We start from the raw sequence: 174,086 nt of genomic DNA on the forward strand, positions 1-174,086 counted from the left end.
TTCTCTGGGCGGGCACAGCATTTCGTATTGGTGAGAGCATCTATTCGGCGAGCTAGACGGGATAATCCGAGCAGTGGCTGGCACTTGTCATAGACAAGCTAGCCGATCGCGCCCTGGCTGATGGCCGAGACCAGTCAATACGTTCACGACCACTGTCAGCTGCCGCAGTGAACTTCTGGCGCAAGCCACTCGTCTTACCGCTGAAAGATCTTACCACTGAAAGGTTGCGGGAGGTTTGAGATGATGACGCTGCTGGTCTGCATATCGACAGTCACGCCACTTGCCGGGCTTGGCCTGGTGCTGCTGCAGGAGCGGCTGGAGCGCTGGGCCTATGAACGGCATGCACAAGACTAAGACGTTTCACTGCTTAGTTTTTCGACTAGCGCTTGGACAGTAGTCGGGCCACGCCGACCACCCCCAGGATCCCGGAGAGCGTTCCCAACAACAAGGTCAGTAGCAGTTGTTGAGGGTCATACACCACCGACATTGGGGTCGGCCACCCGTCTGCAATAGGCGCGACGGGAACCGTGTAACGTGAGCGCAACCAGCTAACCTGAGCGCCCACGAAAATGAGAGAAGCCAGAACGAGTTCGATCACCGCTCGATAACGAGCAATCACCTCGGTGACCCGTTGTTGTCGTCATCACCGACATCGGCGCTATCCACTCGGGCGGGTTCCACACGCTCGTGGACCAGTGAAGTCAGTGTCGCCCGAAAGGGTCGATGATGACGCGCCCAGGCTTGTGCGGTGCGCCCTCCGTTGAGCTTAAGACCGATGCCGATGCGGCCACGCGGCACTCCGGCCAATTCGCCAAGCGCCCGCGCCGACTGCCATGGCTGCAGCTCCTTGTCGGATGCCGGTGCATTCTCGGCTTCCGGATAGATCTTCACAATTTCGGCAACGAGGATCGTCTCAGTACCCTGACGCAGAGCGTCGTCGGTTAGTTCGACTGAGTAATGGATCCGCGCCGCCTTTACCTGGATACCAACAAATCCAGACACCAGAACCAGAAAGATCAACGGGATCACCGGCTGCACCGAAGCGCCGCTCCAGATTTCAATCAAGATCATGAACGTCGCTGCTACCGGTCCCGATAGCAGCCAAATCCAGCTGGCACCGGGCTCATAAAACAACGGCTTGCGATTGGTCTCCGTCGTTGACGTCATCTGCAGTTCCATCTCGTGATTGTGACTTATGGGATCGTCACGAAAGCCAACCCGCCACATCAACTGCCCAGTACGTGAGTATAATATCTGCCCCAGCGCGCCGGATGCTCGTCAACGACTCCAGCGCAGCGGCACGTTCGTCAATCCAGTTGTTTGCGGCCGCAGCACAAATCATCGCGTACTCCCCGGAAACTTGATACGCAGCCACCGGCACCGGCGAAACACTGGCCGCCGCAGCGACGACGTCCAGGTACCCCAAAGCGGGTTTGATCATGATGATGTCTGCACCCTTGTCGATATCCAGCTCAATTTCGCGCAACGCATCACGGGCATTGCCTGGTTCCTGCTGGTAGGTGCTCCGGTCACCGGACAGACTGCAATTCACCGCCTCGCGGAACGGTCCGTAGAACGCCGAGGCAAACTTCGCGGCGTAAGCGAGGATCGCTATATCAGTGTAACCAGCGCTGTCCAGTCCGTCTCGGATCGCGCCTACTTGACCGTCCATCATCCCGCTCGGACCAACCACGTGAGCACCAGATTCCGCTTGTGCCACAGCCATTTCCACGTACCACGCCACGGTGGCATCGTTGTCCACTCGACCTCGTTCGTCAAGGACGCCGCAATGCCCGTGGTCGGTAAACTCATCCAGGCAGGTATCGACCATCAACACGGTGGCATCGCCAAGATCCTTGGCCAGGTCACAAAGAGCGACGTTGAGGATACCGTCGGGATCTACCCCAACCGAGCCGGTTGCGTCCTTATCTTGATCGCGCGGCACGCCGAACAGGTTCAGTCCACCCACTCCAGCAGCGACAGCATCGACGGCGGCACGACGCAGCGAATCCCGGGTGTGCTGCACAACGCCAGGCATGGAAGCAATCGGCCGCGGCTCGTCGATACCATCGGCGACGAACATCGGCAGGACCAAATGCCTTGGCTCCAGAGAAGTCTGCGCCACTAGGCGGCGCATCGCAGGAGTGGAACGAAGCCGACGCGGTCGGTGCCGCGGGTAACTGCTACCACTCATAGTGGCCACAAGCATCCATGCAATACCAGCCCTGTCGGCATATCGCCGTACAGACACGAACACTCAACCATTGAGAAGTCACTAACGTCTGCGGCTCTTCTTGCGCGGCGGAGGTAGCGCGCCTTCGGCACGCAGCCGAGCAGCATGCTCGGCCAGGGCGTCAACCAACGGGCCACCCGCAGCGGTATCGGGCTGAACATCCACCCGCAAGCCAAACTCGGCGGCGGTCTCAGCGGTCTTAGGCCCGATACAAGCAATGATAGTCCGCGCGTGGGGCTTGCCAGCAATACCGATCAAGTTACGCACTGTGGAGCTGGAGGTGAAGCACACCGCGTCGAAGCCACCCGTTTTGATCATTTCCCGGGTGGCCGCCGGTGGCGGTGCGGCCCGCACCGTCCGATAAGCAGTGACATCCTCAATCTCCCAGCCACGCTCGCGCAGTCCTTCGGCCAGCGTTTCAGTGGCGATGTCAGCGCGCGGCAGCAAAACACGGTTCACCGGATCGAAGACAGTATCATAAGGTGGGAATTCGTCCAGCAGACCGAGGGACGACTGTTCCCCGGCCGGCACTAGCTCCGGGCTGATCCCGAAAGCCCGGACCCGGTCTGCAGTCGTCTCTCCGACGCAAGCAATCTTCACCCCGGAAAAGGCGCGGGCATCCAGACCGAACTCGCCAAATTTCTCCCACACCGCACGAACCGCGTTGGTAGACGTGAACACCACCCATTGGAAACGGCCGTCGACCAACCCCTTGACGGCACGTTCCATCTGCGCGGGACTGCGCGGCGGCTCGACGGCGATAGTCGGCACCTCAACTGGCAACGCGCCGTACGTCACCAGCCGCTCGCTCATCTCACTGGCCTGGTCCTTGGTGCGCGGCACCAACACAGTCCAACCGTATAGAGCGCGGCTCTCCCACCAATTTAACTTCGCCCGGCTGATCACCGTCTTGCCTATGGTCACCACCAGCGGCCCGGCCAGCGGGTCACCCCCGGAGGGGGACAGCTTGGCATCGGTGCCAACCAGGACAGCCGGGTCAGCCAATCCCTCCAGCGTGGTTTCGACAGAACGTTGCTGGCAGGTCGTGCCCTGCGCGGTCACCACGCAGGGTGTGGCGTCGGCCAGCCCATGGTCGATCAGGGTACGCGCCGCATCGGCCAGATGCGATGCTGTGGCTTGCAGAACCAGCGGCCCAGGAGCCGCTGCTAGTGCTTCCCAGTCCACATCGCCACGCACATCAGCCACCGTGTGCGACGAACCCAGAGGTAGTCCAGCGTAGGTCGGGACAGCACTGCTGGCGGCCAAGCCTGGCACGATCTCGACGTAAAGATTAGTACGCGCCAAGGCGTTCACTTCGGTGATGACCGCGTCCACTGTCAATGGATCACCCGCCACTAACCGCACCACGTCAACGCCCGAACGAGCCTCAGTAGTTAGAGTCTTGGCGACTTCAGCGGGATCACCTAGCGCAGGGCGAATGTCGGCGCTGCAGGACATGACCGTCGGTGCGGTTTGGTTGTGATCCCTATCAGAAGCACCCTCGGCAGTGCCACTGGCGGTCACAGCAGCCGGGGCGGCAGACGTCGGGCCAGAGACTGGCGGCAGGTCCTTGCCGATCAGTGCCAGTACCGGCTCAGGTACATCGGGGTCGATAAAAACCAGGGCGGCGTTTGCCAACACCGCGGCAGCTTGGGCAGTTAGTAATCCCGGGGCGCCTGGACCAGCGCCCACAAATATGATACGGCCCGGCCTCGGCTTGCGCCCTCGCGTCGTCATTGTCGCTCCCACCACTCTCATCCAACTTCCTAGCTCCATTCAACTTCCTAGCGCCCGGTCTGGTCGCGCTCCCCGCATCAGCTCCCGGGCACCTAGCTCAAACAACTCCGCGGCGACCGCGAGCCCAAGCTCGCTTGGCCGACCGGACGTGCCGATGCCGGAAGCGCGGATCACGTCAGATCCGTCCAGCGCCACTACGCAGCCACGCAGTGACAATTCGTCGAAAACGCGGCCTTCCTCATCGATGGACTCGACCACTTCAGCGATCGCGCCCACCGGTGCGGAGCAGCCGGCCTCCAGTTCGGCGAGCAGAACTCGCTCCGCGGTGACCGCTGCACGCGTGTCTGCGTCGTCCAACTCCGCCAGCACTGCTGCCAACCGGCTGTCACCGACGCGACATTCGACCGCAAGCGCGCCTTGAGCCGATGCTGGCACCATCTGCACCGGATCTAACGTCTCGGTGACATCATCGAGGCGGCCTAATCGGGCCAATCCGGCCCGAGCCACCACGATGGCATCAAGATCACCACTGCTTACCCTGTTCAACCTGGTATCTAGGTTGCCTCGTAGGGGGCGGATTTCCAAACCGAAACCCAATGCCCTAAGTTGGGCCGCCCGCCGCGGCGAAGACGTGCCGATCAGCGATCCGGCCGGCAATTCCGCAAGAACCAGCCCATCGCGAGCTACTACCGCGTCGCGGGGATCACTTCGTGGCGGTATCGCCGCCACCGTGAACCGCGGGTCGTCGGCGGTCGGCAAATCCTTGTGCGAATGAACCGCGGCATCAACGCAACCCTCTTCGATCGCCTCACGCAATGCAGTGGTGAAGACACCCACACCTAAACTTTCGATGGGCGTAGACGATTGATCGCCCACAGTGCTGACGATCACCAACTCCGCGGGATGCCCGTTGGCGATGAGAGCGTCTCTAACGAGCGCAGCCTGAGTAGTGGCTAACAGACTGCCCCGAGTGCCTATCCGGATCACGTGGGCCAATCACTACTCGGCGGGATGTTTCGAGCTGTCTTGCGTGGCACTTTCGCCGCGCCTAGTAGCGTCGCCAAATCCGCTTACCACCACAGGTAATTCACCTGCCGTGGCGACCGCGTCGACGGCGGTCTGGTCAAGCTCGAAAAGCTCACGCAGCGCCTCGGCGTAGCTGTCACCACCGGGGGCACTGGCGAGCTGCTTGATCCGCACGGTAGGCGCGTGTAGTAACTTATCCACCACCCGTCGCACAGTGCGCGCCACCTCCTCTCGCTGGGCGTTTTCCAGTCCGGGCAGCCGGTGGTCTAGGCGCAGCAACTCCGCTTCGACCACATCGGCAGCTCGCTGACGCAACGCCGTCACTGTGGGGGTCACCTCGGCCATCCGCTGCCCGACCAGATAGGTGGCCACTTCCGCCGCCACAATGTGGCGTGCGGCATCGACGTCGGCAGCAGTTGCATGAGCCGACGGTTCACGCTGTACGCCGTCCACATCGACAACCCAAACGCCGGGCAGTTTGGCCACCGCCGGATCCACATTGCGCGGCATACCCAAATCGCATATCACTAGCGGCCAAGTCGTTTCGTCACGACGCATGGCAGCCAGCGCATGGTGAACGTCGGCCAGCGAAACCACGGGGCTTACCGCCCCCGTACAGCTGACCACTAGGTCAGCGTCCACCAGTGCCTCGGCAAGCTGATCTAGCGTCCGCGCCTCCGCAGGCACGCCCGATTCACCGATTTTGCCAACCAGCCACCGCGCTCGAGACAACGACCGGTTAAGTACAGTGATGTGCCCGATGTTGGCCTGGGTCAGGTTCGACGACGAGAGTGCGCCCATCGCACCAGCGCCGATCACTACCGCGGTCCGGCCTGCCAGCCCGCCCAGCTTGCGTTCGGCCATGCCAAGGGCGACTGACACCACTGAGACCCCAGCAGCGTCGATGGCGGTTTCGGAATGCACCCGCTTGCCCACCGACAATGCTCGTTGGGCCACCTCGTGCAACACCCGGCCGACCGTGCGGTTAGCCTCAGCAACGGCATACGCGCGGCGCACCTGACCCAGCACCTGCTGCTCGCCGACCACCGCTGAATCCAGACCACTGGCCACCACGAACAGATGCTCGACGGCAGCTTCGCTGTATCGTACGTAGGCGTACTTGGTCAGGTCGCCGATCGACATCGCAGAGTATTCCGAAAGCACCTGCCCGATCACTGACAATCCGGCATGGAACGCGTCCACCACAGCGTAGACCTCGACCCGGTTACAGGTCGATAGCACCATCGCCTCGGTAACCAACGGAGACTGCAGCACTCGGTCGACAATCTTGATCTGATCAGATTCTTCCAGGCTGAGTTGTTCCAAGACCGCTACCGGTGCACTGCGGTGCGAAACCCCGAAGAGCAAGATGCTCACGGCAGCATCACTTGGCCAGCTCCACTTGCTTTCCTCCAGTAGGCAGACTGGTGTCTACGGTAGACGTTGATCGAGTGGGCTACCAAATACCGTTAGCGGGTGAGATCTGCGCGGAGCCGGGCCTCGTCGACCTCCCAGTAGCTATGCTCGCAGCCGTCAAGCAGGATCACCGGCAGCCGGTCGCCGAACTCCACCCGCAGCCCAGGGTTTCCCGCTAGCGCCGCAGCGTCGACATCCGTCATCGTCAGATCGAAGCTCAGTTCACCAGCTAGTTCAGTCAGCTGAGCATGTACCCGCACGCAGATAGCGCACCCATCGCGGGTGAGCAGCTCAACCTGCGGCCGATTTGGCACGTTAATCATAGCCATTTAGTGTGGCAGCCGCCACCGGTAGGCTTTCCGAGTGAACCTAATAAGCATTAGAGTGAACCCATAGTAAGTTGTGGCCCGACTCAGTACTCGCCAAATTACCACCATGACTACCCCGGACAACCTTCATGCCGATCCCGTGGTGCTGCAGGGGTTCGCTTGAGCGCTGCGCGGGAAGATGCCGAAGATCTGCGGAATCAGGTGGACGGCCTCGACAGTCAGCTCACCAAGATACTAGCCGGCTGTCGCGGCGCCGGCGAAGTGGAGGTAAGTCCACCGATGTTAGCGAAGCTGATAGCCAAAGCCAGCGATGGCTGCCAGAAGTAACAAGGAGGCATCGGCGGAGACACGACTAGAGGCCAACAGTGGCTGGAATGTTGCGCGTGGATTCCAAATATGTTGGCCGATGCGGTACAGCAAACAGCTGAACTGTAACAGCTATGTAGTAAAATATGCTTGCCGAAATCGACTCTCTGGTAGCTAGTCTGCATGCAACGTGGTCGAGACAAGATGCGATGGCACACGCCAAGGAGCTCCGCCACTGGGCCCGTGGCGAAGCGATAATGCACAACACGTTGGCGTAGTTGCAGACCGCCGGTGCGACCGCGCACCATAATTACATTGACGCCATATAAACGAATTTGGCGATGTGGTCGTGAGCTGCTGGACCGCTGAGCATAACCTCAGCGATTCGCAATAAACGTCGCGACGCTGACTCACCGACTAGATGCGTAAACTTCCGCAACACATTTGCCAGATAGGGTTGATGTCGGCCACTGAGCCGGCCACCGGGCAAGCGCAGCGATTTAGGAGGTTTCGCGATGGCTTCCCCCGACCTGGGCAGCGCACATAACGGTCGCATTGACCTGGATTCCCTGGCCGACAACGCGAACGCCCACCAGGCGCTTAACGACATGCGCACAGCAGTAGCCGACACAGGGACCCGTCCGCAACCACCGATTGACCTGACCGCGGCGGCATTCTTTGACGTCGACAACACGCTAGTGCAGGGCTCGTCGGCGGTGCACTTCGGTCGCGGATTGGCCGCTCGCGATTATTTTACCTATCGCGATGTACTCGGATTCATCTACACTCAGGCTAAGTTTCAGTTGCTCGGCAGAGAAAGTAGCGAGGACGTGGCCGCCGGCCGGCGCAAAGCGCTCGCGTTCATCGAGGGACGATCTGTCGACGAGCTAGTCGCTCTGGGCGAGGAAATCTACGACGAAATCATCGCTGACAAAATCTGGGCTGGCACCCGCGAGCTCACCCAGATGCACCTTGATGCCGGCCAGCAGGTGTGGCTGATCACTGCCACACCATACGAACTCGCTGCCACCATCGCACGTCGACTTAGCCTAACCGGCGCACTGGGAACAGTCGCCGAGTCGGTCAATGGGATATTCACCGGCAGCCTGGTCGGCGAGATCCTGCATGGAGCCGGCAAAGCGCATGCAGTCCGGTCGCTGGCTATCCGAGAGGGCCTTAACCTGAAGCGCTGCACCGCCTACTCCGACAGCTACAACGACGTGCCTATGCTGTCGTTGGTGGGCACGGCGGTCGCCATCAACCCGGACGCCCGACTACGTAGTCTGGCCCGGGAACGGGGCTGGGAAATCCGCGACTTTCGAACCGCTCGCAAGGCCGCGCGGATCGGGGTGCCATCGGCCTTGGCGTTGGGTGCTGCAGGAGGTGCGTTGGCGGCAGCCGTGTCGCGTCGCCGCGAGCGCGAATAACGCGCGAGAGGAGCACCGACCACATCGAACCTACGCATCGCAACGCCAATCACGCTGATAGACTATGCGATTAAGCCCATGATAGAGCGGAGAGCCTAGCGTCATGACAGTTCCCCTAGAGGCCGAAGGACTCATCGGCAAGCATTACCGGCAGCTGGATCACTTCCAAGTTGGACGCGAGAAAATCCGCGAGTTCGCGATCGCGGTCAAAGATGACCACCCGATTCACTACAACGAGGCTGCAGCCGTTGAGGCTGGATACCCTGCGCTAGTAGCCCCGCTGACCTTCCTGGCGATCGCTGGGCGACGCGTGCAGCTTGAGATCTTTACCAAATTCAACATCCCGATCAATATCGCTCGGGTTTTCCATCGAGACCAGAAATTTCGTTTTTACTGCCCGATCCTCGCGCAGGATAAGCTCTACTTCAACACCTACCTTGACTCGGTGATCGAGTCCCACGGTACTGTGATCGCAGAAATTCGCAGCGAAGTCACCGATGCAGGGGGCAAGCCGATTGTCACTAGCATCGTCACCATGCTGGGTGAAGCGGCACACCAAGATGCTGCCCCTGAAGAAACCGTCGCCGCAATCGCGTCGATATGAGTCAATAAGAAAGGCGAACCGTGGTTCCGTCACAGAGCCATCCGGCTAAAACCCCGCTTACCCAGCTGAAGCCGCCGGTCGAAGCCGTCCAGTCACATTACGACCGATCGAATGAGTTCTTCAAACTGTGGCTCGATCCATCGATGACCTACAGCTGTGCATACTTCGAGAGCTCCGACATGACGCTGGAAGAGGCCCAGCGCGCTAAACGTGACCTCGCTCTGAACAAACTCGGGTTAGAACCCGGTATGACACTGCTCGACATCGGCTGCGGCTGGGGATCGACCATGCGGCATGCGATCGAAAAGTACGACGTTAATGTGATCGGTTTGACGCTGAGCAAGAATCAGCTCGCCTACAGCCAGCTAAAGTTCGCTGAGATGAACAGCTCTCGCACCAAGGATGTGCGGCTGCAGGGCTGGGAGCAATTCGACGAGCCAGTCGACCGCATTGTCTCACTCGGCGCGTTCGAGCACTTTGCCGACGGCGCGGGTGACGCCGGATTCGAGCGTTACGACAGTTTTTTCAAGATGTGCTATAGTGTGCTGCCAGATGACGGCAGGATGCTGTTGCATACGATTATCGTTCCTGATGCCGAGGAAGCCAAAGAGCTAGGCTTGACTACGCCGATGAGCCTGCTCCGCTTCATAAAGTTCATCTTGACCGAAATCTTCCCTGGCGGCCGGCTGCCAAAGATCCCGCAGATCGACCACTATTCATCCAACGCCGGTTTCCAGGTCGAGCGGTACCACCGGATCGGGTCCCATTACGTCTTGACCCTGAACGCCTGGGCTGCAGCGTTGGAAGCGCACAAAGACGAGGCCATCGCACTGCAGGGGCAACAGGTCTTCGACACCTACATGCATTACCTGACGGGTTGCTCTGACTTGTTCCGCAACCAGTACACCGACGTCTGCCAGTTCACTCTGGTTAAGTAGCTGCGCGACACAATAATCAGCGCGGCCCACACTCAGCCGAAGAAGATGTTGCGGCGCCCGGTGAGCAAGCAATACAGCGTCTGCTGGATCGTCTCACGCACCTGGTCGGTCAGCTCGAAGGTGACCATCGGGTCTTCGGCGTCGGTAACGGCGTAGTCAGTGGTGTAAATCGGCTCACCGAATGCAATGCGCCATTTCGACGGCAACGGCACGAGGCCCGCCAGCCCAGCCAACGGGAACAGCGGTGTGATCGGGAAATACGGCAAACCGAACAACCGCGCCAGCAGCTTGACATCCATCAACATTGGATAGATCTCTTCCGAACCGACGATCGAGCACGGTACAATGGGTGCCTTGGTGCGTAACGCAGCCGTGACGAAGCCGCCACGACCAAACCTCTGTAACCGATACCGGTCCTCGAAGCGCTTGCCCAGACCCTTGTAGCCCTCCGGAAACACAGCAGTCAACTCACCGGAGGCGAGCAACCGGTGAGCATCCGCCATACAGGCCATGGTGTGCCCAGCCTTGCGGGCGGCTTCGCCGACCACTGGCAAGTCGAACACCATGTCGGCTGCCAACAGTCGCAAGTCCCGTTGCGCTGGATGCTCATCGTGCACCGCCACCGACAGCATCAACCCGTCGAACGGCAGCACACCGGCATGATTGGCCACCACCAATGCTCCGCCTGTGCTTGGCAGATTCTCGATACCGCTAACTTCGACCCGGAACCATAACTTGAAGAAAAACCGAAGCAAAGGTCGAACGATCGCGTTGTTGAAGTGCGGATCGAACCCGAACTCGTCGACCGTGTAGTCACCAATCAACCGTTGCCGAAGGAACCCGGCAACGGCGGCAACGCGCTGGGCAAGTTCACTAAGTGGTGCTCCATCGGTCGTCCCCGACAAGCTGGTCACGCCGGCGGCACGCCGATGTACATCGATTTCGCGGACAACTGCCGCAATCTGTTCAGCTGAGGCACAGCCGCACGGATCAGAAAGTAACGAGGGATGTTGACGAGACCGGTCGGCTGGATGACCGGCTTCCCGCTGTGTTGCTAAACGACCCCGATTGGTATGCAACGGAATGACATTCGCTCTGGTTTCACCCACCACGATATCTACCTGACCCCACCCCATGGAATTAGACTTAGGCTACTCCAACGCTGCACTAAGGCTATGGCGCGACCCTCCAAGGAGCGTACCCGATGTGGGTCGATTATGGGAATCAAACCTCGGCCGCGAACGTAGTCATCGAACGCCTCGGCCGTCGTCCACTTCGGCTGGTAGCCGAGTTCGGAAACCATCCTGGTGGTATCCATGACCCGGCCATAGCTCAGGTAATCAAACTGATCCCGAGTGACTTCGGTGTAGCGATTCGCCCGCCGTAACGAATCAAGTGCCCAGACGCCAAAGTTAGGCACCGGCACTGGGATCCGGCCGGCACGCCGGATCGCCTGGGAAAGCGTCATGATGCCGCTGGCGCCGATGTTGAAGGTGCCAGCCTTGCCGGCTATCGCCGCACGCTCCAGCGCGCCGAGCGCATCCTGCTCGTGGAGCAGCTGTAGCCGTGCATCACGGCCGAACATCTTGGGAACCAACGGCCCGGCCAGATACCGTGACAACGTGGTATCCATCGCTGGGCCGATCATGTTGGCCAGCCGCAGAATAGTCACCGCGATATCGGGCCGACGCCGACCTAACCCGCGCGCGTAACCCTCTATATCGAGACTGTCCTTAGCGAAACCCTCGCGAAAGGGACGTCGGCTACTGCTGTCCTCGGTGAACATCACCGGATCGCGGGCACTCGATCCGTACACCTCTGAGGTCGACTTAAGCACAACGCGACGGACTGTGGGCGCCTTCTGACAGGCGGCGAAGAGTTGCATCGCTCCCATCACATTGAGTTCCTTCAACGCCGCACTACCGCCGGACCGCTGAGCACAGGATGCCGTGGTGGCGTGCACGACCGTGTCGACCTCGCTGTTGTGAATCACCTTGAATATAAATGGATTACGAATATCGGCACGAACGAATTCCGCGCGACCTATCCGACGCAGCATGTCCTTACTAGGCGCGATTGCATCCACCGCAATGACCATGTTGATCAACGGGTTTTGCGCCAGCCGAGCAGTCAGATAACCCCCGAGAAAGCGACAAACACCAGTAACCAGCACTACCTTTGGGTAGTGTACGGTAGAGTCTAGCCCGGCACCGCACTGACCACGTGAAGAATCCACCCAGTCAGCCTAGCGGCCAAGTGAAACATTGCTGTTACAACCGCATGAAGACCAACACAAGCAACGGCGGTTACTTGCCTAGTTTTCTTCGCTGCACCCGGGTGCGGCGCAGCAACTTGCGATGCTTTTTCTTGGACATACGTTTGCGCCGCTTTTTGATTACTGAACCCATGAACTCTGCTATCTCGTTACCAGCTGGAAGAAAGTTTCCCATTCACCCTACCCGGGTGGCCGGATCGAACACCAAACAGGTGCCGACTGTAAATTGCACAACGCGACACACGAGGTCACCGTCGCGAAAGTTCACAGTCGGGCCAAGAGTTAAGCTAGCCCACGTCGAAGTACGACGTCTCGAGCATGTCGTGGACAGCCTTAGCATGCACTCGAAAGGACCGCCCGACCCGAACTGCCGGCAATTCGCCGTTGTGTACCAGCCGGTACACCGTCATCTTGGAGACCCGCATCAGCGCCGCCACCTCGGCCACAGTGAGAAATTGTGTCCGGGCCTGCTGACTCTCGACTGAACCGGTGTCCCGCACCGATTTGCCAGCTGAATCCCGCGCCGAGGGCCCATTCGTAGACGTCATCGCAACCCAATCGTGTCAGGCACGCGCGATGCCAGCGACTTCCCCTCCGCTGGCACCCACACGTGCATACAAAAAGGAGAATACCGGGACTAGTGGGGTTACTGGTACTGGTGGGGGACAATCGGTTCAAAAACCTTGAATTATTCCGATGTAATTCTGAGCTGCTCAGACCGGCTTTTGGCGGCCTGAACCGCCGCGTCGACCGCCACCCGCAGTCCGCCACGTTCAAGTTCACGCAGCGCAGCGGCGGTAGTACCACCAGGCGAGGTAGTCGTGGCGCGCAATTGCGCCACCGTGGTGTCCGCCCGCGCGTCCAGTGACGCTACCTCGACCGAACGCCGATCTTGATCCATGCGCTCCAACAGCATTGCCGAGGACCCAGCCATGGTCTGCACGGCTAGCTCAGTGGCTACCTGACGAGTCAGACCCACCGCAACGCCGGCATCCACCAGAGCTTCTATCAGCAAAAAAAAATATGCCGGTCCCGAACCCGATACCGCAGTCACCGCATCCATATGCGGCTCAGCAACCGTTAGAACGCCGCCGACCGCATCGAACAGAGCCGAAACCTCATCAAGTTGTTGGCTATTGACGAAACGGCCCGTGGCAAGCGCGGTCACCCCCGCGCCCACGAGCGCGGCCGCATTCGGCATGGCTCGGACCACCGGTGTACCAGTCGGTAGCTTGGACTCGAGGTAGGCGATCGTGACACCAGCAGCCACGCTCACGAACACCTGCTCAGTGTTGTCGTTCTCGACAGCGGCCGCCTGAACCAGGTACCCCATCACCGATTCGACGTCGCTCGGCTTCACAGCGACAACGACAAACGTTGCGTTCTCCACCGCGTCGGTTACTGACGTCACCAACACCGAATAGGTATCCGCCAGGTACCGGGCACGATCGGGCATCCGTTCGACCACCACCAGGTCTTTAACCTGCTGCCCCGCCCGTAGCAGCCCCGACAGCAACGCCTCTCCCATGCTGCCGCCACCGATGATCGCAATTCTTGCCATGCTGGAAAGCATCCCAGACAGCTCGGCGTAGCCGTAATACCAGGCAGGGCGGCACCAACACCAGTTGGTACGACTGCGCTATGATACAGTTAATTTGGGAGATGACGATGTTATCCTGCTGGAGTCAGTCTTGCCCCATCTATAAGCAGGTACAGGCCAACCGTAGCCAGCCTGTCGGTGGACAAACACCGAAGATAAGGTTGTAGGTGCGACGATAGGTGACCAGCGGGTGCGACCCACGGCCATTAGTCACCAGTGCCGACAAACCTCCGCACATGAGAGCAAACAGCACCTGGGGAGCAATGCCACGTGAGTGCACCCATGCCTGGATTACCGGTGGCCACTCGGCCGACCCATTCCTGCCGAGGGCCGGCGTCAATAGCACCGGCCGGACACCACAACCTTCACCCAAGTGCACCAGACCAGGCTGGCCATCGGGTGACCAAGCCGGATCAGCGCGAGATCGTCGAGCGGTTCCGGCGCCATCAGACCCACGACAGGGCTCGCCGACAACAAGTGTGCAACTGCGAAAGCCTCACTGTCACCAACGACCCTAATGCTCTGGCTCGCCAAAGTTGACCATGACGTGTACCACGGTTGGGCCATCTTGGATGAGCTCGGCATCGATCACATTGATCCAACGGCCACGTTTACGGATCGACATCGTCAATCGTATCGATCCTGAATCAGGCGTCCACAGGAAGCTGGCCGACACGACGACCGATTGAAATCCACCCGATTCGCCACCGCAGGCGGTGCGAGTGTCGTTGGCGCACAATGCTAGCTATAGCACCGTCGTGCACCTTGGATCTGATGGTATAGTACTGATTAAGTTCACCTTGGTATACACTGACATCGACCTCCCGCAGCGTCATTGCGGTGGTGAATAGTGCGTGGTAGTCCTCAGAGATCTCGACGAAAGTCACCGTAGCAGGTACGTGCGAGCGAATTGCAACGATTCCACCAGCATAGTTTCACGCTCAGTCGCCGAACGCGCGCTGGACGTGGACACTTCGAGCACCACGTGACCGGCGAAGTCTCTGCCAGCCAGCAGCTGACACACCGAAGCGGTAGGTTGCGTGCCACGGCCGGGTACCAGGTGCTCATCGGCGGGCAATCCGGTGCCGTCACACAAGTGCAGGTGCACCAGCCCCGCTCCCATCCGCCGCGCCATCTCCAGCGAATCGGAGCCCGCGGTCGCGGTGTGTGATAGGTCCAGGGTGTAATGTGCATAGTTGCCGTCCAGTGGGTCGAAAGAAGGCGTGAACACCGAGATCGCCGGACCCGGGCCACCCCCACGCTTGCGTATCCGTTCCCGCGACTGGTCAGCTCGGAAAAACCGGTCGGCCCGAAAGGGGAACATATTTTCGACGGCGATCATTACGTCGCTAGCTGCTTCCAGCACAGCCACCTGGTCGCTGAATCCCTCGGCATAGCGCCGTTGCCAACGGAACGGCGGATGCACGACGACCGTCTGCGCGCCCAGTCGTTCGGCGGCTCGCACACTGCGCTCCAGTTTTAGGACTGGGTTGGCACCCCACACCCTTTGCGAAATCAGCAGGCAGGGCGCATGCACGGATAGCACCGGCACGTGATAGCTCCGCGACAGCTTCTTGACGGCGTCGATGTCCTGGCTGACCGATTCACCCCACACCATCAGCTCGACCCCGTCGTAGCCGAGCCTGGCCGCATACTCAAATGCAGCCTCGGCCCTCAACGGGTACACCGAGGCCGTCGACAGACCGACTTTGATTGCTGGGCGCAAAGATCTACGTGGTTCTGAGTAACTGAACCTAGCCTGATTGCAAGGACAGAGCTAACGGCCCCAGAGTGATTAGTGCACCAACCGCAACCGCTATCAGTGTGCTGGCGATGTCTTCGGTTCTACGAACTACCCGCACACCAACCACCAGACCGAGAATCACCAACACCGATAACATCAGCGCCACGATGCTATTCCAACGCCACAACTGGTCAAAGGCAACGAACAATCCCGCGCCGAACATAACGGCAAGCACCGACTGCAGCACGATTAAGCTACCGCGCCACAGCCCTTTGAATCTGCTCCGCCAGCTGCGGGCTGCTGAAGCCATGCCAGCAAGATCAGTGTGCAGATCGAGATGATCGTCCTTGAGAGCCGCTTCGATGGCCGGCGGCCCCGCTACAGCGTGTTCGTGACCTTGCCGTCTAACTAGCTCATCGGCGAGGGTGTGCTCGCTGAACAGCGCCGCGGCTGACACTTGCAAGTAGGAACGCACGTACGCTGAATCCTCTACCGCTAATTCGGTCGCGCCCATCTCGGAGTCTATCACGTTCACCGAGATGTCGGCGAAGTGCTCAATTGGATCGGGGTTCATCATCTCGGCATCGGATTGCGGAGCCGCGGTGTTGGTCAAAGCAACCGGATGCCGGGGGTCGTCGCCGACGTGGAACAAAGGCCGCGGGTAAGCACTCCGTTGCGGTCCCGACCCGGGTTGGGTGGGCGGCGGCGATTTGGGCCAACGTGGTTCAGGCTCGGACCAATACCCGGGTTGGACGTGGCCGTGGTCGTCGACCGGTGGTGCAGCTATGACATCTTCGGAAGCAGATGCTGCGTGGGATTGGACGGCCAGCTCAACAACCGGGACTCCTCCGTTGGCACAATGAGCGTGGATGGTTGCCAGATGCTGCTCGTCGTCGTAGTCATCGTGAATGGTCGGAATCTCCCCAGTCAGCTCCGAGACCGTGACAGCGTCGTTATCACCGCCCCGGCGGCGGCGACGCCGACTGACCTCAGGGGCGCCGATGGTGCCATTCTTAGCCAGCAATTCGGCCACCGAGATCGGCCGGGGGCGAGGGCTCTCGGTGTCTTTGTGTTGTCCGGTCATGCTTTGTCGCCTCTCGATCGGTTAGCTGCGTTCCGATCAATCTCTTGACCTCTAGCATCCCGCACAGAGGTCTGCACTAGTGCTGTTCCATCAGCCTCGCTGTCAAGTTTGCGCAAGATGAGACCTTCCCGTAATGCCCACGGGCAGATATTCACCGTTTCTATCGATAGCGCTCGCATGCTTGCTTCCGCCACCAAAGCGCCCGTCACGATTTGCGGCGCCCGTTCGGCACTTACCCCTTCTAGTTCGGCACGGTCAGACGCCGTCATCCTAGAGATAAATGCGATGAGTTGTCGCAGGCTGTTGGCCGTTAGCGTCCTCTTCACCCGTGGTCCCGCAGCCGACGGCGCCGCGCCAGTGAGTTGTGCCAACGAACGAAACGTCTTTGACGTTGCTACCGCGAGATCTGGGCTGCCCGCTTTCAGAACGGTCACGCTAGCATCCGACAGTTCGGAGTCCAGCCAGTCGCGCAGCATTGCCACCCAACGCCGGCCGGGCGGATCACCTGGCAGCCACTCACGAGTTAACCGTCCGGCACCAAGCGGCAGTGATAACGCGACCTCGGGCTCCTCATCGACACCGCTGGATAGCTCCAGCGAGCCGCCGCCGATGTCAAGATTGATGATTCGCCCCGCGCTCCATCCAAACCACCGTCGTACCGCCAGAAAGGTCAGCCGCGACTCATCGACGCCGCGTAGCACCTGCAATCGGACACCGGTTTCTTTGCGCACCCTAGACAACACATCGTCGGAATTTTCTGCCTCGCGGACCGCGGACGTAGCAAAGGCCATCAACTCAGCACAGCCGGAACTGACGGCAATCTTGGCTAACTCATCGATTGTGGAAACTAGCTTGTCGGCACCGCGCTTGGTGATTTTGCCCGAGCTGTCCGTGGCTTCGGCCATTCGCAACGTGGACTTCGTCGAACTCATCGGTGTTGGATGTCCGCCGCGATGGGCATCCACCACGAGCAGATGGACCGTGTTACTACCCACGTCTAGCACACCCAATCGCACAGAACACCAACCTAGCCGGCTGACGATTGCGGGCACTGCACAACCCACTGAGGATCCCAGCAAAACAAATCCGCCAGGCGACAATGCGCGCGGGATGTCAGCGGTCGGGCGGTACAGAATCGTGGTCTAACGTTGAACCCGTGGCAAACTCGGACCTGAAACTAGTATATTCGGGGGAAGAGGTCGACTTGGATTTCGCCCGCGAGTGGGTAGAGTTTTACGACCCGGACAATTCCGAGCACCTTATCGCGGCCGACCTCACCTGGCTGCTGTCACGCTGGACGTGTGTGTTCGGCACACCTGCGTGCCAGGGCACCGTGGCCGGTCGGCCAGACGACGGCTGCTGCTCACACGGTGCATTCTTATCGGGCGATGACGACCGCGCGCGATTGGACGACGCGGTAAAAAAGCTCAGCCCCGACGACTGGCAATTCCGCACAAAAGGCCTGGGCCGCAAGGGCTACTCGGAACTTGACGAGCATGATGGCCAATCCCAATTCCGAATCCGAAAACACAAGGACGCCTGTATCTTCCTAAACCGACCCGGGTTCCCTGCAGGCGCTGGCTGCGCGCTGCACAGCAAAGCCCTCAAGCTAGGTGTGCCACCACTGACGATGAAACCCGATGTCTGTTGGCAACTGCCTATTCGATGCAGCCAGGAGTGGGTAACCAGAGCCGACGGCACCGAAATTCTCAAAACCACGGTCACCGAATATGACCGCCGCGGCTGGGGCTCCGGTGGCGCGGATTTGCATTGGTATTGCACCGGCGATCCGGCCAGCCATGTCGGCAGTAAGCAGATCTGGGAGAGCCTAGCCGACGAACTCGCCAAACTGCTGGGTAAGAAAGTGTACACCGAGCTAGCGACGATGTGTAAACACCGCAACAGTTTAGGGCTCATCGCAGTGCACCCAGCGACGCGGGCGGCCCCGTAGCTCCTGACCAGCGAGTACCGCCTTCTAGGTACGACTGGACCCATGCGCAGCGCGCTGGCCTGCAAGTACAATTCGACCGACGCAACGGCCGCCGCTGCGTTACGCGCCAGTGCGGCCCCAATGCCGGCTCACAAGTCAGCAACCACAAGGTCAGGGTGGGGCGTAGGCCCCAGTAAGGTCATGCTCGCGGCCGCTGAAGGTGTGCTCACCCCAACGATACAATAACCCCAACACACGGTTGCGGGTGCTGTGGATGAGCACACGAAAATAGGTTGAGGTCGGCCGGGCCTGATGCGCTGGGAGCCATCTCTTCCCCATACATTCAGGCCAGGGCAGCGCACAATGCCTCGGCATTATCGGGTGTGCGGCCGGTCGGCTGCCAAATAACCGAATTTAGAGAACCTAAGGCCGCGCAGACCTCCAACAGCTCGATCAGGAACGCGGGACCCAGTTTCCACACTAAAGCCTCGACGACTACCGGATGGGGAAAGGACTGCGGGATCGCATACCACGTTGCCGCTCCTATACCAGGTCTCAATAAGACCTCTCTGCTACAGCCCAGGCCAGACCCTGTCGCAACGACGTGTGGTTAACGCTTAGCTGCTCAGCCAGCTCCCACTCGTGCGGCAGGGTCGCGCTCGACGGGAAAGCACCGCCCAGGATAGTGTCGGCAATCAATGCAGCGATTTGCTCGTCCACACACCGGCGATCAGGCAGCTGAATTACCCTCGACTGAATTCATTAGCTCAACCAATACGGTGAATGAACCAATGAGATCGCCAAACCATCACTGTGTATCCAGGCAGCACAACCCACTGAGCGTGTAGTCCGGTGACCATCTGACCGGAGGGTAGAGCAGTGAACGACAATCTTCGAGCTACCGCAGCCCCGTGCCGGCGAGGCTAAATTGGAGTCTACAAGCCTGGTACGACACTCTGTCGGATCCGCTGACGCATGTTAAGCTTGTGGATTAACCGGCAAGGTGGTGGCGCCCATTTCTCAACGTGGCACTGCTCGACGACCCAGCTTCACCGCGGGACGCGACGGCCCATGTCCTCACCCAGGCACCCCGTACGTGCATGGGTGGACAACCCTGGTTTCCAGCCGACGGTTCACCGCGCACCAAACGTTTCGGCCCCAAACCCATCCAACCCGCAACCGGCATGGCTTGGTTCGATGCTGCGGGTGTATGGACCGCACCGGAGGATTGACTGGACACGCACGATCACTCAGCTGGGATCTGTCCTGGAAAGACACCGATGCTCCTCTGTGGACATTTCCGCACCTAGCACGAGAGCACGAGATACTGCCAGGCACTCAGGTGATCATCGCACCCACCATCGACTTCACCGGTTCGCTGGCAGTCGGCAACACCACCCACTGCGTCGACGGATGGCGTGGTAGTGGAGTCCAAATCTACGGACACTACAACGCACAACACTGGGATGGATCCATGCCGACCTCGGTGGCGGCAACATCGTAGAGGCTGCCGCCGTGGTGTCGCATACACCAGGACTGCACCGGCTTGCTCCAATGGCGTTCGTTTCCATACTGACGGAAAGAACTGGCCCACAAGCTTTTTTCCGTTGCTGCAGGTACGGACAACACTCGGTCTGCGGCACTGGCAGCTGTGAAGGATGCATCGGCGCCCACAACATGCTCATCCGCGTCGACCAGCCCGCTGACCGTTCGTGAGCCTGAAATATGCTGATGTCGACGGTGCCGTGGCAGTGCGCACCAACACCGAAACAGGCCAACATCCACATCGATATCGGCGACCGGCACTAGCCGGTGCTGGAAATCGGGCATGCCGAAATCAGGCTGCACGGCGTCGAGACACCCTAATATCAACGAAAAGGACCCGATCCGCGGGCTTCCTCCTCGACCCGCTGCCGCTTACCACAGGCATCCTGATCGAGCGCTGTCTACCCGCCGACCGTCGCGATGTAGCCTAGGCCACCACCCTCGGCGTTTTTCGACAATTCGTTTTAATTTTATCACAACGTACCCAGCCTCGGTGTGTTCCGGCGTCCTTTCCGCGCCCGAAATAACCGCGACTTCATGTGGAACAGCGGGGTTTTCGACGTCAAGACGAACAAAGCGAGATGGTCGCTGCACGCAGCGGCTGGGAGAATATTCACGACCCACCCGTTCTTTCTCAAGCTGGGACAGCAGCTTGGGCGCATGCTATGAGCCGTCTCACCGATCGAACTCGGACCGCTTCGTTAGCCTCGTGCGGCATCGCGCTGCTACCTGAAGAACACGGCAGCTTATCATGACCCCAGATGGTAGCGCGCGTTGACCGTTACCCAACCCAGCTGCCTCCCCGGTACGATAAGCGTTGCGTGCTGGTCTGCTCTCGCTGACCACGACGAATTATCTCACCACCGGCCCGGCCGCCGTCACGACTTAACCCCGGCCAACGGAATCAGATGTTGCGGAAAGTCGACGCGCTGAGCGCCGGATGCCAGTACGACTCATGGATGTGATCATTTTGCTGGCCAACGGCGCTGACACCTAAGCGGTGAAACTGTTAATTCGCGCCCATCAGCATGACGCGGCTCGCCCCGACACCGCCTTGACCGTACCGGCCAGCGTTTCCGTCATTACCACCGACGTGGTGATCGTCGGGTCCGGCGCCGACTGTGCCATAGTGGCCCACGCCCTGGCCCGAGACGACGTCAGAACCGTCGTGCTCGAAAGGGGTCGTCGCTGGACGGTCAACGAGTTTCGTACCAGCCACCCAATTGACCGCTATGCCGGCTTATACAGCAGCGCCGGTACCACCATCGGTTGGTACGACCAATCGTTGGCGCTGACGATCGGCGGCGGTCGTCAGCACTACTGTCGTTAACTTCCGGCACTTGCTTTCGTCCGCCGGTGGCTGTGCAACGACGCTGGCACGACAAATTCAGTCTCGGTCTGGCCGATCCGGAGCAGATGACCGGGCATCTCGGCGACGTCGAGCACACACTACAGGTCGCGCTGGTGCTGCTAGAAACCATGGGCCGCAACAGACGTCTGCTGCTCGACGCCGCCAAATCGATGGCCTGGCAAACGGTGCCCATTCCGCGCAACACACCCGGGCTGTGCAGGCAGCTGCCAATACGCAATCAGGTGCCCACACAACGTCAAGTTCGGCGTACACCTCAACCCATTACCGGAGGACGTGCGCTGTCGGCACGCAAATCACTCCCGCAGGCGCGTCAAACGAGTGTTTTACCAGAACAGACGCGCCTACGGAATGCTATCTCGACGACATCGCAGTCGACATGTTAGCAGAAACCGTTATCATCGCTGCCGGCACTACAGAAACACCGATGCTGTTGCGGCGCAGCGTTTTGGCGTACATCCGTGGCTGGTCCGAAAACACACACTGCATCCGGCGACCATGCTGGCCAAGCGATTCAACGCGGATGTTGTCGCGTGAAGCGGCGTGCTCCAAAACGCCGTCTTCCACGAGTTTCACGAATCAGCTGGCGTGTTTATTCAAAGTCACCGCTACGCTACCGCGTATGGGGTCGATGGTCTTCCCCGGCTAAGGCACTAAACGGCTCTACCAGCTGGATCGGGCGCCGCACGTGGCGACATTTGGCACGATGATAGCCGATTGCGGCGTTGACTCAATTCTGTCGGTGCGCAGCGAAACGCTTATGCGCCACCACTGTACCCAGGTCAACTACGCCAAGCTGCTCGTCGCGATGGAGACTATCGGCCGGCTACTCTTTTTCGCCGACGCGGTCAAGATACTCACCGATCTGCCCAACACGACGACGGTGACGTCGCTGCCTGCGCTGCAGGAGACACTACGCCGATGCAATCCTCGACAGCTGCACCTAACCGTCTTCCATCTCACCGGGACTGCGGCCGCCGGTTCCGATGAACAGCTTTGCCCGATCGACGACAGAAGCCGGCTATGCAACATTGACTGTATACGAGTTGCCGACGCACCGATCCTGCCCAGCTACCCGGAGGAGATGAACCCGCAGCTATCGATCCATGGCGCTGACGCTGGCCGTGGCCAACAAGGCAGTAACCGCACACTGATCGAGCACGCACCCTAGGCGGAAGCATAGTTAATTTCTCGCTTTATAGTATAAAGCCCGACGCTCTCAACGCACACACACTACCGCAACCAGTGGACAGTGACAATAACCCCAGAGAGCTTTCAACACCACCAGCCTGCCGCCTGCAGATACGTCGGACTAGCTCTCCAGCTTGTAGCCCAAGCCCCGTACCGTCACCAGGTGCACAGGGTTAGCGGGATCGGCCTCAATCTTGGAGCGCAGCCGCTTGACGTGGACATCAAGGGTCTTGGTATCGCCAACATAATCCGCACCCCAGACCCGATCAATCAGCTGCCCACGGGTTAACACCCGCCCGCTGTTGCGCATGAGGTACTCTAACAGATCGAATTCTTTGAGCGGCAGCATGATGGCATCACCGTTAACCGAGACTACATGCCGCTCAACATCCATCCGGACTGGCCCAGACTCGAGTACGCCATCGCTGATTTCGGAGTCATCGTCGCCACCACGCCGCAGCACTGCCCGAATCCTGGCGATCAACTCCCGCGCCGAATAAGGCTTCGTCACGTAGTCGTCAGCGCCCAGCTCGAGGCCGACCACTTTATCAATCTCACTATCTCGGGCGGTCACCATGATCACCGGCACGCTGGAACGGGCACGTAGCTGTTTGCATACGTCAGTGCCTGACATCCCCGGCAGCATCAAGTCCAGCAACACGATGTCAGCACCAACGCGATCGAATTCTGCGAGCGCCGCCGGCCCATCGGTCACTACCGTGGGCTCAAAGCCTTCCTTGCGGAGGAGAAACGCCAGCGGATCGGCCAACGATTCCTCGTCCTCCACAATCAGCACACTTGTCATTAGCGCTCCTTCTCGTCACTTCACTCTGCATCGTCGCCTGCGCGGGTCATCGACTTAATTCTTCTTCCTCCCGTTGTGACCTGTTAGGCCGCACATCGCAGCCCCGCAGTTGCTCGGATTGCTCATCGCCGCTCTGGTAAAACGGCATAGCCGCCGGAATAGAAAGGGTGAATGTCGATCCGGTTCCTGGCTTGCTCCACACACCGATGCTGCCATTGTGGTTGGCTGCGACGTGTTTGACGATGGCCAGCCCCAGCCCGCTGCCGCCAGTGGCCCGCGAGCGCGCCTTGTCGCCGCGGAAAAACCGCTCGAACACTCGCTCCTGGTCTTCAAGAGCGATGCCGATACCACGGTCAGTGACAGCAATCTCAATATTGTCACCACGACGGCGACGGCTGACCGACACCAGCGAACCACGCGGCGAATAGGCGATTGCGTTGGACACTAGATTGGCTAACGCAGTAACCAACAGGGTCTGGTCGCCCAATACCCGCAAACCGCTGGGTGCATCGGTGCGAACTTCTATAGAAGCGGTGTCGGCGGCCACCTTGTGACGCGCAATCGCCTCAAAAACGATGGTATCGACGTCAATACCCTTTACGTTAGGCAACCGCTCAGCGCCCTGCAGCCGAGACAACTCGATCAGCTCAGCAACCATATCTCCTAATCGGTTGGCCTCGATGAGTACCTTCTCGGCGAACCTTCTCACGGTCTCGGCGTCATCCGCCGACGCCAGCAAGGCCTCAGCGAGCAATGTCATGGCGCCGACCGGGGTCTTAAGCTCGTGGCTAACATTGGCCACGAAGTCACGCCTAGCCGCTTCCATGCGCGCATAATCGGACTGGTCGTGGACGAAAACCACGGCGAACCGGCGGTCTACCTCACTTAGCAATCGAGCATAGCCGTGTACCGACAGCCCAGGCCGGCCCGCGACTGAGCGTTTTCCGGGTAACAGGTCGAATTCGACATAGTCACCACTTAACGCCTGCTGTGCTGCCCGCCAGGCCTGGTCGTCAAGTTGCCGGTCGCGCACCAGGCCCAGCTCCTTGGCCCGTTCATTAAGGTAAACGACGTCACGATGGATATCGACCACCGCAGCGCCCAACGGCATCAGCGCGACGATGTGTTGCAGCATCTGCGAAACAGTGATGCCCGCCCAGTCGGTGACCACCCGTTGTCGGCGCTCGGCTACTCGCGGCGATAGCCGGGTTCCAGCTGCGATACCAACGGCAAGCACCAACCCGGACAATACCCCGGCTAGCAACAGCGCCGAGAACACAGCCACATACAAAATCTTACAAATCTTCCTTAACGTAACCCTAGCAGCGCCAGGCCAAAATCGGACAAGTCACACCCTGCGCGACAGGTGTTCGGCTGTTGTTCACGGGATATTCGACAAATGAGATCTTGGAGCGCGACACACGCGGCAAATCCGGCCGCCAACATGTGCAGCAAAATGTTTTACCCGCGCCCCGCGTCGGCTACCACGGCTGCGCCTGCAGCAGCCGCCTCGGGGTCGAGATAAGTCCCACCCGGCACCACCGGCCGCAATTCGGCATCCAGATCGTAGCGGAGCGGAATGCCGGTCGGAATGTTAACCCCAACGATCTCGTTGTCGGACATCTTGTCCAGGTGTTTGACCAGCGCGCGCAGCGAGTTGCCGTGCGCCACGATGAGCACCGTTCTGCCGGTCCGCAGGTTAGGCACAATCACGTCGGTGAAATACGGCAGAAAGCGGACCACCACGTCAGCCAAGCATTCGGTCAGTGGACCGCCGCCAATGTCAGCGTAGCGGGGGTCAGCGTCCTGGCTGAACTCGCTGCCTTTCTCGATCGGTGGTGGCGGAGTGCCATAACCGCGGCGCCAAGTCATGAATTGTTCTTCGCCGTAGCGAGCTTTAGTCGCGGCCTTGTCCAGACCCTGAAGCGCGCCATAGTGGCGTTCATTTAGCCGCCAGCTGCGGCGAACCGGAATCCATAGTCGGCCGGCGGTATCTAGTGCCAGATGCGCGGTGGTAATCGCACGGCGCAACAGCGACGTGTACAGGACATCGGGCAACAAATTGTTTTCGGTGAGCAGCTCACCGCTGCGGACAGCCTCCGCTCGACCTTTGTCGGTTAGCCCGATGTCAACCCAGCCGGTGAACAGATTTCGGGCATTCCAGTCGCTCTCACCATGACGGAGCAACACCAGCGTTGCATTGTTTCGCTGTTGCATCGGCTTAGTCTTTCACGAACCCATACAGGTGGCGCCTTCGCCGTTATCCTCGTCGTCAATTAGGTGAGCGAAGGCCTGAAGGTTCTTCAACGACTCACCGCGAGATACTCGCCAATCCCACTCCTTTTGGATCGACGAGTGAAAACCCAGCGCCAACAACGTATTAAAGTCCGAATCCACCGCCTCGAGCACCTGTCCTAGCACCCGGTCGATCTCGTCAGCGTCAACCGACGCTAACAACATCCGGCCCACCAGGTAGATATCGCCCACGTTATCCAACGTGTAGGCAACGCAAAAGAGCCGGCGGTTGCGCTTGAGCAAAAACCGATAGACACCCTCGTGATTCTCGTCGGGTTTGCGGCACACGAACGCCTCGATGCGCACTGAATGCTCGCCGATGCTCAGAATGGTGTTGGTCTTGAGCCTGCGCTCCCCGGGAAGCTCTACTATCAATCGCGGCAATCCACCATGCGCCCCAGGCAATTTCGAGTAAGTGAGGTGGCTATCCTGCAGCGCATGCTCAATCACTGAACGCACGTGCCGCACGGTCTTCGAGACTGTGTCCATGCGAGCAGCTCCTCCTCATCGCTTAGCTCTACATCGTCTCCAGCGCAAGTCATGCGCCCACTCCACGACGCGAAGTCCAGCGGCGGGGCTTACAAGCCGCCACCAAGTCGCGGACTTGGCGTTGGCGCGCCGCAGTGAAATCACCGATTGCGCGACGGTAGCTGGCTAGCAGCGCATCAGTGGTGTTGTCCCAGGAGAATTTGGCCGCATGCGTGACAGCCGCGCGGCTCATAGCCCTTGCCTGCGGCCCAGCGTTGAGTCGTAACAGCTGATCGACAGCGTTCGCCCAATGATTGACATCGTGTCCGGACACCAAAGTTCCGGTGACCCCGTCCCGCACCGCCACCGGTAGGCCGCCGACCGCAGCCGCTACCACCGGCGTTCCACAAGCCTGCGCCTCGACAGCGACCAGGCCAAACGACTCTGAATAACTTGGCACCGCAACCAAATCGGCGGCTTGGAAGACGGTAGCCAGATCTGTGCGGGATTGCGGCGGCAGAAACGTCACCCGCGACGTGATACCAAGTTCGTCGGCCAGCCGAACCAGACCATCCAAGGAGGCCAAACCGCTGCCCGACGGTCCGCCAGCCACAACGATGCGCACCCGGGGCAGTTTCGCGGCGGCACGCAGCACGATGTCGGGTGCCTTCAACGGCTGGATCCGTCCAACGAAGGCTACCACGTTGTCGTCGAGTGGCAGACCCAGCGCAGCCCGAGCAGCCCGCCGGTCACCCGGACAGAACATGTTCAGATCGACACCAGGATGGGCCACGTCGATTTTCTCCGGATCGGCATGGTGAATCGAAATCAATTGTTTTGCTTCATCTTCGGTGTTGACGATCATCCGATCGGCCTCGTCTACGACTTGTTGCTCGCCAATCCTGCGCAACGACGGCTCAGCCACGTCACCGTCAGCCAGCGCTGCGTTCTTCACCGCGGCCAACGTGTGCGCGGTATGCACCAACGGCACCGCCCAGCGGTTCCGGGCTAGCCAGCCAACCTGACCAGACAGCCAGTAATGTGAATGCACAATATCGTAGTAGCCTGGCTCGTGAGACGCTTCTGCGTGCAGCACCCCAGCCGCGAACGCGCACAGCTGAGTGGGTAGATCGTATTTGTCCAAGCCCTCGAAGGGCCCCGCTACGACATTGCGGACCAACACCCCGGGCGCTACCTGTATGATCGGTGGATCGGCAGAGGTTGTAGCCCGGGTAAAGATCTCCACCTCGATACCACGCCGGGCCAGATGCAACGCGCTCTGGAGCACATAGACATTCATGCCGCCTGCGTCACCGGTACCCGGCTGGGCCAGCGGTGAGGTGTGCACCGCCAGCACCGCGACCCGATGAGAGGGCTTCACTGGCGGAAACGTTTGAATTCGATGGCCCGCACCCCGTCATCTTTACAGGACCGACCTTAAATTGCCCTAAACGTAGGTTAGCAGCACATCAGGATCTATCAAGTAGAAGACTCGTCATTGGGCAACCGGGCGTCCAGTTGCACCGGAGCAACACATCGCACCTAGCAGATCAGCATAGAGCCCACTCAGCGACACAATCCCAGCCCTGGCCTCTTGTACCCAGTAGCCGAAGGCCGTCACCCAGATATCACGAGGCGGTAGCACCGAGCATGCAGCAAACGCCGCCTCCACCTGGTCCATCGCCTCGGGGTATTTGGTGAACGCCTGACCACCTAACACCAGTTCGTCGGGGTTTAGCAGGTCCACGCAGTAACACAACCACCTCACCGAGCACCCAGGCCCGCTCCGCCAAGAGATCTTTGGCTTTCCGGTCGCTAGTTCAGCGCTACTCGCAGCAGATCGGTGATAGCGGCAGCGACACCGCCCAAGCGAGCGACGCCAGGCAACACACCGGGAACAGCCCGTAGCCAGCGGGCAACAGCCAAAACCGCCTCGTCACTAACGGTAGACTCCAATTATTCAGTATACTACCGAGCAGTTCGGAGGAGACCAGCAGCGCCGCGACGGCACCGGGGTCGCTGGCCGGGCAATGCACCTGTCCGCCAATCACCAGTGCATAGCCAACCGTTTTGCGGGCGTAACACTATCGAGACTGGCCGGAGAGCCAGGCTTGAATCGTCGCATGGCGAGCAACAGCTCTGCTCCGGCCATGGCCGTCCACGTGCGATGCCACCGACACCGATATACCCAACGTGTCAGCAAACACCGACCCGATCGATTCCTGCCACCAGCCCATCCTAGCGTGGTCGACATGGCCTGTGGCGCTGTCAACAATGCCGCCGATTGCTACCCTGACCCAGGGTGGTCGGCACCGATACCAACGCCGCAAGTATCGATAAGTGCTGTCGACCAACGAAGTCAGGGTAGGCTCGACAGCATTGAACGGTGTCGGGGTCTAGACCGTGTCCAGCGTGCGGCCGAATAAGTCGGTAGCCACGATGCTGGTGGTTCGCGCACCCACCTAGGTGCCTAGCGTCAGATAAGGCTCGCGGTTGATCTTCACTGGCACGCGGGGACACTCAATAGCCCCGGCGACCGTCAGATCGACCAGCTTGCACAGCGAGTCAACCTCAAACAGCGCGATGACCTAGCATTTTACCGTCGCGATGGACAACGATGTTACCCCGACGAGGACGGTCACAGCCTACCGTACCGCACAATCGCACGGTACGAAACACGGTCGCCGAGTCAGACAGGTGTAGCAACGGAGGCATGGCCTGGCAGTGTAACCACAGCTGACCACTACGGGTAAGTGAACGGTAGGTAGGAGCAGTGGTGTGCACGAGCGTCCTTAATCCAAGTTCCTATCGTCGATCTTGACCTCACTTGCTGATTGGTATCACATCAAGCGCAGCAACAACACGCACAAGCCGCGAAGGCACACGCGATCGCGGTTTTAGACAAGATGGCATGGTGTGGTATATACTAAAGAAGTTAGTACATGTTATTAAACATATTTAATTTAAAGTGTTTCGGATGAATGCAACCGAGGCAGATCAACGGATCGCGGTGGTAACCGGCGCCAGCTCCGGCATCGGTGAGGCAGCTGCGAGAGCCCTTGCAGCCCTCGGTTTTCATGTAGTCGCCGTGGCGCGTCGCAAGGATCGGGTCAGCGCGCTGGCTGACGAGATTGGCGGAACGGCCTTCGTAACCGACGTCACATGCGACGGTGCGGTCGAAGCGCTGGCGCACAGCTTGAACCGGGTTGACGTGCTAGTCAACAACGCCGGTGGCGCGTGGGGACTGGAATTCGTCGCCGACGCTAACTTGGAGCACTGGCGCCGAATGTGGGAGACCAACGTGATGGGCACTCTTCGGGTCACCCGAGCGTTGCTGCCCAAGCTGATCGACTCCGGCGATGGCCTGATCGTCACGATCACCTCGATTGCAGCGATGGAGACCTACGACGGCGGCGGCGGCTACACGGCAGCCAAACACGCCCAAGGTGCTTTGCACCGCACGCTACGCGGCGAGCTGCTGGGAAAACCGGTGCGACTCACAGAGATTGCGCCAGGAGCAGTCGAGACCGAGTTCTCACTGGTCCGCTTCGACGGCGACCAGCAACGCGCGAACGCAGTCTACGCCGGAATGACACCATTGGTGGCCACCGACATCGCCGAAGCGATCGGGTTCGTGGCCTCACGACCTCCCCACGTTAACGTGGACCAGATCATCATCCGGCCACGCGATCAAGCGTCAACTACCCGCCGCGCTAACCACCGGGTCTATCCGACTCTGAATCACTCGTCGGAATGCCCGGCAAAGGGGGGGCACCCGGCGCGGTGACGGGTATCTGAGTTGCCGGCGAATGCGCCGTCGGAGGTGGTAACGCCGACATACTCACCCAGGTGTCCCAGTCCACCGCCCAGTCCCAGATATCACCGTCGGAGTAGGACAGCTGAATCGAGCTTCCAGTCACCTCAACCGGGTCGCCATAGATCGCGCTACGGTAATATTGTTCGGCGTCGCCCGTGGATAGGTTGATACACCCGTTTGTGACATTAGTATTGCCCTGCGCGCCCGCGCTGGCCGGATTGGCGTGAATGAATTCGCCGTTGTTAGAAATCCGTACCGCCCAGCGTTCGTGCACATTGCTGTAGCCAGCAGCAGGATTGGACATATAATAGTCGGAGTACTTCTCGGTAACCACATGGATGCCGTTGCGGGTCACGTTACGAGCCTCGTCGGCCTCGCCATAGCTACATGGGAAGTCCATGATGATGCCGGCATCGGTGACGACCTGAATGCGGTGTGACGAGACTTCGGCCTTGACCACCTGGCGTCGACCAACCTGGATGTTCAACGACATGTCCTGCAGGCCGTATGCACCGTCGCCGAAGGGTAGCCCATAGAACTTCGCGTCGACGTTGACGATGGTACCTGCCGGGTAGTACTCGCGTGGGCGATAATGGATGCGGGCGCCTTTAGTCTCGTCAGGCAACCACGCCCAACTGCCCTCAACGGGTGGGGTGGTGGTGACCGTCAGCGCCTTTTCGACGGCGATCTTATCGCTGATAGGTGCATCGAACTGAATGATGATCGGCGCCGCAACCCCAATCGTCTGGCCGTCAGCAAGCTGGAATCCGCTGCCGACCTTCTTGGCGGGGGTCACGGTGCTAAACTTGCCCGTGACCGGAATGGCCTTGCCGTCGTGGCCGACCGCCGAACCGTTCCAGGTATAGGTCGTGTCGTAGCCCAGCGGCTCGGTGATCGTGTAGAGGGTGCGATCGGAGTTGAAGGCACCAGCAACGGCCTTGCCCGCCGGATTTGTCAATGTGACGCGCTGGAACCAGCCGTCAGCAATCTGGACACTGATCGGAGCAACCGGTATCACGTCGTCGGTCGCCGTCGCCGGCTTAAACGTCAAGTGCAGTGGCGCCGACGCCTTCTGCTCGGCTTGTTTGGTCACATTGCCTACGCAAGCAGCCAATACGCTCGGAGCCAACAGCCCTACCCCAAGAGTCGCCAAAGCCACGCGCCGATTAATCGGCTCCTGGCTTTGACACGAGGTAGATGCGTTCACGATACACAAAGATACCGGCCCAGGAGATCTCTACCCTGACCTAAAAACTTGCAGCAAAGTGCTGCAATCCGAAAACAGCAACTACAACACACACCCAACCAGTGCAGGTTCAGGCCTGAGTGTGATACCAAACACATCGTAAACCCCGTTACGAATAGCGCGAGCCAAGGCTACCACGTCTTCGGCGGTGGCTGCGCCGCGGTTTGTTAGTGCAAGAGCGTGTTTGGTTGACAGCCGGCATGGGGCCGCATCATCTGGATAACCCTTACCGAAGCCAGCCCGCTCCACCAACCAACCGGCGGCCAACTTGACACCATCCGGCGCTGGATAGTGCGGCACCGGCTCATCGACCATCTTGGCCAGCTGATGATAGATGTCTGGTGCAACCACCGGGTTAGTAAAAAAAGACCCGACACTCCAGGTGTCGTGGTCGGCCGGGTCAAGCACCATGCCCTTGCGCGCACGCAATGCCAACACCACCTCGCGCACCGTGCGGGCGTCGGGGCGCTGCCTGCCAGTTGCGTCTAGTACGGCCGCCAGTTCGCCATAGCGCAATGGCGCACTGCGCCCCGATGCGTCAAGCTTGAACTCCACTTCCAACACCACAACAGGAGGTTGCGGACCTGACGGGTCGGTACGCTTGAAGACACTGGTGCGGTACCCAAAGCACAACTCGCGGGCAGAGACCCAGCGAACTGTACCGTTGCTGCGCTCCAGTAGCAGAACCCGAGTGATCGTGTCGGACACCTCTGCACCGTAAGCACCCACGTTTTGCACCGGGGTGGCCCCAACCGATCCGGGGATCCCGGACAAACATTCCAGCCCGCCAAGCCCTTGTTCGATGGTCCTCACCACCACGCCGTCCCAAACCGCGCCCGCTTCAGCGCGCACCAGGTCACCATCGATTGTGATGCCAGCATTGGCCAAACGCACCGCGGTCAGGTCGGCTAACGTGTCGGCAATCACTAGGTTGGAACCACCAGCAAATATCAGCAGCGGCCCAGCTCTCCCATCGCCGTATGGTGCGTCTAGCTCCCGTATCACGTCGACGACCTGTTTGGTGCTGGTGCACGTGATAACACGTTTGGCGACCGGGCCGACCCGCAACGTGGTCAATGGCGCAAGCGGCACCGCCTCGGCAACATGCGCGCCGGCAAATAGCGAACTGACAGCGCTCCGTTTCATGACAGATAACGGTAACCTGATCTCCCATGCCGCGATCATTCGATATGTTCACCGATTACGAGGGCAACGTCGACAAAGTTTTTTGGGCATTCAGCGAAGCGGACTACTGGCAGGCCCGACTGGCTGAGTCCGCGGTCGACGACACGCGGCTAGAGTCGATGCGCGTGGGTGGTGAGTCCGGCGACGACGGAACCATCGAAGTGGTCACCATGCAGGTGGTGCGTAGTCACAACCTACCGCGCCTGGTCACACAGGTGCACCAAGGCGACCTACACATTAGACGTGAGGAAACATGGAGTCCGATCACCCATGGTGTCGCTACGGCGTCCATTGTGGGATCGATCTTGAACGCTCCAGCAAACGTGTCGGGTACTGCGGTACTGTCACCAATCGCGGAGTCCGGCGGCTCCCGACTGAAACTTCAGGTTACCGTTGCGGTGCGAATCCCCCTTATCGGCGGCAAGCTCGAGAAGATCATCGGCACCCAATTGGCCGAGCTGGTGAAACTTGAACAGCGCTTCACCACGATGTGGATCACGAACAACGCTTGAGCCTAACCAAAACCTCCGGGCCTGAGCTGAACCGCCCCGCTCCCCCGCAGTTAGAAGTTACCCCGCCTCACGCCGCAAACACCGTATATAGCCGCCGGGCCTAAGCTGACAGACATGCGAATCGCATTGGCGCAAATCCTCAGCGGAACCGATCCGACAGCGAATCTGCGTCTGGTGCAAGAGTATACCGGCCGGGCCGCCAATGCCGGCGCGATGCTAATAATCTTCCCTGAAGCGACCATGTGCCGATTTGGTGGTCCACTGGGACAAGTCGCTGAGCCCATCGACGGCCCCTGGGCCGACGGTGTGCGACGAATCGCGACCGAGGCCGGCATCACCGTCATCGCCGGAATGTTCACCCCCGCTGATGATGGGCGTTTGATGAACACGTTGATCGCGGCCGGCCCTGGAACACCCAACCAGCCCGACACCCACTACCACAAAATCCATCTCTACGACACGTTCGGCTTCACTGAGTCACGGACGATCGTATCCGGGCACGAACCTGTGGTGACCACGGTAGACAACGTCCAGGTTGGGCTCACCATTTGTTACGACATCCGCTTTCCGGCGCTGTACACCGAGCTGGCCCGCCGAGGCGCGCAACTGATCGTGGTATGCGCATCATGGGGCTCCGGTGTTGGCAAACTCGAGCAATGGACGTTACTTGCCCGCGCCCGCGCGCTGGACTCGATGAGCTACGTCGCCGCGGCCGATCAAGCTGACCCAGGCGGCATTCTGACCACCTCGGGGCCCAGCTCAGCCGCACCAACCGGAGTGGGCGGCAGCCTGGTGGCCTCACCGTTCGGCGAGGTAGTGGCATCCGCTGGCGCCGAGTCGCAACTGATCATAGCCGACATCAACATCGACAACGTAGCCACAGCTCGCGAGAACATCGCAGTGCTGCGCAACCGTTCACATTTTACTCAGATTGATAGAGCACAATCGCGTGGGTGACCAATCCGCAAAGACCGCCAAACGAGGGACCTTCGACGTGGACACGTCCCGGAGACCAAGGTCCCCTCGACCATCCGCAAACGCCAACTAAGCGGATACGGCCCGATGAGCCTTTGAATATGTTTGGCCAGTCGACACAGCAGACCGATGAGATCGAAACGGCCAATACGCAAACGCGACAGGCGGAGAACTCGCCACCGCGCACTACACCCCCGACCGCAACAGATCAGTTTACTGCATCGAAAAAAGAGCCAGCACTGTCGAAAATCAAACGGCGCTCGCTGCGCGACCCGCTTACCATCGTCCTGATCTTAATCGTTGTGGTCGCGCTCGTCATCAGCGGGCTAATTGGAGCTGAACTTTTTGCCCGTCGTATCGCTAACAGCAAAGTCGCCCAAGTGGTGGCCTGCGAGGTCAAGGATCAGGCCACCGCGAGGTTCGGTGTGGCGCCGTTGTTGCTGTGGCAGGTCGCTACCCGACATTTCACCAACATTGCCGTGGAGACCGCGGGTAACCAGATTCGCGACGCTAAAGGCATGAAGATCGCAATCGACATTCAGAATGTGCATATCGGAGAAACCACGACTTCGAGAGGCACGATCGGCGCGTTGGATGCCACCATCACTTGGTCGTCTGATGGCATCATGCAATCGATACAGAACTCGATTCCGATACTCGGCGCCTTCGTCACCAACAGTGTTACCACTCATCCCATCGATGGCACCATCGAGTTGAAGGGAATGCTGAATGACATTGTGGCAAAGCCGGTGGTAGCTAATGGTGGATTGCAGCTGCAGATCGTCAATTTCAATACACTAGGCTTCTCGCCGCCGAAAGAGACCGTACAGTTCACCCTGGACGACTTCACCGCCCACCTGACCAAAAACTACCCCCTGGGTATCCATGCGGACAGCGTGGAGGTCACCTCGATCGGCGTGATAAGCCACTTCTCGACCCGGAACGCCAATATCCCCGCCGGCACCGGTGGCCAGGACCCCTGCTTCGCCAACCTCTAAAGACGCGGTGAAGCCCAGCACAACAGCTCAGCCTACTCAGAGAAAAGCAACTTAGAGCACTAAGCCCGCCCAGCACTGCTTGAGTGGACGACAGGCCCAACCTCGTGGCACCAGCGTCCAGCATTGTGATCGCATCGGCGGCGGTACGGATACCGTCGCTGACCTTGACACCTAGCCGGCCACCGACGGTCTTGGTCATCAGCGCGACTGCGCACACAGACGCTCCACCAACAGGGTGGAATCCGGTCGAAGTCTTGACGAAGTCCGCGCCGGCGGTTTCCGCTACGTGACACACGTCAACCAGCGTACGTTCGTTTGCCCGGCTTAACAGCACCTCCGACTCCACGATCACTTTGAGTACAATGCCGGTGACAGCGCAGCGCACCGCCTCAATATCGGACCGCACTGCATCCAGGTCACCGACGTCGATGACCATGTCGATCTCAGTTGCACCAGATGCTAAGGCCTGAACAGACTCTTGCGTCTTTACCGTGGACACGTGTTTGCCCGACGGAAACCCTGCCACTGTCGCAACCCGCAAGCCGCCCGAGGCGGCTTCGACAGCGACCGGTACTATCGACGGCGAGACACAAACCCCGTCGACGCCCAGCTCGACAGCTTCGGCAACAAGTGCGACCACATCAGCATGGGTCGCCTCGGGCTTGAGCATGGCATGGTCGACCAGCGTCGCCAACTCTTCTCGAGTAGGCTGACCCGGCACTATAGCGTTCCCCTGTCGGCTTGCGGTGTTCCTGCGAACCCTTCCCGGTCTGCAACCCAGCAGCTAACATCGCGGAGTCGTCGATAACGGGCCGTCACAGCTCCAGACTCCAGCTCATCTTGCCACATTACACAAATTCAGCGAACTATCGGTGACAGATGAACTACGCACGCAAGTGAACTACGCACGCAAGCCCGCGGCGTCAGCATCCAGAGACAACGTAAAGACCTCGCTCCACGCTTCGCCGGCGGCAACCATACCGAGCCGCATCACAACGGTATGCTCCGAAGGGGTCGGGTAGACCCGCAGACTGTTTAGGCTTCGCTAACATGGTGCACTCGGTGTGGTTAACAAAAAGTGGAGCATACGACGGACTCGGGAGGCCTAGCCATGGACCGGGCAGGAGTCCGGATCGACGCTAACGGGAGCTGTCCCCACTAGCGAGCCCAGTACGCCAACAAGCACCGCCGTCGGTACGGCCAAGAGAGCATTCATTCAGTTAGCGCGACTTGCCCTGAATATCGAGCAACTTAGGCCTTACATCAACCAGATATACCCCAGCGGCACAGGCGGCTACTGCCATGCCGAGTACGCCGAAGAGAAAGCCCAAAATGGAAGTCAGCGCTACAGCCGCACCAAGGATAACTAACCACAATGGTTTTGTCAGCTTTTCAGCGGCGGTATAGGCATCGGGTCTCTGCAACGCTGCGTGCACAAACGCATACACCGCCGTTACCAGAACAGCGATCTGCAAGACCAACATGATAGTACCCACGAGGTGGCTCACCCCTTAAGCGTATGCGGGGACCGTCCTAAACGTCGACTCCTAGTTGCCACCGAGGTAACTAGGAGTCGACGTTTAGGACCACTCCAAGCCGCCCCACCAAGGCAATTCGGAACCCTATCTACTTCTGGGTAACCTTCTTGCCGGGTGCCTTCTTCACTGGCACCGCCGCCTTCTTGGGCAGCTCGATGCCGACCAACTTAGCTGCGCGCTCACCAACCGCGTAGGTCTGCGACGCGACCGTACCCAGCGCCTCCTGAGTCAACTCAACAGCCTGGCCCACACAACCCTCGGCGCGTGCCGATGTTTCCTCAAAGACCGGCTGGCTGCACAACCGCTCCCAAGCTGCCTCACCGCGCTCGACTAGCTCATTATACCGGCTGACCGCAGCCTCTAAATAGCCCTCAGCAACCTTGCGTAACTCGTCGGCGGTGAAAGCGGTGAACTTCTCACGCAGTTCGCTGAGGTGGGTGGGCAGACCCTCCTGCAGTTTGGCCAAGCGAGCGCGGCTCTCCTCAACGCGACTGCAGGTGTCGGTGCGGGTTTCTTCGGCATACTCACGCATATTGCCGATCAGCTCGTTGACAGTGGTCATAGCCACGTCAGCCGCGCCCAGCGCTGCCAGCAACGGAGCCCGCAGGTCGTCGATGTTCGGATTGTCAGCCATGGTGTTTCCCTCAATTATGGATTGTTGTCGTGATAGGCATCAGCAGGCGTCTGGTCCGGAAGTTAGGGCAAGCGTCGATTCCGCTGGTAGCAGTAGTCAAGACTCGCGGATCGACACGGCGACCTCAAATCGACCCGCCATTACCCACATCAGCTGCAAATGGCTGATAAACATACAGTCACTTCATGCCCTCCTTAACCTGGAGTCATCGAGTAGAGTCATTGATCTGTGGGCCAAGTGATCGGGCTGGATCCACCACGATCTGAACAAGTTCACCTTATCTCCCGGTACCCCGGCAGCTCATGGGCTATGCCCACTAGCCTCAGCCGATTGCGGCCCAACCGGGCTGGTCACTCTTCAGTACGGGACTGGGGGGACACTCCTCACGGGTAAATTCGCTTTGATTAGATGAATGAGGCATAAATATGAAACACAATCTGCTTCTGTTGCTCAGTTCATCACCGTGTCGGTTATGATGGTGTCACGCACTTAACTAGTCGCACTAGGCTCGAAAATTCCAGTTGGCACTATAAAGATCTCGGCAGAAACCCCTAGCACCTTTGTGATTTGGCTAAGGGCGTCGGCGAACGATTTGCACAACCCGCGCTCCACCTGGCTCAAGTACGAATTGCTGAAGCCAGATCGTTCGACAAGCTGCCACATCAAGACTTGTACCATCTTACGCTGCGCCCCGATAAAGCTACCGACTTCCGAAGCAACGGTAAACACCTTGGCGGAAAGCTTCTCGCCTGACACCATCGATGCACCCCTTGCGCCCGATCGCTGGTGATGACCAGTACAAGAATACTGACGAGTGCTTGCTTTTGCGAGCGTTTGTTAGCATGTTTCAACACAGCATTTGCGCGATAGTGTAGACTATCATCCCTGTTGGTACGCCGACCACGGTGCCGTTGATCTGCATTTGTAGATAACGGCCAACATGCAGTTCAATGCGTGGGCTAGCTTCCTCGGCATCTCAACGCTCGATCACCTTGGTGGTATCCATCCCATATTTACAAAGCCAGGTGCTGGGGCTACTCGCACCATCCGGTTGTCGACCTTGTCTAACAGGTCGGCACCGTCACGCAATTATTCCCCGATCCGAACCACAGTGTCGGCGATGCGGGTGCTCAGAGCGCCAGACGGGTTGGCCAACCCTCCTGTATCCTCAAGCACTAGTCTCTTCAGCGTCTGCCAGGCTGTCGCGGCGACGTTGCCGATCCCATTGCGCACCCTCCACTGTTCCTTGACCGCATCGGCGCGCGATCGTGGCCCGGGTATGCTGCAGATCGTCGGTGAATTCGCACAAAAAGCGGGTCACCGAACAACGTGATTTCATGGCCGGGGCTGCGACGGACCTGGTCCCTTGTCGGTAAAGTACATCAACTCACGATGGATACAGTCGCCGACGAGATGACCGATGGAGTGCGGCGACCAACTTGGCGAGTCACGCTAAACCACCGTCTGGATGATCTTACCGTCGCCACCTCAGTCACTACCCACCGGACATATGATTCTTCCTACACCACTTGCCTAGCTGGCCGGGCACCTGCGCGTCGCGCAACTTGGCCTCGATAATAGAGTCCTCTCACACTAAAGATACCCCAAGCTCTCACTCTGCTGACCTTAACCTTGCGCTTGATGATCGGCCGTGTGCGGGACCAGTATACCCAGCTGGTGTTTGAACAACGCGGTAATCGCAAACCAGTCCTCCAGGGCTCCCACATGCACATGCCAGCCTCCGCGCCAACACCGAGATAACCCACCCAAGCGATGGCGATGTCATAGGCCTGCGCCCACCAACAGGCGAAGAACACACCGGTAACACCGACCAAGAAAACCCACGCTACCATTTTCATCCGGAGCAACGCCGTCCACCGCTCGGCGTCGATCTCCGGATCAGCCCCCGCGAACGACGCCGAGTTTCGGCGCGTCACGGTCGACAACGTGGTCAAATCCAACTCCAGCACCAGCAAGCCCGGCGCCTCCCCTAGTTACGAGGCTCTATTGGCCGCCACACCATCATCCGCTATCGCAAGGGAACAGTTAGTGTAACCGCACTGTCCTCCGAACCCGCGCATGTATGGAATTCATGCCAACTATGGGCCGTAATATCGAATGCATCTAGTGAATGGAAACCAGCGACAGTGGCAGAGCATATCTCGGCTGTGACCGTCAAGACAGATGGTCGTAAGCGGCGGTGGCACCAACACAAGATAGAGCGCCGCAATGAGCTGGTTGACGGCACGATCGACGCGATTCGCCGGCAGGGCCGCTTCCTAAGCATGGACGAAATCGCAACGCAGATCGGGGTTTCCAAGACCGTACTTTACCGCTACTTTGTCGACAAAAACGACCTGACGACAGCGGTGATGATTCGCTTCACACAGACCACGTTGATCCCCAACATGACCGCCGCACTGTCAACGAATCTGGACGGCTTCGATCTTACTCGCGAAATCATCCGAGTGTATGTCAAAACCGTGGCGGCCGAACCCGAGCCGTATCGGTTTGTGATGGCCAACAGCTCAGCTAGTAAGAGTAAAGTGATCGCTGACTCCGAGCGGATCATTGCGCGCATGCTCGCGGTAATGATGCGTCGCCGCATGCAAGAGGCGGGCATGGACGCTGGCGGGGTGGAGCCCTGGTCCTATTTGATCGTTGGCGGCGTGCAGCTTGCCACCCACTCGTGGATGTCAGACCCGCGGATGAGCGCTGACGAGCTGATCGACTATCTGACCATGCTCAGTTGGAACGCACTATGCGGGATCGTCGAGGTCGGCGGATCATTGGAAAAGTTCCGTGAACAGCCACATCCTTCACCGATCGTCCCACCACGGTGGCTCTGAACAGTTCTGCTGCAGGTTTAGGCGTTGACGAAAGCCCGGGATGAACTTCGGCTCGCGGCTTAGATCGCGAGCATACGCACTCAGCGGCTTTGCCCTGAACGTCGTTTACACAGCACCACCACTGCGGTTAAACTTGGGGGACTTGATGTTTTCGTCGTCTGGGGCCCGCTAACGGTATACGGAATGTACTGCTCGGCGGTGGGCACGGTCGGTTGAGATAGCGTGCTGGCCCTCGGTTCCTTAATGGTTTGTTACGCACGACGGTGCTGATGGGCAAGCACATCGACAAGATCCCTTACGATTAACCAGCTCGGCATCGCGACGTTGCCGGTCCTGCTTGACGAGACACACGCTCGTGCGGTAGCATTGGAGAGAATTAGGAGAGTTCTTAGGTGCGGATTGTGGACGCCTGTAACAGTGGGAGCGATGCCACGGCCCGTATCGGGTATGGTAAGGACATTGTCTCGGCTAGTGAAGGTGCGGTGATGTCTCTGTCGGCAAAAACCCGACCAACCGCCACCAGCGTTTCCGTTCTGGGCCAATGCGGTACGCCACGTTGACGAGGATGCAAGTCCGTAAGAGTGGTGAACTACTCTATCGTGGAACTTGCGATCGGTTTTGTCCCGCACGCATTGTGAACTGCACGGGACATTGTAATGCACTGCCGAGCGCAGCGTAGGCGACTTTGAGTCGCATGACCAGTTAGCATACAGGGGATATATCGAGAGCCGAGCCAGAGTATGTCGTTTGCCACGCCGTAAACGCCTCCGGGACACAGAAAGGCTCACACCGTATGTCCGTACCGCTGCAGCCGTATTTTGGAAACGTACAAGCCCATTACGACCTATCTGACGATTTCTTCCGACTGTTCCTCGACCCTACCCAGACCTACAGCTGCGCGTACTTCGAGCGTGACGACATGACCCTCGAGGAGGCGCAACTCGCCAAGATCGACCTGGCGCTGGGAAAGCTCAAACTCGAACCCGGAATGACGTTGCTGGACATCGGCTGCGGCTGGGGCGCCACCATAAGACGCGCGATCGAGATGTACGACGTAAACGTTGTGGGCCTGACTCTGTCCGAGAATCAAACCGCCCACGTACAAAAGACACTCGATGAGATGGACACTCCCCGAACCCGACGGGTGTTGCTGGAAGGCTGGGAGAAATTCCATGAGCCTGTCGACCGCATTGTCTCAATCGGTGCATTCGAGCACTTCGGCCGCCAGCGCTATGCCCGCTTCTTCAAGATGGCCCACGAAGTACTGCCTGCCGACGGCGTGATGTTGCTGCACACCATTGTCCGTCCCACCTTTCAAGATGCTCGGGCACGGGGCATGACGTTGACCCACGAAATTGTCCGATTCACTCAATTCATCTTGGCCGAGATCTTCCCTGGTGGCTGGTTACCAACGGCCCCAACGGTAGGCGAGCATGCCACCATGGCCGGTTTCAAGCTAACGCGGATCCAATCGCTGCAGCTTCACTACGCCAAAACCCTGGACTTGTGGGCCGCCGCACTTGAGGCCAATAAGGACAAGGCGATTGCCATCCAGTCTGAAGAGGTCTACAACCGCTACATGAAGTACCTGACCGGCTGCGCGCAGTTGTTCCACGACGGATACACCAACGTTAATCAGTTTACTTTGGAAAAGTAACCAGCCAGCGCACGCTAGTCTGGCGTCATCTCCATTACTTGTGACGCCGCCGCAGGGATACTTTGTAAGGGTGAACTCCCTCATGTTGCTGATACCTTTACGAAAGAAGTCCTCGCAGCCGGTCAGGTACTTCATGTAGCGGTTGTAGACCTCTTCAGACTGGATGGCAATCGCCCGGTTGTGCACGGCCCGTAGGTTAGGCGCCTAAATTGTTCTCAATGTGTTAGTGTTCGCACGTAATGCGTAATGTGCCTGCAAAATTGAACATCTTCGACCGAAAGTCCGGCGTCTTGCGCAAAATAAAATGCAAAATTAAAATATATTCTTGCGCGAACAACTGGCCACTCGAGCAAATTTAGGCACCGATTAAACGTATGAACTGCACATCGCTCATGATCACCTTGGCACCCATTGCATACATCTGTTTCTGGTGTACGTAAAAATCGTGTGCAACAACATCCGACCGTCATTAGGAAAGTATGCTGTAGGCACTTTCAAAGAACGCAGCTTAACACTCCATCTTGAGATGCCGATAGTAACAATCTAGTCAACTTTGTCCTCAAACTCTTCACCAGCCCTGTAGCTGTACCCCGACAGTGCGCTCGATAGAATATCGTGGCCATTTTGGCCTCGCTGTATTCGTACTACTTGTGGCTAAGGGTGATGCCAATGACGTTTATGTCGAATTTTCCGATCGCTCGCTGCAATACTCCAACCTCACTCGCAGCCCAATCAAGTAACGTCACAGCCTGGTTATAAGTTCAACTTCCCAACGTGAGATCGAACTTCGCATTTTGCGCTTCTTCGAAAATCATATCATCACGCTCGAAATATGCTCATGTTATAACCCATTGTCGGATCTAAAGAATCCGAAAAAACTCATCCGAAACGTCGTAGATAGACTGTAACTCTTCGTAAAAAGTCCCCCACTCGGTCACGCTCTATATAAAATTCTCATTTTGTTGACCTCGGCATATAGTACTCGTTCTTACAACAGTTTTCATGCCAACCAGCGCACGCTCGCGATCGACCCCGACAACATCTCGGCGCTCGTCACCTTAGCAAGCACCGCGCCTCTAGGCCACATTCCATCTTAGTAAGTATAGAAACCCTGACCCGATTTTTTACCTAGCAGGCCCGCCTCAACCATACGCAGCAACAGTGGCGGCGGACTATAATGCGGTTCCTTAAATTCCTCGAACATTTTGTCCGCGATCAGTTTTAGGGTGTCCAAGCCAACAAGATCGGAGAGCCGCAGCGGACCCATTGGGTGCGACAGCCCGGCAACCACGGCCTTGTCGACATCTTCGATAGTGGCAAACCCAGCTTCAACCATCCTCATCGCCGACAGCAAATACGGCACCAATAGTGCATTGACCACAAAGCCTGACCGGTCGGAACAACGCACCACTTGTTTGCCAAGTACTCCGCTGGCAAACTTCTCGGCGCGAGTGGCAGCGGCTTCATCGGTGACCAATGTGCTGACCAGTTCGACAAGAGGTAGTACCGGGACCGGATTGAAGAAATGCAGACCCAGAACGCGTTGCGGGTTCTTGGTAGCCGCAGCGATTTTCATGATCGGGATGCTAGAAGTGTTCGACGCAAGCACCGAGTCGGGATCGATAACGACTCTGTCGAGTTCGGCGAAGGCCTTAGCCTTGACGGACTCGTCCTCGACAATGGCCTCAATTACCAACTGGCGGTCGGCCAAGTCATTCAGATCTGTGGTGAAGGTCAGATTGTCCAGAGCCCGGTCGCGTTCGCACTCTGTTACCTTGCCCACGCTAACGCCACGTTCCAAGGACCTCATAATGCGGTTACGTCCTGCGATGATCAACGTGTCAGTGGTCTCAAACACCGTCACGCCAACACCGGCGCGAACAATGACTTCGGCGATGCCCGACCCCATCTGCCCCGCCCCGACAACCCCGACTCGCTGGATCGCCGCATCACTCACCGGTGTCCTCTCCAAAGTCGTATTGTCATGCACCGCAAGTATCCCCACTCAAGTAGGCTGAACTAGGCTTGAGCTGTCAAATTCACCTCGAGCCATCGAGAATAAAATCGCAAAAAGCATTAAAGTAGTATACCCGCTTCGCACTCAGCAGAACCCCGGTCATGCGGGAGATCACTCAGTCGGTTTCACCTCGCCTTCCCGGACTTACGCCCGCTCATCCTCGGTGGAACTTGCCGGAGCCGTCGTCGACGAATACGAATCAACCATAGTAGCGACGCGATCAAAGTAGCCGATGCCGACCTTGCACTGATGATTGGTCCCGGTGTAGTCACACTCCTCAGCAGCTAACTCGCGCTCTTGTAACTCGACATAGACGGTAATCTGCTTGCGCAGCATAGTCATAAGTGAGATCGAACATCGAGTAGTTCAGTGCGTGAAAGCCAATCAGTGGAATGGACTGACACTTGAATCCCATTGCAATAAATTCCTTCTTGAACTTAGGAATGGCGCTGTCGTCAAGATGTTGCTTCAGTTGAACGACGACAAGCAGTTTCACGCCAGTATCTAGTCCGGATATGGAGTCCTTGACCACCTCAGAGAACTTTCGCGCGATATCAAGGTCCGGGGTGCTGGCCTCCACCCAAATCGAGTCGGCGAACGACGCATAGGCCTTCACCCACGCAATGCCGTCCTTGGTGTGATAGCAGCATTCCTTGGTGTGCTCACTGATGATGAACGGCTGGTAACGTTCGTCGACGTCGGAGGTTATCAGGGCGGCAGCTTCGGCGTCGGTACGGACGATCACGACGGCAGGAACGTCCCACATATCGGCGGCCAGTCAGGCCGAGGTGAGCACGCGGTGTAGCTGCTGGGTAGGAATCAACACCTTGCCACCCAGGTGGCCACACTATCTTTCTCCGAGACCAGCTGCTCCTCCCAGTGCGAACCCCTGCGGCACTGAGTTGGCCAGGGACAAGCTCTGGTCGGCGTACGTGTGGTCGGACAAGTTGACGTCACTGGCGACCTGCTAACCCAACAGTCATAGATGGCCTTCAGGCTGGCGCGTACCTGCGGAACGGCAATGTTGCCGATCAGGGCACCGAGCGCATTGACTCATTCCGGGTCGTGCAACTACTCCCATAACACCTCTGCGCCACAGCGGATCAGCGTGTTCTCCTCGACGACACTGCCCTGTAGGGCGACAATGCCAGCCGCGGTGTGGGTACACGTGATATCCTTTCAACGCTAAATTCATGTCCCAACCGTGCTGAATCTGATCGACGCCCTTAAAGTGTCAACAATAGGCATTTGAGCTTCTTCTGTTAACGGCGTTTCTTGCCAAGTTGCTACTGCACTGCCAAAACCGGACCGTTGCCCAGCAGTGCCGACAGCTCAACATTTATCTGGCATGCTAATTTGACCATAGCACAGCTCGCTCCCCCAGGTTCACCCCGTTTAACTTGTAAATTTCGGCTACGACTTCAGGCGATTTTCCGAACCTTGCGGAAGAGTAAATCTACTCAACCGTTTCAGAAGTTACTGTTCAATAACCACAAATCAGCGGGTAAACCGAGTATTTGCCGGAAGCTTCCCGGCTTGCAACTTCAGTTACAGCGCGAAGATCGCGGCAACGGCTTTCGTCTCGTCACCAACAGCGTATGTGAGCGTTGTAACAGGGCGGTCGGCCAAGCCAGCGCCAAATTGATCGGTAGAGCCAGCCGAATGGACATGCGAGATAATCTCCAACTTGTCGCCCAGCGCAACCGGTGCCTCGTGTTCGATGGTGGTGCGCAGCGGCCCGTTGAGCAGCTCGGAATGGGATGCCAAATAATCTTCGATCACGCTCCAGTACACCGAATTATTCATGTGATCGAACAAGTCGATGTCGGTGACCCGCACCGGGAACTCGTGGATTTCCGACGCGTCATCACGGCTACCCGGCTTCAAATAGCCCTTCCACCGCAAACGATCAACGGACGTAGTCTGGTATAGACCCGCCAAGAAGTCGTCCGCGATTCGCGCCGGAAGTCTAGTCTCCCGGTTGATATTAATCCAGAACGCCTCAGACTCGATGAGGCCACCCTTGCGCCCATCGATGCGGACGCGCATTTCACACCATCGGTTCGAAGTACCCGAACACCACCGCCGCAGTCGTAACATTTCCTGGAACTCAATCGGACGGATCAGGTCAACCATGGTGCGGCGCACAATCCACAGCGGATGGGTCTCCTCAAACCCCATCTCGCGCAGTTGGTCCTGACCGATGTCTTGGATATGTCGGGCACCGGCGTCCAATCGTAGCCGACCAGTGCGGTTGATGTCCCCGACACGAAGCGGCCATTCGCGATCAAACACATTAGGATGGCCTTCGGGAACTGGCATCATTATTTTGTCCAGGCTCACGGCATCAGGCCCCCACTTCGTACTCGTCCACACCCCAGGTTTAGCCCGGGTCCCCGCCTTAAATCATGCCAAAGGACGTCTGTCAAATACCAATTGAACATGAAGCACGATCCGGGTGCGAACTCTACAAATGCCCTCTTCACAACAACGGGTAACTGAATTGGGTGCCTAAGACGTTTGTCGGCCCGCACGTTCGCCAATTGCGTAGTGAGCGCGGATTCAGTCAGGACGAACTGGTTCAGATACTGGATACCGCGTTATCTTATCTCAATCGGATCGAACACGACATCCACCCGTTAACGGTGGGTGTATTGCTGTAAATCGCCAAGGTGCTCGGTGTGGACGAGACCTTCTTCGTCCCAAACGAAGACATCCGGCTGGCGGCCGAGCTGTGTGAGGTGACGATGGACCGCGATCTAGACATCGGCATCGACCCGCGCGAAGTCGTCGAAATAGTCAGTGCCCATCCGGGCCTCGCCCGCGTGGTGGTCAAACTGCACCGACGCTATCGACTCACCACTGCACAGCTGACCATCGCGACCGATCAACGTTTCTCCGGCGACAGCGGTTCAATCACCATGCTGCACAAAGAAGTCCGTGACTACTTCTATCAACGCCAGAACTAACCACACGAGCTGGACACCACGACTGAAGACCTGTCGACCCAGATTCGGCTGCATCACAGCGGCTGGGCTCGGGGGCTCACTGAGGCCGAAAGAGTACACATCACCAGGCGGATCGATCTCGATGACAACGTGTTGCACCGCAGCGGCCTCACGCTATCAAAACCAACAAGAACCCCATCGTTGGATTAGCAGGTGCTCAAGATGGCCGCACAATTAGTGTATCTCGAGTTCGGTGATCTGATCGCCAGCTTGGTTGCCGAAAGCAAATTCACCAGCGACTAGTCGCAATATCCTGCCCCAGATCGGGTTAGCCAATTACTTCATCGCAGCCGCGGTGCTGCCCTATTGCCAGTTTCACGACCTGGCAGAGAACTCCCGCTACGACGTCGAACGGCTGTGGGTGTTCTACTCAGTGAGCTACGAAACCATTGAGCATCGGCTTTCGGCACTGAAGCTACCGTCGATACGGAACGTGCCCTTTTCGCTCGTCCGGATCGACCAAGTCAGAAACATGTCAAAACATCTAGTCGGCCAACGTTTTTAACGTATCCTGCAGCGGCGACACTTACCCGCTGTGGAACGTCTACAAACGTTCCGCCAACCCAGACAAGATCTTGGTGCAAATCGGCGATGCACTCGAAGTGCATAACTACATGTGGGTGGCCCGAACCGTCAGGCGCCGAGCCACCCGGTATGGTCAACCCAGTAAAGTCTTCGTGATCGGGCTAGGTTGCGAACTTTGTCAGGCACATCGGCTCGTCTACTCGGAAGGACTCGACTTGTCAGAAGACCTAGGTAACTTGGGAAATATCGCCACATCAACCGGCGAAGGTTGTCGTGTCCGCGAACATGAAAACTGTCCGGAGCGGATGTTCCCCGCTTTAGGGCGGGCACTCGATCTCGACGCACACCGCAGCACGATCTCCCCGTACCTGGTGAAGTAAACGTGAGCAGCGGTACTGACACCGGCCCGGTCGGTCACATCCCATCGGGTGGCCTGCGCCAGCTGGGACCAATCAACTGGATTATCGCCAAGTTGGCCGCACGCTCGCTTTGTGCACCCGAGATGCATCTATTCACCATCTTGGGGCAGCGCCAGGTACTGTTCTGGACATGGCTGGCTTATGGCGGCCAATTACTGTCGGGAAAACTGCCCCGCGTCGATACCGAGTTGGTGATCCTGCGGGTCGCGCATCTGCGCGCTTGCGAATACGAGCTGCAACACCATCGCGGCATGGCCCGTAAAAAAGGTCTGGATGCGAACATGCAAGCCATGGTTTTTGCTTGGCCTGACGTTCACGTTCCAGCAGGCGGCGGGTTGAGCGTCCGGCAACAGGCCCTGCTGGCCGCGACAGACGAGTTCATCAAGGACCGAAAGATCACTAACGGTAGCTGGCAGCAGCTGGCAACTCACCTAGATCGACATCAACTTATCGAATTCTGCATGCTGATAAGCCACTACGACGGACTCGCAGCAACGATATCCAGTCTCGACATACCTCTAGACAACCCACGCTAGTCTTGACAGACAGACGTTAGCACGCACAGCGAACGGTAGCCCACCGACAGGATTTAAACACTTGCTGACCGTCGTGGTGTTGTCTCCAGTCGAAGTAGCCATTAAAACAACATAGCACCTAGCTGGTAGCCGCCCCGCCGATGACGTCCACCACGGTCTCGGGGATGTCGCTGCGAATCAATCGGCTTCCTCCAGTCAAGGTTGACTGCTGCTCAGAAGTTGATCATATGACCGATCAGGCCATGAAAGCACTCCTGCAGTGCTTCCGACATCGTCGGATGCGTATGCACGTTGCGTGCTAATTCGTTGGCCGTCAAATCCCATTTCTGCGCGAGCGTGAGCTCCGGCAACAGCTCGGACACGTCATGTCCGATCATATGTCCGCCTAACATCTCCCCATACTTGGCGTCCGCAACGAGCTTGACGAAACCGCTGGGGTCACTCACGCCATGCGCTTTCGCATTGGCGGTGAACGGGAACTTGGCGACTACAACATCATAACCTTCGTCTCGGGCCTGCTGCTCAGTCAGCCCGAAACTGGCCACATTCGGCTGACAAAACGTCGCACGCGGCATCATGCGGTAGTCACCGAGCGCCGAAGTCTCCACGCCAGCGATGGTCTCTGCCGCAACCAACCCTTGGGCTTCGGCAACGTGGGCTAGTTGCAGTTTCCCGGTGACATCGCCGATGGCGTAGATATGAGAAACAGTGGTTTGCATATAGTCACCGACACCGATGGCCTTGCCGTCGGTCAAAGTGACCCCGGCCTTGTCGAGTCCGTAGCCGTCGACGTTAGGCGCAAACCCGATAGCCTGCAATACCTTATCGGCTTTGAGTTCTTGGGATTGTCCGTCCTTTTTGACGGCCACCAAGACATGCGAACCGTTGTCGGAGATGGACTCCACTTTGGTTCCGGTTAGTATCTTGATACCCAGCTTCTTGAACTGCTTCTCGATCTCCTTAGACACCTCGGCATCCTCGTTGGGCAGCACACGCGGCAGGAATTCTACGATCGTCACATCGACACCGTAGTTCTTCAGGACGTAACCGAATTCCATACCGACGGCCCCGGCGCCGGTGATGATGATCGAGTCGGGCAACTCTCGGGACAGGATCTGTTCCTCGTAGGTCACCACGTCGGCCGATAGCGAGGTACCGGGCACCAGCCGAGTACTGCTGCCAGTGGCGATGATGGCATTGTTGAACGTGACCGTTTCGATGCCACCGTCGTTGAGTTCAACGGACAACGTGTTGGCATCGGTGAATCTGCCGTAGCCGTGTATCTCGGTGATCTTGTTTTTCTTCATCAGGAAGTGCACGCCGGCGACGCGGCCCTCGGACACCTTGCGGCTACGCGCGTAGGCTATCCCGTAGTCGAAGCTGACGTCGCCACTGATACCAAAATTTTTCGCGTCTTTGGTGAAGATGTGCACGAGTTCGGCATTGCGTAATAATGCCTTAGACGGAATGCAACCAACGTTAAGGCAGACCCCACCCCAGTATTTGGGTTCGACCACCGCAGTACCCAAGCCAAGCTGTGAGGCACGAATGGCAGCGACATATCCACCCGGACCGGCTCCGAGCACAACGACATCATAATGACTCACGGCCACTACCCTAGCGGCCAACTAAACGATAGCCCCAAAATGGGTCACGCGCCAATGCGAACACGCAAACCGAGATCATCGGGACATCAACACCCACCAACCCGTTTGCAGCAGTAGTAGCCGTAGAGAAGCACCGCCGCAGCGACAGAGACAAACAGCCCCGACATCACCCCGAGCGTCAATACTGCGATCAGCGGCTTGTCGGGTGCCATCGCCAGCATCACGCCTTTCACGGTGCACCCGACAACATAGATACCGACGCTGCCATATTGATTATATAACACCATCAATAAAAAATTCTAGGGTGAGCTCGACATCCGCAGGCGGCGATGCATACACCGAGGACTGCCAAAACCAATTTCCATCACTTCAGATACTGGTATCGACCGGGCGCCGTGGTCAGTACGGCAGCCGACTCGGCCGCTAAATACTCGTCGCCTGCTGCCGGGTCAGACTTCTCTGACCTGACGGCGAATGACAGCGGGTACTAACCACTAAATTACCAAAATCTAGCACTAACTACGGCCGACTCATCACCGATGCAGAAATCCAGGACAAACGGTTCGGTTCCTGGACTAAGCTCGAGATCTTGGCCGACGTTTTTATCAGCCACAAGACGCCACTTCGATAGCAACGAGCACACAAAACCACCCTGACGCCAACGCGAGGATGAACCTGCCCAGGATCGTTACCCAACGATGCCCGGAAAACAGAATCAGCGGCAGACCGGTCACACGAGGAATCCCGACCATCAGAGCAATGGCGGCGTCGGGCCGGATCTTCTGATGAACCAACACGGTGCACGCTAACCCCGCAAGCAGCTAGGGGAGCGGAAAGGTAACCTCGGTAACGACCTTACTGCTGTTACCAATGACCTATACGGCATGTTCCCGACACAACTGCATGCTTCAAGTCCACCACCTGGCCGCGACTGAGGAACCGCACGCCCTTCGGCTTTTCCAAACCGAACCCACCATCACGGCCCTGGACCACGTCGATGACCAGCTAAGCGCGTTCTTCTCCTTAGAGAATGGGCCTGGTACTTCGTGCCCAAAATCCACACCGGGACTCCTTCGCCGATGACGAAATCGGCAAGTTGGTAGCACATCAGCGATATTCCGTCGCAGCAGCCACCGTACTGGTGAAACAGCACCGGAACATGCTGGTCCTATAATCTGACCAGTAGCGCAGCAGTGGCTACCGTGATGACGACAAGCCGCTGAAGGCGTCGGTAGGGCACCCTGGGAGGCAACCATCAGAAGAATCCTCGATCAGAAAAAATCCCAGCGCCTTGTCTGAATGAGATACCAGCAGGTTTTGATCCGCTAGTAGTGATCAAGCATCATCTCATGGGTTTCCCAGCCGAAATAGGACTGCTTGCAACCGCAGAAAGCCGTGTAGGTGCGGATAGAAATTATAGTAGTTAATTCACATCCGGCCGGCCTGAATATCCTGGGCAGCCTGGTATACGTATAGTGCCATCTCGGCTCCATACATCAGCACCGAGACCATAAAATGATGTCGTTGGCAATATTGATCGCGTCGTCATGATCAGCAAACGGTTACAACGCAACCGTCGGCCCAAAGACTTCCTCCTGTAAGACCCACATCTTATTGTTGCCGGCAAAGATCGTCGGCTGCACGTAAAACCCGTCTGCCAGGTCCCCACCCAGATCGGCACACTCGCCACCGGTGGATTAGGACGGCTTCCTCGTCCTCGCCGATCTGGATGTAAGACAACACTTTCTCTTCTCCAGCTGATCGGGGCAAGCCTGAGAATCCAGCATTATCTCGGTGTCCAGCAGATCGCCCTGCCGGAACGCTTTGGTTCGTATCGCCGTCAGTTCCAAGAACTCATAGTAAATATCAGCCTGAATCAGGTTGCGCGATAGGCAAGTGCACACTTCACCATGGTGGAGGGTGAACATGGTGAATCCCTCGAGCACCTTAGTGTTAGAAGTTGTCGTGGACGGCCAGCACCTCGGAGGAGAAGATGCTGGGGTTCTTGTAACCGAATTCCAGGCTGACCGGGACCAGACTCTGCGAAACATACTGCATGATCAGTCATCCGGTGGTGGCCTCCCCGATGAAGGCCACCTTGGCGATCCAGTCGCTGAATGCCAGCGGCTTGCTAGCTTCGGCACCGAAGCCGTTTACGACATTGACCACACCCGGCGACAACAAGTCACCGATGAGTGACAAGAGGTAGAGCATTGACGCCGGTGTCTGTTCGGCCGATTTGAGCATCACCGCATTGCCGGCCGCCAACGCCGGTACCAGTTCCCAGGAGCCCAAAAAATGAGGAAGTTCCACTGAATAATCCGCTCCAACAAGCCGAACAGCTCGTGGAAACGGTAGGCTGCAGTGTCCTAGTCGATTTGCGACAGCTGGCCTTCCTGGTCATGGATGGCGCAAGAAAAATACCAGAAATGTTCTGCTGCCAAAGGGATGTCGGCGGTCAGTGTCTCCCGGGTCGGTTTGCCGGTATCCTAGGATTCAGCCAGTGTCAACGCGGTTGTGTGTTCCTCGATGTGATCGGCGATCTTGTTCAGGACCACTGCCCATTCGACAGGGGCGGTCTTACTCCAGGACGACGTCACGGCATGCGCAGTGTCTAGCGTCTTTTCGATGTCGGTCTCGTCAGATTGAGCTACCTCGCAAAACGTCTGGCTGGTAACCAGTGTCGAATTCTCGAAATAACGGCCTTCGGCGGACGCCATCCACTGGCTTCCAATGAAGTTACCGTACCGGGATTCATACGACATTGACGTCCCCGCGGAAACCGGACGTGGGAAGATAGTAATTGGCTCGGCTCCTCGTTCGACCTGCATTACCAAATTTCACCACCCAAGATGTAATCCAATTCACACTAATGTCGACGCTGCAATGTCCTCCATAATTTCAGGCACTATGCCAGCAACCCCCGAGGACTGCGGCGATGCACCACGCTCGCGAATTATCGCGCCGACTTTTCTCAAGTGAGACGTACTGATCGATATAGATCAACTAGGGCGAATTGACAACCAAAAAAAATGGGCGTGAACTGATGCTAACGTGATTGAATCCGACCACACGCGTGCGCTGGTCAACACCTCTCGAGACAAAGCGGACACACCCATTGTACGTGAAGTTTACATGTTGACAAGTTAATTCGTTGACCACGAATTCGAACTACCGGAGGACAAACTATGAAGTATTCTGGGCAGACTAGGATATCGCACTGGTGTAAAATGACTTTGGCGCATACTAGCTCGCTGGATCCTGCTATCCTCGCGTGACTAAGCGATAGTATCGCTGCCCATCGTTGGCCGGCACAGAGACTATACTTCGATTAAGATGAGCTACGATGTCCGAAGATTTGCGTCAGTGGATCGGACACCGATCTTCAAAAAACCTGCAAAATAAGAGCATTTGACTTCTGCAACTACGAACTCTACGAACTGCGCGACTCGTAGCTGCTTCGCATCGACAAAACCGCCTATGCTAGCACGTAAATCCATTTCATTTTGTTGCTGATTGAGCTAGGAATCGATTCGATTTTTGGCACCAACATTTATACAGTAAGATTGCTTCTGCCCTTTGATTATTACGACTTCTTCTCCAGCACAGCAAAACTGAGCATGGTATTCGATCTTGGTGAGCACACAGTGTTAAACGCACGATGCGTAGACTTGAAACCTGCTTTTGATCGTCACGCTTGCTGACGTGGTCAGCCACATCGATATCACTACGCCAGGTAGCTGGCAGCACAAAACCACTGGCAGACACCCTGGCAGCTACCAACATCGTCATCGTCGCCACATACGATCACGGCAACGAATTATTTTTAAAATCCATCATATTCGACACACCATCTCGATCGATGCGCTGCACGTGCAACGGACAACTAGATCAAATCCATTCTGATCAAGCTTTCTTCGAAATTAAAAAATCAACGTGGCAAAATATTTCGTACTATCAGATGATGGTACGTCGCTCCCGCACTTCGTGGTTCGTCCTAGTTACACCAAAAGGACCTGGCACACACTGCTCAGCGGCTATAGCGAGTTCAAATTATCCAGCACACTGAGATATGGAGACGTCCTAAGCCTGCTGTGACTGGCTGACCGGGAACCTACGTACTAGCTAATATCCCTGGCGGCGTTGGGTATGAGACCAGCTGGAACACACAGAACATGCGTGAGAGTCGACACAAGATAGCCGAGGACTTCATTGCGATGGCAACCGCTTTGGTAAACCGCGGCATCTTGTGCGTCGAACAGCTAAACGTACGCGGCGGCGGCAACGGCGGACTGTTGATATGTGTCATACTGGCCAAATATCCAGAAAAGCTCGACACCCTCATCTATAATACGTCACCCACTGGACATGCACCGTTACCACCGACTGTTTGGCCTGCACTTCCTGGATGGCCGAGTACAGTGACCTAGACAACCTTCACGACTGGAATTGCATCGCCGAATATTCGACGTATCAGAATATTTTCGGTGACCCAGAAGTATCCACTGGTACTGTTCACCACATCCACCCGCGACGACCGGGTGCACCCCGGCCATGTTCGCGCGATGACCGCGGCCTTCAAGCCACCGGTCACCGGAATCTGGTACTATGAAAACTATAGAGGAAGGGCATACTAGCGTGGCCAACAACGCGCAGGCCACGTTCCAGGCGGCGCTTACTTACGTGTTTCTGCATCGCAGGTTAGGAGGCTGGCTCACGCAGCACTCCACAGCAAAGAGCTTGATCAACAAGTCAAAACTGATTTCGCTACTGCTACAACTAAAGCCGAATCCGGTGCCAATTTCGAGACCCTGCTATATACGACCACCAGTCCAGCCGCCACCATCATGTTGCACCGTCCGGAGCACCTCCATACCATTGGCCCACCCATGTCCGACGAGATCGGGACGGCCATCGGGTTGGTCAAGTGAGACCAAAACATCAAAGTCATCGTATTGCGCGGCGCCTGACGAGCCTTTTCCAGCAATTGGCAAAGCCATGCTGACCGACGGACAGTGGGATCCGATCAAGGAGGTCGCGATGGTTACCGCTCGCGAAACTGGATCGACGTAAGAAATTCATGATCATCTGACGAGCCTCAAAACCGATGGTCGTGCAAGTGCACGACTGGTTCGTCAACGGGTGCTAACAACTACGTGCTGTGTGCCGACATAGCCATCGCCAGCAACGACGCGGTGATCGGTACTCCATACAGCCAGATATAAGGATCCGATCTGATCGGGGTGCAATAATGCCAGTTTAGCCTTACCGAGGGTCAAGTAACACTCGCTGACAGGCCGGCCGTTGACCGGTATCCAGGCCACTGCAGTCGAGCTGATCAACGAGTCGATGCTGTTCGAGCGCCTCGAAACAAGCGTCCCCGATATTGACGCCGAGCTAGCATGAATATCGTTGTCGTAGGTAGCAGGCACAGAAGCTGATCTTTAACTAGGCCTACGAGAACATGGTCCTGGCGTCTACCCAGATGCTGGGTAGCCTAATGCGCAACACCCCCGATGCACTCGACTGCATCCGCACCGCATAAAATACAGTGGGATATGGGTCATGGTCGTAGGATGAGACGTGCTGTTCGGCGATTACAGCTAGGCCCCACCCGAACTACGGCTCGACCCTAACATAATTATCTTTCCTGATGGCGATGACTAGTGAGGCAGGCTACGAGTCTGCTACCCAGGCATTCTTCGAAGCCCCGAAACGAAAAGGTTACGGTAATAACCATGTCTCAGCTGAGTGCCAGTCTGCGTGCAGGCACTGTTTTCCTCGCTCTTGGTATCACTGCTGCGGCCTTCCCAAAGTCCTCCCTGGCCGACTCCACGGAGGACTTTCCGATCCCCCGCAGGCAGATCGCCACCACCTGTGATGCAGAGCAGTATTTAGCGGCCGCCAGGGATACCAGCCCGATCTACTACCAGCGGTACATGATCGATATGCACAACAGGCCGGTTGATATCCAACAGGCCGCGATCAATCGTATCCATTGGTTCTATTCCTTGAGCCCCGCCGATCGTAGACAGTACTCCGAGGATACAGCGACGAGCGTCTACTACGAGCAGATGGCCACACATTGGGGAAACTGGGCGAAGATCTTCTTCAACAACAAGGGCGTTGTCGCCAAAGCCACCGAGGTGTGCAACCAATACCCGCCCAGAGATATGTCGGTGTGGAATTGGCCGTAGCCCTGTTCCGGTCGCGACTGGGCGCTGCAACCGCCAAATCGATCTCTATGTTATAAGCAATTCGTCGAATTGCCCCTGTCGAACGAGCAGAGACAAGTGGCGGCTACCATGCTTTGGCTCACTTACCAAACTGCTCACCACCAGGACTTAGATCGTACCCAATCACATTTATTGTTGATAGAATCACAGTCAGCGCCGCACCGACCCATCTCAGTGCGAGCGAAGCAACACTCGCCGCATGACCTAAGCACCTGACAACGAGATCGCGGACACGTTTACGTACTTCAACTCGTATTAGTTCACCTGCCAATCCGAAACGGGCTGCACCAACCGAGCCAACTACATCGTACACAGGCACGCCGTCGATAAATGCAGCAATCTAAGCCTGGACTCGGGTGAAAACTATCGTCAACATTTTATGTATCAGCTGTATGTGCAGCCTCAGAATCAACGTTCTGCGGCAGGCTAGTAATTGACTCGTACACCAGGGCGTATACTATCTGACGTAAAAAGTTCAACTGAACGACATAAATCCACAACACCGTGCAGTTAACTAGCAGAGTAAGTTTAACAAATTCGCCGTCAGTAGTGCGATGTGATTACCGGGAACAAATCGGTGTTCGTGGTTTAGGCCACTTTATTCCTATCCCTAGGCAGTAGTAGTGCAAGCACAATTGGATGGGGTCCGTATGGTCGAAGTAGTCGATTAACTGGCCAAGTGCGTACCTGTTTGCGGCCACCAGAACCAACATCCCAGTAGGATGATAATTGAGATTATTATAAATGAACGCACGATCAAGGTGTCGAACAAAAAGTCCAGGCTGACAGTGGCACTAAACTGCCTAATCATCTTCAAATGGTGGCGGCAAACACTAGATCCGCGGACGTCACCACAGCATTGATGCCGACCATCACCGGACAATTCCAGTCTCCAATCCGGCATGGATTTCCTCTGGAAAACTGAAAACCAGTAACAACTTGTAATCCGATACCACCGCCAAGAGCAAAATGACAGACATCGTGAACACCACCCATAGTACGATTCAAAGCCGATTGTGTTCTGCCGGATTAGGGTGGACAGTCCAAAAGATGCATCCGACGAAAGCAGCACGGCTCCCACAATGGTGATCGCGACCACCAGGTTTCGGGTAATAATCAACATTAACGATCAAGATGAGAATGGACGAAGTTATTCCCGCGATCAGTAAGTCATACTTGGATCCGTCACGCATATTTTTGTACACTGAAGCAGTTTCGGCAAGGTAGATTTTGGCGCTCTCCAGCCGGGTCCTCTTGATGGCTTCTATAGCCGTGCTCTATGATCGGATCAACCTGTGAAATGCTTTCGCGGGTAGCGGGATCCCTTGCATGGAAAAGATAAAGCGGGTCGCGGGTCCATCCGACGAGAGAAACATCTTCAGACCGTATTTGAAATTGGGCTTGTCGAAGACCTCCGGCAGGATATAGAAGGAGCATCGTTCTAAGCGACATCGAAAACCTTACCCATCGCCGTTGGGTTTTTGTATAATGTCCATCTGAGCATACAAAAGCGACAATCCAGCTGTGCATGGTCAGTATCATGATCTTAATCGTCGTCCTGGCAGTAACCATCGGCGGTATTTGGGCGAGCATCCTCGACATCAACCAATCCAGCTCGTCTATGCCGCCGGTGCAAACCACGAAATTTTTGGTTATTTGATCCAATCCGTATAAGATATCGAAATATCGATCACAATTATCCAAAAGCGTACGTCGAAGTAATGTCTTCCCCAGTATAAGTAGCTACGAATCGTACTCTAGAAAGCATCAAAATCGGCAATTGTGATCTCGTAATCATCTGGTAACTATGACCATTGCATTGAGTAAAATAGGTCCTATGAAATGCAGTCTCAACAATCTTCGATATGGTATCGAATATGTGCTATATATATCAATAAACTGCTGCATTATGTTGACCTGCTTAAATATGTCCGCCATGTGCTTACAGGTACTGTTGGTTCTCGACTTGCGTTGTGTTTTTATGCTGATTTGGAACATTATGGATGTGTTTGCGATCGCCGTTCCCAGCGGTCTGATCATCGCCTGTACTCGCACAACACCGAGGATATGGAAGATGCCCCTGGTGATCCGGCTCAACGCCGGCATATTAGCCGGATTACGCATGTCGTGGTCGGTCTCGACCGTTAATAATTCCGGATTAATCTGGGCATGGTGAAAGTTTTTGTCCTCGGTGGCATAGCCAATTTTCGGACCTGGTGCTGACAAGCAAATATCTGTGAGCGTCATAATTGGTCTTGCACCCCAGGTAAAGCGAGCAACTCAATAAGAACAATCGCGACCGACATAACTAGAATCGATTCAGGCTAACAGACGATGGCAGTTCTCACTCGTCGAGTCCTCATCTTTCGTTTGGGGTCGAATAGACGGAAGAAAATGCCGATAGGAAGGAGGCCATTCCTGGCGTAATCGCGGTGATCACGGCGACCAAAAATTCTCACGGCGCACAGCACACCGAGTGTCTGGAAAATAGGACAACTAGGTGAAACTAAGGGAATACATCGCACCAACGATAATTAGACTTGAGTCGATTACAACGTGAGCGGTTACCTGGAACATGGTGTAGAAATTATTTTTTCTCGATCCCTATTGAGAGCACATACCTCTTGATATCATTAAAGAACGAATTACTGTATAGTCCGTTCCTATCGCGATGGCCATGAATACGAGCAAATTAACCGCGAGTTGACAGCTCAATCATGTTGATGTAAGCGTAGGAAAATGACGATTTTCCGAGCCGTCATGAGCTCAATTCCTATAATCACGAGTGCCAGTATTACCTGAACAATAGAGCGGTAGAATAAAGACAACATCTCGATGATCATCTTCCTGGTAATCCTCGTGACCCGTTGCACCCCCTTCTCACCTGCTGTTGACTGATCGACAGTCAGTGCCGCAGCGCCAGTCATTTAAGCCTTGACGCCCGGCGGCACCAGCATACCGTCCACAATGTGCCGGAAAGCCTCGACAGACTCGTCGGTTAAGCTCTCACCCTGGTTACCGGCAAGATACATTTATTATATAGCTCGCCGGCTGTCTTGCCGTCCCAACTTTGCGACCCAGCCACCGTCAGCGAATCCCCCAGAAGTCCTAGATGTGCTTTTTAATCGCCAAGAACTTCCTGATCAGCTCGTCGTAATAGTTATGGGCCTAATTGCCGAGCTATTTATCGTCTTCCAGAACGATACTTATCGCACTGTCAGTGTTGAACCCGTTAAACACTTGGCCGACCCGCTTCATCGCCTGCACAGACAGCGCATCGTGAGGACTCATGGACACCAGGTGTTCTTTTCCGGCGACATCCAACGATAGGCCAAAGACTCTGAGGACAACTACAAGCCCCACCCAGAACAGGAAGATCGGCAGCGCAAGCTTATATAGCATCCACGCAAAAACTGGCACGTTCGAGAGCTGCTTAACCGGATTATCGGTCATTCAGATTTCACTATACAGCAAGGTCTGAGCATTCACCCCACTCGTCGATCTTTCGTCTTTGACCACATCGTTGACGATGATCAGGCAGTCGATCTGGTCGCTATTCACCCTGCGCCACAACGCTGACACTCACCGACGGAAGTGTTGTGGTGAGCGAAAGCGTACAGGACAGGAGCACGTTACTTACCCGCTGCGGCTAAGCGTTGACGTCCAGGTAATTGATGTTGGCCACCGTACCGACGGAGACTATAAGCTTGGCGGACTACGTGCTAGGTATCAGACGGCTTGACGTCATCCGAAATGCCGCTAGTAACGCACCTGATTGTCGTGAGTGTCGAAGAAGCTGTGGAACCAATAAACACTAGAGCCCTGCTACCGCAGCCATGATCACAATCCACACTTTTCGTACCGCGGTGGCAACCGTAATCTTAACCATCCAATCACCGTCCACGCATCGAGCGCTCGACCACCCATTCGACTTCTGGCCCAGGTGTGCGAGCCCGCGAAAACGCCCACCAGCTGGCCATCTCACCAAATGCTTCGTTGTGCTAAATATCTTAGCCGCAGCAGCCAGGCGGCGTATGGAATGGCCGCATCCCGGTCGCCGGGGCCCAACGCACCGGTGATCAACGTCACTTGCCCCGTCACAACACAGCCCCTATCTCTGCTCACTGCGATCCGGAGATGGGGCCGATACAGGTGGCTGCTTAGTCGACTCAGCGCAGCGGCAAAGTCATAGTTCCATTCGGGTGGGAGGACCTCCGGTCCCTCAGCATGTTCGGCATAGGCGTCAGTGAGCCGCTCCGGGGGTTGCGATTTACCACACGGTAGCCGCCAGAAAGTAGGAGGCCAACAGAATGGCGAATGCACTCGAACGCCCTAGCGCAGGCAACGCATGCTGGATTACGTCCGCCAGGGCGATCACAGAAGCGGTACTGGTCCGTTTGAACTCGACGTCCACTTCGTACTCAAGATACAGGTGCAGACTGATAAGCAGATCACAGAATAGCGTGTCGGTGGCCAGTCCGTTGGCCAATGTGGCAGCCATCAGCGATAACGACATCGGACCAGTTTTCGCTAACTTTTCACACACCATGCTCGACCACTACACCCAAACTCTCAGTAGCGAGGTGAAGCAAGATCTCTTTATTGGGAGGTAGAGTAGTGACACACCGCAGAATAGCGAATTCCGGCGCAGCTGGCGACAGCAATCAACGTCACCGACACCACATCAGTCTCGAGCGGCCAGTAAACGGACGGCTTCCACGAGTGCTGCCGCCCACTAACGCTTGTTTTTCTCAGTGCGGGCGCGCTGGAACTTAAGTTGCGCCACTGCCAGTGGCTAACGCACAGGGTGTGATTTGTCGGTGGCAAAGGAACTTGCCATTACGCATGCGATATACGTTACGCTCGAGGAGCGTGACAGGAAGGAGGCAGTGGCAGGCTCCGTGATTTACTTTGGCGAGTCTTGGTTGTATTCCGGCCAAAGCGCTTTCGACTCGGGCCGACCATCGCAGGGCTGCGGTAATCCGGGATTGTGGTGCGGACGGTCCGGCGCGACAATCTGACGTTGAACTTGATCGAGCGGACAACGGGTCGTCAATGTCCAAGTGCTAACGGGGTAAGGGGATTCCAATTTTCAAGTTGTTGTCCCGGATTTGGATTCCACTTGTCGTTCTGGCGGTGCTTGTCGTCGGGGGACTCGTCGTGAACCGCGTCCACGGTTATTTCGCCTCCGAGAAACGCGAGTCCTACGCAGACAGCAACCTGGGAAACAGCAAACCGTTCAACCCTAAGCAGATTGTTTACGAGATCTTCGGCCCACCGGGAACGATCGCAGATATCAGCTATTTCGATGTCAATTCCGACTCTCAGCGAGTCGATGGGGCACAATTGCCGTGGTCGTTACATATGACAACAACCTTGGCCGCAGTAGTGGGAAACCTTGTGGCGCAGGGCAATGCCGGTAGTATCGGTTGCCGAATCACGGTGGACGGCGTGGTCAAAGCCGAGAGAATTTCTAACGAGGTCAACGCCTACACCTATTGTCTGGTGAAGTCCGCGTGACGACCACATACGCGAATCACTTTAACACGGACACCGAACGACCGTTCATCACAATGATGACCCGCCGACTTGCGGTACCGATCATCTTGGCCTGGCTGGCCATTGCCGTCGCCGTCAGTGTCTTCGTCCCATCGCTAGAAGACGTCGGGCAAAAGCATTCAGTCTCGCTCAACCCGAAGGATGCGCCTTCATACATCGCGATGAAGAAGATGGGCCAGGCCTTCAATGAAGGAAATTCCGATAGCGTAATCATGATCGTCCTGGAAGGCGACAAGCCGCTCGGTGACGATGCTCACCGGTTTTACGACAGCTTGATTCGTAGGTTGCGGACCGACAAGCACGTGCAAAGTCTCCAAGACTTTTGGGGGGACCCCCTCACTGCGCCTGGAGCTCAAAGCAACGACGGTAAGGCCGCCTATGTACAATTGAGTCTCGCGGGTAGCCAAGGTGAGCCGCTGGCTCAAGAATCCATCAATGCGGTCCGCAAAATCGTAGTGCAGACACCTGCACCACCAGGGATAACGGCCTGGGTCACTGGGGCGTCGGCCTTGATGGCGGATATGCACTATAGCGGCGACAAATCCATGATCCGGATCACCGCAACGAGTGTGATCGTGATCCTGGTGATGTTGCTGCTCGTCTACCGATCGCTTACCACCGTGTTTCTGCTGCTGTTCGCGGTCGGAATCGAATCGGTGGCGGCGCGGGGAGTCGTCGCGCTGCTCGGGCATACCGGGCTCATCAGTTTGTCCACCTTAGCGGTGAATTTACTCACGTCCTTAGCCATCGCGGTCGGTACCGACTACGGGATATTTATCATCGAGCGCTACCAGGAGGCCCGCCAGGCCGGCGAGGACAAGGAAACGGCCTTCTACACCATGTACCGGGGAACCTCCCATGTAATTTTGGGCTCTGGGCTGACAATTGCCGGAGCGACTTTTTGTCTCAACTTCACCCGGATGCCATCTTTCCAAACTCTGGGCGTCCCGTGCGCGGTGGGGATGCTCATCGCCGTGGCGGTCGCACTCACCCTGGGGCCAGCGCTGCTGTCGGTCGGCAGCCGCTTCGGCTTTTTTGAACCCAAACGGCTGATCAAGGTCCGTGGCTGGCGACGGGTCGGCACCGTGGTGGTCCGCTGGCCGCTGCCCATTCTCGTTACCACCTGCGCCATCGCCATGGTCGGCCTACTGGCTCTGCCCGGATACCGAGCCAACTACAACGACCGGGCGTATCTACCCACATCCACCCCTGCCAACCAAGGATTTGCAGCCGCGGATCGCCATTTCCCACAGGCCCGGATGAAGCCTGAGATTTTAATGATCGAGTCAGATCATGATATGCGAAACCCGGCAGACTTCCTGATCCTGGACAAGCTGGCCAAAGGAATCTTTCATGTTCCAGGAATCTCCCGGGTCCAGGCAATAACTAGACCTGACGGAACGGTAATGGATCATACATCGATACCATTTCAGATAAGCATGCAAAATGCCGGCCAAATACAAACTATGAAATACCAACGAGATCGGATGAACGACATGTTGAAGCAGGCCGAAGAGATTACTAAGACGATTGCCACGATGCGACGCATGCACCAATTAATGGCACTGCTAACCGAAAATTCTTATCGCATTGCTGGCGATACTGTAGAAATGCAAAAAATTACTAATAAACTGCGTGATGAAGTTGCGAACTTTGATGACTTATGGCGACCAATCCGCAACTATTTTTACTGGGAAAAACATTGTTTTGACATTCCAGTTTGCTGGTCGTTTAGATCGATATTAGACGCGCTGGACGGCGTGGACCAGATTGACGAGAAGCTGAACTCGCTCGTTGGTGAGATCAAAAACTTGAATCTGCTGATGCCGCAGATGTTGGAACAGTTCCCGCCGATGATCGAAAGCATGAAGAGCATGCGAACCATAGTGCTGACCATGCACAGCACCATGTCCGGAATCTTTGATCAGATGAACGAGCTGAGCAACAACGCCAATGCGATGGGGAAGGCATTCGACGCCGCCAAAAACGACGACTCGTTCTACCTTCCACCCGAAGTCTTCAAAAACGCCGACTTCAAGCGCGCGATGAATTCGTTCCTATCATCGGATGGGCACGCAGCTCGCTTCATCATTCTGCATCGGGGAGATCCCGCCACCGCTGAGGGTATAGCAAGTACCAACGCGATACGCACGGCTGCCGAGGAGGCACTCAAGGGAACTCCATTGGAGGACGTCAAGATCTACCTGACCGGGACGGCGGCCGTCTTCAAAGACATCGATGAGGGTGCCAACTGGGATCTCGTGATCGCGGGGATTTCGTCGCTTTGCCTGATTTTCATCATCATGTTGATCATTACCCGAGCCTTTGTAGCCGCCGCTGTTATCGTAGGTACAGTCGCACTTTCATTAGGTACGTCCTTTGGACTGTCCGTGTTGCTCTGGCAACACATTCTCGGTATCGAATTGCACTATATGGTACTTGCGATGTCTGTCATCGTGCTGTTGGCGGTGGGATCTGACTATAACCTGCTGTTGGTATCACGGTTCAAACAGGAATTCCATGCCGGCTTGAAGACCGGCATCATCCGTTCGATGGGCGGCACCGGCAAGGTCGTGACAAACGCCGGGCTAGTGTTCACGTTCACGATGGCATCCATGGTCGTAAGCGACTTGCGGGTGATCGGACAGGTGGGTACCACGATCGGTCTGGGCCTGCTGTTCGACACGTTGATCGTGCGCTCGTTCATGATGCCGTCCATCGCAGCGCTGCTGGGACGCTGGTTCTGGTGGCCGATGAGAGTGCGTTCCCAGCCGCTGCGGACCCCGGCGGAATCCCATCCAAATCGTTCCCTGGCTTACAGCGACTAATGGTGACCGCCCAGGCTCGGTGTGCGTCGCGGTCGGTCGCCGCGGACCACCCTTAACCTCGCCCGACCCGAATAGCAGTACGCACAGGATCGCACTGACCAGATTTCTGGGTGACCTGATCACCGAAATATCGCCGTTGCATCTTGTCGGTACTTCCGATGGTGTTCTTGTCCCGTTTAGACAGCACCTAATAAGCACCCACAGCAAACGTTTAGCGATGCGCCCATACCTGGTGATTGCGGGGCCTAGTCTGCAGCTTCAACGTGATCACCCTGGCCGACTCTGCACTATTGCCGATCTTGCATCTGCTGCAGGACGCTATCCAGTGAGCCACCCTGGTGACTTCTGGTGCTGATCGGCGTGGGATTGACCTTTCCGCCACTGCAGCACTTGCTCGAGCTGCCGTTCGCTCGCATACCATGCAATCTGGCAGGGAGCCAATTCGAAGAAAAACAAGCGGTGTCGAGCTAGGACTAACGTTGGGCGCGCTGTAAGTACCGTACGCCGCTCAGGTGCTAGCCATAATCGTGGTTGTCGGCGGCACGACATCAATCGGGATGGCAACGCTCGTGCCGGCCACGACGTTCGCAGCCAGCACAGCGCTGCTGTTGCTATTTCTCGCGCTGGCCAAAGTGGTACGTATCCGAGTGTGGTCAGCCCAAAATACAAATCACAGGCCGAATAACCATGATTAGGGCTGGCGTTCAACCTGCCCACAGTACTACAGCACGCCGTCCACCAACTACACGGTGGCGATGTAGAAAGGCATCGGAGCCAACCAAGCTGAAGTTGGGCGGCACAGTAACGGGGGCAACTGGCCACCTATACCGACGGCACTGCCCAGCTGCAGCAACATGATTCCGCACCGACCTTAAGTGGCATCATCGAGATGACCTCAATCCCCCAGTCGGCACCCCGATCGACCTCGCGTGATTATGGGGCAAGATGACCTCGTCAACTTCTGGTCGTACTCGTACATCAACTGTCAACGCGCTATCAACCACGTGGTCTACTGACACCATCAACATCGCGCTAACGGGTTTGTGGTCATAAGAGTGTACCTCCCTAGAATTAGGTCTTCAAACGGGTTCTCACCAATGTGGCCAGTGGTGCTGCCCCGTTGCAGATCAACTACTCCGTCGCACTCGACAACAATTACACCGTGTGGGAACTAACAAAACCTGTACTGGCCCACCGGATATCTAATCGACGCGATAGAAACGTTTTGCCACACTAAGTTCGACGAAGGCAACTACAACACCACCGAAAACTGATCCGCCAACTGCCTGTCGCCGTCAATCCAGATGCTCGACTACCGGCCCGGATATAGTCGGTCGAAATCCGACTCACGTCCGAAATCTATCTAGGCGTTTGCAAAACCGGCAACTACGGCAACCAAAGCAAGCATCAGGTGGAGAGCGCAACGTTCGAGTACCCACCCGAGTTAACCTACGACGCATTCGCCCTACGCGACGCCTGGACTTTAAACAACCAGGACGCCATCGTCGGCAGTAGTGGCATCATCTTGGCATAACCAGGGATCAAAAAACGACCGCGATGCCGATCAGCAGACCTCTCGTCTTGCGTCCGGCCGTGGCTGATTGGCTGTACTGGCAATACGTCGTTGTGTTACTTGGCAATGCAATGTCGGACATGGTCTAAGCCAAGGCAGGCAACAGTCGCGACGATGAACTCCGGTTGCCTCAGCCGCAGCAGGTCATGAGAACCGTGGTGACATACGCTATACTAGCTCTCCGCTATCGCGCTGTCGGCTCCGTCTTGTCCGAGCAGGACTAGGTCACACTTTATGAGACTCTATATATACATTTGGGGATGTAGTCGGGGTCTGAGGCTGTCGGTGTCCAGTAGTGATCTGGCGATGTAATGGGTGAGGTTGCGGAACCCGAGGGCGGAGCCTTGGAAGTGTTCGAGTCGTCCGTTGATAGCTTTTGGTCGGTCGAAGAGAGTGACATTCTTTTCAAGATCTGTCCGAGGGTTATAACCTCCCTGAGCGTCTTGGGGACTGCGTAGCGTACGGATACGATGAGCTTGACCATCGTTTCGCGTCTCTTTTTCTTGTCGGGTTTGCGGTAGGCAGTGATCATTCGCTGTTAGATTTCCAGGCGGCTTCGACCTCGACGTGGGCGTCGCCGGCGAACGGCACGGCTTTTACTTATCGGCGAGCAGGTCAGCGTCGGTGTACAGGGAGGGTACGTTGTGCCGCATACAGCGGGTCGGTTTTGCGACCATGGCACCCACAGATGGCCTGTTGGACGTGGCGACGACGCTGGTCCAGCGCGTCACCGGCCAGCCTTACGTGGAGGGGGTCCGTGACCGCGAATGCATCCGGTAATTCGCTCAGTAGCGGCAAGTAGATTCTTCTAGCGCAACAATTTCTACATCATCATGTCAGGATTTCAGTAGGCTGGACAGCCACTGTTGGAACACTGTCTTGAAGCGGTCTTCGACCATGTCGAGCAGGCGTGCCGGGTCAGTGCGTCGCGAATAGTGGTCACGCTGACGTTGATCACCGTGACGTGCTTGTCACCGCGACGGGTGTGGAACCATACGTATTCATCGACCTCGATCACTCGCACGTTGTCGAAGTCGGTCCGGATAGTTGATGTGAGTTCGCTTGCTTTCGACCAGGACCGCATTGTTGGCAGTATTCCATTGCACCCCAAGGCCTTTAGCCACACAGATAACCGTCAGGTGCTGGCACACAATAGTTTCTAAAGCTCACCGGCAGACCCTGGTGCGATAGTTTTTCTCGAGGCAGCGTGATACTGCTAGTGTTTTGATGCCACACGGCTCACGCCCAGCGCACCGGTAGCGGCGCTATGGTAACCAGCAGAGTTGTGTGGAACGCCACTGCAGCGGTTCATGATCCAATTGCCGTATCACAGTGTTACGACAGGTAGCTTCCTGACCGGAGCGGCGAGACCACTAGGCCAACTTGACGATACAGCACGCAAAACCGTACAATCTCGAGTTGAGGCGTTGATCAGTAACTTCAAGCCCGAACTCATCAAAGTGGCAGAACTTTCTCAAATCAGCACAAGCTTAAAATAGCGTCAGGCACCTCAAGGTGTTGGCGTAGGAACCTTCATCATCGGAAGATTTCGATCTCTACCTGGCCAACGACGTATCAATTTACTTTACTACCCGCGACTGCGAAAATCTGTCAAACTATAGGGACGTTGGAGCGAGAGTATTGGGGCTGACTGCTGTGCCGGTCTCGGTCCGCTGGCTCCCAGCCTCTTCCGATGATGCCTGGCTGACTAAACGCTTCGATGCGGTGCTGCTCGGCGAGCGTGGAAAGTACTAAGTGAAACAGTACGTTGATTTCGTCGAAGTGCTCCCCCGGCGCGGCCACTTTGATAAAGTCTTCGCCGCTGATGGCCAGTTTGCGCGCAATCTCGAACTCTCCTTCGGGTTCCATGTAGATCAGCCGGAGTCGATCAGGCTATGCGCTGCCGTTAATTTTTATGACGTAATGACTTACGGTTATCGTGAATAAATTTTCCCACTAAACTTTATTTGCGGCGAGAATGGCGGTTACGTGGTTTAGGATATTGACTCCAAGAGCGGCACGTATATCTGATGTCGAAGTAGTGCGAGATTGTGTCCATAACTACTGTCGAGATGATAGCCAATTTCGGCGCCGTAATAAACGGTCTATAAGTCCCATAACAATGAACTGTTGTACTATGTTTTCTTGAGGTATAGGAATCAAACCGATGTTAGCTAAACCATGGGAACGCCAGCATTACTAGGTAGCTATGTCTCCATTATTTAGGTACAAATTTTCGATGGATTTATGTTGCCCTAGTATCTATATTCGAATGTCTGCGTGACTACGCTGCTTTTTTTGTACCGGAGTAACATACCCCCGTGTCTTGTCGTCGCTAGAATTATATTCGGTGGTGCAGTGCGCAGAAGATGCGGATATTAACTTTGTGGTCGGCTATAATAAATTTTGAGCCATAGGTGAGAGATATCAGTTAGCTCCGAATAACATTTAAGACCCTACTATATTTTGCCACACGCGGACATGTAATCGTTATATGGATCTATAACAAAAAGGTCAGTGAGGTCTTTTTATACGTCACGTCGGTCATGCTCATCAATAATGTTTCCTGCCATTAACCCCGATGGCTTGTTTGGGACGATCCTTTTTAGTGGCCATCGTGCGGCTGGAGCCTAGGTGTCTGAGATTTATGTTTTGCCAACGTGTTTGGCATTCAGCGTACGAAGAGAGCCGTAAGCGAACTCGGTTCACAGTTTGTGACAGCCCCATCCAAACCTTTGGGGTACCCAACGAAGGCAACTATACGCGTCAGCTATAGTTGCGATGTCGGCTGCTGAGCCGTGGGCAGACGCGGCGAGTGAGTACTCGCTTCGCGCGTGTCGACGTTGTTAAAATCTCGCCAGAGCGTCTTCAAGAGATATTGACGGACGCGCCTGCCGCGGCCGGCGAAGTTCAAGCGCCTACCATGCTCTGGCTTACGCAGTCGCATCTTCGTAGGCTTGGTTCTGGTCGTGCTGAACTTTATTGTTTGTGTGGCCTACGTTTTGTTAAATTTGACTCAACAGGTCTTATTATTGTGAATCATAGGAAAAGTCTCATAACGCTTGGTCGAATTACCGGGCTCCAGATGCCAGCTTTGGTTTGCTCATGTGGTACCATAGTCATCATCTGCTCGTCTCAGTAGAAGTTTACGTGTCTAGTGTGTCGGACTGGTGTGTAGAGACGCATGCCCGCCGTGTAACTCGATTTACTAGACGACCAGTGCCGGCCCTAATCCGGCCTCTAAACGCGATGCTGTCAGCCCGCGGGCAAAGTTGTTCGAAGACTGTGGTTAGTTCGGTTTCTGACACACCGGTGCAGTTGTCGTCAATAGTGATTCTACGCCTTCACTGGAACTAATCACGATAATCTGAATTTCGGTGTTACCACCGTGCTTGACCGCGTTGGCGATTATGCTATTGATCGATAGCAGCATTCTGGTGGGTAATCTCATCAATCAGTACCGTGGGGACGACATCAGCTATACTTGAAGGCGGGGGTAGATGCAAAGTGCATCGCGTGCGGCATGATCTAAAAGTTCGGTGACATCGAACGAGACAAAATCATCAAAAGTGTTTCGTCCACCCTGTGCCAGCCATTCGAGCGCTGTAAATGTCGTTTCGGTCCAGCTTTGGGCGCTAAGGATGTCGCTTATTACCTCCTCATGCTGGCCGAAGGCCAACTCCAATGTGAACAACACCTCCAGATTAGCGCGCATTGTAATTGGTTAAGAGGTACATAGTTCATGTGAGGCAACTGCGGCAAAGTCACGAGCTGCATCCAGCGCTGCCTTGGTGCGTTCTTGTTCGTTGTCGATGCTGGTCAACATTCCCTCGACTGCCTTGGCGAACTCGACGACTTCACGCCCGCCACGAACTTGAACTTTTTCTGGATGAGATCTGGTGTTAATGGCACACGTTTACCAGGCTAACAGGAGGAATGGATAGACCATGATCAACGAGATCACTCAACACGACTAAAATTGTTCCGCCGATAACGCTGGCAAAACATAGACAACACCCGCGGATGAAGTTTGTTTATCCTATATTGCACTTCGGTTGACGATGCCGCTAAGGCAATTGAGTCCGGACCTTTTTAGAAGATGCAGATACGGTATTGCAACGCCGTTGATAGGCGGTGTTAAAATATTTGTTTACTAATTTAGTCAAGATGATAGTGTCAGGAATCGACACGGTCACTCTGCCAATACGTGCAGTAAGTACTAAGTTGACGTCCGGTGTGAGCCGACGGAGATGGTCTGCTGTACACCGTCGAACGATGTGCCAATATCGCCGAGGCTGCTGACCGAATCAAGTCGGCAGTCAAGCTGACTGTCCGGGTCGTTAGTGACGCCAATCCACATCCACGTACCCAGGGTAGATACGACAGCACCACCGGTAGTTGCCCAACGATGACGATGCGTGCGCAGTAACAGCGCGTGCATTGGCGGCCGTATCCCTAAACATACGTTATGCGGGGCTCCATCATTGAGTTCGTCTCGGTAGTAATGGATCCACGAGTGTGGTTGAGCCGGTAGCATGCTCTGGCAGCGTTTTGCTCTGCCCGCTTTTTTAACCTTTTACTTTACCCGACTTGGCTATCGACTGCGGGCATGAGATGCGTCTAGCCGTCTGTCGACGGCGGCATGCCCAGCCCTACGCAGAAGCAGTGGCTGAATCAGTGCCACCTTATTGCCGAACGATGAGCGGAGGCCTGGTGTAGGCGTTAAAGGGCGGCCGTTGACGCACGCAGCTGCAGCTGTGCGGCGGTGCACCGCCCAACTAACGGCAGCCGCACGCTTGCTGCGGATGTAGGGCCGTAATACTAGTAACCGCTGCTACAACGCAGAGCCCTCAACATCTGACCAACAGGTACGCCGGGAGGACAATCATGAGCGCCGAGCAGCCGACCATCATTTACACGCTGACTGACGAGGCGCCATTGTTGGCGACCTACGCTTTTCTGCCGATAGTGCGTGTTTTTACTGAGCCGGCGGGTATCAAAGTCCAGACCAGCGACATCTCCGTGGCGGCACGTATCCTGGCCGAGTTTCCTGATTACCTGACCGAAGAGCAACGTGTGCCTGACAATTTGGCAGAACTGAGCCGGTTAACGCAGTTACCGGACACCAACATCATCAAACTACCTAATATTAGTGCCTCAGTGCCGCAGTTGGTGGCCGCCGTCAAGGAGTTACAAGCTAAGGGCTTCAAGCTTCCAGACTATCCGCAAGATCCGAAGTCCGACCAGGAAATCGACATCCTTAACCGCTATGGCAAATGCCTTGGCAGCGCGGTGAACCCGGTGTTGCGGGAAGGTAATTCCGATCGACGTGCACCCAAGGTGGTGAAGGAGTACGCACGCAACAACCCGCATAGTATGGGCGAATGGTCGATGGCTTCGCGAACGCACGTCGCAACCATGCGGCATGGCGACTTTTATCACGGCGAGAAGTCGATGACTTTAGACCGCGCGCGAGATGTGAAGATGGAGTTGGTCACCAAGAGTGGCAAGACGATCGTGCTTAAACCCAAGGTATCGCTACAGAACGGCGACGTTATCGACAGCATGTTTATGAGCAAGAAGGCCTTGTGCGAATTCTACGAGGAGCAGATGGAGGACGCTCGCAAGACCGGCGTGATGTTCTCATTACACGTCAAGGCGACGATGATGAAGGTATCCCATCCCATCGTCTTCGGTCACGCGGTGAAAACCTTTTACAAGGAAGCCTTCGCCAAGCACCAGGCGCTGTTCGATGAACTGGGGGTAAACGTCAACAACGGGTTAGTCGATCTCTATAGCAAGATCGAGACGTTGCCTGCATCGCAACGTGATGAGATCGTCCAGGACCTGCACGCGTGCCACGAGCACCGACCCGAACTGGCCATGGTCGATTCAGCGCGCGGAATCTCGAACTTTCATTCGCCCAGTGATGTCATCGTGGACGCGTCGATGCCAGCGATGATCCGTGCGGGCGGCAAGATGTATGGTGCCGACGGGCGGACCAAAGACACAAAGGCCGTGAATCCCGAATCCACTTTTTCGCGCATTTACCAGGAAATCATCAACTTCTGCAAAACCAACGGCGCTTTCGATCCAGTGACTATGGGCACCGTCCCCAACGTTGGCCTCATGGCGCAGCAGGCCGAAGAGTACGGTTCGCACGACAAGACATTCGAGGTTCCCGAAGACGGTATCGCCAATATCGTGGACCTCACGACGGATGAGGTGCTGCTGACACAGAATGTGGAAACCGGCGATATTTGGCGTTTGTGCGTCGTAACCGACGCAGCAATTCGCGACTGGGTCAAGCTAGCCGTAACCCGGACACGCAACTCCGGCATGCCGGTGTTGTTTTGGCTCGACCCTTACCGTCCACACGAGAACGAGCTGATCAAGAAAGTCCGGACGTATCTGGAGGACCATGACACCAGCGGTCTCGATATCCAGATCATGTCGCAAGTGCGCTCTATGCGTTACACGTGTGAACGTCTGATCCGTGGGTTAGATACCATCGCCGCCACCGGCAACATCCTGCGGGACTACCTGACAGACCTGTTTCCGATCCTGGAGCTAGGTACCAGCGCCAAGATGTTGTCCATCGTACCGCTGATGGCTGGTGGCGGGATGTATGAAACTGGTGCGGGTGGATCGGCGCCCAAGCACGTCAAGCAGCTGGTCGAAGAGAATCATCTGCGGTGGGATTCGTTGGGTGAGTTCCTCGCGCTGGCCGTCAGTCTGGAAGACTTGGGCATAAAGACCGGCAATAAGCGTGCCAATATCTTGGCTAAGACAATGGATGCCGCAATTGGCAAACTACTGGACAACAAGAAGAGTCCGTCGCGCAAAGCCGGTGAGCTCGATAACCGTGGAAGTCAGTTCTACCTTGCCCTGTATTGGGCGCAAGGACTCGCTGCGCAAGCCGATGACCAGCAGCTGCGGGAACACTTCACCCCACTCGCCGAGACGTTGGCCAAGAACGAAGCCGCCATTGTGGCCGAGCTCAACGAAGTTCAAGGTAAGGCGGTCAATATCGGCGGCTACTATGCGCCGGACGCTGAAATGGCCGCGGCGGTGATGCGACCCAGCGCAGTGTTCAATGCCGCACTGAAGGCGGTACAAGGCGGTTAAGATACCCCACTTCTTCAACCTGCGTGTCGCTGTCACTGAGTTGTGAATTCACCTATTGAAATACGAAGGTAGACAACACCAGCGACTGGGGCAGGTTATGCAGATTGACGACCGCGACAGACATTTAAGCTTTTACGATGACACGTCATTAGAAGGCTAGTGCAGTATGCAATTTCGATGCCTGAAGAATCTTCAAATCCCCTGTACAAGCATTGCTATTCAGGATTAGCTAGCCAGAACGACTGACCTCCGGGTTCACGCGACAGACCGCTCTTACCCCAACAGTCAGTGAGTGATGTACTCACGTCGGGATGTGACAGACTACTGACTGCGACAATAAAGCTCTTTGCTGTTAAAGAGTATTGGGCAACATCGGTGGACTACGTTCAGCGGGCTTTGGGTCTGGCGTCGGGGTCGAGTGTGCTATATAGAAAAACTTCGCCACAGAAATTTTGAAAATCCATGATTAACAATTTATTTCAAGAGTATAGTAATGATACTTTTCCGGCAGTTGAGCCACGGTGTGATTGGGTGTATAAGTTCGCGGACGAGATCATCCACCCCACTGCAGCTGAATAGGACGAACGCGAGGCAAAGCCTTGTCCGGTGATCCATGAGGCCGCGAAGGTAGGCCTCTACTTCTTGGAGTTCTTCGGTCAGCAGGCCTCTGATCTGACCGACCGGGCTGGCTATGCTAACCGTGTTCTAAGAGATGTTCTGGGGCGACGCCGGTATCCGCTCTCTACTATTACCAGGCACCGGACTCGCTGCAGCGGCGTTGGCGGACAACAGAACTCTTGAACAGCTGGGCTGCTGACTTCCCGAAAGGTCGGTATGTTCGATGAGCACAAGCTCAGCTCGTTCTGTTCATCTGAGCCCGGCTCGGATTCTGACGTCGGCGACATTCTCACCCGAGCATTCTACGACGAGTAGACCCACGAGTGGTTTTTCAATGGCGCCAAGACTTGGTCGACTACCGGCGGTATCACCAAATGCGCACATCGTGGTGGCATCAGTCTATCCCGGAATTGAGCACGTGTGGCTAAACCACGTTCGTCATTACTGCGGACACTAAAGATTTATCCCAGGGACAGAAATTAAAAAGCATGAGATCCACGCTTTGCACACCACCGAAGTGGTATTCAACGATATTTGTTTGTCTGAGGATTACATTTTCGATGGTCGGAAAAAGTTCGACACCTGGATCGCCTTGGTCAAATTCGGTTCTTTCGCGGAGGGAGGCAATGATGAAGATCTTCGAGCGACCAGGCCCAGTGTCAGCGTAATGGCTGTCGGAATGGTTAGAGTTGATTATGATTTCCCTTAAATATGCCTACCAGGGCGAGCAATTCAGACGGAGGTATCGGTGAATTACACGTGGTCGCGTTCCAGTTGGCAGCTATGCAATACAGGACCGACACTGCTCGTCTGATGGTGTGGCGGATTGGCTGGATTACGAGAAATAAGCAGATCTTCGACTTGGTGGAGGGTTTTACGGCCAAGCTGGTGATAAGCGAGACCGCGGTTTATGTCACCGACGAAGTTATCCAGCGCCTGAGCGGCAATGGTTACACCCGTGACTACCCGAGGGGAGAGGATGCACCGCGATGAGAAGATCTTCACGATCTTCCAGTGTGCCAACGAAATCCAATACCTGGTGGTTTCGTGGGCGTTGACGGTTCTGTTCATCCGCTGAGGGCATCAATCGTGGTGATGGTATGACTACCGAGATCCAGGTTCCCGATCTCGAGGATGGCATTACTGCTGTGGCGAACATGTTTCACACTGCCATGGTCGAGCTGCGGTCCCTGCCAAATTGCAGGCCCAGCCAGACCGCAGAGCTGGTTGGACCTTACCGTATTGCAGTCACATTTGTCGATGCGCAATTGATTCCGCAACAAGTGGACTAGCGTTTTCCGGCGGAGCAATCGTCGGGCACGTCGCTGTAACATGCATCGGAATTCCGTTATTCTACACTTAAAAAGAATTCTTAATAAGATGATCAAGTATCAATTGCGCGACATTGCTGCACGCAGTGAGGTGGTCGTCACGTTGCGGGAGCCGGAGGCGACTCACTACGAGCCGTATAGCGATGACGTCGTGAGTTCGTGGTAAAACGTGGAGGTTCAGACGGCACGTGCGGCGTTATGTCTCTCATGTCGGAGCTGGCGGTCCGGTGTGACTATTTCGACGTAACTGAGGCGTGGACTGTCCTATCGCGGATCTACGCCGAGAATCGTCCGTATCGTGCCGGAACTACTGACTGCCCGCCAGTGTAGATGGCAGGGCATGCGAGTGCGCACCGAATTCTCTTCGACGGCTTAGTATGTCGTGGTGTACGACGCAGTGGGAACCGAATCGTTTTTCACTCGGTATCGACCTGTCGACATCGAAACGTGGTGCATCAGCGAATAGCGAACCTTGTGCTAGAGGACTTTTTCGCACCTACTACAGAATCCTATCTGGGGCTGTCGCGTTTCCTGCTTGGGCTCGATCTGATTGACCGCGTGGTGTTCTCTGGACGTTGCAGGTCGATGATCCGTTATCTTGGTTGCTTGCTGGTCGGTGGTTCCTAATGAAACCCGGCTCCGCGTCGTCGATACCCGCCAGACACTCTCAGCGTGTCGATGTGTTGGAGATGGTGCCGTCACCATTTCAGTTCGTGACACGCTTTTGCTGTAAAACTCGGCTAGCTCTACCAACCGCTGGCGGCGGTGTTGAATTGACGGGCGGGTGCGCCCAACTATATGTCGGAATTGAGGAGCTGACCGTCGTCCTACCAGGTGACGCGGGCTCGCCGGGGCAGGGCTGACGCGAATCGATGATCCGGCGGCATTTGTCGTGGCCGATCGGCTGTTTGCGGTTTGTGATGCACTATATGCTACACTTTTTAAGTGGCGTATTGCATTGCCCAACGGATTTTCGATTACCCGTAATGTGGACCGCATATTGGTGGGCGCTACGAAGTTTTGAGGAATACATCGTTAAGAGTGACAGTACGAAGATTTCGCGAGCGGATGATGTCGACGAGTTGCGGGTAGACGTGGGTGACCGGTAGGTGGTTGAGGTGTCCGATTACGATGGCTTGCGGGATAAAGTACTGGTCAGCCATTTTCACGATGTAGTCTTCGGTGATCAACGTGGAGTCCGACAGCGAACCCGACCATAAGGTTGGAACCGTGTATCCGAGGTCAGCGGCCACTGCATCGATAGTGGCGTTGTGTTTAGCATACGGTGGGCGCCAGTATGGTTTCGCGCCGATCCCGTAATTCTTCTTCAAGAAATTACCATTGCGTGTGAGTTGTTTAGCGATCTCGTTTTTCGTCATTTTCGTCAGATCTGGGTGAGACCAGGTATGGTTGCCAAGTTGGATCTGGCCAGATTCCACCAACGGTCGCAACATCGACATATTGTCGGTCCAGGAGTCGTAGACCCCGTTGACGAAAAACGTCAGCCGTATCCCGGTGTCTTTGGCGAACTGCGTGTAGGCACGCACTACCTCAGTGTTGACGCCGTCGTCGACGGTCAGTGCGAGCAGATCACTACGACCTGGGATCTTGGATAGTGCGCCGCCGCCAGGCAACAGGATACGTGCACTAGTTGGTGGCGGCGGCAATAATCCTGCGGCGCTGGGAGCCGTCGTCAGCTCGACAGTCACCGGCGCTTGGGTGAATGTTCGCAATTGCGGGTTGATTAACAGGCGTGCAGCGCCGATGCTGGTCACGGTGGCCGCGGCAAGCGTGCCTAAGAAACGACGTCGGTTTAACTCTGACACGGCATGGCCTTGATCACACGTGCGCACAATGAGGGATCCCGCCACCCCGACCTGCTCATTGCGAGGTGGTTTGCGGTGCTGTGCACGATAGACAAGCCCGCTTGCGGTATGCCTATGCCACTGTCCGCCTCCACAGAGGCAAACCATATCACTAGCAGTGACAGTATGCTGGATTAGTTCCAGCAGGTCAGCCGCTTCTTCTCGTCGAAGACTCGTAGTTGACCGTCGAGGACATTTCCTCCCACCACGGTTGAGAAGTGTTCGGGTGCTCGGTAGTGGGTGAGGTGGTGGAATTCGAGCACCACGATACCGTTACCACGCCAAGCGCCGATCACATCATCACGTGCCGTCGACGGTTTGACGCTCAATGCTCTGGAACGTTAATTTGTTAGAGCGACTTTCTAAACCGATGGTGCAGTCGTGTGGTGGATCGTATCCTTTTTCACTGTTTCGGCCGTTATTGGTATGGGTTTTCTGAATGATCCGGCGTAAGTTGGTCTCGCTTCGGCGCTGCGCTTGGCGCGGTATGCTCTTATTAGTCAATCCCATCTCAGCGGTTATACGTGCCGCGCAGTATGCCGATCTGCCGAGTCCGGAGTTCACTGCCATCGGCAACATGCCGCAGGTGTATTGAATCGTCCCAGGCTCTTCGGTAGCTACGGTCGCCAAGTACACCAATGAGACAGCGGCTACAGGTGTCTTGCCGGTGTTTACGACTGTACAGAATCCCGCACCGCGACTGCGGCAGCTTCGCTACTGGCGGGTTCAGGCCACCGACCCGGGCTCGTCGCCGGCGTCAGTCATCATCGAACCCGATGTATTCGCGATGGCCGATTGCCTGTCGGATGACCAGCGTATGACTGGATTCGCTACGCCGTCGACACGCTGATCCGTAATCCGGCCTGCGGCCATGTACGTCGACGGTGGTCATCTACGCCGACACAGTATCGAGGACATAGCCGCCAGGATCAATCAGGCCGATGTTGCCCGTACACGAGGTTTTCGTCTCGACACTGCAGATTTTTCACTATCTAGGACGAAAATTGTTACAGCGAAGCGATTTTGGAGTCCAGTGATGGTTCGCATTACGTGATTGACACGCCGCGCAATGGTGTCGGATCAACGCTCAACTCCGTGTTCAACTGGTACAACCCGAGTGGCTGAGTACTAGGCACGCCACCTACCGCGGCTCCCGCAGGTGCACAAACTAACGCCTAATTGTGGATCAAACTTCCCGGTGAATTCGATGGAACATGTAACAAAGGTGGTTCGCCGGCGGGCATCTTCGTGAGTCAGTTCGCCATCGATCTGACCCGCCATGCGGGCCAGTAAGAGGACTTCATATTTAATATCTCACCACCGGCATTGACGACTTGCCAACCTGTGGCTGTCGTTGTTGCGCTAAGAGCTTGGCCACATATATGCACATATATGATTGCTGGCTCTTGGGTTTCCCTGGTCACTGGTTGCATCGGATACTCAATAATCGAGCTGCATGTCATCCGGTACCCGGATTACTCAGGCACCCCTGAGTTGCGTGTCGGCAACTGTGAGGGCTGGGTATAGGGGGTCCCCAACTCCGCGGCCAGCCAGGGCAGTGACACGGCGAACGCCTGGGCAGCAAATGGCCAGTCGTGTCTGCCAGGCTGGGTAACTACTGCGCAATTGATCCCATTGGCCGCAGCGACGCCACACAGCGAGTAGGCGGCAGCGTCTTGATCTTCCGGGTTGGCGACGGAGTCGATAGTGGGGCTCCTGGTGGGGTTGGTCACCTGAGCAAGGTTGGTCGGGCTCGTCGCTGCGGGAACATCGAACCACCCCGACACCCCAGTGTAGTGACCGTGTCGAGTCATAACCGTGATCGGGTCGAAAGCAGCCCAGGCCGCAGAGTTACCGCCGAACAGCTCGGCGATGGTTTGCTCCTTGGTTCCTGTGTTGGGGCGCAGATCACCGGCAATGTCCACGAACGCACTGAACATGTCTGGATGCATGACGGTTAAGTCTATGGCGCATGTACCACCCATCGACCAGCCGGCAATGCCCCAGTTGGCTCGGTCGGCGCTCACCCCGAAATTCGAGACCATGAACGGCACAACATCTTTCGTTAGATGGTCGGCGGCGTTACCGCGTATCCCGTTGACGCACTCGGTGTCGTTGTCGAACGAGCCGGTGGGGTCAACGAACACTAGCACCGGGGCGAAGCCGTGATGGCGGGCAGCGAAGTTGTCAATGGTGTCGAAGCCACCCCCAGCACGCAGCCAGTCCGCGGGAGTGTTAAAAGCAGAGCTTATCATCATGACTGTCGGGAGTCGGGGTGGTGGATTGCTGTTGAACCATGCCGGGGGCAGATACACCAGCTCCTGGCGGTGGGGAAAACCGGAAGCGGCGGCGCTAATGTTCACCGGCACCACGACGCCCTTGGTCGGTTTAGTCCCGGCGATCTGCATTTTGGTGACGCGCAGCCGATCGATCTGGTCAGGCAAGGGCCCGGCCGTCAGCTGGTTCCATGCAGCATGTACCGTGGGGAAGTAACCAACCCACAGGTTTAACGCCAAAGCCGCGCACAGTACGCACAGCGGTACCGACAGCATCGCCAGTCCGCGGCACCGCCAGCGGGCACCTGGCCAGCCCAACAAAAGCACAGCTGCAGCAAGTCCACTTAAAGCTATCCACAGCCACAGCGATGTTGGTGCTGGGTCGCCAGCAACCCCGATCGAGGTGATGTACCAGTACGCCAGCGCCGTCACGGCGGCCGCGAGAACTAGCGCAAGCGGCAGTGTCCGCATAAGCCAGCGCCGCCTAGTCCACTCTATCGCATTGATGACCATGAATAGAGTGAAACCTTGTACTGCCGCAGGCAACCAGCCGTGCAGCAAAGACAGTTGTTCAGTAACGAGGCGCAACAGTCGTGGCTTTCGCTAATCCGATGGTTGCGCGGGTCGGGTAGGTGCGCAACAGTACCAACTATCCCATACCAGTACCGCCTTGGATTTTGCCCAAAGCCTTCGGAATCCAATCCGCTCGCACTGCCGATGCGATTACTACGCTCCCTGCGCCGGTTACGTCATTGGCGTTGTCGACATTGCACAGGGCCAACAAGGTTTTCACTCAAATACTGGTGACTGAGCACAGTCGCAGGCTCTTTCTGACAACATAAGGCGCTGGAAAAGCCATCATAGCGCTGGCCGGCATGGCATTTAGCAAGCTGAGCGCGGCTAGCGGGATCGCGGCGAAGTTTATAGCCGAAAACCCAATATAAATCCATCTTAATTGTGGCAAGTATCCGGCAGGAGAGTCGGATCGCATCTGCGGCAGCCCGTAAATCTTCGTGAACCAGGGTGAGATCAGCGGCTTCGATCGCTACACGTTGACACCACTGCCTATGGCTAGTCCGAGATCAGCGGTGGCTAGAGCCGCGGCGTCGTTCACGCCATCGTCAACCATGGCAACCACCTGGTCCTCCGATTGCAAGCGCTTTACGGCGGTGGCTTTGTCGGCCGGCGTCGTGCCTACGGTGACGTGCGCTATAGTAACTTGTCTAATTTGTCGAAGATGAGCTGTGCGACGGTCTTGTTGTCATCGGTGAGCACCATCGACTTTAAGGCCTAGGCGTTTGAGCTGTCGGATGGTTTCAGCGTTGGCGGGTTTGACGGTATCGACGATCACCAGAATTCTGCGGGTGCGACCATCCCAACCGACTGCGACGGTCGTTTTGCTATCGCTCTCTACTTGGACTTTGGCCGCCGAAAAGGTTGGTTCCAATTACTGTTCCCAATTTTGTTGCCATCGGTCAGCAGGTTCTCTCGGCCGACGAGAACGGCCTGACCGTCGACACTGTTTTGTGCTCCTTTGCTTTCCAACTTGGTTAAGTCGTCAGGAGCGGGAAGAGAGATCGATTATGTATACTGAATTTTGATGATTGCTTCAACGATGGAATTCTTGGGAGGTATCTTCTAATGCCCCGGTACAATACAGCAGTGTTGTGCGATCGGTGCTTCCTGCAATGATCACGTCGGCGAGAGTCATCTTGTCGGCAGACACGGTGCCGGTCTTGTCGAGTATGATCATATCGATTTTGCGGGCGATTCCAGCACTTCAGGGCCTTTGATGAGAACACTGAATTGAGCCGCGCGACCGATACCGACCAACAGTGCGGTTGAAGTCGCTAGCCCAAGCACACAGGGGCAGAAGATGATCAGCACCGCGACCACCGCCGTCAGCGCCACGGTGATCGGAAAACCGGAACCGAGCCACACCCCGAAGGTGGTTAGTGCGATAGCGATGACGATCGAAACAAACACACCGACAAACCCGGTCTGCAAGTCGCTGGACTTCGGCCTTGCTTGACTGAGTCGCTTCGACGAGCTTGGCCATCTGTGCCAGCGGGATGTCGTTGCCGAATCGGTTGATAAGCAAGATAAAATGCCCCCCAGTCTTCATGGTGGCACTCATGACAGCGTTGCCCCGGCCGATCTTGACGAGGACGGATTCGCCGGTAAGCATTGAGACGTCAACGGCCGATGAGCTTGAGACGATGATCTCATCGGCGGTGATCTTCTTGCCAGGGCGCATAGCGAACTCGTCGCCCGCTCCGAGTTAGTCGATGGGGAAGCGGATTTCGGATCCGTCGCGCAGTAACGCGACATCTTTGGCACCGAGCTCTAGCAGGACACGCAACGCCGCCTCGGCGCGCCACTTAGAGCGCTTCTCAAAGTATCGGCATGCTAAAATAAGCAGCGTCACTTCCGTGGCTATTTCAAAATAAAGGTTGGCCGCGTTGTCGCTTCGGGTTACGGTCAGCTCAAGGGAATGATATAGAATTGACTTCTTTAAGCCGTCCCGAAGAGCAGCGCATACAGCGACCACAGAAACGCCGACAGAATTCCCACAGAAACCACGGTGTTTATAGTGACCGCGTTGTATTGAGATTGGTTAACACGGGAGGGTGGGCCCACCCGGATAATAACTGGCGCGGTCATCATCAGGGGTGTCCATTACCAGTTGCGGAACTGCAGGACCGGGAGCATTGTCATGGCAATTCCCGGGACGGCGAACAGCATCGCGACAGTCAAGCGGTGTCGACTGAACGACGCCCACGTTAGCACAGGCTACCCAGTTGGTCGAAACCTTATTGGCTAGCGATGAGATGCCCACCCAGGTGCAACAGACTCTGGATCAGGTACTCGACGAGTTCACTACCATGGTTCCATTTTTCAATGCCAATCTTGATCGCTGAAAGCAACCCATGGTCATTTTCTCCGTACAGGTTTTCGATCTTAGTCACGGTGTTGCTCTCATCGCGGCGGTTCGTCTGCTGTACACGCTAGGTGCAAAGTAGATCCAGGTCATCCGAACGTGTCACATCGAAGAAGCGGCGGCAATCAGCCAACCGCATCAGTATTCCGATGGAGTAAATTCGTTTGTCTTGACCATGGTTGCGCGACGACGTCTTCTACTAGTTTCCTCATGAGTGTGAAAAATCATGGCACATAGCCCCGTGTTATGGAAAACTTTGGCGACTTCGTCGCCGGTGCTGGGCTGATGGATCTGACCTGCTGTCCTCGGAGTTGCCGGACCAATTTTCCACGTTTCCGGCTGTTGGCTCACTGCAATCGAAAGTACCTACCTTAGGCAGTGCTGTTCACTTATGCACGAGCAGAACATTATTGAAGTCATTTTGGAAATATATACCGACAGGAGTTTACGCGACAATTTGGAAGCTCTGGCAGCCGGTGCTTCGCTAATATGTGCGTCCTCTTGTGCAGTGGTCCGCCTGCATTAAATGACTGGTCATGCGTAGAGATTGCGGCATGAACTGGCAGTAATTGATCACCTACTGGCTCGTCGGACACGTCATATATTGGTCAGACAACGAGGCACTCGCTGGATGAGTCAGCGGTAACATCGAGCTAAGTGAAGTATGGTGCTACTTGCGTTGCAAAGAATTATCTCTCGGTGAATCGCGCGGTAATGAACATCCGGCAGATGTGCTAATGATGAGCACGAAGATTGTACACTAGTCATTTACCATCTTCTCGCTCGCTGCTGAACGTTTGTTACGAGCGTAGCGATTCGGGTGGGCGGCGTACGCGGTGTGGAAGCTTCGCGGTGAGGAGGGAGCATCCAAGCTACCCTCGATCGCGACCTGCCGCTCTTCCGCGACGTCAGATTCAAGGTCGACCAGACGATTAGTAGCACATGAGTTGGAAACGGTGCTGGTCACCAAACCGTTCACGTTGGCAATGTTGATCCCTGGTGCTAGCCACCTAACGTATTGCTGGAAGTTGGCGAAGGCATCGACCTGTGGTTACTAAAGCGCTAGGGTGACCACTTCAGGGTGGTGGCCACCCGGGTTTTCCTGCCGTTGGAAGTCTATGATCTGGTCAAGGGCATCCGGATGACTCGAGTGCCGACTTGCACTATCAACGCGGTAACAGTGGTCTATCTGCTAGCCTAGAAGTGACTGTTTGGTCTGTGAGGGTGGTGCAAAGCCTACGACTGAAGAATGGTGCGGTGAACAGTTGCTCAACATCCAACGCGGCGTGACAAGCACTTAACTCATCCGAAACCGCATGCAACGTTGCTCGGTGCATGGTGGGTGATATTTGCCTAGCGCATTAGCGGGTTGGTGATGGTACAGTGTGTTGTCGAACCCACATCTCAGATTTAATCGATGAACAGTTCTTATTACTAGTAAAATTCATATAGTAGCTTAGTAACATCAAACAAATTCGTCTATAACTTTTGTCTTACTTAAAAGCTCGCCAGGTCCCTGCCGTCGCAACAGAAATTCTTGCATTTTAAAGGACAACGTGGTAGTGGCTGCAACCGACAAAGTGTCGGCGCTAATGGATCGATTCCGGTTCACACAGCACACAGATACATGTAACGAAGTGTTCCTGGATATCCAGTTGGTTTCCCGAACCATCACTTGAAACATCAATACGGATTACATCATCTTTATCATGAGACGACGGTGTGTGTATCCTGCACGCGGGACGGTAGCAGTGCGCGCGAGGTTAACTCCACAGTTCCATCATGTGTGTAGTGACTTGTTTCTATTCATTAGAAGTTCGATCGAACTTGGCCGTCTGTTGCCGAGTATGTCCGGTACACTGGAACTCCATTCATGACGACTTGCTGGACGTCAGTAGCCTTATTAATTCAGTGCGTTGGAGGTTACTGTGTTCCAGTTCACGAGATTGCGATGACGGATGTGGTGGCGTGGATCGCGTAACAAGCTAGTTGTGCCGCATTGGGCTGTGGCGCATGCCATAGCACAGTTTTTTGTAATATTCACTCCAACACATTCCATTCGAAAAAATATATCGTTTAAATCGAATCAGGAGATTAGCTGAGCTATCTTATGATAGATAATGGCTGTGATAATAATCAAGATCTGGATAATATAGAGCACTATAAATTTTGATTTTGTCAACCCGATTAAGGTGCACACATATAATGCGTTGCTCAACATGTTGAGAAGCAAGTTGTGCCAGCTCGACACTAAATCCGTACCTCATACGTAAAGGTGTTAAGCGCGTAAAGCTGTTAAGCGCTGGTAATAGGGCTGCAGAGTGCAGCATACCCAGTACTTCGTTGAGCAAATCGTGGGCAAGCGGGTTCTGTGGTGACTGCATGATGAATTTGAGTGCTGCTCTAACATTAGTGTTGTCAGTTGATATGATAACGTGATGTAGGATGTTGGTGGCTGATGGTGTCTAGTGATTGGAGATCCAAGTGCGGTCCGATAACGCTGTGGTGACGACCCAGTGTCATCTGTGCAATCCCCTAGGACTTGGCGTAGCTGTGTAGCGTCCTAGCTGGAGCCAATTGCCAAGATAGTACCCATATCGATTTCGAGACTGGCGAAATGAATACGTAACTGTTCATGCTGGCTACAACCGGTATGGGAAGGTCAATGTGGGATTGGTCGCAGCGCTGCTCGCTATCTATGTTCTAGTGTCCTATTGTCGTACAATTTTTTCACCGGAATTGCCGGCGGGCTGGATCCCGAACTGCGCGTCGGTGACGGTACCATCGCGAGGATTTTGTCCTGCTTATGCTGTCCACTGTGACACCGTCCCGACTGGTTAGCATTGCAAGCGCACTCGAACTCGACTGTACAATTACTTTGGCGGTCTCACCATAAGAATATGGGGGGCGGTGTGCTGGCATAGATTTGCTAATTGTTTGACTTCTCGTGACTGGTGATTCGTACGCTTTCTGATATGGTTGGTGGCGGTTTCGGGCTAAAATGCAACATGTTTGTCAAAGAGGTTGTGCTCAATTCGGCCCGTGTCTTGCGGCAACTACTGCCTGCGCTGCACTAGATAAATCCCCCGCACACCGACGACATGTTTGGATTGCAATCTAATCAATATAGAATCTGGACATTCCGAACATGTTGCTATCATCATCAGTGTGTTCTTGACAAGCGCGAAGCGAATTTTCGATCTGATTATTAACTCGTCAGCCGAACTGAGCTGGCAACAGTGTCCTCGTCAGGTTGCTCCTGGGCAGCGCTTCTGCTATGTCGGCGACGTTTTCCTCATGACGTTGATCGGTGGTGCGGTTCGGGAGAACCACGTGGTGGAATCCATTGAAAGCGGCAAGATTGCTTGGTGGCCAGCAGAATTCGGGAAGCAGCTGCTCGACTACCTGTGGCGCTGGGAGCTGAAACCAATGAATGTCGCACTCACCACGGTGACTCAAACATTTACGACTGGCCAATCGTTGACTGACAAAACTCGTTTGGCAAGGGCTAGTGCGACGACGTATTGAGAGTCTGTGCGAGCCGCTAGACCGCCTCGCTAGGTTCGCGCAAGTCAGCGAAGGTTGATGAAAGCAAACTAGCGCCTTCGTTGCAGTCCGGGTACGTTCACTTTATGGTTCTTCCACCATCGGGAAACGATTGTGCTGCAATCGTAACTGGCGCTTCGTCGGGCATCGGTGCGGAATTTGCCCGGATACTTTTTCGGCGTGGCTATCGGGTCGTGCTGGTAGCCCGTAACACTGACCGCCTCAAGCAGCTTGCCGAACGATTGGGTCCACGAGCACACCCTATGCCGGCCGATTTGTCCGACCGGACGGTTCGAGTGGACCTGACCGACCGGATTGCTGCGCTCGGCCTGGTTCCCGACATCCTGATTAATAATTCGGGTATATCGACGCTTGGACTCGTCGCGAAATCGGTTCCTGAGCAAGAACTTAACCTAGTCGAAGTGGATGTAGCAGCGGTAGTGGAACTGTGCAGTAGGTTCTTGCCGGGGATGGTCGAGCGTTGTCGAGGTGCCGTGCTGAACGTGGCGTCCATGGCTGCGTTCGGTCCCCTGCCTGGCCAAGCGGCCTACGCCGCTGCTAAGGCGTTCGTGTTGTCCTACACCTACAGCCTGCGCGGTGAACTGCGTGGCACCGGGGTCACCGCGACCGCACTGTGCCCCGGGCCGGTGGACACCGGTTTCAGCGACACAGCTGGATTCACCAAAGAAGAAGCCGAAAATAGCTTGCCGCAGGTCATGTGGGTTCCCGCTGACCAAGTGGCCCAGGCTGGCATCGACGGTTTGGCAGCCGGCAAAGCCGTCGTGATTCCCGGCCGGGTTAACCGGATTGCTTCGGCAGTTGTCCGAGCCGCACCAGCCCAGCTGCTAGCATCATTACTGGCACGCAGGCACCCAGCTATGAAGCGCGACTGAACTGTTCACACCAACGTGACCGGAGGTCCGTTGTGAATCACAGCTTACCGTGGACCCACTGAAAAGAGTCCAGTCAATGAAGTGAAGTCGGGGTGAAAATTGTTGCCCGCTCGTATCCCATTGCGTCCATCACCGCGAGTGCTTCCTGTGCCCATGACTTCTGCCTGATCATGTCCAGTGCGGACACCTTAAGTAGTGTTCTGGGTGATGGATTCCGACATTGACGAATAAGTGTAATGTGGCCAGCATCGCCAGTTGGTGAGAGCCGTATCAGCAAGGGGATGTTCATTCTGAACAACCTCGAGTACGATAGGGCAGTATAAATTTCTGGATCCGCAGGACAATTCAGCGATTCGGTGAGTGAGGTACGGCCGGTAGTTTCCTTCGAGGGTGACTCCATCACTAATGGTGCGTATTGACCATGGATTCCGTTGGACACTAACTATCGGGTTTTGCAACGGATCGGGTGTGTTTAGATATGTTTGGTCCGGGCGGCGAACATCGGAACCTGTAATCGCGAAGTCGTCATCAGTACCGCCGGTAAGCCGCTCACTGAGTTGAGCATGTTGCCGCCGTAGCACGTTTAGTGCGCTATCAGCGCGCAACGTAGAATTCGGTCATTGTCCGTTGCGTAGCGCGAAGCACGCGTTTACCAATGCGGCCGATACCTTCGCGATCGTCGTCATTGCGGAACTAGACTTCTACGTCTAGGTCGAACTGGTCAGACGGATTTCGTGATTGTGGATCGCGGTGATCCGCGCCGGTGTTCGAAGCGCGGCACGTACCGTTGGTATGATATTTGGACATAGTGCGGCCGACTCGGCCGACTGACGTGAGGAGAACATCCAAAAGGTAGCTTGGTGTGGACGCAAAGGGGGAAGTATTGGCTATGCGGGCTGCTGGAAACGATTCTGGCATTCACGTCCGGTCGCTCTAGACGCTCGCACTGGACTATCGGGTAGGCAATGTGTTCGTCGCGACGCGAGCCCCTGATTGCACACCGCCTGGTTAACGTTCTGCGTCAGACGAGGTTTCGTCCCGAAAACGTGGTTCTATCTACCCACCAGTCATTCGCTGTGACGACGAGAACATTCGGTTGGCCGACCTTGCCATTGTGTACAGAGGCCAGGACGTCGTGGACAAATACGCGAAAGGGTCATGCGTACTGGTGAACGGGCCAGGACGCGAGAAGGTTTTGATCAGCGCTTAACGAGATTGGCGCGACTACATCGACAGCATCGTTTACTCGATCATCGGTTTGGTCAGAATGGCATGCGTCGACACCACCACGGTTCTCTACGAAGGAGACGGAGACCCAGCTCTGCTGACAGCGGCGATCGTCGAGCGGCTGGTAAGGATTGAGCCGCTGCTAACAAACGATGAGCGAGCGACACTTGACTCAAACAACTCATCTACACGGCGCGAGTTCTGGCCTGCTACTTGGTTGTCAAGGTCGCGGAAACGACGGTGCTCTGCGGTGCCGATTAGATGGTTACTCCGCTTAGTGACAGCTGTGCTGCATTGCAGCCAGCAGTGCAGCTGCTATGCCCGTGTGTGGATATCGCCATGGTCACATGGTGTTGGCCTAGAATTGTTACGTCATTCGTTAGTCATCACTGTGAGCACCGACGAGGAACAGCTGATCGATGACCTTATCACCGAATCGGCGATAAGCAAAGTTTACAGCGGCCATTACTCGACTTGCTATGCAGTATCGGCTATCCGGAACGCCAGGTTCATGGCGGATACTCTATATGTGTAATAAGGGCTTTGTCAGAGACTGACGCGCTAGTTTACGAATCGAGTAGTATAGAAAGCGAATGCACGTGATAGAGCGAGTCTTGAAGACGGTCATCTATACTTCGGCCAACTCGGTGCAGATGTCGAATCCCTATAAGTTGCGTAGGGCCGTTTCCGGCAAAACAGTGCTGGTGACTGGAGCTTCGTATGGAATTAGTTAAACAACCGCGCGCAGGTTGATTTCGGCAGGAGTAAACATGCTGGTAATTGTCTGCTTGGCTTAACGGTTCGTCGACTTCGCCACTTCGATCAAAGCTGGAGGTGGAAGAGCGTTCGCTTACCCGACCGATCTGACCGAGGAAGTCACCATCAACGGGCTGTCCAAGCAGATCATTTAGAACCACGACCTGCTAGATCTCCTAGTCAACAACGCCGGTAAATCGTTGCGCCGGTCCCTACAGCACCAATACAATCGTGCTCACGCTTTTCGACGTATCATCGACATCAATCACTCAAGGTTGATTTAGTTGCTGCTCGGTGTATTACATGCTATGTGTAAGAACGGTGGCGGGCACATCGCGAACATCTCGAGTGTGGTTGTGCGACCGTAACCTGGTCCACAATGGAGTGCTTACACCAGGCCTCTAAAGGGGATTTCGACCGCTGGCTGCGCAACATGGTACTAGAACTACACACCGACGGTGTGGCAGATGATCGAGCCGACGCCGATCCTGCGCAGGTTGCCGGGCTGCTATCCCGATGAGGCGACCGACGCGATCGTCAAAGTAATCATCGATCGGCCCCGTATGAACGAACCGCCCTGGGTACGACCGGCCGGGTTGGCCTCGGTGTTGCTTGCCGGGCTCGCCGATCGTGAGGCCCGGCTTGTCGCCTGCCGGTTTTCGCCGACCTTGGGAGAGCGCGATAAGGACTCTTAATGACGACGTCAACCGACAGCATGGTCGCCACCGTGGACTTGGGTACTATTGCATTCCGGATTGCTTAGTCCGCCCTGCCCCGATCGCTGTGCTGCGACTGGCCCGCTAAGGGTGCCGGAGCGGCACGAATCTGTATATAGGCGGCGCAATGGCCAGAGTGCACTACAGTCACTCGACGACGGTGCGTTGCCTTACCGCGAATTGTAGTAGAAAATTGAATCGCTTGTTCGCTAGCTAGTCTGCGACGGTGTTGGAGCGGGCCAGCCGGTCGGGATCATGTGCCTCGATTGATGCAACTTTATTGCTGTGGTATTTGCCGCTGTCCTGGTGGGTGCTGACGCGGTGTTCTTGATACACCGAATTTCACACTGACGCGTTTGCAGGCATGTGGAGTGCGCACTAAATAGGAGCCATGTTCGCCGACTTAGAATTTACCAAGCAAGTATCTCGGGTCAATGAATCTATCGTGGTGATTGACCTAGTAACCGTAATCACCCAACAGAGTGTCCAGCCGTTCAAGATTGTGTCGTAGGGCCTGACTGTCTTCCTTATCTCAGGCACGACGGAAACACTCAGGGGAGTACACAGCATACTCCAAATGCGTTCCAGTGTGGGCGTGGTCATGACAACTGTTGAGCACACTCGGATTCGGATCTATTAGTGAATAACATTGAAAATGAATATTTTTCATTGTGATAAATATGCTGATATCGACTATAATCTTGGTAGAAACAGCGTTAACCTGTCGGCACTTTTATGCCGAAAATCGTACTCGCGCAGGCGTCGTTGCAGTGTGCTTACCCCATGAGCGTGGTTACGACCGTACTGCCGAGTAGCCTCGACCGGCCCCGATCTGTGCGAACCCGCAACCCCGTGCTGTCCCTGTGGGTGATGTTCTCCAGCGGTGATTGGCTCGATCCGAGCTTGGTGTGATGAATACGAAGACATTTTCTACGACGGCTCCTGCTCAACCTAGGATGGCATCGTCACATTGGCGACACCAAGCTGGACGACGGCATGCTCCGAAAACCGTGGTAAGGCCGGTTGTTGGATGCCTGGTACGTACCTTCGATTAAAGTTGCAGGCCGCTCAGGTCGAACGGTGACCGGGCGCATCTTCGTCGGCGGTGAACTGACATCCTAGGGTTGTACGAGCGGCCTGATCGTAGGCCGACGCTAAAGTTGTCATTGATCCGATGACCCGCTTCGGCGGCATGGGCTATTTCGACAATTCGGGCCGGTTGTACATCGTCGGCAGCGAAGACGACATGATCGTGTCGGGTAGCGAGAACATGTATCCGCGCACACTGAAAATGCGCTTGCAGAGCACCCCCGTGTCGCCGAAAATGCGGTCGTTGATATCAACGGCGAGCAGTTCGGGCGATGATTGGATGCCTTTATCGTGCTCCGGTCGCAGAACATCATCTATGCGCCTATGACACGGGGAGTACTTGAAAGGCAAAGTTTCTCGCTTTGATTAGCCCAGAGACTTCGTATCGGCGATAGTATTCCATGCAATCTTGCCGACAAGGTGGTGCGCAAGGAGTTGACCAGCTCAAGCGGGTTGAATGTTCATTCGCGATCGGGTTGCACGATACCAACAGCTTTGTTTAACCACTGGGGTGCCAGTACTGAAACTGCGGTGGCTCCTGCTGTGGCAGTAATCACGCCTAACCATGCTACCGGTCCAAGCGGTGTGCACCCGAAAAACTGGCTGATCACCGGGGTCTGAATGATGCCGATTAAGACACCCGCGCTGACCAAAGCGGTTGCCACGACGAGCGGGCTGTGGCGGCGCGTGAGCAGGGTCTGAGCCAGCTGCGTCGTCACCAATGCGGTCAATCCCATTGTCGCCGTTCGCCGTTCGGTTCCTGGTGTCCAGCGCCCGATGGCCCAGGCCGTGGTTGCGCCGGCTGCCGTGACCACTCCACGGCTAACGATTTGACGCATTAGCGGCGCATCGAGCGATGGTGCAGGCTTGGTCAGCATCTTAAGTTGGTGTGCTCGCCGCGCCTCGTCGGCCTCTTTGTCGGTGTGATATGCGTCCTTGTCGGGTTCTTCGTATTGCGAGGTAACCGCGACTGCAAGCGCCGGGAACATATCGGTGAGCAAGTTCACCAACAGCAATTGACGGGTCCCCACCGGCGCCCGTCCAGCGCCGAATGCTGTCCCGATGATGGTAAAGATCACTTCGCCGACATTGCCGCCGACCAGAATCGTGACCGCATCACGAACGCCTGCCCACATGCTGCGGCCTTCAACCAGTGCATCGAGCAGTACACTCAGGTCGTCGTCGGTCAAAACGATGTCGGCAGCTCCCCGGGCGGCTGAAGAACCGCGGCCGCTGACCCCGATGCCCACGTCGGCCATCCGGATGGCGGCAGCGTCGTTGGCGCCGTCACCGACCATCGCCGTCACTCGCCCGCAGTGTTGCAACGCTGCCACAATCTGTACTTTTTGTTCCGGGCTGACCCGCGCGAAGACCTGCATGTCGGCAGCAAGTTTGGCGCATGTATCCTTGTCGAGACCTATGAGTTCAGTCCCAGTCACTACTCGTGCATCCGGTCGCAAGCCCAACTGCTGGGCGATGGCTCGTGCGGTGATAGGGTGATCACCGGTGATCAGCACGACGTTGCATTCGGCCTCCACCAACGCTTTGATCAACGGGCGCGAGGACGGTCGTGCAGTGTCCGCTAGTCCGATATAACCGATCAGCTCGAGATCATGTGCCGCAGCGTTGACGGCATCAGCATCGGTGTCGTTGTCGTCGGTAATGTCGTGGTCCCAGGAGCGTTGCGCCACCGCCAGAACGCGTAGGCCTTGTTCGGCGAGGTGGTGCACCAAGGACTCTGCGTGCGCAACATCCCCCTTCGGATCGGCGAAGCGACATCGCGGCAGGACTTTTTCGGGAGCGCCCTTGAGCATCAGCATCGGCGCCTTACCGTTGCCGGTTGTGCCGATCGCGGCGGCGTACCCGCGACTGGACTCAAAGGGCACCTCCGCAAGGAGACTCCAGGTCGAATCGGTATGGTCGTTAAGCGAATTTGCTGCTGTGAGGATCGCTTCGTCGGTGGCGTGCGCGTGGCCCTGCCCGTCGTGGGGTTGGGTGGATGCGCGCGCGGCGGCCCGCAACACCGCAGTAGAGCGCGGGTCGGTGGTATAGTGAGCAGGGTGGTGTAGTTTACTTGTGCTCGGCACTGCACAGACTACGCGCAGTCGATTTTCGGTGAGCGTGCCCGTCTTGTCGAAACATATGGTGTTGATGCGGCCCAGGGCTTCGATCGTGCGATGCGAGCGAACCAGTACACCCCTCCCCATCAAACGCTGAGCCGCGGCGAGCTGGGAGAGGGTGGCCACTAAGGGCAGACCCTCCGGGACGGCGGCCACGGCAATTGCGACGCCATCCGCGACTGCTTGACGCAGTGATGTGCGGCGCAGCAAAGCCAAACCCGTCACCACCGCGCCACCGGCCAGCGTCAACGGAAGAACTTTGCTGGTCAGTTCTCGGAGTCGTGCTTGCACTCCGGCCGATATTTCCACGTCGGCGACCGCCGAGATCGCGCGGTGTGCGGCAGTGCCGACTCCGGTGGCTACGACGATAGCGCGGGCACGTCCTGCCACGATTGTACTGCCTTCGAATAGCATGCTAGCCCGGTCGGCGTCGTTGACGGCAACCGGGGCAACTTGCTTGTCTACTGGCAACGACTCCCCAGTGAGCAAAGACTCGTCAACTTCGAGATCCTCTGCCACTAGCACACGGGCATCCGCCGGCACCACTTCCGGCGCTGCTAGGTCGATGACATCGCCGGACCGCAGCGACTTGGCGGACACCGTGACTGTCCGTGTAGCGTGTTGTGCCGCCTCTAATCGACGTCGGGTCGTTGCCACCGCCGGGACAACGACACGGCGCACCAACTGGTCCTGCTCAGCGAAGAGCTCGGCGGCGGCTGCTTCGGCTCGTAACCGTTGCACGCCACCGGTAATCGCGTTGACAGCCATCACGCCAGCGACCAGAAGAGCGTCGACATTACTGCCGACAATCGCCGACGCGACCGCACCGACGGCCAGGATGGGAGTTAGCGGATCGGCGAGCTCATGCCGAGTTGCGGTTGCCAGCCGAACTAGGTTGGTTGCGGGTTTGCGCAGCGGTGCCAGCACCCGAGTGTAGGACAGGTCGTCGAGACGGCGTCGCCAATCCGGGGTACCGGGCTCGACGGCCAACGATCGCGCCCCTCCGGCCAGTCGCGAGTAAACGATTTCGGGGTCCAGCGCGTGCCAGGCTGTCAGCGGTTGCGGGGTGGGATCCGGTAGTCGAAGAACCTTACTGGCGGAGAAGGCGCCGGTCACCAATGCGGTCGCTGCGGCTGCATTGACCGGACTTAACCAGCGTCGCAAGCTAATTGGGCTAACAGACTTGTTGCCAACGTCGCCGGTGATCAGTAGCAGCCCGGCCAAAGTAGTGCCACCCTGCGCAAGGTGCACCGAAGATTGACTGGTCGACCGGGCCGCGGGCAGTGCCGACAGGATCCGCACTGCTGCAGCTAGATCAGTTCCGGTGATAATGTCGGCGGTCCACGGTGTAGCCGCATGGGGATCGTCAAGGGCGATCCCGACGTCAGCAATAGCAAGTGCGGCCAGCGTGTCGGTCGATGCGAAGTCTCGGTGCAGTGCGGTAATCAGTAACACCGGCCCGCGATCGGTGCGCAGTTCACGTACCAATTTTAGCAGCGGTGTACCGGGTGGATGTGTCGCGCCGACGCTGGGAGAAAGATCTTCTGTGCCAGCAACATGACGCAAGACCACCCGCGCTCCGGTTCGGTGCGCGGTCTGCAGCAGCGGGATCGCGTAGGGGTCGACCTCCCATCCGACGTCAACACCGCCGACGCACTCGCCATCGACTACTAGGTCGGCGTGTTCGCGGCCTTGGGCGGGCGTTGTCGATGGCCCGTGCAACGGTACCCATCTCAGTCGCGCGCCAGTGGCCGGCAACTCGTCGGGGTCAGGCTCGGGTGCCCGTTCACCGTGCAGCAGCGCGTCGGCAACCTCATAGACACGGTCGTCGTCCCAGCCGGGCGCACTTCCCCGGGCAAGCAACACCGCGCGGTGATCACCACGCAATGCGGCGCCGTCGATGACAACCACCTCCACCCGGTCCAGGCGGCGCAGCGCACCCGGATCGAGCACCAGCTGCCCGGCGTTAGCTAGCCCGCGGCCCAGTAGCGCTGCGAATGTTTGCCGGCCTATGTGTGCCGCTCTTGGCACCCCGGCCAGGATTGCGCCGGCCGCGTCTTCAGTGCCACCGCCGGCAAACAAGGCACTCGCCGCGGCAATCAACGAACCGTTTGCCGCTGAATCGACATAGCTATCTACAGGTCCTTTCATTGACCCTTTGGCGGTGTCGATTGCCGCGTCGATTGATCCGTCAACCACGACGTGCGACGCCTCACCTGCTGCCGCGGCCGCCCAGTTGTGGCGCGGGGCATGCGATTTTGCCCCGGCCGACGAGATTACGGGAACCACTGGCGCTTGTGGCCGCTTGGGTGAGGCCAGTTGCGGCTCTAGATCTCGCCACACGCGCCGGTGAGCCACCGCCTCGGAAAGTTGCAGGCCACGCTGTGCCAAATCCAGCAGAGGTGTGCCGACCGCTTGAGTCAGCCCGTTCGCCATCGCTGTGGTAACGCTGAGCGCAATATCGGTTCCCACTCGACCCAGTCGGGATTCCAGTAATGACACCATGCGCGGTTGATGATTGACAAGAGCTGCCGCAGCCCGGGTAGTTTGCGGCGCGGCAGGTAGTCGGGTGACCCAGCCGGTAATTGCAGCGCTCAACGCGACAAGGTCCATTGCCGCGGCGGTGAGTGGCACCAGAATTGCCAACGGATTACCCGGGTCGGCAAATGGTGCCACCTTCGGTGCTGACCCCGACCCTGTTGAAGCTAAGTCGGCGGCCAGGACAACAACCACGTCACGTATCTTGCCCAAGACAACGTCGCTATTTGCGTCTTTGTCGAGTTCGATCACTAGTCGGCCCAATGAGCCTTCGATGTGAGCCTTAGCCACGCCCGGAATCCGACGAACCGGCTCCTCCGCTACCGCTGCATACTCATGCCAGCGGGGAAATGGCAGTAGTGGATCCAGATCCAGGTGCACACGCTTGCCGCTGTGCCAGCGTACTTGCGGCTCGACCCGATTGGCGGAATCATTCGGCGAATAGCCTGCTCTGAGCACTCGGCCCGTAGATTGAGCCATTGACTGTGCCACCACGCCAGCGAATTCGACGACCGGACTGACCAGCATCTGCACCGTGTCGCTAGCCTCGGCCGCAGCATGCGCGCCAACCTGCACCACCTGCGCTGTTCTACCGACCACGCCACCGACTACACTACCTACTAGGTCGGTCACATATGGAATCTTCATTCCTCACTCTATCAAAACCCTTCAAACCCCCTATCCAATGCCGCTACCGCGCCTGAGCCTAATGACGTCTGCCCGACATGTCTGTCAACAGGCCCAGTGGATAGGCGAGTAAATATTCGGTTTCTGCGTTGGTACTGGGTTTTCGGCAAGTTACGAGGGGTAATCCCTGCAATGCTAGAAGCCCTACTGGCTCAACGGCAACCCGAACATGGTAAACAGCGTCGGATCGAAAAAGTACAGTAAGGGCAGCGATTCCGGTGGTGCCGAGAGTGAGCCAGAGTGAGGACGTAAATGGCATGGGCTCGCATGATGTGGCCGGAGCTATCTGTGTTTCGGCGGTATTTGGCGACAGTGGATTACGCGTTTGCCGCCGTCGAGATCAGCACCACGTCGCCTGCCTCGGCGAAAGCTCGAACATAAAGTGAAGTGCAGCACAGTGTCTCGATTGGTGAACCACACTGGCAGTGGTGACATTGCAAGTTTGACGTCAGCTTGAACAAGTTCGGTAAGGGTGGCTATGTCGGCGTTTTCGAACGCCGCACAATAGCGATCCAGGAGTTTATGCTGTTTGGTGTCGTAGGGCTCGATAACGTCTTCCTCGGTGGCAGAGACCTCGGCAAGGTGAGCGTGGGGTCGCTGCAACGAACTGTTGACCGCGGTGGGCGTAGTTTGTTGGAGACGTGCGGCCCTCTCTGCGGCGCTGAACCGTACGCGGTCATGCAGGATGAACACAGCCCACTGCTGCGTAAGCAGCTCGTGCGGGGTTGTCATTGCAGCCAGACGCCCACTTTGCTGGGCGGCGAAGACCGTTTCCGTTGATGGACGCCACTATACATCGTCGAGACGGGTGTCCGGGTCGACCGAGGTATCGCCCAGCCCTGTGGGCAACACCCAACGGGCCCGGCATTCCCGAATCCGCAGGAACATGGTCGTTGCGATCCGGGAACAATAAATTCCGAGTACCGCGTGTTCCTCGAACTTTGGGTAGCCATGTCAGTCGCGCAAGTCAGGTTGTCTTGGACAAGGTCCTTTAAGTATTGATATCTGTTATTTCATGTGGGCTCGGAGAGGATGACCTGTGAGGCCTTATCTGGACTCGGGAGTAAACGACTCATCTGTCGCTGTTAGCTTCCTAGGTAATGATTCTCGTGCCGAAAATGATATAGCATACTGTATTATTTTTGAGGTCAGTGATCTTTGTCTCTGGTCGACAATAAATGATTCTGCATTAAGGCTTGTGAGCATGCTTAACCTTAATCTTCCTGCCGCTGTGTCGAAAACGAAAAGCGAACGACTCCAACTTCTTTGCGGCATTACATTAGCAGTCCAGCCCGAAAATTATTACGAAAAACCTATATGTGCGTGTCGCTGTCTGAGACCCATATCGGACTGCATTCGTTCGATCCGGATGGTACGGATTTATCTGCAAGTTGATGAGAACACCGTTTCCATAATCAGCGTGTATCTTACGGCCATATTGACTCGATAGAAGCTACTGGTGGCGCAACAGGATAATTATAGGGTTGCGTGGTACAAGGATCACGTACATACTTATTTTGTAACAGCAGTTTTTACGGAACATAATTAGGAGGTCTAGTTCTCCATGCACTTTACCCTAAAGATATTTTTATAGAAAATGTAGGGAAAGTTGTATATGAAACCAGGCTTCTCAAAATATTTTATAATTCATTTTATTTCTGATTTATTGTGAAATTAGGAGCCTGCTTTTAATTTAAGTTTTAATTTAAGGTTTTACCCTTAACGTTCAAATAGTTGCGTGCCGGTTTAGTTGAGGATAGTATTATTTAAGGAGTGACTGATGACCCAGGATCAGATTGTTACTGAGCGATTGAGTGCGACCGATGGCACGTGGGCCGACGATGGAAACGCTCGCACGTATGAGGTACGCACTTTCGGCTGTCTGATGAACTCGCATGATTCTGAACGTATGGCAGGTTTGCTTGAGAAAGCCGGTTACGTGAAGGCTACGCCTGGAGCGACGGCAGATCTGGTGGTGTTTAACACATGCGCGGTGCGTGAGAACGCCGACAACAAGCTTTATGGATCGCTGGGGCACCTGGCGTCGGTCAAGGCGAATCGTCCGGATATGCAGATCGCGGTCGGTGGGTGTTTAGCGCAAAAAGACCGTCAGACTATACTTACCCGGGCACCGTGGGTCGATGTGGTATTCGGTACGCACAACATCGATTCTTTGCCGATGCTGTTGGAACGTACTCGACACAACCGGCAGGCCCAAATCGAGATCCTGGAAGCACTGCAAACATTCCCTTCAGCGCTGCCAGCTACGCGGGAATCGGCCTATGCCGCATGGGTGTCGATATCGGTGGGTTGCAACAATACCTGCACTTTTTGTATCGTTCCCGCTCTGCGGGGCAAAGAGGTCGACCGTCGCCCCGGCGATATCTTGACTGAAGTGCAGGCGCTGGTCGAACAGGGTGTGCTTGACGTGACCTTACTAGGTCAAAATGTTAACGCCTATGGCGTCAACTTCGCCGAACCGGGGCTCTCGACGAGCAATACGTCCGCGGCACGGGATCGCGGCGCGTTCGCCAAACTGCTACGTGCCTGCGGCCAAATCAAAGGCCTCGAGCGGATCCGTTTCACTTCACCACACCCGGCCGAGTTCACCGACGACGTCATCACCGCGATGGCCGAAACTCCCGCTGTATGTCCCCACCTGCACATGCCGCTACAATCAGGTTCTGACAGAATTCTTAAAGCAATGCGCCGTTCATATCGACGTGATCGTTACCTCGGCATTATCGACAAGGCGCGCGCCGCAATGCCACATTCGTCCATTACTACTGATATTATCGTCGGCTTCCCCGGCGAAACCGATGATGACTTCGAGCAAACCCTCGACCTGGTCGAGCGGGCACAGTTCACCAGCGCCTTTACCTTCCAATACTCACCCCGCCCTGGTACTCCGGCCGTCGACATGGATAGCCAGATTCCCAAAAATGTTGTGCAGGAACGCTTCGACCGATTAGTTGCCTTGCAAGAACGAATCTCCTTGCAAGGCAACCGCTCCCTCATTGGCACCCAAGTTGAGCTGTTAGTCGCCGCGGGTGACGGCCGTAAAAACGCCATGACAGGCCGAGTAAGCGGCCGCGCCCGCGACGGCCGACTCGTACACTTTCGCCCCCACTCGACCAATGACTCTATCCGACCCGGCGACGTAGTACACGTCACGATCACCGATGCCGCACCTCACTACCTCATCGCAGACGGACCGCTGCTGCAACACCGCCGCACCCGTGCCGGCGACGCCAGTGAAGCTGGTCAAACCACCGCCACTCACGGCGTCGGACTCGGTTTACCACGTATCGGTGCCCTCAACTCTCGCTAACCACTTCAAGCCAATGCACCAACTCCACCCTCTGCTAGAAACAACGCTTCCCAAACCGCTGCTATAACCACCAAACCGATCACCACAAATGACGATATATATATATATATATATATATATATATCAAAGTTGGCTCGACGCCCCCGTTGTTCTGCTTGATCCTGCCCGTCACTGTCAGGTGGATCGATACTATCCGCGAAGACGACTTCGTACGCATCATCGCCATTGACCAGCTCGTAGTCACCACCGACATCGATAGCGCATTCGCCAACCTCGAACCAGCAACGTTTTCGAATGTATTGTACAAACAATAATATTCACGCTATCATGAGCGTAGCTGTTTAGTCTATTGTGCCGGTCAGCACCGGTACGATGCGTGGCTACTACTGAGTGATTGATCGAATCAGATTGGCAGCTTTCCCTATACAGATTCACTGCCAAGTGCTGATACGTTTTCTCATCGAGGGATATATCCTCACTGAGGATAATCAATTCCCCAGAGTGCGCCTGTGCGAGATCGTAAATTTTGTACCGATTCGAAAGCGGTACCCAAGTCGCTGAGAGAATTACGTATCGCCACGCCCGGGGCGCTGGCCTCGATGACATGCGCGAGGGGGTCAAGGTACACATCGCGATGTTGGCTTGGTCTCCGACGTAACTATTGAGTCTTCTTGGTCAGCAGGACTTCAATTCCTAATTCAGCGCTAACGCCGAGAGGTACTTCATCGAGTTCCAACCGTCGTTAACACCGATCTTCTAGCTGTTGATAAAATCTGCACCCGGAGAGCACAAGAACGCTACGCTGTTCGCTACGTACCCCACCGTGCTTAAACGATGCAGCGTCATCTAGTTAGGTGTTGATCCGCCGGAACTGTTCGTCCGGCAAGTGATATCCTGTCATAGGAATCTAGATAACTCCAAGTGCTAACGCATTATAGCGTATTCTCTGTTCCTCTTAATTGACTAGGCGATGTGGATAGTACGGGCAGTGTGTCCACCTTTAGCCGCCAACTAGGTGCTATGAAGATCATCTACGACAGCGAATGTTGAATGTGATGTTGATGTCGCTGAGCCAGGACGCATGTGCGGAAGTATAAAACTGAGAAAATGATCAAACGATTCGTCGTTGGTCTCATGTATTGGTTTGATACTGTCAGTTCCAGTGCTATTAATCAGAAAGTCGACGTGCCCCCGTAACGTAACGACGCTATCTGTGATTTGTCTAGGTGCGTCGTGGTTTCGTAGATCTACGATATGTATAACTACTCGATCGGAATTAGCAGTGGTTTGCACTGGTTTGGCCTTGTTGCGACCCGCCGTTAGTATAGCTATGCGTGGCTCGGTGAGTCTGATTTCGCAACCGAAGCTGATCTTATCGGTCGCCCCGCTTACAACTGCTAACTGAATGCCACTGGTCTGATTACATCAATGTCGACCAAATCTAGTATTGTAGTATATTACCCGCATTGTTTTTTGGTAGAGCATGCCAAGTAACCGTTGTTCGAGTACTTTGAACCGAACCACGCCGGGGGTTCTAGGAACCGCCGCAAGTTGACAACATCCAGGCCGGGTGCGATGGCGGGAATCACTACCTCATAGGTTCGCTTCTCGATTGTTACTGCCCGGTAAGCCGACGATAACAATCTCGGCGACGCAGGGGTGGCTAGCCAGGATACCTTTAACTTACTTGGATGAGATATTCTCGCCGTTGCGGATAGTGACATATTTCGTTTGTTTAGTGACGAGGAGGTACTCACCAACGATCCAGATCTCCTGTATAACAATAGCACTCACGATCCAAGGAGTCGGTTCTGGCGTCTAGAGGTTGTTAACTGGCCAGCATCTGAGGTAAGCGCACATGGATCTTCCCAGCAACCAGCTTGAAATTGACTAGACCGACACGGCCATCGGTATATGCGACGTAATAATGGTGTCTTGGTGATCTGATCGCCGCGACCATAACCTGCGTCAGATTATACATGCTGGTTACGACAGGTGGTATCAAAATACATTGTAGCGCTAATGATCAAAGATATAGACACTGAAGTACTATCACACACAAAGAACTTGAGGTCGGGAAGTAGGAACTCTGTGCGCTACGCGGCCACTAACATCTGCTCGAGAAACAGCGTTGCGCCCGCCATGTGCGTGCACCGTTCGGCTTCGATGAGCCGCACTACGTCGTCGCCATGCCAACGATCCATAAGCACAGCGGTCGTGCCCAACAGCGGCGGGCATTCAAACATGTAGGCGAAACCATCGAATAGACCGGACTATACGTATGCAGCGTGTTGCGTATCCTTCGACCGGCCCGTGGTCTCTGCAGTATAGACAATCATCCACACAGCATCGGGATTTAGCACGGGGAGCTGTTCGATAACCTGCTGCTGCACAAGTAGCGACACAAACGGGATGCGGTCCGCGTCGAGATCGCTCCGTAGTCATGTAACGTAAGGTAGCGCTTGTAACCCGGACCGTAATTCTACCATCGCAGTGTGGTCAAGACGGCCGAATCATGCTGGGAAAATGTCATCCTGCTGCCGGTGTTTTCGAGGATGAAATTTCAGTTCACGATCCCCCATCAATGGTAAGATAGGATCAACCATTATTTTCGCTAGCGTTGCCATAAAATAAACTGTGGTGGTTAAGCAACATAAACGACACCAGACTACTCATGGGGATGCATGCAATACATGCGACAGCATTGTCGCTTGCTGGTACAGGTTGTCGGTCATCAAGCCGCCAATCGCCGTCGACCAGCACCATCCGATGGGATGTGTGCTACGTGGCCTCGTGTAGCGAAGCGGTCGATCTGTAGGCGTAGGCGGCGTGTTGGTCGTACCATAAACCCATTGTCCACCGATCAGTTTTCTGTTCGCATCCATTCAATCCCTACTGTCACTGGTACTCAATGGTTATGTACCTGTCCATAGTCGTGGAACGACGGACGCAGAAAGCAGGATGGGTGTTGATCGTGATCTGGGCGACTTTCTTGTCAGACGTCGCGTAGGTGCGCTGCACCTACATAGCCTGACGTTTCGGACTCGGCGCTGAGGTCAGCTGCCGACTCTAGTATAGTTTAAGCATCGTTACAGTTTTTTAGTGAACTTAAACGATATTCAGGTAGAGCAGGTCTTAAATCAGTGGGCCAAATCGAGCTTCCGTGATGCTGTAACAATTCACCGATTACTCGGTGCTGCAGAGTACCGACCCGGAAGGCCCTGTATCGCTTCGCCAAGCAAGAACACCCGATCGACGCAGTGTACGTTGTTGCTGTCCGAGTAACCGGACCTACTTCCCGAACCTGACTCCGACACCGCGGAAGTGCACGGAGAACATAGGCCGGTCGTTTCCGATATGAATTCGGTCCGCGCCGAGACAATAAAACGCCATATAGGAAACTCGGCATCGGAAAGCCGTGGCGTGTCTTCGTCGCTATCTGGTGGTGCCACATCTAAGCTTGCGAAGATCAACAGGAGGAGCAGCGACGTATCGGCAGCAACTACAGCGCCAAACGCCTTGGTGTTCAGAGCGCGCTAACCGCGAACGCTGAGCCGGGTGGGATTTATCCCGCACCGGCTTACTCTACTGGGCGGCCTCGATGGGTTGCTCCCGTGCGACATGTTATTCAGCTGCCGATTTGGGGTCCACCTGAGCGGCGTAACGGCATTCCGGCGCTAGACGGGCTTCGCGCGATGGCGGTTGCGCTAGTGCTCACTGAGCACGGTGGCGTACCCGGCTTGAGCGGTGGATTCATTGGAGTGGACCTCTTTTTTGTCCTCAGCGGATTTCTGATCACGTCACTGCTGGTTGATGAACTGCGACGCACGGGGCGTATTGACCTGATCGGCTTTTGGATTCGACGTGCACGACGGCTACTGCCAGCTTTGGTTTTGATGGTGCTTACCGTAGGCGTGGCCCACGAACTTCTTCCGTACCAGGCGCTTACCGGCTTACGAAATGATGCGATCGCCGCGTTTTTGTGGGTAGCCAACTGGCGCTTCGTGGTTCAGAAGACAGACTATTTTACACAAGGTGCACCACCCTCGCCTCTGCAGCACGTTTGGTCGCTCGGAGTGGAGGAACAGTATTATTTTGTCTGGCCGTTGCTGCTGATATCGGTAGCCTTGCTGTTGACCGCGAGAGCCAAGCGGCGTTGCAGCAACGCGACCCTTGGTGGAGTGCGGTTGGCTGCCTTTGTGCTAGCCTCGTTGGGGGCGTTCGCTTCTGCCGCAGTTACTATTGCCCTTGTCTGCGACGCGACGCGGGACCGTGTCTATTTCGGCACCGATACCCGTGCACAAGCATTGCTGGTTGGTGCTGCGGCGTCGGTTTTGCTGGTTCAGGATTGGCCGTCGCTAAACCGTGGATGGTGCCTGATTAAAACTCGATGGAGGCGTCGGATCGCTTGGTTTCTACCGATCCTCGGTCTGACGGGGTTGGCAGCGGCGACTCACTATGCAACGGGTGATGCGGATGATTTCCGCCACGGGCTGCTGATCGGGGTCGCAATTGCGGCCATCGTCGTGATCGCGCCGGTAGCATTGGAGCAGCGCGGAGCGGTGGCCCGCATCCTTGCGTTGCGTCCGCTGGTGTGGTTGGGCACCATTTCATACGGTGTTTACTTGTGGCATTGGCCAATCTTCTTGGTGCTAAACGGCGAGCGTACCGGATGGTCTGGAGTCCCACTATTCGCCGCTCGGTGCGCGGCGACAATGGCAGTGGCGGCAGCATCCTGGTGGTTGATCGAACAACCCATCCGCCGCTGGCGACCGGTACGAGTGCCGTTATTGCCTTTGGCTGTCGCTACTGTGGCTAGTGTTGCGGCGGCGACGATGTGGGTGGTTCCGGTGGGAACCGAACCGGGCTTGTCTAAGCTTGGTCAGCCGCCGAGAGTGTCGGCGGTAGCGGCCGTATCGCCATCTCCACCTGAACGGAATCGTCCGAGTCCGCGGGACCTCAACCAGCCGTTCACTGTTTCGGTATTCGGTGATTCGATCGGGTGGACCTGGATGCATTATCTTCCGCCGACACCCGGATTCACTTTTATCGACCATACCGTCATTGGCTGCAGCCTGGTGCGTGGCACACCATATCGGTATTCTGGCCAAACCCTGGAGCAGAGACCAGAATGTGATAATTGGCCTACCAGATGGTCGACGCAGATCAACAGAGATCACCCAGACGTCGCACTGCTGATCATCGGTCGATGGGAGACAGTAGACCGCGTCAACGAAGGACAGTGGACTCATATCGGCGATCCAACCTTCGACGCGTATCTCAATGCGGAGCTGCAGCAAGCGCTGAATATTTTGGGTTTCAATGGTGTTCGAGTAGTTGTTGCCACCGCTCCCTACAGTCGCGGAGGTGAAAAGCCAGATGGTCGGTTGTATCCAGAAGACCAGCCGGATCGGGTGAAGCTGTGGAATAGCATGTTACGCAGTACAGTTCGTCAGCATCCAAACGTGCAGATCCTCGATTTGAACAAAAAGCTATGTCCAGAAGGTACTTATACTGCTAAGGTCGACGGAATCAAGGTACGTAGCGACGGTGTCCACCTTACGCCGGAAGGTGTTAAGTGGTTGACACCATGGCTAGAAGAGTCTTTAAGGTAGCCAGTTAGTCATTGATACGATAGCCGAGTTCCACTCTGTCGCGATTTCGACGGGAGAAATCTCCGCCTACGCAGCTGGTTGTTGGGATTATGTACGTAATTGAAGTGCGGCCGGGTTTCGAAACTTGTCGATGCTATCAGTAACGACAAATACGACCGACGCCAACTCATCCGCTTAGCGGCGAAGTCTAACTTTTTCCAACGTACATCTGGCTGAATCCCACCGCATCTCTAGGCGTATTATTGTATTATTTTCTAAGGCAAAGATCATCCTTTGTTAAATTGTTGAGGGGTGAAGCTAACCGCGAAGTTCGTCAAGATTCTGTAAACGGCGTTTGACGAGCACCTGGTATCGGATAATAAATATGATAATGCAAGTGTTTCGATAGGTAAGTAGTCTTTACGAATACAGGGCGTCTTTCTTGGATGTTGAGAGAAGTTTTAGGTCGAGAAAATATATCATGCAGTGCCGAAGTTCCGACGAGAGGGATGTATTCAGTGCTCTGCTGTTGAACGTTTCTGTTTTTCCGTGTATTAGATATTCGTGTGTGTCTCGACTGTAAGGAGGTGAGGGTGAGATGAGTCCGAGTGGCAGTTTCTATGTGAAAACCGGATTGTACAGATCCGGTTCCAGCGTTTCTTTTGCTGTATAGTATTTTCGGATATTCCGTACGCATCTATCGCTCTGGCGCGTGTTTACAGCGCATGCCCAAATGTGTTCTGACGATGTGAAAGCCACTGTATACGATGTGCGGAATCTCGCTTTCCAATTGAGCTCCTGGTAGGAGAGCTATAGCGATCTTTGTTATTGATCAACGTGTTACTGTTACTAAGATGATGTCTGGATGGTTGATTCTGTGTACTAGTCGACTACGAATCAAAAATTGGGCATCTAGCTACTCCTAACTCCGTTAGGAGTAGATCAAACGGTATCTGGCGCGGATGCCAATTTCAGTGATCGCTGATTAGCGGGGCAATTATTCGTTAGTCAGTGTGGAGAACCATCGGGATTCGTCCCGCTGCGATCCATCCAGCATTATGTACTGTCTGCTACAGTGTTTGCCATGTCACCTAAAACTTTTTGAGCTCGAGTCCATCGATACAGCGATAATTCAATGACTTCTATCTCCACTGACGCAATCAGTACCGTCGCAGTCCCACCGACCACTATTGATGCTTCCGTACGTGTCAAAAGCCATGCGACACCACGGGTAACATCCGACGCTTCTGGTTCGGTGGTGCTGGATCACGCACACTCCGGTGACATCGTTGGCGTGTTTGGCCACATCGAGCGGAACGTCACCCGTGTGGACCACAATCGTCGGCAACAACTGCGATTGCTGATGGTTATTATCGGTCCGGGACTGATTGCGATTACCGGTGACAACGATGCTGGTGGTGTCGCGACTTACGCACAAGTCGGACAGAGCTATTGGATGAGCAGCTGGTGCTGCTGATCTCGGTGTTGTATGTGAGCAAGGAGATGGTGCTCCGGTTGGGTGCGGTTACCAGAGTTGGATATGCGCGGCTGATTTTCGAACGGTTCAGAAAGTTCTGGGGTGCGTTCAGTTTCGGTGATCTGTTGATTCTAAACACATTGGCAAGCATCATCGAGTTCGTCGGTGTGTTACTGACACTCGGCTTTTTAGACTATCCGAAGACAAGCGCGATACCCGCTGCCGTAGTGCTATTATCTGCGATGCTCGCTTGCTGCTCATTTCGTCCTTGGAAGCAAGTTATGTTCATGCTGATTGCGGTTGAATGTCGCTATCGTCCTGCTGGTGTTGCCGGTGTATCCCGCCCTGGGCCCAAGCCTGCATATACTGATGTCGTTATTTTGCTTGGCGACCCGGGTTCGCTAACCTCTGCTGTGCTGTTGGTCATCATGGAGATTGTGGGCACTACGGTGACGCCCTGGCAGTTGTTCTTTCAACAGTCTAATGTTGCTGACAAGCGCATCATGCCATGCTGGATGCGTTACGGATCGAGCCGATCCGGGTCATTTGTACCGTCGGCATCATGGTGTAGGGTGACCACCCTGATGTCGGTCATCGTTTTCGAGCTTGTACGTACTGCCGCAACTGACCACTTCACTGATGCGGGAGCGCGTAGCATATCATCATGTACAATCACGTCAGAAACCCGATAGGTGTGTTGTTTGCGATCATCTTGCTAGACGTGTCGTTGATCGGTGCAAACGTCGTCGGGCTAATCACTATCTGCGCACTCGGTAGCGCTCTGAAGCACGCCACATTTGCTGCATTGTAAGATTACTGAATATATTACTATATATAATAGATTTACGGTAGTTACATCGTGCTTCTTGGGATATCGGCTATGGTCGCGTTAAGCTTCAATCGCATCCTTGATCTCATCACACAGGGTATGTAAAATCTCGCCAGTGTTTTGCTGCCTTCGGCAACTGTATTTTGGCACTGTTGTATAACGACCAACCAGTACTAGGTTCGTGGGTGAATGTTGTCCGCCAGAATGTCTTGGCGTGGATGATCGTGTGATTGCTGGTGGTACTGTCGTTGCGTTTTGCTGATTAGCCGAGGGACGCGGTGCGGGGGGCATGGCGTAGCAGCCTAGCCGATTGGGTCTCGAGCAAGTGGAGTTCAATGTACTGCCGAAACTGACGCGTGCTAAAAGAAAGGCGTTGTGTGGATAGTGTCGCGCCAACTAGACCATGTCCGCTTTAGCGACTTTAGATTGGGCGATTATATCGCAGGCGTATCGGGCTGGGCGGTTGACGCTGCGCGGCTATATGGTGTTGGTCGTGGTTAAAGTTGTCCAGGCCGGTAGTGGATAGTTTGCTCGGTAGTTTAAGACAATGCTATGTGGTGTGGAAATTGCCGACCTGTCGCAGCAGAACAATTTTGCCGTGCGTGTGTAGCCGCTCGAGTTCCTCGAACGCATCGATGATCTGGTCGAGTGGAAATGTCGCGGCGATATCGAACTCAATATCGCGCCGGTGACGACCAGGTTGGCGATTTCGACAAGCACTTCGGATGTCGATGCTTTGGCACCACCCTCGGCCGTGGTGCCAGCTTTACTTGCCTTCTGGCAAGAGGTGATAGTGTTGATCTGTTCCGGCACTACACTAAGACCCACGGCGAGTTGAATGTAGTCGGGGTCGAATAAGTCGATGAACGCTTCAATGTCCGTTCGGTGCCGTTACCCGCAATACCGATCAGCCAGCATTTGGAAATTGTTGCCGTAGGCGATCGGTATGGCGACGTGCGAGCGCAGCTAGCCAGTGCCACTTGGCCCTGCGATGCCGAGCACCCACGCTTTGCATAGGACCAACAACTGTACGACTAGAGTGACCGGCACCGCCGGCAGCTGCCGAAACAGTGACCGTTTCCCCGGTTGGGGTACTACTGTACGGACGGCCGCGTATGTCGTGGCGCCAATAACTTAGAGCGAACCCGCTATCTAACAGCTTAATTAGGGAGGTTTGAGGATCAATAACCTTACCGGAACAGCAGCTTGAATGGCGCGGCTGGAACGACGGAAAATGAAAGCTTCAGGGATCTCTTTGCTGACCGAAAATTCGGTTACACTAGGCTCAATGACAATCATTACGCCGGCCAAGTTGCTACCTTCGCCAGATGGAAACGTGGTGAGAAACATCTCAATGTATCGCGCCAACGCAGATGACGGATTCTCCAGGGTGGATATTGGCTGAGTGAACCCTCTGCCACCACCTAATTTAGGCTGAGCGACAGCATATCGATGTTTGCTAGGTGCAATACATCACAGCCTCCGTAGTGGTCAAACCTTACAGCACGCGCCATGATAGCCCCCACCTAGAGTTTCTCACCTGTGAATCGAAGTTCACGCGTTGCCGTATATTCAGCATAGGTGGTGAATCCTGCCGAAGATAAGTCTGCGCGGTCATGCTAACTGGTGTCCTTTGTTTCTAGCCAGCTGTATTAAGCTTAGTTTTTGTTACGAATAATTTTCGTGAGGTATTCGCCATCGGTACACGCCGAAGGCAATTTCAACTACGAGTGATGATTGCGGACCGTGGTTTCGCCATCACCATAACCGACTATGAGGGGTTGCGCACCCCCAGGGTGCATACTTATTATAAACCGGCTAGCCGAAACGCAGGTCGATACTCAATCTTGACCGCGTTGCCAGCGGCTGCCTGTAACTACGTTGGAGCTGTAAAGCTCCATTAGGTTTTGAGGTTATTCGCAGGGTGGCAGTGTCGCGGTCTCCGCGGCTGAACTTGCATCAGTCTACGTCCCGGACCTTAACGTGATGGGCACATATTCTGGTGCGTTGTCCGTCAGCCTGGCCGAAATGTTGCCTTAAATATAGACAGCAACATCCTGGTCGGCGACCGGCTACTGGTTAAAAGGGGTGTCGGAGTGGTCGGATGAGATTCACGTTCAGTTAATGCGGCGTGGGGAAGACCGACTGGCCAAGACCCACCACCAGTGCGTCAGTGAAACGTTGTTCAAGTTTCAGTTTCGGCAATTTCAACAGCGGTGTCGACAAACTTGTCGATGAGGAGCCGTTCAAGATCTTGTTCGATATGCCGCGGATTGAGAGTTATAAGTGAAACACACCGGTATCCATCGCCAGCAATCGTTACGACTCACTGATGCCATATATATTCAGCTATCAAACTTGGACGTGATTGGTGAGCGCAGAGTGCGGATATCCAGTTCTGGACCCACAAAGAGTCGTCGTTCCTCGACAAGACCTCAATCAACCACGTGCTGACGGATTGGATGGACAGCGAGTGGATAGCCAATCGATTCAACAGCCTATCCACCGCACCTAAATATTACAGTACAGTGAGTTTTAGGTTCGAATGTCTGATTCTCGTCGACAGGCCAGAGGTGACGCCGCGCGAACCGCATGGTCGCGGGCTAACCAGGTCAAGTAGCCGCAGATCCGTAATGTAGTTGTCGATCAAAGATCAGCAGTAGGTTCGGAATATCTTTTTACGCAGCAATTTGTCTTCATTCACTGCCTCTTACAACACCTCGGTCGGCCGCACTAGGTATCCGACAAGCATTGATTAATGGGAGGACTGAACGCTCACGCTGCTTGTCCGGCAAGTCCGGAAGAGCGGTTTCGACGTGCCCTAGCCATTGGTTATAGTTATCTCCGCGAGCCTTTCGCTCGGCAAGTGTTACTGTTGCCGAGCCACGGCTAACCCTAGTTAAGCTACCACTTCAATGGGATCGCCAACGTTAACGATGTTAAAGTACCATGCGGCGTTATCCGGGCTTAGGTTTATACATCCATGACTGACATTTGCATAACCCTGTGAGTTCACCGACCATGGGGCTGAGTGTACATAGACGCCGCTCCAGGTAATGCGAACTGCATACTGTGCAGTGATCAAATACCCTTCGGGCGAACTTAGCGGGATACCGATGGTCCGCGAATCCATCACGACGGTGCGTTCCTTCGACAATGCGGTGAACTTACCGATTGGCGTCGGGCGGGTGGGTTTACCCATGGATGCCGGCATAGCGCGTAGCACCTCGCCGTTTCTGCTGACGGTGAAGGTGTGCGCGGACAGGCTGGCAACACCGAGTAACGCGTCACCGGTTTCGAAGCCCGTCGTTAGAGCTTGAAAACCGACTGATACATGCGTGTGAGCTGGCCAATACTTGGCTGGAACCCACTGCACGACCTTGCCACCAAGCCACTCAAAGTGGCCGTTCATGTTGCTTGGCGCTGTGATGTGAATTGACTGTTCGGCGGCGATGCGGTCGGTTACCGGCGTGGTGAATGACACCACAATCGGATGCACCACGCCCACCACCGCACCATTAGCCGGTAGCACCGAAGCAACCTTGGGAGTCGGCTTAGGTGTCGGTACAGCGGCCATGCTAGGGCTGCCCGATCTTGCCACGGTCATCAGAATGATAGTGGCTATAACAAATAGATGACGAACTGCTCGACGCATGGTGTCCGCCCTTCAAGATGATGCGATAAACACAACGATATTCTAGTTATCGTCTATCCAATACGGGTTTTAGCAAACGCTGATAAGTTTGCTTGGTAGCCACTGGTAGGCGGTCCCGGAATGGGGTGCGGTGGATATGCACATTGCGTGGATAGACGCGCCAGACAATATTGGCTCGTGGCTTGCCGCTGAGTCATTGGCCAATGTTGTTGAACTGAAACACAAATTTCTTCTGATTGGTAGTCTCTAACCGGTAACGGCATTCCTAAGCTTGGCCGACCCGGACTAGTAGAGTAGTGAAAATAGCAGCAAGACACCAGTATTCGTAGCTTTAACATCGTCAACTATCCGCGTACATCAAGTTACCTCCTCAGTTGTTAACGGACTCGTTTGTGGTTGCTTTGATCGGGTAGATTGGCTGATCGGGTAGTGGCGCGTTAGCCTCAGCGGGATTGGTACCCAAAAGGGAGGAGGTGCGGGTGCTCTTCCGTCAACTGGAATACTTCGTCGCGGTCGCTCAGGAACGACACTTTGCCAGAGCGGCCGAGCGGTGCTATGTCTCGCAACCCGCGCTATCATCCGCGATTGCCAAACTCGAACGCGAGCTGAATGTCACGCTGATCAATCGGGGACATAGCTTTGAGGGTCTAACGCCAGAAGGAGAGCGTCTGGTCGTGTGGGCTAAGCGGATTCTGGCCGAGCATGATGCATTCAAGGCCGAAGTGCACACGGTGCGGTCCGGGATCACTGGGACGCTTCGACTAGGAACAGTGCCTACCGCCTCAACGACGGCATCCCTGGTGCTTTCGGCCTTTTGTTCGGAGCACCCATTGGTGAAAGTGCAGATTCGTTCCCGATTACCTGTCACCGAGCTGCATCGACGGTTGGGTGACTTTGAGCTTGATGCTGTCATCGTGCATTCCGCACCTGACGACACCCACGACGTGGACCTGGTGCCACTTTATCATGAGCACTACGTGTTGGTATCGCCGTCAGATATGTTGCCGCCTGGAGCGTCGACGTTGACGTGGCCGGACGCCTCGCAGCTGCCGCTGGCGTTACTCACGCCCGACATGCGGGACCGCCAGCTGATTGATCGGGCCTTTGCAGGCCACGGAATCACTGTTACCCCGCAAGTTGAAACCGACTCTGTTGCTTCGCTATTTGCCCAGGTGGCCACCGGAAACTGGGTATGCATCGTTCCGCATACCTGGCTGTGGACAACGCCGATGGGTGCAAAGATCCGTGCGGTCGAAATGGTCGGCCCTGTTCTTAAGGCCGATGTTGCACTCGCCACTAGCTCCGCCGGACCAGGCTCCCCGGTAGCCCGCGCGCTCGCCGCGTCTGCGAAGCAGCTTGTGTTGGACGAGTTCTTTGAAGCTCAATTAGCAGGAATCACTTGCCGGCGCTGACCGGTGTTAAGGCGCTCATGGGATTGAGGCTGGCTAAAGTATCCGCTCTCCACCCTCGCGGTTGGTGTCGAGTTCGCAGTCAACGATCAATGGTCTATATAGATGCGATCGCTTCAGTCAGTGCTGACCGCAGTTTACAAGGTGTTAAGATGTGACGTCCTCTGCTTTTGAGGGTTTTTGCTATCAAGTCGTGGCACGCTGGCATTTAGCACCTTGGGTGCCGCGGTAGTCCGCGGAGTCGAGACGGGGATCTCGTCGCCGCGGTAGACGTTGACATTTTTGAGGATGACTAAGGTTACCGGCAATAGGTAGCGGATGATGGTTGCAATTTCCATGCTGCCGAAGCTAAAAGCACTACTGCCTTCGATAAATGGCAATCAGCTTGCCGGTTTCGACCACGACGGCGACAGCGTAGCTCATATACAAATATTCCTCCCCCAGGTTCCCGTGTCGAGCTGGAGCCGAGGCGCTTCCATTTCGGTGGTAATGCGAGCAGGGTTGAGTGTATTAGCGTCTTCCTTGACCACATAAATGTCCGGGTTAACGTGCAGAACAGAGCGAATGATGTCCAGCGCGTTGTAGAAATGCATTGGACGAGAATCGACGACCAGCCACTGGCGCAGCTTAGCGTCGTCGGCTGCTTTGCGGTCGGCTAGCTTGTTAGTCCAGTCCATGGTAGCGACGATCCGATGTGTAGCCACACCGTCGAGTAGTGCTGGCATTACCAAGTCAACGTCGTCGCCCAGCGGCGCCACGATCGGCCAGCTATTGTTGAACTCCGTCGGTGCGATATCGACCTTACTAAGTTTAGCATTGGCAGATCATTGCAGTTACTTGCCGTAGCCAAAAAGCTAGTTCAGACAGGCTCCGACTAGCAAGATGGCATCTGTGCGTGCAAGGGCAAGCAAGCGCACGGCGGCAACGGACTGAGGGCCCGGGTCGGGCAATAGCTCTTTGGCTATCGACATCGGCAGGAAAAGAATTCCAGTTGTTTCGACAAAGTCCCGAATCACGTTGTCTTAATTGTGTGTAAGTTGTGTCTTCGCCGAGTATAATCAGCTGCTGTTGAGCCTGCGTGAGTATGTCCAGCACGCGATTCACCGCTTCTGGCGCCGGCAGTTTACGAAGCGCGGAATTGACGACCCGTCAGTTACGTAAGCTGTGCCCGGAGCCGCCATGGCCTAAGTTGTGGTATGTTCTTACTCCTGATATGGCGCTAGCGTTGCGTAAAAGGTTCTCCGTGTGACGGCATGACCGAGAAGCTATTCAGCAGGCTATCACCACGGGTGTCGAGCAGCTTGGCCAAGGCGAAAGCTTTGTTGCAACAAGGGAGCTCTTCAGTCAGTTGATTTGGTGCCCAGATTCACATCGTTGGATCCTCCGGGTAGTACCCTCAGATGCCGTCGAGAGGGTCTGGTTGCGTGGCCCCACTTTGGTGTGGGTATCTGAGTGATCCGGCTATAACCGCCGTTAACTTCACCCACAGATGGCTGCATACCGGTGATCTGAGGATCCAAGATCGGATCAAGGGACTCATAAACCGCTTTGGCGAGAAGATCTCGCTAAAGCGCGTTGGCCAGTCATCCCAACGTTTTAGAGGTGGAGGCATTTGGTGATCCAGACAAGATATACGGGGAAACAGTGGCTGCAGTGATTGTTCCTCGCAAGTCCATCGCACCGACTCTAGCGGAGTTTGCGGTGTTCTGTCGTGATAGGCTAGTAGCACTTCGAAGTGCCCACCAGCTTTCAGGATGCGAGCGCGCTGCTGCACACCGCTATAAGATTCACTCGACCGACGTGCTGTGGCCAAACAGTGTGCTTAGCGGGATGAAGCTGTGAAGACCCAGTCATGTTCGAAGCCACACTTCTTTACGCTGCCCGTGCGTCCGAATCGCCAATACGGCACAGCTGGGCCAGCGTGGCCACAGCTGCGATCGCCAATACTCCGATCATGCCTTACAGGGCGAATTGTACCGTTTGTCCGCTTGTCTGGCGAATATGGAAAGCGGCTATCAAAGCGACCTCAACTACCGACGCCGCAAGGGTATAGATCAGGGTTTAGCCGAGTTCTTTGTGAATCCGTAGGGCAACGGACGGGCCAAGCCGAGGCTCTAAGCTATAGACCCCGCGCGGGTGGTCAATGGGGTCCAGATAATGGCGCCGACGGCTAGCACCAGGACCAGCCAGATCAGTCGCCATCGCGCTAAGGTTCACAGCGCGCAGAGGATCGCCAAGATTGCTGTTAGCGGACCCAAAGCGACGAAGAAGTGATTGAGCACTATGTGGATGGGAGAGTCCGTTGACCGCCAGCATAGGACTTCTGCATTAGCGTCTGAACAGTAGGTTGCACTCTAGCCCCTGCGGATTCCAGCATCGATTTATAGCGGGTGAATGACGCGATGCCATGTGCGCATGAGTACAAATCGATTGGTTATCGGGTAAGCTTGACTTGAGGGATTTGGGCTTTTACTACTGCGATTTTGTTGACCTACGGCAGCAGTGCCGAACACCCGGCCGTGGCGACTCGACAGGTCACCCTTCACCGCACCGATAAAACCATCGAGTATCTGGGCCGAGATTTCGTCGATCGGATTGAGCAAGGTTACCTTCGCCGCAGCTATCGTCTCCAGAATATCAACGCACTTGCCATCTGAAAAACGAAGTCCGAAGAGTCGACCCTGTGAGCCTTGCCGTCGAGCAGAGCGACCTCGGCTGTCGACCACCGGATAGCCGGCTTGCACCCCCTTTTTTCCATCTAAGCACAAACGTCCTTTTCCACGCTGGGATGAACTGTCGTGGCACCGTATCGCCTAGCTGTACTTGTCAAGGGAATTCAAACCCAGAGCCCTGATGACGCCATAGCTGTTGGCCAACGCATTGAGCGCGATGCGATTCCGGCGTGCGCTTCGCCCATGCGACCACAGCACAACCCGGCGCGTCTCTTGGGTTCTGTTGTGATCCGCAATTTCGGATCTAAGGCAGTCAACCCATCCCAGTCCGACCGCCAGCTTGTTTTCGTCGATCTTGGCGTGCGCTTGAGTGGCGACCGGCAGCGGCGACTGAAGTATTGTACAGGGTTTCAGCACCAAGGGCTCGGCCTTGTCCGAGAATGTGCCGCCGGTTTCGGCTCGGCTCAGTTTGCTGATTGCGCAGATGTCGCCCGCCACCACCGCGGGTGTGGGATGCTACTGCTTACCAAATGAGAACGATGCGTTTATCTTTTGTCATGGTCGGGGTGTATCGCATTTGCCCCGTTGGTCTCCCCGAAAAACGACGCAAAATGGCCTGATACGTGGACCGTCGTGTCGGGTCTGATGGCCCCCGGAAAGCACCCAGACCAGAGTTGACCCTATTTGACGTAAAGGTCTGCCATCGTATTAAACACCTCTGCGGGTAACTGTGCGTTAGCGTCGCAGGCCAACTCGACATGTGGAGCGTCCCGCGGCGTGAAGACCTCTGGCATCGAATATTCCATCGGAGATGGGAATCTGCGAGTAACGATTTCGAGCAATTTCTATGGTACCGACACCGGTGTTACTACACATTGGGATTACCGGGAAGAACGAATCTCGGGCAACCGCTCTTTAAAGGTCGTCGATGAATACCGATTCATTATCGGTCTAGCCGTCAAGATAACATTCCATCCGCGACTCACTCTCAGATTCCTCCTCAGATTCCTTCAATCAGGGTGCCGCGCACTTGCTCGATCCGATTGACGTCCGACGATTCGAGGGCGTGCGTTGTTCGGCTGCCATCGGTGTAGTGATAACGAGTCTATGACAACAATCCGATAAAGTCGTCTCCGTTCGACGGGTAAAGCGGTAAAATTGTTGTAGTCTAAAATTGTTGTAGTAAAATGTTTTTGTACGGTAAGCAGTGCTTCTTGGTAGTTCGCTCGGGCCTGGTTGCGCTTGGTGACTACCGCCGCGCAGAGCATCTCGACCTTGCTGGCTTCTTGCCAGAGCGACTTGGTCGGTTCGTCGACGCCCTGGCTTGTTGAGATGATAAACAGCGCGCAATCCGTGGCTAGTAACCCGGCCCGCAGCTCGTCGACAAAATCAGTGCATCCGAGCATGTCGACGAGGTTGCCTAAATCCCGTCGTGTGGCAGAGAAGCTAAGATAATTCCCACTAATCGCTGCTGCCGGGTCTCGGCATCATTGTAGTTGCAGACCGTTTGGTCGTTCACGGCGATATTTAATCTAAACACTACGCCGGCCGTGAGCAGTAGGGCCTAGACGAGGGTGGTCTTAACTTGTTTCGAATGATCCGGCTAGAACCACATTGTGAATGTCGCCGGTGCTGTTCGCGGTGGGAGCGACCCTCGCGTCCCGGGACGCATTCACCCTGATTTCTCTAGTTCCCCAGGTTCACTTCGCGCACCGCAAGCGGGTATGTCTGCGGCCCGCAGGATATGGTAAGTGACTTTTCCCCAACGGCTGTCCAATCACAAGGCCGAAGACTGGGCACATAATTGCGTTGGGCCTTAGCAAGTGGCTTGCGTGTGTAGCATTGGGTCAGCTCGGCGTACCAGCTGCCCTAGTGGCGCACGACAAACATTCTTCAACGGAATCAATTGTTACTAAGCATCTTTGGCGCTAAGCAGTCATTATTCGGTATGTATTACCACGCCGTCCCGGTGGATCATGGCAACACCGTCGACGTGGATCTAACACAACTGTGTAGAATCTTCGACATAATGATCAACGAGCAGGCTTACCTGTGGATTGTTCTCGATGCTGGTTAAGTACCCCAGTCATTGCGTTGTCGTCGGCTTCGCATCAACAGCTGGTGTATATCATATTGCAACTTACTGTAAAGACGACTGGCATCAGATACGATATTCTCTCGCGTGTGCCTGTGGTCAGTTGTCTTACTTGGGATTGAGTGAGTCTGACCTTCGGGTTGAATTATCGCATTGTTTAGGCGCGCGGTAGGTTAGTTGAGTGCGGGCAGAGATGCGCATTGCAGATTTCCTCTATCGTTATGCCGAACCTATCAACAGTGGTTATCTGGCGGGGCGGCCGTCCTCTTCGAGCAGGCTAGTATCAGCATCGGCGCCGACGACACAGTCGATTCCTGCCGGTTGCTGGCTATCTGGAAGTCGTTGATCGTGCTTTATCCCGATGGCGTACCACGAGCCAAACACGTGGTTGGCAATCCGGTCATTGAGGGCAACGAGGACGCTTGCATTGCGACCTGCCGTAGCCACTACACCGTGTGGCAATAGTATTGAGGAGTTTACGCTGCAGGTATCGTCACCGGCCAATACCACGACCACTTTGAGCGGGTCGACAACAAGTGGCGGTATTCCTACCGCGATCTCACCTTTATCGACATGTCCAGCGACGTCAGCTATCACCTCGCGTAACCCCATTACGTTGGTCCTGCGGATCTTCTGTCAGGGACCTTGGCAATCCGGAAGCGTCCTCGACGGCCGGAGCGATATACCAAATATGTCGCTGACAGCAATCTGCTTGATAGCAATCTGCATTAGCTTGATGTACACAAAGTCGTGCCACCCAGACCCAAAGGCTGGGACAATTTCTGGTTCTTAGCTGGATGCAGGAGGTTACGGGATGAGCAAACGACTCCACCGTTCACTCTGGTGGTCATGGTTGGTCAGCGTGCTGGCCACGTTGCCGCTAGGTCTGGTCCTGGTCTCGGCGCCGGCGTCCGCTACACCGTCTGGACTGCCCACTCTGGTGCTCGACTGGCTCAGCGACCGACCACCCTTGCCGCCCAATCCCGGTGCGATGGTTGCGCCGCAGGTGGTCAACATCAGCACTAAATTCGGGTACAACAACGCGGTGGGAGCCGGAACGGGAATCGTTATCGATCCCAGCGGTTTCGTACTGACCAATAATCACGTGATCTCGGGTGCTACCGCTATCAGTGCGTTCGATGTCGGAAACGGCAAAACCTACGGTGTCGACGTGGTCGGCTACGATCGCACTCAGGATGTTGCGGTGCTACAACTTCGTGATGCGAACAATCTGCCCACCGCCATTATCGATGGCGACGTGGTTATCGGCGAACCAATCGTGGCCCTAGGCAACACGGGTGGCCAGGGTGGGCAGCCCAGTGTGTTGCGGGGTCGTGTCGTCGCCCTTAACCAGACCGTCCAAGCATTTGATGCCCTGACCGGTGCCCAAGAGACGTTGTCTGGGCTGATCCAGATCGACGCTCCGATCAAACCCGGCGACTCGGGTGGACCCGTAGTCAACAGCGACGGTCAGGTGGTCGGTATGAACACTGCTGCTACCGATAACTATAAGATGTTGGGCGGGCAGGGTTTCGCCATTCCAATCGGTCGGGCGATGAGGATTGTCGGTGCCATCCGGTCTGGTGCCGGGTCGAAAACTATACACATCGGCCCGACGGCCTTTTTCGGTCTGGGCGTTGTCGATAACAACGGCAATGGGGTACGGGTTGTGCGTGTGGTCGAGACCGGTCCCGCCAGGGCGGCCGGGATCTCCGTGGGCGACTTCATCACCTCGGTCGACGGCGTCTCTGTCAACGGGGCTACCACGATGGCGGATGTGCTCGTGCCACATCACCCCGGGGACACCGTCGTGGTGAACTATCACGTTGCTGGAGGCAGTAACCGCACCGCGAATGTGACGTTGGCGGAAGGACCTCCAGCCTGATATCCAGTTGGATACTGATTGTTGGTCAGCCAATTCGTTTGGAGCAGCGCCTGATCTCAGACCTGATTCCCGGTGTCCTTCCTCGGGTACCCATGGCATCGTGGGTTTGATGAACGACGCAGTCCATACCGTTGAGGCTGGCGAGCACGATCCCACGAGAGGCAGTCACGTCGAAGGGGGTGTGGTCGAGCATCCGCGTGTCGAGGACTTTGGTAACGCAGTCACACTGCCTGCCGATCCAACCTGGTTCAAGTATGCTGTCTTCTACGAGGTGTTGGTACGGGCGTTCTATGACGCTAGCGCCGATGGTTCTGGAGATCTGCGAGGACTCATAGACCGTCTGGATTACTTGCAATGGCTTGGTATCGACTGCATTTGGCTGCCGCCGTTCTATGATTCGCCGTTGCGTGATGGTGGTTATGATATCCGAGACTTCTATAAGGTGCTGCCAGAGTTCGGGACCGTCGACGATTTCGTCGCATTGGTGGACGCCGCGCACAGGCGGGGTATCCGGGTTATCACTGATCTGGTGATGAATCACACTTCTGAATCGCATCCATGGTTTCAGGAGTCTCGCCGCGATCCTGACGGGCCGTACGGCGACTACTACGTGTGGAGCGACACCAGCGAGAAATACGCTGAAGCCCGAATCATCTTCGTCGACAGCGAAGAGTCGAACTGGACGTTCGACCCGGTCCGCCGCCAGTTCTACTGGCATCGGTTCTTCTCCCACCAACCGGATCTGAACTACGACAACATGGGCGTGCAAGAGGCGATGATCAATGTTCTACGCTTTTGGCTCGGCCTAGGTATCGACGGGTTTCGACTAGACGCAGTTCCCTACCTCTTCGAGCGTGAAGGCACCAATTGCGAGAACTTGCCTGAGACGCACGCTTTTCTCAAGCGTGTCCGCAAAGTGGTCGACGAAGAATTCCCGGGACGGGTATTGCTGGCCGAGGCTAATCAGTGGCCAGGAGACGTGGTTGCGTACTTCGGCGACGCCAGCACCGGGGGTAACGAATGCCACATGGCGTTTCACTTCCCGCTGATGCCGCGCATCTTCATGGCGGTGCGCCGGGAGTCGCGATTCCCGATCTCGGAGATCATTGCCCAGACACCGCCTATCCCGGAGATGGCTCAGTGGGGGATTTTCCTGCGCAATCACGACGAGTTGACACTGGAGATGGTTGCCGATGAAGAACGCGACTACATGTATGCCGAGTATGCCAAAGATCCACGGATGAAGGCGAATGTCGGAATCCGGCGCCGACTGGCGCCACTGCTGGACAACGACCGTAACCAAATCGAGCTGTTTACCGCGCTACTGTTGTCGTTGCCCGGTTCGCCCGTTCTCTATTACGGCGACGAAATCGGCATGGGTGACGTCATCTGGCTCGGTGACCGCGACGGCGTACGGACTCCGATGCAGTGGACACCGGACCGTAACGCCGGCTTCTCTACGGCTAACCCGGGTCGGCTATATCTGCCGCCTAGCCAGGATCCGGTCTACGGCTACCAGGCTGTCAACGTGGAGGCGCAACGCGACACCTCCACGTCGCTGCTCAACTTCACCCGTACCATGTTGGCGGTTCGTCGACGGCACGGCGCCTTTGCCGTTGGGACTTTCCAGGAGTTAGGTGGCTCGAACCCGTCCGTACTGGCTTTCATACGTCAAACACCTGGTGATCGAGACACTGTGCTGTGCGTCAATAACTTATCGCGATTCCCGCAACCCATAGAACTGAACCTGCAGTATTGGAACGGCTACACGCCGGTCGAACTGACCGGGCAGGTGAAGTTTCCGCGCATCGGTCACCTGCCTTATCTGCTGACACTGCCGGGACACGGGTTCTACTGGTTTCAGTTGTCTGCACACGAGGAGAACGCATGATCCGCGCCGGCGACGATGCAGAGCGAAGTGATGAGGAGGAGCGACGCCGATGACTCTGCCAGCCAAGCTGCCTTGGTTTGAGTGGATGCCACAGCAACGTTGGTATGCTGGACGCAGTCGTGTGCTTTCTGCTGCTGAGCCTGCGATAATCGTTACGCTTCGAGACGACCTCGACTTGGTGTTGGTGGACGTCGACTACATGGACGGTTCATCAGAACGCTACCAGGTGATTGTGGGGTGGGATACTGCGCCGGTCATCGAGTACAGCACTGTGGCAACCATCGGCGCTGCTGACGATCGCACGGGTTTTGATGCGCTGTATAACCTGGCCGCACCCCAATTTCTGCTGTCGCTGATCACTTCGTCAGCCGTCTGCAGCTCGTCAGATGCCGAAGTGACGTTTGCCAGGGAGCCTGATGTTGAGCTGCCGTTGGGCGCACTACCTCGAGTTTCAGATACCGAGCAATCCAACACCAGCGTGATTTTCGATCGAGGACCCATTTTCAAAGTGTTCCGTCGGATCAGCAGTGGTATCAACCCCGACATTGAACTAAGCCGGGTGTTGAGCCGTGCCGGCAACCCGCACGTGGCCCGACTGCTTGGCACCTATGAGATTGTCGAGCCAACGGGCGCTGCCACTAAGGCCTGCTCATTAGGTATGGTGACCGAATATGAAGCCAATGCCGCCGAAGGCTGGGCAATGGCTATCGCCAGCGTTCGCGATCTGTTTGCGGAGGGCGATTTGTATGCCTACGAAGTCGGTGGCGACTTCGCCGGCGAATCCTACCGACTCGGGGAGGCCGTTGCATCCGTGCACGCTACCCTGGCTGAATGCTTGGGGACGGCGCAGGTCACCTTTCCAGTGGACAATGTATTGGCACGGTTATCGTCGACTGTGGCGGCGGTTCCTGAACTTGGGCAGTACGTGGCATCGATCGAAGAGCTATTCCAAAAGCTTGCGAATGGGAGGATTACCGTGCAACGAGTACACGGGGATCTGCATCTGGGGCAGGTACTGCGTACTCCGGAGGGCTGGTTGCTAATTGACTTCGAGGGGGAGCCGGGTCAGTCGTTGGACGAGCGGCGGGCGCCGGATTCTCCGTTACGCGACGTAGCGGGCATGTTGCGCTCCTTTGAATACGCTGCTTACGGGCCACTCGTTGACCAAGCCGACGATAAGCAACGTGCCGCCCGCGCTCGGGAATGGGTCGAACGCAACCGCACCGCATTCTGCGATGGCTACGCGACCGTATCGGGGATCGATCCCCGAGATTTGGCGCAGCTGCTGACCGCATACGAGCTTGACAAAGCGGTCTATGAAGCCGGGTATGAGGCCCGACACCGCCCCGGATGGATGCCAATCCCGCTCCGGTCCATCGCTCGTCTCACCACTTCCTAGGTTGTTAGCCGGATCTGTTCGTTGTGCTTTGCTCGCGTGGTTACACGCTGCGAGCACTGGGCGCATCTGAAACCATTTTCTTTTGAATCGTGGGTTTTTCGACAACGAGGCACGATTGTTGTGGGTGATAGCAGGAAGGGCAGCATATTCGGCGTGACTGCATTTAGGCACTCAGGAGGGTATTCTGGTGTGCTTCCGGGGTGACATGTTGTTGTAGGTTACCGCTGCACTGCTTTTGTTGTGCTTCGTCGCCGGCGTAATAACCGTGATAACTGTGTAGGTGCCATTTTTGGGTGGCGAATCTGCACGGCTGGACGGTGTTGACTGCTCTCCAGTCTGATAGCTGTAACCGAGTGTGATATTGTATTGGGTCGTTAGCGGAACCTAAAGGTTAGCGATCGCGGTTATCATTGCGAACATTGACGGCCGATTATATTTAATTTTCACTGGTGATTCCCGCTTTCTGTTGTCGCAACGTTCTAGTGACTAAATTCTTCCCGCAAAATTAAACAGCATCGACAACAGCTCTGGTCGTTGTGCTGTTGTCGATGCTGTTTAATTTTGCGGGAAGAATGGTGTCAGGTATTGTCGCTGCTGCCGTTGAGTACCTGCTGGATGTCGGACTTCATGGCAACTAGCTGTTGATTCCAGTACGGCCACGAGTGTGTCCCATTGGGTGGGAAATTAAACGCTCCGTTATGTCCGCCCGAGGCTACGTAGGTATTTTGAAAGTTTTCGTTAGTGTGCAGTGTGAGACCTTCCAGGAATTTCGCTGGTATGTTGTCGCCGCCGAGGTCGCTTGGTGAGCCATTACCGCAGTACACCCAGATCCGAGTGTTGTTGGCGACCAGCCTCGGAATCTGTACCATCGGGTCGTTGCGTTTCCACGCCGGGTCAGTGGAAGGGCCCCACATGCTGTTGGCGTTGTAGCCACCCGAGTCGTTCATCGCCAAGCCGATCATTGTCGGCCACCAGCCCTCGGACGGGTTGAGGAAGCCTGATAACGAGGCGGCGTAGGGGAACTGTTGCGGGTAGTAGGAGGCCAGGATCAGTGCGGAACTGCCCGACATCGACATGCCAACCGCTGCATTGCCGGTCGGTGACACGTTCTTGTTGGCTTGTAGCCAGGAAGGCATCTCCCGGGTTAAGAACGTCTCCCATTTGTAAGTGTAATTCTGACCGTTGCCCTGCGACGGCTGGTACCAGTCGCTGTAGAAGCTGGACTGGCCGCCGACCGGCATGATCACCGATAGGCCGGACTGGTAGTATTCTTCGAAAGCAGGGGTTTCGATGTCCCAACCGTTGTAGTCGTCTCGCGCGCGTAACCCGTCGAGCAAGTAGACTGCATGTTCTCCGCCACCCTGGAACTGGACTTTGATAGTGTGCCCCATAGACGGTGAAGGCACCTGCAGATATTCCACTGGAAGACCAGGCTTAGAGAACGCTTCCGCGGTTGCTGTACCACCGACAGTACTTACAAGACCGGATAACAGGGCAGTTCCTAGAGCCGCGCTAGTCAGCCGGCGCGGCAACTTTGCCTCTGGGCCAAGCAACTTTCGCATCTGCTGCATAAACTTCATGGCTTCCACCTATCTCAACTGCTATCTGCCGCATGATGCGGTCGAATCTGTTCTGGGCGAGTGAAGCACAGATACATGACCGAATCCACATGTCAGGGCCGGAGCTAATTGTCGCGGTTGGTTAACAATCAAGAGTCGGCTCGGCTTCGTTACGTTCAAGTCACGATATGATTATTAGAACGATGTTGATGTCTTTCAAAACTTAATAGAGGCTATGTTATCAGTAGTTAAGAAATAGGCATAGTACAACCGAAAGTTGTTGTGGTACATAGCTGTGATTGGTTCACGGCGGTTAACTGGTTTGGTCTCTAAATCCTTTGTCACTAAATTGATTTGACCGAAACCAAGTTCATCAAGCGCTTAGGATATTGGCGATATGCCGGGTAGGCGTCGGCACACAATCTGCTTTTCCAGGGGATGGACGATTCCGTTTGTCGATGCTTTGTTGTCGACCGTGGTCGTGTAGTTGCAAAACGGCTGCCGATTACGATCTGTTGGGGATTCAAGATTCGACAGCCGCAGGTTGGTCGTCATCGTAGTATCTCACGGGATGTGACTATGCCCGCATACCAGGACCTAGATGTCCGGATACAGTCGCAACATCCAAGCTTAGCGGTCGGTCGCAGCCCCGGTCTCGATAGTAAAATATGCGTCTGTGAACGTTTATGTACGCTCGTTCCGACAGCCGCAACCGCGGTTCGAGTCCAGCGTTATTACCCAGCACGCGACCAGTCAAACGGCCCTGGATTCCAGTTCGTCGAGTAATTTGAGCTCTACCCAGTAACCGGTGGAATTACCTTAGACGACATCTGCCTTTGCGGTCTCGTCACTATGCCTGTGCGTACAGGTATAGTGCACGTTGTGGGACATGGGTATCGGAAATCAGCAGCAGGGATTCTATGCTTACCCACGAACACGGGGAGAGAACCATGCAGATCTTCGAGTCAGTTGCCGACTTTGCTTCCGCTGTAAGTGACAACGATCGGGCAGAGTGACTGGGTGATGATCACTCAAGGATAACGTCAATCAGTTGGGCCGATGCGACCGGCGATCGCCAATGGATTTTCGTCGACCTGAAACGGGCAGCCCTGTAGGTCCGTTCCGTGGCACTATCGCCGATGGTTATCTAGCCCTAACGTTGCTGCCGTGGCTGAAATGCCAGATTGTACACTCTGCAACAGAGTACAGCGCGCAATCACCTATGGCCTCAATGAAGTCCGTTTCTCAGCACTGGTGCCGGTCGACTCCAGGGTGCGTGGCCAGATTACCGTAGGTAGCCAGCCACTGACATATTCCATATTCGGTGGTAACCACCGTGGATATTGCCGGATCGGCCAAGTCGGCATGTGTAGTCGAAAGCATCGTTCGCTGCATTTCTTGACGGCAGTAAGCCACTAAAAATAAAGCCTAACTGTATTTCTAGGTGTAGTCGCAAATATTTGCGCGTTACGGTGCTTGTAAGAATTCATCTATTGCGTGTTCGAGACGGTTGATAATTCTGACCTAGGCTTCGGCGTGACGGGCGAATATCTGCTTATACAGTAAAGGCGTTGTCATAGGCTCATACTTACGCAGCACCCGGCAGTTCACAGCTATTTTGACGAACGACATGTTGTTACAAATACCGAGCACTACATGCAGATGCATGGCGCGTTGTGTGAAACCATACAGTACCTGGTACAGGGTAACCTTCTATTGCTGCGATGATGTGTTGCACCTTCTGACAGTCATGCTGCCTATCGAGCGTACATGCGGTGCGTAGCACCAGCAAACGGGACTGCTCGATTCTGGATTAGCTGTCAGTGATCTTCTCTTGGGTTATATGGAAATCTCTAAGTCGCCCATCTCTGGTCTGCCAAGAGCCAATGCGCTCACAAATCATATCAAAATCCTTACATACCAATTTAATTGTGCGTACCGTGTGATGGATGCATCCTCCGTCCAGTTGAGTCTGCGCGATCATTAACGCCTGATTTTTACTGTCCAGGACATTATCTGTTTGCACCTGAACGTTGTTATAAGCGGATATAGTCATGATTGGTGGCGGATGCTGAATTCCGCTCTAATCTCATATCGATGTTACGCACGATATCGATGTACGATGTTTCATCGAGAACGATAAAAAACAATGATCTTATCGTAAATGATGGATTGGATCTAGGTCACGAACATGACGATGAATAACGGTGCATGCTTGGAATTGGTAGAATAAAGTTGCCCGAGTTTGGTTCCTGGCAGGCGAACGTTGACAGTGCCCGCGTGAGCGCTCAAAGATATCGTGGTTAGTATGTGCCTGAAGGTTGCCGTTACAGCCATGACATGTGGTATGCAAGAGTTCATTAAGCACGTGCACCCCGAAGAACCGCGCTGGTATCCCGTAACGATTGGCAGCGATCCGACAGTCCGCGACTAAGGTTTCAGATAGGCCCTGATGCGGCTATGGCTGGACCGCTGCGACGTTGAGGGCTGTTCTGCCTATTGTTGAAGCAACGAAGTCTGAAATGTGTCGTATTGCGAACATTTCGGTTTCAGCGACGGCTGTAAGATTGTGCTACCCAACGGCGACCTAACGATGTGAGCGCTATGGCGAGCTCCGCGGTAACAGCTCTAACGAACAGGTATCCGCGGACCATCTGGACGACGCAGCGTGATCCGCGTTTAATCGCTGACGGCTAGGGTAACCGTTGCGTATGGCCTCGTGGATTTGGCTGCAATGAGGAAGGCCAGGTGACTCGCTGAGTGCGAGCGAATCCACCGATTCCGACGAGCTTCGCAACGACGACGGCAACGTTGTCGTAGATTCACCCGAGGACTGGAGCGAAGCCCGACAGGTTCGAAATGACTAGGTATACGAAGTGCTCGACGGTTAGTTGGTGTTCGGCTGGTCACTGCGCGGAGGAGGCGAACTCCGTTAGGGGCTGCTTCACCAAGCGGCTACACTTAATAATGATCATCCATAGCTGCTTAACTGCGATGCGTCGGATGTCTTCGAGCGTTTCGGAATTCTGAGCGTCTTCGATCTCCTCAGCGATGACGATCATTGCGTTAACGAACAACGTCTTAAGCGCATTGAGCTTTTCGGTTCTCCGGGTGTTAAGTCCTGGGAAACGTGCAAGATCGGCAGCCAGCTCGGAAGTGATCAGTTGGATCTCATAGCACAGAGACACCGCCAAAGCGCTCCCGGCCGATAAGGAGCCAGTGCTCATGTCGTTCGACGCCATTGGTGACCAAGACCTGAACGGATGACTCGATCACCCAGCTTGAGTCGAACTTGCCGACACGTGCTCCACACATCATATCATATAAGGTACGAAATGACGCGTTGATCAGGACCAGTCCGAGGGCCTCCATAAACTCGAAGTTATGGTGGAATTGTTGCCGGCACAATCCCGGTCTTCGGGATTACCTCACGCAGGCTCAAGCCACTGAAGATGAAAAATTACAGCAGATTGAGTGTAGCGGGCGATGCTAGTTTGCCGGGTCGCCTCTTTACGCGCCTTACGGGACGGGATTACGCGGTCGCAGCCAGATCGATGAGACCGTGAACTAGGAAGACGATTGTTCACTGTATGAAATCTATCACAGAGTCGCATTAACTACTTGATGAATTGTGCTATTCAGTCAAAGCAGTGTGTAGCTATTCGCTAAAAATCCGGACATCTTCCGGGAGGATGTTCCGGAAACAAGGCCTGGATTGAGACCCGGTACACTTAAATGCCTAGTACGGCATTGACGGCTATATTGGCGATTGGTGGAGTTAATATAGGCGCTGGGTACCACACGTGCCACGGGCACTGACGACGCCGGGCCAATATGTCAACATTGTGGTTGGTATCGACGGTCGGCGGCACACTCGTTTCTGTTCACCGGCTAATGCCGAAGGTGCCGCCAAGCTCAAACCGACGATCGGTTGACATACCCGTATGGGCAGGCCCACCGCGGCATGATCGTCGACCGAGCTGGTGTCGGTGGCGACTTCGTGTTATTCGCACGCCAATCGCGTCGGGTCCTGTTCGTCTCCGCCCGGCGTGGTGTTTTCCTGGAGGGCAGATGCTTTGGTTGAGTCTGTCCGCTAATACTGCGTGAATATGTTCACGGAGAACTTCGTGCCGCGGTATTTGAGCTGTCGGCCAATCCTTCTGATGGATGAATAATGTTTGCGAACAGCAGTATTAATGTCATCAACGACGGTCACTCGTTGCTGTATCGAAGCATTTTCTGTTGCTATTTCCTTTATGGAACATAGGAATACATCGTCAAGGAGACGAAGGATTTAATGTCGCGACATGTGCTACTGTTATCTGTTTTTCGGCTCGGCGAACTTTACCAGCGACAAAATCTTCCACGTGCTGTCCAACAACCTGTTGTATCAGAGCAGGCAACATCTGCTTTCGGACATGGCAGTTCGTAGCTATTCCGAAACCATCGGTAAGATGCAGGGGGTTTGCACATGTTGCGGTGTCCAGTACAAATTGTAGTTCGCTATTATCCCAGTTCGGCACCATCGTGCGCAAGATTGTCACGCTGAGACTCCCGCAGTCTCCAAAATTTCCTTCAATGTGGCGTGTAAATCGAGTCAAGCTGGCAGGCCGAGTTCCCGCCGGTGCCATAAACCGGGAGTGTTGCCGCGGGCCGGTCGGGGGACAATGGGGTTCGTGGAATGGACCGGTGCACACTATGCCGACAAGCCAGCTGTGCAAGCATCGACATGGATTGACGCAGATCCGCGGCGGGTCTGGAGCCTGGTTTCCGATATTGAGTTAATGCCGACGCTGAGTAATGAGCTGCAATCCGTGGAATGGATCGATGGCGCTGACCGGCCCCGGGTCGGCGCCCGGTTCGTCGGATACAATGCACATGACGCGTTCGGACAATGGAGCACAACGTCACAGATCATCGCCTGTGATGAATTGCGAGAATTTGCCTGGGCAGTTGGTGAGTCGGACAACCCGTCGGCGACGTGGCGATTCCGATTGGCACCTCATGGTGGTGGCACCGCGTTGACGTTTTCAACGCAGATGGGCCCGGGTCGCTCAGGTCTGTCGGTGGTTATCGACGCAATGCCCGACAGGGAACGAAAGATTGTTTTCGTGCGGCTGCGGGAGTTCGAGGCGGCGATTACCAAGACCTTAGCGGCGATCAAAAGGCTGGCCGAACACGGAGTGCGCTGATACGCACCAGCCACGATGCTCGCAGTCCAGCGAGACGTGGGTATGGCTACTGTGCGGCTCTATCGCGCGGGTGACACACTCGAAGCCAAGCGGCGTGTGTTGGATAGAGCCATCGAACCGATCTGCAAAATTTAGTACACCCATGCGACCATGACCTGATTTTACGCTATCATGTCCCCAAGCCTTCCTAATAGGTATCAGTGGATTATTTTGCAGTGTAAGAGGTTTCGAAAAATCGAAAAATAAGCTACAGCAATGTATTTCGTCGTGCCGTGTGTGTAGGTTATGTGGTGTGTAGTTTCCTGGTTGAACGAGGGTGCAAATAGGTTTGCTCTCCTGACGTTCCAGCTTATCGATACCCAACGGCAAATTTTCGAGTATTATAATCGTGCCGGCTGAACGTGATAGGTTGGGGTGTCTGTGTAAAAACAACTTCAGCTAAATGTTTCGATGTCGACGTTTTGGCAGCCGAGATGAGCGGGTACCTGCTTGCGCAGTCAACGCGGATATAGCAGTGGGTCCGATGGTCGGTGAATCCACGCCTTCCCGACACCCACCAACCGGGTCCCCATTGATCAGGCAGTGCAGAGACTACTCGAACGTTGTTCTGCGGCCAATAATGGCGTCAACACCGCATCGGCCAAGATCGCGGCCTGCTTCAGCGAGACATTGTTTGGCACGTGCCCTAGGCCAGCCCGCTTGTGCCATGGTGTATTCGGTCCAAGTGCCATCTTAAGCAAATGTCATCAGCTAGATTCGCGTGCGGTTCACTATGTCACATCGACGGTAGTTCTGGCATGCTTAGCATGGCTGACCTGTGGCGACCATCACTCGGTAGCCTTCCGCCCAGCCGGTCACGTCAGGGTCCAGCTTCTTCGCTAATGATGTCTGACGCTTCGTGGCCTTGCATCACCACCGGTGTTTTGGTCGAAAATGTTCCATTCATCAGACTTAGGCCCGGATGGCAGATCCCGCAGAAAGGAACCTTTACTTAAGGTTTCATCGCTTCTCGGCTCCGGAATTGGAAAGTCTTTCGGAGTAACTTTTAGTGTACGCACGGAAGCGCTTGGCGCGCATGGTCGGCGCCATGTCGGTAGTTCGTTGACCCCTATCGTTATTTCCGTCGACTTGATGAACACCGTCGCAGACTGACCAAAAGCCAAGCCGAGTTCGACTGTGGCATCTTTGGTGACTGAGGAAGTGAAGACCTGATTGCCGCCGTCAAGCTGGATTTTCACGATTGCCATCACAGTGCCGAGGTCAACTTCAGTGATGAAGTCGTTGGGCTGGCTCCGAGTCAATAGCCGCATCGTAATATTTCGTGTTTCGGATCATTTTTGATAAGCCTAGCCCGGCGATTCTGTGGGCCGGGATGGCTCAAGCAAGAGTTGGGCAACTTGGCTTCCTATGGTACTTAATGGTCAATATTTAGGGCCAAGTAACGTGATCGACGTACCCATGGCCAGCTCCGATAATTTCCTGGACGGACCGTCCATCTTCAACGGCAAGTGCGGTCAATTCACACAGATGCCCAACAAGATACCTGCGAGCGGCGCAGTCAACGGCGGCAAACCAGCTAGCTGCAACCTCAAGCTGACACCGAGATTGATTCGCAAGCTGGACAACAGTTTGCAATCTACGGCGCTGGACGGGGCGACAGAAAATACTTATCGACGAGAGCGCAAAGCCACATTAGAACATGATACAGCTCCCCACGTCGGGATGCTGATTTTGGAGACCGCGTCGGCATTCGTTTTAGGTGTTCCTGCATCCCAGCTTTGGGGCTAGTAATCGTCGGCTGGAGTAGGCTAAGGCAGCACAGTGTGAAATTCGGACCCCTTGTTAGGCTTGGTATCCCGGAGTACTTCACCAGGAAAGACTCGTGATGCACCGCTGCATCACTCCGATCTGCGGTCACGTTGGGAGTGCCATCGCTATGAGCACAGTAGTCACCGCCCCACCGGCGTCGCTCGCGGTGAGGTTGCCTCCATCGCTTGGCTGCCGACAATTTGGCAGAGCTTGTCTTTGTGGCGTCACGACGTAAGTACTCCGATATACAGTTATATTGTCGTTATTGTTAGTCCGCAGTTAGCCAAGCATATTTTCCCCACTAGTACAGAAGAGCTGGTCAAAATCCAGCAGAACCTGAACAGGTTGTTCAGCGCCGACTCGGTCTTCCTGCTTGATGGCGAGGCTCACCGCCGGTAGTGGCGGTTATTAGCGCAGCCGTTGCACGGCAAGAGCATGAAGAACTGCGAGCACATTATCAAAGAAGAGAAGTTATGGGAGAACGAGAGTTGGCCTCGAGGCCAGCTTTTTGTCCCGCTGCCGTTGACGAGTTTGATCACAATCAATGCCATCTTGCGCGTGGTCGTCGGTGCCCGGCGGTGCTGAACTAGACGAGCTACGCCCTATTCTCCCGCCGCGAGTCACCCTAGGCTCACGTCTGGCCGCTACGCGAAAACCCGAACGTAACTTTGATCGCTACAGTTTGTGGGGATAGGCTTTACTGGTTACGGTGTTGTCATGCAAGGATATTGGTGGCTAGCAGTGTTAACTGCTAGCCACCGGACAGGAAATCACCGCGACTATTCTGGGTTTGGCCTTCGAACGGTTGAGTCAGTATCCTCAAGTGTTAACGCCGCTTGTCGATGAGGCCGGCAATGCCGATGAGGGTACCAGACGTGAGCTGTGCCAGGCGACGACTCTGGAAGTCTGGCGTACATCGACCGTCGCTCGGCGCGTCTATCACGCCTATATGCCAGCTCAGCGAATAAACCATAGCACGAGAAGATTCAATCTTGTTATGCACTATGTAGATACACGAAAATCCTGAAATTTTCCCAGATCTGGAGCGCTTCGATCCGTAGGCAGTACGTCGGATGCAAGCCGTCCTCTTTCGTGTGAATTCCGATCAGGGGAGGCACACGCTGCTGTATGGGGCACATTTGTGGATATAGTGCTTCAAACGACCGTTGCACCACTTCACTACCGATACTGCCGTAATGCTTGGCGAGCGGTGGCACTCACGAGGGGTTGCTTATATTCCTAAGGATGGTAAGCGGATTGTCGTGCGTCGATGTTGGCCTCCTCGAGTCTTAGCCGATCAACTGTCGGATTTGGAGTCGGCAGCGGCTTGCCGTGACAGTTTCCAGTCGGGGCGAATAAAATGGCAAGTGTAACCGTTGGGGTAGTGCTGCAGGTAGTCCTGGTGTTCAGGTTCGGCTTCCCAGAAATCCTCAGCGGGGCTGACTTCGGTTACCACTTTGCCGGGCCATAGACCGGAGGCATCGATGTCGGCGATAGTGTCCAGCGCAATTCGCATTTGCTCGCTATCAAAGTAGAAGATTGCTGACCGGTAGCTGGTACCCCGGTCGTTACCCTGCCGATTTCGTGTTGTCGGATCATGGATCTGGAAAAAGAATTCCAATAGCGTGCGGTAATCAGTAATCGCTGGGTCGTAGATGATCTCGACGGCTTCAGCGTGCATGCCGTGATGATGGTATGTCACGTTGGATGTTTCGCCGCCGCTGTAGCCGACCCGGGTCGAGATCACACCAGGTTGGCGGCGGATAAGATCTTGCATTCCCCAGAAACATCCGCCGGCAAGGATCGCTTTTTGGGTGCGTGCCATTGCTTGTCCCTCCCTAACTGGCCTTACCAGCGCATGGTGGCTGGGGCCGACAACGTTCGCTATTTCAGGATACACTCCAGCGGTGAGATGTAACGGGACTTGGAAACCGTATATACGATCAAATTATGTCAAGAAGATTCTCCTAGCCAGCACTTTCTGAGTGCCTGCGTAACCATCCCGCTGTTCTCTCGCAGTGAACTGCTCGTCACATTTGAGAAGTTCGAGAAGACGGTCGTTCGCGCCGCTGAAACAGGAAACTGGGATGCTCGGTCCGCTCAGTACACACCGGACGTTGAGTACATCGAGCATGCGGTGGGCACCATATGGGGGCACGAGTACGAGTAGGTGTGTGCTTGAGTTTAGCAGACGATGAGGACTTTTCCGGAGAGTTACATGATTGTGTTTCCGTTGTTGTGGTCAGTTATCGACGAACCCGCCGGACGCATCATCATGCGAACTGGATAACCCTATACTCGATCCCGAATGACGGTATCGTGATCAACGTGACGAATATCTTTATCGCTACCTACGTCGGTAACAGCCAGTGGTATCGTCAAGAAGACATCTATAACTCGCTGCGCTTCGCGCGGGTGGGAACGCAATGGTTCTGCAATACGCAGGCCCTGGGAACGTTCAACTACGACTAGGCTGCAAGCTGAGGATTTGGTGATGTGTTACGTGGTCGATGCTGGGTGTCCTACCGTCGCAATGTGCTTCTCGACGATGTGTGGTAGGGGAGACTAGGGCCGCACCCGCATGACGCCTTCATTTTCATTGCTGGCGTGGTTTTCGGCAAGCTGCCATTTCTGATGAACGGCATCAAGCTGTAAGTTATCAGCCTCGACGATGCCGTTCGGGTAATGATTTTCGCGGGTGCATTGGCTAACGATACCTAATCTCTGAACGGATGACTCCGTTGTGGGACGTCGTGAACATTGCGAGTGCCTTAGTGCTGATGTTGAGCGATTGGGGGGTGTTGGGCAACTTGCGATCTCGACTTGCCGGCAAAGACACTGAAGTCGGCCTCGCGTCAGTGCGAATGATACGTGCCGAATCCGAGATTGACCACGGCAAGGCCGTGCGAGAGTTGGATTGGAGTCGTGTCCGGTCGAGGATATTGATCCACTAGGCCATCCGATTCTGAGTTGTGATGCAATACCGCTCGAATAGAGTATCATTGCTCTACCAGAATAGGGTTCGTGTCTATAGAGCAGGTGCGTGTCGCACTTAACCGACTTGCCCTAGACCGTGCTGGCAATGCTGTATACTAAAGTACTCGACGTCGACGCGCGCCATGCGATCCTACGTGGCCGGTATGCTAAGGCAGTCGTGGAGCAGGGCGACTATTATTGGGAAATAACAACTATCAACGCACGTCGGGTATCGTCAGTCGCGATTTGCTCCGCACACTTCGACAATTGGACGCGTCGATAACTGGCAGCGCATGATGAAACGGTGATGCTGCACGTGGGTTGTGGTCTGGGCACCCGTGTGTATCGGCGGGATTCTGCTGCAGGTGTGCACTGGTATCACATCGACCACCCCGAAGTCATCGAGTCGTGCCAATAGCGCATATCCCGCTTACGCGAATTGTCGGATGTTTTTGGCGTCGGTGACGGACTTGCACTGGCTGACGGGAATACCGGCCGAGTGTTCATCTTGCTCACCGCTAACATTGGGAAGTTGTTGAGAGCCGGCTGGTGTTGTACAAGGCGTTTGTGTTTGAGGATGTATTAATCACAAGTCATCGTTAACTCCTAGAATCTAATGTTGGGTATCTGATCACAATTGAGCCAATATTAGAGAGACAGGTCTAAGTTTGGGTTGATGGTGAGCTGGTCGGGGACACGACCGCGGCGTTGGTATTACGGTAGGGTAACTTCTTTTGGGGTGCAATATATTTCGTTAGGCTATATAGCACAGCATCGGCTGTCCCACACCGACACCAGTACTTGCTGCCTGTTCAAAAGTGATGTCAGCTATTACCGCATGACCACAGTTGTCGATGACATCGTCGACGATGCGATCTGGACGTATGAAATTCGTATTCGGTAGTTGCAACGACCGCTAGGCATCTCGCTTTCTATTGTAAAAAAACCGAAGTCACCGTCTTGCCGTGATAACCGTGACTAGAAGAACGCTAACACCAACGAGCGAGTATCATTATTATTCGCAGATGGCCACGATCAGTCCATCGCGGGTATCGAAGGTACAGATGAAGGGGCTGTTGTACCGGCTGCCGGGAGTGGCGTTGTTGACCTGCCCCTAATGACCACGGTGTCACCTTCGTTGACACAGCAAATTAGTTAGACGGTGATCTCGGAGATCTGTTTGTACTGTTCGATGGTGTGCCGCAGAGGCCTGCTTATCGAACTAATCACGGGTGACGGTTTTTCAGTAGATTTGAGTTACCGTTGAGCAACGCGAAGCCTTGGTCGAGATCGCTACATTTGCACAGACAGTGCAAGCACATCCACGCCAGTTCGGCCTGTGGGTCGTCGAACGGCGTCATCACGTCGCTATTCTGTTTTGGGAGATAGTTTCCGCCAGGATACCTTTGTCGAATCTTTGATTTGTTGGAATTTGGAATTATGTGGTGAAGAGCGTACATACTGTTATGTTTCCCGGGACGGCCAGCTTCGAGCACACTTTGACGCCGCTGCGGCGGGGTCCTTAGGATCCGTGTTTTCCGGCCCTTGATTATGGCATGATCTGGCGAACCAGTCGCTTGGCCGCAGGGTCCGTCGCGGCGAGGATCAGCCGTGTGGCTGCTACCTTCGTCTATTGAGCGGCATCGGGCAGTGGTGCTGAAGAATTCGTCGAGATGCTATCTGCGATGCTCGATGTCGATGCAGGTACCGCCGTCGGCGCAGGTGCGGCAAGACATCCCGTCATGCGAATTTTACCGCACCAATGTTGATCTGAGGCGGGTTCAGACAGTGGTGAGCTGCGTGCGCCGAGTGGCGTCATTGGAACGATTGATATCATGACTGATAGTGGTAGGCGCGCGAAGTGTTGCAGTCGCTGCTGGGGGTTGGTGCGTGGACTGCTGCCGAGATCACGCAACGGGAGTTTGGTGATGTCGACTCTGTGTCGTTGGATGATTGCTATATTCTGAAGATGATTGGCTTGACACTGCTGGGTCATCCGATCGATAACGACGTTATGCTAAAGTTTTTTGGAGTCGATACGACCGGATTGCCATTGGATAGTTTGGCTATTTAGAAGCTGAGCCTCGTAGAGGTGACGTTGGTGTTTGACATCACCAACGATGCGATCCCAACCTTGAGGATAGCTCTTGGAACGACCGAAAATGAACCGGTCATCTCGGCGACCATGGTCATGATGGTCACCGGAGAACAGGAGGCACCGTTGAAGCATGTCATCGTGCCGACCACGTCAAACATCCCTGGGCCAGATAGTCCAGGCAATTTGCAGTAGCCACCAGATTGTGGCTACGACAAACGCCCTAATTCACGATTCCGGGATCTAACGAGGACACCGAAGTCGCCGGTACCGATGTGGCGAAGATTTTAGCGATCGGGAATGCTATGACGAGCCACAACGGAATCGCCATTCACTATCCCTGATCGGCAGCCAGTTGTGCTCAGCCCTACCTACTGCCTAAGGCCTGGAGCATCAACAATTCCAGCATACCGACTAGGAGTCCACCCAGCGTGGGCTTGAACACCAGCCCGCTGTGAAGCCGTCGAGTTCTTGTCACCGACGCATGGAAGATTCGGACGTATAGGTAGCCGACCGCGACCAAACCGATCACCACAAACCACAGCAGCGGCCACCCTACTTTCGAAGAGCTGTTAGGCTTCGATGTAGCCGAACATCAGGTTAACTACCAAGATCGCTCTGAGCACCGCTTACTCTAAGTTATAAAAGTAATGAATCCCGGGGTCGGGATGCGGTAGTCGAAGAGCCGATCGATGCCACCAATACCGCGTCGTCTAGTAGTATGACGAAGGTCCTGCCGATACCCAGTGTCACTGCGGCTTTGCCGTCTTCGTCGGACAGGTTGAGCCGTCGGGTCAGTATCGAAGAGGAGCCCGCCAAGATTTGAGCCTTCGAGCTCTTGGTTCAGTGTGACCCCCGGAGTCAATTTTGGGCCCGCTGGACACCAGCCTGACCAAATACCACCCTGCCGCGGATGACATGCAAATCGCTATGTGCTGCCTCAATTGCTTTGTTGGTGCCTTGACCGGTGGCTTCCGGAGCGAATCCGGCTACGATCAATGCTGATAATGGTGTCCTAGCTGTGGTCACTACGGGATCGCTCGTGGGTGTTGGAAGCCAGCAGAGCCGTAGTTGCCACCCTCACCGATTGGCGTGGAGCTGTGGCTGCATGCCAGGCAGCCGAGCAGAAATTCCCCGGTGTATCGCAGCGCGAATCGAATACGCCAGCTCCGAGACTGGCGATGACACCAATCGCAGTGCCTAGCAGGAACCACTTGCGTGGGTAGCTCGAGTCCCTGATCGACATGCCGAACCGCCTGCCTGCGGCTACGAGCTGGGCCGCCGCCGGCTACGGTTCACCCTGGGCTGCCGCACTCACGGCATTGGCCTGACCCACGATCCTCAGGTGGTCACATTGGCGCCCAGGCGTACCGGTTGAATTGGCTGCCGTGCACTGCGGTTTACGAAATTGACCAGCCCAAGGTTCTCGAATACATAGAGCGGAATTCTGCAATGGTTTATAGTGTAAAAACCACTACTGGGCACTGCCTGGTCGTGGTGAGTTCTGCGCGCTGGTTGGCCAGCTGCACTAACCGTGGTCGGATTCGACCGACCCCAAACCGATCGCATTGCTAGCCGAGAGCTTACTGCCGTATCTGCCCAACGACGTAGTCAAACTGGCTTTTCGAGATGGTTATTGCCCGAAGTGCACCGGGTAGTTAGATCGCTGTCTAGGTGTTCAGCTCGAATTCGAGCGGTAACTTTCAGCGATGGTCGTGTATGCGAGACTGGTTCGGTCTGGACGCCAACGTTCCAGAGCTCATCTACCACGAGCCTGACCGGTCGGATACCACGCAGTGGCTGGTCGACCACGGCTGGCAGGTGTGCAGCGTAAACAATTGGGACGAGATGGCCCGGCTTGGCCGCCCAATACCGGAAGACTTAGCCGCCGAGGCCGTCCGCATCCGCAGTATGCTGCTGCGAGCGCATCCATGTCGGACCACCCGACGAATCACCACTCAGTAGGATCTTATTAAGAAACTCAGTAGGATCTTATTAAGAGCGGGAGCACGCGATGAGCACAATGCGGACCCATGACGACACTTGGGACATCAAGACCAGCGTCGGCACTACCGCGGTGATGGTGGCCGCCGCCCGAGCCGTCGAAACCGATCGGCCCGATGCACTGATCCGTGACCCTTACGCCAAACTGCTGGTGACTAACACCGGTGCCGGTGTCTTATGGGAAGCCATGCTTGATCCGTCAATGGTGGCCAAGGTGGAAGCCATCGACGTCGAAACTGCGGCCATGGTCGAGCACATGCGTAGCTACCAAGCGGTTCGGACGAACTTCTTCGACAGCTACTTCCACAACGCTGTCACCGATGGAATCCGCCAGGTCGTGATCTTGGCGTCCGGGCTGGATTCTCGCGCCTACCGGCTGGATTGGCCGATTGGTACCACCGTGTACGAAATTGATCAGCCTAAGGTGTTGGCGTACAAGTCCGCGACGTTGGCCGCAAATGGCGTGAAACCCGCGGCTGATCGCCGTGAGGTGCCCATTGACTTACGCCAGGACTGGCCGGCGGCATTGCGAGCCGTGGGCTTTGACCCGTCCGTTCGAACGGCTTGGTTGGCCGAGGGGTTGCTGATGTACTTGCCTGCCGATGTCCAGGACGGGCTGTTCACCCAAATCAGTGAGCTGAGCGTGTTAGGCAGCCAGATTGCGGTTGAAACTTTGCCTCTGTACGGCGATGAACGACGCGAACAGATGCGCGTGCTGTTCAGGAAGGTGGCCAATGCGCTTGGCTTCGAGCAGTCTGTCGACGTGCAGGAGCTGATTTACCACGATGAAAATCGGGCGGTCGTTGCCGACTGGCTCAACTGCCACGGTTGGTGGGCCACCGCTCAAAGTGCGCCGGACGAGATGCGCCGGGCGGGCCGCTGGGTCGATGGTGTGCCGATGGCCGACGACAAGGATGCATTTGCCGAGTTTGTGACAGCTCAGCGGTTGTGACGACGCACACCGCAAACGATCCCTGGGGAATTGTAGCCAGTGTTGGGGGATGCTGGTAGCGCTGATCCCGGTTGGATCTTCCTACTGCTGGCCCAGCCAGGTGATTAGGATCGCAGTTAGCGCCGATGAGCGCTATCGCGGAAGGCGATAGGGAGCTGCGGGAAGGAAGAGTCCTGATGATCACCGAATCAACTGCGCCGAAGGCATCCGCTTCCAAGAGCGAGGTTCCCTCGTACGCTCCACCGGCGATCAGTAGTGCTGCTACTGTAGCGCGGCTTCGTCAGACGTTTGCCAGTGGACGCACTCGTAACGTCGAGTGGCGTACGCAGCAGTTGTGTGCACTACAGGCAATGATGACAGAGAACGAGGGCACGATTGCCAAAGCGCTCGCTGACGATCTAGACCGTAACCGGGTTGAAGTATATATCGCCGACATTGCAACGACCGTCAGCGAAGCGAAGTACGCGACCAAAAAAGTGCGCAAGTGGATGCGACGTAAATACCGACTCCTCGAGGTTTCGCAGTTACCTGGTCGTGGCTGGGTAGAGTATGAACCGTATGGGACCGTGCTGATTATCGGTGCCTGGAACTATCCGTTCTATTTGACGTTGGGACCAGCGGTCGGGGCCATTGCGGCGGGAAATACGATGGTGCTCAAGCCGTCAGAGATCGCAGCCGCTTCGGCAGACTTGATGGCTGAAATCGTTCCGCGTTATCTGGACAACGATGCGATCGCGGTGATCGAGGGCGATGGCGCAGTCAGTCAGGAACTGATTGCGCAGGGCCTGGACCGCGTGATGTTCACCGGCGGCACCGAGATTGGCCGTAAAGTTTACGAAAGTGCGGCACAGCATCTGACCCCAGTCACCCTCGAGCTCGGCGGCAAGAGTCCGGTGATTGTGGCCCGTGACGCCGACATTGACGTGGCGGCCAAGCGGATCGCTTGGATCAAAATCCTGAATGCCGGCCAGACGTGCGTGGCTCCCGACTACGTGTTGGCCGACGTGACGATCCGCGACGAACTCGTCAACAAGATCAGCGCCGCTATCACCAAGTTCCGGTCCCAAGACGATCCGAGCGGAATGCGTATCGTCAACCAGCGCCAGTTCGATCGGTTGAGCGGTTATCTCTCGGAGGTGGAATCCGCAGCTGGAGAAAAGGGTACGATTGCTGTGGGCGGTAAGTGTGACGTGTCGACACTGCGTGTTCAGCCGACTGTTGTCGTCGACCCCGATCCGGAAGGCACGTTGATGACAAACGAGATCTTCGGACCGATCCTGCTGGTGCTTACTGTCCAATCCTTGGACGAGGCAATAGGTTTCATTAATGCGCGACCTAAGCCACTGTCAGCATACCTGTTTACCAAGTCACGTCAAATCCGTGAACGGGTGATCCGGGAGGTGCCGGCGGGTGGCATGTTAGTCAACCACCTCGCCTGCCAGGTGTCGACGGCGAAGCTGCCGTTCGGCGGTGTTGGCGCGTCCGGCATAGGTGCTTACCATGGCAAGTGGGGATTCGATGAGTTCAGCCACCGCAAGTCGGTGTTGACCAAGCCGACTCGGCCTGACTTCTCGGGAATCATCTACCCGCCTTACACCAAGCGAGCTTTCAAGCTGACTCGCAGGTTGTTCTGACTGTTGTTTCCCCCGAATCGCTTTCGCAGAAGAGAGCCTGATGTCCGGAGTGCAAGGCCGTGTCATCGTTGTCACCGGATCCGGTGGAGGCTGGGGCGAAAAGCCGGATTCAAGTTGTAGAGCCACATGAAAAACTATCTTGTATAAGAGAGTTTTTCGAGCAATCCAGGATGTTGTCCACTGATATAGACAACATTTCCGGCAATGGTAGCAATGTTGTCGCCGATTTTCGTGACGGGGATAGAAACCGAGGGTCTCGTACAGTTGGCACGGTCTGGTTTGGGTTTGCATGTGGGCGAATGGGTTTCCGCGCTTGGAGTGTTTCAAGGCTATGTGGAACAAATGGTCGTTTCGGTGGCTAGCGCGATCTGCAGTCCCGTAGAACGGGATGATGCTGAAGTGGTAGTGTTGTTGGCTAACTATCTACCATGTGTTTGTCTTAGCTTGTCGCTTCGTAATGAGGTCAACTGGCAGCGTGTTGGTGTTAGGCGCTGCCGGCGGGGTTGACGCGGTGGCAGTCCAGATCGCCAAGGTGATGAGCATGAAACAAATGATAACAGTGGTGTGCCGCGCGAACGCAGCAGAATATGTCTCGTCGTTGGGTGCTGATGTGGTGGTGCCGTTGACTGATGATTTGGGCGCAGTGGGTGCGGGGATATACCTATGGCCGTGGTGTGGAAATTGCCGTAGATCCCGTTGTGGCGCGGCCTTCGACGAAGCGATTCAAGTGCTGACCACCGACGGTAATCTATTGACCATCGGCTTTGCCGTGGGCGTCCCCCTATCCTTCGGGTTAATCGGTTGCTGCTACGCAACGTCAGCATGATGGGTGTGGCGTGAGGCGAGTACCTAAACTCAGGTCCTAGGCTCGGCAGCCTTGTTCTCCTAGGGCTTGGGTTAGCTGGTTTTCTTTGACCTGACATAGCTTCCGCTGCAATGTTATCCATTGTGATAAGCGCAGGTAGCGTTGCAATGTATAGCTGATGCGCGGGTGTGCTACGCAAGCTTGTCCTCGAGCCTTAGAGAGCGTTTAAGAGCACCTGAAGTTCGAAACCTCCCGGCAAGGGCATACAACGCGGTGTTAGCGGTGATGTGAGCGCCTAATGTGTAGATCAGGTCGTTCACGGGGTCACCGTCGAATTCCTATTCTACCTCGCTTAGGAAGCGATTAATGTCTTACTATGGCAATAGTGGTCACGAGCTTATTGGCGATATCCGCTGTCGGAAGCAGAATTGCGTAGGCATTGGCGGCTGCGTTCGTGATGTTGTTGGTGATGATGGTGTTTGCCGACTGCAGGACTTGGATACAGCTGTCAGTAATAACGTTTGGCGGCAGGCTACTTGTCGTACGCCAGAACCGTTGCTGAAGCCGCGGTTTCGGATAGACCGGGAGAGCCGGTTGATCCGGCGATCTTCGCTTAGGTTCCAAATCTTTTCTGGGCAGTTTATAGAATCCTTAGCAAGACGGTGCCGCGAGCTATTCGGACACTGAGGTCAACAACGCCGAAACTGTCTTTTGATCTAGCTGAACGTTCTGCTAGCATCGAGTCGTCAACGCCATTGACAGCAGCCGTTACTCGTCCGAGGAACAAAGAATAACGAGATGTTTTAAGCAAAGGATCCGCCGGAGGTTAGCTCTGCTTGCATAGACAGTGGTGTGGATCCGGGCTAGATGGAGTGGCTTGGTTGCCCAGGTGGATGGCACGTTGAACGCTGCTAGAGAAGTGGTTTAGGTCTATCGGCTATACAGATGTTTTAGGTGGACACGCCGGTTTACGAGTGCCTGGTTGTCGTCGGAAAGCTGGCCTGGACTTGCTGGCGCATGGCTCGATGTCATCTCAGGCGCCTATATCCTGAGCTAGGCGCAATATAAGTGAACCCGCAGTTGATCCTCAGTAGCTTAGCTCAATTTCAGCTGTTTACCACAAACAACGTATTAGCAGTTAAACACTGTGATGATCGCTGGCCTTGAGAGGGAATATCAGGGGTTCTGCCTCCACAAACAACATCGAAGTCTTGTGTTGGTCTCAGTCCAAAGCGACTGGATGTGGTCCGTGAGGCGTTTGCGCTGACGCCTTTTTCGGCGTTCCAGGAGTGCGAATGGCCCTTGTAGAGCTTGCTTAGCCCAGCAGCGCCCTGTGCAACTGGTCGATGTCGGCCTTGGTGATACCCGCGTCTCGTAGGTAGCTGTCCAGTGACCCGTAAGCATCGTCAATCGTTTGCCGTGCGGCGGCCAGATACTCCTCACGTACATCTATAACCCCGTCGGATAACTGGGCCGCGGTGAACGTCATAACTTCTTGGGCCAGTTCTCTCTCAGAGTGCTGTTGGATCATCTCGGCGACACGCATCCGTAGCTGTGGCGCGGCGTCATTACTGCGCAGGAAATCGGCGACAATGCTGTCGTGATCAATACCAATCGTTTCCAACACCGTGGCGACAACGAAGCCGGTGCGATCTTTGCCGGCGAAACAGTGCGTCAGCACCGAGCGACCCGCGGCCAGTAGTGTGATGACGCGGTGCAGCGCGCGTTGAGCCCCGTTCCGCGTTGGGAATTGGCGGTATTCGTCGGTCATGTAGCGTGTAGCGGCCTCATTAATGGATTGGTCTGAATCTTCCGCTACGGCGTTGGCTAGGAGTTGCTTAAAGGTGTGTTCGTTCGATGCTGCGTCATCGGTTTTGGCGCTATGACCGGTTTTGGGAGTGGCTAAGTCTGGGAACGGCAGAAGATGGATCTCAATGCCGTTGGGCACTCGTCCCGGCCCACCACGGGAGACTTCCCGCGCAGCGCGCAGGTCGGCAACGTCGGTGACCCCCAGCCGGTGCAGGGTCGTTTGGCCGTCGTCGTCGAGCCGGCTCAGCTCGCTGGAGCGAAACAGCCGCCCGGGTCGCAATAGTGCTCCTATGCTATCGGAAACATCACGAAAGTTCCATGCGCCCGGTAGTTCCCGGCTAACTTCGGCCATGTTAGGTGACTGCCACAGCAAACGGAGATGTCCACTGCTCTAGTTCGACGCGAGCAACTGATCGCATGTGCACTTCGTCGAGTCCGGAGAAGAAGCGCATCACGCTATGCCAGGTGTAGAGCCGGGCCAGCACGGCATCGTCGCTGACGCCGGCGGTTCCGTGTACCTGGATTTCGTGGTTGATCACGTAACAGGTCACTTGCAGGGCCACCGCCTTGATCACCGCTACCAGGTGCTGTGTCGTTTTGTTGCCGTGCTGGTAGATAGTCCACGTCGCCTTCTCACACAGCAACCTGACTTGATCAATTTCTTTGTGGGATTTAGCAACTAGGTGCTGAACGACACTCTGATCAGTCAGCGTACAGCCGAACGCCACTCGATCGCGGACGTGGTCTACCATGAGCACTAGTGCACGTTCGGCTCCACCCAGCGCACGCATGTAGTGGTGAATGTGGCCGGGCCTGAGCCGGGCTTGTGCGATCGCGAAACCGCTGCCCTCTTCGCCGAGCAGGTTGGTTGTCGGCACCCGGGCGTTGTTGTAGACTAACTCGCAGCGGCCATGCTGATACTGCCAGTCGAGCATCGACGTCAGGCGGATGATTTTCACTCCGTGGTTGTTCATCGATGTTAGGATCATCGATTGCTGGTGGTGGGCGGTTGTATCGGGATTGGTGCGGCCTATCGTAATCAGAATCTGGCAGCGTGGGTCGGTTGTCTTGGACATCCACCATTTGCGGCCATTGGCGATGTAATCGCCGCCGTTGCGCGAGATGGTGGTTTCGGTATTGTGAATGCCATTGTTGGCGGTCTCCGGCAATATCGAAACGGTGCTGCGGATCTCGCCGTCCAGCAACGACTGTAACCACTTCGTACGGTGTTCGTCGGTGTCGAGCATGTACAGAATCTCTATGTTGCTAGTGCCCGGCTTCGCGCAGTTGAGTGACTCGGGCCCGATTGCAAGACTCCCGCCGATACGCTCGGTTAGCTGCGCGTATTTCAGGTTGGCCAATCCCGATTTCGCAGGTAGGAACAAGTTCCACAGACCGCGCTCTTTGGCCTTGGTCTTCAGTTTCTCAATGATTGGCGGCACCATTTGGTTTTGCGGGCCGGCCTCGTGGTGGTATTGGCCGTAGTTGGTCTCGACCGGGAGGATGTACTCCATCATGAAGTCGGATAGCCATTGGTGACAGTAGACGGCCTTGACCGACATCGCGAAGTCCATGTCCGCCACGATAGGACACGTCCCGTGTCACTTAGTTTCCGGTTGCTAGTGCGACATTGAAACGACGATGACGATTCGCGCTTCGCGACTCGTGAACGTGCATGATAGACGTTACGAGTTGAGCCTTGACCGCTGTTTCCGTCGTTCACCGTAGAAACCCGCGATCCAAAAAGTTCAGGCCACAGAGGATGCCTTGAAACATCCGCAACCCGGACCATGTGAGCTTGGGCTACACACTTGACCCAAAATGGCGGAACCGCAGTAAAAACATTGTGGGCAAGGAGGAGATCATAGCGTTTCTGATGCACAAATGGCAACGCAAACCCAACTATCCGCTACGCGAGACTTTGTGGGACTGTCACGACAATCGCATTGCAATCCAATTCCAGTACGAATGGCGTGATTACACCGGTTAATGGTACCGCAGTTACGGTAACGAATTGTGGGAATTCACGGCGTTGGGCTTAATGTTGCGTCGTGGAGACAACATTAACAATTTGCCGATCTCCGAATCCGAGTGCTATTAGTTCGGAGCGCGCTCCCGTGTCTGAGCACGACAAAAGCATTCCCTATCTGGCAGCGACGTCAGACTCGGCGACGATGCATTCTGGGTAGTGCAGCGAACCAGAACTGAGCAATCAGGTTAGGGTATCTGAGTATGCTCAGCAATCAGCCTACTAGGCGATCTAACGATCAGCAACAGGGCAGCAAGACCAAGAATAATAAGGAAAGCAGATGTAAGCATCATGACAGAAGCGCAGACGACGGTTGGTGTGGTCGCTGAGTCCGGGTCCGAAGAGCGGCGCGTTGCGTTGGTGCCCAAGGCGATCGCGTCGTTGGTGAACAGCGGTCTAGCGGTAGTGGTCGAATCCGGCGCGGGCGAAGGCGCGTTGCTTCCCGACGAGTTGTACACGGAGGCCGGCGCTCATATCGGGGATGCGTGGGCTACCGACGTCGTCGTCAAAGTGGCACCGCCGACCGCAGCCGAGGTCGTCCGGCTGCACCGTGGGCAGACGCTGATCGGTTTCTTGGCGTCGCGCAACGCCGATAATTTAATTGGCACGTTGAAGCAAGCCGGTGTGCAAGCGTTCGCGCTTGAGGCCATCCCGCGTATCTCGCGGGCACAAGTGATGGATGCGCTATCATCACAAGCCAACGTAGCCGGGTACAAGGCGGTTTTGCTTGCGGCTTCTGAATCGACCCGGTTCTTCCCGATGCTGACGACGGCTGCCGGCACGGTTAAGCCGGCCACTGTACTGGTGCTCGGCGTCGGGGTGGCAGGCCTGCAAGCGCTGGCGACGGCCAAGCGCCTGGGCGCGCGCACCACTGGCTATGACGTCCGTCCTGAGGTGGCCGATCAAGTTCGGTCAGTGGGTGCACAGTGGCTAGATGTGGGTATCGACGCTTCCGGTGCGGGCGGATACGCCCGTGAGCTCACCGATGACGAACGCACTCAGCAGCAGAAGGCATTGGAAAAAGCTGTCAGCGGATTCGACGTGGTGATCACCACAGCGCTGGTTCCGGGCAAGCCCGCGCCGCGGTTGGTGACTGCCGCGGCGGTGGAGGGAATGAAGCCCGGCAGCGTGGTGGTGGATCTCGCCGGGGAAACCGGTGGCAACTGCGAGCTCACGGAGCCTGGGCAGACGGTGATTCGGCATAACGTCACCATTGCGGCGCCGCTGAATCTGCCTGCGACGATACCAGAGCACGCCAGCGAGCTCTACAGCAAGAACATCACGGCGTTGTTGGACCTACTAATCAAGGACGGCAAGCTGGTCCCCGACTTCGACGACGAAGTCGTCGCGGAGTCCTGTGTGACCCGTGATCGAGAGGACTCCTAGATGTACGACGAGCTGTTGGCCAACCTGGCGATCCTGGTGTTATCCGGGTTTGTCGGGTTCGCGGTGATCTCGAAAGTCCCCAACACATTGCATACCCCGTTGATGTCGGGCACCAACGCTATCCATGGCATCGTGGTGCTCGGTGCGCTATTGGTGTTTGGAGAGGTTGAGCACCCATCCCTTGCTGTGCAGATCATTTTGTTCGTAGCGGTCGTATTCGGCACGCTGAATGTGATCGGGGGATTCATCGTAACCGACCGGATGCTGGGTATGTTCAAGGGTAAGAAAAAGGTTTCGGCCGTCAAGGCTGAGAAGGCAGGAGAGCTGGCAGCCAAATGAACTACTTGGTGATCAGCCTCTACATTCTCGCGTTTACACTGTTCATTTACGGCTTGATGGGTCTGACCGGGCCCAAGACCGCGGTGCGTGGCAACCTGATCGCCGTGGTCGGCATGGCCATCGCCGTCGGAGCGACGTTGGTTAAGATCCGGCACACTGACCAGTGGGTTCTGATTCTTGCTGGTCTGGTCGTTGGTTTGGTGCTCGGCGTACCGCCGGCCCGCTACACCAAGATGACCGCGATGCCCCAGCTGGTGGCGTTCTTTAACGGCGTTGGCGGTGGGACCGTCGCGCTTATTGCGCTGTCGGAGTTCATTGATACCAAAGGCTTTTCGGCGTTCCAGCACCACGAGTCGCCGACCGTACCCATCGTGGTGGCGTCGTTGTTCGCCGTAATTATCGGGTCGATCTCGTTCTGGGGGTCAATCATCGCGTTCGGCAAATTGCAGGAGATCATCTCTGGAGCACCGATCGGCTTCGGCAAGGTCCAACAGCCGGTCAACCTACTGTTGTTGGTCGGGGCTATCGGCGCCGCGGTGGTCATTGGCCTGGACGCGCAACCCGGATTCAGCGGGGCGTCGTTATGGTGGATGATCGGGCTGCTGGTCGCCGCCGGCCTATTAGGCTTGATAGTGGTGCTGCCGATCGGCGGCGCCGATATGCCAGTAGTTATCTCAATGCTGAACGCGATGACCGGCCTGTCGGCCGCGGCGGCCGGTCTTGCGCTGAACAATACCGCAATGATTGTGGCCGGCATGCTAGTCGGCGCTTCCGGCTCGATTCTGACCAACCTCATGGCCAAGGCGATGAATCGTTCCATTCCTGCGATCGTCGCAGGTGGTTTCGGTGGCGTCGGCATGGTATCCAGCGGTGACAGCGGCGGCGACAAGCATGTCAAATCCACTTCGGCTGCTGATGCGGCGATCCAGATGGCATACGCCAACCAGGTGATCGTGGTGCCGGGTTACGGCCTGGCGGTCGCGCAGGCCCAACACGCTGTCAAGGGCATGGCGTCCTTGCTGGAGGACAAAGGCGTGCCGGTGAAATACGCGATACATCCGGTTGCTGGTCGGATGCCCGGACACATGAATGTGCTGCTGGCCGAGGCGGAGGTCGATTACGACGCCATGAAGGACATGGACGACATCAACGGTGAGTTCGCCCGCACCGATGTCGCGATCGTCATCGGCGCCAATGATGTTACCAACCCAGCGGCACGCAATGAGACATCCAGCCCGATCTACGGTATGCCGATCCTCAATGTGGATAGGGCGAAATCGGTGATCGTGCTCAAGCGGTCGATGAACTCCGGATTTGCCGGTATTGACAACCCACTGTTTTATGCAGATGGTACCACCATGTTGTTCGGTGATGCCAAAAAGTCGGTGACTGAGGTCGCTGAGGAACTGAAGGCGCTGTAGCTGTTAGGAGGCTGTGGTGTCGTAACGTTCTAGATGGGCGGATAGACAGGCGGTGGACATCCGTTACCATCGGTAACCCCGCGGAAGCCCCAGGTTATGTACCTGAAAAAATATTCGATTTCATCGCTCATATCGTAATCAGGACTTGGGTCCATTACACTGCCTCTCGATTCGCGACTAGTTCGCTCAGGAGTCTAATCCATTCCGCGTGGGCACGACAGGCAGCGGCCTCTTGCCTAAAAACTGTCCAACTAGTTGATTGGTAGTGGCTTTAGTCGGGCTAAGTGTGACCCGCCGGCAACGACGATAGAGTTACGATAGTGAGTACAGATGGCACCAGACAGCCAGGCCACGGGGCTGAGCCGCCGCGAGGAGTTGTTGGCCGTTGCCACTAAAGCTATTTGCGGCTCGTGGTTACCATGGGACCCGTATGGACGATGTCGCCGATGTGATCGGGCTGAATAAGGCGACAGTGTAACACTACTACGCCAGTAAGTCGCTGATTCTTTTCTATATTTACCGCCAGGCTGCCGAAGGCACGCTTGCAGCCGTACACGACGATCCATCCTGGACGGCCCGCGAAGCGCTTTACCAGTACACTGTTCGAATGCTCACCGGGATCGCGAGCGAGCCGGAGCGGGCGGCTGTGTACTTCCAGGAACAGCCGTACATCACCGAATGGTTCACCGCCGAACAAGTCGCCGAGGTCCGCGAAAAGGAAGCGCCGGTATACTGGTACGTGCACGGCCTGATCGACCGCGGCATTGCCAGCGGCGAGTTTTATGAGTGCGGTTCGTACGCGGTGGCATTGGGCTATATCGGGATAACGTCGGGTAGCTATCGCTGATTACGGCCGAGCGGACGCCGCACGGCCAAAGAAATCGCAGCTGAATTCAGCACCGCGCTGCTACGCGGACTGATCCGCGATGAATCGATACGCAACCAGTCTCCGCTAGGGACAATAAGTTCAAGATTGGCGGAACGAGATGTAAGATATCCCCTAGACTACCATTCAGCGGTGATAGTGCCGTCATCTGCAGCTGACCGAAGTAGAAATTCAGTCTTGGGTTGATCGACGGAAACCATGAGTAGGTGTCAGAGAACTACTCAGGCCCTCAGAACCCCGCTTTCACCCCAATTTCGACCGCAGTGTCGTAAGGTCTTTGCAAAACCCTCCCTAAGGCCAGATAATTTAGACGACAGCGACCAGGTTAGAGGCTAGAGAACAGCCCTACTGGCGTGGGGATGTCGGTATAGTGGCCACTGGGGTCCGTAGCTAGCGTAGTCCAAGTCGACGAGCACTCATAGATCCGGCTGGAAAACATCGGCGATTGGAGGTCCTGTGTAAGGGTATAGTGCGAATTGTTGCCTGTGTCGCGTCTACGTCTGCCGCGTTGATTGCTGATCTGACATTTTTCTAGATTTGCTGTGGACGACGTCAATATCTGCGGGGTGGTGATGTATGCAATGTCCTGCTTCCTTCCTGACAACCGGGACCTTTCCCGGTCAAGAAAGTCCTATCCGCTATTGTGGATACTCGGTATTACGAGAAAATTAAAGTGATGATACTGGGCAGTCCGGTGTTTCACGTAAGCTTCGTTGAGTTTGTCCACCAACGACGAGTAGCCCTACGCGACTGATAGCGAGTTAGTTATTGACGGTGGACGAGTGACCGACGTATCGGACAAACATTTGTACAACCTGACGAGCCTGTACCGGTGGTATGTGCTGCTTGACCCAAGAATCTGGGCGGCGAGGGCGCGATAGCCTGAGGGTGCTATAACCGCGAGCATGCTGCGCAGCCTTAGGCCTCTGAAGAGCATCGTGGGATCGAGCCACGTAATCACGGACCCCGATGTACTGGCTGCCCACAGCGTGGACCACACCGGTCGGTGTCGGGGCCAGGCAAGGGCGTTGGTGCGGCCGGGTATGGCCGAGCAGGTGACTGAGGTGCTGCGGATCTGTCGCGATGCTGGGGTTCACGTCACCGTTCAAGGTGGCCGGACCTCGCTGGTGGCCGGCACTGTCCCCGAGCACAACGACGTACTGTTGTCTACTGAACGGCTACGGGCTATCAGTGATGTCGACACCGTTGAGCGTCGCCTCCAGGTCGGTGCCGGATGCACGTTGACTGTGGCCCAAAGTGCCGCGACTGCAGCGGGTTTGATGTTCGGTGTGGACCTAGTCGCACGCGACACTGCGACCATTGGTGGCATGGCCTCAACGAACGCCGGCGGTCTACGTACTGTTCGTTACGGCAGCATGGGTGAGCAAGTCGTCGGACTTGAGGTGGCGCTACCTGACGGTTCGCTGCTGCGTCGCCACAGCCTGGTGCACCGCGACAACACTGGCTACGACTTGCCAGCCTTGTTTATCGGCGCCGAAGGCACCCTCGGTGTCATCACTGCGCTGGATCTGCGGCTCCACCCGACTCCGTCGTACCGGGTGACGGCGGTCTGCGGGTTCGCCAACCTCGAGGCGCTGGTGGACGCAGGGCGGACGTTTAGGGATTTGGACGGGATCGCCGCACTGGAATTGATCGATGGCCGAGCCTGTGCGCTGACCCGTCAGTACCTCGGGGTGAGCGCCCCGGTTGAGGGCGATTGGCTGCTGCTGGTCGAACTGGCAGCCGACTACGATCAGTCCGGTCAACTCGCCGATCTGCTCATGGGCGCGCGGATGTGCGACGATCCTGCGGTGGGTGTGGATGTTGCGGCACAACAGCGGTTGTGGCGCGTGCGCGAATCGCTGACAGATGTGCTCGGGGTGTATGGATCGCCGTTGAAATTCGACATTTCACTGCCTTTATCGGCGATAAGCGGATTCGCAACGGAAGCAGCAGCTCTGATCCACGCGCACGTCTCGGGTGTTCAGGCGGCACTGCCGTTGTTATTCGGCCACATCGGTGAGGGTAGCTTGCACCTCAACGTTTTACGCTGTCCACTCGACCGGGAGAAGGAGTTGTACGTGGCGATTATGGACCTCATCGCGCAAGTTGGAGGCAATATCAGCTCGGAACACGGCGTCGGCAGTTGCAAGCGTGCTTATCTCGGGATGTCACGGGAACCCGCCGATATCGCCGCAATGCGGGCGATCAAAGCGGCGTTGGATCCGACCGGATACCTCAACGCCGCAGTGCTGTTCGACTGATCATTCCGGAGCCCTTGATGTCGACCGCGTGACGTAGCTGCGTCAGGAATTAATCCACGTCATTGCTTCGGCCTATATAGTGCGATATCGCGATCCGGGTTACCGTCGTCGTTTTTAACGCGGAGTTTGGGTCCGGGCAAGAGGAGTTGGAGTTCTTCCCACATTTGCGGGATGACCCGGGAGGCTTGTGCGATCACGTGCTCGGGCTCAACATCGATCATGTGTACCCCGGGTACGGGTATCTGTACTCAACGATGAACTGCAATGCGGTTTCTAGCCTGTCGGAACACTTTTAAGCCCCGCGGTTTCCTTGTCCAAACCGCTTTCAAAGAACTGTTGCTCATAGTGAGTTGAATGCCAAGAATAACTTGTCTTTGGATGCGAATCAATGGTACAGCGGTAGGGCGGGATACTCTGGTTTAGGCAGCCATTTCTGATTGACTAGGCTCAATTTTACCATCGTGACCGAAGTACCTCGACAGTGGCGGCGAGGTACTAATCTTTGTCAGGTTCATCGCTTGGGCCGTCAAGTTTATTATCCGGGCTTTTACAAAGTATTTTAGGGAACTGTGGAACTATTGGATCATTCGTCCGCCTCCAAGTAACGACTCGGTAAGTAACAGCCTGGATTATTCGCTCACAATCTTTACCGAGCACGGCAAAGTGTCACAGCACTACGATGCTGGTGTTAATCTAGCACGGCAGCTTCAAGCGCCACGGACCTATCCTGTTACCATTTCATGATGCGCGCGAAGTTTGATTTGTTGGCTCGTTTATGGATGCATGTGTAGGGGTGGGCTTGACTGGAGCTTTAGTCTTTTTGGTGTGGTCTTGCTGGTGGTGATCATGAGTAGCTCGGGGTGAGGGTCTGGATTTTACGTTGAATTGCGGCAGGCTTGATGTTGAACTTGCCGCCAATATCACTGTTTACGCCGACGATTAGAAACGCTACAGTTGCTGGCGATCTCATTCAAGATGGCGAGCCCCCATAGTACGTCCGTTGTTGCCTATGTGAGAGTCCTCCGTGTCGTCGATGACCAGCTCACCGAACTGTAGCAACATCATTTCTAGCTTGCCTCACTGCACAGTCATGTCGTACCTGCGCGTTCTACAGTCGAGGCGACAAGCAGCACTACGCACGCATCGTTATTGAATCAACACGCCTATTTTCTTCTTAATTTAAAGTATGTGGGTAATACCCTGGCCGGCTTGAGTGAGTTTTGACCTCGATTGCGCTCGTCATAATTGTGAGTATTGGTCGGCCGCTGCGTTTACCGCCAACGTCGACGATGCTAACAGTGTACATGAACGGTAGTTAGCTATACTGTGGCATTTATCCAGGGTTGTTTAGGATTAAGTGGAGTCGGTAGGCTTTTTAGTCACAGATCTAGAGGCGTTGGCGAAAGCGGCTGGCGCGCTGCCCGGGATCGATGATCGCCTGGTCACTGTCAGTGTTGCGGCAGAAAACAGTGGCCACTGTTGTGCCCTCGAGTGCTGACGAGGTGTCGACTTATGCGGCGAGGCAGCTACATGTGGCGGTGGACTACCACTAGGTTTGGTCATTGGTGGAGGTCTGGTGATGTTAAACAGCGCTGTCATATGGTGAGGAGCTATATTCGAGCACCGAGGCCAGCAAATCAAAACTCTTCGTGCTGACGATACCGGTACCGTCAGTCTAGGCGCCGGTGACAGTAGTAGTAGTATAGATAGGGCATAAGAAGAATGTTTCCTAGCTTCGCGTTGCGATCATTAGAGGTAAATGTCCGCAGGTTGCCTGTTGGCCCAGGAGCTGCCCGGATATAGGCTATCGTCGATGCGTGGCCGGACTTGTCGGATGAGCTGCATAGTGAGTGTGACGACATAAAGATGGCGCTGGCCCCCAGCGTATTTCGATTGACTGTAGATTGTTGCAGATCACACTAAGATTATCGCCAATAAAGCCAACACGGACACGAACGCCTTTTAGTAAGCGTTTTTATTGATCGTGTCATCGTCGTGGGTTTACAACAACAAGAATCGGAGAACGGTGCTGGTAAGCGACAGCGTGTTGGGAATACGCAACTCCGGAGATTGAATAACTTGAAAACTATTACCAGCTATACTGAGATCACAACGCCCAGGTTAGGATGCTTTATGTAAAGACAGTTTTGATAGATTCGTCAGTATTGATCGTTTGGTTGAGTTCGGCCAAGAAGTCGATGGTTCGGTTGCCACCAGTATCGAGAAGTTGTATACGTACGTCTGTACGAGCTCGGATCGGTCCGCCACCTCATCGACGGATCGCGGGTAAGGTGCGGAAGAGCAGCGCTAAAAAGACTTTCAATCTATTTTCGGAGCATGCTGGATACGATGCGTGGCCTGTTATGGTCGCCTACGCGTAGTGGCTCACGCCGGTTGTCACGGCCTTGCGGTCACCCAGTGACAATTCCATCGTCAGTATCTCACCAGCGGTGTGCCGGCAGCCGCACAGCCATGCTGTACCGACACTCTCTGAGTAGAGACGCTCAATTTACAGAATCTGGCTACAGTATCACTTTGTGCCGTGAGTTGCTTTCGCGAAGCGGCAACTATGATCTAAATAAGATTTAGAGTGTAGATTTGACCACAGATATAAGTAAAACCCAGTGATCGGTCGTCGGCTTGTCCAAAGTGTTTGGCGTGTAGGCCGACGGGTTAGGCCGGCTCACCGTACAGAAATACCAATGCCCGGTCGAGAGCTCCGACTCGTCAACGTCAGCAGCTCCGACGAAGTTAGGCTGTTAGAGCTGTCTGCGTGGGTGCATTACGACTCCATTGCTATCCGTGACGATTTGGTCAAGGTGCTCGTCTCGTACTTCACTGGCCACCTGGGGATCGCTACAACCATGCGTGCGGACCGCGGCATCGACATCAGGCAGGCGCATCTCACCGTATTCGCAGTACCAATGATGATCTGGATCGTCTTCCACAAACCTGTGCGTTGGCGAGGCTCAATGCTCTACACCTACGAGAGTACCCGGGTTGGTGCTGGGAGAGCGTGCGTTAGCGGAACTGTACACGTGCAAGAAGGTGCGCTGCTGGTCTTCTTTGTTCAGGAATCGTTGATCTGGTCGCTGCGTACCAGCGACGCCGAAATCGACTCCTGGTCACGTTTCTAACTGCTGAGAGGTAGAGATGCACTTTGCTATCACCCATCTGATGCACGGCCATTCTTACGTACAGTATTGCGATGTCACCGCGATGCGGTGGGCCGGGACTGGTAGGCAATTGACTTGGCATTTAGCAAGTTGGACGGTGGCAACCCTGCCGGCGTTGGCTTCAAAGCTGACGTTTACCTCTTTGGACTAGAAAAGCTGGCGGCCTTGGGGGTGAGCTGGGTACATGTTAGCTTAACTGGGGACAGCGTGGCGGAATCGCTCGACGCTATCGAGCGATTCCGCATCCTTGTCATGGACGCGGTCTAGATGAACTTCTTGGTGGTGGTTCTCTCAACCGACGACGCAGCTTTTAGTGATCAAACGTGCTCTTTCGTGGTTGCGTATGTCATCGATTAAGTGCGCCGGCATGATCGAGCGTCCAGCGAAAGCTTTGATGTGAAAGTACACTTGGCGCTGGATGCAGCAAGGTATCTGGCCGCGGACTTCAAGCTCGACACCTACGATGGGTTCAGTTCGGTCCGTCGACGAATCTTTGAGCTGGAAATTGCGCGAGCTCATATGACCACATACCAAATGGAGCCCACGTCAGTCGTCGTTCGGTTAGTGCAGCAGTTCGCATCCGTGGAGCTCACCAGCCAGGGTTCACTGGGAGTTCTGTCCGGGCGCATCCAGCTAGGTCTGGGCTACATTGAGCCCGACGGCGGCAATGATATAGCTATCTGCAAATTCTAAGCAGAATGCAACAATTACCGTCAGATTGTCAACGGCTCCAATACGTTCACCTCGAATACATAGAACGCCAGGCATGTATGCTGCTCATGAACACCCACCCGCAAGACTGATGGCCGAGGCAGTCGATGGGGGCGTGGCGATCCGGGTGGGGACGGACGCCGAAGGGCGAGGCCGATTGGATGGGGCGGGTATTATCCACGTTCAGGATGTTTGGCCCGCGTAGCGATCGGGCAAACGATGCACGCCACCTCGGGGATTTGATGGACATGTTGAGGACCACATCGATCTTACCAACTTACACTCAGAGTTCGGCCGATGATGGTATGACGAAATACCTATCCCGCCCGATCGTCACGCACGCATTCAAACTAAAATGCCCTAACTACGGTGAGTGATCAGCAGCGGTTGTGTTTTTCTATCCACTACTGTCTTGTCCTGAGACTTCCCGTACTTTCGGGTTTTCATCAGTGTGGGTGTCTGTCAACTTGGGGTATTGTTCAGCTAGGCGCAGCGAACATGCCGACCACATTCATTCCGTCGTTGTCCGAGACGCTTACCGTTCTCTGTGTCGGTGTGTATGCATTTGAGCGTGTGACCGCCTGGTCCGGGTAATTCTGCGCTTGGTTCTCGGTTGCAGCCGTCCAACGGTAACTTGTCGCGTCCATACGTTGCAAGGGAGTCAACCCATCGCGGCCTATATGCTTGTCGCGCCAGCCGTTGGTTGCAAGGTCGTGCGCGTGCCGGTCAGTGGCCTGCAGTTGGGGGTTCTGGTGGAGAGGGAGTACAAGGGGGTTGCGCTTACGCTCGTTGCTGGTTAATCAGATCAAGGGGTGGTTGGTCTGGATTCTTACGCGACGGCGAGGTTCCGAGCGACACCCCGGTCAGCGCGAGGACGACTGCTCCGCCGCCGACTTAATCGACACGTCAACCGGCTGGTAATCTTCATTCGTGTAAACGTCTTGTCCGAGAGCTTGATTGGTGTTGCATCCTGAACTGTTTCCCAAAGAATTATAAACCACAACAGTTTTGGTAGATTTTTCATCTTTGTAGTCGATACCGTCATCGCAACTGAGCCGGACGTGGAGGTAACGACGCTGGCATAGAGTCCTTTCGCGGGCACACGTGGTAATGCGAAAAGGTCAGCACCAGCTGTCGTCTCCTCAAATGTTCCACGGTGAATGGCGTGACACACAATTAGCAGCCGGTAACCTCCACTGGGAGCTTGCGGCCAACCGATTGCGATCAGACAGCGCGAAACGATGGGCAACGACAGTGCGTTTAGGTAAAACAACGCCCAGCCGTTGCTAGGCATAGTGCTTTGAGCTATAGCGCGCTAAGTGTGGGCTGTCGTGAGCGGACTGGTGAAAGGAGTGGCCACTTTAGCAGTGATTGCATTGCTTAGTGTGGTGGTTGGTTCCACTGTTAGGACGTATTTAGCAGCTAGTGCATCTGAAATTTTTATGCATTTAGTTACCATGGATCAAAGGCAAGATACACAACCATTGGATTCCTAGGGGGTCGATCGTAGTCGTATAGAGCAGTTGCGTTGAGTGAGTGACGGGTTTCGGTTTGGTTGATGTATGCACCGGAAGGGAAGCAGGCATCGACAAGGCGTTTCAAGTTACCTCGGTGAGAAAGCCGATCGCCGTTATCGTGATCCTCGAGTCATTCGTTGATCATGGGTCTGTCGCTGAGTACACCGGTTATGTAGATCCAATATCTCCGATGGCAGCACGTGAACGCTGCCAAATCCGTATCCACAGCCAGTAACCACGCAAAGGCTGCTACCCCACATGGTGGGGATCGCCCCTATCATAATCTTTATTACTCCTCGGGGTTCACTTCCGGTCAAGTCTTGTCGACCCTCGCCCAGGAATTTAACGGTCGGCCATCACCCCGCTTATCACGGTAGTCGCTGAACCAGAAACGCTGTGGTCCTATGCGCCGAGTGGCTACATGATCTTGCAGGCAGCGATCGATCAACAGAACAACTGGCGGCCGTTTGAACAGATTACCGATGAGTATGTGTTGCACGAGATCGTGGAATTACGCAACAGTAGCTTCGCTGTTCCGTTCGGTACCGCATTCGTCGGCAAGCTTGCGGTACCCTGTTTTCCCGATGGGTCGGTGCTGCCCACAGCCGAAGCGGGTGCTGTCGCGTGTACTGCACGATGGGATTTGGGTTTTGGCATAAATCTGGACGTGACGTTCATGAAGCACATGCCCGACGATCAGCCCATCGAAAACCCCGAATTTAACCCAGGTTATCTGATCTTTCCTGGCAAGCAAGACTGGCAGCAAAGGATTTGTGCTGATGATCAACTCCGCACCCGCAGATACGACGACCTCGTATATTCCTGAGCTGACGTTTGTTACCGAAGTGATCAACCGGATAGCTGGCGGCCAGCATTGGCTGGACTGACTTCATGTCGACGTCGGAACGTGTTGGAATATGTCCATGTCTTGGGTTCCTTCGGCACCGAACGTTCTCAAGAGTGGTGAAATTCCCGGTGCCCATCCAGTGGGCCAACAACGACGTGTTAGGTTACCTCTATAACGGCGTCTACTACCAGGTGTTCGACTCCGTGATCAAAGCGTGGATAAACGCCAGGTACCGAGGTTGACCCGAGCACTACACTTTTGCTGGGCGTCGTCGCCGAGTCAGGCTGTCGCTACTTCGCTGAACTGCGTTTCCCGGAAAGTCTAGTGGTTGACCGGTAGGTTGCCCTACTGGCACAGAGGAACGTCACCGACCTGCTCAACGTGTTCCGGGCTGCTCTCGACGGAATGACTACATCTATACCTATGCAAGCGCAGCCTATCATCGTGTTGGAGCACTGGGTGCACGTCTATGTCGATCGAACCGGTCGTGAACCGGTCCCTATTCCGGACGCAATATGGTCATTGCTGGTTGCGGCTTGCGTTAACCAATAGATCCGATGCGCCGGATCGTGACTGAGATGGCCTCCGAGGAGGTCGCTTTCGTATCGACCACAACTTAGGCTGTCATCGGGGTGCCAGCCGCGTACCCCGTTATGGTTATGCTCCGCGAATGCCAGTTGTGAGCAAGACCATCGAGGTAAGTGCCGACGCCACGTCGATCATGGCTATCGTCGTCGACTTCGAGGCCTACCCTCAGTGGAATGAAGGGGTCAGGGGCGTTTGGGTGCTCGACCACTATGATGACGGGCGTCCCAGCCAACTACGTCTCGACACCGAGATTCAAGGCTTGGAAGGTACTTATATCCAGGCTGTGTATTACCCGGGCGTGAATCAGATCCAAACCGTCATGCAGCAAGGTGATCTCTTTACCAAGCAGGAGCAATTGCTTAGTGTAGTGGAGATTGGGGGGGGCAGCTTGTTGACGGTGGATATCGATATCGAGCCCAGCACGCCGGTGCCCGTCCCGATGGTCAAGTCGCTCCTTAACAACGTGCTCGACCACCTCGCCGAGAACCTCAAGTTGCGCGCAGAACAGTTGGCTGCCACCCAGGGGTTTCAGCGGCTCGCTGGCTCGCCCGAAAATTCCAGCAGCAGACTGGTGTGGCCGTAGGAGTGGATGAGATGTCGGTGATGCGACTGGTCCACGCGACGGCCAGTTCCGTGTGATCATTGCCGTAGCCAGAAACGTCGTCGGTGTTCTGTCGGGTCAATGGCAGGATGATGTGACCGCGATGTGGCTCAGACGCAGATCCCCGGACATGACGCCCGCAAGTGGCTCGCGAACTTGTTGGACAACTGTGCTCGGGGTACTGGTGGTTGGTTACGCGGCTGCGCCGTTAAGAATACTTTCACGTAGCCCGTCAAAACTTTCGGCGGCTGGGCTGGCCCGGGTGGAATGTGACAGAGGCTTGTGATGAGACCACCGAGACTATTGTGTTATGCGCAACACAATTTCTTGATTGGATATCAACTGCCACGTAGCGATACACGAGCGGAAGGTTGAATTATTTGGTTCACCACGCAACTTGAACTTGCCAACTACCTCAGACCGGCCACTGATCAGGCCTATTTCACTCGGTGGCATAGCTGTGTTAACCAGCTCGAGTGGCATAAACATTAATGCAACAGCAGGGGGTGACGCTGAAGGTTGCTTGGTGACAGGGCAACATAACCCAATTTATAATTTATAATGTAGCTCCGCTGCCCTGGTCGGTGCGTTAAGTCATCGGGGAGTCGACTGCGGGGACCGGGTGATGGTCCTGATGTTTAACCGTCCTGAGTTCGTCGAGTCTGTGTTAGCCGCCAACATGCTTGGAGCGATTGTGGTCCTGGTGAACTTCCGGCTTACTCCGGCCGAAGTTGCTACCTTACTCGAAGACTGCAAGACACGGGTGATAGTCACCGAAGCCGTGCTGTGGCGCCAGTAGCCACCGGGGTCCGTGACATCCAACCGATGCCGGGCACAATCGTCATCGCCGGCGGCTCCTCGGACGTTCACGTATCCAGTTATGCAAGGTACATCAACGAGCTCAGTGATGTACCTGAACCGGTAGACATCGCGAACGACTCACTGGCTCTGATCGTGTATAATACGGATATCCCGGGCAATCCCAAGGGCAGTGCTGACGTAAACCAAACCTAGTCGGCCAGACGATGATATCTCTCTACATCAGTGGCGCCAATATCGATATCATAAGCGATATTGGTTTAATTCGGTGTCCTGTTGTTTCACATCGCCAACATTGGCAGCATGCTGACGGGCATGCTATTTGGCGTTCCCACGGTGATCTATCCACTCGGTGCGTTTGTTCCTGGCCAGCTGCTCGATGTGCTAGCGACGAGAAGGTAGCCAGCATTTTTTCTAGTTCCAGTGCAATGGCAGGCGATGTGTGCCGAGCAGCAAGCCGAGCCACATAATCTGCAGCTACAGGCCATTTCCTGAAGAGCTACTCCTGCATCAGATGTGCTACTGTGGCAAATGTCGGTGATTGTATCCGGAACCCAGGCACTGGCGATATTCGGCACGGCCGAGACGTCCTAGGTTACGTACATGCTACTTAGCGGCAACGTGATCTGTAGGCATCGGTCGGCAGGCAAGGCAACTTCGGCGGTCGTCGCTTAGGTGGTTGACGATAACATGCACGACGTGGCGGTCGGTGAGGTATGGGAAATCGTCTTCTATCGGGCACTAAATATTGATTAGCGGTTATTGGAACAACCCAGCGGCTACCTCGGAGGCGTTTGCTGGCGGCTAGTTTCATTCCGGGGACCTCGTTCGAATGGATTCAGGATAATTACTTCTGGGTAGTAGACAGCGAGAAAGACAGGATCATCGCTGGTGGTGAGAACATTTACTGCGCCGAGGTGGAGAATGTTCTCTCCAAACCATTTTGACTCCAAACCATTTTGACATCGTCGAGTAAGGCGGAGTGCCGATCGCGGTTGGGACGAATAAGCATTTGCGGCTTGAAGAACTAACTGAATTACTGGTCGATCGGCTCGCGCACTTTCAAGCATCCCGCAGTGCTTCAGGTCGTCGACAGGCTGCCTCGTAACCCGGCTGAGAAGGGGCTCAAAAGTGAACTGCGATCCTGTTTTCGTAACCTAGAAGAATTACGAAAGTCATTCTGTATCAAGATGTTCGATCATTGAAGGGGACTGCTGATATAGTCGAAAGTGGTTGCTGGGCGTTGACGATGAGGTCAATTGGGCCGATGCGATGCGCATGCGGGTGACCATCGGGTACATTCTTGTGGTCTCCGTTACCACCCGCAGGGTGGGTAGCCGATGGTTACTGAAGTTACGGTCGGAGCAAGTGAAGTACGGTTCGAAACTTAAGGAGGCGGCGTGCCACACAATCTGCCGCCGCGTAGCGACGTCCGTGGTTTCAGCATTAAGGGGGCAGCGGTGACGACGGAGACGCGCCCGAGCCTGATCGGGTACGCTCGTGACCAACTTCAGACGCCGCTGACTCTTGTTGGCGGGTTCTTCCGGATGTTCACGCTAACCGGAAAGGCGTTGTTCCGGTGGCCATTCCAATGGCGTGAGTTCATATTGCAGTGTTGGTTCATCATGCGGGTGGCATTTTTGCCGACCGTCATGGTTTCGATTCCGCTGACCGTGTTGTTGATCTTCACTCTCAACGTTTTGTTGTCGCAGTTCGGTGCCGCTGACCTATCTGGCGCGGGTGCGGCGATCGGGGCAGTCACCCAGCTCGGCCCGTTGACCACGGTGTTGGTGGTGGCCGGTGCCGGATCAACGGCCATATGTGCGGACCTGGGCGCACGCACCATCCGCGAGGAGATCGATGCGATGGAGGTGCTTGGCATCGACCCCATCCATCGGCTAGTCGTGCCTCGGGTCGTTGCTGCGACGCTGGTCGCCACGCTACTCAACGGCTTGGTCATCACCGTGGGCCTGGTAGGTGGCTACCTTTTCGGGGTTTACCTGCAGAATGTGTCAGGAGGTGCCTATCTAGCCACCTTGACCACTATTACCGGCTTGCCCGAGGTGGTGATCGCCACTGTCAAAGCTGCGACGTTCGGACTCATCGCTGGCTTGGTCGGCTGTTATCGTGGCCTGACTGTACATGGTGGTTCCAAAGGGCTGGGTACCGCCGTCAATGAGACCGTGGTGCTTTGCGTGGTCGCGTTGTACGCGGTAAACGTGGTGCTGACTACCATCGGCGTGCGATTCGGAACAGGACGCTGACATGTCGACTGTTGCTGTCTTGCGTGCTCGCTTCCCGCGGGCCGTTGCTAATCTGAATCGTTATGGTGGAGCCGCAGCACGCGGAATCGACGACATTGGCCAGATGAGCTGGTTTGGTCTTGTTGCCCTCGGGAATATCCCTAATGCGCTGAGCCGCTATCGCAAGGAGACACTGCGCCTGATTGCCCAGATCGGTATGGGCACCGGTGCCATGGCGGTCGTTGGTGGCACCGCTGCGATAGTCGGGTTCGTTACACTCTCTGGTAGCTCTTTGGTCGCTATCCAGGGCTTTGCGTCGCTGGGGAACATCGGTGTCGAGGTGTTTACCGGCTTTTTTGCCGCCCTGATTAACGTGCGCATCGCTGCTCCCGTTGTCACCGGTATCGCCATGGCGGCCACCGTCGGCGCCGGTGCCACCGCCGAACTGGGGGCAATGCGGATCAGCGAAGAGATTGATGCCCTGGAAGTGATGGGGATAAAGTCGATCTCGTTCCTGGCGACCACTCGGATCCTAGCCGGGCTGGTCGTCATCATTCCACTTTATGCGTTGGCGATGACCATGTCGTTCCTGTCTCCGCAGATTACCACGACAGTGCTCTATGGGCAGTCAAATGGCACCTATGAGCACTACTTCCGGACCTTCCATCGTCCCGATGACGTTTTTTGGTCGTTTTTGGAGGTCATCATCATCACGGCGGTCGTGATGATCACGCATTGCTACTATGGGTACTATGTCGGTGGTGGGCCCGTTGGCGTTGGCGACGCCGTCGGGCGATCGATGCGTTTCTCTTTGGTGTCGGTGCAGGTTGTTGTTTTGTCCTCCGCGTTAGCGCTCTATGGCGTTAACCCCAACTTCGCTTTGACGATATAGCCGCCATGACATCACCAGCAAAGATCAACACATTGCGAAAGCCGCCGTACAAGTTGGCTGGGGTCGCCTTGTTGGTCGTGGCTGTAGTGATTTTCAGCTTGGTCTATGGGCAGTTCCGAGGAAATTTCACCTCTAAGGTCAAGTTAACGATGCTGGCCGATCGGGCTGGGTTGGTGATGGATCCGGGCTCGAAGGTCGTCTACAACGGAGCTGAGATTGGCCGGGTTACCAACATCTCGGAGACTGTGCGTGACGGCAGGCCGGCCGCCACATTCATCTTGGATGTGTATCCGCGGTACCTGTCTTTAATTCCCGCCAACGTGAACGCCGATATCAAGGCGACTACCGTTTTCGGCGGCAAATATGTGTCTTTGACGACGCCGAAAAAACCGTCGCTGAAAAGGCTCACACCACAGGCCGTAATCGACGTTAGATCGGTGACCACGGAGATCAACACATTGTTTCAGACCATTATCTCGATTTCAGAGAAGGTGGATCCTGTCAAACTGAACCTGACGCTGAGCGCGGCCGCGCAATCACTGACTGGGCTGGGTGAGAAGTTCGGACAGTCAATTGTCAATGGCAACGCGATTCTTGATGACGTCAACCCGCAGCTGCTGCAGGCCCGTCACGACATCCAACAGCTGGCGACCCTGGGTGACGTTTATGCCAACGCAGCGCCGGATTTATTTGATTTCCTTAACAATTCGGTTGTCACATCACGTACGATCAACCAACAGCAGAAGGACTTGGACCAAGTGTTATTGGCTGCGGCCGGGTTTGGCAACACCGGTACGGATCTCTTCCAGCGCGGGGGACCCTATCTGGCGCGGTCCGCTGCCGACTTAGTGCCGACGGCCCAGTTACTGGACACTTACAGTCCGGCGATCTTCTGCACCTTGCGTAACTATCACGACATCGAGCCTAAGGCCGCTGCGATTCTCGGTGGCAACGGCTATTCTCTCAATGACCATATTGAGCTGTTGTCGGGACTGGGATTCATGCTAAACCCGACATCAGCGATATCCATCCTTGGCGGAGGAGTCCTCTCACAAGGACTCCTAGCCCCGCTTGGGCTAGCAGGAGTGCTCAACGGGGCACCGAATCCTTACATCTATCCGGAGAATCTGCCGCGGGTGAACGCTCGCGGTGGGCCGGGGGGTGCACCAGGTTGCTGGCAGCAAATCACCCGCGATCTGTGGCCCGTGCCTGAGTTGGTCATGGACACAGGCAACAGCATTGCGCCGTACAATCATTTGGACGCCGGTTCGCCTTACGCCATAGAGTATGTTTGGGGCCGTCAAGTAGGGGATAACACAATCAACCCATGAAAATCACCGGTACTGTCGTCCGACTCAGCATTTTTTCGTTGGTACTGTTGCTATTTACTGTGATGATCATTGTGGTGTTCGGTCAGATCCGTTTCGGCCGTACCAATGAGTACTCGGCGGAGTTCATCAGTATCAGTGGTCTGCGTGCGGGCCAATTTGTTCGCGCCTCGGGAGTGGAGATCGGTAAGGTTGACTCTGTTGCGCTGATCGACGGCGGCAGGCGAGTGCGGGTGAAATTCAACGTCGACCGCTCGGTGCCGCTGTATCAGTCGACGACAGCACAGATCCGCTACCTCGACTTGATTGGCAACCGCTACCTAGAGCTCAAGCGTGGCAAGGGTCAAGGGTCGGACAAGATAATGCAGCCGGGTGGATTCATCCCGCTGTCCCGGACGTCGCCGGCGTTGGATCTCGACGCGCTGATTGGTGGTTTCAAACCGCTGTTTCGGGCGCTGGACCCAAACAAGGTCAACACCATAGCCTCGACCCTTGTCACCGTGCTTCAGGGCCAGGGAGGCGCTATCAACGATATTCTCGAGCAAACAGCTCAGCTTACCAGTGCTATTGGTGAGCGTGACCAGGCGATCGGTGAGGTGGTTAAGAACTTGAACATGGTTTTGGACACCACTGTTCGGCATCGCAAAGAATTCGACCAGACCGTCAACAATCTTGAGTTATTGATCACCGGGCTTAAGGATAACGGTGACCAATTAGCGGGTGGCTTTGCGCATATCAGCAACGCCGCGGGGACAGTGGCCGATCTGCTGGCCGAGGACCGCGAGTTGTTGCACAAATCGATCAACTATCTGGACGGGATTCAGCAGCCTCTGATCGATCAGCGGCAACAGCTCGAGGACTACCTTCGGAAGTTGCCGACCGCGTTGAACCAGATCGGGCGCGCGATAGGCTCTTACGGGGACTTTGTGAACTTCTACTCCTGCGACATCACGCTCAAGATCAACGGGTTGCAGCCTGGCGGCCCTGTACGCACGGTCCGGCTTTTCCATCAGCCGACGGGTCGGTGCACGCCGCAATGAGAACGCTGGAGCCCCCCAATCGACTTCGCATCGGGCTCATGGGGATCCTGGTGGTAATGCTTTTGATCGGCGTGGGTCAAAGCTTCGCCAGTGTCCCGATCTTGTTCGCCCGGCCCAGCTACTACGGACAGTTCATCGACACCAGCGGACTTAACAAGGGTGACAAGGTGCGCGTTGCCGGCATGGATGTCGGCAAGGTGGAGTCACTAAAGATCGACAGTGACCACGTTGTGATCAAGTTCTCCATCGGCACCAATAGCATCGGCACCGAGAGCCGGTTGGGAATCCGCACTGACACCATCCTTGGCAGGAAGGTCCTTGAGATCGAGGCACGCGGCAACCAGCCGCTACGGCCCGGGGATAGTTTACCGCTGAGCCAGAGTGCGACTCCTTATCAGATCTACGATGCGTTCTTGGACGTGACCAAGGCTGCGTCAGGCTGGAACATAGACACCGTCAAGCAGTCGCTGAAGGTGCTGTCGGAAACCATTGATCAGACCTACCCGCACCTCAGCGTTGCACTCGATGGTGTGGCCAAGTTCTCCGACACCATTGTCAAACGCGATGGGGAGATCAAACACCTGCTTGAGCAGTCCAATCAGGTGGCCAGTGTTCTCGGTGACCGTAGCACGCAGGTGGACCGGTTGTTGGTCAACACCAAGACCTTGCTCGCGGCGTTCAACGAACGCGGGCGTGCTATCGATGCGTTGTTGAACAATGTCGCTGCGTTCTCGGCCCAGGTGCAAGGACTGATCAACGAAAACCCGAATTTCAATCACGTGCTGGAACAGCTGCACCAGCTGAGCGGTATCTTGGTCCAGCGCAAAGACGACCTGGCTAATGATCTCATTCAGGTCGGCGCCTTCCTGCCATCGTTGAATGAAGCCATCGGGTCGGGACCTTTCTTCAAAGTGGTCCTGCACAATCTGGCGCCATATCAGATTCTGCAGCCGTGGGTTGATGCCGCGTTCAAGAAGCGCGGCATCAACCCCGAGGACTTCTGGCGCAGCGCTGGGCTGCCGGAATTCCAGTTCCCCGACCCCCACGGCAACCGTTTCCCCAATGGCGCACCATCTCCTGCGCTGCCGGTGCTGGAGGGTATTCCGGAGCATCCGGGACCGGCCGTTCCACCGGGATCGCCATGTTCCTATACACCGGCGCATCCGGGCGACAATGTAACCATCGGGGATGAGGTTCTGTCGCGACCGTGGAATCCGCTCCCGTGTGCCGGTGCGACCACCGGTCCGTATGGTGGGCCCACCTTCCCTGCGCCAATCGACGTTCAAACGTCGACGTTGAACCCCGATGGGTTGCCTCCAGGTCCACCGGCACCGCCCGAGTTTAAGGCACAGTTGCCGGCCTCGTTCATTAACTCGGGAGACACGGGAGTCAGTAGTGGTGTCACGGAAGGTAGTCAGACTTGAATGCTATTTTCGGTATCCGTGATTTGAAGCCATCGAGGCGGTTACGAACAGCGGTGATTATCGGATCGCTGTTGGTGGTAGTAGTCCTTGTCGTCGGGTTCGTTGGTTGGAGGCTTTACCAGAAGCTGACAAACAACACCGTTGTTGCCTATTTCCCTGCTGTGAACGCGCTCTACACCGGCGACAAGGTTCAGATCATGGGCTTACGCGTCGGGTCGATCGATTCGATCGTGCCGGCCGGCGACAAAATGAAGGTTACTTTTCACTATCAGAACAAGTACAAAGTTCCGGCCAACGTCTCCGCGGTGGTCCTCAATCCGACCTTGGTGGCGTCCCGCTCGATTCAGTTGGAGCCGCCCTACAAGGGTGGCCCTTTGTTGGGAGATAACGCGGTGATCCCGATCGAGCGCACGCAGGTGCCGGTGGAGTGGGACGAGCTGCGGGACAGCGTCACCAACATTATCTCCAAACTCGGCCCGACCAAAGAGCAGCCGAGAGGTCCGTTCGGTGACGTCATCGAATCGTTTGCCGATGGGCTGGCCGGCAAGGGCAAGAAAATTAACACCACGTTGGACAGCCTTTCGCGGGCGTTGACTGCATTGAATGAGGGGCGTGGCGACTTTTTCGCGGTGTTACGGAGTCTGGCGTTGTTCGTCAACGCACTGCATACCGACGATCATCAGTTTGTTGCTTTGAACCAAAACCTGGCCGACTTAACCACTCGACTTGTGCACTCCGACACTGACCTGTCCAATGCGTTACAGCAGTTCGACAGTCTGCTTTCCACGGTGCGCCCTTTCCTTATTAAGAACCGCGAAGTGCTGGCTACCGATGTTAAGAACCTGGACACCGTGACCACCACGATAGTTCAGCCGGAGCCGTTGAACGGGGTGGAAACCTTCCTGCACGTCGCTCCTACGGCAGCATCAAATCTCAACCAGATTTACCACCCGGCGCACGGTTCCGTTGTCGGTGTGCCGACGATTTCCAACTTCGCGAATCCGATGCAGTTCATTTGCAGCGCGATTCAGGCTGGCAGCCGATTGGGATATCAGGAGTCTGCCGAACTTTGTGCGCAATATCTTTCGCCAGTCTTGGACGCGATCAAGTTTAACTACCTCCCCTTCGGTTTGAACCTTTTAAACACGGCGGAGGTGCTTCCCAAGGAGGTCGCCTACTCCGAGCCGCGGCTGCAGCCACCGAACGGGTACAAGGACACCACTGTCCCGGGGATCTGGGTGCCGGACACTCAGCTGTCACATCGCAACGTCCAACCTGGCTGGATCGTCGCCCCGGGAATGCAAGGGCAGCAGGTCGGGCCGATTACGGCGAGCCTGCTGACCCCCGATTCGCTGGCTGAACTCATGGGTGGCCCGAACATCGCGTCTATTCAATCCAACCTGCAGACGCCGCCGGGACCGCCTAACGCGTACGATGAGAATCCAATTCTGCCACCCATCGGCTTGCAGGCGTCGGTGCCGATACCGCCGCCACCGCCAGGACCGAATGTGGTGCCTGGTCCGGTTGCTCCAACGCCGGCGCCAATAGCGCCAGCGGCTAACGCCGGCGGCCCACAGCTACCCGCTGAGATAGGTGCGGGACAATGAGGTGCCTGATGGGTAAGCTAACCAATTTGGCACCGAGGCGCGCGATGAGCGTGGTACGTGTGAGCAGACTGTGTCACCGGGCCTGGCAGGGGTTGGTGTTACTGGTGGTCGCGTTGTTGCTGAGCTCGTGTAGTTGGCGTGGAATTTCTAATGTCTCAATTCCAGGTGGTCCGGGCAGCGGCAAAGGGTCCTACACCATCTACGTGCAGATGCCGGACACACTGGCAATCAACGGTAACAGCAAGGTCATGGTTGCCGACGTCACAGTTGGTTCGATACGCGCCATCAACTTGAAGAACTGGGTAGCCACCCTGACGCTAGGTTTAAACAGGGATGTCAAGTTACCGAAGAACGCCACCGCCAAGATTGGCCAGACCAGTTTGTTGGGCTCTCAGCATGTGGAGCTGGCTGCACCGGCAAACCCGTCGCCAGAACTGCTTAAGGATGGCGACACCATACCGCTGAAAAATTCGTCGGCGTTCCCCACCACCGAGCAAACACTGGCCAGTATCTCCCTGATCTTGCGCGGTGGTGGCATCCCGAACCTGGAAACGCTGACGAACGAGGTCTTCAACTTTTTCCACGGGCGAGGCGATCAGATCCACGCCTTTCTAACAAAGCTGGATACCTTTGTAAGCCAGCTCAATCAGCAACGTGATGACATCACCCACGCCATCAACTCGACCAACCGGCTGTTGACCTATGTGGGTAGCCGCTCCGATGTCCTTGATCGAGTGCTGACTGACATTCCGCCGCTGATCAAGCATTTCGCCGACACCAAGAACTTGCTCATCAACACTACCGATTCGGTTGGACAGCTCAGCCAGGCTGCCGATCAGTACTTGTCGGAGGTGCGTGGCCCCCTGCACACCAATCTGCAAGCGCTGGGATGCCCACTGCGGGAACTCAGCCGGGCCTCACCGTATCTGGTGGGCGCGCTGAAGTTGATTTTAACCCAGCCGTTCGACGTCGACACCGTTCCGAAGATTATGCGGGGCGACTATCAGAATGTGTCACTGACGCTGGACGTAACTTACAGTGCCATGGACAACGCGGTGCTGACTGGTACCGGATTGTCTGGGGCTCTCCGTGCTCTCGAGCAGTCGTTTGGTCGCGATCCTGAGACGATGATTCCTGATGTTCGCTACACGCCGAACCCCAATGATGCACCCGGTGGACCGTTGGTGGAAAGGGCAGATAGACGATGCTGACTGCTTTCATCAGACGCCAACTTGTCCTGTTCGGCATCCTGACCATTATCTCGCTGACTGTCCTAGGTGTGTACTACTTGCAGATTCCAAGCCTGGTAGGTATTGGCCGGTATTCGCTGAAGGCGGAGCTTCCCGCAACGGGCGGGCTGTATCCGACGGCTAATGTGACCTATCGTGGCATAACTATCGGGAGGGTTACCGGTGTTGAGCCGACCGCAACGGGCGCCGAGGCGACTATGAGTATCGACAGTCGCTACAAGGTCCCGATCGATGCGTCGGCGAATGTACACTCGGTGTCAGCGGTTGGTGAGCAGTACTTGGATTTGGTGTCGACCGGGAACCCTGGCAAGTACTTGGCCCCCGGACAAACCATCATCAAGGGTACTGTGCCCAGTGAGATCGGGCCGGCACTGGACTCCGTTAATCGAGGGCTTGCCGCGTTGCCCAGGGAAAAGATCGGCTCGTTGCTCGACGAGACAGCGCAAGCAGTTGGCGGGTTGGGGCCGGCACTGCAACGGTTGGTCGATTCTGCTCAGACGATTGTGGGCGATTTCAAGACCAACATCACCGATGTCAACGACATCATCCAAAACTCTAGGTCGATCCTGGACAGCCAAGTTCAATCCGGCAGTGCGATTGAGCGCTGGGCGCACAACCTGCACGTCCTAGCGGCGCAGAGTGCACAACAAGATCAGCATCTGAAAAGCATTCTTTCCCAAGCAGCGCCGACTGTCGATGAGGTTAACGCAATATTCAGCGACGTGCGGGATTCACTGCCGCAGACGCTGGCCAATCTCGAGATTGTGATCGATATGCTCAAGCGCTACCACAACGGTGTCGAGCAGATGTTGGTGTTTCTGCCGCAGGGTGCTTCGATTACGCAAACGGTGGCGGTGTCGTTCCCGAATATGGCCGCGCTTGACTTGGCGTTTTCGTTCAACCAGCCGCCGCCCTGTCTGACTGGCTTCATTCCGGCAGCGGAGTGGCGGTCGCCGGCGGACACTAGCCTGCAGCCGTTGCCAGTCGGCACGTACTGCAAGATCCCGATGGACACGCCAGCCAACAGCGTACGCGGATCACGAAACATCCCGTGCGTTGATGTCCCGGGCAAGCGGGCGGCTTCGCCACGGGAATGTCGCGATCCCAAACCGTACGTTCCGCTGGGGACCAACCCTTGGTTCGGCGACCCGAATCAGCTCCTGACTTGCCCGGCGCCCGGAGCGCGCTGTGATCAGCCAGTCAAGCCAGGTTTGGTGATCCCAGCGCCGACGGTTGACAACGGCGTGAATCCGGCGCCTGCGGATCGACTGCCAGGGATACCTCTGCCGGTCAGCGACCCCTTGTCGCGGCCACGATCGGGTAGCGTGCAGTGCAACGGACAACAGCCTAACTCATGTGTCTACACCCCGGGCCGGCTTCCCTCTGCCGTATACAGTCCCCAAAGCGGTGAGCTGGTTGGGCCCGACGGAGTGAAATACTCCGTCGAAAACTCGACCGAAATAGGAGACGACGGATGGAAGGAGATGCTGGCGCCAGCCGGCTGAGTCTCCCACCGATGTCGATGCTTTGTCGTCTGCGTATGCTCTCCCGGAGATCAGGTAAGAGAATTCGACAGGGCGCCAAGCTTGTGGCCGACCAGGCCAGCACCGAGCCGACCATCGAGGAGTTGCCAGCATCAGAAGTCGCAACCGACATTTCGGGTGTTAGGTTCAACCGGTCGCGTCTAGGTCGCAGGTGGCTTGCGGGTATCGCTGTGACGCTTTTCCTAACCGCCAGCGGAATAGGGGCCGGTGGCTACTGCGCGCTGCGTTATCATCAGGACAGCCAAACGATAGCGCGCAACGACGCCGTGGCGCTGAAAGCGGCGATGGATTGTGTCGTGGCGACACAAGCGCCAGACACTAACGCGATGGCGGCCAGTGAACAGAAGATCATCGACTGTGGTACCGATGCTTTCCGCTCCCAAGCTCTGCTCTACACGAGCATGCTTGTTCAGGCATATCAGGCTGCGAACGTACACGTTCAGGTGTCCGATGTGAGGGCAGCGGTTGAGCGCAACAACAACGACGGTTCCATCGATGTGCTCGTCGCACTCCGCGTCAAGTTATCTAGCGACCAGGCGCAAGGCCAAGAAACCGGCTACCGCTTACGGGTGAAAATGGCGTTTGCTGAAGGCCAGTACAAGATCGCCAATCTCGATCAGGTGACAAAGTAGCGGTGGTGGTCGAGAAGAGTCAGACCGCTGCGGTCATCCCAGAGCTATCGCCGAATTGCTTGGCGCCGTGGCATCTTCGGGTGGGCGCATTCGCTGTCGATGTTCTGCCGGGTCTCGTTGTGGTAGTGGCGATGGCATCGGTTGTTCTCACTGTCCCGCTACGCAGCGCGTGGTGGTTGTTGTGTATGGCGGTTGGTGGCGTCGTCATCTTGCTGCTGTTGGTCAACCGGTTATTATTGCCGGCAGTCCTCGGTTGGAGTTTAGGGCGTGCCTTGTGCGGTATCGCGGTGGTAAAGCGTGATGGGGCAGCTATTGGGCCGTGGCGGCTGTTGTTGCGGGATCTTACCCATCAGCTCGACACGGCAGCAGTGCTCGTGGGCTGGCTATGGCCACTGTGGGATTCGCGGCGCTGCACCTTCGCTGACAAACTGCTGTGCACCGAAGTACGCTGCATACAACTGGGCAAGCGGAAGCGCACCATAAGACGGCGGGTCTCGGTGGCCCTGTTGACTGCGACGGTGGTGTGCCTAGGTGGTGCCGCCGTGAACTATGTGGTGGTGTATTCGCATGATCGTGCAGTCGACCAAACTGGCGCGCAGATAATGATTCAGGGACCGAAGATGGTCGCGCAGATGCTGACCTACAACCCAAAAACGCTACGGGCCGATTTCACGCACGCCCAATCGCTGGCTAGCGACAAGTATCGCCGCCAGCTGGCTGTGCAGCAGGATGTTGTGGAGAAGGGGCACCCGGTTATCAACGAGTACTGGCCGATCGCGGGCGCGATCCAGTCTGTCACGCCAAATCGTGCGACGATGCTGTTGTTTATGCAGGGTCGCCGAGGCGCGGCGCCTGACCAACGATACATCAGCGCAACCGTTCGAGTGAATTTTGCTAAGGATAAGCATGGCCATTGGCTCGTTGATGACCTCACTGTGTTGACCAAACCGAGACCACCCGGGAACGGGAAATGAGTCCCCGCCGCAAGTTTCAAGCCGGCGAGGGACCACTGCTTGCCGCGGGGACGGTGGTGTCACAGCGACGATGGGGTTTGGCGTTTGTCGCCACGGTTACTGCATTGGTGATGACGGCGGCAACTATGGCATCAATCCTGATGTCGATCTCACATGCATCCCGTGAGCACGCCATGACCAAGGACCAGCAGGTGCTTAGCTACGTCAAATGGTTTATGGCGGAGTTCACGACCCTTGATCCGTATCATGCCAATGACTATGTATCACGGATATTGGCGCAAGCGACTGGTGACTTTGCCAAGCAGTACCACGATAAGGCAAACGAGATTCTCTTCCAGGTCGCCAGAGCTGAACCGACCACTGGCACCGTGCTCGACGTCGGCATGGAAAGATGGAATGACGATGGCAGCGCTAATGTGTTGATAGTTACCGAAGTCACCTCCAAGTCGCCGGATGAAAAGCAGGTAGTCGAGAACACAAATCGTTGGGTGGCAACCGCGACTCGGGAAGGGGATCAGTGGAAGATCAGCAATCTGCTGCAGGTGACTTGACTGTCAACACGAGTTCAGCAGCCTTAGCTGCTAACGTAACCGAAGAATCACAAGGAGTCACCGAGTCAGCTGGAATCGCTTCCGGTGAGATCGACGGTGCGGTAGTAGAACAGTCAGACGGTGACGCTGAGAACCAAGAAGAGACACTTGCGTCAGCGGTTGAAAGCAGTGGCACCCTAAGGAGCCGGCTGGCCGGCCAGCATATGACTCTCGCCGTCGCAGTAGCCGCGATATTATGCGTTGGTTTCGCAGCCTTTGCGGGCGCGACCGTGCAGCTCTACCTGGTTGATCGCGCTACCGCTGCAGTCAAGCTCAAAGTGGCGCGGGCAGCAGCCAACACAGTAGCCGTTCTGTGGACTTATACGCCGGAGAACATGGACACCCTGGCTGACCGCGCGGCGACCTACCTCAGCGGCGATTTTGGTGCCCAGTACCGCAAATTCGTCGATGCTATCGTCGGTCCTAACAAACAGGCCAAGATAACGAGCAGCACCGAAGTAACCGGCGTGGCGGTTGAATCACTTGATGCTCCTAATGCCATCGCCATCGTATATACCAACACCACATCCACCAGCCCACTGACCAAAAATATTCCTTCGCTGAAGTATCTGTCCTACCGCTTGTTTATGAAACATAGTGCTAATCGCTGGCTGGTGACCAGGATGACGACTATTACATCACTGGATTTGACGCCGCAGTTGTAGTCTGGCCGTAGTGTCTTGACTTGCAGCTCTGCTATTAATAGTGGGCGCTGGCCAAGTTTGTTGTAGCAGATGGCAGGGCTGCGCCACAGTTTGGTTGTGTAGAAGCTACGTCTGATGACGTTGCGGGCCTGGTAGTCTTCGGGGTCGAGTCATGGTGGTCGGCCGCTGTGGGGAGCGACAACACACCACGGTCAGGCGGTTTGATGCCCAGATTTTGTGATTCGACCCGACCTTTGTGTGGCGAGTGATGCCACTCTGTATCTTGGGCGGCGTTGGTTGACCAGTCACTCACGCCAACGCCGCATCCCAGGTGCCCTGGTCACTCATTTGATGCCTCTCTGCCAGGGCTTCTGCCCACCCTGGTCTGGTGTTGTGTGGTTTTGTTTTATGTGGGGTGTGGTGGTGTGGGTTGTGGTGTGGGTTGTGGTGTGGGTCGATGGGTTGTGTGAGTTGATCTACTGTGTGGATG

General features: G+C 55.8%; 137 protein-coding genes and 37 pseudogenes. 84 read left to right on the forward strand and 90 right to left on the reverse strand.

The features are described from left to right. Positions 1-379: 379 nt before the first annotated feature. The 7 genes from MUBE_RS05010 to MUBE_RS05040 form a co-directional block, all read right to left on the reverse strand. Positions 380-619 (reverse strand): hypothetical protein, encoded by a 240-nt coding sequence (locus MUBE_RS05010; protein ID WP_116539713.1) that lies wholly within the window; start codon positions 617-619, stop codon positions 380-382. Continuing rightward, positions 616-1,167, reverse strand: a complete 552-nt coding sequence (locus MUBE_RS05015) for a DUF3093 domain-containing protein (RefSeq protein ID WP_207801664.1) — start codon at positions 1,165-1,167, stop codon at positions 616-618. Before MUBE_RS05015 ends, MUBE_RS05010 begins: the two co-directional genes overlap by 4 nt. 37 nt (positions 1,168-1,204) lie before the next feature. Beyond that, a complete protein-coding gene (hemB, locus tag MUBE_RS05020) occupies positions 1,205-2,194 on the reverse strand; it encodes a porphobilinogen synthase (protein WP_116539807.1) in 990 nt (329 codons plus the stop codon). Between the two features lie 81 nt (positions 2,195-2,275). Continuing rightward, a complete protein-coding gene (locus tag MUBE_RS05025) occupies positions 2,276-3,970 on the reverse strand; it encodes a bifunctional uroporphyrinogen-III C-methyltransferase/uroporphyrinogen-III synthase (protein WP_116539714.1) in 1,695 nt (564 codons plus the stop codon). Positions 3,971-4,009: 39 nt separating this feature from the next. Continuing rightward, positions 4,010-4,957, reverse strand: coding sequence for a hydroxymethylbilane synthase (gene hemC / locus MUBE_RS05030; protein WP_165849721.1), 948 nt, complete (start codon positions 4,955-4,957; stop codon positions 4,010-4,012). Between the two features lie 12 nt (positions 4,958-4,969). Beyond that, positions 4,970-6,373 carry a glutamyl-tRNA reductase gene (locus tag MUBE_RS05035; RefSeq protein ID WP_116539716.1) on the reverse strand — a complete coding sequence of 468 codons (1,404 nt, stop codon included), beginning with the start codon at positions 6,371-6,373 and terminating at the stop codon, positions 4,970-4,972. Between the two features lie 92 nt (positions 6,374-6,465). Beyond that, on the reverse strand, positions 6,466-6,735 hold the full coding sequence (locus MUBE_RS05040; protein WP_116539808.1) for a glutaredoxin family protein: 270 nt from the start codon (positions 6,733-6,735) through the stop codon (positions 6,466-6,468). 165 nt (positions 6,736-6,900) lie between these two features. Here MUBE_RS05040 and MUBE_RS15555 point away from each other — a divergent pair, with 165 nt between their 5' ends. The 4 genes from MUBE_RS15555 to cmaA2 all read left to right on the forward strand — a co-directional run bounded on the left by MUBE_RS15555 (position 6,901) and on the right by cmaA2 (position 10,016). After that, positions 6,901-7,068, forward strand: coding sequence for a hypothetical protein (locus MUBE_RS15555; protein WP_165849707.1), 168 nt, complete (start codon positions 6,901-6,903; stop codon positions 7,066-7,068). A gap of 494 nt (positions 7,069-7,562) precedes the next feature. Beyond that, on the forward strand, positions 7,563-8,474 hold the full coding sequence (locus MUBE_RS05050; protein WP_116539717.1) for an HAD family hydrolase: 912 nt from the start codon (positions 7,563-7,565) through the stop codon (positions 8,472-8,474). Between the two features lie 103 nt (positions 8,475-8,577). Then, entirely contained in the window at positions 8,578-9,078 is a 501-nt protein-coding gene (locus tag MUBE_RS05055; RefSeq protein ID WP_116539718.1) for an FAS1-like dehydratase domain-containing protein, read from the forward strand. A gap of 20 nt (positions 9,079-9,098) precedes the next feature. Beyond that, entirely contained in the window at positions 9,099-10,016 is a 918-nt protein-coding gene (cmaA2, locus tag MUBE_RS05060; RefSeq protein WP_116539719.1) for a cyclopropane mycolic acid synthase CmaA2, read from the forward strand. 32 nt (positions 10,017-10,048) lie between these two features. Here cmaA2 and MUBE_RS05065 read toward each other — a convergent pair whose 3' ends face one another. From MUBE_RS05065 to MUBE_RS05105, 11 genes are all read right to left on the reverse strand, one after another. Continuing rightward, entirely contained in the window at positions 10,049-11,152 is a 1,104-nt protein-coding gene (locus tag MUBE_RS05065; RefSeq protein WP_116539720.1) for a lysophospholipid acyltransferase family protein, read from the reverse strand. Further along, positions 11,134-12,252: an SDR family oxidoreductase gene (locus MUBE_RS05070; protein ID WP_116539721.1), complete on the reverse strand. Its 1,119-nt coding sequence runs from the start codon at positions 12,250-12,252 to the stop codon at positions 11,134-11,136. The genes MUBE_RS05065 and MUBE_RS05070 overlap by 19 nt, the downstream gene beginning before the upstream one ends. 70 nt (positions 12,253-12,322) lie before the next feature. Beyond that, a complete protein-coding gene (locus tag MUBE_RS05075; RefSeq protein WP_003402602.1) occupies positions 12,323-12,424 on the reverse strand; it encodes a 30S ribosomal protein bS22 in 102 nt (33 codons plus the stop codon). A 154-nt stretch (positions 12,425-12,578) separates the two neighbouring features. Then, the gene (locus MUBE_RS05080) at positions 12,579-12,839 is read right to left on the reverse strand and encodes a cell division/environmental response transcriptional regulator (RefSeq protein ID WP_116539722.1); all 261 of its coding nucleotides are present in this window, start codon (positions 12,837-12,839) and stop codon (positions 12,579-12,581) included. Positions 12,840-12,979: 140 nt separating this feature from the next. Further along, positions 12,980-13,852, reverse strand: a complete 873-nt coding sequence (gene proC, locus MUBE_RS05085; RefSeq protein ID WP_207801656.1) for a pyrroline-5-carboxylate reductase — start codon at positions 13,850-13,852, stop codon at positions 12,980-12,982. A gap of 139 nt (positions 13,853-13,991) precedes the next feature. After that, positions 13,992-14,231, reverse strand: a complete 240-nt coding sequence (locus MUBE_RS16275; RefSeq protein ID WP_207801657.1) for a hypothetical protein — start codon at positions 14,229-14,231, stop codon at positions 13,992-13,994. Between the two features lie 174 nt (positions 14,232-14,405). Further along, positions 14,406-14,567, reverse strand: a complete 162-nt coding sequence (locus MUBE_RS19320; RefSeq protein WP_341537695.1) for an acyl-CoA thioesterase domain-containing protein — start codon at positions 14,565-14,567, stop codon at positions 14,406-14,408. Then, positions 14,539-14,778 carry a hypothetical protein gene (locus tag MUBE_RS16280; RefSeq protein WP_207801658.1) on the reverse strand — a complete coding sequence of 80 codons (240 nt, stop codon included), beginning with the start codon at positions 14,776-14,778 and terminating at the stop codon, positions 14,539-14,541. Before MUBE_RS16280 ends, MUBE_RS19320 begins: the two co-directional genes overlap by 29 nt. Continuing rightward, a complete protein-coding gene (locus MUBE_RS05095) occupies positions 14,775-15,617 on the reverse strand; it encodes a sugar phosphate isomerase/epimerase family protein (protein ID WP_116539724.1) in 843 nt (280 codons plus the stop codon). Before MUBE_RS05095 ends, MUBE_RS16280 begins: the two co-directional genes overlap by 4 nt. Positions 15,618-15,645: 28 nt before the next feature. Next, the gene (locus MUBE_RS05100) at positions 15,646-16,719 is read right to left on the reverse strand and encodes a hypothetical protein (protein WP_116539725.1); all 1,074 of its coding nucleotides are present in this window, start codon (positions 16,717-16,719) and stop codon (positions 15,646-15,648) included. Next, positions 16,716-17,735, reverse strand: a complete 1,020-nt coding sequence (locus tag MUBE_RS05105; protein ID WP_207801665.1) for a Ppx/GppA family phosphatase — start codon at positions 17,733-17,735, stop codon at positions 16,716-16,718. The genes MUBE_RS05100 and MUBE_RS05105 overlap by 4 nt, the downstream gene beginning before the upstream one ends. A gap of 83 nt (positions 17,736-17,818) precedes the next feature. Here MUBE_RS05105 and MUBE_RS05110 point away from each other — a divergent pair, with 83 nt between their 5' ends. Both MUBE_RS05110 and MUBE_RS17275 read left to right on the forward strand, forming a co-directional pair. Further along, positions 17,819-18,670, forward strand: a complete 852-nt coding sequence (locus MUBE_RS05110) for a DUF3109 family protein (protein ID WP_116539726.1) — start codon at positions 17,819-17,821, stop codon at positions 18,668-18,670. Between the two features lie 42 nt (positions 18,671-18,712). Further along, the gene (locus MUBE_RS17275) at positions 18,713-18,895 is read left to right on the forward strand and encodes a hypothetical protein (RefSeq protein ID WP_243632835.1); all 183 of its coding nucleotides are present in this window, start codon (positions 18,713-18,715) and stop codon (positions 18,893-18,895) included. A gap of 97 nt (positions 18,896-18,992) precedes the next feature. Here MUBE_RS17275 and MUBE_RS17280 read toward each other — a convergent pair whose 3' ends face one another. Beyond that, positions 18,993-19,130, reverse strand: a complete 138-nt coding sequence (locus tag MUBE_RS17280) for a hypothetical protein (protein WP_243632836.1) — start codon at positions 19,128-19,130, stop codon at positions 18,993-18,995. 74 nt (positions 19,131-19,204) lie between these two features. Next, a complete protein-coding gene (locus tag MUBE_RS17285) occupies positions 19,205-19,369 on the reverse strand; it encodes a GntR family transcriptional regulator (protein WP_243632837.1) in 165 nt (54 codons plus the stop codon). A gap of 286 nt (positions 19,370-19,655) precedes the next feature. Between MUBE_RS17285 and MUBE_RS15105 the strand changes: the two genes are divergently transcribed. From MUBE_RS15105 to MUBE_RS19945, 3 genes and pseudogenes are all read left to right on the forward strand, one after another. Then, positions 19,656-20,153: a hypothetical protein gene (locus tag MUBE_RS15105; RefSeq protein ID WP_133297054.1), complete on the forward strand. Its 498-nt coding sequence runs from the start codon at positions 19,656-19,658 to the stop codon at positions 20,151-20,153. 361 nt (positions 20,154-20,514) lie between these two features. Beyond that, positions 20,515-20,863, forward strand: a pseudogene (locus tag MUBE_RS19325) (hypothetical protein). Beyond that, a pseudogene (locus MUBE_RS19945) lies at positions 20,860-22,717 on the forward strand (GMC family oxidoreductase N-terminal domain-containing protein). Before MUBE_RS19325 ends, MUBE_RS19945 begins: the two co-directional pseudogenes overlap by 4 nt. A 158-nt stretch (positions 22,718-22,875) precedes the next feature. Here the strand turns inward: MUBE_RS19945 and regX are convergent. The 6 genes and pseudogenes from regX to MUBE_RS05165 form a co-directional block, all read right to left on the reverse strand. Beyond that, complete coding sequence (gene regX / locus MUBE_RS05140; RefSeq protein WP_116539729.1) at positions 22,876-23,559, reverse strand: two-component sensory transduction protein RegX; 684 nt, start codon at positions 23,557-23,559, stop codon at positions 22,876-22,878. Between the two features lie 46 nt (positions 23,560-23,605). Next, positions 23,606-24,844, reverse strand: a complete 1,239-nt coding sequence (locus MUBE_RS05145) for a sensor histidine kinase (RefSeq protein WP_116539730.1) — start codon at positions 24,842-24,844, stop codon at positions 23,606-23,608. 176 nt (positions 24,845-25,020) lie between these two features. Beyond that, entirely contained in the window at positions 25,021-25,776 is a 756-nt protein-coding gene (locus tag MUBE_RS05150) for a phosphoglyceromutase (protein WP_116539731.1), read from the reverse strand. Between the two features lie 12 nt (positions 25,777-25,788). Then, on the reverse strand, positions 25,789-26,343 hold the full coding sequence (locus MUBE_RS05155) for a type III secretion system chaperone family protein (RefSeq protein WP_116539732.1): 555 nt from the start codon (positions 26,341-26,343) through the stop codon (positions 25,789-25,791). A gap of 49 nt (positions 26,344-26,392) precedes the next feature. Next, positions 26,393-27,743, reverse strand: a pseudogene (gene mshA, locus MUBE_RS05160) (D-inositol-3-phosphate glycosyltransferase). 58 nt (positions 27,744-27,801) lie between these two features. Beyond that, positions 27,802-29,106: pseudogene (locus tag MUBE_RS05165) on the reverse strand (ROK family protein). A 193-nt stretch (positions 29,107-29,299) separates the two neighbouring features. Between MUBE_RS05165 and MUBE_RS05170 the strand changes: the two are divergent. Next, the gene (locus MUBE_RS05170) at positions 29,300-30,109 is read left to right on the forward strand and encodes an SDR family NAD(P)-dependent oxidoreductase (protein WP_116539733.1); all 810 of its coding nucleotides are present in this window, start codon (positions 29,300-29,302) and stop codon (positions 30,107-30,109) included. On the opposite strand, the gene MUBE_RS05175 is transcribed toward MUBE_RS05170, so the two are convergent. Together MUBE_RS05175 and MUBE_RS05180 are read right to left on the reverse strand one after the other, a co-directional pair. After that, positions 30,036-31,346, reverse strand: a complete 1,311-nt coding sequence (locus MUBE_RS05175) for a L,D-transpeptidase (RefSeq protein ID WP_116539734.1) — start codon at positions 31,344-31,346, stop codon at positions 30,036-30,038. The two genes, MUBE_RS05170 and MUBE_RS05175, sit on opposite strands and share 74 nt — an antisense overlap. Before the next feature lie 81 nt (positions 31,347-31,427). Further along, positions 31,428-32,531, reverse strand: coding sequence for a UDP-N-acetylmuramate dehydrogenase (locus tag MUBE_RS05180; RefSeq protein ID WP_116539735.1), 1,104 nt, complete (start codon positions 32,529-32,531; stop codon positions 31,428-31,430). A 26-nt stretch (positions 32,532-32,557) separates the two neighbouring features. Between MUBE_RS05180 and MUBE_RS05185 the strand changes: the two genes are divergently transcribed. From MUBE_RS05185 to MUBE_RS05195, 3 genes are all read left to right on the forward strand, one after another. Continuing rightward, positions 32,558-33,082, forward strand: a complete 525-nt coding sequence (locus MUBE_RS05185; RefSeq protein ID WP_116539736.1) for a DUF2505 domain-containing protein — start codon at positions 32,558-32,560, stop codon at positions 33,080-33,082. Positions 33,083-33,196: 114 nt separating this feature from the next. Then, on the forward strand, positions 33,197-34,039 hold the full coding sequence (locus tag MUBE_RS05190; protein ID WP_116539737.1) for a carbon-nitrogen hydrolase family protein: 843 nt from the start codon (positions 33,197-33,199) through the stop codon (positions 34,037-34,039). Continuing rightward, positions 34,036-35,055 carry an LmeA family phospholipid-binding protein gene (locus MUBE_RS05195; protein WP_165849709.1) on the forward strand — a complete coding sequence of 340 codons (1,020 nt, stop codon included), beginning with the start codon at positions 34,036-34,038 and terminating at the stop codon, positions 35,053-35,055. The genes MUBE_RS05190 and MUBE_RS05195 overlap by 4 nt, the downstream gene beginning before the upstream one ends. Before the next feature lie 58 nt (positions 35,056-35,113). Here the strand turns inward: MUBE_RS05195 and deoC are convergent. From deoC to MUBE_RS05220, 6 genes and pseudogenes are all read right to left on the reverse strand, one after another. Then, a pseudogene (deoC, locus tag MUBE_RS05200) lies at positions 35,114-35,776 on the reverse strand (deoxyribose-phosphate aldolase); the annotation flags it as partial. 180 nt (positions 35,777-35,956) lie between these two features. Continuing rightward, positions 35,957-36,049, reverse strand: coding sequence for a DUF2599 domain-containing protein (locus MUBE_RS17315; RefSeq protein WP_243632843.1), 93 nt, complete (start codon positions 36,047-36,049; stop codon positions 35,957-35,959). A 226-nt stretch (positions 36,050-36,275) separates the two neighbouring features. After that, a complete protein-coding gene (locus tag MUBE_RS05205; protein ID WP_207801659.1) occupies positions 36,276-36,563 on the reverse strand; it encodes a DUF2516 family protein in 288 nt (95 codons plus the stop codon). Between the two features lie 118 nt (positions 36,564-36,681). Then, positions 36,682-37,227 (reverse strand): heparin-binding hemagglutinin, encoded by a 546-nt coding sequence (locus MUBE_RS05210; RefSeq protein ID WP_116539740.1) that lies wholly within the window; start codon positions 37,225-37,227, stop codon positions 36,682-36,684. A 322-nt stretch (positions 37,228-37,549) separates the two neighbouring features. Beyond that, positions 37,550-37,986 (reverse strand): annotated as a pseudogene (locus MUBE_RS05215) (helix-turn-helix domain-containing protein). An 88-nt stretch (positions 37,987-38,074) separates the two neighbouring features. Next, positions 38,075-39,182, reverse strand: a pseudogene (locus MUBE_RS05220) (DUF445 family protein). 192 nt (positions 39,183-39,374) lie between these two features. Between MUBE_RS05220 and MUBE_RS05225 the strand changes: the two are divergent. Both MUBE_RS05225 and pcaA read left to right on the forward strand, forming a co-directional pair. Beyond that, the gene (locus MUBE_RS05225) at positions 39,375-40,076 is read left to right on the forward strand and encodes a TetR/AcrR family transcriptional regulator (protein ID WP_116539741.1); all 702 of its coding nucleotides are present in this window, start codon (positions 39,375-39,377) and stop codon (positions 40,074-40,076) included. Between the two features lie 793 nt (positions 40,077-40,869). Further along, positions 40,870-41,733, forward strand: coding sequence for a cyclopropane mycolic acid synthase PcaA (gene pcaA / locus MUBE_RS05230; RefSeq protein WP_116539742.1), 864 nt, complete (start codon positions 40,870-40,872; stop codon positions 41,731-41,733). 135 nt (positions 41,734-41,868) lie between these two features. On the opposite strand, the pseudogene MUBE_RS19950 reads toward pcaA, so the two are convergent. The 4 genes and pseudogenes from MUBE_RS19950 to MUBE_RS05250 form a co-directional block, all read right to left on the reverse strand. Then, positions 41,869-41,919: pseudogene (locus MUBE_RS19950) on the reverse strand (hypothetical protein); the annotation flags it as partial. 907 nt (positions 41,920-42,826) lie between these two features. Continuing rightward, a complete protein-coding gene (locus MUBE_RS05240) occupies positions 42,827-43,690 on the reverse strand; it encodes a 3-hydroxybutyryl-CoA dehydrogenase (protein ID WP_116539743.1) in 864 nt (287 codons plus the stop codon). Between the two features lie 204 nt (positions 43,691-43,894). Beyond that, a pseudogene (locus tag MUBE_RS19955) lies at positions 43,895-44,945 on the reverse strand (beta/alpha barrel domain-containing protein). Positions 44,946-45,298: 353 nt separating this feature from the next. Continuing rightward, positions 45,299-46,093: an acyl-[acyl-carrier-protein] thioesterase gene (locus MUBE_RS05250; RefSeq protein WP_116539744.1), complete on the reverse strand. Its 795-nt coding sequence runs from the start codon at positions 46,091-46,093 to the stop codon at positions 45,299-45,301. A 164-nt stretch (positions 46,094-46,257) separates the two neighbouring features. On the opposite strand from MUBE_RS05250, the pseudogene MUBE_RS05255 reads away from it, so the two are divergent. Together MUBE_RS05255 and MUBE_RS05260 are read left to right on the forward strand one after the other, a co-directional pair. Beyond that, a pseudogene (locus MUBE_RS05255) lies at positions 46,258-47,663 on the forward strand (helix-turn-helix domain-containing protein). A 2-nt stretch (positions 47,664-47,665) separates the two neighbouring features. Beyond that, complete coding sequence (locus MUBE_RS05260) at positions 47,666-48,238, forward strand: carboxymuconolactone decarboxylase family protein (RefSeq protein ID WP_116539745.1); 573 nt, start codon at positions 47,666-47,668, stop codon at positions 48,236-48,238. A gap of 212 nt (positions 48,239-48,450) precedes the next feature. Here MUBE_RS05260 and lpdA read toward each other — a convergent pair whose 3' ends face one another. The 7 genes and pseudogenes from lpdA to MUBE_RS17335 form a co-directional block, all read right to left on the reverse strand. Then, positions 48,451-49,845 carry a dihydrolipoyl dehydrogenase gene (gene lpdA / locus MUBE_RS05265; protein WP_116539812.1) on the reverse strand — a complete coding sequence of 465 codons (1,395 nt, stop codon included), beginning with the start codon at positions 49,843-49,845 and terminating at the stop codon, positions 48,451-48,453. A gap of 86 nt (positions 49,846-49,931) precedes the next feature. Next, the gene (locus tag MUBE_RS05270) at positions 49,932-50,132 is read right to left on the reverse strand and encodes a hypothetical protein (protein WP_116539746.1); all 201 of its coding nucleotides are present in this window, start codon (positions 50,130-50,132) and stop codon (positions 49,932-49,934) included. 318 nt (positions 50,133-50,450) lie between these two features. After that, positions 50,451-50,666: pseudogene (locus MUBE_RS05275) on the reverse strand (putative holin); the annotation flags it as partial. A 97-nt stretch (positions 50,667-50,763) separates the two neighbouring features. Then, positions 50,764-51,085, reverse strand: a pseudogene (locus MUBE_RS16285) (DUF779 domain-containing protein); the annotation flags it as partial. Between the two features lie 322 nt (positions 51,086-51,407). Next, a pseudogene (locus MUBE_RS18860) lies at positions 51,408-51,773 on the reverse strand (aldehyde dehydrogenase family protein). Between the two features lie 136 nt (positions 51,774-51,909). Then, complete coding sequence (locus MUBE_RS18865) at positions 51,910-52,158, reverse strand: aldehyde dehydrogenase family protein (protein ID WP_279386666.1); 249 nt, start codon at positions 52,156-52,158, stop codon at positions 51,910-51,912. A gap of 176 nt (positions 52,159-52,334) precedes the next feature. Beyond that, complete coding sequence (locus tag MUBE_RS17335; protein WP_243632845.1) at positions 52,335-52,565, reverse strand: aldehyde dehydrogenase family protein; 231 nt, start codon at positions 52,563-52,565, stop codon at positions 52,335-52,337. A gap of 1,404 nt (positions 52,566-53,969) precedes the next feature. Between MUBE_RS17335 and MUBE_RS16290 the strand changes: the two are divergent. From MUBE_RS16290 to MUBE_RS05300, 4 genes and pseudogenes are all read left to right on the forward strand, one after another. Further along, positions 53,970-54,275, forward strand: a pseudogene (locus MUBE_RS16290) (prolyl oligopeptidase family serine peptidase); the annotation flags it as partial. 57 nt (positions 54,276-54,332) lie between these two features. Next, positions 54,333-54,482: a hypothetical protein gene (locus tag MUBE_RS16295; RefSeq protein ID WP_207801660.1), complete on the forward strand. Its 150-nt coding sequence runs from the start codon at positions 54,333-54,335 to the stop codon at positions 54,480-54,482. Positions 54,483-54,692: 210 nt separating this feature from the next. After that, positions 54,693-55,452, forward strand: a pseudogene (locus tag MUBE_RS05295) (enoyl-CoA hydratase-related protein). 131 nt (positions 55,453-55,583) lie between these two features. Beyond that, positions 55,584-56,042: a DUF5078 domain-containing protein gene (locus MUBE_RS05300; protein WP_116539813.1), complete on the forward strand. Its 459-nt coding sequence runs from the start codon at positions 55,584-55,586 to the stop codon at positions 56,040-56,042. 706 nt (positions 56,043-56,748) lie between these two features. Here the strand turns inward: MUBE_RS05300 and MUBE_RS19330 are convergent. The 3 genes from MUBE_RS19330 to MUBE_RS19340 are packed head-to-tail and all read right to left on the reverse strand — an operon-like array spanning position 56,749 to position 57,286. After that, on the reverse strand, positions 56,749-56,985 hold the full coding sequence (locus MUBE_RS19330) for an MMPL family transporter (protein ID WP_341537697.1): 237 nt from the start codon (positions 56,983-56,985) through the stop codon (positions 56,749-56,751). Then, on the reverse strand, positions 56,954-57,061 hold the full coding sequence (locus MUBE_RS19335) for an MMPL family transporter (protein ID WP_341537698.1): 108 nt from the start codon (positions 57,059-57,061) through the stop codon (positions 56,954-56,956). Before MUBE_RS19335 ends, MUBE_RS19330 begins: the two co-directional genes overlap by 32 nt. Positions 57,062-57,085: 24 nt before the next feature. Beyond that, complete coding sequence (locus tag MUBE_RS19340; protein ID WP_341537699.1) at positions 57,086-57,286, reverse strand: hypothetical protein; 201 nt, start codon at positions 57,284-57,286, stop codon at positions 57,086-57,088. 731 nt (positions 57,287-58,017) lie between these two features. Here MUBE_RS19340 and MUBE_RS17340 point away from each other — a divergent pair. Then, positions 58,018-58,257, forward strand: coding sequence for a hypothetical protein (locus MUBE_RS17340; protein ID WP_243632846.1), 240 nt, complete (start codon positions 58,018-58,020; stop codon positions 58,255-58,257). A gap of 535 nt (positions 58,258-58,792) precedes the next feature. Here the strand turns inward: MUBE_RS17340 and MUBE_RS17345 are convergent. The 5 genes and pseudogenes from MUBE_RS17345 to MUBE_RS05320 all read right to left on the reverse strand — a co-directional run bounded on the left by MUBE_RS17345 (position 58,793) and on the right by MUBE_RS05320 (position 60,867). Then, positions 58,793-59,008 (reverse strand): MMPL family transporter, encoded by a 216-nt coding sequence (locus MUBE_RS17345; RefSeq protein ID WP_243632847.1) that lies wholly within the window; start codon positions 59,006-59,008, stop codon positions 58,793-58,795. Between the two features lie 253 nt (positions 59,009-59,261). Further along, entirely contained in the window at positions 59,262-59,534 is a 273-nt protein-coding gene (locus MUBE_RS17350; RefSeq protein ID WP_243632848.1) for a hypothetical protein, read from the reverse strand. Next, a complete protein-coding gene (locus tag MUBE_RS19960) occupies positions 59,535-59,663 on the reverse strand; it encodes an MmpS family transport accessory protein (RefSeq protein WP_424399036.1) in 129 nt (42 codons plus the stop codon). Beyond that, complete coding sequence (locus tag MUBE_RS19965) at positions 59,635-59,712, reverse strand: hypothetical protein (RefSeq protein ID WP_424399042.1); 78 nt, start codon at positions 59,710-59,712, stop codon at positions 59,635-59,637. Before MUBE_RS19965 ends, MUBE_RS19960 begins: the two co-directional genes overlap by 29 nt. 490 nt (positions 59,713-60,202) lie before the next feature. Then, a pseudogene (locus MUBE_RS05320) lies at positions 60,203-60,867 on the reverse strand (TetR/AcrR family transcriptional regulator). Between the two features lie 311 nt (positions 60,868-61,178). On the opposite strand from MUBE_RS05320, the gene MUBE_RS05325 reads away from it, so the two are divergent. The 3 genes from MUBE_RS05325 to MUBE_RS15565 all read left to right on the forward strand — a co-directional run bounded on the left by MUBE_RS05325 (position 61,179) and on the right by MUBE_RS15565 (position 66,002). Beyond that, positions 61,179-61,601 carry an MmpS family transport accessory protein gene (locus tag MUBE_RS05325; protein ID WP_116539748.1) on the forward strand — a complete coding sequence of 141 codons (423 nt, stop codon included), beginning with the start codon at positions 61,179-61,181 and terminating at the stop codon, positions 61,599-61,601. Continuing rightward, positions 61,598-64,468 carry an MMPL/RND family transporter gene (locus tag MUBE_RS05330; protein WP_116539749.1) on the forward strand — a complete coding sequence of 957 codons (2,871 nt, stop codon included), beginning with the start codon at positions 61,598-61,600 and terminating at the stop codon, positions 64,466-64,468. The genes MUBE_RS05325 and MUBE_RS05330 overlap by 4 nt, the downstream gene beginning before the upstream one ends. A 1,357-nt stretch (positions 64,469-65,825) precedes the next feature. Further along, complete coding sequence (locus MUBE_RS15565; protein ID WP_243632871.1) at positions 65,826-66,002, forward strand: hypothetical protein; 177 nt, start codon at positions 65,826-65,828, stop codon at positions 66,000-66,002. A 281-nt stretch (positions 66,003-66,283) separates the two neighbouring features. Here MUBE_RS15565 and MUBE_RS05340 read toward each other — a convergent pair. The 4 genes and pseudogenes from MUBE_RS05340 to MUBE_RS17360 form a co-directional block, all read right to left on the reverse strand. Next, positions 66,284-67,519 (reverse strand): annotated as a pseudogene (locus MUBE_RS05340) (transposase). Between the two features lie 133 nt (positions 67,520-67,652). Further along, positions 67,653-67,910: a hypothetical protein gene (locus MUBE_RS19970; RefSeq protein WP_116539751.1), complete on the reverse strand. Its 258-nt coding sequence runs from the start codon at positions 67,908-67,910 to the stop codon at positions 67,653-67,655. Positions 67,911-69,519: 1,609 nt separating this feature from the next. Beyond that, positions 69,520-69,756 carry a hypothetical protein gene (locus tag MUBE_RS17355; RefSeq protein WP_243632849.1) on the reverse strand — a complete coding sequence of 79 codons (237 nt, stop codon included), beginning with the start codon at positions 69,754-69,756 and terminating at the stop codon, positions 69,520-69,522. Positions 69,757-70,260: 504 nt separating this feature from the next. After that, on the reverse strand, positions 70,261-70,482 hold the full coding sequence (locus MUBE_RS17360; RefSeq protein WP_243632850.1) for a hypothetical protein: 222 nt from the start codon (positions 70,480-70,482) through the stop codon (positions 70,261-70,263). Between the two features lie 446 nt (positions 70,483-70,928). Between MUBE_RS17360 and MUBE_RS05360 the strand changes: the two genes are divergently transcribed. The 3 genes and pseudogenes from MUBE_RS05360 to MUBE_RS17365 all read left to right on the forward strand — a co-directional run bounded on the left by MUBE_RS05360 (position 70,929) and on the right by MUBE_RS17365 (position 75,079). After that, entirely contained in the window at positions 70,929-73,169 is a 2,241-nt protein-coding gene (locus tag MUBE_RS05360; protein ID WP_116539752.1) for an NADP-dependent isocitrate dehydrogenase, read from the forward strand. Positions 73,170-73,631: 462 nt separating this feature from the next. Then, positions 73,632-74,865 (forward strand): annotated as a pseudogene (locus MUBE_RS05365) (acyl-CoA dehydrogenase family protein). A gap of 22 nt (positions 74,866-74,887) precedes the next feature. Further along, positions 74,888-75,079, forward strand: a complete 192-nt coding sequence (locus MUBE_RS17365; protein WP_243632851.1) for a hypothetical protein — start codon at positions 74,888-74,890, stop codon at positions 75,077-75,079. A gap of 1,049 nt (positions 75,080-76,128) precedes the next feature. Here the strand turns inward: MUBE_RS17365 and MUBE_RS05375 are convergent. Further along, a complete protein-coding gene (locus MUBE_RS05375; RefSeq protein ID WP_116539814.1) occupies positions 76,129-76,944 on the reverse strand; it encodes a polysaccharide deacetylase family protein in 816 nt (271 codons plus the stop codon). 173 nt (positions 76,945-77,117) lie between these two features. Further along, positions 77,118-77,312: a hypothetical protein gene (locus MUBE_RS15115; protein WP_133297056.1), complete on the reverse strand. Its 195-nt coding sequence runs from the start codon at positions 77,310-77,312 to the stop codon at positions 77,118-77,120. 52 nt (positions 77,313-77,364) lie between these two features. Between MUBE_RS15115 and MUBE_RS05380 the strand changes: the two are divergent. Further along, a pseudogene (locus MUBE_RS05380) lies at positions 77,365-78,276 on the forward strand (glycoside hydrolase family 6 protein). A 182-nt stretch (positions 78,277-78,458) separates the two neighbouring features. On the opposite strand, the gene MUBE_RS05385 reads toward MUBE_RS05380, so the two are convergent. The 8 genes and pseudogenes from MUBE_RS05385 to MUBE_RS15585 form a co-directional block, all read right to left on the reverse strand. Further along, positions 78,459-79,847, reverse strand: a complete 1,389-nt coding sequence (locus MUBE_RS05385) for an alpha/beta hydrolase (RefSeq protein ID WP_243632852.1) — start codon at positions 79,845-79,847, stop codon at positions 78,459-78,461. Between the two features lie 457 nt (positions 79,848-80,304). Further along, positions 80,305-80,487 (reverse strand): HAD family hydrolase, encoded by a 183-nt coding sequence (locus tag MUBE_RS19975; protein WP_116539753.1) that lies wholly within the window; start codon positions 80,485-80,487, stop codon positions 80,305-80,307. A 381-nt stretch (positions 80,488-80,868) separates the two neighbouring features. Next, positions 80,869-81,012 carry a hypothetical protein gene (locus MUBE_RS15570; protein ID WP_165849711.1) on the reverse strand — a complete coding sequence of 48 codons (144 nt, stop codon included), beginning with the start codon at positions 81,010-81,012 and terminating at the stop codon, positions 80,869-80,871. Further along, complete coding sequence (locus tag MUBE_RS15120) at positions 81,009-81,266, reverse strand: P-type ATPase actuator domain-containing protein (RefSeq protein ID WP_424399037.1); 258 nt, start codon at positions 81,264-81,266, stop codon at positions 81,009-81,011. Before MUBE_RS15120 ends, MUBE_RS15570 begins: the two co-directional genes overlap by 4 nt. Before the next feature lie 46 nt (positions 81,267-81,312). Further along, positions 81,313-81,522, reverse strand: a pseudogene (locus tag MUBE_RS19980) (P-type ATPase actuator domain-containing protein); the annotation flags it as partial. Between the two features lie 18 nt (positions 81,523-81,540). Next, complete coding sequence (locus tag MUBE_RS15575; protein WP_165849712.1) at positions 81,541-81,687, reverse strand: hypothetical protein; 147 nt, start codon at positions 81,685-81,687, stop codon at positions 81,541-81,543. 86 nt (positions 81,688-81,773) lie between these two features. Next, positions 81,774-81,926 (reverse strand): hypothetical protein, encoded by a 153-nt coding sequence (locus MUBE_RS15580; RefSeq protein WP_165849713.1) that lies wholly within the window; start codon positions 81,924-81,926, stop codon positions 81,774-81,776. Positions 81,927-82,072: 146 nt separating this feature from the next. Next, entirely contained in the window at positions 82,073-82,228 is a 156-nt protein-coding gene (locus MUBE_RS15585) for a hypothetical protein (protein ID WP_165849714.1), read from the reverse strand. 1,056 nt (positions 82,229-83,284) lie between these two features. Here MUBE_RS15585 and MUBE_RS19985 point away from each other — a divergent pair. The 5 genes and pseudogenes from MUBE_RS19985 (at position 83,285) to MUBE_RS17370 (ending at position 90,755) form a co-directional block, all read left to right on the forward strand. Then, complete coding sequence (locus MUBE_RS19985; protein WP_424399038.1) at positions 83,285-83,401, forward strand: DUF2127 domain-containing protein; 117 nt, start codon at positions 83,285-83,287, stop codon at positions 83,399-83,401. 1,973 nt (positions 83,402-85,374) lie between these two features. Beyond that, complete coding sequence (locus MUBE_RS05420; RefSeq protein WP_243632853.1) at positions 85,375-85,728, forward strand: SRPBCC family protein; 354 nt, start codon at positions 85,375-85,377, stop codon at positions 85,726-85,728. A 104-nt stretch (positions 85,729-85,832) separates the two neighbouring features. Beyond that, entirely contained in the window at positions 85,833-86,639 is an 807-nt protein-coding gene (locus MUBE_RS05425; RefSeq protein ID WP_116539757.1) for an SDR family NAD(P)-dependent oxidoreductase, read from the forward strand. A 1,820-nt stretch (positions 86,640-88,459) separates the two neighbouring features. Then, positions 88,460-89,317, forward strand: a pseudogene (locus tag MUBE_RS05435) (SDR family NAD(P)-dependent oxidoreductase). Between the two features lie 1,195 nt (positions 89,318-90,512). After that, positions 90,513-90,755 carry a hypothetical protein gene (locus MUBE_RS17370; RefSeq protein WP_243632854.1) on the forward strand — a complete coding sequence of 81 codons (243 nt, stop codon included), beginning with the start codon at positions 90,513-90,515 and terminating at the stop codon, positions 90,753-90,755. Positions 90,756-90,888: 133 nt separating this feature from the next. Here MUBE_RS17370 and MUBE_RS05445 read toward each other — a convergent pair whose 3' ends face one another. Both MUBE_RS05445 and MUBE_RS15590 read right to left on the reverse strand, forming a co-directional pair. Then, a complete protein-coding gene (locus MUBE_RS05445; RefSeq protein ID WP_116539758.1) occupies positions 90,889-95,733 on the reverse strand; it encodes a cation-translocating P-type ATPase in 4,845 nt (1,614 codons plus the stop codon). A gap of 321 nt (positions 95,734-96,054) precedes the next feature. After that, entirely contained in the window at positions 96,055-96,504 is a 450-nt protein-coding gene (locus MUBE_RS15590; protein ID WP_116539759.1) for a sigma-70 family RNA polymerase sigma factor family protein, read from the reverse strand. 1,048 nt (positions 96,505-97,552) lie between these two features. On the opposite strand from MUBE_RS15590, the gene miaB reads away from it, so the two are divergent. Next, positions 97,553-99,103: a tRNA (N6-isopentenyl adenosine(37)-C2)-methylthiotransferase MiaB gene (miaB, locus tag MUBE_RS05455; RefSeq protein ID WP_116539760.1), complete on the forward strand. Its 1,551-nt coding sequence runs from the start codon at positions 97,553-97,555 to the stop codon at positions 99,101-99,103. A 5-nt stretch (positions 99,104-99,108) separates the two neighbouring features. Here the strand turns inward: miaB and MUBE_RS15595 are convergent, their stop codons facing one another. The 3 genes from MUBE_RS15595 to MUBE_RS15600 form a co-directional block, all read right to left on the reverse strand. Continuing rightward, positions 99,109-99,414 (reverse strand): hypothetical protein, encoded by a 306-nt coding sequence (locus MUBE_RS15595; RefSeq protein WP_165849715.1) that lies wholly within the window; start codon positions 99,412-99,414, stop codon positions 99,109-99,111. 700 nt (positions 99,415-100,114) lie between these two features. Further along, positions 100,115-100,510: an SDR family NAD(P)-dependent oxidoreductase gene (locus MUBE_RS17375; RefSeq protein WP_279386673.1), complete on the reverse strand. Its 396-nt coding sequence runs from the start codon at positions 100,508-100,510 to the stop codon at positions 100,115-100,117. A 689-nt stretch (positions 100,511-101,199) separates the two neighbouring features. Then, positions 101,200-101,349: a cyclohexanecarboxylate-CoA ligase gene (locus MUBE_RS15600; protein WP_165849716.1), complete on the reverse strand. Its 150-nt coding sequence runs from the start codon at positions 101,347-101,349 to the stop codon at positions 101,200-101,202. 1,317 nt (positions 101,350-102,666) lie between these two features. Here MUBE_RS15600 and MUBE_RS05465 point away from each other — a divergent pair. The 4 genes and pseudogenes from MUBE_RS05465 to MUBE_RS19990 all read left to right on the forward strand — a co-directional run. Beyond that, positions 102,667-104,718 (forward strand): acyltransferase family protein, encoded by a 2,052-nt coding sequence (locus tag MUBE_RS05465; protein ID WP_243632875.1) that lies wholly within the window; start codon positions 102,667-102,669, stop codon positions 104,716-104,718. Positions 104,719-105,832: 1,114 nt separating this feature from the next. Continuing rightward, positions 105,833-106,174, forward strand: coding sequence for a hypothetical protein (locus MUBE_RS17380; RefSeq protein WP_243632855.1), 342 nt, complete (start codon positions 105,833-105,835; stop codon positions 106,172-106,174). Next, positions 106,150-106,866 (forward strand): divalent metal cation transporter, encoded by a 717-nt coding sequence (locus MUBE_RS17385; RefSeq protein ID WP_243632856.1) that lies wholly within the window; start codon positions 106,150-106,152, stop codon positions 106,864-106,866. Before MUBE_RS17380 ends, MUBE_RS17385 begins: the two co-directional genes overlap by 25 nt. Positions 106,867-108,926: 2,060 nt before the next feature. Beyond that, positions 108,927-109,043: pseudogene (locus MUBE_RS19990) on the forward strand (hypothetical protein); the annotation flags it as partial. An 859-nt stretch (positions 109,044-109,902) separates the two neighbouring features. On the opposite strand, the gene MUBE_RS05485 reads toward MUBE_RS19990, so the two are convergent. After that, on the reverse strand, positions 109,903-110,658 hold the full coding sequence (locus MUBE_RS05485) for a L,D-transpeptidase (RefSeq protein ID WP_116539762.1): 756 nt from the start codon (positions 110,656-110,658) through the stop codon (positions 109,903-109,905). A 479-nt stretch (positions 110,659-111,137) separates the two neighbouring features. Between MUBE_RS05485 and MUBE_RS05490 the strand changes: the two genes are divergently transcribed. Further along, on the forward strand, positions 111,138-112,070 hold the full coding sequence (locus MUBE_RS05490; RefSeq protein ID WP_116539816.1) for a LysR family transcriptional regulator: 933 nt from the start codon (positions 111,138-111,140) through the stop codon (positions 112,068-112,070). Between the two features lie 134 nt (positions 112,071-112,204). Here the strand turns inward: MUBE_RS05490 and MUBE_RS05495 are convergent, their stop codons facing one another. Together MUBE_RS05495 and MUBE_RS05500 are read right to left on the reverse strand one after the other, a co-directional pair. Continuing rightward, positions 112,205-112,405: a hypothetical protein gene (locus MUBE_RS05495; protein ID WP_116539763.1), complete on the reverse strand. Its 201-nt coding sequence runs from the start codon at positions 112,403-112,405 to the stop codon at positions 112,205-112,207. Positions 112,406-112,486: 81 nt separating this feature from the next. Continuing rightward, positions 112,487-112,825 carry a hypothetical protein gene (locus tag MUBE_RS05500; RefSeq protein WP_116539764.1) on the reverse strand — a complete coding sequence of 113 codons (339 nt, stop codon included), beginning with the start codon at positions 112,823-112,825 and terminating at the stop codon, positions 112,487-112,489. A 597-nt stretch (positions 112,826-113,422) separates the two neighbouring features. Between MUBE_RS05500 and MUBE_RS05505 the strand changes: the two are divergent. Together MUBE_RS05505 and MUBE_RS17390 are read left to right on the forward strand one after the other, a co-directional pair. Beyond that, positions 113,423-113,893, forward strand: a pseudogene (locus tag MUBE_RS05505) (AMP-binding enzyme); the annotation flags it as partial. 657 nt (positions 113,894-114,550) lie between these two features. Then, positions 114,551-114,724, forward strand: a complete 174-nt coding sequence (locus MUBE_RS17390; protein WP_243632857.1) for a hypothetical protein — start codon at positions 114,551-114,553, stop codon at positions 114,722-114,724. Between the two features lie 156 nt (positions 114,725-114,880). On the opposite strand, the gene MUBE_RS17395 is transcribed toward MUBE_RS17390, so the two are convergent. From MUBE_RS17395 to MUBE_RS15605, 3 genes are all read right to left on the reverse strand, one after another. Next, positions 114,881-115,240 carry a hypothetical protein gene (locus MUBE_RS17395; protein ID WP_243632858.1) on the reverse strand — a complete coding sequence of 120 codons (360 nt, stop codon included), beginning with the start codon at positions 115,238-115,240 and terminating at the stop codon, positions 114,881-114,883. Between the two features lie 509 nt (positions 115,241-115,749). Next, positions 115,750-116,205, reverse strand: coding sequence for a GTP-binding protein (locus tag MUBE_RS19995; RefSeq protein WP_424399043.1), 456 nt, complete (start codon positions 116,203-116,205; stop codon positions 115,750-115,752). A gap of 872 nt (positions 116,206-117,077) precedes the next feature. Then, positions 117,078-117,446, reverse strand: a complete 369-nt coding sequence (locus tag MUBE_RS15605) for a hypothetical protein (protein WP_165849717.1) — start codon at positions 117,444-117,446, stop codon at positions 117,078-117,080. 202 nt (positions 117,447-117,648) lie between these two features. On the opposite strand from MUBE_RS15605, the gene MUBE_RS05525 reads away from it, so the two are divergent. From MUBE_RS05525 to MUBE_RS05535, 3 genes are all read left to right on the forward strand, one after another. Further along, entirely contained in the window at positions 117,649-118,719 is a 1,071-nt protein-coding gene (locus MUBE_RS05525; RefSeq protein ID WP_116539765.1) for a S1C family serine protease, read from the forward strand. Between the two features lie 109 nt (positions 118,720-118,828). After that, entirely contained in the window at positions 118,829-120,610 is a 1,782-nt protein-coding gene (gene treS / locus MUBE_RS05530; protein ID WP_116539817.1) for a maltose alpha-D-glucosyltransferase, read from the forward strand. 49 nt (positions 120,611-120,659) lie between these two features. Further along, positions 120,660-122,009, forward strand: a complete 1,350-nt coding sequence (locus tag MUBE_RS05535; protein ID WP_116539766.1) for a maltokinase N-terminal cap-like domain-containing protein — start codon at positions 120,660-120,662, stop codon at positions 122,007-122,009. 578 nt (positions 122,010-122,587) lie between these two features. Here MUBE_RS05535 and ag85C read toward each other — a convergent pair. The 3 genes and pseudogenes from ag85C to MUBE_RS05560 all read right to left on the reverse strand — a co-directional run bounded on the left by ag85C (position 122,588) and on the right by MUBE_RS05560 (position 127,155). After that, positions 122,588-123,589 carry a diacylglycerol acyltransferase/mycolyltransferase Ag85C gene (gene ag85C / locus MUBE_RS05540; RefSeq protein ID WP_116539818.1) on the reverse strand — a complete coding sequence of 334 codons (1,002 nt, stop codon included), beginning with the start codon at positions 123,587-123,589 and terminating at the stop codon, positions 122,588-122,590. Positions 123,590-123,949: 360 nt separating this feature from the next. Continuing rightward, positions 123,950-124,520, reverse strand: a pseudogene (locus MUBE_RS20000) (metallophosphoesterase family protein). Between the two features lie 1,954 nt (positions 124,521-126,474). Then, positions 126,475-127,155: pseudogene (locus tag MUBE_RS05560) on the reverse strand (TetR family transcriptional regulator). A gap of 216 nt (positions 127,156-127,371) precedes the next feature. On the opposite strand from MUBE_RS05560, the gene MUBE_RS18870 reads away from it, so the two are divergent. Together MUBE_RS18870 and MUBE_RS05570 are read left to right on the forward strand one after the other, a co-directional pair. Beyond that, positions 127,372-127,503 (forward strand): hypothetical protein, encoded by a 132-nt coding sequence (locus MUBE_RS18870; RefSeq protein ID WP_279386667.1) that lies wholly within the window; start codon positions 127,372-127,374, stop codon positions 127,501-127,503. A gap of 732 nt (positions 127,504-128,235) precedes the next feature. Further along, positions 128,236-128,760, forward strand: a complete 525-nt coding sequence (locus MUBE_RS05570) for an SRPBCC family protein (RefSeq protein WP_116539769.1) — start codon at positions 128,236-128,238, stop codon at positions 128,758-128,760. 1,103 nt (positions 128,761-129,863) lie between these two features. Here MUBE_RS05570 and MUBE_RS05580 read toward each other — a convergent pair. Continuing rightward, positions 129,864-130,070, reverse strand: a pseudogene (locus MUBE_RS05580) (TOBE domain-containing protein); the annotation flags it as partial. Between the two features lie 133 nt (positions 130,071-130,203). On the opposite strand from MUBE_RS05580, the gene MUBE_RS05585 reads away from it, so the two are divergent. Next, positions 130,204-130,548 (forward strand): hypothetical protein, encoded by a 345-nt coding sequence (locus MUBE_RS05585; RefSeq protein ID WP_116539770.1) that lies wholly within the window; start codon positions 130,204-130,206, stop codon positions 130,546-130,548. Positions 130,549-131,866: 1,318 nt separating this feature from the next. On the opposite strand, the gene msrA is transcribed toward MUBE_RS05585, so the two are convergent. Then, positions 131,867-132,394: a peptide-methionine (S)-S-oxide reductase MsrA gene (gene msrA, locus MUBE_RS05595; RefSeq protein ID WP_116539771.1), complete on the reverse strand. Its 528-nt coding sequence runs from the start codon at positions 132,392-132,394 to the stop codon at positions 131,867-131,869. Between the two features lie 174 nt (positions 132,395-132,568). On the opposite strand from msrA, the pseudogene MUBE_RS05600 reads away from it, so the two are divergent. The 5 genes and pseudogenes from MUBE_RS05600 (at position 132,569) to MUBE_RS15610 (ending at position 135,619) form a co-directional block, all read left to right on the forward strand. Continuing rightward, positions 132,569-133,041: pseudogene (locus tag MUBE_RS05600) on the forward strand (nuclear transport factor 2 family protein). Then, positions 133,016-133,490, forward strand: a pseudogene (locus MUBE_RS17410) (Rossmann-fold NAD(P)-binding domain-containing protein); the annotation flags it as partial. The pseudogenes MUBE_RS05600 and MUBE_RS17410, both read left to right, overlap by 26 nt. Before the next feature lie 362 nt (positions 133,491-133,852). After that, a complete protein-coding gene (locus tag MUBE_RS20005) occupies positions 133,853-133,963 on the forward strand; it encodes a class I SAM-dependent methyltransferase (RefSeq protein WP_116539773.1) in 111 nt (36 codons plus the stop codon). A 258-nt stretch (positions 133,964-134,221) separates the two neighbouring features. Further along, positions 134,222-134,449: a DUF427 domain-containing protein gene (locus MUBE_RS17415; protein ID WP_243632860.1), complete on the forward strand. Its 228-nt coding sequence runs from the start codon at positions 134,222-134,224 to the stop codon at positions 134,447-134,449. 957 nt (positions 134,450-135,406) lie between these two features. Continuing rightward, the gene (locus MUBE_RS15610) at positions 135,407-135,619 is read left to right on the forward strand and encodes a DNA glycosylase family protein (protein WP_165849697.1); all 213 of its coding nucleotides are present in this window, start codon (positions 135,407-135,409) and stop codon (positions 135,617-135,619) included. Here the strand turns inward: MUBE_RS15610 and MUBE_RS17420 are convergent. The 3 genes from MUBE_RS17420 to MUBE_RS17430 form a co-directional block, all read right to left on the reverse strand. Next, positions 135,616-135,801, reverse strand: coding sequence for a hypothetical protein (locus MUBE_RS17420; RefSeq protein WP_341537700.1), 186 nt, complete (start codon positions 135,799-135,801; stop codon positions 135,616-135,618). The genes MUBE_RS15610 and MUBE_RS17420 overlap by 4 nt on opposite strands. A gap of 206 nt (positions 135,802-136,007) precedes the next feature. Then, a complete protein-coding gene (locus MUBE_RS17425; RefSeq protein ID WP_243632861.1) occupies positions 136,008-136,175 on the reverse strand; it encodes a chloride channel protein in 168 nt (55 codons plus the stop codon). A gap of 104 nt (positions 136,176-136,279) precedes the next feature. Next, on the reverse strand, positions 136,280-136,459 hold the full coding sequence (locus MUBE_RS17430) for a hypothetical protein (RefSeq protein ID WP_243632862.1): 180 nt from the start codon (positions 136,457-136,459) through the stop codon (positions 136,280-136,282). 534 nt (positions 136,460-136,993) lie between these two features. Here MUBE_RS17430 and MUBE_RS20710 point away from each other — a divergent pair. The 5 genes and pseudogenes from MUBE_RS20710 to MUBE_RS17435 all read left to right on the forward strand — a co-directional run. Next, positions 136,994-137,065: pseudogene (locus MUBE_RS20710) on the forward strand (class I SAM-dependent methyltransferase); the annotation flags it as partial. A 69-nt stretch (positions 137,066-137,134) separates the two neighbouring features. Further along, positions 137,135-137,605, forward strand: a pseudogene (locus MUBE_RS20010) (class I SAM-dependent methyltransferase); the annotation flags it as partial. A 58-nt stretch (positions 137,606-137,663) separates the two neighbouring features. Beyond that, positions 137,664-138,596, forward strand: a complete 933-nt coding sequence (locus MUBE_RS05635; protein ID WP_116539775.1) for a class I SAM-dependent methyltransferase — start codon at positions 137,664-137,666, stop codon at positions 138,594-138,596. A gap of 173 nt (positions 138,597-138,769) precedes the next feature. Then, on the forward strand, positions 138,770-140,230 hold the full coding sequence (locus MUBE_RS05640; RefSeq protein WP_243632877.1) for an aldehyde dehydrogenase family protein: 1,461 nt from the start codon (positions 138,770-138,772) through the stop codon (positions 140,228-140,230). A 457-nt stretch (positions 140,231-140,687) separates the two neighbouring features. After that, positions 140,688-141,056, forward strand: a complete 369-nt coding sequence (locus tag MUBE_RS17435; protein ID WP_243632863.1) for an MDR/zinc-dependent alcohol dehydrogenase-like family protein — start codon at positions 140,688-140,690, stop codon at positions 141,054-141,056. A 1,294-nt stretch (positions 141,057-142,350) separates the two neighbouring features. On the opposite strand, the gene MUBE_RS05650 is transcribed toward MUBE_RS17435, so the two are convergent. Both MUBE_RS05650 and MUBE_RS05655 read right to left on the reverse strand, forming a co-directional pair. After that, on the reverse strand, positions 142,351-143,196 hold the full coding sequence (locus tag MUBE_RS05650) for a tyrosine-protein phosphatase (RefSeq protein WP_116539777.1): 846 nt from the start codon (positions 143,194-143,196) through the stop codon (positions 142,351-142,353). A gap of 1 nt (position 143,197) precedes the next feature. Then, entirely contained in the window at positions 143,198-144,418 is a 1,221-nt protein-coding gene (locus MUBE_RS05655) for an acyl-CoA dehydrogenase family protein (protein WP_116539819.1), read from the reverse strand. Between the two features lie 132 nt (positions 144,419-144,550). On the opposite strand from MUBE_RS05655, the pseudogene MUBE_RS05660 reads away from it, so the two are divergent. The 4 genes and pseudogenes from MUBE_RS05660 (at position 144,551) to MUBE_RS05675 (ending at position 148,019) form a co-directional block, all read left to right on the forward strand. Further along, positions 144,551-145,033, forward strand: a pseudogene (locus MUBE_RS05660) (DUF1348 family protein). Positions 145,034-145,164: 131 nt separating this feature from the next. After that, a complete protein-coding gene (locus MUBE_RS05665) occupies positions 145,165-146,259 on the forward strand; it encodes a Re/Si-specific NAD(P)(+) transhydrogenase subunit alpha (protein ID WP_116539778.1) in 1,095 nt (364 codons plus the stop codon). Next, on the forward strand, positions 146,260-146,598 hold the full coding sequence (locus tag MUBE_RS05670; RefSeq protein WP_116539779.1) for an NAD(P) transhydrogenase subunit alpha part 2: 339 nt from the start codon (positions 146,260-146,262) through the stop codon (positions 146,596-146,598). Continuing rightward, complete coding sequence (locus MUBE_RS05675) at positions 146,595-148,019, forward strand: NAD(P)(+) transhydrogenase (Re/Si-specific) subunit beta (protein WP_116539780.1); 1,425 nt, start codon at positions 146,595-146,597, stop codon at positions 148,017-148,019. Before MUBE_RS05670 ends, MUBE_RS05675 begins: the two co-directional genes overlap by 4 nt. Before the next feature lie 29 nt (positions 148,020-148,048). Here MUBE_RS05675 and MUBE_RS17440 read toward each other — a convergent pair whose 3' ends face one another. Next, on the reverse strand, positions 148,049-148,174 hold the full coding sequence (locus MUBE_RS17440) for a hypothetical protein (protein WP_116539781.1): 126 nt from the start codon (positions 148,172-148,174) through the stop codon (positions 148,049-148,051). A gap of 175 nt (positions 148,175-148,349) precedes the next feature. Between MUBE_RS17440 and MUBE_RS16300 the strand changes: the two are divergent. Next, a pseudogene (locus MUBE_RS16300) lies at positions 148,350-148,980 on the forward strand (TetR/AcrR family transcriptional regulator); the annotation flags it as partial. Positions 148,981-149,810: 830 nt separating this feature from the next. Continuing rightward, on the forward strand, positions 149,811-151,169 hold the full coding sequence (locus MUBE_RS05695; RefSeq protein WP_116539784.1) for an FAD-binding oxidoreductase: 1,359 nt from the start codon (positions 149,811-149,813) through the stop codon (positions 151,167-151,169). Between the two features lie 49 nt (positions 151,170-151,218). Here MUBE_RS05695 and MUBE_RS17445 read toward each other — a convergent pair. Then, positions 151,219-151,661: pseudogene (locus MUBE_RS17445) on the reverse strand (TetR/AcrR family transcriptional regulator); the annotation flags it as partial. 2,207 nt (positions 151,662-153,868) lie between these two features. Here MUBE_RS17445 and MUBE_RS05705 point away from each other — a divergent pair. The 20 genes and pseudogenes from MUBE_RS05705 to MUBE_RS16310 form a co-directional block, all read left to right on the forward strand. Further along, positions 153,869-154,306, forward strand: a pseudogene (locus MUBE_RS05705) (hotdog family protein); the annotation flags it as partial. Between the two features lie 114 nt (positions 154,307-154,420). Continuing rightward, positions 154,421-154,612, forward strand: a complete 192-nt coding sequence (locus tag MUBE_RS05710) for a hypothetical protein (RefSeq protein ID WP_116539786.1) — start codon at positions 154,421-154,423, stop codon at positions 154,610-154,612. A 129-nt stretch (positions 154,613-154,741) separates the two neighbouring features. Next, the gene (locus MUBE_RS05715; protein WP_133297060.1) at positions 154,742-155,038 is read left to right on the forward strand and encodes a hypothetical protein; all 297 of its coding nucleotides are present in this window, start codon (positions 154,742-154,744) and stop codon (positions 155,036-155,038) included. Positions 155,039-156,994: 1,956 nt separating this feature from the next. Further along, complete coding sequence (locus MUBE_RS05725) at positions 156,995-157,399, forward strand: hypothetical protein (RefSeq protein ID WP_116539789.1); 405 nt, start codon at positions 156,995-156,997, stop codon at positions 157,397-157,399. Between the two features lie 89 nt (positions 157,400-157,488). Continuing rightward, positions 157,489-157,972, forward strand: a pseudogene (locus MUBE_RS05730) (acyl-CoA thioesterase). A gap of 118 nt (positions 157,973-158,090) precedes the next feature. Continuing rightward, positions 158,091-158,525 (forward strand): annotated as a pseudogene (locus MUBE_RS05735) (SRPBCC family protein); the annotation flags it as partial. A gap of 655 nt (positions 158,526-159,180) precedes the next feature. Next, positions 159,181-160,633: pseudogene (locus MUBE_RS19365) on the forward strand (AMP-binding protein); the annotation flags it as partial. Positions 160,634-160,975: 342 nt separating this feature from the next. Further along, positions 160,976-161,692 carry an MlaE family ABC transporter permease gene (locus MUBE_RS05750; protein ID WP_424399044.1) on the forward strand — a complete coding sequence of 239 codons (717 nt, stop codon included), beginning with the start codon at positions 160,976-160,978 and terminating at the stop codon, positions 161,690-161,692. Between the two features lies 1 nt (position 161,693). Beyond that, complete coding sequence (locus tag MUBE_RS05755) at positions 161,694-162,563, forward strand: MlaE family ABC transporter permease (protein WP_116539792.1); 870 nt, start codon at positions 161,694-161,696, stop codon at positions 162,561-162,563. Between the two features lie 5 nt (positions 162,564-162,568). Next, positions 162,569-163,894 carry an MCE family protein gene (locus MUBE_RS05760; RefSeq protein ID WP_116539793.1) on the forward strand — a complete coding sequence of 442 codons (1,326 nt, stop codon included), beginning with the start codon at positions 162,569-162,571 and terminating at the stop codon, positions 163,892-163,894. Next, the gene (locus MUBE_RS05765) at positions 163,891-164,931 is read left to right on the forward strand and encodes a virulence factor Mce family protein (RefSeq protein ID WP_116539794.1); all 1,041 of its coding nucleotides are present in this window, start codon (positions 163,891-163,893) and stop codon (positions 164,929-164,931) included. Before MUBE_RS05760 ends, MUBE_RS05765 begins: the two co-directional genes overlap by 4 nt. Next, positions 164,928-166,355 (forward strand): virulence factor Mce family protein, encoded by a 1,428-nt coding sequence (locus tag MUBE_RS05770; protein WP_116539795.1) that lies wholly within the window; start codon positions 164,928-164,930, stop codon positions 166,353-166,355. Before MUBE_RS05765 ends, MUBE_RS05770 begins: the two co-directional genes overlap by 4 nt. Beyond that, a complete protein-coding gene (locus MUBE_RS05775; protein WP_116539796.1) occupies positions 166,352-167,962 on the forward strand; it encodes a virulence factor Mce family protein in 1,611 nt (536 codons plus the stop codon). The genes MUBE_RS05770 and MUBE_RS05775 overlap by 4 nt, the downstream gene beginning before the upstream one ends. A 44-nt stretch (positions 167,963-168,006) precedes the next feature. Next, on the forward strand, positions 168,007-169,173 hold the full coding sequence (locus tag MUBE_RS05780; protein ID WP_116539821.1) for a virulence factor Mce family protein: 1,167 nt from the start codon (positions 168,007-168,009) through the stop codon (positions 169,171-169,173). After that, positions 169,167-170,717 carry a virulence factor Mce family protein gene (locus tag MUBE_RS05785; RefSeq protein ID WP_116539797.1) on the forward strand — a complete coding sequence of 517 codons (1,551 nt, stop codon included), beginning with the start codon at positions 169,167-169,169 and terminating at the stop codon, positions 170,715-170,717. Before MUBE_RS05780 ends, MUBE_RS05785 begins: the two co-directional genes overlap by 7 nt. Next, complete coding sequence (locus MUBE_RS05790) at positions 170,687-171,388, forward strand: Mce protein (RefSeq protein ID WP_165849718.1); 702 nt, start codon at positions 170,687-170,689, stop codon at positions 171,386-171,388. Before MUBE_RS05785 ends, MUBE_RS05790 begins: the two co-directional genes overlap by 31 nt. A gap of 2 nt (positions 171,389-171,390) precedes the next feature. Continuing rightward, on the forward strand, positions 171,391-172,362 hold the full coding sequence (locus tag MUBE_RS05795; RefSeq protein ID WP_116539798.1) for an RDD family protein: 972 nt from the start codon (positions 171,391-171,393) through the stop codon (positions 172,360-172,362). Next, complete coding sequence (locus MUBE_RS05800) at positions 172,359-172,913, forward strand: mammalian cell entry protein (RefSeq protein ID WP_116539799.1); 555 nt, start codon at positions 172,359-172,361, stop codon at positions 172,911-172,913. Before MUBE_RS05795 ends, MUBE_RS05800 begins: the two co-directional genes overlap by 4 nt. Beyond that, the gene (locus tag MUBE_RS05805) at positions 172,880-173,617 is read left to right on the forward strand and encodes a mammalian cell entry protein (RefSeq protein WP_424399039.1); all 738 of its coding nucleotides are present in this window, start codon (positions 172,880-172,882) and stop codon (positions 173,615-173,617) included. Before MUBE_RS05800 ends, MUBE_RS05805 begins: the two co-directional genes overlap by 34 nt. Positions 173,618-173,893: 276 nt before the next feature. After that, positions 173,894-174,086, forward strand: a 193-nt coding sequence (locus tag MUBE_RS16310; RefSeq protein ID WP_133297061.1) for a hypothetical protein, incomplete at its 3' end; no start/stop codon positions are given.

The sequence above is a fragment of the Mycobacterium uberis genome (genome assembly GCF_003408705.1).
Classification (GTDB): domain Bacteria; phylum Actinomycetota; class Actinomycetes; order Mycobacteriales; family Mycobacteriaceae; genus Mycobacterium; species Mycobacterium uberis.

Coding starts and splice junctions, on each gene's coding strand:
- regX (WP_116539729.1), bottom strand. CDS start 23,559: ATGACAAGTGTGCTGATTGTGGAGGACGAGGAATCGTTGGCCGATCCG.
- MUBE_RS05270 (WP_116539746.1), bottom strand. CDS start 50,132: ATGGTGTTATATAATCAATATGGCAGCGTCGGTATCTATGTTGTCGGG.
- MUBE_RS05155 (WP_116539732.1), bottom strand. CDS start 26,343: ATGGACACAGTCTCGAAGACCGTGCGGCACGTGCGTTCAGTGATTGAG.
- MUBE_RS05635 (WP_116539775.1), top strand. CDS start 137,664: ATGCGGACCCATGACGACACTTGGGACATCAAGACCAGCGTCGGCACT.
- MUBE_RS17335 (WP_243632845.1), bottom strand. CDS start 52,565: ATGGCGTCCGCCGAAGGCCGTTATTTCGAGAATTCGACACTGGTTACC.
- MUBE_RS05445 (WP_116539758.1), bottom strand. CDS start 95,733: ATGAAGATTCCATATGTGACCGACCTAGTAGGTAGTGTAGTCGGTGGC.
- MUBE_RS20005 (WP_116539773.1), top strand. CDS start 133,853: ATGCTGCACGTGGGTTGTGGTCTGGGCACCCGTGTGTATCGGCGGGAT.
- MUBE_RS05765 (WP_116539794.1), top strand. CDS start 163,891: ATGAAAATCACCGGTACTGTCGTCCGACTCAGCATTTTTTCGTTGGTA.
- MUBE_RS05180 (WP_116539735.1), bottom strand. CDS start 32,531: ATGAAACGGAGCGCTGTCAGTTCGCTATTTGCCGGCGCGCATGTTGCC.
- msrA (WP_116539771.1), bottom strand. CDS start 132,394: ATGGCACGCACCCAAAAAGCGATCCTTGCCGGCGGATGTTTCTGGGGA.
- MUBE_RS05100 (WP_116539725.1), bottom strand. CDS start 16,719: ATGACCGGACAACACAAAGACACCGAGAGCCCTCGCCCCCGGCCGATC.
- MUBE_RS05665 (WP_116539778.1), top strand. CDS start 145,165: ATGACAGAAGCGCAGACGACGGTTGGTGTGGTCGCTGAGTCCGGGTCC.
- miaB (WP_116539760.1), top strand. CDS start 97,553: ATGACCCAGGATCAGATTGTTACTGAGCGATTGAGTGCGACCGATGGC.
- MUBE_RS05050 (WP_116539717.1), top strand. CDS start 7,563: ATGGCTTCCCCCGACCTGGGCAGCGCACATAACGGTCGCATTGACCTG.
- MUBE_RS05300 (WP_116539813.1), top strand. CDS start 55,584: ATGTCTCAGCTGAGTGCCAGTCTGCGTGCAGGCACTGTTTTCCTCGCT.
- MUBE_RS05780 (WP_116539821.1), top strand. CDS start 168,007: ATGAGCGTGGTACGTGTGAGCAGACTGTGTCACCGGGCCTGGCAGGGG.
- MUBE_RS17275 (WP_243632835.1), top strand. CDS start 18,713: ATGCGCAGCGCGCTGGCCTGCAAGTACAATTCGACCGACGCAACGGCC.
- MUBE_RS05485 (WP_116539762.1), bottom strand. CDS start 110,658: ATGCGTCGAGCAGTTCGTCATCTATTTGTTATAGCCACTATCATTCTG.
- MUBE_RS17440 (WP_116539781.1), bottom strand. CDS start 148,174: ATGGACCCAAGTCCTGATTACGATATGAGCGATGAAATCGAATATTTT.
- MUBE_RS17350 (WP_243632848.1), bottom strand. CDS start 59,534: ATGACCGATAATCCGGTTAAGCAGCTCTCGAACGTGCCAGTTTTTGCG.
- MUBE_RS17365 (WP_243632851.1), top strand. CDS start 74,888: ATGACTACCGAGATCCAGGTTCCCGATCTCGAGGATGGCATTACTGCT.
- MUBE_RS05025 (WP_116539714.1), bottom strand. CDS start 3,970: ATGACGACGCGAGGGCGCAAGCCGAGGCCGGGCCGTATCATATTTGTG.
- MUBE_RS05535 (WP_116539766.1), top strand. CDS start 120,660: ATGACTCTGCCAGCCAAGCTGCCTTGGTTTGAGTGGATGCCACAGCAA.
- MUBE_RS05695 (WP_116539784.1), top strand. CDS start 149,811: ATGCTGCGCAGCCTTAGGCCTCTGAAGAGCATCGTGGGATCGAGCCAC.
- MUBE_RS05650 (WP_116539777.1), bottom strand. CDS start 143,196: ATGGCCGAAGTTAGCCGGGAACTACCGGGCGCATGGAACTTTCGTGAT.
- MUBE_RS05360 (WP_116539752.1), top strand. CDS start 70,929: ATGAGCGCCGAGCAGCCGACCATCATTTACACGCTGACTGACGAGGCG.
- MUBE_RS05015 (WP_207801664.1), bottom strand. CDS start 1,167: ATGACGTCAACGACGGAGACCAATCGCAAGCCGTTGTTTTATGAGCCC.
- MUBE_RS05760 (WP_116539793.1), top strand. CDS start 162,569: ATGACATCACCAGCAAAGATCAACACATTGCGAAAGCCGCCGTACAAG.
- MUBE_RS17380 (WP_243632855.1), top strand. CDS start 105,833: ATGACTTCTATCTCCACTGACGCAATCAGTACCGTCGCAGTCCCACCG.
- MUBE_RS05150 (WP_116539731.1), bottom strand. CDS start 25,776: ATGCAACAGCGAAACAATGCAACGCTGGTGTTGCTCCGTCATGGTGAG.
- MUBE_RS17360 (WP_243632850.1), bottom strand. CDS start 70,482: ATGCACGCGCTGTTACTGCGCACGCATCGTCATCGTTGGGCAACTACC.
- MUBE_RS15570 (WP_165849711.1), bottom strand. CDS start 81,012: ATGATCATACTCGACAAGACCGGCACCGTGTCTGCCGACAAGATGACT.
- MUBE_RS15600 (WP_165849716.1), bottom strand. CDS start 101,349: ATGTTTGAATGCCCGCCGCTGTTGGGCACGACCGCTGTGCTTATGGAT.
- MUBE_RS05570 (WP_116539769.1), top strand. CDS start 128,236: ATGGGGTTCGTGGAATGGACCGGTGCACACTATGCCGACAAGCCAGCT.
- MUBE_RS05750 (WP_424399044.1), top strand. CDS start 160,976: ATGTTCACGCTAACCGGAAAGGCGTTGTTCCGGTGGCCATTCCAATGG.
- hemB (WP_116539807.1), bottom strand. CDS start 2,194: ATGAGTGGTAGCAGTTACCCGCGGCACCGACCGCGTCGGCTTCGTTCC.
- MUBE_RS05110 (WP_116539726.1), top strand. CDS start 17,819: ATGCGCGCGGGATGTCAGCGGTCGGGCGGTACAGAATCGTGGTCTAAC.
- MUBE_RS05770 (WP_116539795.1), top strand. CDS start 164,928: ATGAGAACGCTGGAGCCCCCCAATCGACTTCGCATCGGGCTCATGGGG.
- MUBE_RS05675 (WP_116539780.1), top strand. CDS start 146,595: ATGAACTACTTGGTGATCAGCCTCTACATTCTCGCGTTTACACTGTTC.
- pcaA (WP_116539742.1), top strand. CDS start 40,870: ATGTCCGTACCGCTGCAGCCGTATTTTGGAAACGTACAAGCCCATTAC.
- MUBE_RS05190 (WP_116539737.1), top strand. CDS start 33,197: ATGCGAATCGCATTGGCGCAAATCCTCAGCGGAACCGATCCGACAGCG.
- MUBE_RS05785 (WP_116539797.1), top strand. CDS start 169,167: ATGCTGACTGCTTTCATCAGACGCCAACTTGTCCTGTTCGGCATCCTG.
- MUBE_RS05800 (WP_116539799.1), top strand. CDS start 172,359: ATGAGTCCCCGCCGCAAGTTTCAAGCCGGCGAGGGACCACTGCTTGCC.
- MUBE_RS05425 (WP_116539757.1), top strand. CDS start 85,833: ATGGTTCTTCCACCATCGGGAAACGATTGTGCTGCAATCGTAACTGGC.
- MUBE_RS05655 (WP_116539819.1), bottom strand. CDS start 144,418: ATGGACTTCGCGATGTCGGTCAAGGCCGTCTACTGTCACCAATGGCTA.
- MUBE_RS19335 (WP_341537698.1), bottom strand. CDS start 57,061: ATGTCTGTCATTTTGCTCTTGGCGGTGGTATCGGATTACAAGTTGTTA.
- MUBE_RS15605 (WP_165849717.1), bottom strand. CDS start 117,446: ATGGGGTTACGCGAGGTGATAGCTGACGTCGCTGGACATGTCGATAAA.
- MUBE_RS19970 (WP_116539751.1), bottom strand. CDS start 67,910: ATGGAACCCGAAGGAGAGTTCGAGATTGCGCGCAAACTGGCCATCAGC.
- MUBE_RS05040 (WP_116539808.1), bottom strand. CDS start 6,735: ATGATTAACGTGCCAAATCGGCCGCAGGTTGAGCTGCTCACCCGCGAT.
- MUBE_RS17435 (WP_243632863.1), top strand. CDS start 140,688: ATGAGGTCAACTGGCAGCGTGTTGGTGTTAGGCGCTGCCGGCGGGGTT.
- MUBE_RS05495 (WP_116539763.1), bottom strand. CDS start 112,405: ATGGAAATTGCAACCATCATCCGCTACCTATTGCCGGTAACCTTAGTC.
- MUBE_RS17420 (WP_341537700.1), bottom strand. CDS start 135,801: ATGTTTGACGTGGTCGGCACGATGACATGCTTCAACGGTGCCTCCTGT.
- MUBE_RS19330 (WP_341537697.1), bottom strand. CDS start 56,985: ATGCCGGATTGGAGACTGGAATTGTCCGGTGATGGTCGGCATCAATGC.
- MUBE_RS15580 (WP_165849713.1), bottom strand. CDS start 81,926: ATGATGACCGCGCCAGTTATTATCCGGGTGGGCCCACCCTCCCGTGTT.
- treS (WP_116539817.1), top strand. CDS start 118,829: ATGAACGACGCAGTCCATACCGTTGAGGCTGGCGAGCACGATCCCACG.
- MUBE_RS15590 (WP_116539759.1), bottom strand. CDS start 96,504: ATGACAACCCCGCACGAGCTGCTTACGCAGCAGTGGGCTGTGTTCATC.
- MUBE_RS05065 (WP_116539720.1), bottom strand. CDS start 11,152: ATGGGGTGGGGTCAGGTAGATATCGTGGTGGGTGAAACCAGAGCGAAT.
- MUBE_RS05075 (WP_003402602.1), bottom strand. CDS start 12,424: ATGGGTTCAGTAATCAAAAAGCGGCGCAAACGTATGTCCAAGAAAAAG.
- MUBE_RS05170 (WP_116539733.1), top strand. CDS start 29,300: ATGAATGCAACCGAGGCAGATCAACGGATCGCGGTGGTAACCGGCGCC.
- MUBE_RS05790 (WP_165849718.1), top strand. CDS start 170,687: ATGGAAGGAGATGCTGGCGCCAGCCGGCTGAGTCTCCCACCGATGTCG.
- MUBE_RS17345 (WP_243632847.1), bottom strand. CDS start 59,008: ATGACTGGCGCTGCGGCACTGACTGTCGATCAGTCAACAGCAGGTGAG.
- MUBE_RS05525 (WP_116539765.1), top strand. CDS start 117,649: ATGAGCAAACGACTCCACCGTTCACTCTGGTGGTCATGGTTGGTCAGC.
- MUBE_RS17415 (WP_243632860.1), top strand. CDS start 134,222: ATGGTGAGCTGGTCGGGGACACGACCGCGGCGTTGGTATTACGGTAGG.
- MUBE_RS17355 (WP_243632849.1), bottom strand. CDS start 69,756: ATGCGCGCTAATCTGGAGGTGTTGTTCACATTGGAGTTGGCCTTCGGC.
- ag85C (WP_116539818.1), bottom strand. CDS start 123,589: ATGAAGTTTATGCAGCAGATGCGAAAGTTGCTTGGCCCAGAGGCAAAG.
- MUBE_RS05185 (WP_116539736.1), top strand. CDS start 32,558: ATGCCGCGATCATTCGATATGTTCACCGATTACGAGGGCAACGTCGAC.
- MUBE_RS05725 (WP_116539789.1), top strand. CDS start 156,995: ATGATCTTGCAGGCAGCGATCGATCAACAGAACAACTGGCGGCCGTTT.
- MUBE_RS05080 (WP_116539722.1), bottom strand. CDS start 12,839: ATGACGTCTACGAATGGGCCCTCGGCGCGGGATTCAGCTGGCAAATCG.
- MUBE_RS05670 (WP_116539779.1), top strand. CDS start 146,260: ATGTACGACGAGCTGTTGGCCAACCTGGCGATCCTGGTGTTATCCGGG.
- proC (WP_207801656.1), bottom strand. CDS start 13,852: ATGGCAAGAATTGCGATCATCGGTGGCGGCAGCATGGGAGAGGCGTTG.
- MUBE_RS17370 (WP_243632854.1), top strand. CDS start 90,513: ATGACCCGCTTCGGCGGCATGGGCTATTTCGACAATTCGGGCCGGTTG.
- MUBE_RS17340 (WP_243632846.1), top strand. CDS start 58,018: ATGTGCTTACAGGTACTGTTGGTTCTCGACTTGCGTTGTGTTTTTATG.
- MUBE_RS05210 (WP_116539740.1), bottom strand. CDS start 37,227: ATGGCTGACAATCCGAACATCGACGACCTGCGGGCTCCGTTGCTGGCA.
- MUBE_RS05755 (WP_116539792.1), top strand. CDS start 161,694: ATGTCGACTGTTGCTGTCTTGCGTGCTCGCTTCCCGCGGGCCGTTGCT.
- MUBE_RS05055 (WP_116539718.1), top strand. CDS start 8,578: ATGACAGTTCCCCTAGAGGCCGAAGGACTCATCGGCAAGCATTACCGG.